Source organism: Paenibacillus sp. WC2504, from assembly GCF_052682475.1.
The window spans coordinates 6,090,051-6,320,736 of the sequence record NZ_JBQZFH010000001.1; the positions used below are offsets into that span (position 1 = coordinate 6,090,051).

A 230,686-nucleotide genomic window follows, 5' to 3' on the forward strand; every position below is an offset into this window, starting at 1 on the left:
TCGAAAATAATTAAATATTTCCTTCTGAATGGTTGGATCTAGAGAATGTATATTACTGGTGAGAAGTAAAAGCAAATGCTCGCTTTGTGTATTTTGTTCATGTTGTTCATCTATCATTATGTGCCTCCATAGTAAGTGGCTATATCGTTGAATAAAATTGGGGAATGTTTAAAATTCCAATTTTTCTCTCCGGTTTTTTATTTTACCAAAAATGATAGAGTAATACCATGGTATTAAGGTTTATTTTCCAAAATGTAGAATTTATTTTAAAAGTTCTGTCAGAAAAAAGTTGAAGATTACGTTATTTAAACGAGGATTACTTGGAACACCCTTCCAGTTCCCCTACATGGTGGCCACCATTTAAACTACAATAGTGAGAATTGATAGTAAGTCCCCCCTCTCCTTTGTGGCTAGGTGATAGTTGCGTTGCGTCGAGACAGACTTCATCGAATGTAATAAAATTTTCATCATTAGAGATTATGGAAGAAATTAAAATAATATATTATTTTCAGGAGGATTACTAGAAATGAACAAAAAATTTGGTATGTTTTTATCAGCAGCATTGCTTACAGCATCGATTGGAACCGGTACAGCACTTGCCTCATCTTCAACAACTCCAGAGTCAAACGTAACTGTACAGGCTACAGATACAGGAATAATAAAGCCATTTTCTGTGATTTTAGACACCTCCTATACATATAACAATGGTCAAGGAACAGCAAACTTTAACTGGAAGTATGCTGGTCATGATGAGACAGTTCGTGTATATGTAAAAAACAACAGCGCAAAGGCTATCAATTATAAATTGGTTTCTCCATTAGGAACTAACTTTGTTAATACTACACTCCAACCTGGAGAACAAAGTACCACTCAACATAGCTTTGCTGGACAACAAAATGGAAATTGGACTTTGAAATTTGATAATAGTGATGGATCTGTAATTAATGTTGATGTTGCCGTACGTGATGGTCTATAAATAGATCGCTAACTAAAAAACCACGAAGTCTTGCTGCTTCGTGGTTTTTCCAAGTATTTTTAATCTTCATTACTAGACATTCATGACAACAGTAATTAAAAATTAGGTATATTGCATTTAATGTTGATTTTTTGAAATTTTCCGTATTAATACAAATCTAATAGTTATCGATTGAACTTTCTTATTTCACACCGAGGAATGAACTCAAAAAAATATAGAGCTAGAAAATTATTTATATTCTTAGTTAAAAATCGATAACTTTAGTTAATACAAATTATCCCAAAATAATTATTTTGAAAGGAAGTATAATAATGAATAAATTAGCAATTTCAGTATGTTCTGCATTGATGGTATTCTCCCTATCAACAAGTGCTTTTGCTGATTCCCCAGTCGCTTCAACGAGCTCACAACAAATCTCAAGCGAAAAACAAGCTACTCAATTCGGTGGAGTTATTTTGAAAAAAAAATTGAGCGCCGAAGAGTTGGCTGAGGTTATACATGATTCTGTTCCAGCAGTACCTTATGATTTAAACAATGCTGATACTGGAAAAAACCAAAGTAATTCTCCTGTCTTTGCTCTCGCCGATACTAATCTAACATATTCATTTAATAACTTAAATACAGGAGACGTTCTTGAGACAATCCAAGGTTTCTCTCTAGGAGCTACTAAAACAGTTGCGCTTACCTTGGTTCAATATACTAGTTCATTTGCTTCTGCGCCTGAAATTTCATATGAAATAATTAATATTGCTACAGATTCTAGAGTTGGAAATGTCCAGAAAGTTAAGGGAGAATATAAAAGCAGCAATATTACTATCGCCTTTCCTAATATTCCTGCAGGTAACTATTTAATTAGAATTATTGGGGTTGGTGGTGGTCAGAGTGCATCCGGAAATGGTTACACAAATAACTAACTTGCACTGAAGACAAAATGAAAATGCCATGTAAAGAACTAAAGTATGGATATTAGTTAGTTAAACAAAAATAGTTAAAAAACAACCCAGTACACACTAAGTACTGGGTTGTTTTTATGTTTCATCTGCTTGGATGTTTATTCTCAAAAAACTAACACAATTGGAAGTTTCTTTACTTGTTATTATCTATTAGGGGAACATTAAAAATCAGTTTCTCTATAGCCTCTCCTCTGTAATAAACTACAGAATCCGTACGCTTCTCTTCAATCTTTCGCTGTGGTATTATTTGCAAGTGATCAGGAAGTTCTTTGGGGGTATGATATTCATTCGTAAATCGGTACATTTTCATACTGCCCTCTTTCTTTTCTTCCCCACCTATTGATCCAGTTCCCAAAGTATTTCCTTTGTCATCTTTTACTTGAATATTGCTAATAGAGGAATTATCAGTGAATGAGTAATTTAACGGAACAGCGATTTCGTATTCAATGTAGGTGCTCAGAGGCCTAAAAACCACTTTTGACACCGTAATCGTAACACCATCTACTTTCTTTGATACAATTGGCTCGTATGTTTTTGTAGCATGATCTGAAAGCTTTCGTGAGACTGGAATATCAATTATCCAATTATCTTGAAAGCTTTCAATTTTATTTACTTTAATTGTAAGTTGGAATTCCTCTGGTAATATCATTTTTTGTTCTAGTTTATTATCGTAAACTACATTGTAATAGACTATTCCACCATAATTACCATCTTGTAGCGTATGGAATTCCCCACCTGAATGAGATTCCAATTTTTTACCGTTAATATACAGTTGAACATCATTTGAGTTTAAAGCAGGTTTGTATTCCATATCCTTTGTATAAGATTGAACCATATCGAATACAAGCTCGTTTTGGTCAACGTACAAATTTTCAACATTTAAGCTGATACCTTGTTTTGATACCCCTTTTCCAACAGGCGTGCTAAGTCCCTTTTCCACTATTTGTTTTGTTAGACTTTCTAATGATAACAAGTTAGCTACATAAGCTAAGACTTGTGGGGAGTATGCAAGCGTGATGACAAAAAAACAAATAACCATAGATAAAGATAAAGCAATTAATCGCTTATTTAATTGTCTTACACCAGGTGTTTTTTTCAGATACCCTTTCTCCAGAGTTAGTTTCTTCTGATTTACCAAGTCAGCGCTGTTTTTTAATAAATCATCGATTGAACCGTTCATCCTAATTCAGCTCCTTTAAGCAATAGCTTTAATTTCTCTTTCGCCCTTCTGAGCCGTGACTTAACAGCTTCAATACCAATTTTCAAAACAGCTGATATCTCATGAAGTGTCATTTCTTGATAGTAATGAAGAATGATAACTTCACGGTACTTGATAGGAAGTTTCATTACTTCTTCTAATACACCTGTTTCGTCCAAACCTGAATAATGATCTTTGACGACTGAGGCATTTGAGGGATGTTCAAAAAATACTAATTTTCTCCATATTGATGTACGAAGAATACTCTTACAGCGGTTTATTGTACATACTTTTAGCCATTTGCGAACTGCAGTTCTATCTTTTTCTGGATCAACTTTATGTAATGCTGTCATAAATATTTCCTGTATGCAATCTTGCGCCAGCTGATAATCATTTAAGTAGGACATAGCTAAGTGAATTAGCTCACTTTGATAATCTAAGATTAAACCTTCAATAAAACAAAATGTTATGTCATCATGCTTTATGGAGGACTTCACCTTGCCTTTCAAATCATCGATCACTTTGTAATCTATCATAATGCACTCACCTCCCTTATAAATACGCTTTGTGGTAACAAAAAGGGTCACTTTTCAAAAAGAAATATATTTAATGAGTTTATACCGAGTCCTATGTACGTCGCTAATAAAGCCTAATCACCCACATGCTCCGCGCAACAATTGGTACTAATCCATCCTGCATAATCATTAAGATGCTTAATGGAAGCTTGCTCCATCATATATATTAACCAATACGTTTAGGGGGACGATATCTTCCAGTTCACGATATCGCAAATGGATTATATGTCTCAACAATAGTTCGGACAGTTTCGTATAGTTTCTATGCATTTGTTGTATTTATATTATGATACATACCGATCATTATGGAATCCTATCAATTATTTCCCTATTATTTAGCCAATACTGGATCTGGTTGGAATCAAAAGCATATCGAGGCCCATGTGGCCTATCTATCATATCTATCAGTGGATTCAATGTGTTGAAGGGGAAGGAGATCTGTGGATGGGAAGCAAACCCTTTGGGATGAAAGGAGGCATGAAGATGCTCCTCTTAAAAGGAACTCCCCATGAATATTACGCGCTCAGTTTTTTCCTAAATCGTCTTCGACGCTATCAAGTCAAGCCACTCCTTACACAGATAGTTGGCATGCAGTCCTCCTGCGCCCTCTTTCTGTTTAGACCTGAACTACTTTTAGCCATAATCCAACAGGTTCTGGACACTCAAAATTCAGATTCCCACTTGACTTGAAACAACTCAGCCCTAATCAATTTTCGGAAGCTTCATCTTGGATAATTTCAATTCATGTGAGCTTCTTTTAATTAATCATGAAAAACGACAGTCTAGGTTGAGAAAGTAATGTCCTAAACTGTCGCTCTTATCAAGCAAACGTTCCCAGTTAGCTAAATGAGAGAACCTTATTTTTTCTCTAGTAAGGCCCACGTAATCTCAGGTTCATCTCCTACTAGGGTTATCATTCGCTCCTCCTAAACCTTAAATGTTTTCCTTTATCCAAGAACGTAACTTATCAGCATAGAAAGAGCGTTCATCTGGATCGGACTGAGATCCCTTTGTCAGATAAAGTTGATCATTCACATATCTAGGGTAAACATGGAGATGATAATGCCACACGTCTTGATTGCCAGCAGGCTCATTATGTTGCCGCGTAGAAATCCCATCACATCGATATGTACTTTTCATTGCAAACGCTGTAAGCTGAGCCGCGCGGTGAATTTCAACAGCGTAATCCGCAGGGAGTTCAAAGATGTTCTCGAAATGTTGATTAGGAACAACAAGAACATGTCCTTTATTGTTTGGCCACCATTTGCTCGCTATAAATGCCGTTACCTTTTCATTCTGATAGATGATATCCCTTTGTTTTGTTCCCTGATTAGGTCGCTCGATACCCGAAACACGACAAAATGGACATTCGTATCCTTCGGGCTTATGTGAAAATGATGCTGTCATCTATCTCATTCAACTCCTTCCATATTTTTCCGACCAGCTATTAGACGCAGGCAACTTTGTTCGTTGCGTTATTCTGCCCTTTAGTTCAATGAAAAAGCAGCCGACCATTCTGGCCGACTGCTCCAATGTTGGTATTTTCCACTAACGGTAACAATAGGTAAGCATTTGATGTTATCTCTAGCTTTTCCCCTGTTCCACACGGAGCGTACGAGTTTCCCAGTACTCTGCGTTCCCTCTAACTGAATTTACTAAATCATAACTTCCTCGTTACTCTTCGATTTTAGGATATGTTAAACTGGATTTAATGTATACTTTCCACGGTAGTTGTTGATCTTGCACATCATCAATTCCGTTAGTCCCAGTTTGTTCTTGAGTACGTCAATCGTCTGTATCTGAGTTTGAAGTATAAGTTGACCGACCTCTTTGTGGAGAATTCGGAGGTTATTAAATTTGTCGTTTCCACCTATGTCTGGTGGGATGTAATGGTGGCAGTAAACATCCGATGCGAAGAGATACATGCCTGTAATTTCGCATTTCCCCATCTTCATACTATACCGACTAATTCGATTATCCATATACTCCACACTCTGATTCGGGATACTAAATGTTGTTAGAAGGTATATTTCTTGACGTAAATCTAGCCGAAGCTTTCTGTGAATTTGCTCTCTGCCTGCTTTGGTAAAGAGTGAAAGTCCCAGACTAAAACCCATCGTATTCTTGGTTTTCACATTGGCTAGAGGATATAGATAAACATCGGCAATTTTGAAAGTCCTGTAACCCAAACTGTAAAATTCACTGTATGTTGGCGGTGGATTTGCAGGATGCTCGTATTTCCCGATTTGTTTAAGACGATTGTACATGAAAGCACGCAGATCGTAGGCAAGACGTGAGAACGCAACACTTACATGTGTTGCCCGATTGAAATAGTTGTGAATTCCTAGAACAAAGCTGTTGAAACGTGCAGCAGATAGTGCCGTTGGCGAAGACCTCATTTTGAGAATGTGTTTCTTGGCTTCGCTCCTCATTTTCTGCACTTTGCCTGATTTAATGCCCGTATGCGCTACTCGCTTTTGTCCCTTTTTGTTTGCTCGGATTGTAAAACCAAGAAATTCCGACTCTCTTTTTCGCAGATTAATGATTTGCGATTTCTCAGGAGAGACATCGAGTTTCAGGCGGTCTTTGAGATACAGAACTACCGCATGATACCATCTCTGAGCCGATCTCCAATCTCTGCAAATGATTTTAAAGTCGTCGGCGTAACGCACCAGATAGCCTTCTTTCAGACTAGAACGTATTTTCGCAGCCCTTTCGCCCGTTCTTGATTTGAAAGGTTTTCTCAGTGGAAAGAGTTCCCATTGGCCGGCCACCCAGTGATCGAGGTCGTTCAGCACAATGTTAGAAAGAAGTGTTGACAACAAGCCCCCTTGAGGCACACCTTTGGACGGCATTCCTTCCCCCTCGATTTCGGCTTTTAGCATCTTAGAAATGCACCGAAGAACCTTTCTATCCTGAATCCCCATGTTCCAAAGTTGCTTTACGAGCAAGGTATGGTTGACGTTGTCGAAGAAACCCAAAATGTCGATGTCCACCACAAAATGCATAGATGCCTGATTGATGAGAAATTGAACTCTTGACATGGCATGATGTGCAGATCGAAGGGGTCTGAAACCATAGCTGTGGTTGTAGAAATGGGCTTCAGCTATGGGCTCAAGGACTTGCTTAAAGCACTGCTGGATGATGCGATCGAGGATGCAAGGAATGCCAAGCGGTCTCATTTTGCCGTTATCTTTTTCAATGAGCTTCCGTCTGACTTTCTTGGGGCGGTAATTTTCAAGTGCACTTTGGATTTCACGGACTAGTTCTTGTTCGGGTCGTTGTTCGATGTCTTTGATGGTTAGCCCATCTGTTCCTGGTGTCTTCGATCCTTTATTAGACTTCATTGCACGATATGCCAGCAAAATATTTTCTCTAGATGTGACGATCTCATACAGATGAGAAAAAGTCTCTTTTTCTGCTGCTCTCGCGTGCAAGTCTGTAAAAGATTCCGTCATGCCGTAATACTCCCAATTTCGTAAAGCTTGCACTGTGGCATCCCTCCTGACGAAGCGATGTTCCCACATTCCTACCTGATCGGTGCAATTCATGTATGGAAAATGATCGTTCTTTTCAATTAGACTTGGAGCTGTTCCTCCACCTCCATTACAGAGGATTCATCAGTCGTGCCCCTGCCCTCACAAGGATAAATACATTTCGGCATGTGCCTTATTGCAACCGTTTCGGGTAACAGCCCATCCATCTTGCAACGTCCCTTGCTTTCCAAGTCCCTTACAACCTAGCTATCTATTCTGAACTTAGGTGCTTCCTCTAAGCCTGTGAGATTGATGCCGCCATCGTTCGGCATAGCGTATTTCATAGAAGAAAGTTTTACTTTACGCTACTCACCCCATCGTCTGATGGTACACACGTTTCCGTGTGCTCTAACTTTAGACCTGTACATTCGGAAGTTCGTCAGTTCGCTTCTGTGCGAGCATTCTCACCTTATTCAGTTTTTCAGCCACGCGACATATCCGTTGGCATACCTTTTTTTTTTTCTCAAAATGGCTCTAGCCTTCGTTCTGTCGAATCTACCTGTACTTCACACCTCATTGTTCTGTTAAACATGACGCGCGCAGGAGTATTGGCGGGATAGTTTCAGGATACTTGGTTCCGTCATTCCCATCCTCAGTTGTAGAGTTAAGATTACTTCATGTAATCTCCTGCTTTTCGCACTGTTTGGTGCTTATGGCAGAACTTGTCGTACTTCTTCGTTAGCAGAATGATCAACGTCAGTTTCTTGTATTAGCTTAATAATCTCGTTTACGCATTGTTCTACATCCTTGTTTAAACAATCGAGGGCTTTATCACTGTACTTAATGTATAAGGGCAGTCTTTCCTCGTAAACATCTTCTAGACTTTTTCCATTCTTGATAACAATGCCTCTAGTCGTTACATTGATTAGTCTTCTTTTAATCTCTTCATATGGGACGTGTAAATAAATGACCATACCACCTTGTTTAAGGACGTTCATGGCTTTTTCTGAATATATTACGCTTCCTCCCGTAGAGATAATGCAATTTTCTAAATGCAGCTCCGATATAGCTTTTTCTTCGATCTGCATAAATATCTCTATCCCATCGTTATCGATTATCTCTTGTAGTAACTTACCTTCATGCTGTTGAATGACAATATCCGTATCGACAAAATTCATTCCTAAAGCTTTTGCAAGTAATACACCTAAAGTGCTTTTACCAGCACCCGACATACCTACAAGGATTATATTCATTTTCTTCCTCGCTTTATATTAATTGTTATTGATACATTAAACTTTCGGTAAATGCCCAGAAATATCCTTCATATGATGTTAAACTTCTGTTACTTCAATGAACAAAAAAGTGACCCACAGCAACGGGCTGTGGGTCATAATTAATTATATTTTAAAGGGGGTCAATTTTATTATAAGCTTGATTCATTAAAGCTATATGAAAATAAGATTTCATTCTTGTTACATTTATTAAGCTAACGTTCTTTCGATAGTTGAATCATCGCATGATTTCTCTTGGATCTCATTGAAGTTATATAATAGCTTTACTTTATTAGATTCGCAATTATCTGCTCTTTGCGATTTTGCATATAAGATCTTCCCCATTGGTGGAGCCGTTCAAACCTACCACCGCAAGCACGATAGAGCTTGATATATCTTCCAATCTCTCTTAGGGCTATAAAATTCGGGATTTCTTCTAGCCAGGTTTTTTCCAAATCATTTTCTATTTTATATCCTTCTAAGAAGCTGTTTAGGAACTTCTCCCTCGCACCCCCCAGATATACCGAACACGTATTCGCTATGCAAGTGATTTTTAAAAATAAAATCCCCTACTAGATATTGCATCTAGCGGGGGATCATATCTTCATCACAGCTTTTTTTATAAAAAAACATCATATCATTTTAAGAGTGATCGTTCACTTAATTTTTATGATTTAAAACTGCACTAAAGGACTAGCCATGTTTTCGATACTTTTTTTCAAGAGCTTCAGAAACTATAGGATGTACCCAACTCTCAACAGTTTTGCCTAAACTCGCAACTTCTTTTACCATACTTGAACTAAGATAAGAAAACTCAGTAGAAGTAGGCATAAAAAGTGTTTCTAATTTGCCATTTAGATGCCGGTTTCCTACTGCCATCTGAAGTTCATTCTCATAATCAGAAACAGCTCTTAGGCCTTTTACTACGACAATTGCCTGTTTAACTGCGAAAAAATCTGTAAGAAGACCTGAAAAACTTTCAACTTTAACATTGGGGATGTCAGAAGTACAATTCAAAATAAGTTCAATCTTTTCTTCTAAGGAGAATAGTGGTTTCTTGCTAGGATTGTTAAGTGGCGCTACAATGACTCCATCAAAGAGTTCCGCAGTCCTTTTAATTACATCTATGTGTCCATTTGTAATAGGGTCAAAACTTCCTGGACAAATTGCAATTCGTTTCATTTATCTGGACTCCTACTCTAATCATAATATGAAGACTTGGATGGAATTTGATTCAAGCTGCCGCTCTTAGTAAACTCAAAAGGAAATAGACATGTTAATCATAAGACGTCCAATTTCAAAGATTGCTGCAAACTCGACATCCTCAACAGCCGCAATAATCGAGTCGTCACTTTTTCTAAAATAACTTATACCATCGGTATATATGTGATTATAAAGCTCTTTCATGTCATAAGTACTATCTGGTTTTATCGTTCCAACGCCTTGAAGTATTCCAGTAGCAATCGAATGGTTACCACCTCTAACCCAAACAATCCCTAAAGGTAGCCATAATTCAACATAATGGTTTGTATTGTCTTGTTCCCACTCTCCCCAAGATCTTTGTTCTCCAATGTAGCTTATAGAATTAATTAATCTCTCCCTTTTCCAAGGCCAAGGCAGAATTAGATCCTTATTTAATTTTATTTCCTTTGTGTTCTTCACTTCTTCTTTTAGATGATACATCTTTTTCCCATCATTCGTTACATATATGGTTTGGTCAAAAAAAAGGTCACCTGGAAACAAGCTAGGTAATTCAGTTTCATCATCGCAGTAAAGCAAGCTGGTTAAGTACTTTGTTTGAGCATTTTTCCCTATTAATCTAACAACATCTAGTAATGGATGCTCATTACCCTTTGAATAATATTGCTTATATGTACTTGTTCTATCTGAATTCTCTAAAACTGACTGTGCAAATTCTAATATTCCTTTGAACTTTTTCCGTTGTGCTTCAACTTTCACTTTTTCTATAACCTGTTCTTTTCTTACTTTATTGTTTAATAAATGCTTAAACATTTGACCACCTCCGAAAAATCAAGCTTGATACACCTAATTTATTCGTATGAAGTCTGATTATCACTTTAATTATATCTTTAATCTTCCTTAAAGTAGCCCCTATCTCCTTGGCTCTACAAACTTTTAAAAAAATGAATTTGCAGCGTCTTCTTTAGTGCTGTTATTTTACGGACCGTCTGAGACTCTTCTTTTCCAGAAGGAACCGTTTAATATCGTTTCTCTGGAAACGACCGCAGCCTGCCTACGCAGCTTACCAAATATCATACCGAATATCCGGGGTCGATTTCTTTTGCAGCAAGAACTAACTCTTGTTCGCGTCGTCCATAGATAACTACAATAACTCCTCGATTCACCATCTCAATCGCCATAGCTTTCCAAAAACCGCTGCTGCCGCCAGTTATCACAAATACTTTTCCCTGAAAGCCATGTGTTATTTCTCCTTTAAATTCAATATTTCACGAAAAATAATTAAACGGAATGAATCGCCTATATCTATGATCACAATAAGTGATGGCTAGTATTAATCTCTTAAACCGCTTTTCAGTGCTTTAGCAACGGATATGATACGTTTCGCTTGATGTTTGGCTGCCGCATGCACGTCTTCCTTCATCGCTCCATTTTGATCGACTGTTACGCTAGTCCCATATGGGTTTCCTCCGGCAACAAATACCGATGGATCCGTAAATCCGGGAGCTACAACAATCGCACCCCAGTGGTACATAGACGTGTAAAGTTGAAGTATCGTTTGTTCTTGCCCGGCATTCGGATTTTGAGCAGAAGTCATGGCACTCACGACTTTATTCACCGTTTTGCCTTGTGCCCAAAGACCACCAGTCGTATCAATGAACTGTTTCATTTGAGCGGGAAGATTACCGAATCGGGTCGGCATACTAAAAATGATCGCATCTGCCCATTCCAAATCATCCAAAGATACGGTAGGAATATCTTTAGTTGCTTCAAGATGAGCTTTCCAAGATGGACTGCCATCAATAACGGATTGTGGTGCAGTTTCTGGTACTTTTAGAATCTTTACATCTGCTCCAGCTAGAAGACCTCCTTCCGCTGCCCATTGAGCTAATTGAAAGTTAGTTCCATTGGAACTGTAATAGATAACTGCTAGATTTACTTTTGATGATGACATTTGTGTAGTCTCCTTTTTAAATAGCTTTTTAAATATATTCATCGAAATCGCTCCAAACTTTTTGTGATATAGGCCGAATCATTCCATTTTCATTTGGTACAGAATAGTTTGCGTTTGATCGATAGTTTCCTGCACGATACTTTCCGCACTTTGGCCAGAAGTAAGCATCCGCAAACCTTGTCCTGCCCACAAAGACATATAATCGGGATTATTTTGCTTGGCAGCAGCATTTCTTATATCCCTTGTCGCGGAATTTTGAATAGGGAACGGTAGCGGCTCTACCCCGCTCTTATCCCAGACTTCGATAAATTCATTAGCAACCCCTCTGGCAGGGCGACCCGAAAACACGCTCGTGATCACCGTACTCTCCTCGGTGCTGGCAAGCAGTTTTTGCTGATAGGAGATATGGGCTCCCGATTCAATCGAAGTCAGGAAGCGTGTACCCATCTGCACACCCTGTGCCCCAAGTGCTAGTGCGGCGACAAGCCCACGGCCATCCATAATCCCTCCTGCCGCAATGACCGGAACATGAACACGGTCAACAATTTGCGGCACTAAGGCCATTGTGCCGATATTAGCACCCATGGGTCTATTGGAGATGTCAAATGTCCCACGATGCCCCCCAGCCTCACTGCCCTGAGCCACAATCGCGTCACATCCCGCCTGTTCAGCAAGAAGTGCTTCATTGACCGTCGTCACCATGGTGACAATTCGAATGCCAGCCGCTTTAGCTTGCTCAATCATATTTGCAGGTAGAACACCAAACGCCGTGCTGATAACTGGGACTTTTTCCTCCAGGATAATTGCGAATTGTTGTTCGAAATGATCTGGGGTCCGTACAGCTTCTTCCGGCACCTCAGCAAGCCCGAGTTTTTTTCGCATATCATTCAATTCCCGTTGAACTTCGCCAGTTCTCTCATTGTCGTCGGTAGCCCGAATAGAAAATAAATTCGCTCCAAAAGGAGCATTCGTTAACTTACGAATGTCACGAATCGCATTGCGGAGCGCTTCAGGCTCCATATAAGCGGCTCCTAGCGTGCCAAGCCCGCCCGCATTGGATACGGCCGCAGTTAAGCTAACCGTTCCAGGTCCACCTGCCATACCCGCCAAGAAGATTGGGTAACGAATATTAAAAATGTGACAAAGTTCTGTGTCTAGTTTAATGCTCATGTTCATCTTCCTCCTCTCACACTAAACGTACTTTTACTCGAAAAATGTTTTTTTTCATGTAGGCAATGGATTTTCTCATGTCGGTAGCTTTTTTGCTCGGTTCTATTCTTAAGTTCCATCCATTCTGAATCTTTCAGAAAGGTTTAGAAGTTCCGTTCACGGGATGCCCCATCCAGAAGCTCAAGCACGTAATACAACCAGTCCTTTGCTTCGTCCGCGACTACCTAGAAATTCGTTACCTTCATATCATGTTAAGTAAAAATTCTTATCGTATCATTTCGAAACCTACTCAGTATCGCGACCTGGAAATCACATCATAATTCCGCAGTTCGTATAGTATGAACGCCATCCTCCTCTTCTGAATTCAATGATGTCGGCATTCAGAAGATTATTTAGCTTACCACTGTCCGGCGTTTTAACATCCATCGACATAAAGAATCTCTCCGGTCACGAATTGTTACACAATGGCCTCAACAATATCCTGAACCTCGCCTATTCTGCCCACTGGATGCAATTGAGCCAAATATTCATGTGTCTCAACTGCATGCATTGGCGTCTTAGTGATCCTGACGCGACTGCGTTCACGCAAATACCCTTGTCTGCTTACTCAATCGCCAGCGATTTCGTTGCCTCGTTCAAGCCTCCTTTGGTCAGTGAGGCAAGTACAGATGGCACGGCTTTAAGGGGCTGCTCTACAACTCCACTTGCCGTGATGTTGACAATGTGACCAGAACGAGCCTTCTGCATATCGGTCACCGCACGTTGAGTAACTTGGAAGAATCCTGCCACATAATGGACAGTACCGATTCAAAATCCGTTTCAGTAAAGTCCGTAAATGATTTCGCTATAAAAATGTCGGCATTGTTTACCAGTGTGTCTATACGTCCAAACGCGAAAGTGCTTCGCCGTTTAGGCTTCAGCTATTTGGGGATATGAAATGTCGCCGGCAACATATGCGACATCTGCTCCTGTTGGATCGATTTCATTAACGTTAACCAACGCTGGTTCGCGGCGACCATTGATGACTACGTTGGCTCATCGTTTCACCAGTTCAAATGCGACTGCTTTTCCAATACCACTGCTTCCTCCTTTTATGATTACTACTTTATCTTGAATATTCATTTTATCTATCTCATATTAACTACCTATTAAAAGGTAGTTAATATGGTAAATATCAGAACTTCCAATCTGCTCATTTATCATACAATGATTCTGTTATCCCGCATAATACAGAATTATGATCTCTGGCATCTCAAATGCAGATATCTAAATCTAAATATCTAAAGTGTATTATTCGAATTACATATTCGCCCATCGTTCATAACATTTGTTAAACAAAGTTCATATCTTCTTCGCTAAGTCCCGTGTTGCACGCCGTCTGAAATACCTGCTTTACGGACGCTGCGGTCGGTAGCGGCAAGCCAGAAGACTCGGCAAGTAAAACATACTCCGTAAGTATTAAGTCGAAGGAACAATCGGTCACAATGACTGGCTAATTACTGAACTAAACTAGCAGAATAATTCCAATATGTGGCAATATATTGGCAAAAATAACGAACCGTTTCTCTTGCTCTGGAACGGTTCGTTATTTTATGGCTGTGTTGCAATCATATAAGCCTGGTTCAAAGATACTTAGTCAGCCACTGTCATTCATCTCGAAGTTGATGTGTTCGTCTATGAATTTTGCAAATTAAATAGCTGCAGATAGTTAATCAAAACGTTTAAGCAAAGTTATCGAAGCCTTGAATTTCACGTCTCATGCCGCTCAGTACTTCACTGAAAATACGGCTTCGGGCATTCGCAGACGTTGTGGCCATGTAATTGGGCTAACTGCAGCGTTGTATAAGGCCTTGCCGGCAAAGAAGGAAATATGAACGTCGATTCAGCTTCATAGAAATAGTTGCTTTTGCCGGAGGATTAGCCTCTCAACCGCTACCGACAGTCACCCCTAACCCGAAATGTTTGACATAAACGTCTTAGACCTCCGCTCGAATTCCCGACTCTCTATCGATTGCTGTCATATCGATGTATCAATTCCCAATTTTTTTCAGGAAACTCAACATTAACTCCCCAATTTCTTTCGCGTGCGTTTCTAAAGCAAAATGACCCGTATCGAATAGATGAATAGCAGCTTCTGGTAAATCTCTTTTGAAAGCTTCAGCACCTTCCGGAATAAAAGAAATATCATTTTTACCCCAAGCTGCTAATAAAGGTGGCTGGTAATCTTGAAGATATTTTTGGAACTCTGGGTACATCTTCACATTAGTTTGGTAATCAAAGATTAAATCCAGTTGTTTTTCATCATTTCCCGGCCGGGACATATACGCAATATCAAGAGTATAACCATCTGGAGAAACTTGATTTTCTTTTGTTCCATCAATGTATTGGCCTTTTATTGTATCAGGATCAAAGGCGATCCGATAACTGTCTCGTTTCTCTTGTGTTGGATTACGCCAATATTCCTCTCGAGCCGCCCATTTCTCACCAAGTCCTTCACAATAAACGTTGCCGTTCTGACTTATTATGGCTGTTACATTTTCAGGACGGCGCATTGCTAATCGAAACCCAATTGGCGCTCCATAGTCAAAGACATATAATGCATATTTAGTAATCCCAAGTTGACTAATAAAGGCTTCCATTATATTAGTAATTTGTTCAAAGGTATATTGAAAATTGTCTCTGCCAGGTGATGATGAATTACCAAAACCAGGATAGTCAGGAGCAATCAAATAATATTCGTTTTCTAATACAGGCATTAATTCTCTAAACATATGACCTGCGGACGGGAAACCATGAAGTAATAAAATTACTGGATTATTCGGATTGCCTGCCTTACGATAAAACACTTGTAATCCATCTATTTCTAAAGAATGATATGTCGTCATGTTATTCCCTCCGATTTATCTTTTAAGTAGTGCTACATATTCCCCCTGCAATTGAAACCCCTCGACTAACTATCCTGTTATACATTCATTAGATTTTTGCAATTGGACATAACACTACCCATTATCATTACAATTACAGCAATAACAAGTACCAAGGTAGCAAGAGCTAAGGATACACTGTAACTTTTTGTTGTATCCATAACAAATCCTGCTCCTATGGGACCAAGGATTTGTCCAGTTCCAAAAAAACCTGTCATCAACGCAATGGCTTGATTCCCATTCGTTGGTTTTAGTGCACGAGCCGCGGTAATTGCAAGCATGGAAATCCCCATAAAGGTCCCACCAAACAAGATTGAACCCAGAGTTACACCGAAGATATTAGGTATTAAAACAGGCAATATAACCCCTATAGCTTGTAGAATAAGTGCAAATATCAATGGCTTCACATAACCCATTTTCCCCATACACCAAGACCAAAATATAGTCGATGGCACCGCTGCAACCCCAACGATAATCCAACTATAATCAGAAAAAAACTCCATGTTCGGGACTTGTTTGACATAAGAAACCAAAAACGTCGCACTAACAATATAGCCCAGACCTTCAAGACCATATACAATAAGCAAATAAGGAAATAAGTTTGTCTCTTTTACAAAAAACTTTTTATCGCTAGCATTTAGGGAACTGTGCTGCTTTTTGGGCTCCTGAATAAATCTCCAAATGATTGCGGCAAGAATGATACTTACAACCAGAAGACCTATCCATGCTCCTCTCCATGAGTGAAGACTAAACAAAGGAATTAGTAACCCTGATAATGCAATACCAAATCCAACTCCACCGTAAAAAACACCGATCCTTTTTTCTCGTTTGTCAGCGAGAAGTGCATCCAAAACTAAACTCGATGCAAGGACAAAAATAAAACCGCTGCTCAAGCCCGCTATGAAACGCAGTATCACCCACAAAAAAAACGAAGATGTAGCCCCCATTAATCCTGTTGTTAAAATGCATAAAACCAAATGAACTTGCAAATGAGTAGATTTTCGCGCTCCGGATGTCATGAGACTCGCACAAAAAGCTGCAACTAAGTAACCTAAGTTATTAATTGCTGCCAGATAACCTGCTTCTGTTATTGATAAATTGATTTGTGACTGCATGAAAGGTAGTATCGAAGTGTATGAAAAACGACCGATACCCATTGCAATGGTTAGCATAACAAATCCACCAATTAAGATTTTTGTTGAAGTAGCTTTACCTTTTCCTTTTGTTTCAGAACGTGACAATTTAACACCTCCCTCCTGCTTCAATTGTAACTTCATCTTGATATTGTGTAAAATGAAGTTAAACGAACCTAGATATTAAAAAAAACAATACTTGAAATGGAGAACGTTTATGGAGATCCGTGACATGCACATTTTTTTGACTGTGGCAAACGAAGGTAGTATCACACGAGCTGCTGAGAAATTAGAGTACGTTCAGTCGAGTATAAGCATACGTATTCAACAACTTGAAAATGAACTTAATACAGCATTATTTATTAGGCAACGTCAAGGGGTTCGGCTTACTACATCGGGACAGATCCTTAAATCTTATGTAGAGAAAATATTATCTCTTACGCAAGAGGCTGAGCAAGTTGTATCGGATAGATCAACACCACAAGGGCCCCTTCGAATAGGATGCCTTGAAACTACAGCAGCAATTCGTTTGCCGAATATTCTGGCGGATTATCATCGTTCCTATCCAGAGGTCGATTTAACATTAAAAACTGGCAATACAGACGAACTTGCTAAGTTAGTTCTGAAGTTTGAGTTGGACGGCGCATTCGTATCTGCACCAATTGAGCATGAAGAGTTAGAAACAACGGAGATCGGTTATGAAGAGCTTGTACTCGTAACAGGCGGACAATACTTATCAATTGAGCGAATTGAAGAGTTACAAAAACAAACTCTACTAGTTTTTAGAATTGGTTGCTCATATCGTCAAAAATATGAAGATTGGTTAGGCCTCAAAGGAATAAAGCCTTCCAAAATTATGGAGTTTGGTACAGTTGAAGGAATCCTTGGATGTATTCATGCAGGGCTCGGCATTTCGCTATTGCCCCGTTCAGTTGTCGAGAGAGCGAATGAGTACTATAGTCTTCAAATTCAAACAATATCAGAACAATTATTCAAAACTGCGACATTATTTGTTCGCCGCAAAGATTCATACTATACTCCAGCCGTATCTGAGTTAATAAGGATAGCAAAAGAAAGATTTAAATAACTCAGTTTGTCTAATGACAGTAACTGTAGTCTACCACAGCGCCTGCTCATCACAAGAATCTGTGCCGATAAATGCCAAGAATCTGTTCGATTCCCAGCGGAAATTCACATATAATACGATGAAATGGTCATAAGGAAGACCACTCTTATCATTTTCAGGCTCATTGGGTCGGTCCTTATGCCCCTAATCTAGCTCTATCCTAGAGGTTTTAAGACGTTCATCATGGACGAAAAGTAAAAAAAGCAGCCATAAATGTGGCACATACTATGGCCAAGAATTGCCTTCTATCTTTTAACTCGTAAAGAAAAGCACGTGGACTTTAGCGAAGATTATTTAGATAAACAAAAACAACAATCCTATTGTAAAGTATGCAGTTCGACGACTAGAAAGCTTAGGTTATTCTGTGACAATTTCAGAAGTCTCCTGACTTCTCAATGGGCGCTGCACCCCATTAAAAAAATGAACAAGCTGCGTCTTCTTTACTATTGTCTTTTTCCAGGCACTGCTATGTTAATTTTTCATGGGAGTTCAAACTTTACTAGCAGTTTTTATTCTTTTACTCCTCCTTCCATATCTTGCATCTGCTCCATCAGTTCCACTACTTCCTTCCCCCACCCCAACACACGGGACTATAAAGGACCTACATCCCTTTTGCCATTTCTTATTTCTCGGAATCTTTTCTGTAGTAGAGCCGTGAGCAGCAACATCACCGGGAGCGCTATTTCGAATGTCAATTTTACAAATGGTAGGTATATCCCGAGATAACGGAAAAATTCTTGTGCGTCAGGTGCAACCCAAATAGTGAATACTACCAGCAAGAAACCGCTTGGAAACACCATTGGCCTATAGTCAGATAAATTCAACCATTGAGAGATACCGAGCACAAACGCATAATAAAGCATTGTGATCTTGATAAATGTACCTATCACCCAGATCGCCATCATGATTGACTCTACATGTTCGATAAAGGTGCCCACATAGATATACTTAATCGCCATCATTACCGGGTAAGTGAGCTGAGATGTTATATCTCCAAATATAAACAGGGTGGATATCGTGATCAACGTTAAAGTTAACATGCAAGCACATACCGAAATCATCCCCCATTTCACCCCTTTTTTCAGGTCAGTTAAGAAAGGGAGCATGAAATTAATGAGTACGAAATGAGCGAACCAACTCGATGTAGGTATCGCCCCTTGAATGGAAGGCATGATTCCCTTCGCTAGTATAGGAAGCATATTTTTGGTTTCCATATCAGGAATAAGTAGGACCAGTATGAGAATCCATGTCAACATCACCAATGGCACAAACAACTGAGCACATCTCGCTATCACTTCGAGGCCTCCGCGTACAGCAAAGGAACAAACCAACAACATGCTTCCGATGACTACGATCGTTGGTGTTGTACGAAGAAAGACATCCGTTATGAACCCTCCATATTGTCTTATGATCGTACTATTGCCATGCAGAATAAAAAATAAATAAGCAATACCGATTACCTTTCCGGGAATTCGCCCGAAAATCTGCTCGACATACTGAACAAGCGTCCTCTTAGGATAGAGCTTGTGTAATCGATAAACGATATATACGATAAGAAATCCCATAAGGGAGCCCCAAACGGGGGATAGCCATACATCCCTCTTTGCAAATTTTGCTGAAAAAGCCGGTATGATAAGATCCCCTGTTGCCACCACCACCGGATACATAATCATCGCCATTTGTAATGCAGAAATTTTACCTTTTTCTATCAATCTGTTTCATCTCTCTTAGTCAGACAAGATTTTTGTATGCAGGTTTGTCGGCACTTGTTTCCTTTTCCGGTTAAGTGCGGACGAGTGTTCAACATTCCACCTTGGGACACGGACTAACACGTCCTTCCTATCACGTTCTTTCATCGGAGCTAATGAAGGGAGATACTGGACACCGTAAGTACGAACCATGTATAGATGAATGATAATCGCTATTATACTAAGTATTAAGATAAGAAATCCCAGTACGTGTTTGACATTTCAAGTCCTCAGCAATCTTGATAGAAGTTATTCAAGAATCTTTGCAAAGGGTTCATAAATCACCTCTAACACGTGGGTAGGACCCGGTAGATCCGGATAGAAAACAAGGGTAACGGCAAGGATGTATCCTAAGACCATAATTGTGGAAAAGGAAACTTTCTCTTTCCAGAGATGTTTGATTTTTAGCCATTCAAATTGAAAAATCACCAGCACAATCAACGTTATACCCATGACAGATACCCATTTCATTTCTGTTTCACATCCTTTTCAGGTCTGCTTATACCTGTATCAGATAGGCCAGTACTTTGTATTTTTGACGTCACTTGAATATTCACATTTATTGTGGGAAATATTTCATCCCAGTTTTCCTTTGATTTTTCCCACTCTTTGGGATACTTCCGGTAAAAGGCTTCTGCAAAGCCAAGGATATCCGCATGCATCTCTTTTTGTACTTGTGCCAGAGCGGCACTCACACGATTTTCAATGTTTTCGTTTAAATCTCTTTCTAATGACTTTGAAAATTTTGGATTTTTAAGTGAAAGGTTAGTTGTATTTTGTATTACGATAGCTTCTTCTTTAATCTTGACCGTTACGCTCCATTGATTATCTTTAATCTGAGGATCTAATTCGCTTTTGCTCTTCTTAACATTTAACGTTACAAATCCTTTTGCGTCTTTAGAAGTAACCGTCAATTCGGCTGGTTTCATCTCATTTCTAAGCCAGAGAACCCCTTTTGTGACGGTTTCGTCAATATGTCCAACCATTTTATCATTCTTAAAAATAGCTGTTCCTTTTATGTAAGGAACCGTTTGATTTTTACTCTTATGTGGTTCTGACGGCAGAATTTTAATCCAGGGTACAGCCGCCGCACCGGCATTCCCTGCCAACATTTGAGCAAAAGTTTTAAGCGGTATATCTATCACAGAATGCAGATCTGTCATCTGCCGAAGCGCGTTCACCGTACTATTTTCCAGAGGGGGACTTAATTCCAGAATATGTTTTGCATCTCCATTGCAAATAAATACCTTGACGCGTACGCGCGCTTCTGGATATCGCATCATATGGTCAACTAAATCACTTACTCCTTCCTTTGCCATTTTTTCTCCAATGATAAGAACCTTACTGTGTCCCCAGAAAATTTCCCTTGGAAATTTTTCTTTTAGCTTTGCCCCGGCATCTGCTACCGTTACACCCGTAGCCGATCTTACAAATGTCTTCCCTTTATCGCCCCCAGATGATATTCCTTTCTGATCCCCTGCTCCCCCTGGATTAGGTATGAATACTTGTACGGAAAGCTCGATCATATCATTATCTTTTTTGTCTATAGCATTCCCCATTATTATTGCCATTTCATTAACCTCTCTTCTGTCCCAGCAACCTGTGAGAATTAAAAAAGAATATCCATACATGGATAGAAGAAGAATTCTTGAAATTTGGTTCCTATAAGGGACCTTCATTCATTTTACCCTCCCTAATGTCTCTGAATTTTTTCTGCAACAGAGCCGTGAGCAGCAACATCACCGGGAGCACTATTTCGAACGTCATGTTTACAAATGGTAGGTATGTCCCGAGATAATGGAAAAATTCTTGTGCGTCAGGTGCAACCCAAATCGTGAATATTACCAATAAAAAGCCGCTTGGAAACACCATAGGCCTATAGTCAGATAAATTCAACCATTGAGAGATGCCAAGCACAAACGCATAATAAAACACTGAGATCTTGATAAATGTACCTATCACCCAGATCGCCATCATGATCGACTCTACATGGTCGATAAAGGTGCCCACATTGATATACTTAATCGCCATCATTACCGGATAAGTGAGCTGAGATGTTATATCTCCAAATATAAACAGGGTGGATATCGTGATCAACGTTAAAGTTAACATGCAAGCACATACCGAAATCATCCCCCATTTCACCCCTTTTTTCAGGTCAGTTAAGAAAGGGAGCATGAAATTAATGAATACGAAATGAGCGAACCAACTCGATGTAGGTATAGCCCCTTGAATGGAGGGCATGATTCCATTCGCAAGTACAGGAAGCATATTTTTGGTTTCCATATCAGGAATAAGAAGAACCAGTATGAGAATCCATGTCAACATCACCAAAGGCACAAACAACTGAGCACATCTTGCTATCACTTCGAGGCCTCCGCGTACAGCAAAGGAACAAACCAATAACATGCTTCCGATGACTACGATCGTTGGTGTTGTACGAAGAAAGACACCCGTTATGAACCCTCCATATTGTTTAATGATCGTACTATTGCCGTGCAATATAAAAAATAAATAAGTAATACCGATTACTTTTCCGGGAATTCTGCCGAAAATCCGCTCCACATACTGAACAAGCGTCTGCTTAGGAAAGAGATTGTGTAATTGATAAACGATGTATACGATAAGAAATCCTAAAAGGGAGCCCAAAATCGGGGATAGCCAAACATCTCTCTTCGCAAATTTTGCTGTAAAAGCCGGTATGATAAGATCCCCAGTTGCTACCACCACCGGATACATAATCATCGCCATTTGAAATGCTGAAATTTTTCCTTTTTCAATCAATCTGTTTCATCTCTCTTAGTCGGGCCAGATTTTTGTACGGAGGATTGTCGATATTTGTTGCCTTTTCCGGTCAAGTGCGGACGCGTATTCAGCATCCACCATGGAGCGCGGACTAACACGTCCTTCATATCACGGGCTTTCATAGGAGCTAATGGAGAGAGGTACGGGACTCCGTAAGAACGAAGTGTGCTAAGATGAATGACAATCGTGATTACACTAAGAATTAATCCAAGAAACCCCAGTAACCCAGCCATAATCATAATAGGAAAGCGCAGCAATCTTATTGAAATCCCTACACTGAAATGAGGGATCATAAAAGAAGCCACTCCTGTTATCGCCACTACCATCACCATAGGTGATGAGACAAGTCCAGCTGCAGTAGCAGCTTGACCTATGACAAGGGCGCCTACGATACTCACGGCAGCCCCTACCTGTTTGGGCAGCCTGATACCTGCTTCACGAAGTGCCTCGAAAGTAACCTCCATGATGAGGGCTTCAAAGAATGCCGGGAATGGTATTTCTTCTCGTGATTTAGCAATGCTAAGCAGGAGAGTAGTTGGTACCATTTCTTGATGATATGTAAGAATCGATACGTAAGCCGAAGGGGCTAGCAAGGCAATCCCAACGAAAAAGTAACGAAGCCAACGAATCGCTGTTCCCACCATGAACCTCTGATAATAGTCCTCAGACGACTGTAACAAGGAGAAAAAAGTCACAGGTGCGATAATACTAATTGGGGTACCATCAACCAAAATAGCTACACGCCCCTCTAACAATTGCGCTGAGACAACATCAGGTCTTTCTGTAGTTAAGAACTGAGGAAATGGGGAGAATGGATTATCCTCGATCATCTCTTCGATATATCCGCTTTCAAGAACACCATCAATATCTACTCGTTCTATCCGGCTCATTACCTCTTGAACCAAGTTAGGGTCTGCAAGACCATCAATATAAGAGATAATAACTTGAGTCTGGGTATAACGCCCGATTTTTAACGAGTTCATTTTAAGTAACGGACTTTTAATTCTTCTCAATAATAATGATATATTGACAGATAGTGTTTCCGTAAATCCTTCTCGAGATCCCCTTATTACAGGTTCAGCTATTGGCTCAGCAATAGCGCGCTTGTCCCACTTTGCAAGCCCTAATGCAACTGCTTGCTGTTCTTTATCAATCAGAAGGACAGGATTGCCTTCTGAAATCTGTTCTATGACTTCTTCGACCGTGGTTAATTCTTTTTGGTTGGAAAGAGAGATTTTTTGTTGAATAATGGTTTTCGCATTATATGATTCCACCGATGTCCCCTGCATAAGTGGTGTAAGAACATATTCATCGATCATTTCCGTATCTGACAGTCCTTCGATATAAATAAGCACTGCACTTGTTTTTCCAGAGATCAAAAAGTTGTGAAAGACGACATACAGACAATTTTCATAAATGGATTGAATTTTTTGTAAATTTTCAATCAGTTCTAAGGAAAGCGGAGTGTGTACTCTATTTAAATTTTGGAGCTCATCAATCAAAGGTTTTGACTTAGACTTATTTTCTTCTGAAACAGTACTTTTGAAAAAAACCATGATTGGTCACCTCTGCATTAAAATGACATTTAATGAATTAGAACAGTATATATAATCCACATTTGGAAATCATTTTATTCATATATAAAAACCTTTAACCTTAATCTGAACGGTTCATAATTGTAACGTGTATCATTGATGAACTTGAATTAAGATTCCGTTTTCCTTCTAAAAGATAGATGTTCCTCGTATTGGATGCTTGAGGCATCCTTGCTTCAGCTGTCTAACCATGTTCTGAATATAGTTACCGATCCTTTATATAACTTCATAAAATTATGTTTTTACAAATTAAAAATGAAAAGCCGACATCCTCAAGGATGCCGGCTTTCTTCTTTTTTCTTTCTGTAGGATGACAAGAATTTCATCCCACTCCCGGTTAAATTGCGCCTGAACGAGAGATAAAACATCCTTTCCTAATGCTCGCTTATATTGCAAAGCGCTTTTTAAATATACCAGTACCGTATAGACTAATGCTTCAATATCTTTTGTTTGGTCAGCCGTATTAGTTCCTTGCTCATCAGTTAAAATAGTTGTTACTACCTTAATTTCAAACTCGCTTATTCCCTGTACCTTTTCTCGGATAACATCTGGCAAGGATTCATAATCAGAATGTAGAGACGATATAAGACATATCTCCTCGCTGGACCATGAGGCATACTATGACTATTATTCCAAATTCCCCACATGGTGACCTAAATGAAGTTCAAAATCACCTGGTTTGCCAAGACCACGTGTAAAGGCAGTCGACACTTTTTTCTGCGTGTTTGCTGACATCGCTCCAGTGATAAAGGCTGTTCGAGATTCCAGCATTTCCGTGGCTTCAGGAACTCCGGTCCGATTAAGAAGTTTCTTCGCTTCATGTAGCGTCTGTTTATCAAATGAAGAAATTCTGCGAGCCAAGTTTTCTACAAAACAAAATAAATCTTCATCTGGAATAGCTCTGTTAATCCATCCATAACGTTCTGCTGTTGCGGCATCGAAGTCGTCAGCGCCAAGAACAATTTCAATTGCTCGAGCACGTCCCGCCAACCGAGCCAAAGCCTCGTTGGCACCTCCCCCGGGTACGACGCCAACACCAACCTCAGGCTGTCCAAAGATTGCCTTCTCCTCACTTGCGAACCGCATATCGCAAGCCAAGGCAAACTCACTACCGACTCCTCTTGCCCGTCCTCTAATTTCAGCAATGGTAACAACCGAGGTTCTGTAAAGTCGCGCAGCGAAATCAATCCAAGCTGGAAGCTCGATCTCCTTTGGTGTTTGTTGCTTTTCACCTGCCCGCGCCATATCGTAGTGCGCAATGAAATATTCAGGATCGGCGCTATCGAAAACAACGACCTTCAAATCTGGGTCTGTCTCGATTTGATCCATGAGAGTTAACAATTCAAAGATTGTGTCAGGATCGAGGAGATTTATAGGTGGATTATGAAAAGTAATTCGCCAAAAAGCTAGTGTTTTTCGATTAACTGTAAATTGGTTGTACGTGTGCATATTCACTTCTCCATTTTTCTATTTATATTTTATTTATTTTCAATTTCTATTCCTCTTTTTAGGCACATCTTGCCTCATTGTCAGGTAAAGAATGGACTCGGCGACTCGACAGCAGATATCGAAGCAGTAAGCATAACGAACAAACACTTACTGCTATCAAGACGGCATACACAAATTCATAGGCATGGACAAGTGAATGTTTCTTTTGATATTCGAGCAACATACCGCAAATCGCAACGGAAAGCGATCCACCGAAAAACTGAATGAGTTGCATGAAGCCCATGCCGGAACCAATCAAGTTGGATGGCAAAATACGAGATGTTTCATTATTTAATGAAGCTAACGATGCAGAGGCCGCAGGCGAGAAGAATAAGTACCCGAACAAGATTACGGCAGGCGATGAGTCGAGAATCGCCCAAAAAACAAACAAAATCAAGGCTAATGTGACATGCCCTAGAATTAGAACGCGTATATTACCATACCTGTCAATCCAGCGCCCAATAAAGCGTGTCAGGAAAGCAGATAAAATAGCTCCAGGTGCAATCATAAGGCCGATGATCAGCGGCGAGTCTCCGTAGAGATTAGCAAGCGTCAACGGCATGATAAACAAATTTCCGAGATTCAGCACCAAGATACAGAAGCCGACAGGGAGCAGTCCCCTATACATCGGTTTTGCAAATAGTTTAGGATTGATGAAAGATTCTTTCTTTCGCTTGAGATGCCAAATATGGGCAGCTATTGATATAATTCCGACTGTCATCAATATGAATGATCGCTGCGTGACGGCCGTCAGAATCGCCACAGCGTTGAAAATAGTCAGGACGGCGCCTAGTATATCAAAACGGAATGGTTTTGGCTGCTCTTTGGGAAGCAATCGCAGTAGAACCGGAAGAATCACAAACACAAGACTCGTGACGCCGAACAACCCGTTCCAGCCAATATATTCGGTGATCACCCCTCCAACGATCGGCCCCAGTCCGAATGCCATGGCAGCTCCCGCCGAAATCATTGATATTGCTCTGCCTCGTCTTTCATAAGGAATATACCGACTGGCGATAACAAGACCGAGCCCTGCCGTCACACCTGCGCCTGCAGACTGCGCGACTCGAGCGAACAATAGCGATTGAAAATTCGAAGCAAAAATGCCGAAAATCGATGCTAGACCCAATATTGCTAGTCCAATAGTCAGCAGTCTTCGAATCGGCAATACGTCGGAGAGCCTACTGAAAATCACGGTCGATAAGGCATAGCCTATCGAGTAACTTGAAATAATCCATGAAGCGAGGGACGCTGAAACACCAATATCCTGAATAATACTCGGAATAGAGACATTAAACATCGTAGTGTTCATTAGCACGATGAACAGTCCAAAGGTCCAAATCGGCATTACAACTTTGTCATTCATGTTGAGAACCGTCCTTATCTTACCTGTACATTGGATTTGTGATCATTGTTCGTTTACCCTTGTAAACGCTAGTTTTTATTCTCTTTTACAGTTTGGAAAGAAGTTGTTCAGTTGTGAGTATGGCATGCGCAAAAGTAGGGCCGTTAATTTCATGCGCCGCATGCATCGCCTCTTTTGTAAAAGCTGATGTCGCATCTTTGATAAGAGTTACATGATAGCCGAGCTCCATGCCGAATCTCGCGGTTGCTTCGATGCATGTATTGGCTAACATTCCGATAATGATAATTTTTTGCAGGCCATGCATTTTAAGCTGATGATCTAGATCCGTGTTAGCGAATCCGCTGCTTGCCCAATGCTCTTTAATAATCACATCACCTTGTTGAGGCTGGAAGTCTGGATGGAATTCTCCCCCCCATGAATCTTTGGCAAACACCTGACCTTGTTTTGCTTTAAGTTGATAAGGCGTTGGATGCAGCCAAGAATCGTAATCATTTAGCTCGGATCTGTGATGAGGCACATAAAAAACACGAATACCAGCTTTACGAGCACCTTGAACGGTCTCTTTTAAATGTTTGATCGTGTTTACAGATTCCGATACTTCTTTCGTTCGAGGATAAAGTTTGCCATCCTCTGATAAAAAATCGTTATAAGGATCGACCAATAGAAGTCCTGTCGTTGTTTTATCGTACAAGTTTGACATGGGCATGCACTCCTTTTTGTAGTTATTAATAGTATTTATTCTGAAAAGCTTTCCCTAAAAGTAGGTATACACCCTCACCAATTTTTATCGTTGATGGTATATCGGCGCTCCCAGCGGGGCCGCTGATGATCCTCCGTCAATGACGATTTCTGCCCCTTGTATATATGACGAATGATCCGAAGCCAGAAATAATGCTGCTTGGGCTACTTCCTCCGGATTACCCATTCGTTTAAGAGGAATGTAACTCGCGTGGTAAGCCTCGAGTTTCTCTAATTCCTCGGTTGTTGACTTTTTCCAAATAGGAGAATGGGTTGCTCCTGGAACCACTGTGTTTACTCGGATGCCTAGCGGCGATAGCTCGGAGACGAGAACTCTAGCCATACTGCTGACTGCACCTTTGCTCGCCGCATAGGCCGATCTTTCAGGATACCCATCTGTTGCACGCGTTGAGCCTGTGAGGATGACTGAAGCTCCTTCTTTTAGGTAGGGCAGGGCAGCTTGTATCGTGAAAAATACTCCGGTTACGTTTACCTTGAGCACATCTTCAAATACAGACAGCGTCGTACTTCCTAAAGGCGTAGATGATGCAATCCCGGCATTAGCAAACACAATGTCAAGTCTGCCTAATGTCTTTACCGTAGTGGACACTGCATGCTCCATGCTTTCTGGGTCCGCAGAATCCGCTTGAATCGCAATTGCGCTTTCGCCAAGCTCTGAAGCCGCAGCGTTTAATGTGGTTAGATTTCGACCTGTTATGACGACTTTTGCACCTTCCGCAACAAACAATTTCGCGCTTGCCAAACCTATTCCGCTATTTCCGCCTGTAATTAAAGCTACTTTTCCATCAAGTCTACTCATTATTACTCATCCTCTCACTTCAGTAGTGACATATTCATTTCAACTATGTGATTTAATTTTTCTCTGTCATTAATGGTTTTAACCATTACTCGAAGGCCAATTAAAGCATTATTCAAAAAACATGCAAGGTGATCAACGTCAAGCGTTTCAACAAACTCCCCAGCATTTTTTCCATCCACTATCAAATCGCGGATTATCCCCTCTAGACGCGCCCAGTCCTGACGGACACACTCTCTGGCCTCAGCATCATGTCTGGATAGCTCTACCGCAGTATTCACGATGAAGCAGCCTTGAGGAATATCTTCCCGCTGGTGTATGGCTATCTCAAACAACAATCGAATGGCCTCCTTGGCCGAACAGGTATCGGCCATACGACGCTTTATCGATTGTTCGAACATATCGCTATAACGCTTCAATGCTCTGATATATAGGGAATGTTTATCTCCGAAGGTATCATATAAGCTCCCTTTATGAATCTCCATATGGGAGACAAGATCCTGCATGGTTGTCTTTTCGTAGCCTTGTTCCCAAAATAACTGTATAGATTTGAGCAACACGGCGTCTTCATTGAATTCTTTTGTCCTGGCCATCGCATGTATCCCTCCTTTCAAAGTAACAATACTATTTCAAGAACGATCGGTCAAGATATATTTGAACGATCGTTCTTGAAATCTCTTTTTTCACCATTCTTGTCCTTAAATACTGTCAGAAACATTGGAAGATCTAGGTATAGGATATAGCGGGATTACACCCATTAGTTTCTAGGAAGAAAGAACTTTCTATGCAAATCTACCCGTTAACTTTAATGAGGCTGCCTTGCTGGAATCCTCATCATGATGTAGCTATAGATTTAGAAAGTTTTTTCCTCATATCCCTATCGTTCAAAGTGTCATTTTTTTTGATTTACCTCGGAAACACTTTTTAATTCTATAAGAGCCTTTCGTAACACCTTATAATCTGTATATATTTCTCTAGATCTGCCGTAATCCAACTAAGTAAAACTAAAGACCTCCTCCAAATAAGGAAATAAAAAAAAGCGTACACCCAATAGAGTGAACGCTTTTTCACTTCAAAACTTGATTTATCAACTCACATCTAACTTTAGTCAAACGTAGTCCACCAACAGAAATAATCTCACTGATAGCGTCGTGTAAATTAAACAACAAATAAAAGAAAAAGACTGCACAACTTTGTCTCTCACTATTAAAAGTTTTAAAAGATTGTTCATGATTGATTAGCTCGAAGTTCTTTTTTTTCACCCTTAGTATTGGCAACATAAACTAACCAAAGTGCTACCAACATAAGTATAATTGCCAATCCCCTTTTCCAATCAAATGTTATTTGCAAACCGCCAAACCACCCAAAATGATCAATCAACATTCCAGTTGCCAGCTGACCAATAACAGTTGTAATATTCGTTGCGATAACACCAATTTTGGGAACTGCCAAAATTGTTAAAAATAAGTATCCAACTCCAAACCAAACTGCACTTAATTGCCACTTCGGAGCACCTAAAACTGCTAATAGATCTCCTTTTCCAAAAAATAAAATAGCTATGGCAAGTATCATTGCACCTGTAATGAATGTTAGGAAGGTACTTTCAAATGTACCTGCTTTTTTACTAAATGCCCCATTAATAGATGATTGGGCACTTAACAGAACGCCTCCAATAATAGAGGCAAGTAATATCATAATTGCCATTGATATACCCCCCTTAAAAAATTAATAGCAAAGAAACAGCCATTAATAGCACTGCGATTACTTTTTCTTTTTGTATCATAGTTGCCTTGCTTCCTAACCATCCCTTATATTCTATAATGATGCTCATTGCCATTTGTCCAACGATAATGCTAACCATCGACAGCCCAACGCCAACAATTGGTATACTAATTATCAGAATCGTTAAGTAAGTAATCCCCAAAAGCCCACCTGTCAACTGCCATTTCGGAGCTTTAAATGTATAACTTAATGATCCCTTTCCGAAAAACAGCAACACTATTGCAATAATGATTGACCCAACAAAAAAATTATAGAAGCTACTCTCCATTTTTCCGATAGATTTACCTAATTCCCCATAGATAGCACCTTCCACACTTAATGAAACACCAGCTAATAGAGCTATAATGTAGATCCAAAACTTCATGCTTATCACCTCATATTAATAAATTTTCAAACTATTTTTGATTACCTTAGCAACTGTGGTTTATTAATCTAAGTGACTTGTTACTGCCATTTTCAATCCTTTCTTATGGATTTCAAGCTATGATTTCTTCAAAACATCACCAATCTAATACCCCTCTCACTGCCTACCTTTATTACATGCACTATATTACTCCCACTAATTTCATAAAACAAATTAGGTTTTCGTTCTACAAGAATAAATATATTTATAATTTAGTCGGATAAGTTTAGTGATATATCATTTTCTTTATAAAAAGCGGTTGTAAAACGTAGTAATCGCTAATTTACAATTCCCTAAGAATGATCTGAACGTGAGGGTTCATCAAGGATGTACTTCAAGAATTTACCATGCCCCAAATTGGGGAATCCAATGCTTTATTTTTCCCAGTCTAATGCCATAACTTTGTCGTGAAGTAGGACTACTGGAAACTCTAACATTAGTCAAATATTTTAACATTATTTGCATAATATCCCCCTCCAAGGCTCATATTAATATTTGAACTGGAGGGTTGTTTCATGAGATCCGCTCAGAAGGTTTTTACATCAGATCTTGCAGAGAACGAGGCTATTCTACGGGAACTTCTTCATGATTCATCCGACTTGGTGTTTTCAAAGTTCCAAATAGGCGGTCAAAAGCTGTTGCTCGTTTATGTAGAAGGTTTATGCGATACTAAATTGGTTGAACAAATAATTTTAAAGCCTTTAATATATCAAGGGTTTCCTGTTTGTGAAGACATCCCTCCCTTTACTCAGAAAGTCCACAGACTTCTGCTTCCAGTGTTGAGAGTGTCCAGTGCAGTTAATTCTGAGGCAATCGTTGAGGGAGTTCTAACGGGGAACGTGGCCCTCTTTGCAGCAGGAGAATCCGAGGTACTGCTAGCGGACTTCCAGCATTACCAAGAACGTAATGTCGAAGAACCTTCCACGGAATCTGTCGTCCGAGGTCCTCGTGACGGCTTTACTGAATCTTTGAGAGTAAACACCAGTTTGATTCGTAGGAGGCTCAGCACTCCACATTTGGTTAACAAAGCGTTCCAAGTCGGAGAGCAAACAGGAACAAAAGTAGAAATTTTATATTTACAAGGGGTTGCTAAACCCTCTATTGTTGAAGAAGTCATACGGCGCATCAGTCAAATCAAAATCAATGGAGTCTTAGAATCGGGATATATTGAGGAAATGATCGAAGATACTCCGTATTCTCCCTTTCCCCAGATTCAAAACACTGAGCGTCCTGATGTGGTATGCGGGGCGTTATTGGAAGGTAAAGTTGCGATTGTAACAGCGAATACACCTTTTGTTCTCATCGTTCCTATGACATTCTGGTCTGGTCTTCAAGCATCTGAAGATTACTACGAGAGAGCGATTTACACGACGCTTGTACGATGGGTCAGGTACTGCATGTTCCTGATTGCCCTTCTACTTCCGTCAATTTACGTCGCTTTGACGACATTTCATCCTCAAATCATTCCTACGGTTCTTCTAATAAGCATAGCAGCGGCGAGAGAAGGAGTCCCTTTTCCTGCAGTCGTTGAAGCGATTCTAATGGAATTTATGTTTGAAGCCCTTCGTGAAGCCGGTGTTCGGCTGCCGAAGGCAATTGGATCAGCTGTCAGTATCGTTGGTGCTTTAGTTATTGGACAATCAGCTGTTGCAGCGGGCATCATTTCCGCTCCCATGGTAATTGTCGTTGCCACGACGGGAATCGCATCCTTTGGCATACCTCGCTACAATCTTGGCACTGCACTTCGGATTCTTCGTTTTCCGATGCTATTGCTAGCAGGATTTATTGGTATTTACGGCATTCTGGTTGGGTTTACCGCGATCCTTATTCATTTATCATGTTTGAATTCATTCGGCATCCCCTACCTCACTCCTGTATCCTCCGAAACAACAGGGTTTACTCAAGATATCATCTTTCGAGCTCCTAGGCGAAGCTTGCTGCGTCAATCGAAAAAACGCACCGAGAAGTGATAACAAACGCCCCCTTATAATCAGCAACCTACGTTTTTCAAAGAAAAGGTGACGGTTTATGTATCGAAAATTCGGCATAGTCTTAGCCTTGTTTCAACTGTTCACAGTCTCATGCTGGGATCAAGAAGAACTAAACGATCGAGCCATCTGGATCTGCTCCGGGGTTGATCGGGATGCGAATGGAGATATCGTACTGAGCGGCCAAATTCTAGTTCCAAGTCAACAAGGTGGAGCCGGCGGTGGGTCAGGAAACGGTTCTTCCTCAGGTAATAACGGCTATATGGTCGTTTCTGGAAGAGGCCAGAATGTGAGTCAAGCTGCAGTGAATATGCAGGGAAAACTTTCTCGTCGAGTGTTTCCCAGTCATCGTAGGGTAATTGTTCTCGGTGAGGAATTCGCGAAGGATGGCATCGTCAATATGTTAGATGAGCATTCTCGAAACCCCGAAGTCAGGTTGCGCACTGATATCTTCGTTGTAAAAGGTACCACCGCAAGGGAGTTGCTCGAAACGGCATATCCTCTTGAGAAGATTCCTGCTATTGGCGCATTAAAGGAATTAGAGCATACAAGTGGTATGAATCAATTGACATTCATGAGATTTCTAAGAGCAGCTAGCAATCATGGCATCAGCCCTGTATTACCTGTAATTTCTTTAGACCAAAATGAATACGAGAACCAGAATGCAATGAACAAACAAGCATTTCAGATCAACGGCTTAGGCATTTTTGATGATGAATTGAAATTGAAAGGGTTTATCCAGCCAGAGGAAGCAATATATGTTAATTGGTTAACAGGTATGTTAGCCCGTACAACCGTTTCAGCACTCGTACCGAACTCTCAAGATAGTGTCAGCCTTCACCTTTCGCAAAATGGACGCAAAATACAGTCGGAAGTAAAAGGTGACAAAGTTGTCATGCATATTCAGCTATACGGGAAGGGAGTCATTCGTGAGAACCAAAGCAGGCTAGATCTTCGCCATCCTGATAATGTCAAGCTGGTCAAACTAGCTCTGGAAAAGGAAGCAGCCAAAGCTGCGAAACAGGTAATCGTTAAAATGCAAAAAAAGTACGGCGAAGATATTTTTGGATTCGGTGAGGTATTGCACAGAAGCAACCCACAATATTGGAAAGAAATAATGGAGAATTGGAATTACCATTTTACTAAGGCAGAACTTGACGTAAAAGCGAATTTCTCAATAACCCAAATCGGGTTAACAGGGCCTGGTTTGCATTGGCAGGAGGAGAAAAAATCTCATGACTACGACCAAAATTTCTTCCAGCCAAGTGTTCTGGATGACTTTTTCCATTGAGATGGCGATGACCTTGCTATCGAGCCAGTCAATTGCCATTCAAATGGCAAAGCAAGATGCTTGGATGTCTTTTCTTTTAGGGGGTGTTTTTGCCTGTGGAATTACTTTCTTAATTGGAGCTTTGTCTCGTCGTTATCCCGAATTGACTTTTGTTGAATTCAGTCGAAAAATTCTTGGCGGGTGGCTTGGAAAATTGGTGGTAATTCCCTTTTTAGCAGCGTGGATCTTCATCTCGGGCACACTTCTTAGACAATTTGCGAATTTCATTCAAATGATAATGTTTGACCGAACTCCAATAAGTGTACTTATGCTAATGATGATTCTGATCGTGATAAGTTTGGTCGGGTTAGGAGGGATCGAAGCTATTGCACGCTGCAGCCAGCTAGTCGGACCTATTATATTAGCAATTATTATTGTGATTATGTGCCTAAGCTTTAACAATTATGAATGGGAGCAAATTCTTCCTGTTTTCACGGATTCCGGATTCCAGTCGATTTTTCAAGGTAGCCTCGCACCTGTTTCAGTGCTAGGGGATACTGTGTTTCTGTTGATTGTAACCAAGTTTATGGAGAATTCCCGTCAAGGTACTAACAGTGCTGTATGGGGTGTTGCAGTCGGATCCTTCATCTCAAGTATCCTGACTTTGACGGCCCTATCAATCTTCGGTCCTGAGCTTTCTGCCAAAATTTTGTTTCCGACTTTTGAAATGATGAGATACGTCTCAGTAATGGAATTCATACAAAATGTTGAAATTTTCTCTACAGTTATTTGGTTCTTCAGCGTATTTATAAAATTGAGCGTCTATTTATTCGCTGCAAGCTACGGTATTTCCCAACTTTCGGGAATAAAACGCTGGAAACATACTATCTGGATCGTAGCTCCGGTCATTTTTATTCTTGCATGGTTGTTTCCACAGGATGGGTTGTACGCTTCCCATATTCAGATTCAGTTCGGTATCCAGTACTTGTTGCCGACCGAGTTTATCGGAATTCCCCTCCTATTGTTTACGGTTGCCTTCATCCGTAAAAGGGCTCGTCTATAAATCAGGAAAATAGACATAATATACTTTGCTACGCTAGAGCTATATTAATTAAATCAAATTCATCTAAACACTAATCACAAATGTGCTGGATCAACTGTAAATAATTTCCTCAGACTAACTTAAACACTCCTTCGAAGCATATCTCTATTGAACATTTGCTCCTTCTCTGGCTATCAGCCAATAATAAACTTGGAACAATCCTTAGCTATTAGATATTTTATCAATAGGTACTTTTATGTTCCTATATTCCTTCAAAGTACCTATATATCTTTTAAGTGCGTACTTATCACAAAGAACTTATCGGATATATAATAACACTCATGAATCAAAGATACAGATCACTAGAATACATGCTAACTAAATATCAGGAGGTTGTTAGTCAATCATTTGCTCAATGCGCATCAACTATTCTACGAAACTTGAACAAAAAAATGATGTAAGGGGGAATAACAAATGTTTGAGCATCATAAAGGCTATCAAAGCATGTACAAAGAAGGCCAACTAACGCTTGGTCTACACATTCCATTAGAAAACTATCAAATGAACAAACCAAATATGGCTAATCAAGTTGAACTGGCTCAAATCGCTGAAACTTATGGATTTACCACACTTTGGCTTAGAGACGTCATATTGGAAGATCCCAACTTCGGGGACCCTGCTGTTGGTCAAATTTACGATATTCTAATTTTTGGTACATTATTGCTTAGTCGGACAAAAAAAATCACTATTGGAACTTCTGCACTAGTACTTCCACTTCGCCATCCGCTTAGGCTGGCGAAAGAAGCAGCTACTATTGAAGCCCTCTTTCCAGAAAGGTTTATTATGGGTATCTCCTCGGGAGACAGACGAGCTGACTTCAAAGGACTTGGGGTTGATCATCCTAGTCGTGGCACACAGTTCCGGCAAGCCCTAGCATACCTCGAGAAGGCACTATACGAACATTATCCAACAATTGATTCCAAGTATGGTCATATTGAACAAGCAACACTCGTTCCAAAACTGAAACAGAGAATTCCCACAATGATAACAGGATTTTCTCAGCAAGATCTAGATTGGCTTGGATTGAATGGTGACGGATGGATGTACTACCCGCAACCACCAATGAGACAGTTGGAAGTTATAAAAGCATGGCGAGAATCTGCTGCCCGGCAAAATCATACAGAATTCCGGCCATTTTCAATGCCTATGCATCTTGATTTAGCAGAAGATCCTAACGAGAATGCAACTTCGATTCGTCTAGGCTTCCGAATTGGGCGCAATAAATTAGTGGAATTACTAAAAATATATCAAAATATTGGTGTTAATCATCTCTTCTTCGCTCTTTTTGATGGACTTCGCCCAGCAAATGAGGTTATACAAGAACTTGGAGAATACGTGTTACCGCACTTTCCAGTGAATTAATAAATTCAAACCGTAATCATGCACACCCTCAATGATATTAATATATGTCGAAATTTGCTCATAGATCCATAGGGCAGAGGTCCACAACTCTTTAAAGAGTACCCTACTGTTAATATTCCTTACATTTTTACGTGATAATCATGCAGGGATGTAATAATCAGGTATATCAAAATAAATACTTAGGAGGAAGAATAATGAAACTCTATTTACAAGGAAAAACAGCATTGGTAACAGGTTCTACTGCTGGAATCGGAAAAGCAATTGCTACATCTTTAGCAGCTGAAGGTGTCCAAGTACTTATCAACGGACGTCATGAAGAAAAAGTATCTCAAACGATCCAAGAAATTCAAAAACATTGCCCTGATGCGAAACTAGACTCTGCAGTAGCCGACTTAGGGACAGAGCAAGGATGCCAACAAGTAATTGAGAAATTTGAAAGCGTTGATATTCTAATTAACAACCTGGGGATTTTTGAATCTGCTAACTATTTTGATACCCCCGATAAGGATTGGTTTAAATTTTTTGAAGTAAATGTTATGAGCGGTGTACGACTTTCTCGACACTACCTGAACCAAATGATTAAAAAAAAGGATGGACGAATCATCTTTATTGCTAGTGAGGCAGCCATTTCACCACCTAATGAAATGGCTCATTATAGTGCAACTAAAACAATGCAACTATCCATATCTCGTAGCTTGGCTGAGCTGACGACTGGAACGAAGGTGACCGTTAATACGGTTATGCCTGGGTCCACTTTAACAGAGGGCGCTGAAAGCTGGTTGAACAACCTTTATCCTAATGAATCACTTACAATTGAAGAAGCTGAAAAACGATTTATGGCTGAAAGCCGGCCAACCTCCATAATACAAAGACTCATTCGTCCGGATGAAGTCGCCAATTTCGTCACATTCTTGAGCAGTCCTCTTTCCTCAGCTATTAACGGTACTGCATTACGAGTCGACGGAGGACTAGTCCGGAGCATTTTCTAAGTAATTCAAAGATTTACTTTCTGCTCTCCTTCAAAATTATCAATCTTGATGTGGCACCAGTACTTACTTTCAACACACTGATGTCTAATTAAAATAGAGCGAATAAGTATTTTTGTGTTGATGAAAATGGCTATGTGTATTGCAATCTTAAGGTGCCACGATTGTTCGTGGCATTTTTTATTTCAATTAATATAAATATATTTATTCAAAACACATATTAATCTAATTGGATTTATAGATCATCTAGAGTTACAATCTTATTGCAAGTACAAATAGGATAATAAGGAGAGAAACAAAGTGAGCAAAAATATATTAATAGTAGTAACTTCTGCTAGTCAAGTCAATAACGAAAAGAAAACAGGTCTTTGGCTCTCGGAATTTGCCGAATCGTATATTGAATTTTCTAAGCAAGGATTCAACATCACAATTGTAAGTCCTTTAGGCGGTAAAACACCTATCGATGCAAATAGTTTGAGTGGTGGCGTGCATCAAGATTTGCTTGATACGCAAATATACCTTGAAAATACAATTAAACTCGATGAAATCAGTGCCTCAGATTATGATGCTATTTTCTTGCCTGGCGGCCATGGCACGATGTTTGATTTGCCAGACAATGCTAAGCTTCAATCCTTGCTTATAGATTTCTATGAAGCTGGGAAAATCGTGTCCGCAGTATGCCATGGACCTGCTGGTTTGGTTAATGCCAAATTAGCAAATGGAAAATATTTAGTGGAAGGCAAACGCATTACAGGCTTCACGGATTCCGAAGAAAAAGCCGCGGGTATGGATTCATTTATGCCTTTTCTTCTTGAGTCCAAGCTTCGTCAAGCAAAAGCTGCCTTTATTAATGCTGCAGATTGGAGCGATCACATTGAAGTCGACGGTAATTTAATTACAGGCCAGAACCCGCAATCAACGCTTAGTGTTGCTCGCGGAATCATTGCCAAATTAAAATAAAAGTTTATGTTCTAAGCAACTATGTTTCGCACCACTGGGCAGAACATAGTTGCTTAATTTCTTCTGAAATAACTAATTGTGAAAGCGAGATGTTTATTATGGAATTAAACTTAAATAATAAATTAGTCCTTATTACAGGTTCTACCTCCGGAATCGGAAAAGCAATTGCAATCAGTTTTTTGAAAGAAGGCGCTAAAGTTATTATTAACGGACGCTCTGATGAAAATGTAAACGCTATGGTGAAGGAGCTTTCATCCTTAGGAACCGTTTATGGAGTTAGAGCGAATGTTGCCGTTAAAACGGAATGCGACGAACTCATTAACAAGGTAAACGAAATTGGTGCATTAGATGTCTTGATTAACAATACTGGCGTATTTAAAGTAAAGCCATTTGTCGATGTGATGGACGATGAATGGCTCGACTACTTTCAAACCAATCTCATGAGCGCTGTACGATTATCCAGATCATTCTTGCCGATCATGCTCGAACGCAATGCTGGGAGAATCATAAATATATCTAGTGAGGCCGGAGTTAAACCCTATCCGGAACTCATAGCTTATGGCGTATCCAAAACATCGCTCATAACGCTATCCAGAGGCTTGGCGGAAATGACAAAAGGAACTAATGTGACGGTGAATTCCGTTCTTCCTGGACCGACGTGGACCGAAGGATTCGGCGCTTTTATCACAGACCTCGCGAAAGAAAATGGGAAAGACTTGGATACGTTTATTAAGGAATATTTTAAATATGAACAACCAACTTCACTGATTCAGCGATATGCTTCAGTTGAGGAAGTAGCATCTATAGTTGTTTTTCTTGCTTCTGATAGAGCCTCCGCTATCAACGGTTCAGCACAAAGAGCCGAAGGCGGAATTATTCAAAGTATCTTGTGATTCCAATTTGCGCAAAAAGGCAAAATTGAAGTTTTTTCAATACAGAATTTGATTGCGATGGAAATGAGAAAAATAAAATTTTACTGGCTCATTGTAATAACAAAGATATTGAAAGCTTTTACTTCTGCGGCAGACACTTGATCATCTGATCAGGTGTTTTTTTAAGAATATCGGATTGAATGACGAGATAATAAGGAAAAACTAATGTTGAGAATATATAATAGAACTCATGAGAAACATTAAACGAAGGGATCTAATTCATGGCAAATTTTGAATGGTATCGAAGTTTCATTGGTATATATAAACACAGTTCTGTATCTGAAGCGGCTAAAACCAGGATAATGACTCAGCCCGCAATGAGCCAACACCTGGCTTCGTTGGAAGCTGAGGTTGGTGAACCCCTATTTACAAGAACCGCTAGGAAAATGATTCCGACAGAACGAGGCAAAGAATTGTATACGCTGTTGGCACCTCTCGTTGAGTCATTAGAGGAAGCGACGCTAGGCTTCAAAGCAGTTACATCTCCGACACTTCCGATCATAAAAATGGGCACAGCCCCGGAAATTTTTCGTGAAAGAATAGCCCCGGCTCTCAGAAATATTCACATGCGGGTATATGCCTCATACGGAATCGCATCTCACATTTTTGATTTATTAACTGAAGACAAGGTTGATATGATCGTCACCTCTCAAAAGTTTACAGCACCCGGAGTGGAATATTTAAATTATGTAGAAGAAGAATTTGTCGTCGTATCCCCTTATGACTTTAATGAGCCTGAGTTCGAAGAGCGTAATCAATTGGAAGATTGGCTTGTAACACAACCATGGCTAAGCTACGGTCTTGAATTACCTATCATTAGAAGATTTTGGCGTGAAAACTTTCAGAGACGACCTCAAATGAAACCAGAGCATATACTACCTGATCTGCACATTATTTTAAGTGCTATCGAACATGGTGTTGGTATAAGTCTTTTGCCAACTTATATGTTATCAAATGCCTTACAAGCGAACAAAGTAAAAATTATTTGCCAGCCCTTTAAAGTAACGAATGACATATATCTAGCCTATCAGATAAAGAATCGAAACATGCCTAACGTAAGAATGATGATAGAAGCATTAAAAACCCCAAAATTATGATTCGGGGAAAACTGAACGCTTACAGAAAACAGTCGCCCCAAGCTATGAAACCGCTTGTAGCGACTGTTTTTATTAATTTAAAAAAGGTTCAAACCTCCAACCTAATAGGAGCGGCCAATTCACTGTCAAGCTAATCCAGAGCAAACACTTTCACTGTATACGATAATTGCGCAGCATCTTTGACATTAAAGAAAGCAGTGAACTCTTTTGCAGTAGAAATAGGATCTGCTTCTATAGTAAAGATGCTTACAGGCGTTGAGTTGTTCATTAGCTGGAACACGACAACTTGCTTGTTGAACACTCCGCAATTTTACAATATTCCATGTTAACACATATTGCAAATTTCCTACCCATGTTTAGTGAATGGGTTCTTTTCATAATAAGGAATAGTATTGATTAATAGATTACTAGAGTTTATGATTTATATTTATAACTTTCAACTATTTTTAGGTATATTAGTACTAGGTATATTAGTATTAGTGAATTCTATTAACAAACAATAAAGGAGAGTAAACATGAACATTTCAATAAATCATACAAACGAACGTACTCCTGGAAGGCTAGTGATTCCAACTGACATTGGAAAGAACGATCATCCTAAAACAATTGACAAGTACAAACGAGATGAAAAAAAGGACATTATAACAATTAGTCCACAAGCTCATAACATGTTCAGTAAAAATGGTGGGAAGAAACCGATCGTTGAACGATTAATGGAATATAAGCAAAACATTTTAGATCGACGTAATGACTATGTATCAAATTCCTTAGAAAAAGGAGCTAGTCCGGATGAAATGAAAGCAGGACTTGAAAAGATCGATAAGCAAATCCAAGATATTGATAAACAAATAAAACAATTGCAGCAAGAGGAGCTCCGCAAAGCAACTGGTTCAGCTGATAAGAACTTCAAAGAAGATGATGGCGTTATGGACAAAACCGTTAATAATAGCGACTCATCAGGCTCTCAAGATTTTTCTGCTATGCAACTTACTTCAGAGACAATGAAGGCATTAATATCTACAAGCAACGATGTTAAACAAGTCAAAAGCGTTAAAATGGCTCAATTGACACTTGAAAGTGAAGCGTTAAATTGGGCAAGCGATCCCGCGAGATCCGAACGCTTAAAAAGTAAAGCAGCTGAGTTAGATGGTAAAATAATTCATACATCCCAGAACGCAGTGAGTAATTTGAAGAACGTCATTGAAAATAGTAACGAAGATATACAGCCTAAATTAAACCAAGATAACAACATTTCTAAACCAGCTGTTATTAATGGGGCTAAATCAAATATGGAGGAAGATCAAAAAGAATTCAACAAAAATACATACATGCATTGATATTTTCTGAACTAGCTATGTTCCAACTAAGATGAAAGAACCGTTCCTCTTGCTCTGGAACGGTTCTTTGTTTATAGCTGTGTTGCAATCATAAAAACTTGGTTAACAAGCGGTCCTACAAGGGTAGATAAACGACTTCTGCAGTCTTATCGGATATTACGATCGTCATATCATCGTCACCTTCGAAACCATAGGCGCTTATGTCGATCAACACAAGCCAGGCGGGGCCGTCCACTCTGCAAAAACTGGGATAGTATTGAACAGACCTGTCTACACTATCATGAATAAAGGCCTTGTCGTTCTTATGAGGTTGGTTCGTAAAATTCCTTTGCTATTCTTAAAGCCTCCATAGCTGATAATCTAGTCATGTTCGTATTCCTCCCAATTGCTTGGCAGCCAAAAGCCATTCCGTACTTTGGTGAAGCTGCCACGCGGCAGCCCTTCACTCTATCACATCTTTTAATCTAATCCTGTTTCTTCGTCAAATCCAAGCATAATATTCATATTTTGAATAGCTGCCCCTGAAGCGCCTTTACCTAAATTATCAAATCTCGATACGAGTAATATCTGGTCTTTATGACCAAAAACAAATATATCTAAATAATTTGTATTATTGCATTTCATGAGATTGAAGAAACCATCTTCTAGATATGCCTCAGAGTCGAATGGAGCAACTCGAACAAAACGATCGTCTCTATAATATGAAGCAAGCAGTTCTTGAATATTACTTGCAGTAACTTTTTTATTAAAAATTCTAGGAATTAGAGGAATACTTATTGCATCACCTTGATAATAGTTTCCGACAATTGGAGTAAAAAGTGGTGCTGTGTTTAGTCCAGAATATAGTTGCATTTCTGGAAGATGCTTATGATTAAGGTTAAGTGCATAATGTCTTGGGGCAAAGAGCCGTTCACTATTTGAGTTCTGGTACTCAGATATTAGTTTCTTACCTCCGCCACTATATCCCGTAAGCGCATAACAAGTCATAGGGTAATCCCTTGGAATTATTTCTTCCGCTACCAAAGGGTGTATTGCTAAAATAAACCCCGTCGCATGACAACCTGGGACAGATATTCTAGATGAATTTTGGATTTTAGTTCTTTGGCTTCTATGTAATTCGGGTAATCCATAAGTCCAATCCAGGTTGGTCCTAAAAGCGGTACTTGCATCAATTATTTTGGTTTTATTATTATTTACCATAGCTACAGAATCTCTTGAAGCAGCATCTGGTAGGCAAAGGAAGACGACATCTGCTTCGTTAATTAAAGCCCTGCGGGTCTCGTAATCTTTTCGCTTTTCCGACTCAATTGTGATTACTTCAATGCTAGAAATATTGGATAAGTAATCATGTATTTTTAAACCAGTTGTTCCTTCTTGACCATCGACAAATATTGTATATTTCATTATTCCACCTCTTACCAATTATTTATGTATTAATATACGTTATAATGCATATATATTCAACCACGTTTATTGAGTTATTCTGCCGATAGCTTAATCAGTTGGAATATACTCCTCCCTGCCATCCGTCGGGAATGAGATACTGGAGTGACTAGCTAATAATTGCAAAAAAATAGAAGCTCCCATGAATTACTGAGTGGGTGCTTCTTAATATTATTGAATATATAAGTTATATCAGGTTATTTTAACTAATGTTTGCAGTCGCTGTTTGTGGGAGAAGATGACCGAATTCTCTATATAAACTGGAATGGTGTTTTATAATATGACGTTTAAATGCAGAGAAAGCAGATGAGGATTTTAATTGACGTTTAATATAATTTTTCAACTCTTTTTTTTCTTCAAGATCAAATTGGTCGGCATCTGACTCTGGTATTTCAAAGTATTTATCGAGAGCATTGCTAAATTTACGTATTTCCTGATATAAATTTTCGGCAATATTTTCGGCTTCTATTTCTTTTAATTTAGTAGTACCGCTATACACAGCATTTAATAAACTAACTGTTGAAGAATGTTTTTCATCTTCAATTATACTTTTTATCACAGGTATGCATTTAGGGAACGGGTAGTAATCATACAAGATATTGTTCTCTATCTCGTCTTTGTCACTTGTACAATTTAAGATATTATCAAAAAATTTATTCTTTAAATTATTACAATGACCACATGCCCAAAATAAATTATTCCAATCAAACAACAAATTGATGTTTCCTTTATGTGATTTAAAATGCTCAACATTGATTGTAGTTGGATTTTTAGTTTCGCAGATATAACATTTATTGTGAAAATCTGCTTGAAGTCTTAAAAGAACATCGGGCTTGTTATATGCTCCACTTGTTTTTAGTTTTTCGATAGCCAATGATTCAGGTGCTGGTTGTGATTTTGAAATATATATCATAAAACTTCACCTTTACGTTGCCACTCGATTCTATCAAATATCATTTTTAATTCTGGGGCTAAAAATTCAGGAATGTCATCTAGGTAAAGTCTTAATTCTATTAACTCATCTAATTGATCATCTGTAAGCTTATTTTTTTCTTTATTAACAAGACTTTCATATCTACGTATCTTTCTTGAAATTTCTTGTGAATATTTAGTAACCTCAAAATAATTTTCTACTAGAGAATCATATGAGTATGCAGAAGCATCTTCCATCATAACTTTATTCTCCAAATCATAAACTACAGCATTATTAATCGAGTTTACTACAAATGGGGAATGTGTAGTCAAAATAAATTGGATTTTCGGGAAAAAAGTTGTTAGGAATGATAAAATTTTCTTCTGTAAACTTACATGTAAATGTGTTTCGATTTCATCAATTAATACGATACCTTGGACATCATAACTATTAATAAATGAGTCATTAGTTTGAGTTCTGATAATTAAATCTGTGAAGATATTTAGAAATGATGAGAATCCATCGGATAAACTACTGAAGTCAAATGGTTCCCTATTAACAGAATTTATTATAAAATTGAAATTTTGAAAATCAAACTTAAGAGTAAGGGATTCATCTTCGAAAACTTCTCTTAAGCTTTTTTCGAAATTTAAAAACCATGTATCAATCTCAGACACTGTCTTATTGTCGTTTTCATCTCGCGCAAAAGATCTTTGAGCTCGTAAATTTACTATGTATTGCAAAAAAACTTGACTTGGATAAGTATCTTCAATGTTCCAAAATTGTGGCTTAGATATTTTGCTTATCCCATTTGGTATATTTACCTTGGAATTTCTCTTGGAGTCAAAATATGCAAGAATAAATTTTCCGGACTTGAAAAATTCAGTAATATCCGAACTATTATTCGAGTTAAACTCCAAAGACAAGTATGAAAATGGTTCATAAGCACTCTTAATTGATCTCAGATTGTTTTTAAGACTGATAATTCTTTGGTTATCTGTATCGCTTCGAGATGATGGATCAAGATTTTCTAAAGATTGAACTTCTTTGATTACCAAGTTTATAGAGTTCTTCCAGTTTGCTATGTGTTCAAAGTTTCCAGTATGTATAGAAGATAAATAATTTCTTATAGTATTTATTACAGATGTTTTACCGCTACCATTTTTTCCAGTTAAGATCAAGTGCTTTCGCTTAGTAGAAGATAAATTTATTGAGACATTGTTAAGATGTCGGACTTTATTTATTTCTATTTTCTCAATAAAATATTCCATATTCCCTCCAATGATTAGTAGTATTTTTTTTAAGAAGAATAGAATAATTAAATTAAATAACTATAAATTAACACAAATATTGGAATTATACCAGATATGATAATTAATCAATGCTTGTTCGTAAAGTCTTACTGTGCTGATTGCCCGATCTTTCGAGAAGATAGAGTCCCAATCCTAACTTCCAATAAGGTCTCCTTTAATACCGATTGTGACAGTTTGCTTGTACTCAGTCGGACTAATGGGAAAATCATATGTGTTCATTCGATTAACCTCTTTTTCGTAGAATCCCCTTCATCGAATAAAGTGGTTGCTCTTCCAAATTTTCTGACCTCCTTCAACGCAATTCTTTCGCTTAAAATATAAAATCAAAGAGCAGTTTGCCGTGAGCAATTCTGCACCTTGATTTGTTTAATCACTGTTCTCGGTAATCTTTTACGTAAGTTATTATTCCAATCCTAAATCTTGCTTATCTTCTAAATTTAAATTACACAACTCGATCTTTACTGAAGTTATCCTCCATTGTGAACGGTACTCTTTGGATCCCATCAGCAACTTCATCTTCTGGAGCTATAGTTAGAAATAATTATCAATTCCACTAAGATTGAAGTACCCTTCTTGAAGTTCTTTTACAATCTCCTCTTGTGATAAGTTATTGTTAACTATCTTCTTCTCAAGTTCTTCAAGCCACGCTATTTTCATTCGCTTCATAAAAATCATTAAAAGAAACTGCAGAAGAATCATCATGATTACCAATGCAAGTCCATCAAATATTTGCTTCCAGAGAAGATCATTAAAATCATAGTGTAAGCAAACATAGATTATGAAATAACATGGCATCGCAATTTTAAAAATCGCATTCAAGTTGAACTGTTTTTGTGATTTTATTCGATTATCTTCAACTATTTCCGTATTAAGTTCTGGATTTAGTTTCTTTGCTAATCTAAGCAAAGAATTTCCTATAATCTGTTTATATTTTTTCAAACTCTTAGGTATAATTAATGTGGCAAGTTCAGGTAAGTATCGAAGGAAATATAACAAGAAAAATGGAAGCAACCAATAGAGATCTTTTGTTATTGAATAATATACAAAATACCCGTTCGATAATAGCGCTACAATTAGATTGATTTTTTGAAGGAATTTTAGTGGAATGGATCCTTTTATATCAACTATTGAAATTGCTTCGTAATAGCCATTTATCTTATCCTGTCTGTAATGATTATTAAAAATATCGAATAATGAAATTGACAAATTATTAAAGAAAACAAAACCAATTAATACTGTCAGCCAATGTTTTTGTATATAGACAATATCAGGGTATACCCAGTATCCTAAACCAGCTAATGCTACAAACAAAACCCAGTTACTAAGACCACCTGATGTTATCTTTTGCCTTTCCCTGTCCTGAAGTCTATTTATGTAATCGAGCCAATCTTTTTGTGTTTTCATTAGTTCCACTTTCGCACCCCAACTTCTCACTAATTGAAAACATTCTACGCTTCTAATAACTTCCTTTACTTACGTTTATAGATGACCTGAGTCCAATAATCCGCTTTTTCGTCACGCCAAATCCAGCCGCTAGAGTTCTTCGTTTCAATTACAAATACTCTACTTTGAACAACTACAGTAATCATTTCAGACAGAAAAACAGTCTTAAAAAATTGTTTGAAATATAGTAAACTCTATTATTAATAAAAGGAACCTTAATTTTCGGTATCAAGATCAAGAAATACAGGTTTCTGTGAGTATTGTCTTGATGGCAGAACCTGATCTAACCATTCCCTGTCATTTGCAATTAACCAAACATAAAGTTTGTTATTCAATTTGCGAACGTTAACTCTTGTTTTTTCTTCATCTAATAGACTGTTTATTAATAACAACAGTTCTTTACGATAAAAGTCTCTATATCTTAACTTTAAATTTTGCTTTTTCTTATTTTTTATATCAAGAATTATTAATGCTAATTCATCGCAAGTTTTCGTTTCCATTTCAATATTTCCAAAAATATGATCGTTAATAATTTTCAAATATTTATTAACTACAACCGAACTTGTCTTAAGATCTTTCGCTATATTTTTTACGGAGTTGCCTTCCTTATACATTTTAATAAGACATGAAATCCACTTTTGCCCTACGTATCTTGTTTCTGTGCGATTAGATTTTTCGTTTATTTTTATATATGTATAGAAACATTTAGGACATTGGAATTCAGCATAGAATTTATTCAATTTAATTCGTGTACTTGGTACTCTTGAAATTCGAGTAATTATGTTCTCATTTTGGTATTCACAAACAGGATTAATGCATTTCCAGGGACCAATTCCAAAAGGGATTTCTGTGAAATAATCATAATTATTTTCCAAGAAATTCTTTGATGAAGAGCATAAATATCTCATTAATAAAATATATAAAAACATATTTCTTGTAAAATGTGGTTTCGAAAACAAAATAAAAATCTGATCCTTTCTTAGATGCAATTCTAAGTTGAATTTATCAAGAAAAATCCTCGATGTACTTTTCATATAATCTAAAATTAATTCCTTCTTGTATATTTCACCCTTTCTTGAAATATATCCCTTTGACCCCAAAACAGTAATAAATGTATTATAAATTATTTCTGAATTAGCAGGATTCTTCAATAGATAAACAATATCTTCCATTAAATTCTTTTCAAAATTAATATATTCTATTGAGAAATGATTCTTTTCCTTTCCGTTATCATCACTATTAGTGAAATCAATAGACAACACAAGCGGAACAAAATGTATGTAACAAATATTTATTGAATTTAACTGGTGTAATCTGTGAATGTAAGCCTCCCCAATATTTTTGTAATCTTCTGAGATACATTTTGGGCAGTACCTAATCTCATTTGAAATGAATTTTTTTAATAAGGTAGCAACTGGATTTATTGCATAACCACTAAACATATATTTTTTTAATTTCTCAAGTTGCGAATTATTTAAAAACGAAATAATGAGTGGTAACAAAGTATTATTATAAGGCATCTTTTCTATTTGCTCTTTGTAACTATCCCTTGCTTTACTAATTAGCCAATTTAAATTATTTGGAACTAACCCGATTCTTGCAGAATTTTTATTAAAAAGTTCTTTATTCGTTTTATTTAGAGTAGAGTGTGATGAATACTTGTTATATCTAGCAATTATACTTCTGTAGTCTTCCTCTGGAAAAATCGAAAAAAAATTGATTTCGTGCATTATTTTCCCCTTTCATAAATTTAGTTGCGAAAGTGAAAAAAATTAGACACTATATTCCTTAATCACTAATCAATCCGAAACACATCCTCCAAATCCTTTCCCAATAAATCACTTAACTTCTTTGCTGTTGCAGGTCCCACTGACTTTAGTGATCTTTCCAGTAAGCTGATATAGGAATGACTTAACCCCGAGTGTTTTGCCAACTCTCTCTGAGAGTACCCTTTAATAATTCGAGCCCTCATAAACGAGTCGGTTTTAGCCTTTATCCTCATATCCCTGCTCTCCTTCATCCATCACTTATTAAAAAAACTTATAATATATGATTAAAAACTTAACTAATTAATGTCTTTATTAAGACCCTAACCATCAAGAAACTGATTTATCTGAAATAAATTCTGATAAGCTGTACACTTCTTCAATAATTTCATTCCAAAACTACTCGTTTGCAAAAGTTAACAAGAACTAACAAACTTTATTTTCCACTAACAAACTTTATTTTCCAGTAACGATCTTTATTTTCCCTGTTCAGTAGTTTCTGCTCCCCTCCCGTTCTCATTTTGTTCCCCTAGTTTCTATTATATCACAATATTTAACTATTGCAATCAAAAACGTTTACTCTAAATAACAAACTTCCGGCCATCTTTCAGCCCGCCGCTCAGTATACTTACTTTTGTATACATGATATTATTAAAATGTTTACTACTGTTTACTTTTCGAATCGCGAGGGTGAAAACACATGTATTTCTATGATAAATTACGAGATTTGCGTAAATTAAAAGGGTTTACTTTGCGGGAGTTAGCTGACCGCTCTGGCGTTTCTGCGGCATACATCTCCCAGTTGGAAAACGGAAACCGCGGTATCCCCTCTCCGGATGTGTTGATGAAACTTTCGGAAGGACTCAACACGTCGTATTCTGAGCTTATGGACCTCGCCGGGTACTTGGAATCATCACCTTCCACTGAGAAATTTCAGAGCAACCCCGTCAATTTACGGAGGTTTCTGCGCGAGAATGAGCTGATGTTCGATGGTTTTCTTTTAACCGATGAAGACAAAGAATGGGTTGAGCGGATGCTGACCGTTTTATTTTGGAAGCAGCGTCAGGAATCGAAACTTGAGGATGGGCAAACAACTCAGGGATAAACGACTAAAAAAGCCCATTTCATCCTATAAGAATGAAACAGGCTTTTCCGCATAGTTACTCTACTATATCCCTATTAGTCGTCGTCATTTGACAGACTACCGTTACCATTGTTGCCGTTGCCGTTGCCGTTGCCGTTGCCGTTTCCATTGCCATTGCCATTGCCATTTCCGTTACCGTTGCCGTTCCCATTACCATTTGGCGATTGCATGCCATTACCATTTGGTGCTGGTACCTGTCCCCCGTTACCATTCGGTGCTTTAAAGCCATTGCCGTTCGGTGCCGGCGCTACATTGCCATTTGGCATCGGTGCCTGCCCTCCGTTACCATTCGGCGCTTTATAACCATTGCCGTTCGGTGCTGGCGTCGGTGCTACATTGCCATTAGGCATTGGTGTCTGTCCTCCGTTGCCATTCGGCGCTTTATAACCGTTGCCGTTCGGTGCTGGCGTCGGTGCTCCTTGGCCACCACCTTGCCCTTTGCCGCCTCCGCCAAAGCCCTTACCTTCACCCTGACCTTGGCCTCCGCCTTGGCCACCTTGTCCGCCTTCGGTTCCACCTTGCCCTTTGCCGCCTCCGCCAAAGCCCTTACCTTCACCCTGACCTTGACCTCCGCCTTGGCCACCTTGTCCGCCTCCGGTTCCGCCTTGACCTTTGCCACCTCCGCCAAAGCCTCTACCTTCACCGTGACCTTGGCCTCCGCCTTGGCCACCTTGTCCCCCTTCGGTTCCACCTTGACCTTTGCCGCCTCCGCCAATGCCTTTACCTTCACCATGACCATGACCATGACCACCGCCTTGGCCGCCTCCGGCTCCGCCTTGACCTGCTCCTTTAGCCCTTATATAAGCATATGTGATTGATTCGAGGGTTCGGTTATCTACCGCGCCAGTCACGGAAAGTCCGTGTTTTTTCTGAAAATATTTAACTCCCCTGACTGTCACATCATCATAATATCCGTTAATTTCACCTGAATAGCTGCCAAGTGTCTTCAGCATTCCCTGAATGACATATACGTCAGGACCATGCGCAGGTTTTCCAACTGCCCCTGCCAGGTTCGGCACATACAAGAGAAGCATGACTGACAGTATCACAACACCAAGATATTTTCCTGCAAAACCAGTGATTCTCTTTTTTTGCTTGTCGCTTTCCTTCCATTGTTGCACTAGCAGACACCTTCCTTAAGTTGAAAAATATTTTACAGCGATAATACTTTTCCCAACTCTTTAACGTGCTACTTCATTTCTATTATGGGAAATAAGGGTAAACTCGCGGTCTTCCATTCCCTTAAGGTAACTGGTCTTTTCCTGCAATCGAGTTTCCCCAAAAGCAAAAAAGGACCGGCAAAAATCGCCAGTCCCTTCTATCAATCTGCCAACGCTATTTAATCGGGTAATCAATGACAATCACATTATCAATGATACCTTTGAGTGACTGCACAAATTCCTGATGAAGAGGATGGGGGCCATATTGCTGTAAAGATTCGCGATCTTCGAAAGTCACCCGCAATCCCAGTGTGTATCCCTGCCTATTCCCTGTTTCTTCCGTCTCATTCACACCTGCGGTAATTTCAACAATGCCGGGAATCTGACCTTTGAACGACAACAATTTCGCTATCAATTCCTGTTCCTTCTGCGCTGCTAATGCCTCTTTAAATTTAAAACAAACCATATGTTCAAACATCACGTAGATCCAACCTCCTAATTGTAATTGTTCCTGCCATATCATCCATTTTATCATACTTTATTTATCAAGTTGAAATGTTGCATGGAAAGGCCGCTGTTATTGTTAACAAGTCTCAATACGGCCATACGCAATCCTCAGCCCTCATATCTAAAAGAAATCCCCGAAACGTCGTCATTTCCAACTGATGCATATCCGTTCGATCCAGATAATCAATGCGGCAGCATAAACGCGGCTCCATCCACTGCGTGTTTCCCTCTCTTACCGTGCATAGCGGTCCAGCCAGCGTAAGGAATAATTCCTTGTCCGCGGTCGTAATACCCGTTGCCACTACACCAACCGGTTTATGCTTCACCGTCCTGAAATTCAGTCCGATGACCAGCTCGAAAGGGTCTATTTTATACCCCAATATTTCCACATGGATCGATTTCACAACTTTTATTTTAAGCCACTCGCTGCTTCTGTTGCCTGGCACATAAGTCGAGCCCTTCCGCTTGGCCACGATCCCTTCCATCTGCCGTTCTTTCATCATTTCGAAAAGCGCCTTCCCGTGCGTCTCCACAAACAACGTCGGCATCAGTACCGGTGTAGCATCAATAGAATCCGATAAACGCTTTTTCCGATCTACTAAAGGCTCATTTAAATGCTCTCTATCCGTATACAAAAGGTCAAACGCAACAAAAGTCACCGGATGCGTATGCACAGCACGGGCTATTTTCACTGATTGACTGATCCGGTCCCGATACATAAAGTCATCGAACGCAGGTATACCGTCATGCAGTACAATCCCCTCGCAATCTAAAATTGCAGAAGACGTCCTAATCGCTCCTAACGCATCCTGTAACTCCGGGAATTTGTGTGTGACCGCTCTCCCGCTTCGCGTGTAGGCTTCAATGCGGCTTCCCTGCTTATGGATAAGGATTCGAACGCCATCCCATTTCGGCTCAAAAATAAAGTCGTGATCGTCAAAGGGCTCCCTTCCAGGACTGACGGTCATTGGCTTGATGGCTGAAAACAACATAAAAACCCCCTCCTGTTACCAGTTTGGGGATTTCTTTGGCGATCTAAACGCCGGTTTCTCTCCTTTGACTCTCCAACCACGCAAAAGCTTTCTTAAGTTCTTCCTTCGGTACGTGGGCATACCGATCACCGATTGAAACCCATTGGAGTCTTTTGAATACAAAAAGTAGACCCACAGCAGCAAGCTGCAGGTCAAAGTGGATCATCCGAGCAGCAGATCCTGACCAATCGTTTTTCCTATTTTTATTTAGTTCTAAGCATTTACTTAGAACAATCAGAAATATTCGTACATAATATGATCTCATTATAGAATCATTGGAGGATCAAAATGTATTGGATATATCCAAATGAATATCGTGCCAGATTTCAGCCAATATGGAATGTAAACTTACAACAAGCTTTAGAATTAGTGAAATCATCCGTACAGGGTGAAAGAAATGATGAGTTGTTCTACGATGAACTTATTAAGCTTGCACCAACGTCTGAACAGTCAGCCCTTATTGCCTCTATACGTGATGATGAACGAGGACACAATCAGATGTTTCGCGGTATTTACAAAGATCTTACTGGACAGGAGATCTATGGTGTCAGCAATGAACTATACCCGAAAGTACATTCTTATACTGAAGGATTAAAACAAGCTATCCAAGGTGAATGGTCTGCAGTTGAGAAATATCGGTTAATATGGTTTGGTCTCCCTTCGGGTATTTATCGTGATACCTTGTATGGCATTATATTAGATGAGCAAAAACATGCAAGTAAATACAACTATTTGCTCACATTGAATCGGAAATAATTGATCTTATGTATATAAAAAGCCAATTTGTTTGTCTAAAGACCGACGATATTGGCTTTTTATATTAAACAATACAGAGATTTGTACCGAAGATTTGCTCTTTTGGTTTTCAATAGCGTTATTTTTTCCTCGATCTAACCACCTGATAGGCATTACTAATAAGCAGTCCGATAAATAAGTACATTAGGCCACCAAAAAAACCATAAATAACAACACCTACTATTGCGCTTAGCATACCAAAAATCACTTGATCCTTATTGGAGACTGGCGAGGTCGGTGGGTCTGTCAGCATAAATAGAGCAAAAAACATTGAAGCGTTTATAAAAGGCGGTCGAAATGCATCGGCAGCTTCTCCAACATGCATGAACCCCATTAGTAGCAATAACAAAAAATACGCACTAAGAAATGCAAACACTTGTGGGAATTTGTTCACACGATTGGTAACTACGTAACCGCCTACTAAAAGAAATCCAATTGTCCACACCGGTAGATCCCCGAATGCTCCCCACCAGCTCTGCCCAGTTTGAAAAAAGAGAATAGACAATAGCAGACCGAAGGCAGCTGGGTTAAATACTGGTTTTTTCTTAAAAACAATAAGGTGCTTAGATAAAATAGCCATGATTACAGTAATGGCTACCAAATACCACGAAGTTGTTGTGCTTAAAATTAAGCCGATAATGAACCCTGTTATAACAGCACCGTCGGCTAGCCATTTTTTTCTTTTCCCAAACAGAAAACAAATTCCATCCATCCCTACTGCTGTTACCAGAGCAATTATAACATTATAAATTCCTTTTATATCTGATAATAATACCTCAGCTATAACTAGAAAGGCTACCAAGCAGATAATAACATAGCTCTTTGGTTTTTTATGCCATGGATGAGTAGACATTTATATCCCTCCAACTCTTTCCACATGTAACTTAGATGTAATCAATATTCCCTTCAATTCCATTTCAATCATCAATTTTTGGCCTTGATCCAGCCCATATAGACATATGACCGTTGAGAAGACATCTGCCATCATTGCATAAGGTGCCACAATACTGCAGCTAATCAACTCATGAGGCGATTGCTTGCTGTTCGGGTTAATAATATGATGGATCTCTGCACTGACTTTGCTTTTACGTTCGTAGCCGCCAGATGTACATACTGCTTCGTTCGATACTTCAATGGTTTCTATGATATGATCCTTGTGTACTGGATGCTGAATGCCAATTCGCCAAGCTTGGCCCATCTCATCTACCCCACCAGCATAAAGATCTCCACCAGCATTTATAACGAAGCCCTGAAAACAAGCCAGCGTCTGGGAGGCGATGTCGATAGCAAATCCTTTCGCAACCGCACCTAAATCAATTACCATTGGTTTATGCAAATACATCGAGCAATCTTGCTCTCGTAAGTCGATATCTCGATAAGTAGCCTTATCTGAAGCTAGATTCGAGCTGATTTCCCCTGTTAAATAATGCCGATTAAATCCATAATACTCCATTGTTTTTCCGATTGTAGGGTCAAATATCCCCTGTGTCCATTCCGCCATTTCCAAAGCAAACTTCAATGGTTGAAATAACCAGGAGCTGATCTGAACATGAGTTCCAATCTGTTGAGAAGCCTTCATTAATTCACTATCCGGAGAGAAACGGCTGCATGCCAGTTCCACATTCCGAAATGCTTTAAATGCTTGCTCGATCACCGGTTCGACCTCAGTCATCGAAAGGGAGCTAACGACCTTTATTTCAACGACCGTATCCATAAACAACTTAGTTTTTTTAAAAATACGAACCATTAGGCATTCCGCGCTTGTGTCAGTGCATTTTCAATAGCATCTTGAAATGCTTGTGTACTATATGTTGCGCCTGAAACATTCTGTACTTGAGCGCTTTGTTTTTGTATTACTTCTTCTGGCAATCCAACAACGTCTTTTTCGGAATAATGCATGGCAAAGTGACTGATTTCGACGTCGGTTATTTTATCATTTGTAATGGTCACTTTTACTCCAATGGACCCACGCCGATTACTGCCACTTCCCTCGAAGGTGCCACTCTTATATTGACTTTTGATCTGGCTTTTAACTGTATGAGTATTGGTTTGAATTTGCTGCTGTGGTTGCGATAGAGCTGCTTGCGTTTCTGTCGTTATATATCCAGCACAATACATGACGCCAATGGCTGTCGTACAAAGCGCAATCCATTTTTTATCCATTTTAGCCATATTCATTCCTCCAAGTTATACAAGAAGTACTTGTGATATCCTGCTTTACTTTTCATCTACTTCAAACATGATACATTATGTAAATGAAATTAAACTGAAATCCGCTCAGGCTGGAATTCAATTTCGAATAGACTTCCTTTCCCTTCTTCACTCGTTACATGAATGTAAGCACTGTGACTGTTCAGGATGTCCGCGGCAATAGATAGACCTAATCCAGCGCCACCCAATTCTCGTGAACGTGCTTTGTCTACTCGGTAGAAACGCTCGAATATGCGTGCGAGCTCTTCCTTGGGTATACCAATTCCCGTATCAGCTATTTGTAAAGTTGGTCTACCGTCTTGTGAAGTGAGAAATGTGATCGTTACTTGTCCGCCAGGTGGTGTATACTTAATCGCATTATCAAGTAAGATATAAACTAATTGCTTTATTTGATCGAGGTTCCCGTGAATGAATGTAAGTTCATGTTCAATTACTGGGGCATCCAACTTTAAAATAATTCCTTTCGCAAGTGCCAGCGGCTGTATCGCCTGATACATATGATGAGAAACTTGAACTAAATTAACCTTATCCATCTTTATCGGAAGTGATTTCGAATCACTGCGGGCTAAAGTTAGTAATGACTCTACAAGTCGGATCATCCTTTTCACCTCATCCTGCAAACTATCCAGGATATGCTGTTCGAACTCGGGTAATGTATCCTTGCATTCCTCCAATAATTCTACCGATGAATGAATAACACTCAGTGGTGTCCTTAGCTCATGAGATGCGTTCGTTGTGAACTCAACCTGGCGAGCATAGGATTTTTTAATAGGGACCATTGCTTTGCCAGCAAAGAAATAAGCTAACCAGATCGCAATGGATAATAAAACAACAGTAGAAAGCATGAGGATTAGCCTGATTGTACGTAGGAGCGCTTCATTTGAGGATATGTCTATGGCCATCCAATATACGCCGCCAGCATCATTTAAAATTTGAGAACTGACTAGAAAGGTTTGCTTTTTTTCACTTTCATCCATATAAAACCGTTCACCATTCTCACGTTTCATTTCATATCGTTGTGACCAATTTAAGAGTTGATTGGACATTGCTGTGTAATGACTAGGTGAAATCTGGGTTTTCTGATCCGGACTCACCCAAACAATTAATTCATCAGAAAGTAAGAATATCCACTCAACATTCTTACGGTCCATTGGTCGAATTCCTTTTGCTTGCTCCTCTATGCGATGCTCCCATTGCTGGGCCATTTTATTTTTGAGATCATCTAATTTCTGAATTTCATTGTGTTGAAGGGTTTTCTGTAGAAGCAGATAAAAAAAAGCAGTGATTAGGATGATAACAACGCCAAGGATACTGCCGAAGAATATCGTCAGTTGCTTTCTTGTTCGCTCGAACATCATTCTCCCCCCTCTACAACCAAGCGGTAACCAAGTCCACGTACATTTTGTATAATTTTATCAGAAAAGGGGTCGTCCAGCTTCTTACGCAGTAATTTAATGGTGGCATCAACTGTATTCAGTGTAATTTCCGCATCTATGCCCCATACTCGATCACTTAACTGCTCTCTACTTAATATTTGTTTTGGATGCTGTGACATAAAAGACAACAATTGAAATTCGCGGCGCGAAAGAGGAATCGAGACCCCGTTTCTACTCACTTCAAATGTACTATGGTCAATGACAAGTGTATCGCCAAATATTTTAGTATCCGCTTCCCAGTTCGTTTCCTTTCTACGATATAAGGCATGAAGGCGAGCAATCAATTCCTCAAAATCAAATGGCTTCACCAAGTAATCATCTGCACCGGCATTTAATCCTTGAACGCGGTCAGTAACGGAATCTCGTGCCGTTAGCATAAGGATAGGCGTCCGATTCTTCTTCATTCGGATTTCTTTGCACAGTTCAATACCAGTTTTGTGTGGAATCATCCAGTCCAATATATAAATATCGAAGGTCACTCTTTCCATTAAATCCAATGCATACTCCGCATCTAATGCCCATTCCACCTGGTACAGTTGCTTTTTAAGCTTATATTGAATCAGCTCGCCAAGCTTCACATCATCCTCAACCAGTAAGATATGCATAGCCATACCACCAACTTCCTCAGTTTAATCGCTATAAAAATGCATGAATCAAAAATAACACAGCAAAGGCTAGTCCACATCTAAGATGCCATTTCTTATCGAGTCTTCTGTAGCGGAATAAACCCGATATCGGTACCGGTAATAGGACGATTAGTGCAAGAAGCCCGCTAATGTTGTTGAAATCCCATTTAAAACCATACATAAAAACGGCAACTGCATGGAGTGTAATGAGTGCAAGCGCCAGAATGGCTATTGCAGCATGAAATTTTTTGGCAATGCGAAGTAACATAACCAACCCTTTTTTCATAGCAGCTAATTTCGTCCAAATCCGGTGTTTTATTATAAGTGCTAAAACGTAATTCGCTAACACTACGAATAAGGCTATCCGGGCATTAGATCCATAATCTTTGAATGTATGCTCAAAACGACGATTGTGAAGCGTTGATGCTGGTAAGTGAAATAGACTCCAAAGTTGCCATATCACATAGATTGTAGCTACTCCCATCGCACTAAATACCCACAAGCGTTCTTTCTTAGGAATCCATGACTGTTTTACTTCTTGATTTTGCTGAGCGCCCATCTTACTTCCTCCACCTTCATTATGAATAGTTGTAATATACCCTATCTTTCTGAAAATGAAATGAAAAGCACAAAACCGAAAATAGTCCGTATTCGATTAGTAATGAAAGACGTCAACCTTGAGAGGGTTAGAATGTAAAAACTCACGCGGATCCAGGCATGGGTCTTTTCCTTCTGACCGTACCGGGGATGCCTAACTTACAAGCATTTCGCTATTCTATCGCATAAGGTGTAATCATGAAAGGAGTGGCTGAATGTGAAAATCACAATCGCAGCAGTCGGGGATTTGTTGATGAAAAAGCAGATGATCGCCTCGGCCGCACGTGAAGGCGGATTCGCCCCTATTTTTTCAAAAGTGAAGCCTTATCTGCGGAAATCTGATTTAACGATAGGTAATCTTGAGACGACCTTCTCCGGCAAACATTTCCGCGAAGAGCCCGGAAAACTGTTATTCAACTCTCCGGACAAATTCGCTGCTACGCTCCGGAACGTGGGCTTCGATGTAGTAGGCACAGCCAATAACCATTGTATGGACGGAAAGCTATCTGGTTTGAGGCGAACATTAAATGTCCTCGATCGACACGGTCTGCGACACACGGGCACATATCGCTCCGCCGGGGAAGCCCGCCGGAAACTGATTGTTAACGTAAAGGGAATTAGAATCGGAATATTGGCTTATACGAAAGGAACGAACGGGATTCGAGTCCCGAAGCCGTGGTTAGTCAACCGGCTTAACCATAAAAAAATCATAGCGGACGTGCGCAGCTTGAAGAGTCGAACAGATTTTATCATCGCCTGCCTACATTTCGGGAAAGAATTTCGAACTTATCCCGACCGCAAACAAATCCAGCTCATTCAGGTGTTGTTTCATCATGGTGTGAATGTAGTACTGGGAGCGCATCCCCATGTGCTGCATCCGATAAGAATGTTTAAGGTGACGGACATCGACGGACTTACTAGAAATCGGGTAGCGGCGTCTTCTCTAGGAAATTTCGTATCCACCGAACTTCCTCGGCATACAGCTAGACTGAGAGGAACAATCTTGATGTTAACCTTGACGAAAAATGCAAAAGGGATCACGGATGTGTTGAAAATATCATGTGTGCCAACCCGTATTTTACAAAATGTAGAGAAGAAAAACGTTTATCGGGTTGTTCCTGATCGATAGAGTTAAACATTGTAGAACAGACATTGTGTGGACATAAATGTGCACTAAAGGAACCTTGGTTGTAAGTATATAGTTGTGGAGTCCAAACAACCATTAACTGTTCTTCATAATACTAAAGAGTATGAATACTGATGCTTGGGGTGAAGGCATGGTTTACTGGAATAACAAGTTAGGCAAATACAAAGCCTTACTAACAAATGAGGAAATAGCTCTTAGTCTGCCTCCAACAATCCTTGCAACCGAAGCAAACGTGGAGGGGATGTTGGAAAAATATCGAATCGTTTATCTAAAGCCGAGTAATGGCACCGGTGGCTATGGTATTTTCAAGTTGTCTCGCACGGACACCCGATATCGGTTGGCAAATGGCACGCGGCACCGTTCATTCTCAACCTTTAAGGGAACGTATGGCGCATTTCAGCGTGCCAAAAGGAAGAAAGTCTACTTGGTGCAGAAGGGCATCCCCTTACTCCACTATCACGGACTTCCGTTTGATCTGCGCATTATGGTACAGCGAAACCGACAGCGTAAGTGGGAGGTAACCGGAATCGTGGGACGATTAGCGATGCCTAATAAGGTCGTGACCAATTACCATAGCGGGGGTAGGCCGATGCCAGTGGAAAAGCTGCTTTCCCCTTTTATGTCTAAAAAGGAGCAAGTTTCCTATGTGGAGTCGCTTAAGGCGCTAGGCATTAGGATTAGTAAACATATGAGTGGCATTTTTCCGAAATTTCGTTCATATGGGATAGATATAGGCATTGATAAGGAAATGAAGCCTTGGATCATAGAGGTCAATACACGTCCAGATAAATACATTTTTAATGCCCTTTCCGATAAGCGGATGTTTCGTAAAATCATACGATACGAAAGATTCACCAAATTAAGTAGATGACGTAATTCAGCTCTGGACAATAGAGGGGTAAGAAAACTAATTCAAGACACTATTTTACTCAGATACTTACCATTAAGCTAATTGCCCTTTTTCTTGAGTTGCATCTTCTCCCCTCCAGGACTGACGGCCATTGGCTCGATGGCTGAAAACAACATAAAAATCCCCTCCTGTTACCAGTTTGGGGATTTCATTGACGATCTAAACGCCGTTTTCTCTCATTTGATTCTCCAACCACGCAAAAGCTTTCTTAAGCTCTTCCTTCGGTACATGGGCATACCGATCACCGATGGAAACCTCATAACAGCAAGATGTTTCGTTTATTTCTTTTACATAATGTGTGAGTCCAACCCCAGTTGCTTCATATAAGTTGATTAACAGGGATTCCATCTTCTCTTTTGGCATTTGGATATGTACGTGGAACATATTCGTGACTGGCTGAACAGGGTTCGTAACAATGCCAGGAACCTGATTATACAAAGCAGCAAGTTCTATGGCCCCCTCGTAGTACTGCTCCATTTTATCTACACGCTGCTTGAAATAGTGACTTGCACTAACGATATATGGGTACAGACTGATTAGATCGCCGCCGTGACGTCTTTTCCATACTTTAGACTCTTTCGTAAACGTCTCGTCACCTGCAAGAATTGCCCCGGCAATGCCGCCAATCCCTTTGTAGAACGAAATATACACACTATCAAACAGATCGCAGATTTCGCGTGCAGACTTCTGATAATAAGGAAGAATCTCGTATAGTCTAGCCCCGTCCAAATGCAATTGAATGCCACGGCTGCGGCAATAGGCAGAGATCTGTGTAAGCTCTTCATAATCCGGAAGCTGCCCGCCAATTTCCCGCTGTGGCAGTTCCAGCAAGATACAAGCGACATCCTCTTTTAGTTGTTGCACATCTTCCAGACGAATTAAACGATCTTTCTCACCAAGTAAAATAGGCTGGATGTGATGAAGTTCTTTTAATCCGTCTTCCTCGTGAATTTCCAGATGGCTGAGCGGGTGATAGGCAACTTTCTTGCTCCCTTTGCGGTCGCACCAGATGCGCAGAGCAATTTGCTGCGCCATAGTCCCACTTGGGAAAAAGACGGCCGATTCTTTTCCAAGAAACGTTGCCATTTCCGCTTGGAAATCTTCAATAAGCTTACCATTCCCGTAAGTATCTCCATCCGTAAGACCATCAACATCTTGCAAGGCGTCTATCAGAACTTGAATATTTCTTTTGCCATGCCCACCCAATGGGTAGCTAGTTTGTTGGAACGCTGCTAATAATGGATTGATTTTGTTCATTTGTATCGTACTCCTTTGTTTGTCATGGCTCACTCTTGGTCTCTGAAGGGCAGTGGATTATAATCAATCTAACGCTATTTCGAAAAAGGAGATTCAAACATGAAGGAAATCCTCATCGGTTCCATTGATCAATTTACTGCTTTTCCTGTGGAGGTTGAGCTTGACCGTGATCTATATTTTTTGATGCAGGTAGACGATGACCAGTACACCCTTTACTCAAGTGTTTGCCCTCATGGCGGCTACACCGTGGATCTGATTGACGGAGAGCTTGAATGCCCTCTGCACGGTTGGACGTTTGAAGTGCACACAGGACGGTGTCATAATGTGCCTAGCGCCAGACTCGCCTCCTATAACGTCATCCTTCGTGACAACCAGCTGTTCGCTCAGATGGCATGATCCTACGTATATTTTACCAGTGGTCAAGCTATAATAACAGCTGTTGTTATCAAATGAACGGCTTTAGGAGGCTTCATGTCCGACAAGATGAGTACGAGCAAGTCCCAGGGAATGAAGTGGTGGCAGTTGACTTTACTCGGAGTCGCCTGCACAATAGGTACCGGTTATTTCCTGGGCTCCGGAATCGCGATTCAAATGGGCGGTGTCTCCGTCCTTTTCATGTTTATACTCGCAGCTTTCGGCACTTATATTGTCTATGACGTTCTGGCCAAAATGACGGGCAAGGAACCTGCACAAGGCTCGTTTCAAACCTACGCCGCCAAGGCTTTCGGACGCTGGGCAGGCTTCAGCAGCGGCTGGGTCTACTGGTGCTCAGAACTATTAATCATGGGTAGTCAGTTAACAGCGCTATCCTTTTTTACCCGCTTCTGGTTCCCCAGGTTCCCGATGTGGGTGTTTGCCACGGCTTATGCGCTCTTAGGACTTGGTGTTATTCTCCTGGGGACCAAAGTTTTTGAACGTGCTGAGCATATTTTTGCCATTATCAAAGTATCCGCCATTGTGATGTTTGTGATTATCGCGAGCGCGGCGGTCTTTGGATTCCTTACAGGGACCTACCCGCCAAAGTTTCCGACTTCCAAGCAAGCCTTTTTGCCAAAAGGGGGAGTCGGTATTTGGTCATCCTTCATCTATGCTTTTTATGCATTTGGCGGCATTGAAATCATGGGCATTATGGCCGCCAGACTTAAAAAGCCTGAAGAGGCCCCGAAAGCCGGGAACTCGATGATTTTTCTTTTAACCATCATCTATATCGCCTCGTTAGCGCTTGCCTTGACACTGATCCCACTGAGCGGTCTGCAGGGAAAGGAAAGCCCTTTTCAGGTAGCCTTAGGTTCCTACCAACTCCCATTTGTTCCTCATGCCTTCAATGCGATATTAATCATCGCAGGGTTTTCGACCATGGTCGCTTCCCTATTTGCGGTTACCACGATTCTTGTCGCACTAGCTCAAGATCACAATGCTCCCGCCATATTTGCTAAACGAACAAAGGGCAAACGCAAAATGCCGTTACCCGCCATCGGATTTACAACTGGCGGAATAACGGCAGCCGTGCTAATGGCCTTATTTCTGCCTGAAAAATTGTACGCCTATATCACCACCGCGGCAGGCATCATGCTCCTGATGAATTGGCTCTTCATCCTGCTCTCTTCAGGACGATTACTTCAGTTATCTGTATGGGGGAAAATTAAAAGATACACAGGCATGCTTCTGATCCTAGCCGCTACCACAGGAACGGCCTTTCACCCGACGAGCAGACCCGGCTTCTGGATCAGCTGCTTGTTCATCGGAGTGATTGGCGTTGTAACTTGGGGGCTCAGCTTTAAATGGAAGGAGCAACTCTCTATGAAACAAAGAGGGCATGAAACGCTTTTATTCCAAAATGCAAGCCAAAACCAATCAAGGATAAACCTGAAACGACGGAGATGACCGAAAGTCCGCGTGGCGTCAGGAATTTACGAAATACGCTGGCTAATGAAGCCATGATGAGATCCCATAGGATAATCCCCACGAACATGATCCCCGTATACAACAGCACGTGGTTTCTATCATACTTGGCGATGGTTTCAGCTAACACCGATCCATAGATTCCCAGCCAAAACAGGATCGACAAGGGAGAACTGATTGCCATGAGGAATCCGGTAAAAAAGGATTTGGCCAACGTTTCTTCGGATTTATAGCCCTCCGTTTTCAACTTGCCAGCACTAATGACGCTTTCAATCCCTGTATAGAGTAAAACAAAACAACCAAACAGCCATAGAAACGTCTTCATAAAAGGTGTTGTAAGGAAGTGGACAAGACCGAAATAAATGAGGACGATCATAATGACGTCAGCAAGCATGCCACCTGCGCCTACCATCCATGCATGCACAAAACCGCGTTTGATGCCTCTATCCAGCATCGCAGCATTAATAGGCCCGATTGGAGCGGAAAGCGACAACCCCAAAAGTAAAAAACTTAGCATCACATACATCTCTATCACCCATTCGCTCTTTATACATACAAGCCTTATGGCTCGTAATATCCTATTCTTTGAATAGGGCTTGTATAACTTTGATCCAGGTTTTGGGCAATAAAAAAGTTATTGACATTCACGCAGCGTAAAGCTGTAGAGTGAAGTTGTCAGGAGGTGAACAGATGGAATACACCGTGCAGAGTCTCGGGAAGTTAGCAGGTGTGAGCACCCGAACGCTTCGATACTATGATGAGATTGAACTTCTTAAGCCGGCAAGAATCAATTCCTCCGGGTATCGCATCTATGGGCAGGCAGAGGTTGATAGACTGCAGCAGATTTTATTTTACAGAGAATTAGGTGTGAATCTGGAGCGTATTAAAGACATCATTACTGCCCCCACTTTCAATGAGGCCGAAACTCTTAAAGAACACTATACACAGCTTCTGGACAAAAGAGCCCAGCTGGATGCCTTGATTGCCAATGTGGAAAAAACGATAGCATTAAATGAAGGGAGAATATCCACCATGTCGAATACAGAGAAATTCGAAGGCTTTAAACAACAGCTGATTGATGAGAACGAGAACAAGTACGGGAAAGAAATTCGTGAGAAATATGGCGACGAGCAAGTGAATAAATCGAATCAGAAATTGAAAAATATGACGCAAGATGAGCATGATGAGTTGACGAGACTGACCCAAGAAGTCATCTCCTCACTTGCAGAAGCTTTCAAAACGGGAGATCCGGCTAGTGTGGCCGCCCAAAAAGCCGCGGAATTGCACAAGCAATGGCTTTCCTATTACTGGAGCGAATACAACAAAGAGGCACATGCCGGTCTAGCCCAAATGTATGTGGATGATGAGAGATTTAAAGCTTACTATGATGATAAACAACCAGGAACCGCACAATTTCTGAGAGATGCTATACGCATTTATACCGGTTTTAAGGATTAATCGCCTAGTGTACGGGACACTAGCATTTTTTCTATCATATCCTTCAAACATCCAGTTATTTAGAAGAAACCTGAATAGAATAGTATTACACCAGCCAGCCACCAGCAGCCATGTGTATGTCAACCCCTCGACCCAAAAAAGCACAGGAACCCTTAGGGGGCCTGTGCTTTTCGGTTATGAGTTGGCTGCTACGCCGCCGCCAGCAGGTTTGACCAGCGCTTTGCTTTCCCATACGCGGCTTCTCCACCGCAAATACATAATTAGGCCTCGCAACCACTCGTCGCAAGCAAAGGCAATCCATACACCTAGAAGTCCCATGTGCATGTGAATGCCCAACCAATACGCAAGCGGTACCGCAACGCCCCACATGGAGAGAACACCCATGGCAACTGGAAATCTAGCATCACCCGCCGCACGGAGTGAATTAATAACAACGAGATTAAAGGTCCGTCCAGGCTCCAGAATTACACTTAGCAGTAGAATCCCTGATCCTATCCCAATAATCTCCGGATTATCCGTAAACAACCCGAGCAGCTCTTTGCGGAAGAGAGAGGCGATACCAACAACCACAAAGGTCAGTAAGAAGGTCATTCTCAGACTGCGAATGAGCTTATGGTACGCTGCCTTAAACTCGCCGGCTCCAACCATATGACCTACGATAATCTCCGTGCCCATACCGATTGCCATACCAAGCGCCATAAAATAATTCGTAATATTCATCACATACACATGAGTACTTAACGCGACTTGCCCGATGATATTAACAAAGCTCACAATCATTAAGTATTGAGATTGCCAAGACAAATGCTCTCCGGCAGCAGGGAGTCCGATGCTCAAGATTTGCTTCACAATACGTTTATCAAACGTGATGTAATCCTTGAAGCGAATCGGGAATGGAATCCGACGATATAAAATCACAAAAAGAACGATAAGTCCAAGTAAACGGCTTACAACCGTGGAGACCGCTGCCCCCGTTACGCCCCACTCAGGGAATCCGAGGTTCCCGAAGATAAGCAGAATGTTCCCTACGACATGGACCACGTTCACGCCTAGAGTCACGTACATCACATCTCTTGTCTGGCCATTGGAACGAAGTACGGAGGATACTGCATACGACAGAGCTTCAACCCATATAAAAGCACTGATGAGATTCAAATATTTCTTAGCTATGGCAATCTGGTCTGGAGCCAAGTTCATTAGCTGCATGATCGATTCGCCAAATACGACCAAGGCGATACTGACGGCGATCCCGAATAATAAATTGATGGTTATCGCCAATGCCGAAATACGGCTCGCTTCCTTCGCCCTGCCTGCTCCTAAATTCTGGGCTACTGCTACACTTGTTCCGATTCCAACGAAACCAAACATCAGGATACAGAATACAATGATTTCATTGGCTAATCCGACAGCTCCGGTTACTTCATCCGAGATTCGACTGAGCATGAACACATCCGCGGTACCGAGCATCATCCGCAGAACGGAGTCAATGAAGATCGGCCACGTGATGGCGAATAGACTTAGCTTTTTCCAAGTTGCTGTTGACTGAGTGTCTATCATTTTCTTCTATGCTCCTCAATTTTCAAATGCCTTTAGTTTAGGATACGTAAGCGATTTCAGTCAAATGCTACTAATATCCAACAAAACAACCTTGGATTTTCTCTTTCGAGGAATTCCAAGGCTGTTCTATGATTTATAGCTATTTTACACGAACCCATGCACCGCGATTATCTGCCGATTCAATTTCAGCTTCAGCAATAACAATGCTGTCCATCGTACTGAAAGGTGTAGCTGTTGCTACGTCCTGTCCGGAAATCAGAGTCTCAACGAAATATTTGAGTTCCTGGTAGTAGCCCATTTCCGCAGAGATCTCTGGACTGAAGCCAGGACCGTCGTTCACATTTACTTTTAGCCCTTCTGCGTTGAAAATGATGTTGCCTTTTTCGAAATTAACGCGGAACTGCATATCGAAGCCATAATCCCCTTGCAGCGTCCAGTCCGCTTGCGCATTGATGACTTTGCCGTCTTCGTACAAATAGTTGGTTGAAACAACATCGTACCCGCTGCCTGGCACTACGTTACGAGCCAAGGTGGAGACGGATTCCGGTTTACCGAACAACCAGTTAATCATATCGATGTCATGCACGTGCATGTCGAGAAGAGCACCGCCGCTTTTCGCATTCTGCAGCAGCCATGGTCCCCAAGTCGGCGTTCCGCCGCCGCGGTAGAAATACCCAGCGAGAACTTTGCCATACGTTTCGTTTGCAACGGCTTGTTTCAAATATTCGTAAGCTGGCCAGAAGCGGAGGCATTGACCGATCATCAGCTGTTTCCCGTTTTGCTCGGCAGCTTCAATCATGTCTTTACACTCTTCGGCATTCAGCGCCATCGGCTTCTCACACAAAACGTGAAGGCCTTTATTCAAACATTGAATGGAAATCTCTCGATGCAAAAACGTTGGCAGCGTCATATCTACACAGTCCAGCTGCTCTTTTTCAAGCATGTCAGCAACACTTGTATACTTATTGTAAACACTGAAGTCAATGCCGGAGGATCCTGTATCGATGTTCCCACCGGACGCATTCCCTTCCAGCTTTTCGATATCAATATCGCATAAAGCAACGACTTTAATTGGAACCCCTTCGGCTTCAAGGCGAATGTAGTTTTCCAAATGGGTTCTCCCCATAAAACCTAACCCGATTAATCCGATTTTCAACATGGCTTATTTCCTCCCCAGAATTGCGTCCATAGCACCTGATGTATTATAAATAATTTGCTGACCGTAATGCGTATAGCCAGGAATCATCTCAGCGATCACATAATCTTCGTAGCCAATCGCTTGCAACGCCTTCACCACTTCCGGATAGTTCACATCGCCTGCAAGTAAATCTACGAATCCGTGCAAACCTCCCGCGGCGCGGCGATAATCTTTGAAATGAACTTTTTTGATACGGCTATTTAAAATGGAAATCCAGTGCTCCGGGTAACCGGCATATAAGACATTCCCTACGTCGAAATAGGAACCGACATATGGCGAATTGATTTTATCAATGAAATCTCTCATTTCCAGCGGTGACAACAAGAATTTATTCCAAACATTTTCAATGCCGATGGATACTTTCAGAGATTCTGCAATCGCAGACAGCTCACTGAACCCTTCCAGTGCATAATCGTAGGCTTTATCATATGGCACTACTTCAGAGTCCGAAATGAAATCTACGCCAACCGCACCAGGCACGACCAATATCGTGTCTACGCCTAAAATCGCTGCGCTTTCCAACTGCTTTTTGATGATATCTTTCGCTTTTTGACGCGTCCCTGCATGTCCACTCGTGATGGGGTACGTCCAATATAAACCGCTGGCTAAGCTCGTTAATTCAATTCCTTTATCGTCAGCAATCTTGCGGTATTGTTTGATTTCGCTTTCATTACTTTCAAGACTGAGCTCGCCTGTTTCGTTCAAAGCCAACTCGATACCGTCAAACCCGGCATCCTTCGCGACAGCTATACATTCCTCCACCTTCATGGAGCCTGGAAATGACCAAATATTTATCCCTTTTTTCATCGTTATCGCCTCCGTCTCTTACCTTTATTATAAAAGACGTTGGTTGGATAAGATTTATCCAAAAAGCCGATTTATTTGCACTTTTACAAAAATGAATATGATAAAATAAGGCTGGGTCCTATCACCACAACGACGCTAAGAAAGGACGGACAGCATGGAATTCCCACGCATACAGCTTCAAGAATCACTAACCATTCAAAATCTCATTTCCTTTCACTATTTTGAGTATGCAAAGGGATATGTGTTTGACGGCGAACAACACGACTTTTGGGAAATTCTATATGTCGACAAAGGAGAGGTCGAGGTTCGGGCCGATGATCACATCCACACGCTTCAGCAAGGGCATATGATTTTTCATAAACCGGAAGAATTCCATACCGTTAGCGTAAAACATGAACATAAACCGCCTAATCTTATTGTCATTTCCTTCGAATGCACGTCAGAAGCGATGTCTGATTTTGAAAATAAAATTGTGCCGCTGGGCGACAGGGAAAGAAATATGTTATCCCTCATTATCCAAGAAGGGTTTCAGGCCTTTCTGCCTCCCTTTGATCAGCCTTCCGTACATCATCTGGAACGGAATCCGAAAGCCCCTTTTGCCAGCGAACAGTTGATCAAAACATATTTGGAAGCGCTGCTTATCACACTGATTCGCAATCAGAAGTCGGCCGCTTCAACGATAGATTCCGTCACCAAGATTAAGCAGTCCTCTCTGCAAAAAGAAAAAGCCGAACAACGCATTGTTCAGCAAATCATCGCTTATTTACAGGAAAATCTGTCGCAATCCTTCACCCAGGATCAGTTGTGCCAAACGTTTCATTTGGGAAAAAGCCGATTGAAGGAGCTTTTCCAGTCACAGATGCAAACCGGTGTGTTAGAAGCGTTCAAATCGCTCAAAATCGAACAAGCCAAAACCTATATCAGAGAGGGCCGGTACAATTTCACTGAAATTGCCGCGATGCTCGGATATGCCAGTATCCACTATTTCTCCAGAGACTTTAAGAAAACAGTGGGGATGTCCCCCTCGGATTATGCGAAATCGGTGAAGGCGCGTGTTTAACCACCTCTCACTGTAAAAAGAAAACATTGAGTTCATTGGACAAAATCCACTGAACACAATGTTTTAAAGGCCCGATTTGCCGTCTTATTGGATGAAATCCAATGCGATCGATAAATCGCGGCTCTAATGGGTTGAAAATGACCGTTCTATTGGATTTCGTCCAATGAATTGAACAATTTAGATGCGCTATTGGTGTTTTCATTGGATATCATCCAGCGAGGCCACGATCCACCCCTGAATCACTGTTTAACACCGCTAATGGTTCATATATATCAAAAAAAGCACCCTGAACGGGTGCTTTTTTCATTTATTTAATGACTTTCAATAAACGTTTTGCTGTACCATTAGCCGTTTCAATTGTTTCATACACATTCACAGTGAATGGATAGCTGAATTGATCCGTTGTAATGTTCGAAGCATCCAACGTCTGTACGCCGCTAATCAATTTATTGTCGCCATTGAAAGCTGCATCTTTGGAGCCAATAACGCGACCTGCGTTATCGACGATCTCGAATCTCAATTTGGAGAAGTTGTTGTCTACAACAACATTCTCTTTTTGCTCGATACCCAGATCAAGACGTACTTTGTACGTGTAAGTCAATTGAGGTGTCGTTACCGAGTTAACTGTCACATCATTGAATTTCAGATCAAATGGATACAAGGAAATCGTTGAGTCTGTGTCTTCCTGCTGCAGATCCGTTTGCAGTGCTGCAATTGTCGTTGTGTACGGCGCAGCAGCAACTGAATCAAGCAGCTTCATGGAAAAGCTGGTTCCCGTTTCCGATTGCGGAACGATGTACGAGTAGCTTACGACGTAGCTGAGACCCGGGTTCATCATTTGAGTCACATTAGCTTGGCGAGCTCCTTGGTAGGTTAAACCTTGCCTACTCACCAATTCCGATGCGAACGCTGGCAGCGCGATTGGCGTTGTGCTCGTGTTCGTTAGTTTGAACTTGGCTACGGCAGTTTTATAACCCTCGCCTGGGTTCTCATGCAGATGAAGCTCCATCAAAGAGACTTGTGTCGATTTGTCGACCACTTTCGTCAAGGCATCGAACGCGATCGGTTGACCGATCGTATAAGGAACTGCCGTTGAAGTGCCTTGCTCTTTCGGCCATGCAACAGCTAACTTACCTGTCGCTAGTGTCGCTGCATCAGTTCCACCTTTCGGAACATAGTTATCTGTTGACAAGACAACCAAGTTAGACAAGGTCACGCCATTTTCAACCGGGATTGCAAAATGAATATATTTTTGCTCACCGGCTTCCAAAGTAACCGGCTCTACTTCCGCACGTTTTCCTTCGTAGTGCTTCGTTTCGGACTGTGCATCCATACGGAATGCTGGCACTGCTTCGCGGCCTGTGCCAGGGTTGCTAGCAAGAACAGTAACGACAGCTACACGGCCTGCGGTTGTATTTTGCATGGAAGCTTCAATTGCTGTATAGGTTAAGCCGGAGTTAACACCTGGGATCGAGAACGATTGGCCCCAAGCAATGTTAGCAAGACTTTGTAACGCTGCACTTCCCGTGGCGCCATACCATACGGAATTGGTTGGCATTGCAAGCAGCGTTTTTTCGACTTTCGGGTACGAGTAAACGTCAACGTTGACGAAGGAAAGCTGATCAATCGTGCCGATTTCCTTCGTATCAACGGCCGTCATATAAACAAGCTCGCCGATTTCTTTCGGCTGTAAGGACTCTTTATTGGTTCCACTTGGCTTCAGTGTATAGGAAACGCCGCTGGAAGTCTGCACGCGAAGCTCATGCTCAGGCACCCGGTTCTGTGTCACGCCTCCATTGTATAAACGAACTGTGACAGCAAGCTGTGAACCGGTAGCGGTTGGCGTCACAGCTACACTTTTCACGGCTGCGCGGATGTCGCTTGTCAGTCCATAATTGACTGAAGGGGCACTAACTGGCGCTGTTGGCGCAGCATCGGCTGCCCATACGGCGGTGCCGCCTTGAACGATCATGGCGCCAAGCATAATCGCGGTCAGACTGTTTTTCCATGGTCTTTTTTTCATGTATATACGCTCCTCTTTGTGTAGTTTCGCTGCTGGTTTATTTCGCTGCCGGTGTCGCACTTGCAGCTGGGGAAGCACTAGCGCTCTCTACCTTTTGTCCGTCCTTCAATGTGTTCTGTCCGGAAATGACTAATTTCTCGCCATCTTTCACGCCATCAATCACTTCTTGGAACTCCCCATTGATACGTCCAAGTTTCACTTTACGTTTTACATATTGATCGCCTTGTTCAACAAAGACAAACGTATCTGATTCTTCACGAATGATGCTTAACGTTGGAATTGCAACAACTTGCTCTTCAGTTTCCGTTGTCAGCTGCACCATAAATCTGCTACCCGGTTGAAGTTGGTGATCGCTGTTTGGCACTTCCAACTCAAGCGTGTATGTTTTGGTAGCCGCACTCATAATCGGAGCTAAATAGCTGATTTTTGCTGTTCCTTTTTTGTCCGGCGTATCTGGATTATAGTAAACTAGTTCTTGTTTCCCTTTGACAAGCTGGTAGTTGGTTTCGGTAAGCTCTGTTTTGATTTTAATCGGATCAATTTGCTGAACTTGACCGACCTTACCGGCTGCCGCGGAGATCGTCTGTCCAACGACCACGTTGAAGTCAGTTAGTACGCCACTGCCTGGTGCTTTAACTTCATAATTCTCCAAGGAGCGCGTCGCATCCTCTAAGGCTAAGCTGGCAGATTCTGCCTGCGTTTGAGCGGAAGTGATCGAATCGGAATTGTCAAAGGCCGACAGCTTGCTTTGTGCTGCTTCCAAATTCATTTGCGCACTGTCCAAAGCTTGCTTCATTTGATCCACTTGATGTTGAACCGCTGTACCTGCATCAAAATCATTGCGAGTTTTGTTATAATCTTGCTGAGCATTAGTCAAAGCGGTTTGAGATCTTGTCACATTGTCCGCCAAATCCTTGCGGTTGTTCACTTTGTTGTCTCGTGCTTGCTGTAAAGATTCTTGCGCACTTTTCAAAGCTAGCTCACTTTTCCGTTGTGCGGACAAGGCGTCTTTATTATCGATAACGAAGAGAACTTCACCTTTTTCCACGTACTCTCCGCGTTTTTTCACCACGTTCAGCACTTCACCGTTTGCTTTTGAAACAACATCAAGCGTCGTTCCTGCCGCTACATCGGCTACTTGCTCAATGGGATTGCTAATTTTTTGCTTCTTAACAGCCTCGGTTTTAACCGCTTTTGGCGCTAACGAAACCGTCGCAGCCCCCTTGGCTCCTGGCGCGGAACAGGCGGACGCTAAGACCGCAGCTGCGGTCAATAGCGCAATTACGCCCATCGAGCGATATTTAAATTTACGTTTTCTTGAACTATCGTTAATCATCTATGTGCCTCCTTATACCTCTATCGTACTTGTGGTTGTGTTTTGGTCATTTTTTTTACGATTGAACATACGACCCATTCGGTTCTTAATGCTTTCAATCAACTCGTACACAATAGGTACGACAACTAGCGTTAGAACAGTAGAGGTAATCAGACCACCGATAACGACAACACCAAGTCCTTTACCGATCAATCCGCCCTCAGCAGAAATACCTAAGGCCAGCGGCACCAAAGCCATAATCGTAGCTCCAGCTGTCATAATGATCGGACGAAGTCTCACTTTCCCTGCCTCAATTAAGGCATGGCGAACCGTGTAGCCTTCATGGCGCAGCTGCTGCGCACGGTCGATCAATACGATGGCATTCGTGACGACGATACCGATGAGCATAAGGAAACCAATCATAGATGTAACCGTTAGTGGCTCGTGCGCAATAACGAGTCCGAGCAACCCACCGATAACCGCAAGCGGTAGAGAGAACAAGATAGCGAATGGTGCACTTGCGTTTCCAAAAGCTAGAACCATGATCAGATAAACTACGAAAACCGCAGCAGCCATGGCGACGAACAATTGACCAAAGCTTTCATTAACGTCGTCGGAAACACCGGTCACTTTCGGTGTTACGCCTTCCGGCAATTCAACATCTTTTAATGCCGCGGTAAGCTTAGCACTTACGCCGGTTTTATTGGAATCATTAATTTTCGCGGATACTTTGACAAGCTGCTGCTGATCTTCACGTGCAAGGGATGCAGCGCCCTTCGTTTCGTTAATTTTGGCTACTTCCTTCAACAGAATCGTTGAACCATTTGATCCGGCTAACGGAATATTGCCCAGTTTTTCAAGCGTGTTTTTGTCCGATTTATCTAACGAAACCGTCGTTGTATATGTGATATTATCAAATTTCATATCTCCCAGACTTTGCTTTTGAATCCAGGCACGTGCTGTATCTCGAACAGATGAGGAGCTTAAGCCATAGGCTCTTGCTTTATTCTGATCCACAGCAATCTCTATTTCTGTTTTAGCATCACTTAAGTTATCTTCAATCTCAGAAAGCTCTGGGAAAGTTTGCAGCTTATCTTTAACCATTTTAGCTGCTTTCTCCAGTTGAAGTTGGTCATCGCCTTGCAAAGTGTAGGCAAAGTCCGTCGATGAAACGCCGAAGTCACCTTCCATCGCTTTTGGCTCAACTTCAGATCCGGCTGGCAATTCAGAGAGAATATAAGCCTTCATTTCATCTTTTACTTGATTACCATCTACTTTGTCATTCACTTGAACGAAAATTTGTGACGCGTACGGTGTACGCTCATCGTCATTTCCGGCATAACCGACTAAGGATTCCACAAATTTGAAAACAGGCTCGCCAGTTGAATCTTTCGTATCTAACAAGACTTTTTCGATTTCCTTCGTTTTCGCATCCGTCGCTTCAAAAGAAGTTGAATATGGTAATTTCAGTTGGAAATACATTGTCGTCGCGGCACTTGATTCAGGCAAGAAGGCCACGGACAAGAATGGAATGGTACTGGCCATTGTCACAACGAGCATCAGCGCTGAAATAAGCAGCGTTTTGATTCTGTTTTTCAAACTCCAAGTCAATACTTTCTCATAGAACGTTGTTAACTTCGTTGGTGCCGACTCATCATGATGAACTTTGCTTGGTTTACTGCGAAGTACAAGCAGCTTAGCCAACATCGGAATAACCGTTAAAGCTACAATCAAGGAAGAAAGCAACGCACAAGCGATTGTTAAGGCAAAGGGTCTAAAGAATCCGCCGACAACGCCCGTAACCAAAGCAAGTGGTGCGAATACCCCAACCGTTGCAAGTGTGGAGGACGTAATTGCCATTGAAACTTGTTTGGTTGCCAGAGCAATAACAGACTCATTACGCTCCTGTGCTTTCTGCAAGGAGGCATATATATTTTCAATAACGACAATCGAGTCATCCACGACCCGGCCTACGGCAATAAAAATACCGCCGAGAGTCATCGTATTGAGCGTTAAACCTAAGGTAGACATTAGTAGCAAAGTAATCAAAATGGAAAGCGGAATCGAAACCAGAACAATAAGCGTCATCCGAACATTACGGAGGAAAATCAGAATCATTAAGGATGCCAGAATAGCCCCTACAATACCTTCACGTATAAGTCCTGAAATTGATTCATTAATTTGGTCTGCGCTATCGTACGTATTCTTGAAAGTAACGTTAGGCAAAGTTGTTTTCCACTCTTTAATTTGCTTCTGAATCTCATCAGAGAAATCAACTGCATTCGCACTGCCTGCTTTGTACAAAATCATCCCAATCGCCGGCTTGCTATCCAGTCGACCGATGAAGTCAGATTCCGTAATCGCTTTGACATTTGCAACCTGATCCAGCGTTACGATATCACCTTTTGGCGTTGTAATTTCCAGCTGCTCCAAATCGTATAAGCTGGTCAAGTTGCCCGTTACACGCGTCATCTTGTCATTGCCGCTGATTTCTACACTGCCAATCGGACTTTTCGTCGCAGCAGCATTAATCGCATTCGATACCATGCCTGGCGATAAACCATAAACATCAAGCGCGGCGGCATCCAGCTCAATATCCAGCGAGGTGTCTCTGGCGCCGATTACGTCCATATGGTCAATCCCTTTAATTCCTTCAAGAGCTGGCTTGATTTTGTCTTTAAAAGATTTATCAAGTTCCGTTTGGCTAATGCCGTTATCGGCATAAGCGACTAAATAGTTGGAAGGGAAGGAAGCCGCGCCGAAAGTTGAAGCTTTCGGTGTTCCAGCCGTAGCCGGAAGAGAAACTTCTGCAAGCATATCCTGTACAGCTTGCTTCTTCTTATCAGTGTCTACATTTTGTTTGAACATGAGAATAATCATGGAGAAGTTATCACTTGATGTCGACTGCATCGAATCCAAATCTTCGATATTGGCCAACTTCTTCTCAATCGGTGATGTAATTTCATCCATGACATCCTTTGGTGCACCTGTATACGTAGTCGTTACAGCAACTACCGGGAAAGAAACGTTCGGCATGTTCTCTACTTTAAGCTGCGATGAAGAATACAAGCCGCCTACAAAAAGCATGATCATGATAATGAATAATGCCGAAACATTTTTCATGGAAAAGTATGTGAGTCGATTCATTCCTTTACTCCCCTCATCTAATGATTGTTTCTATAAGATACATTTCAAATATGAACCCAATATGAACAGACATCAAAAAAAGCCTGGAAATAAAATTTCCAAGCTTTCACTGTTCATGATTTCTTCAAGGTATAGGTTAAAATTGGAAGAGTGACTAAAAATTGAGTCCCTTTTCCTTGTTCGCTTCGAACCTCAATCGTGCCTTGGTGCAGGTCAATAATTTTTCTTACAATGGCAAGCCCGAGCCCGCTTCCCGTATCGCGCTGCCTAGCTTGATCTACTTTATAGAACCTCTCGAAAATCCGCCCTTGATCTTCCTCCGAGATGCCGATTCCGTTGTCCTGAACCCAAATCTGAACACGATCTCTTAAGGGGACAAGCTTGATAAATATATGCCCGCCAACAGGTGTAAATTTGACCGCATTCCCTATCAAATTCATCCAAACCTGATTTAATTGATCAGCATCCGCCGAAATTTTCACTCGTGGCAATGACAAATCCATATCAAGCTGTTTCTCAGACCATAATGGCTCATAGAAAACAACGATTCTTCGCAGCTGTTCATCCAAGTCAAACGTAGTCGGGTTAAACGGGTGATGCTCAGATTCAAGCGAAGCCAGTTTCAACAAATTATCACTTAGCCGGGATAACCGGTCGCTTTCCCGTTCAATGATTTCCAGGTAGCGCAGACGCTCTGACTCATCGATTTCGGACTCTCGCAATGCTTTGGAGAAGCCGCGGATCGACGTAAGCGGAGTTTGAAACTCATGCGATACATTCGAAACAAAATCCTGCCGCATCTGCTCAAGCTGCTTCAGCTCGCCAGCCATATGATTGAAACTGTCTGCCAGCTGCCCCAGCTCGTCCTTTTGCTTCACAGCAACATGCACGTTGAAATTCCCACGAGCGAGCCGCTGTGTAGCCACTGTCAATTTCTTCAGCGGATTGACCAAGTATCGCGAAGCAACGAGAATAAGCAGGCTGCCCACGACAAGCACAATAACAAGAACCGTAATGATCGCTGTCTGTACTTGACGACGGGTCGTTTCAGATAAATTCGGATGAATGAAGAGCGCGAATGTCTTCTCATCAAGCACAAGAGGAATGCCAACTTTCATATCCCCAAGCGGATCTTTGATCAAACCATAATCCAAGCTCTTGAATACGCTGCCGTTCAAAACATAGGCTACTTCCGAGGCGCTGATCCGGGGGACTCCGTGTTTATTTAATGAAACTGCCGTCATCGGATCGCCCTGTTCATTGAAAAGCGTGAAAATGTAATTTTCATTAAAACGATTGCTCTCCGTCACGAACGTATCCAGCTGCTTCACTTGCATATCTTCGCTAAGCTTAACGATCTGACTGCCTATCGTGAGCATTTCATCCTGAAATTCACTCGTTATTAAACTTCTGAAAAATAACGTTGCCAACGGAAAGGCTACAGACACACTCACGACCACAACAGCCAAGAAAGTCAGCACCACACGGAGGTAGAGCGACTTGATCATGCTTTCACCTCAAGTCTGTACCCCAATCCGCGGATCGTGGCGATCCGAAACTCTTCAGTCAGCGGCTCGAAGCGCTCCCGCAACCTTTTGACATGCACATCGACGGTCCGGTCGTCGCCTTCGTAATCGATCCCCCAGATCTGTTCAATCAACTGTGTTCGCGTGAAAATTTGAGCCGGATAGCTAGCCAGCTTGTAAAGCAATTCAAATTCTTTTAACGGGAGGGACAGTCGTTGATCCGGCAAACGCACTTCAAAGGCAGTGCGGTCAATGACGACATTGCCGACCGCAATTGTCTGCGAAGCGTTAATACGATAGCGTTTCAGTAATGCTTTGACCCGCATCACCAGTTCCAGAGGGTCAAAAGGTTTCACGAGGTAATCGTCCGTGCCAAGCTGGAACCCTTTCACCTTATGTACGGACTCGCTTTTGGCCGTTACCATGAGTAGAGGCAAGTCTTCGTATCGCGCTCTGAGCTCGCGGCATAATTCCCAACCGTCCATCAAGGGCATCATAATATCCAGGACGACTAAATCCGCCGGGGTCGTTTCGAGCATACTGAGCGCCTCAACGCCATTGCTCGCTTGCGTCACCGTCAAACCTTCTCCAACCAAATAGACGCGTATCAGCTCCCTGATGTCTGCATCATCATCCACCACCATGATTCTGGTCACGAATCGCCCTGCCTTTCATTCAGCTTTTGAACTACTTACAGATACGGAATCGGATCTTTCGAGCCCGCTTCTTCAAAGCCCTTCAAACGCAGACGGCAGCTGTCGCAAACGCCGCAGGCTTCAGCTTTTCCGTTGTAACAAGAAGTCGTCAGCTCGTAGGGAACTCCGATTTTCAAACCTTCCTCGATGATTTTCGCTTTCGTCCAATCAATCAGGGGCGTTTCAATCGTGATGCCTTTCCCTTCCACACCAACTTTGGTTGCCAAGGCAATGACTTCTTCCACCTTATGAATAAATTCCGGACGGCAATCCGGGTAACCGCTGTAATCGAGGGCATTCACGCCTATGTAAATCGCCTCGGAACCTGTTACTTCCGCATAAGACGTTGCGATGGAGAGAAAGAGCAAATTACGTCCAGGCACGTAAGTTACCGGGATTTCGGATTCCTCCGCCTCTCCATTCATGACGTTCGGCACATCAATGCTATCGTCTGTTAAGGCGCTGCCGCCAAAATCACGCAGGAAATCAAGCTTAATGATTTTGTGACGCTGGCTCACTCCATAGTGCTCCGCGACTTGCTTGGCATTTTCAATTTCAATTTTGTGGCGCTGTCCATAGTCAAAAGAAATCGGATACAGGTCGTATCCCGCTTCTTTGGCAATTCCCATGCAAGTGGTACTGTCCAGGCCTCCGCTTAGAATAACAACGGCTCTTTTCTTCTTATCGCTGTTCATGCTCATCATGACACCTCATTTTTTCTTATTGTCGCAAGGATAAATGACTTCGTCGTCCTTTTAGGACGAGCGCGTTTCTACTGAAAAAAGGGATACCACGGCTGGTGCGCGGCTAAACGCCGCGCATCACCGGATCCCAAATGATCTTGTGCAGCTGCATATTCAGCTTTACTTTGGAGAGTCCCGCCTCCAGCATATGCTGGACGAGTTTGTGCGGCGGCATCGTCTCCCACACCGGGCTGAACATCGGCAGCGCCTTCGTCGGATACTTCTCCAGCACGTCCACCGCGGTGCGGAAGTCGTGCTCGCTGCCGATCACGAACTTCAGCTCATCCTGCTCGCGCAGCAAGCCGAAGTTGCTGACAATCATCTGCTCCATCTCGCCGGAGTCGGGGAGCTTGAAGTCCATAATGTATCGCACCTTCGGCGAGGCAACACGCTCCACAAACATCGCGAGATCGATCGCGCCGTTCGTCTCGATGTGCAGGTCGTCGACCTGCTCCAGCTCGGCGAGCGCGTCGATCAACGCGAGCGACTTCTCGCCGTACAGGAGCGGCTCGCCGCCGGTGAGGCAAATATGCCGGGAGCGGAACGAAGTGACCTTGCTGACAATTTCAGCAATGGTCATGACGTTCTCCGCTTCCGCGGGTGGGTAGCTGTACTTGGTGTCACACCAGGTGCAGCGTAGGTTGCAACCAAAAAGACGGACGAAGACCGTTGGGAACCCGGCACGGGTCCCTTCGCCTTCAACCGTCTCGAAGATCTCGACCATCGGAATGCGGATATCTCGCATTACTCTTCCTCCTCCATCATCGAGCGAGTGATGGCCGCGTAGGAGGTCGGCGTCTCCCACAGCCGGATTTCTTCCAGCTTAATGGCTGGATACAGATTTTCATCCTGAAGCGCCTGATGAATCTCCTCATACATCCAAACAACCATATTTTCTGCCGTTGTATTCATTGGCGGCAGCACTTCATTCAAATATTTATGATCCAAGCGATCAATGACGCGTTCTTTTGCAATACGTTTAATATCCCCAAAATCTATTGCGATCCCCCGGCTATCCACCTTACCGCGCATAATAACTTGCAGTTTGTAGGTGTGGCCGTGCAGATTTTTACATTTTCCCTCATAACAATGCAAATGATGCGCACTGTCAAACGTAAATTCCTTAGAAATCAAAACGGATTTGTGATGATATTTCAATTGGTTCTCTGTGATGTCACGTCCCAACATTTGCACATCTCTTGGGATTTCATAGCTCATATCTATCACCTCTTAATTATAAAAAAACAGTACTCTACATTATATCATGAAGTGAGCATTTCTCACAATCTATCAACATCTGGCGGATTCCGCCTTCGCTTCTGCGTCCAATCCAAGTGACCCCTGATTTCCTGCATCCGCTCGTTTTCATCACGCAAATCCGATTCAATCGTTGCCATCAAGCACTCGATTTGATCGATCACCGTCTCCGGAAGATCAACCTCTTCCAATGATTTTACGATATAGAGCAGGCATTGCAGCGTTTCTTCCATGAGGCTTTTTTTCTTGCCTGTCAGGACAACTTCCGATAGAAATACAAGGTGGCTCAACTCTTTTTGCGTCATTTTCAAGAGGGACAACCCCTTTCTTCCTTCCATTATCCAACATTTTCCGACAACACGGAAGACCTCTTGACAACTCTAACTATAACATTTATGATTACAGTAAATTGTTGTTTTTGAGTTACAACTTTTAATATATTTTTAATAATTTTACAATAATTATTTTTGGAGGCATTTCAATGAGCACACAAGTACAATCCGCTGTTTTGAAAGTTTTGGAAGAACGTCATTCCGTTAAGCAATACCAAGCAGGACACCAAATGCCGAAGGCTGATCTTGAGCAGCTTCTTATTTCTACTTCTCAAGCTCCATCCGCATGGAACCTTCAGCACTGGAAGCTGGTTGTTATTGACGATCAAGCGCAAAAAGAGAAATTGCTTCCAATTGCATACGGTCAAAAGCAAGTCGTAGAAAGCTCCGTAGTTATCGCTGTTCTAGGTGATCTTGAAGCAAACAAAAATGCTGAGCTTGTTTTCGGTCCTGCCGTTGAAGCTGGTCATTTGCCGAAAGAAGTGAAAGACACACTTGTTGCTCAAATCGAAAATGTTTATCAATACCCGCAAGTTGCTCGTGACGAAGCGATTCGCAATGCTTCCCTTGCCGCTATGCAGCTTATGATTGCTGCTAAAGCAATGGGTTATGACACTTGCCCGATGGGCGGATACGACGCGGCGAAATTCGTTGAAGCATTCAACGTTCCTGCTCGTTACGTACCTGTTATGCTAATCAGCGTTGGTTTGGCGGCTACCCCTGCTCGTCCATCCGGCCGTTTATCCTTGGATCAAATCACCGTTTCCAACACATTCTAATTCAATAAAAAAAGGCATGGCTCTCCTAGCAAAATGGGAGGTTCATGCCTTTTCTTTTTCTCCAGGATCAATGCAATTGATCGGTCTCGAACCAAATTTCATCGATCAATTTATTCCGATACAACATGGACACATTGAAGGTTTCGTACTCTTTTTCCTTATCCAGCTCTTCCAACAACAAAGCCGCAATCAGCTCGCGATCATCGGAATCCCCCGGCTCCCTGAAGTCAATAAAACCGGTTAACTGCCGGGAGCTAATGTCGATCGTTGCCGTCCCGATGGGAAGACCGCCATACGATTGCTGATAAATCTCATACGTCAACGTATCCCCGTCATCCCTGGCCAAAATAATCGTATAATCCTCTGGATTCGGCGGAATTAACGATTCTTCCCTAATGTCATCCACAAGCTCCAATAAATCTATGTGAGTCAGCTCTATAGTGTCAATCGTTTCACCATCAAAAATCATATTGAAAATGAACGTATCCGTTTCATCTTCATCATAATCGGCTACAACCAGTTCCGTCACCGTATCCATTTCTTCATCAAAAGGATCAAATTGCCAGGTGACTTCCCCAATCACATCTGAACCATACACATGCGTGATAACTTCAGCAACCAGTTCCGATTCTTTATCGTATACATGATATTCCACACGATTTCTATACTCTCCAACATTGACGAGCTCGTACCCCAGTTGCTGCCTGCGCTGCTCAATCATGTGCAAACTTTCGGGCCCGTTCGTTCCCTCGATATCATCAAATCTGGTTTCATCATCGTTCACCCATTCATAATCAGCGTCATCATCATCCAAATAGTAATGATTTGTGCGGTTATCGCTTTCCTCCATCACTGGCCCAATGGCGTGGTCGGTCGCGATCACAAAATCATAATCACTATAGCTGACTACTACTTCGCACTCCGTAATAGCCAGTGAATCAATGACATTCTGAATATACGACTGGACAAATTCATATACACGTTCTTTGTCCTCTTGTGCAATGGACTGCCGCTCCAGATGAATCGAGCCTTTAAGTCGATCCGATTCCCTGTAGACTAGCGTTAACGTACCGACAAACTCCCCATTGTACATAATATCGCAGACTTCTCCGCCTGCTGTTTTCAGGTCGGGTCTAAGCATCATATCGGCCACGACTTTCTTCGCCTCCTCTACAGATCTAATAATTCTTCTGTAGATTGTCCCAATATCGTCCAAAATATGAGTATACAGGATAAACGTCTATACACTTCTGTCCTTTACTTCATATGCTATCCTATAGAGTCAAAAGGGAGGGATTCTGACATGTCTGCTGGATACAATAACGTAGGTGCTATTTTAGTTCTTTTCATTTTGCTGGTTATCATTACTAGCGCATTTGTGCTTTAATTCTTGATTAATTAAAAAAGGCTGTCCCTTCATCTTCATGATGGGGAACATCCTTTTTTTATTCGCTTTGTTGATTTAAACGTTTCCGTTCGGTATCAATAGCCGCGAGTTTTTTGCTTATTAAGCCTGCCGTTCGTGGATGCTGCTTCAAGGTTTGCTTATATATCGCCTTGGCGGTGGATGGTTTTCCAGCTCTTTGCGCGATTTCTGCAAGGGCTAGATCGACCTTCCATTCTCCTATTTCATGTTCGGGCGAAACCATATGACGGAAAGAGTGAAAGGCTTCTCTCGCTCTTCTCATCCCTGCTTCTGCTTCGGTATACAGCTGATCCGCTTGCTTCATACGAATTTGAGCAATCATGTAATGGGCATCCGGGAAGTCGGGATGATGGCTTAAAGCCTTCGCACCGTACATCAGAGCATGTTCCCATTCTTTCCGATGATAACTTATTTCCATCAGATATTTATACACATCAAGCAGCCTGCCAAAAAGAGGTTGAGATAATGCTCTGCGTTCCGCCTCAAGAAGCGCTTCTATGGCTTCCAGTTCTTTGCCTGCCCCGAGCAGATCACGTCCTAGATAAAACCAAGCCGCGGGATTATCAGGCTCCTCCTGGACCATTCGATACAGTAACTTCAGGTTTCGTTCGATTTTCTGCTTGTTCTTCATGACCGATGGTTCATATCCATCATGCAGCACTCTTATTTTTACCTTAAAACGTTGTGCTTCGAGATTATAGACACCGGATTGTGTGCCCACCTGTTCATGAACCCGTCCCCAATACTTAAGGCCTTTTCCTAAAGGGAATAAGCGAGCTTGTGAAAAATTATGTTTAATGTGATTTTGAATGGAGTTGATTTGCCATAAACATAATATGGCGGGAATTGCCGTTTTGTGATAAAGACCAGCAGCTTCTCGTATAGCTTTCACATCTTCTTTAACCAAATGCTCATCCGCATCCATCCAAAATACCCAATCCGAATTCATGTGTCGAAGACCTTCATTTCTCGCGGCGGCAAAATCATCCACCCAAACAAAAGGAACAATCGTGACATTCGGATATTGCGAAGCAATTTCAGCTGTCCTGTCCGTAGAGCAATCAATAAGAATAATCTCATCAACAGCCCCTTGCAGTGAATCCAAACAACGCTCAATCGTGCTTTCCATGTTGTAGGTGATTATTCCGGCAGACACCGTTACTTTTCTTACATGGAGAAGTCCCTCAATATCTACCCTTTCATCACCAGCAGGGATTTCTTTGAGTGCATCGATTACCGGCACTACCCAAGTCGCTTCAGGATCGAGCAGCCAAGCACGATAAAACGCTTTGGTCGCTGTGCTCCCATAACCTTGATGCATGAGAGCTTCCCCAAGATATACCCAGTTTTGCGCTTCTAATGAATTAGCCCGAATGCGCTCTTTGGCTGCGAGCTCCGCTTCTTTGTAGTTCTTCTGTTTTAAAAGTTCGCTGACGGATGGTTCCATTTTTTTCATCATCAATTAGGCTGGTCCATATGATGTATAGGGGATTTTATATACAACTTTCCCATTCTCTAAGGTGAGGATAACCGTCGTGCTTGTATTTGCAGGCAAATTGACACCTTGAACATATACGCCGCATCCATGTTGAATGGTGAAATGCAAATCAGAATTTGTTGATGAAACTGTTACATCTTCACCTTCACTCTGCCAATCAAATAATTTGTCTGGAAATATAGTATAGTGTGAGTCATCTCGGTTCCGCGGAGCAATATTGATTCGGTCAACATAGGTATGATGATTTACTAAATCTTTGGCAATAATCGTGAAATTATTAGGTTCTTGTTCTTCTTCATACATGACACCATCTGCAGCATGTGCGTCCGCCGTAAAATACAACTTGTTTCCTTCAGTCAAATCAATTCCATATGTAATCGAAGTAACTGAAGGATTCTCATGATACACGGAATATTGAACAGAAGCCCCCGCCTCTTGCGGAAACATTTGATTTAAGTCAAACTCTAAGGTGCTGTTTTCATATAAAAAACTCTTGGATAATTCATTTTCATAAAGATCGTAATTCTCTTTAACTACAAAACAGATGGATTCTTGCTCGCTATCTGCCTTCATATGTTTAAATTTATAGATACCATTAAGCGGTGATAACGTAACATGAGTTCCGTTTATGCTGGGTATACTACCAAATCCCTCGCTAACATTCATAATTTCCATATCAATATAGGAACTGTCGTCTACGTTATTGAAATAATTGCGCATATCCAGGGTGATAGAAGCACGTTCCTCTAAATCAAATCGTTCTGAAGGCTGTACAAGAATGGGAACTGTCCCTGAAACAACACCACCCTCATTGTCATAAACGACTACAGGGAGATACACGGGTTCACTCGATGCTTTAAGTGGAGTCAGAGATTGGCCATACTCCGTATTATTGACCCGTATGTATTCGTTCCCTGAAGTTGGGAAAACAACATTTAAATATGAATTCTCATTGAACTCATTCGACTCATCGTCAGGATCCTCAAAAAACTGATGAATATCAAAAGATAGCGGACTTTCACCATAAGAATTAACATCCACATCGACACCAGAAAAAGCCTCAAACGGCATCACATTCATTTTTGGTACGGGCATTAAATTCCCCGGTTGACTATGTGGATCATCTTTCTTGATTGTTGGTGAGGCAAGATCAATATGTTCCATCAGCTCTTCAATCTTTGACTTTTCTGAATACTGAGATGAGAAATTCTGCAGCACGGAAACAACATTTTTAATATTAAAATTTGAACTAGTCCCGCTTCCGGAGCTTGGAACGATGATTACATTAAAGGTGTCGTCGAAAGTCGCCTCACTCTCATAAGGGGTTACCGTTACCGTAAATGTGGCGAGTCCTGTTGGAGAATTTGCTACTAGCGGGTTCGCGTTTATTTCTAAAATGCCGTAACGTAGTAAACTTTGGTTTACAGTTGCCAGCGTGGATGTATTATTAATTTGGAATTCCCTGCCCGCATAGTAGAGCGTGTGTAAATTAATATATTTTTTCCCGCCCTCAGGAATAACAATCGTCTGCAGCTTATCGTGGTTTAAAATTGGAATTTCCGTCTCCACATTCGCCGCAACAGGCACCGTCAGGAATGGCACAGCAATCAACGCCGAACTGGCAATGGCCCCTACCAGTTTCTTTTTTCTACTAAAACTATTCTGTTCTTTCCCCATAATGACACCACCGTCGTCTAGTTATTTCCCTCATTCTACCATAGCCTGGTAATAGGAAGAACCCCCGAAACGACAAAAATCCCCAAAAATCGAGGATTTTATAGGAAATTTAACTTATAAACAATATTTAACTAGGGCTTTATGCACACCTTCATCATTGTTCGATGCGGTTACCGCATCCGCGGCTTCCTTCACCCCGTCCGGTGAATTTTCTACCGCGATACCAAGTCCGGCAAATGCCATCATTTCCAAATCGTTATAATAGTTGCCAATAGCCATAATTTCGCTCGGATCGATCTCTAAGGTTGCGGCTAAAGCCTTCAACGCGTTTCCTTTATTCGCCTTGGCGCTCATCACATCTATGAATAAATCGCCACTCCGAATCATTCGCAAATGACCATACAACTGCTGCTCATCCCATTCCTGTTGAACTCGATCCAGCATCTCCGGGTTACTAAATAGTGTAAATTTCACTATCGGCAACCCTAGTTCAGATACATCCGTTACGAGTTTGGGACTAACCAGAAACTTGGTATACATCTCTTTTTCGTATTCGCCAATTCGCTCAATGTACATATTAAATGATGTGCAAACATCGAAATGAATGCCCTCTCTCCTTACGTAATCCAACATGGGGGCAATTTCCGGCAGCGTAAAAGAAAACTCATTCACTAATGATTTGCCTCGTTCGTCTGCGTGAACCGTCGCCGCTCCGTTATGCGTAATCATCGTTCCTTCTAGTCCAAGTTGCTGCAGAATAGGCAACGTGCTGTCAGGAGCTCTTCCTGTACATAAGACGATATGTGCCCCTTGATCATGCACTTCCTGGATCGTTTCAATCGTCTGCTCGGTTAATTCATGATCGTCATTCAAAAGCGTTCCGTCAACATCCAATGCAATTAATCGATAGTTCAAGGTTTTCTCGCTCCCTTAGTCATAGCCTTTTTATCGATAATTGTATCATAGGACAGCTTGGGATTCACCGTTTCATACAAAAAGCAGCTATCCGCAGATAACTGCTTCTTAGAATTTATTGAACCCTATGAACACCTACGGATTTATTGACATTGCCGATAATATTTACGTGAATATTTTCTGTTTTTATCACGCCATTGCGATATCGTATTCGAAAATGAATCGTTTGCAGACCTTCAGGTAATCCCTCCGAGAATGACTGAAATTTTGCATCGAAGATTTCACCCCAAAAAGATGTCGCATCCCCTGCCGGACTTAAACGCTCGGGTACATAGAGCAATTTACCGTCTAACCCTGTTGTATCTATCCATGCCGTAACTTCGTCAGCAGGTGCCGGCGAGCTTTGACTAGATACTACAAAAATTTCACCGGAGTAAAAATCCTTCGGCGCTGCCACTGTTTGGTGACCGCTTTTCTCATGTAAAAGCAGCCAATTGTTCGTGTAAGTCACATTCGAGTGAATCGTCAATGGAGCCGCTGTCATCATTTTGACAATCGAGTTCGAGAGCCGTCCATCTGACACAGTAAGTGTCACTTTATAAACACCGGGAATTAGGAACTTGTAGTTAAATGTTGGTGAGGAAAAGAGAACCTCCGTCCCATTGGGCTGCTCCAATTTCCATGCATAGCTCAGTGAATCCCCATCAGGATCATAAGAGGAATTTATGCTTTGAACCACATCGCCTTCCCAGACCGGCTTAGGAGTCCAGTCAAACTGAGCTACAGGAGCCCGATTGATATAAAACCAAGTTGGCGCTGAATAATCAGACCAAAAAATGCCATCGAATACTCTTACTATGACGCGCAGTTTCTGCGCAGAAGGGAGATCACAATTGACTTGCCAACTTCCCACATTTGAAGCTGCACCTTGGTAAAACTGTCCAGAATCCAGAACCATTACGTCATTAGCCTCATTTGTAATTAGCAGCTGAAAGTAAGTGAAAGTTGTTCCGGGATCTGGATCCGTTTGTGTCCATTGAAACGTAGGTCGAAGTTCAGCGTATATCGTAGGCGCAACCTGCGTCCCATTAGGTACTGTCATCGTCACGGAGGGAGGTCTGTTCAAAGTGAACCATCCGGAATTGGACCATTCGGACCAGTACCTGCCGTCATTTACACGAACCTGAACTTGAAATGGGCCTGATTGGCCTTCAAGCACAGACAGGTCGAATTGTTCGATTGGATGAACCGTCCATGAGCTGCTTGTCGTTTCGTACTTGCAACTTCGCCATGCACCCGAATTACTATTATAGCTGCACAAATGAGCGTAGCTGCCTCCTTGAATGGCTTCATTCGTTACCCCATTATCTTGGTAAGTGACCTGATTGCCATTATCATCAAGGATTCGATACTGGAAACTTTTATATTGCGTTGGAACGTCTGGATCTGATTGATTCCAAGAGGGTATGAGCAAGCCACTTGTTATCGGAGTAGGTGTAGCGTGTGTTCCATCGGGAAAGGTTAATACAGCAGATGGCGGGTATCCCTTGCTAAAGTATTTCTCCGTCCACAGCGACCACATCCCTTTTTCATCCTGTACACGTATTCTCACCTTATAAACTCTATTATCCTGTAAAGTCATTGGAGCAATGTAGCTTAAACCAACCGTCGCTCCTTCGCTTTTTAGATGACTATTCTGAATAAGAGTTGGAGTAAACTGATTTACCCATCGATATTGCGGATTACTATAATAATCGTAGTAGTAATATTGAACGTCGATTTCAGACTTTACAATGTAACTATCCGCATCGTAATCAACAGCATTCCAAGCAAACAGCGGGTTTGATGATGCTGCCCCTGATGGAAGATTAAAGTCATCGCTGACAGGGTTGGTTATATCTACAAAAGGAGCATGGTTGGCAGGCGGAGCGTTTAACCAAATATACGCCTCTGCCCAGTCTGACCAAGCGTTGTACTCATCTTTTACAGCTACCCTGAACGTATATAACCCGACTTCTTTGACACGATCGATAAGCCCCGGAACTGTAGTGCCATCTGGAAGAATGTATTCATATCTACGATCAAGGACCCCTTTTGTTAAGACATAGTTCATTCCTGTAGCTTCTGTAGAGTAATTTGTGGAACTTAACCATCGATCCGGATCATAGCTTTGTGAGTCATCGCATGTCACTTTATAATACAAATCTTGACTGCAGGAAATCTTACCAATTGGTTTGCGATGAATCAAAACATTTCTTGAATAAGGATCCGACTCCGAGACGTAATCGGCAAAAGTTAGATTAGGATATGTATAACCTAGTGGTGCGGGATCATCAACGCCAATATACGAGAGTCTATAGATACCAACTTTATCAAGTATTTTCATTGGGGCACCCATTAATGTCTGGCCATGATAGCTGGACAAGCCGCTTTTTCCATCGCCAGCAACCAAAAATTTAGTTGAATCTAAGTGCTCATATTTCCATTTGTCTTTGACAATCAGATGCGGATCGTTCTCTGGGTCCTCATAAGTTGTACCGTACGTCAATTCTTCCCCAGCTATTCCTATATCGCTTATTATCGTGTTATCAACAATAGGTATTTTCACATAAACGTTACGTAAATGAGAACCAAAGCCACCGATAAATGCTCCATAAGTCCCTGAAGTGAAAGTAGAGTCCGATGCTTCAAAAACGGGAAGCTGACCTAATCTAACCTTAAATTTCGACCCTCTAACTGAAACTTTGAGGTTTACAAAATCTGTCGTACTCAGACTAATAGGGCTGCTTCGCAGGACTGTACGTTCCCCGTTCACTATTTTGCTAAGAGAAATCCAATTTGATGTCAATTCCAGCCTATACATATTCCTATTGTTCTGCGCCCTGAAAATAAACCCTGACGGTGAATTCAAGCTGTAATTCAAATTCGTTTGCATCAAGTCAAAGGAGTAGTCCGCATCGCTTATATCCGTGTCTTTCTTTAGAACTTGGCCGACCTCAGAAGATGCATACAATTTGGGACTGGCAACCGCCCCCTTTATCGTGTAGAAATAATACTTATTAAACGAACCTGATGAATCTTCGTCATAACTTGAGACGTAACTGCCAACACTGCAGCTGCCGCAAGATTCCCATACAAAATTATACCTTCGGAGCTTGTGATATCGTTCCTGGAGCTGTAGATAGTATTCACCGTCAGCCCCGAATCCTGATGATGTAATCGTAAACTGCCTATTTTCATATAAGTATTGTTCATTGCTTGAGTAATCCTTGGGACGTAAATTTGCCGTCGTGAAGTCTGCAACTTTTGTGGCAAATTTATCAGCGACTGTTATTTTATTAAACCCATCTACGATGTACACATAGCCATCTTCAGAAACATCCCATTTTACTTGCACGATCGAGCTTGTTGTACGATCTGAGCCTTCTCCTCTAATAACACTTCCATCCCGGGATTGGCTGCTATCGTCTCGATTGACCGTACTTATATCTACTCGCTTCGTAACACCCGTTTGTTTGTTATACGAAGTCAGATAATTCGTGTAAATCCCTCTGTAAGCTGAGTTACTGCCACTATTTGAATAGCTGGAATTACTATAAGTACTCTTATAATCCTGATGCACATAAACGGTTACTTCGGAATCTTCATATACAGCCCCATCTCCTGAATTTGGCCTTGTAATTGTTACCGAAGGTACTTCAAAACCTGTTTCCACATCATACCAACGTGAAAGATCACCGCCACCACAATAAGAGCAGTAATTAGGATTAAAAAGTACATAAGGTATTTTTATTTTCGTGCCATCATCATTAATCTCCATGTTAGTTGCATTGCCAATGTGATTAGGCTGTGTTGGCAGAGCAAAAAAGCCGGCAACCGAAGGACTGTTACTCTCGAAGCTTTTCACCCACGAAACTTGACCAGATGCATTTTTCCTCGTATAGTCGCACCACCAATGATAAACATCGTCATCACTTGAGTAGTTTTCAAAATAATATTTGCAGGATAAACTATAGCTGCCTCCTTTGGCGTCAAATGTTAAATAATTGCCTGTATTGCTTGCTGTCGGCGGATCAATACCACTGAGTTGGGTCGTTGTAGGTTGACCAATCGGACTACCTTGCCAATCAACCTTTTGCACCGTGTAGGGGATTGCACCGCGAACGGCTACTCCGCTTTTTTTGCCTAAATATTGAGTGTCATACAAAGGTGGCATGCTAAAGCTGCTTCCCACGTCAAGTCCAACAGTCGCTGCAGCGTTAGTAAAAATCAAAGAGCTGGCAGGCGCTTTATAGGGCGACTTACTAAAATGTGAAGTAAATCCTTTCGTAATAGGGTTGTACGTGAAACCAATATCTTTTGTTTTATGTAAGTTCGCATTTGTAAGTGTAGAACCTTCCCATTGGTCCCCAAATGCCATTAGCAATTCGTTCTCAGATACGGTTTGAAACAAAGGAGGTTCGGGATTTGCACTAGTTACCGTGAATACGACCTCAGGCGAGTCATTTTTGATATCAATCACAAAAGATTTCGTATCCGTTAACCCCCAATCCTCCTTGGTTTTAACGGTAAGCTTATACTTCCCTATCTTCGCAGCCGGCAGCTGTGCTGTTCCACCAACTGCAATAGGTAAATTGAATGGCATATGATCATTAAAAATCCCATCATTATTACTGTCATAGACATAGTTAATCGTAGTTTCAACAATGATATCCCCATCAGGGCTAAATGAAATATCCCGAAATGGAATGTTCCCACGAACCGCGAAAAGCGGGAGGTTAATGACCGCAACAGGAGGTTTATCCTCGACGACATTAATGTTTTTGATCGCTTTATTTTCTGGTAGACTTCGTACACCATAGTTGTCTTTGACTTCGAGAGTAACGGTTTCCATACCGACATTTGGATAAACCGAAAGATTATTCGTCCAAAAATACTCTGTAATTGTCCTGTTCTTAGCTGGTCGGCTGCAAGCGCCGTTGATGGCATTAGGGGGAAGAGGTCGATTTTGCACGACGCGATTTGGAACATTAATGCATGGAACTGGTTCCGGACGCATGATTGTTATTGTCGCTTCCTTCTGCGTACATGCTCCTTTGTCATCGCACATTTTTGCCGAAATTGTATGATCTCCGGCTGTTGATGCCGTTAGCCATGTCAGTTTATCCTCTCCTTTTAAATAGCCCATAGAAGGAAAACTTTTAATCCAAGGACTTGAGCTGTTTGCAAACAACCATTCAAAAGAAACAAAATCATCATCAGGATCATAATGGTTCGGCGCAATTTCTGGCAGCAATCGTACATTCAGTTTGTCTCCAACTACCGCTTCTGACAGGGATGTGCGAGTGTAATAATCATTGTCCGGAAACCATCCGATTTCGAACTGTGGCGGTTTATTTGGAGGCTTAGGACCTAGCGTAAATTTCCCCTCATAAAAATAAGAAGTTCCTCCACAACTATCCTCAAGCTGGTAAGAAATATCCACCTGCCCACTTTGCATGTTGCCAGGATAGCCTATGAAACCCATCATCCCATAAGCAAAAATAGACATATCGTTCACTGATGTACTGCCCAGTGTACTCCAACCATATTGAACGTTTTCCCCCGTTGCTTGGGATAAAATAAAACGTCCTCTAACCGGTGTACAACTGGACGGAATTGTCCAATCCGCTTTTATCATATTAGAATCTTTCCATGTAATTGTAGGCTTGTCTGCCGAGGTTTTTCCGGAATAGCTACCGCCTTTAGGCGCACAGCTAGCTTGTGGAGTAATAATCTGGGAAAGCGTATTATTCGTGGAAGAGGTTTCTGAGATATCGTCATTAGTATCTACCGCTAACGTAATGCTCTTTGTACTATTGAAGGTGTAGGGGACTATCTCGTTTATGCTCTCACCTGGCGGAAGTCCTGCCGTGTAGGTAAAAGTCTTGAACACAGCGCCGTCAGCAGCTACTGTCATTTTGAATGTGCTGCCATTCGGGATGGACACACCAGCGTTTTTGAACTTAATGGTGAGGCTCGTGCTTGCACCCGAGAGGACACAACTGCCGGCATCGATTGATATAGCGGCTAGATCGGGTTTGTTTGGTGGGGTGTAGGTGACTTCGATGTAGGTTTGGTATTTGTAGGTTTCTCCTTTCCATAGGCCTATGGCGTACATGTGGTAGTTACGAGATAGGCCTCCCGAGCCGTCAGGATCTGGGTATTCTTCCATTTGCTCTTCAGGAACTGAACCATCCAGCAACATCATTGTACGAATCATACCTTGCCCTGCTAATGTTCCTTGACCGACTGATAAAGGAATAGCGCCATAGGAGGATTTATACTTCTGGGCATCGTAGATCTCGATGGAGTTTTGTACGAGTTTGTCGCCGTCTGAAATAATTGCTCCTGTGTTAGCGATGGTTGCAGTATCCTCAGATTCAAACCAATAATTGGGACGGTTAACCTCGTAAGCCGTAGTTACTGCGTAACCTTCTTTACCGTAGTCTTTCACCTTATCACCACTAGCCTGATGACCTGTAGAAAAAGTTTGAGCATCATTATAATACATCGGTGAATTGTATGAATATCTCAAATCAGGGCCATAGGAATTGACGACTGAGTAGTTAAATAAAATGTCCGTATATCGTTTTCTTCCCGTTAAGGGGATAAGTCCGGGATATGGTGACTTCGGGCTTCCCGAGCTGCCATCAAACTCGATTGCAATTGTTTTGCGTCCTTTGTGCTCCCAGATTTGCCCAGCAGGTTGACGGTATAACTGATGCATTGGATAAGTTTCAGATTTACCATATACCGTCTTTTTAATACCACTTAGGCTATTAACAATAATAGTACTTCCGATAAAAGAGATTGATGATGGATTATCAATGCCATTATTGTTTAATGTTACGCTATTAATAGTACCAGAAATAAGCGAACTTATATCTTTAGTAAAGCTTTTATTAAGTGATGCAGAATACTGTATGTCAACAATAGCTTCTTTAAATGTACCTGCTTCGTAATCATAGAAAAGCTTTTTAGTGCTTGAAGCATTTGTGATCCTTGATCCAACAAAAGGCATTATTATATCAAAAAGTATAAAAAAGAGAATAATCTTTGCGAGATAGCGCGGCAGATTGAACCACCTCCATTATTTAGCGCCTACAATTATTTGTTTCCCTAATATATTAAACTCCATTGTTTTAAATAAATAGCTTTTCTTTCCCGTATAGGCAACAAATCCGGTTTGAACTTGAGGGATATCAAATTGAATCCAACGTTTTAACATTTGCTCTGCTAATAGTAACTCATCTGTTTTGTCCAAAAGTGTTAAAATTTGATATGAATGGAAATCAGAATTTTTTCCAACCGATGACTCATCTGCATTGATTGTAAAATTAGCAAGAACAACAACATTTTCCGACTTATCTAGTTGGTTATCGAAAGTGCTCATCTTAATCAATTTCATATAAGGATCATCAACATCCGATGGATCTGCAATGATCAATTGGTTCAACTTCACTGTCACACCAGTGCCGTAAGGCCACTCAGTCCCTACTTCTCTCGCCTTCAAACCCAACATAGTCCCCACATTACTCCCAGTTGCAGCAATCTCAGCCGCACTCGCCGCGTACTTATCAACCTGCAGTTTCTCCCCGTTCTTGGCTGCAAGTATCCGCTCAATAATCGTAATCGCCTGAGCACGCGTACTAGTCCCATACACGTCCAAGTCAGTCCTACTTACACCATGAATTAGCCCCATTTTCGTAGAATCAACCATAGATCCTTTCAATGTCTTATCGACACTTCGCACACTCAAAATAGACATCTCAAACCTTTGCAGCGGTTCGTTATACCGTTCTGGAAACTCAGCAGGAATAATTCCCTTCGACTTCAAACGATCCACATAGGGCTGAAACCACCCATCCCCCTCAATTTTATTGACCTTCTCCCCCATGGCCATTGCTAACATTTTGATAAATTCAGCACGACTGATCGGGACATCAGGTTTAAAAGTGCCCTCTTCGTAACCGTCAACGTACTTCTTTTGAACGGCATTTTGAATAGAAGATTCAGCCCAATGCTGGTATGTGTCTTTGAATAGCGTGGGGCTCTGTGCAGAAGAATTCATGACATCAAAGCCAATGGTTATTGCGCAAAGTACTGTCATTCCTAATACAGAATATCTTTTTCTCATAAATAACCCCTCTTTCCTGACTAACAGGATACAATTTTGGTAACAAACGCCTAAAAAAACATAAAAAACCACCCTGCCATCGCAATGAACGAAACTCAACGATGACATGGGCGGTTCTTCCGCACGAAATATTTGTATTACTCCAAAAATACCATATACTAGTATTTTTGTAAATCACTAATTTTGAAAATCGTGGGCATTTCTCAGAGCAGTAAGCTCCTCATCCGTTAACTCTCTCACTTGGCCTAATGCTAGGTTTGGATCCAAAGCAAGAGGGCCCATGGAAATGCGTTTTAAGTAGGCAACTCTCTTGTCTACAGCTTGAAACATTCGCTTCACCTGATGAAACTTACCTTCCATAATCGTCAACTCAATCTCGGAAAGCACTCCATTAGCTTGCTTACCGACGCTTAGAATTTTTAAGATACCCGGCAGCGTCTCATACCCATCATCCAAGGTCACTCCATGCGAAAATGCCTCGATATCCTTCTCGGTAACCTCCCACTCAACCTTAGCAAAATAAGTTTTAGGGACGTGCTTACGAGGAGAAAGCAGGTTGTGCGCAAGCTTTCCGTCATTGGTAAGCAAGAGAAAGCCTTCGGTATCCTTATCTAATCGACCTACTGGGAAAACTTCAAATGGCGCATATGCCGTGTCCAATAAATCCACTACGGTACGATCACGATTGTCCTCAGTAGCGGAAACCACGCCTTGCGGTTTATTCATCATCAGGTAAACGAATTCCCTGTAACGCACGGTCTCACCGTTTACCTGGATGATGTCCTTATCGGGATTGACCTGCATCCCGCTGTCTTTGATTTTCGCGCCGTTCACATAAATTGCGCCTTCCTTAGCAAGGCGCTTGAGTTCAGAGCGCGAACCAATGCCCACGTGGGCGAGTATTTTATCGAGCCGTTGCGTTTGTTTCATGACCGCTTAGGTCCACCTCCAGCCGGGCGGGTATTCGTTTTTCAGCATCCCGTCGATCCATTTGCCCCAGCCGACGGGATGTTCGTCAATGCAGACAAGGCAGTAGCCTTTGGCTGCCTTGGTCACTTCCGGGTCGCGGATAATCTCGCTCTCCGCGACTTCGAGCGTCTCGCCCTTCAGGTACCGAAGGGCTCGCTCGTCGCTCGAAGCCAAGCTCAGCGCTCGCTTGGCTTCGCGCAAACGCAGTCCCATGGCTAGCGCATGGGACGGCTCAAATCTGCCGCGGTGCAGCGCGCCGATGTACCAACCGGGCCGCACGACTTTCAGTCCGTGCAGCTCGGGCAAACCCGCCGGCGACGCATACGCGTGCTCGCCGTAACAGACCAGCCGCAAAGCGGCGAAAGGCTCGCTGCGCAGCAGCTCGTCTTCGAACGCCTGAAGCGGCTCCAAGCTCACGCGGGACTCCGTCCCCGCGCGGCCCTTCCCACGCAGCGCATCACGACCGCCGCGTCCCACTTTCGATACCGACACTACGTCGGCATCCTTCCTTTCCCCAAAACCAACGCCACTCCTCAGCACAGCAACATAATGCCCCTCACCGCGCAACCGATGCGGCCAAAGCCGTGCAGTCCCCGCGACTGCTTCCCGAGCCTGAGCGGAATAAGTCTCCTCACACCAAGGTTCACGCAGCCAACCCGGCTGTCCATGGTCGAAACGGTCAATCGGCACCACATCAAACGCAGGATGTTTGTCCAAAAACTCTGCAATCTGCGCCTCGTTCTCCTCCGGTGAGAACGTACAGGTTGAGTACACAATTGTTCCGCCAGGTGCCAGCATTTGCGCCGCTTGTCCAAGCAATTCCCGCTGCATAGCGGCAAATTCCTGTACAGAATGGCGCTCCCACTGCTGCATCATATCCTCTTCCTTGCGGAACATGCCTTCCCCTGAACAAGGGGCGTCTATTAATATTTTATCAAAATAGCCTTGAAACACATTCAGCATCCGCTCAGGCCGTTCATTCAAAACAACGGCATTCCGAACACCAAAAAGCTCTAAATTTTTGACCAGCGCCTTCACCCGGTCTGAGTGGTTGTCATTCACGACAAGCACTCCCTCGCCCTGAAGTTTTGCAGCAATTTGAGTAGACTTCCCGCCGGGAGCTGCACACAAATCGAGCACTCTTTCGCCTGGTTGAACCTGAAGCAGCTCTACCGGCGCCATGGCGCTAGGCTCTTGAATATAATAAAGTCCTGCATGATAATAGGGATGCTTGCCAGGACGTTCTCCTTCTTCATAGTAAAACCCTTCAGACGCCCATGGCACAGGTTCCAATGCGAAAGGACTTTTATCCAGAAAATCCGCTTTCGTGATTTTACTTGTATTTACCCTCAAACCATAAGATCTTGCTTGGTCGTAAGAGGCCAGAAAGCGTTCAAACTCGTCTTCCCCTAATAAATCAATCATTTTATCCCTAAATAAGGGAGGCAGCTGTTTCGTCATCCGACATCTTCTCTTTCCTCTTTTTTCTTCGCTATTATAGCTGAACTGTCACGAAACAGCCAATTATTTTCAAAATCTGAACAGGATATGCTATACTTTTTATCGAAAATAGTAGTTAGTATACAAGACAAGATGAGGTGCATGAAATGAAGAAGCTGCTTATTTATCTAGGCATTGTCGTTATTTTATTCGGGGGTTTATATTTCGTTAATCAACAGTCTACCAAATCATCAGATCAAGCCAATGCCGGTAATCCTTACGGTGTTGCGGCATCCAAGCTAAATCCCGAAACGGTGAAACAATTAAACGATCCGAACTACCAGAACCTAATTCTGCCTAAAGATCTCGATCAAAGGCTGAAAAACAAAGAAACCTTTTTTCAGTATTACTATGCATCCACTTGCCCGCACTGCAAAATAACGACTCCTGTCCTTGTTCCTATTGAAAAAGAGCTCGGTATTGATGTCAAACAGTTCAATTTGGAAGAATTCAAAGACGGTTGGGAGAAATACAAAGTTGACTCCACACCGACCCTGATTTACTACAAAGACGGCAAAGAAGTGGATCGCATCGTTGGCGGTGTTCCTGAAGCCGGCGCAACAGGCGGTAATACACCTGAAATGTTTAAAGCTTTTTTCCAGAAATACAAAGGTTAATAAGTACGGCAAAAGCAGCGGATAACGCTGCTTTTTTTCATTCTAATGGCTGTCTCTCTTTTTTCGAATCATAGCTAGGCCTAAGAGTAATAAGGGGATGACGAGCCCGAACGTTCCCGAGTAAAAGAGCCATATTTTAGATGCAAACTTGATAAAATAGGCGACATTCGGATAGGCGACAACCGACAGCACAACTAAAGTCATTCCCAAAGGAATATAGAGCTGCCGGATTTCACTCAGTTTAAAAACCTCGCCCAAGGCCACAGCAGACGCATACAGGCATAACGTTAGCTTAAAGTAAATAGTAATAAACCAAATCCCCGCCATGACAACCTCTAGACGTTCGAGGAAGCTGCCAATGGATATTCTTCTGGCTAATGAGAAGCTGGGATACATTTGGACCGATGTTAAATCGTCCCCTAGCACAAGAATAGAAAGAAGCGAAATGATAACAATCAAGGAGCCTCCGATGGAAACTCCTGCAAGAAACGCTTTTCCCAGCTTTTTGGTTTGATTGACGAAAGGTAGAATCATTAAAAAGACAACCAGTTCCAGATAAGGAGTGCCAATGAGGGGAAGGGAAGCACGTACAATCGGTTTGAAGCCATATCCAAGTATTGGCATTATGTTGTTTACTTTCATTTGCGTTGGCAGCAGGATGAACATGAGGAAGAAAAAGAGCAGCACCCATGGCAGGAAGATTTCCGATGTACGCGTAAAGGTTTCCAGTCCGTTTCGAATGCCCAAAATGACGATCGCCAAAAAGAAGATATGCGTAAATTGCAGCGGTGTATCAACAAGGACTTGGGTTGAAATAAAATCACCCAGATTACGAAGCACCAACGCGGCTAAAATGAAAAAAAAGCAGAAATAGAGCAAGCCGACGGCTTTCCCCACCCATTTTCCCATTAACTCCTCACAGTATTTAACCAGCGTTTGCTGAGGAAAGCGTTGACCAAGAGCCTGGTATAAGATAACAAGCAGCAGACCTGCTAGGAGTCCTAAAATGGCGGCAATCCAAGCATCCTGTTTGGCATCATAGGCAAGTCCCGAAGGAGCGATGAGGATAGCGCTGCCAATCGTAAATAAAGTAGTCAATATCGTAAACTGGTGAACACCTATCCTACCCTTCTCAAACATGTAACTCACCTCTATTTTAGAATGCCAAAAACAAATCGACTGACCGGTTGATAGACGTATGTAATCCATTCCAGCGGATTCGGAAGCTTCACTCTCTCAAATTGCAGAACGCAAAGCACGGATCCTATGAATAAAAGCGATGAAAATACCCAGATTTCCGGGATTTGTTGTTTGCGCATTAGCTGCGGGAGCTCAATCAACCCCGCGAGAGTCGCAATGATCAAAACCGTGACGATAACTCCCATGTCTTCACTCCTCTTCGCGGCGCATTATGATAGAGTTATTCGTTGTTCCTAGACGGCGTATGTGTAAATCTGCGGAGATATTTACTTGCAGCTTGGCGAATTCATTCTGCCAATCAGGCTCCATCTCTTTCCACAGCTTAGGGGACGCATCTTCAATCACCTCACCAAAACCGAAAATATCCGCTTTATTTTCTTTGGCTTTGTTAATGGAAGCATACATCACTTTTTTCAGGGATTTGACAGCGGTTTGCTCAAGTTCATGAATTGTCTCCGGGTCCAATAAATCGATCTCACACTGAACTTCACTTACATTTTCCTCTAAAATGACATGCACATTGATTTCAGGCTTCCCGTTTTTCACTACTCCTTTCATCTTGGACTTTGAACGAATAATTTCTACGGTTATCGTTCCGCCTTTGGGACATGCCAAATGCCCCATCGTGCTTTTGACGTTACCAACGATATAGTTGTATCCTTTGCTCTCGTCCTCACTAAGCCAATCAATCAATTTATCTTTCTTAAACAGCGCTAGACCGGTGTACTGCAAGTTCGTGATTGGATTTGTCTCCGCTAGGGAGGATTTCGAGTTTCCCTTATTGGGATCTCCCTCGATTCGAATACCGGTTAACACCGATTCCGTCGTTGGTTCACTAAGCTTCGTTATGAACTGATCAATACGAACACTGACCGTTGGTGCCCACGCCTTTTCTGACGTTTCTAACGTCTTGAACATTTTGTTTGCTGGAATCCTCTCAATCGGTGTCAAAATTTGCAGCACTTTGGATGCCGTTGTACCTCGGGCAACGATGATGTAAAAATCAGATCGGATTTCATGATCTCTGGTGATGCCATCCAAGACTTTAGCAACCCCTTCACGTGCAAGTTCCTCACCGATTACGACAATACGCAAATGGGATGCGAATAATTTACGCGGAGCCGAAGTCGTTAATTTCCTTGCCGCTTCCAGAATTGAAATTCCTCTCGCTGACAGCGTTGTGATGGGCGTACTGTAGCCTGCACCCTTTTTTGATGCTACCTCATTAGGGTTCACAATTTGCGCAGTTACCAAGTATTCATCTCCGCTTTTATCGAAGCCCACACCAACCGTAATAGCCAAATCATTCAATTCATGGCGATCCCAACACCCTGAGAGTAAAAGACCAAGTAAGCTAAGCGTACACAGAATACGACCTAATCTTTTCATTGGCCGATCCCCCCCTTTATCTTCGTTTTGGTTTGGTTGTCGGGGTATTGTTTTCGCGAATAATATTCTTCTGGTTAATAAATCGTGGCCTGGAGAAAAGGCTCCATTGCGGCAATCTGAGAATGGTGTCCTTCTGGTCAGCCATTACGAACGGAGCCATCGGAGACATGTACGGAACCCCGAATGAACGCAGCGAGCATAGATGTTGAACCATGGCGATTAAGCCCACGGTAATGCCAAATAGGCCAAAAGTAGCCGCAAATATCATCAAAATAAACCGGATAATACGTATAGGAATCCCCATACTGAAAGCTGGAATAACAAAGTTCGCGATCGCAGTAATTGCCACGACAATGACCATTGCCGGTGAAACCAATCCTGCATCCACGGCTCCTTGCCCGATAACAAGCGCACCTACGATGGATACGGCTTGACCTACCGTTTTAGGCAGTCGAACACCGGCTTCACGCAGGATTTCAAACGTCACTTCCATCAATAAGGCTTCCACAAAGGCAGGAAAAGGAATGCCTTCCCGCTGCGCCGCTAAGTTAAATAATAGTGAGCTGGGCACAAGTTCTTGATGAAACGTGGTCATTGCGATATAGAACGAGGGTGCCATCAAAGAGATGAAAAAACACATATATCGCAGCATGCGAATCAATGTCGCAAATTCAGCCCGCTGATAATAGTCCTCCGAAGATTGAAAAAACTGTGTAAAAATAACAGGGGCCTCGAGCACAAAGGGGGTTCCATCCACTAGAATGGCGACGCGCCCCTCCAATAAGCCAGATGCAATCACATCAGGACGCTCGGTATTGTAGATCGTTGGGAACGGCGTGAACGTTTCATCCTGAATCAGTTCCTCGATATTGCCGCTTTCAAGAATGCCGTCAATATCAATGCGCTCAAGCCGTTGCCGTACCTCATCTACAATTTTGTCATTCACAATCCCGTTAATGTACATCATCGAAACCGTTGTTTGCGTAACTCTACCTATTGTCATGCTCTCCAGCCACAAATTCGGGCTTTTGATACGCTTACGAATAAGAGAAATGTTCGTTCCTATCGACTCTGTAAAACCATCACGTGGTCCTCTCACAACAGACTGTGTCATCGGTTCCTCTACCGATCGCTGTTGTTCGGAAGCTGTATTCACGGATAATACCTGTGTATAACTATCGACAAAAATGACGGTTTCGCCTGACAAAATCCGATAACATACCTCTTGGTAGTCATGGATGGTTCTGACTTCCCCTAAGGTCTGAAGGATATTCGTCATTAAATCAGGCAGCTCATAGAAACCCGTTTCCAAAGCTTCCACAATTTCAGCCGATTTGGCGCTCAAGCCGTTCATGATATCCTGAAATAAGTTTTTGTCCACCATCTGCTCAAGAAAGGCGAAACCAACTCTGTAGTTGGCATCCAATTCCAAGTACATTTCCCCCGTCTTAAGATCGTCGCTGTTGCCAAAGGTCGCTTTGATCTGTGCGATATTCAATTGGCTGTCGCTAAGGAGGCTTATATGCGAAATAGGATCATCGTGCTCCTGGGAGCGCGTGCTTGGAATTCTTTTATGATTGAATAGTTGATGTAGCGTCTTGGACCAAAACATTGTTATTCTCGCCACCACCAAGCTCTTTTTGAAATCCGTTCATCTTGTGGGAAGTTTTCCCTTCCACCCTCAAAATTATGTATAAAGAACCCGTGACGAAGGAAAAAGGACCTCTGCCCCATAAGGCGAGAAGTCCTTTTAATTGCTACTACATTCATTTTCAACTGCTTGCACTTGTATAATGCCGCAAGGCGAATTTCCATAAAATACGTGTCAGCGTCAAACAAATAACTGCAATGGCGACACTCGAGGCAACTTGCCAAGGGCTAATACGTCCAATTAGCGCGGAAGCAGGAAAGGTTGTGATAAAAGCAATCGGAAATATATACGTTAACGTGAAGCGTAAAAAACCTTTATACACAGAAACCGGAAACCTTGCCGTTTCAAAAAATGAGCTGAATAAATAAGACAAGTTATCTACTTTGACAGCCCAGAAAGAAAACATCATCATCCCCATCCAAAGCGAATAAACGACGACAAGAGCTGCTAGAAATACGATAGCAAACTGGATCAACTCGACGAAGCTTGGTAAGGCATTAAGCTGCCAAAGTGCATAAGCAACTAAGCCAAATCCGAGCACAACGTCAGATAAGCGCCAGAAAACAAGATGCCTGAAACTAATATAAAACTGGCTATCTACCGGTTTCGTCAGAACAAAGTCCAATGTCCCTTTGCGAATATGATTAACAAGTCGCGACATATTAGGCTGTAGGATAAATTCTATAAAACCATGCACCGCATTGAATATGCCAAGCAAGACAAGCACTTCATAGAAATCCCAACCACCAATTTCCTGTGTCCGATAAAAATATAATTGCACAGTCAGGATCGCCATCGCCAGCCAAAACACGGTTGACAACATATTCGCTGCAAAATTAGCGCGATACTCAAACTCCTCCACCAAGCACGCACGCATAAATTCTCGAAATAGCCGAACATATTTCATCGCAGGGTCCCTCCCATCCTCATCCGCCTACAGCGCCATATTTCTTAATCCCTTTTCTCCACAGCAATCGAAATGTTATGAATAGCAGGATGAGCCAAGCAAGTTGAATCGTGAAGTTATGAAGGATTACGGGAGACCCCACCTCGATTTTACCTACCAGGAGTTCTACGGGGAAACCAACTGTACCGTAGAAGGGCAACCAAGCAGCAACCTTTTCAACCCATGAGGGAAACATGCTTAGAGGCGCGATTCGACCTGCAAGAAAGAGATGAAAGCCCTCGTAAAGGCTGTAAATCGCCGTGGCACGATTGGTCCAAAAGGCAAACAAGCCAAACTCAAAGCCGATCAGAAAACGGATGGCTGAGGACACCACGATAGCGCATATAAAAAGTAGCATTATTTCCCAGGAAATTGTTATCCTTAACACAGGGAATAAAGCTGCGGCAATCGCCCACGCCGGGATTAAGAGAAACGCGAAAAACAGTTTGTACACCAGATTTTGCGAGATGCTCCAATGTACGGGGTGGAAAGGGCGAACTAGTTTTGATGACAACGAGCCATCCTGAATACTGGCGTCCAACTCCCATACATCCCAAGTGCTCGTTAAACGGTCAACAACAAGAACACCAAGAAAATACACCATATAATCGTGAGCATCATACCCGCCGATAGCTTGATTGTTGCTGATCGACAGCCACACCGCCATGGAAACAAGAGGCTGTATAAAAGCGCCAACCATCCAGATCAGCGACTCACTGCGGTACGCAAACATCACCGCCCACTCCACCCGAATCAAGATGCGATATTTATGCCAAAATAGTGCTAATCCCTTCATGCTCCGGCGCTTCCCCCTTCGGTCCTTGCCTCAAATGCTTGGGCAATCACCGATTCCATGGATGGATCCTCGATCGTCAAATCCAGCACATTCAGCTTGGATAAAAGCTTTGCCGAAAGCTCCGAAACTTGCTCTCTAGGAACATCCACATCAAGATCCGGAAACGCATAGTGGACTATCGTTCCCATCCCGTGGACAACATCCTCAAGCTCTCGCTCATGCGCACGTTGAGCCAATTGAAGACGAATACGCTTGTTAGGCGCGTACTTGTCTATCAATTGATGGATCGCTCCATCATATAACAGACGGCCTTTACCGATGACAAGGACGCGTTCACATAATGCTGTTACATCTGCCATATAATGGCTGGTGAGCAGAATGGTCGCTTTATATTTACGGCTGTAATCTTGAATGAACCGGCGCATGACTTCCTGCATATTCACGTCCAGCCCAATCGTCGGCTCATCGAGAAACACGATTCTTGGCCGGTGCAGAAGCGCAGCAGCCAGCTCACATTTCATCCTCTCTCCTAGCGAGAGCTGCCTAACCGGCTTGCGGATAACTTCCTCCAACTCGAGAAGCTGTACCAAGTCCCCCAAGGTCTCATCGTAGATGTGATCGGGGATTTCGTAGATAACCTTGTTAACGAGAAACGTTTCTGCTGCGGGAAGATCCCAAATCAATTGGCTTTTCTGCCCCATGACCAGAGAAATCTGCTTCTTGAACTCTTTTTTATGCTGAAAAGGAACAAAACCGCCTACATTCACTTCACCACCTGAAGGATGCAGCAGTCCTGTGAGCACTTTCATCGTGGTCGTTTTACCAGCCCCGTTTGGTCCAAGAAAGGCGACGATTTCTCCCTCAGGGATGAAGAAGGATACATCATCTACGGCTTTCACCGTGCGGAACTTACGGTGGAACAAGCTTTTAAGGGAAGCGATGAAGCCCGGCTCCCGTTCGTGCACTTGATACCATTTGCTCAGCTTACGAACCTCAATCATGGCCTTCCTCCTCATGCTGGGGTGGATGCTGTTTCATTTCAACCAGAAGATCGCGTAATTCCGGGTCTAAGAGATGAATGGTTAGATCATACGGTGCGAAGGGTTCTTCCTTGATCCGGTGCAGTTTCGAGACATAGGTGTTGCTTTCTTCGATCAATTTTCCTAAATCGATTCCAAGGGAATCCGCCGGATATGGAGCCAACTTATCCAAACCTGCACTAAAAAGCTTAATGGAACCGCTTACGTTTCCATTCGCATGATGATAAAGGCCCACTGCAATCTGCAGTAGACCTTGATATAGAGGGCTCCGGCCTTCTTCCAGCCAAAGCTCCTCCATCACTTCATGGCATTCAAAATAATCGCGCAGCTCGTTAAAATAATATAAGTAAGCTACATATAATCGATCGTAAGCAGCCATAGATCAGTTTTGATCTCCTTTTTTCGCTCGGGCGATTGCGGCTTCAAGATCGGAGGACAAGTCGCTTAAACCGTCCTCCGTTTCCCAAATTTCGTTGAATCTCAGCTGAAATTGCGCTGCTTCCCGAACTCTGTGATAGAAATAAAGCTCCTGTATGTTGCTGAGCACTTTATTGACTAAGTTCGAGTTATCCTCAAACATTTTCTGCGATTCAACGATTTCCCCGCGAATGCTGGACATTTCCTGATCCAACAGGTAAGCAGCCTCTGCCGCCTTGCTCAAACGAGCCCTAACATCAGCCGGCAATTGCTCTTTATATTTATAATTCAAGGAATGTTCGATGGTAGCCCAGAAGTTCATGGCAAGTGTTCGAATTTGCACCTCGGCTAGTATTCGCTTCATTCCTAATGCCGTTTGTACCGGATATTCGATAATGATATGAAAACTACGATATCCGCTTGGTTTCTTATTGGTAATATAATCTTTCTCGTAGACAATACTCATATCCTGCCTGCTACGAATGAGTTCAGCCAGACGTTCAATGTCCGCAACAAACTGACACATAATCCGAATACCTGCAATGTCCTCAATGCCGGATTCCAATTGATCCATCGGTACGTTCAAACGCTTCGCTTTTTCCAACATGCTGGATATTTTCTTAACGCGGCCAGTTACGAATTCAATGGGGGCATATTCTTCCCTGCTTTTGAGTTCGCCGCGCAGCGTTTTAAATTTTACCTTCAACTCTTCTACCGCTTGTTCGTAAGGCAGGAGAAATTTTTTCCAGTCTCGTCCATCCATTGATTTTTCCTCCATTCCAAATGAAGTCAGTTGTGATCTGCACCGATTGCCTGGGAAATATGAGTATACCCATCTTTTTTGAGTAAATCTTGAAGTCCACGATTAATGTTCGTAAGAATGCCTGGACCTTCATAGATTAATCCTGTATAAACTTCAACCAAGCTTGCGCCGGCACGAATTTTGTCATAAGCGTCTTTCGCCGTAAATATCCCGCCAGCCCCAATAATCGGAAGTTTGCCTTCCGTTAGTTGGTAGACGCGTCTAATGACCTCCGTAGATCGCTGTGTGAGCGGACTTCCACTAAGTCCACCTGCTTGCGAACGGTTCGCATGCACGAGTCCTGCTCTGCTCAGCGTCGTGTTCGTAGCAATGATTCCGGATACTCCACTGTCCTTGATCGTGTGCACGGTCAATTCCAACTCATCATCCATAAGATCCGGCGCTATTTTCACAAGAACGGGCTTACCTGCATCGCCATTCTTTTTCTGTTGAAGCTGCATCTCGGCCGTAACCGCGTCAAGCAATCGCTTCAAATCATTCCCATGCTGTAAATTACGCAAGTCCGGCGTGTTTGGTGAGCTAATATTGACGACAAAGAAGTCGCCGTATGTATATAACTCCCGGATACAAGCCCGATAATCCTCTTCGGCCTGCTCATTTGGAGTCGTTTTGTTTTTACCGATATTGATGGCAACTGGGATATCACGCTTGCCTGTCTGTTGCAGGTTGTACGCCATCTCGTCCGTCCCAACATTGTTAAAACCCATCCGATTGATTAGCGCCTTGTCCTCGGGTAAACGAAATAACCGCGGCAGCTCATTGCCTGGTTGCGGCTTGGGAGTAATCGTTCCAACCTCCATGAATCCAAAACCTAACTGAGAAAAACCTTTAACTGCTTTTGCATTTTTGTCTAATCCTGCGGCCAAACCAACCGGATTGGCAAACTCCAGTCCCCATATACGCTGGTTCATAAGAGGAGAGTTCTGCACTCCGTACATGGATTTAAGTAATTGCGCTCCGCCTGGGAAACGAGTTACCGCACTTAGACCGTCAATGGTCAGATGATGCGCCTTCTCAGGGTCCATTCGAAACAAAATCGGTTTGGCTAACTTCTTATACAGCATGTCCTATGCACTCCGTTCTCTAATGACTCTAACAGTCAGTTTAGCTGACAATGTCCAATTATGCAATCCGAAGTAAGGCATAAACTTATTTTTTCAAACAAAAAATCCCTGCTCCATGAAGGTTGCAAGGGAATAAATTTCACTGACCAAACTCTATACTTCCGAGCGCAGAAGCAGCCGTTCCAGATGCATCGTTAGATAACCGGTTTCGTCGTCAGGCACTTCCAATTGAAGTGCATCGCTGAGCATAAGCGACAGGACTTTCGCCTTCACATAGGTGTCCCCGTACTCTTCTTTGATTTTATCCAGCAGCGTATTTTGAAGTGTCTTTTTTTGTTTCACCCGTTCAATGACACCTTTCAAATGACTGATGAAACGCAATGTGGAGAAAGAGTCGTCGAAATTAAAGCCTAATTCTTTGGCCGATTCGATCGTTTTCGATACGATTCTGACAACCGCCAGGGAATCCGAAGCCTGCTCCTTTTTGCGCGCACTATTAAAGTGCATCGTCAAAAAAGCGACCTCATCCTCCGGCAATTTGACATCAAGATGATCGTTAAGGAATTCGACTGACTTCTTGGCTACTTTGTATTCCTCCGGGTAGAGATAACCAATTTCATAGGCAAAAGGATTTGTGATGAAAATGCCTCGTTTCTGCCGCTCAACCGCAAAATTGATATGGTCTACTAATGAGGCATGAATCGTCTCCGAGAAATCACCTTCCAACATGCTCTGCGCGTAAGCGATAACCTCTTCGGTAATCCCGATAATTTTCACATCAACGGCGTTTAGAATTTGTTCGTAATTCCTGAGCACCTCTGATGTATGCAATAGGAATTCTTGCGTGATTTCCGCTTCATCTATCGGCATGCCCGGTGTCTTTTTAAAGCCGATCCCCTTACCGAAAGCTATCGAGTTTTTCCCTGATGTCAGATGCGCCATCACCACATTGTGTGAGAGTACATGAATGATCGTCCGTTCAATCATAAGACACCTCCCTTTCTTTGTTTCGGGGTCCCCTCTTACGTTGCTTTGTGGGGATAGTTAGGCTTGTCCTGATTTGTCTTTATGCATGTGAAGCATGGGTTTAATACTTTCTCGAATCTGCTCGGACTCCGTTCCGAATACAACGTGTACATTCCCTTTTCCAAGCCGGATAACCCCTATCGCGCCGAGATCTTTAAGTTCATTGTCCAACACAAGCTTCTCTTCATTAACCAGCAAGCGCAGTCGCGTAATGCAAGCGTCAATTGAAATGATGTTGGAAGGACCACCGATATGTTTTAAAATGCGGGTTGGACGATCTTCTTTTGTCTCAATTGGAGGACCTGCTTCCTCCGTTTCTATTTCAGCCGTTTCATCGCGGGTGGATACTTTGATCGGGAAGAAATACAGATACACCCGGAACGTTACATAATAGAGCAGAAAGTAACCTACGCCAACAATGAGAATGAGATAAGGGTTCGTGGAGATATGCCAATTCAGTACAAAATCTATAAATCCCGCTGAAAAACCAAAGCCCATTTTGACTTGAAGCACGTTCATAAGCAGCATCGAAATACCCGTTAAGCAGGCGTGAATGACGTATAAACCAGGAGCAACGAACATAAAGGCAAACTCGATCGGCTCCGTTACCCCTGTTAGAAAGCTGGTCAAACCGGCGCTTAGCAAAACGGGGACAACCAATGGTTTATTGACCGTCGGTGAACTTTTAATCAAAGCCAAGGCTGCTGCTGGAAGTCCGAACATAATCACGGGGTAAAATCCTGTCATAAACATGCCCGCTTCCGGGTCGCCTGCGAAAAATCTGGAGATATCGCCATGAACGATTTTGCCCGTTGCGGTGCTGTAATCCCCTATTTGGAACCATGCGATATTATTAATAATGTGATGCAAGCCGGTAGGAATCAGCAGACGATTCATCATGCCATAGATGAGAACGCCGATATTCCCATTATCAACAATCCATAATCCGATAACGCTAATCGATTTTTGTACCGGTGGCCAGATGGAGCCCATCAGCAGCCCTAGAAAAACCATGACCATCGCTGTTAGCAAAGGAACAAAACGCTTCCCTCCAAAAAAACCTAATGCTTTAGGCAGCTGTATATGCTGAAAACGATTAAAGAGAGAGGCAGACAGGACGCCGACAAGCATCCCTCCGAGGACCCCCATATCCAAGCGTTCAGCCGAATCCGTACCTGTATGAAAAAGCTGTAAAACATTATTAAACACGAGATACCCTACCGTTGCCGCCAATGCCGCGACGCCATCTCCGGACGTCAATCCGATGGCAATGCCGATAGCAAAGATTAAGGGTAAATTGTCAAAAATCGCGCTTCCGCCTGACTCAAAAATATGAGCCACCTGCATGAGAAAAGGATCACTAAACGTCATTTTGCCTATACGCAATAGAATGGATGCCGCCGGCAGCACCGCAATCGGAATCATTAAGGAACGTCCCATTTTTTGCAAAAGATACATCGATCTCATTATGTCTCACCTATTAAGCCCACAAGTTTGGCCGTTTCTTGTTTGCTCTTTCCTATCCCAATTATAGTAGAAAGAACACCCTCCCGAAAGGATAAAATCCTCTAGGATAAGGTGTTTTTTCTATGCAACAGTTTGCTGTTATTTCACCGCTCCCGCCGTAATCCCGCTTGCGATTTGGCGTTGGAAGATGATATAGACAATCAGGGTTGGGAGGGTTGTAATCAGAAGACCTGCGAACAACGGCCCCCACTCCACACGATACTGCATTTCCGCTTGCATAACGGCTAGACCGATTGGAAGTGTGTACTTGGTTGGCTCATTCGTTAAAACAACGCCCAAGAAATACTCGTTCCAGTTATTGAGCATATTCGTAATCATAACCGTAATCAGGCCCGGTTGTGACAACGGCAGCATGACTCGGAAGAAGGTACCGTAATGAGAGGTCCCGTCAATGATAGCGGCTTCTTCAATTTCTTTCGGCAGCGATTTGTAGAAACCAACCAACAGGAAGATTCCGAATGGCAGGTTCAGCGCCGCGTAGACAAGAATCAATCCCAACCATGTATTGATCAACTGCAAATCATTGAGCAAGAAGAACAGTGGGATCAAAGCCAATGCGAAAGGAATCATCATCGATGAGATATAAATCGTAAAAATAATTTTATTTCCTTTAAAATCATACCTCGCTAAAATGTACGCCGTCATCGCCGCAAGAATCATGCCAAGCAGGGTGCTTCCAGCAGTAACAATAATGGAGTTCAGAAAATAAGTGCTGAAGTTATATTTGCTCCATACATAGGAGAAGTTGGACCATAACAGTGGATATTTCGGCAGCGCCCACGGGGCATTCAGGAAAAATTGCTCATTATTTTTGAGTGCGTCGAGCAGTGTCCATAACAAAGGATACAGGACGGCGACGCCCCAAATCAGAAGAATGATCCAGACAATCATTTTGGCTAACGGATTTTTAATCTCCATAAAATGGTTCCCCCTCCTTCAGAATCTTTCTTTTTCTAAGATGACCTTAATGCATTTCGATTGTTTCCTGGCGCATGACGCGCTGCAGAATAAGGGTTGTGATCAGTGAGACGATTAGGATCATAACACCGATGGCCGCTCCATAACCGAAATGATATTGTTGAAAAGCCATCCGATACAGGTAAGATCCCATCACTTGGGTTGTATTGTCAGGCTGCCCGCCGTTCGTCATGAGTTGAACAATGACGAAGGAACCGTTGAGCGTTGTGATAACAATGTTAACAACCGAAACTTTAATTTGCTCCCAGATGAGCGGCATCGTAATGTTGCGAAATTGCGACCATTGACCGGCTCCATCTATATTAGCTGCTTCGTAATAGGAAGCAGGAATATTCACGATTGCAGCAATCATCAAGATCATGTAGAAACCGATACCAGCCCAGATCGTAGGCGGCAGTAACATCCAAATCGTATGTTGAGGAAAACCCAACCAAGTAATATCAACCTTTTCACCCGTAAATAGCGACAGGAAAGCATTCAGGAATCCAATTTGAGGATTGTAGATGAAGTTCCAGAGAACGCCGATAACAACGACTGAGATTACATTAGGGATAAAAAAGATGGCGCGGAAAAATCCGGACCCTTTCACTCTGAAGCGTGTCAAAGCGACTGCGAAGAACGTGGCCAGAATCATAATGCCAATTACTTTACCAACGACCAAGAAATAATCATTCCCGATGGCTCTAAGGATAATTGGGTCTTTAAAAATCTCTTTGAAATTGTCAAAACCGATAAACGTGCTGTTCTCCGACATTCCTGACCAATCATAAAATGACTTCTGCAAGGCCTGTATAACAGGGTAGATCGTGAACACACAGAAGAATAAAAAAGTCGGAATGATGAATGAAGCGATGAACATATTCCTTTTCCACACTTTTGACTTAGCCTTCATTCTATCCTCACCGTCCTATCATTAAAATGGCGGAGAACGCCTAGGGCACTTAGCCTTATTTGTTCTCCGCACTGCCTCATTCCGTTGCTATTTCTTCTGCTTAGCGACGACATCCGTTACACGTTTTACCCACTCTTCTGGGGTAATGGTTCCGATTGTCAAAGCAACACTCGCATCTTGCATAGCTTTGTCAACGTCTGCTGCGAAGGAAACCGTAGGTACGACCACTGTGTCCGGTGAGGACAAGAATTTGGCAGCGTCTTTCACGAAGTTAGGTGCTTTGGAGGAAGAGATATCACCTTTAACGTTAGAAGGAGCACCGCTTAGCTCAGCCCATTGGGAAGCTTGCGTTTTGGAGAATACGAACTGCATGAATGCTTTTGCAGCATCTTTGTTTTTCGCTTTTTTCGCGATGGCAAATGTCGCTGTGGACGTGTTCGCTACCACTTTTCCACCTTTATCTTGCGTGATGGAAGGGATGAATCCGAAGTCGAAGGAAGCTGGAACGTCTTTCGCCATTTCGTTCGGCAGCCATAGGCCGTTCGGAATGAAAGCGTCTTTGTGCTGCAGGAACAAGGATTGGGAATCCGTGTGATTGATTTGAACGGATGCTTTATCGATGAATCCTTTATCACGCAATTGAACGATTTTGTTCAAACCTTTGATGATGGCAGGGTTTTTCCAAGCTTCAAGATTGTTTGTGGACATGTCTTGCAGCAATTTGTAGTCATTGTTATTAGCAGATACGATTGCAGGGAATAGTACAGCACCATTGATGTAGTAAGGGTATTTACCCGTGTGAATGAAAGGATTAATGCCTGCGGCTTTAATTTTCTCGCTTACAGCAAGGAAATCTTCAAAGTCTTTTGGCTCAGCCCAAGCCTTTTCTTTGAATAGGGCTTTATCGTAGAAAATACCCCATGAGCTCATAACGAAAGGAACGTTATAGATTTTGCCATCAAACTCTTGTGGCTTTTGAGCAAGCAAATCAATAATTTTATCGCCGTCAACGTTTTTCGCGTCTTTGATCCAATCGGTCAAATCTTCAAGTTGACCGTCTGTCACCATTTGGCGATCGAACAATTCAGGTCCGTCGATATATACGAAATCAGGTGGGTTCCCAGCGATCCAACGGGGTTTCATTTGTTCGTTGATTTTTGGGCCCGCACTTTCTTTAATTTTCAAATCTGGATTTGCCGCTTGGAAATCAGCAATAACTTTCTTCCACCATTTGTCGCCGTATCCGCCAACAAAGTATTGGATTTCAAAATCACCTGTCAATTTTTTTGCAGCTGCCGCAGTTGGCGCAGCACTTGCAGCAGCTGTGGCTGCGGGTGCCGTTGATGCAGCGGGTTTTGTCGTTTCTGCCGGAGCAGCGGTTTTACCACACCCTGCTGCTACAAGTACCATAGATGCAGCAAGGCCCATTGTTGACCATTTTTTCATGTTCATGTGTTCATCTTCTCCCTTTTTTAATAAATCTGTTTGGTTATTTTGGAGTAGCGAATTCCCGTTGTCCTGTCCATCCGACGTTTGTACGACCAACCCCTTTCAGCAAGCAATTATTGAAAAAAATAAAAGGGCATAGTTATAGAAGAAGACTTGCATTCTTCTAATAACTAATGCCCTTACGGTAACATGTTATTAAAACTAACATATTCAGTTGTTTTTACTGTTTCGTGTGATTAAATCTTACAATATAATGACATGATCGTCAATACATGTTTCAAAAATTTCCTTGTGACTACTATATTCTATGATAGACCCATCTTGTGATATGATAGATCATATCGTTTAATCCTAAGTAAAGGGTGATTCCTATGTCCAAACGTAAACCAACAGCCGTTAATCGAAGAGTCAAAGAGGAAGTCAATAAGAAAGCCATCATTTGGACAGGCGCCATTTTGCTTGTTGTCATTATCGGCATGACATTACTGCTCATTTTGGACAAATGATTACAACTGAAATGATTGAATTTATCACATTTTGAATTGTAATCGCTTTCTTGATGATTGTCAATACAAATCCTACGCTGCTTGTATGAGCAGCAAATAACCCCGTCTGAATCAGATTCAGACGGGGTTTACTACGATCATTTATAACGCTGACAGGGTTAATCCAACCACTTATACTTCTTGCCTGGATTGCTGTCATTTGTCTGCAGCGGCAGCCCGAAGGATTGATTCGGCTTCCCTCTTCCGGCACCACTGCCAGGGGACCCTGACCCTGACCCTGACCCTTCACCTGATCCCAGCTCAGGCAATATCCCCTTGCCAATCGTCACTTTCGTTTGATGTGTCACCATGTCATAGAGCTCTTCAACGTCCGCCTGCAGCATCCGAACACAACCGTGCGACTCATCTTTGCCGATGCTGGAAGGCTTGTTCGTCCCGTGAATAGCATACAGCGTATCGGATAACGTCATACCTCGACTCCCGAATTCACCATTCGATTTGCCGTTCGGATTGCGCACCTTTTCGCTAATGATAAAATCACCCTGCGGCGTTTTCTCGCCGCCTAACCCGACAGGATAACTTCGAATGATCTTATCTCCGCTAACTAAGGCAAGAAGATGCTTATCTGTGTCAATCATAATGCTGAGCGGTTCACGCAAAGGGTCGCTTGACGTTTTAGGCTGCGAGCTGCTCGGCATAGTCGCCTCTTTGCTCTCTGGGCTAGGCTGAGCTCCTTCCTCCGCTTGCTTCGTCCCCTGAGCCTGCCCTGGTGTGGCAGGGTTGGCTTTTAGCATCTTGAGCGTTTGCGGAAAAATCTCCTTCATCTCCGGCGTAAGCCCCGGGAGCAAATTATCCGGGTAGGGCTTGGATAGCTGATCAGGCGCCTCAGGCAGCGAACCCGTTTTCGCTTGATAAGCCTTCATCGCGCTCTGCAGCACTATTGCCTGTTCACGATCCCGCATCCATTGCTCAATAACAGGAACAAGCGCTGAGCTATCAGCAACTTGGCATGAGCAAATTTGCGACTGATAGTACTTCAGAGCAGACGAACTCCCGCCTCCACCTTCAGTCGTAACACTTAATAGCGGACTCACTGATCTGTTCCACTCGATCCATTTGCCATCTGCACTTCGCGGCGCTTGCATAATAACCGCTTCTCCGGCGCTCAAGCTGGAAGAAACAAGGACCTGCTGAAGCTTTCTCCCCCAATCCCCTTCCGAGAAATATAACTTCGTCCCTGGCCCTGGCACTTCGCCTTGCATTTGAGCGGATTGCACCTCAGCGTGAGCATTCACGTTTTTTCCAGTTGCTGTCTTTGCAGCTTCACTGGGCATACCGCCATTCGCAGAGTCTATCGCGGCTGGAACTGCCAACAGCAGCAAAAGAACCAATAGCGGCATCCACTTCCCTTTGTTCCTCACACGGTTCGAAATCTCCGCCCCCTTAGCGTTCCCGGAAACGGTAGATGGGTCAGAAGGAAGCGGTCCTTCAATCGTTATTTTTTGACGCTCAAAAGCCTCATATATCTCACCAGACTGCGCAAAACAATAGGCTGCCTTGCCTTCTTTCCCTTGCGCCGCGTATTCTCGTCCCAATAAATACCAAGCCATTTTATGATCAGGATGCTCTTTGACATATTTCTTAAGATACAGCGGATCTTCGATCGGATTATGTTGGAAGAATCGTTCCAACTGATCTTGGCGATGATTATTTTTCACCCCGGATACCTCCCCCGCACGAATTTCGAGACTAACTCTCTCAAATTTATCGGCAGATGAAGCTTGGAGTTGAAGCTTAAAATAAAACGAGCCCAACAAGGTTCCCCTCGGCAGGCTCGCTTAGTTCTTATTTCACAAATGATTTTGTGCGTAAAATTGCTGTTTGCGTCGCTTCATCCCACTGCACATCCAACCCGATCTGTTCTGCAAAGAAACGAATCGGCACATACGTCCTGTCCTGCTTCACATAAGGCGACACATCCGTTGATTGCTTCACATCTGCTTGTCCCGCTTGTTTAAGCACAACGCCCGTTTCACCTATGGTTAACTCCACAGTCGTGTTGCCTTTACTTAACTGTACAATTTTTTTGCCTGCTTGTTCCAAATACTTGACTTCGAAACCAAATGTTTCACTGATTGCTCGAACCGGAACCATCGTCCGTCCATCCTGAAGTTCAGGCTGAGCATCGAAAGCAATCACTTTATCGTCATGTACGACCTTAATACCTTGGCTGGCTAAATTTGCAGGTAAATGATACGGCGTTATTTTACGGATTTTGTTGTTCGAAGCATCTGCAACGATCATATTTCCTTGAGCCGTTACAATGACGTCACTAGGATTATAAAATTCAGCTGCCCGCTCAACCCCATCTGTCTCACCTGTTTGCGCCGTACCGGAAATGGTTGTCACCTTACCGTCCAATAAATAACGAATTGCATGATTTAAGCTGTCTGCTATCAAAACTCCGCCTTCCGAAGTCACGGAGAGTCCTTTCGGAAAATCAAACTTAGCTTTCAACGCTTCGCCATCGGCGTAGTCACCGCCTGCATACAGCTCATTTTTTTCATAAATCGTATTATTGCTTAATAGTGCCGTAGATCCAGCTACCGTCTTCACAGTACCAGCTTGCAAATCAATATAACGTACGCGTTGATTGCCTGTGTCGCTCACATACAGATTTCCTTGGCTGTCCAGAGCAAGGCCGGAAGGCTCATTGAACTTTGCTTCAGTTAAACTACCATCTTGGTACTCACCAGCAAATGACGCCTCTCCAGGATGAATCAGAATTGCACGAGTAGAAGCTGCATTCAGTGTTGAAACCGTGCCGTCTGTTGCAATTTTACGAATCACATGATTCAGCGAATCCGCTACGTATACAATCCCATCATCCGTTACCGCAACATCACTCGGATGATAGAAACTCGCGTCCGATCCTTTGCCATCCTTTTTACCCGGAACACCATTTCCCGCAAGCGTTGTAACTTGACCGTTCGTGTCCACTCTACGAACCGCGTTATTCGCAGAGTCGGCTACATACACATTCCCCTTGCCGTCAACGGCCAACCCTGACGGCGCATTAAAAAATGCTTCAGAGGCCTTGCCATCAAGGAGTCCTCCCGTTGGAAATCCTTGGCTGTTCGTAGTAACTACAACCTCTGGTCCTGCGAACGTCGTGACTTTGCCTCCCGATACCTTACGAATAAGATGATTGCGAGTATCTGCAATCAGAATGCTGCCGTCAGGCAGTTGAAGAACACTGCCCGGGGCACGGAATCCGGCACTTAAGGCATCGCCGTTCACATCTTCAAAATCCCCAATTCCAGCGAACGTCGTAACATCCGCTAGAATTTGGCCAGTGCTTGAACGCAGCGCATCTGCAGACAAACCCGCCGCCCACGCGGACGAACCTCCTAGTAAAGTCGCAGCCGTAAACGTGGAAATAAGGATATATTTTAAGGGTTTCATAGGTTTCTCCTTTAATAATTCGATTAAACACCCGCAGGGAGATCTAAAGTTACCGGTTGAATGCTCGATTCGACAATGGGGATGGTTTGAACGGACGTTCCATTTTTCCGTACAATGACGATTTTCCCAACACTAACTTCTTGATGTCCATGACCATGCAAAGGAATTGTCACTAGCTTTTGAATATCAGAAACCTTGATATTGCCAGCATCCCCATAGCCCGTGACCGTGTAAAGCAGTTCTTTTTGAGCATTGCCTTGATATTCTTTGATATGTTCGACATAATTGGTACTGCTTTCCCGCCCAAAAACGGTTCCATTGACAGGAGGCATGTCATCACTGTAATAAGTATTTGCGCCATAGAACAGGTGGACTTCTACGCCATAAATATCATTAGATTCAACGAAATTTTTCAAATTAATATCCAGGTTGTAAGTATTCGGATTTGAACTTGTCTCGTTTAATGTCGCTGTTAAACTCACAGCCGGCACTGGCGTATTAGGCGTTCCTGGATCAGGATTACCTGGATTTGTATTCCCGCCAGAGCTGCCTCCGGAATTCGAATCTCCGACGGTCGGTGGTGTTACCGGCGGCTTAACAGTTTCCGACGCCTTCAACTTCGCTAATGCATCCGCTTTAGCCTTTTCCTCGGCGGCTTTCGTAGCTGCCTCTAGCTTTTTCTTCTGCTCTTCCAGCAGTTTAAGCTGCGCCTCCAGCTGCTTCTTCAGCTCAGCTTGCTTTTTTTCCTGTTCAAGCTTCTTTTTCAATTTCTCAGCTTCAAGCTTCTTCAAAAGCTCTTGCTTTTGTTTCTCTTTTTCAGCATCTACACCCGCAGTTTTATCTAAATCCTTCACTTTGCTTAAATCTAATTTCTTGTTTTCCTCAGAAATCTTTTTATTGGCCTCTGCAATCACTTTATCCATTGCAGATTGATCCAGTTTCTTTTCAGCCAGTGCTTTTTTCGCAATATTTCCGATTAAATTATCGAAATTTTGTTTCACTTTATCGAGCTCATCCGTGCTTTTCACGACTAAATTCTCATCATCGGTTACATTGCCTTCGGCAAGCTCTTTTGCTTTTTTGGCAATGAAATCCTCATTTTCTTTATCGATTTCCGCTTTGTTCAGAATGAACTCTTTGATAACTTCAGGCGATGCCTGCTTTACGAAATCATCCAGATCGAGGAAATCCACTTTCAATGCCAAATCCTCAGTTTCACCTCTGCCATCAAGTGAAATTTGTTGCGTTGGATACAAGTAGGTAACAGCTGTTTTCTGCTCCGAATCCTCGCCCGTTGTTACCGTAGAAGCAGATACCTTACCTGCCCCAACCGCCATTTTGATGGCACCTGTTACCGGATCAACCATCACAAAAAACTGCGTTCCCCGAACACCCATGACGGCAGTTGGCGTTTCCACTTCAAATTCATCATTGGAACCGGCTAATGATTTCACTTTGACCCACAGGGAACCTGCCCATACTTTAAGCTTGGACTTCTTGTTTCCATCCGAAGTGTTGAGGTCGGACACATTGATTTCCGCATTTTCCCCCAAGGTTACATCCGCATCTCCGTTGCTTAAATTAAGCGTTACAGATGAGCTCGCACCCGTATAAACTGTATCCCCTTGATTTAAACTCATACTCTCATAAACATCGTATGTTTTGGAGCCTCCGCCTTTTTTGACAGTTACTTCTCCAGATAATGCCGATACCACTGCTACCCTAACGGTTTTAGCGTCTACAGGCTTAACAAGCAGCACGGAGATCAAACTAAATATCAAACTTAAGCTTAAACATAATGAGACAAATGATTTCTTGGACATCCCCACATTAGCTTCCTCCCTAGTTTCCAACTTTACAGATTCCCGATTACTTCATATACCGCTACGGGTTTTTCTTTCCCTTTTACTTTGATTTCACCGATAGACGCAATTTCAAAAAGGTCTTTGACCCGCTCATACGTCTGCTCGCTAATGAGAATTTGCCCTGGCTTTGCATTCGATTCCAGACGTGCCGACAAATTCACGGTATCTCCGATAGCCGTATAGTCCAAACGAAGATCTTCGGAGCCAATGTTCCCGACTACAGCAGGTCCGCTATTGATTCCCAGACCGAATTTCACGCCGATCCCGTATTTCTCAATCAATTTCTGTTCAAGCACATTCGCCTGCGACTTCATTTCAATCGCTGCGCGAACAGCCATTTCCGGGTGATTGTCATATTCAATAGGTGCACCGAACATAGCCATAACACCATCACCTATGAACTTATCAAGCGTTCCATTGAATTTAAAAATCGCTTTCGTACATACATCCAAATATTCGTTCAAAACTTGAATGACTTGTTCGGGCTCCAACCGCTCTGACATTGGCGTAAACCCGCGAATATCAACGAATATCAGAGATATATCCTTGCGGCTTCCCCCGAGCTTGACATCTTCTCCAGATTGCAACAGCTCGTCTACTACCGACTTTGAAACAAATCTGCCAAAGATCCCTGTTACCCGATTGCGCTCTTTGCGCTCATCCAGGTAATGACTTACCAATGACCATATGTATATCGTGACTAACGCAAATTGCGGATAAACGAGTGGTGCAAAAGTTGAACCCGCAATATAAAAGGCTAACCATACGCCTCCATAAACCACGAACAAACCAATGAAAATAAATAGTGCGGTTTTCCCTTTGAATCTCTCAAATAAGTAAATAGCTAGTAAGGAAGTAAGTAGAATAAGACCAATTCCCACTGGTGTACTTGCATCTTTATAAAATTTGCTTTCCAACAAAGTTTGGATCATATTGGCATGGATTTCGATCCCAAACATTTTGACAGAACTGATCGGCGTAGGATATTCGTCCTGCATCGCTGTCACGAAAGGGCCCACCAATACAATACTGCCTTGCAGAGGCAAAGGATTTTTGCTATTCAAAACATCCACAAATGACAGCATCTCGTAACCGGTAGTAGCATCTACCTTCTGTCTAGGCAGCGTGAAAAACTCCGTCGTTACTTGATTTCTTTCATTCGTCGGCAAAACGACACTGCCGCGTCTCCATCTCCCCGTCGCTTCATCTCTCTTCACCTTCTCATTGTCGTCAAGAACGAGATTGGCAAGGGCGACGCTGAAAGCTGGTATGAAAGTCCCATCCTCATCCGGCAATCCAACCGGAAGCTTTCGTGCTTTTCCATCTTTATCGACAAACACATTAATATGCGCCATCTGCTGCTTATTTGTGGTTAAGGTTGTCGTTGGGTAGTCAACTCTCTCAGGCACAAGATCTCCTGCTTGCTGCTGTTTGGAGGGGTAATTGATTTGAACGGGCAGGATAACATTATGATATTTGGCTAGCACGTCAGCCAATGCCTTATCGTCTGCGGGGTTTTTGGAAGGTTCAGCTAAGACCACGTCTATGCCGATTGCAGCTGCGCCGGATTGCTCCAGCTTTTCTATCAGTTGGGCGTAGGTCGTTCGGTCCCACGGGAATTTCCCAATTGCTTTTAACGATTTCTCGTCAATCTTGACGATTTTGATCCGATCCTCAGGTTGGCGTTCTTCCACTGATTTGGCCTTACGCAACACATCTTGAAGGGGACCCTCAATAAAATAAAATAACCCGCTCGAGTTTACCGTGTAGAAATATGTCGACAACAGCATCAACACAAGTCCTGCTGCCAACGTATTGATCCATTTCTTTTTACCCATAAGAGCCTCCCCATGCATACTAGCTTCATTGTAAGATGGAGGGAAACAATTGGCAATGAATTGTTACAAAAAAATACAAATTGTAGCAGAAAAAAAGCCCAGTTCCTTTACAGGAACCGAGCTTTTTCGACATATTGTGGAGCACGCCACAAGTTTGGTTATGATTAGTTAAAAGGTGAATCCGCAACTTTGATGGAATCAGTTGGGCAACCATCTTGTGCATCCTGTAGATCATCAAACAGATCTTCTGGGATTTCAGTTACCCCTTTGTTGCCATCTCCATCAAAAATCACTTCTGCCAAGCCCTCATCATCGTAATCATAGATGTCTGGTGCTGTAGCTCCGCAAGCGCCACAAGCAATACAAGTATCTTTATCAACGAATGTATACTTTGCCATAGTTTAACTCCTCCTCATTTTATCCTCATTGTAAAATATAATATAAATGAGGACAAAGTTCAAACCTTAAAATGGATCTGCCTTAAAATACCTTTCAACAAAGTCTGCGAGAGCAAAAATGTCATTCAAATCAAGCATGGGCAGGGGTGATATCCGAGAATCCAGCGTCTCCATATCCGTTGCAATCGCTACAGGCTCGTGTTCTAGAGCTTGAATAATTTCACTCTGCTCTATTGTACGAAAGACAGCGATCTTTGGATGCTTTTCCCGCTTAAATCCTTCAACAAAAACATAATCCATGTGAGCATAAGCATTGATTTGCTCTTGCAAGTCAGGCTCGCTTTTTTTCTCATAGACATGAATAGAATCAGTAGAGATTGTTACGACAGCTTCCGCACCGGACTGCACAAAAATCGTAGAATCTGTTCCGGATGCTTCCTTATAGTGTCCATGTGCATCATGTTTCAATACAGCGACCCGTTTGCCGCGGCGTTTCATTTCAATGACTAGTTTAGCAATCAGGGTCGTTTTGCCGCTGCCGGAATATCCGGCAAAACCGATACAATGTGCCATAGTTGCCTCACTTTTCCTCTTCCTTATGCAGCGGATTGTTCTTCAAATGATCCATCTGCAAGGAAGTTCCTCTTGACTTATGGTTTCTAATAAAAGCAGAAGGGTCGTCACTCATCATACCAGCCGTCAGAATCGCATTCTCTCCAAACTTATCTCGGAGTCCATCCATGATCTTATTTAAATTTTCGCGTTTTGGCTGCTTCTCGTAATCAAATAAATCAAGCTGCACGAACGTCTCTTCTTTGCTTGTTAGATTTTGCAAGGTAATCCCCAACAACCGGACAGGATTGCCATCCTCCCATTGATGATCATATAGTTGGCAGGAAGTTCTATAGATATCATCCATATGCTCCGTCGGCGTAGGCAAAGTAACGGATCTCGTAATCGTCCTCATGTCCGGATCACGGATAGTGATTTGGATCGTCGACGTCATCAGCTCCTGCTTCCGAAGCCTTCTAGCCACCTGATCTGCAAGATTCAAGAAAACGCGGTGAATCTCTTTTCTTTCTATATAGTCCCTAGGCAGCGTAGTCGTATGGCCGATAGATTTGCTTTGCTCTTGCTCGGGATTAACCGGCGAGTTATCGATCCCATTCGCCGAACGCTTTAGATGTGGGCCCATAACGCCAAAATGCTTGCTTAGCAGTAACTCGTCGCCTTCCGCCAGTTGACCCAGTGTAAAGATGCCGAGCTTTGTCAGCTTGTCCGCTGTCTTTTTGCCGATGCCATATAAATAGTTGCACGGTTTGTCCCATAAGACAGTAGGCACGTCCCGCAGGCGCAGAACAGAGATGCCATTCGGTTTTTTCATATCCGAGCCCATTTTAGCTAATAATTTATTTGGTGCAACGCCAATGGAACAGGGCAACTGCAGCTCATTCATAATCCTTTGCTGGATGGTACCGGCAATTTCAAGCGGGGTCCCGAATTGTTTGGATCCTGTAATGTCAACAAAACACTCGTCAATCGACATCGATTCGACCATGGGGGAATAGCTGTAGGCGATTTGCATAAACCGTCTTGAAAAGCTGCGATACAACTCAAAATCAGGACGGATAAGCATCAAATCAGGACATATTTTCAACGCTTGTCCAACCTGCATGCCTGTCTTAATCCCCATCGATCGAGCCGCATAAGAGGAAGTAACAATGATCCCTCTGCGGAGCTCGACGCTTCCTGCAACTGCGATGGGTTTACCTCTATATATTTCTGGCTCGACAGCCTCATGGACCGAACAATAGAATGCATTCATATCGATATGCAAAATAACTCTGCCTTGCTTGGGATAGTGATGCTCGACCGTCGTCATTTCACAACCCCTTCCATATTCAAAAAACTAGATGAAAGTCATTTTCAGCATACAAAAAAATATGGGTTCAAGCAAACGCATTTTTGAGTTATGATGTCATTACCCGTAATATTATGTTATAATCGTAAATTATACATTAGCGCTTTAAAGCAAGCATATTAACCTACACATACGTATCCAAGTCATTTTTGCTAGCTTTTGAAGGAGGAACCCATGCCAACATCAGTCAAAATCTTCGACACTACCTTACGAGACGGAACTCAAGGAGAAGGCATCAGCCTATCTGTTGAGGATAAAATTAAAATTGCCCGTAAGCTCGATGAGCTTGGGGTTCATTATATTGAAGGCGGATGGCCGGGCAGCAACAGCAAAGACATCGAATTCTTTGAGCGTGTCCGCGACATGAAGTTCACCAATGCCAAGATCACCGCCTTCGGAAGCACTAGGCGCAAAGATTCTCTTGCTTCAGATGACATTAATCTGAACAGACTTGTTGAGTCAGGTGCGCAGGTAGCAACCATCTTCGGGAAGTCATGGGACTTCCACGTGCATACGGCTATTCAAACGACGCTCGAAGAAAACTTGGCCATGATCTATGACTCCGTTCTTTTTTTGAAAAGCTCCGGATTAGAAGTCATTTATGATGCAGAGCATTTCTTTGACGGCTACAAAAACAACCCGGAATACGCTTTGCAAACGATCAAAAAAGCCCAAGAAGCAGGTGCAGACTGGATCGTATTATGTGATACCAATGGAGGTTCGCTTCCTGGTGAAGTAACCGCAATCGTGACGGCAGTGAAGCAGCATGTATCAACGCCTGTTGGCATCCATGCACATAACGATTGCGAGTTAGGTGTAGCCAACAGCCTTGCTGCCGTTCAAGCTGGTGCCGGACAGGTTCAAGGTACGATTAACGGCTACGGCGAGCGCTGTGGGAATGCGAACTTGAGCTCGATTATCCCTAACCTTCAACTGAAGCTGGGATACCACGTTATCACTGAAGAACAATTGAAAACATTAACACCGGTTTCCAGGTATATCAGCGAAATTGCCAACATGCATATGCCGATCAACCAGCCTTATGTCGGCAACGCTGCTTTCGCCCACAAAGGTGGTATTCACGTATCTGCAATTCTTAAAGACGCAAGCACGTATGAGCACACGAAACCAGAGCTTGTCGGTAACAAACAGCGCGTCCTTGTCTCAGAACTTGCCGGCCAAAGCAATGTGCTTGTCAAAGCGCAAGAGCTGAACTTAGACTTCGATAAAGAGCATCAGAAAACCAAAGAAGTGATCGAGAAGATTAAAGATCTGGAACATCAAGGCTACCAGTTCGAGGGTGCTGATGCGACACTTGAGCTGCTGCTGCGTGAAGCATTTGAAGGGCTTGAAGAGATCTTCACTTTAGAATCATTTAAAATGCTTGTTGAGAAATCCGCGAACCAATCCGTCGTATCGGAAGCCATCGTTAAGGTTAAGGTGCATGGCGAAACAATCTACACCGCGGCTGAAGGAAACGGTCCCGTCAACGCCTTGGACAACGCTTTACGCAAAGCGCTAATCCAGTATTACCCGGATATTAAGAACATCCACCTATCCGATTATAAAGTTCGTGTCCTTGACGAGAAAGGCGCAACAGCCGGTAAAGTTCGTGTCTTGATGGAAACAACAGACTTTAACACCACCTGGAATACGCTAGGGGTCTCCAGCAACATCATCGAAGCCAGCTGGTATGCGCTAGTGGACAGCTTGCGTTATGCACTGATCAGTAGACAACGTGTTGAGCCCGCTAACAAAGAGCAGAACGAGCGACTTGGTTTGATCAATCACTAAGACTAACACACAGACAAAAGCTGCAAATTGGCCCTCTGAGGCTAACTTGCAGCTTTTTTGTCATCCCTTGATGAGACCCGCAATCTTCTTATCCAACTCTTTTGGCGAAAGCACGTGAATAACCTCACGGACGACGCCATTTTTGTCAATCAGAAAACTGGTTGGAATCGCAACAACCCGGTACGCATCCGCGTTCGTTCCCTGCTTATCTAACAGCACTGGGAAAGGATATTTATACGTTTCCACGAACTTCTTGATATTCTCCATTTTATCCCCAGGCGTCACATTCACCGCGTACAAATCAAACTGTCCTTGGTATTTGTTATATACATTCACCAGATCCGGCGCTTCTTCCTCACACGGACCACACCAGGATGCCCAAAAATTAACGAGCAAAGGCTTCTCGCGCGGACCACCAATCGTGTACGCCTTTCCATCAAGCCCAGTCAAGGTAAACGAAGGGGCAAGGAAATTCACCTGAGGCGCTTGTTCTGTCGGCATTAGGGTCTGTTTATTCTTATGCTGGGCGTTTTGATAGATAGCTATCCCGGCTAATACGACGACCAATACGATCACAAATACATTCTTCTTCAAAAATGTGTTCACCTCCATTGTCTATATTATCTCCAATTCAGCCTAATTTCCAACATCGGCAAATCAACAAAGTATGCTTTCCCCATTTAAGGGAAAAGTAAGTCTACCAATTGCTCTGAAAGGAATAATCAAAAGTGAACAAAGTTGCAACATCCAACCCCAGAACGAAAAACAGATTTAGCGACCATGCCAGCAACGGCTCGAACAACTCGTCAAACAACAAATCGAACAGCAAATCCAAGGATAAGTCAAGCAAAGGGTCCATATGGGAATATATTGCGTTAGCAACAATTCCTTTAGTTCTCGTCTTAGGGAATTCCATGCTAGTCCCCATTTTACCTGATCTACAGGAAAAAATGGGCATCTCCCGCTTCCAAAGCTCCCTTGTCATTACACTTTTCTCGATTGCAGCAGGCGTCATTATTCCGGTATCCGGCTATTTGTCAGACCGCTTTACACGGAAATCCGTCATCATTCCATCACTTATCGTGTATGGGGCAGCCGGTGTTCTGGCAGGCTTCGGGGCTGTTTGGCACTCTTACCCCATCCTAATCATCGCACGTGCCATACAAGGCCTTGGAGCGGCTGGTACAGCCCCTATAGCCATGGCATTAGTTGGCGATCTGTACAAAGGCGGAGACGCAAGTAAAGCACTAGGGCTCATAGAAGCTTCAAATGGAGCAGGCAAAGTGGTAAGTCCGATATTAGGCTCATTACTTGCCATGATAGTCTGGTTTGCCCCTTTTTTCGCGTTTCCGATCTTTTGTGTATTAGCTTTACTGGCTGTTATTTTCATGATTAAAGAACCTCCGAATGAAAAAAAAGCAGAGCCTCTAGGCACCTACTTAAAACAAATCAGAGATATTCTTCGAGAAAAAGGGCGTTGGCTTATCCCTGCTTTTTTCGCCGGGTCAATTACCTTATTCATTCTGTTCGGCGTTCTCTTTTATTTATCTCAAATCCTAGAGGAAAAACCCTACAGCATCGAGGGAGTCCGCAAAGGGCTCGTACTGGCCATTCCCTTGCTTTGCATGGTTATAACCTCGTACACAACCGGCGCCAAAATCAAACAAAATGGCACCTTGATGCGATGGCTAATGAATATCGGACTGATTTTGATGACAGTCTCCTTAACATTAGCGATCTTTCTCAATACGAACCTGTATGTGTTCATAGGACTTCTATCGCTCAGCGGTATAGGCACAGGACTCCTGCTACCCTGTTTAAACACCATGATCACCGGTTCCGTGGAACGCGATCAGCGTGGTATGATCACGTCTTTATACAATAGCCTTCGCTTTATCGGTGTGGCATTCGGTCCTCCATTATTCGGATGGCTCATGAATATGTCGCATAAAACCTTGTTCATAACAGTAGCCTCCATGGCTTTCCTGATGTTAGCACTCGTCTTTTTCTGTATCAAACCGAATGAAGAACTAAAAGAAAAAGCATGATATACTAGCCTCAATCTTAGTCGTATTTTAAGGTGGAGGCGCCAATGGCCGTATATTTCAAAAAAGAACTCTTCAATCAGCTGCTGCAATTCAGTCAGCAAAAGATGCCTGAGGAAGCATGCGGCCTCATTTTAGGCAAATCCACGAGCCCAAAAGAAGAGCTTCTAGCCTCTTCTTTTGTTCCCATGCGGAATTGCTCCACCAAGCCTCGAATTCATTTCGAGCTGGACCCGGCGGAGATGATTCCCTATCTAACAAATAGCCATAACCCTGTAATTGGCTTATTCCACTCACACCCAACAGCTTCCGCGGTTCCTTCCGCCGCGGACCTCCAAACCCTTTGGCATACGATTCCTACTCATTGGATTCTGTCTTTGGCAAACCCAGACAACCCTGAGTTAATGGTTTATCAAATAAAAAAAGCCTCATTAACCAGTTATCACAAACTCGCGTTTGTAATCGGTCAATGATGGCTCAACAGGGCGTACAGATCACCCAACGTATCGACATTTCTCGCTTTGATCTCTTCCATAAATCGAGACCACAGCTCTGCTGTCATCAAGGAATCCTCTAGGGCGTGATGACGCTGAGTAACAGGAATATCATAGGCATGAAGTAGAGAGTCTAAGCTTAAATTTTTTCTTTTTGGCATCAGCCACTTCGCAATCATCATCGTATCCAGCACACGATGAGACAAACTGACCTTGGAAGTTCGCCAAAGCGCAGAATTCAGAAAATTTTTATCATGCCCGGTTGCATGAGCTACCAAAATTCGCTGCTGCACAAATTCCAGAAAATCGCTCAAAACGCCGATCAATTCAGGCGCATCCGCTACCATTTCATTCGTAATCCCTGTTAATTCAACGATGTCTTCTGGAATTTTACGTTTCGGATTTACCATACTATAGAAGGTATGATCTCTCTGAACTTCACCGCCAATGACGGAGACGCCGCCAAACGAAATAATTTCATCGCCATTATAAGGAGAAAAACCTGTCGTTTCCAAATCAAAAACTACAATTTCCATCGAGTGCAGCGGTATTTCAAACAGGGAATCCTTCCGCTGTTCTTTTAACATGGAGCGAATAAAAGCCATCTGCTGGGCACTTTGCACATCAAACATAGAGGTTATAGCCGGTGTCAGCCCTCCCATTTTGTACAACTGCCACATACGTCCGCCAGGCCGCATATCTTTCATCCCAATCCACCTCTCCCACACAAGAAAAATGCAATCCGATCTTTCTAACCCTTTTCTCTCTCTATGTGTGAAACAATCGATCTTTTGACATACTTCTGCAATTCAATTCCGGCACGTAAACATTGTTTCAGTTCCAGTTTGACTTCCTTGGTTAATTGATCTGCCCCCAGCTTTCCTCTGGTTGTATACATGTCATGCTCTAATTGGAATGGTGTCAAATCCCTAAGCCTAAGCGCTACACCGAATGCCTCTGACCACTCATCTGCCAACTGATCTGGTATAAAACCACTTTCCTTTAGTAACTTTATCCTTTGCAACGTGGATGAGTGCATGATTCCCGCTTGAATAGCAAGCAGACGAATGCCGTTCACGATAGGAATATACGCACCATATTTGATATCAAAACCACCTGCATCTTCGCCGTACCTCTCCGTGATCAACTGCCCAAAAACGCCTAACGATATTTTGTGGTGGAGCGTATTCGATAATAAATCGTTCAGAATGCCCGAGTTCTCCCGAACATAGGTTGAAAACGTAACTTTCAGTTGATCGACCAAATTTTGCGATCCGTATATACACCGCATATCCGCCATGATGAGCAGATAACGAATATTTTCCCACTCTGGTTCCTGCAGCCATTCCAGCATCATTTGGGTATATTCTGTTAACGGCTTACGCCATTGTATATTGCTAGAAACAACATTACCTTCACACGGCGGGTATCCTAACGCGTCTAGACCTTTCAAGATGCAATCAACCAATTTAATGAAGTATTCTTCTACTTCTTCCTTTGGATGCTGATCGCTTTCCCCATATACAAGCCCGTTGTCCTGATCGCTCCAAAGGGTTTGTTCACTTCGCCCACCGCTTCCGTACAGGATAAAAGCATACGGCACAGGCGGTTTCCCAAAGCCTTCATCTTCTAAAATGTGTTCAGCAAGCTCGATCGTTCTCTGTATAAAAGCATCATGAACAGCGTTCACTTTTCGACCTAATTCAGGTGTATGAGAGAAAAGGAGATGCTCCCGAAACATCTCATGCACCTGATCTCTGGTTATTCGCATCTCATCGAACTGTTCCGATAGGTAGATGCGCTCCAGGATCTGTTCCATTGAGAGATGTTTCATGTTGCATCCCCTTTGCCCAAGTAGAAAGTTATGTGATATTAAACGGACACGCCGTTTTGAGCTGCTTTTTTCATTTGCTCTGGGTAACCGTATGAACCATGTTCAGACAAGTCCAGACCAATGATTTCTTCTTCCTCTGTTACACGAAGACCAACTGTAGCTTTAAGAATTCCTAAGATAATGAATGATAGTACAAGTACGAATGCCAATGCTCCGAAAACGCCAAGCGCTTGAATACCTAATTGGTGCAAACCGCCGCCGTAGAATAACCCCGCGCCACCGATACCAACTTTAGCCGAAAGATCAGGAGTTGCGAACAGACCCGTGGAAAGCGTACCCCAGATACCAGCGATACCATGTACAGAGAATGCGTAGATTGGATCGTCGATACCAGCTTTTTCAAACCATTGCGCCGTGAAGAAAGTAACAATACCTGCTACCGCACCGATAACAATCGCAGCCCAAGTGTCTACGAATGCACACGCTGCTGTAATTGCAACAAGTGCTGCAAGAACACCGTTCAACATGCTAGGAATATCCGCTTTACCAAAGTACATCCAGGAAATAATCAGTGCAGCAACGCCGCCTGCCGCAGCAGCCATGTTCGTTGTCAAAGCGATGTAACCGAAGAATCCATCCCCCATTGCACTTAGCGTACTACCTGGGTTGAATCCGAACCAACCGATCCAAAGAATGATAACACCGAGAACAGACAACACTTGGTTATGACCAGGAATTAGATTTGGCGTTTTATCTTTATTATATTTGCCAATACGTGGTTTTAACAAGATCGTAGCTACTAGAGCCGCTGTTGCACCTTGTAAGTGAACGACCGTTGATCCCGCAAAATCTTGCATACCAAGCTTACTCAACCAGCCGCCACCCCATACCCAGTGAGCAACGATTGGATAAATTACAACGGTGAACAAAATTCCGAAGATAAAGTAAACCGGAAGCTTCGCTCTTTCTGCAAATCCACCCCAAGCAATGGCCAAGGATACACCTGCGAAAGCCAGTTGGAACAAGAACTTGATTCCGATAGGCACATCAGAAGCAGATAGGGACCCGAATGCCGCTGTAGCTTGATCTTCCAATCCTGTAACGAAGAACCCTGTTGTTCCGAAGAAGGCATTGCCATCACCGAAGGCGAAACCGAAACCAACAGCCCAGAATGCAATGGCACATAGTCCGAAGGTTAAGATTGTTTTACCGGCTACGTGACCGGCATTTTTCATTCTAGTCGACCCTGCTTCTAATAAGGCGAAACCAGCTTGCATGAAGATAACTAAAATTGCGGCTAACATGACCCAAACGGCATCGATTGCACTTTGCAATTGGGGAACTGTTGCTTCATCTGCAGCAAATGCGAGAGTAGGGAACAGCAGGGCCATGACACCAAAAGCTAACAACAACTTCTTAACCATACGACCACTTCCTTTAATGTTAGATTAAATAACATGTAATGAAACTCTTAATGTCATTATATACAGGTTATATGGGTTTGACAATAGGATTTTCTCTAAAAAAATGAAAAAAGCGAAAAATAACCTGACATCGAACAGGCATAATTCGTGTTTTCATTAATTTTTTGTGAAAAATGTTAAGATTCCTATCTTAGAACCCTTGTCAGGTATGCTAAGCATCACGTTTGACTGTACGGTTTGTAATCAGGTATCATTATTATAGAAGCAATTTATTATATGACATTGGAGTAGGGGTGAATGAAACATGGAAAATGAGAAGCTATACAAAATCGGGGAACTCGCCAAACTCGCCGATGTTAGTTCTCGGACCATTGATTACTACACCAAGCTTAACTTGATCGAACCCGAGAAAAGATCCGATACGAACTACCGACTTTATAGCGATGAAACTTTGAATCGACTTAAACGTATTGAAACTATGAAGAACGAGAAATATACCCTAGAGGAGATCAAAGCGAACTTACAGCAATGGAGCAAGGTATCCCAAGATGACACCGTGAGAGATAAGCTGACATCCATTCAACTTCATCTTGAACAGTTAATGAAGGAAGCCAAAGAACTTGGGCCTATCATCCAACAGCTGAAGCCAAATCAGCTCAAAAAGCTCTATCGCATTCTAACGCAACCAACTGCGGCATGCATTGAAGCATTAATAGTTCTTCTAGGTAAAAATCCGTTCTCATAACGAATTACGGAGGCATGTGAAATGTTATTTTTTCACCCAATGGATTTTCTCATTATTATTGCATTCGCTCTTTCTTTGTGGGCTTCGTTCAGAGTTCGCGGAACATTCAACAAATGGTCTAGTGTCCCTGTCTACTCAGGAATGACAGGCGCTCAAGCCGCACGTCGGATGCTGGATGCCAATGGGCTCTATGATGTCCCAGTTGAAGCCGTACGAGGCACGTTAACAGACCACTACGACCCGACGGCTAGAGTAGTTCGATTATCAGAGCCTGTCTACTATGAAAGCTCCATATCTGCCGTTTCCGTCGCCTGTCACGAAGTCGGGCATGCGATTCAGCACAAAGTACATTATCCTATGCTCGTTGCAAGACATTACATGTTCCCTGTCGTAAATTTTGCATCCGGCGTAGCTCCACTTTTAATTTTAGCGGGGTTCTTATTCCAACAGATTCCATGGCTTCTCGGTCTGGGCATTATCTTTTTCGCAGCAGCCGTCGCCTTTCAACTGGTCACCTTGCCGGTAGAATTCAACGCTAGCTCCAGAGCCCGCGATTTGATGGTTTCCGAAGGATTCATCTCCAATCAGGAAGAACGCGGGGTAGCCAAGGTCCTTAATGCAGCAGCACTTACTTATGTCGCGGCAGCGTTAATCTCTGTGCTTGAGCTACTGAAATATATCATGATATTTACCGGTCGTAATAACGACGATTAATACAAAAAAGCTCTCCATTGCGCTGCAGCATAAGCGGCACACAGGAGAGCTTTTATTATTGAAAGTATTCTTGCAGAAAGCGCCTGAACACTTCAGCTACCAATGGAAGCTTTTCGCCTTTCCGGCTTATCAAGCCTACTGTACGTGTCACTTGCGGATCGGTAACACGGATTTTGGCAGGCTGCATCTGCCCACCTTCCATCAACGCCATCGCAGGCAGCAAGCTGACCCCCATCCCCGCGGCAACGAGACCACGAATAGTGTCCGTCTCTTCTCCCTCGAATTCGATTTTCGGGACGAAGCCGGCCTTTAAGCACGCCTCCATGACAATAGAGCGCAGCGTATACTCTTCACTAAACATAACAAAGTTTTCATGTTTCAACTGTTCGAGACGAATCGACGTATAATCAGCAAGAATATGATTGGCCGGAATAATCGCATATAATTCTTCCGTCAGCAGTAATTCCCCTGTCACATGCTCATGGGACTCTGGAAATGGCGAAATAAATGCAAGATCGATCTCACCTTTGGTAACATCTCGAATCAAAGATGTGTACGTCCCCTGGCGAAGCCGAAACTTCACATTAGGATGATCTTTCTTAAAAGAGGCAACGACAGCTGGAAGTAAATTAATAACTAAGCTGTGCGGGAAACCGATACGAATTTCCCCTGCCTCGGGATCAAGAAATTCATGCATCTCACCAACGGCGCGCTCCAGGTCAGTCAATATCCCCTCGATGCGGCTTAAGAATAAGTGACCAACCGAAGTCAGATGCAGGTTACGCCCTTTTTGAACAAATAAATTCACGCCAAGCTCCTCTTCTAAGAGATGAATTTGGCGGCTAACAGCGGACTGAGCCACATGCATTTCCTCTGCGGCTTGGGTCACGTGCTGCTTTCTTGCAACTTTCACAAAATACTGCAATTGTCTTAATTCCACTTGGATGAATCCCCCGACTTTTCTTACAGGATTACGAATCTGTCAATATTTTATGCATTTAAATTATAGCCTCACAGCTTCAATTGGACAACCTAACTTCAAAAAGCTTATAATGAAAAAGTTGTTAAATAGCATGGAAATCAAAGGAGGAACTGTTCAAATGGCTCAAGACCGTACTGGTGTTGCTACAATCAAAGGCAATCCGATCACCTTGGTGGGACCTGAAATTAAAGTAGGTGACAAAGCACCTAACTTCACTGTGAACAAAGACTTGATGACACAAGTAACCTTGGCAGATTATGCTGGTAAAGTAAAGCTGATCAGCGTTGTTCCATCCTTGGACACAGGTGTTTGTGACGCACAAACTCGCCGCTTCAACGAAGAAGCAGCTGGCCTAGGTGACAATGTCACTGTACTGACAATTAGCGTTGATCTTCCTTTCGCACAATCCCGTTGGTGCGGAGCAGCTGGAATCGACAAAGTTATCACATTGTCCGATTACAAAACAAAATCCTTCGGTGAAGCATATGGCGTATTGATCAAAGAGCTTCAACTTGATATGCGTTCAATCTTCGTTATCGATGCTAACGATACCGTTCAATACGTGGAATACCTGGGCGAAATGACAGCACACCCTAACTACGAAGCAGCTGTAGCAGCTGTTAAAAAATTAATTTAATAGAAACAAATAAAACAGCAAGGAGGCCAAGCTTCCCTGCTGTTTTTATTATCCTTCAATTTTATATTGAGCTAGTTTACGGTCTAATTGTTTGTAAATATCTATAATTGTACGGTAGTTGGAACCAAGGTCCCCCATTGAGCCTCGGGATGCTGAATAAATATCCACTGCCGTTTTCACGGGATTAATCGCGAACAGTGTCAAAGTAACATCCTGTGTTCTGCCTGTCATTGTTTTGCGTTCTGCGAGAATTTCGCCTACACTTTGGACTTCGTGGAGCAGCTTATAACCCGGTGTCTTCTTCAAAACTGCCGTAACCTCTTCCCATACCTGCTCTTTGGGAAGCTTGTAATACCTTGTTTTCAGCAAAGGATCTTTGGCTTTATCTCCGGTCGTTTCGTGACTGCGAAGTAATCCGATTAAAGTTCTCTTAAGCAAAAGCCTTTCCCCCTTCAATGAAGTGCATTTAGACCGCTTGCCTTCTCTACACTGCTCTCTATATTACCACTGTTTGGGGATAAGAAAAAGAGGGAAAATGAAATCGGTAGGATTACTCCACAGTCATTTAGACAAATTTACTCATTAATTTCCAAAAAAGGTGCTATAAAGCAAATAGGCATTTAGAGCTGCAATTAACACCGCTACGATCCAACTAAGCACAATCATCCACTTTGGTGTGATAAGTTCACCCATTTTTTTACGGTCAGAAGTAAACTTCACTAGCGGAATGACAGCAAAGGAAAGCTGCAAAGACAGAATGACTTGACTTAGAATAAGCAAATCAGTAGCGCCGCTTTCTCCATAGATGCCAATGACAATAACAGCCGGAATGATCGCAATCATTCGGGTGATCAAACGGCGAAGCCATGGTGAAAGACGGATATTCAGAAAGCCTTCCATGACGATTTGTCCGGCTAATGTCCCAGTGAGCGTTGAATTTTGCCCTGAGGCTAGTAACGCAACAGCAAACAATACACTCGCGGCGCCGGTACCTAACATAGGTCCTAGCAGATGATAGGCATCCTGTATCTCAGCCACTTCTGTACCTGCTGAGTGAAAAGCTGCTGCAGAAAGAATAAGAATAGCCGCGTTGACGAATAAAGCCAGCATTAATGCTACAGTAGAATCAATCGTTGCGAATTTGATGGCCTCGCGTTTACCTTGAATCGTTGGTTCAATTTTACGCGTTTGAACGATCGATGAATGCAAATATAAATTATGAGGCATAACCGTCGCCCCGAGAATCCCAAGAGCAATATATAACATAGCAGGATTGGTTACAATTTCAGTTGTCGGAATAAACCCTGCTGCTACAGCCGCAAAATCAGGTTGAGAAAAGATGAGTTCCATGACAAAACAAAAAGTAATAAGTGCAATCAAACTTATAACCATGGCCTCAATATAACGAAAGCCTCTTTTTTGAAGCATCAATACCAAAAGAACGTCTATCGATGTTAATATGACACCATAAATCAATGGAATACCGAACAGCAAGTTTAAGGCAATCGCTGCACCAATGACTTCCGCTAAATCACAAGCGGCAATCGCTAATTCACATAGAACCCATAATACGAATGATACAGGCTTGCTGTAATGATCCCGACAAGCTTGCGCTAAGTCACGCCCTGTTACAATGCCCAAGCGGCCAGCCAAGGCCTGCAGGAGAATAGCCATGAGGTTCGAAATTAAGATGACAGACAAAAGGGTGTATCCAAACTTGGAACCTCCCGCTAAGTCCGTCGCCCAGTTCCCAGGATCCATATACCCAACCGCGACGAGATAGCCAGGGCCTACGAATGCAAGTAATTTACGTATGAAGCCTGCCTTTTTGGGTACTCGCATACTTTGATGAACTTCAGGTAAACTCGGCATCGAGGATTTACCTTTCCAGCCTTCACCTTCATGCTCAGCTTCTTTATATGCTATTGACATAGATATCTCCTTCTTTCGTAAGACCAATAATGTTGTCCTAAGGAAACATTTTATTTAGAATTATACTATATAAACCCATACTATGCTATAGGCAAACACTTATGTGCATACGAAATAAATTTTCCCATGGGAAAAACCAAAAATGAGGAGTTAATTCCACAATGAAAATTCGTCCAATCGCAAATGATCTAGAATTGAAAGCAGCTCATAATATTGAAATGAACGTGTATACGCAAGAGTCCGCTGCATCGTGGGATGCTTTTCAGATGAGGATGGAACTGTTCGGACGCTATTTTCTGGTAGCTGAATCCGATTCGAGTTCTGAGCAGCCAATTGTTGGTGTAGCCAATGGGGTCCGATTAAATCACAACAACCTCTCGGATGAGAGCATCAAACAGGGCGTTGATTATGATACTGACGGCCTTTATTTTTGTCTGCTGACGATCGCCGTGCATCCTGATTACCAACGACAAGGCATTGCCGCTAATCTTCTCCAAGAAATGATACGAAAGACGAAAGATGATGGTTTAAAAGGTATTATTTTAATGTGTGAAAAACATTTGATTTCATTCTATGAAAGATATGGATTTCGGTACATTGGCCCATCGGCATCGGAGCACGGCGGAATTCAGTGGTATGAAATGAATTTGATATGGCAATAGACGAAAAAAATCTCATCAAAAGAAGGATTTTTATATTTTCGTACGAATAATATAAAAGATCCATCTTTGTATATTTATTAAACAAACAAAGATAATGAATGACTAATTCTATTTTCAACAAAGGGTGAATGCTTATGTCGTATTTTATGGGGTTAGATTTAGGAACTTCTGCTGTTAAATGTATTCTAGTAGATAACTCAGGAAATGTCATTGGGAGCCATAGCGTCGAGTATCCGCTTCAGCAGCCTCATCCCGGTTGGGCAGAGCAGCATCCTGAGGACTGGTGGAACGCCACCGTCGAGGGGATTCGCGCGCTCTTAACGAAAACAAACATCCCTGGCAGCGATGTTGCAGGTATTGGCTTTTCCGGCCAGATGCACGGGTCGGTCTTCCTTGACGAGGCGCAGCAGGTCATCCGACCTGCGCTGCTCTGGTGCGACCAGCGCACTGCCGAGCAGTGCGCCTACATCGAGTCGACCGTCGGCGAAGCCGAACTCGGCCGACTTACGGGCAATCGGGCGCTGACCGGCTTCACCGCGCCCAAGGTCATTTGGCTCCGGCAGCATGAGCCGGAGAATTACGCACGCGTTCGGCATCTGCTGCTGCCGAAGGACTACGTCAGGCTGCGCCTGACGGGTGCGTTCGGCATGGACATGGCCGACGCAAGCGGCACGCTGCTGCTGGACGTCGCACACCGCAGCTGGTCGCAAACCGTCGCCGAGCGGTTGGAGATTCCGCTCGAGTGGCTGCCGCCGCTCTTTGAGTCCGGCGACGTAGCCGGCCACCTGCTGCCGGAAGCAGCTAGCCTGACCGGCCTAGCTGCAGGCACGCCGATCGTAGCCGGCGGCGGAGACCAAGCTTGCGGCGCCGTTGGTGTTGGCGTCGTCCGCCAAGGCATCGCGTCGGTGGCGCTCGGCACTTCCGGTGTCGTCTTCGTTCACGACGACACGTATCAAGTGGATGAAGCGTACCGGCTTCATTCCTTCTGTCACGGCGTGCCTGGCAAATGGCACCGCATGGGGGTTATGCTGGCGGCCGGCGGCTCGTTCCAGTGGTGGCGCAACCACTTCGCGCACGAGGAGCTTGAGCGTGCGCAGCAAGAAGGCAAAGACGTCTACGAGATCTTGACGTCTGAGGCGTCCACTGCTCCCTTAGGCAGCGAAGGCTTGCTGTTCCTGCCTTACTTGTCCGGGGAGCGGACGCCGCACCCAGATCCCAAAGCCCGCGGCGCCTTCATCGGCCTGAATCTCAGACACGGCAAAGCGCATCTGACCCGCGCCGTTCTTGAAGGCATTACGTTTGGGCTGCGCGACTCTCTTCAATTAATAAGGGAGTCCGGCGTAGAGGTGACCGAACTTCGCGTGAACGGTGGCGGTGCTAGAAGCCCGTTCTGGCGTCAAATGATTGCCGACATCTTCGGCATCCCAGTTGTCACAGTTAACTCTACAGACGGCCCTGCTTATGGTGCTGCCATCATGGCTGCTTCAGGCGTCCTTGGAGAGGACATCACTTCGCTTTGTGAGAAATGGATTCAAGTCACAGACCGTGTAGAGCCGAATGTAGATAATCAAAATAAATATGAAGCTTATTATCAAATTTACCGTGGCCTCTACGGCACGCTTCAAAACACCTTCCACCAATTAAGCGACCTTGCCGGTCAATCTTAATTGAACTAAAAAAGCGGTTGAACAGGAAACTTTCCTGATCAACCGCTTTATTTGTACGTATGAAGACGCAAAGAAACCCGCCTATGCCGTCCGGTTTTTGTGCTTCAAACCCGCTCTCGCAGGTGGGTGTCCGCAGAAGTGTATTTGAGGTCCCCTTTCGAGGGCATGTCAGCCACACTTCGATTTAGGTCTCCCTAGAAACAGTCATTGGTTTAAAACAACTTAAAACCGTTACGTACATCGCAGGATTCTTTTGTAGTTCTTATTATAGTGCTGTACCGGCTGATAATCAACTGGTAGCTTTATTCTCTATTCTTTTCGTCATTTTTATGCAGACTAACCGCAGAATTTCTAGTTTCTGTTTCTTCTTCGACCCTATCTTCCGAGTTAGCTTCAGCTTCAGCCTGAGCTTCTTCAAGCTTCTGCTGCTCTTTCTCTTCGAGTTCCTGCTGCTTAATTTGCAGTTTGGTGAAACTGCGATTAAACTGCCAGAATGAAAAGGTTGCCATAATGCTTCCCATGAAGAACACAACAAGGAAGAAATTAAACTTCGTAACACAAATGTAGAAAATCGCTCCGTTACAAAGCAGCAACACGATGGAGTTGATTGGATTTCCAATTGAGATCAAGACGGAATTTTTCAAAATTTGGAAAATCTTCATATGCAGGTGAACCATAATGGAAAAGAAATTAAATAAGGAAATGATCATGATGACCGTGAATGCAATGAACAAAACGGCCAATATTTTGAGAGAACTTCCTTGTTTTAAGTAAAAGAAGTAATTCACGCTAATGATGACGAAGATGAGAACGAAGAAAATACCGCCGACCATACTCTGCACGTAATTTTCTTTATATCCGCGAAAAAATGTTTTCAGCAGAGGAACATCTTCTTCTCCAGTAACCCATTTCCTAGCAACTGCGAACATGGCAGTAGTCGCCGGGAATAAAGTAAACGGTGCCAAAATTGCGATGATCGGTAACATGGCTTTCAGCCCATCAGGAGATGGACTAACCAATCCCATAAAACCAAAAAAGAAAACCGGAATTGAACACAAAATCCATAAAAGATTTATCACCGATAAACGCATGATCCATTCTGATATTTTGTAAAGTCCTCCCATTACTCCTCTAAACTCCAAAACCGCTTCCTCCTTAGCGTTTCCTTCAGGAAACTTTCTACGTTGATAGTCCATAAATCTTCGAAAAGCTTGTCTCGCTAACCTTGGTTTAATTATAGCCTATTTTTGAACATATAGGTAGACGTCTAGTCGTTCTAGGTTCTTCAACGATTGAAAAAAGGCGAAGATCCTCCAAGGATCTCCGCCTTTATTTCGTGGGTGTAACCCCTTATTTATTTACCAAAGTGTCTTCGCTTTTACGAGGAGCTCTGGAACGATCGCGGTTGCCCGGATTGTTGCTTCCGTATTCACGGTTTCTGGAAGAGGAGCTGCGTCCTTCTCCGCCTTCTCTGTTTGAACCGTAATCTCTGCCGCCATCTTTACGCGGGTAACGGGAATTGGAGCTTCCTGAACCGGATCCGTATCCGCCGCCTTGACGACGATCGCTTGATCCAGAACCATATCCGCCACCAACGCGTCGGCCTGAGCTGCGCACGTCGAATTTTTTCTTTCTAGCACGGATTGGATCTTCCGGAGTCAACTCGATATTCAGTTCTTTTTTGTCGCCTGTCAAAAGCTTCATAGCTGCTGCAAGTAAGTTGACAGAATCGTATTGCTCAAGCATTTGGATAGCCAAACCTTTGAATTCGAATTGTGCATCATTTTGAAGCACATCAAGAATACGCTCAGCTGTCATTTTTTGCTTGCCTTCGATCGCTTCCGCCAAGCTAGGCAATGGCTTTTTGCTAATTTTGTGACGAGTAACTTTCTCGATGAAGTGCAAGTGATCGATTTCTCTTGGTGTTACAAACGTCCAAGCTGTACCTTCTTTACCAGCACGTCCTGTACGACCGATACGGTGAACGTAGCTTTCCGGATCTTGCGGAAGGTCAAAGTTGATAACATGCGTTACGCCGGACACATCAAGTCCACGAGCTGCTACATCCGTAGCAACCAGCACGTCGATGCTTCCGTCACGGAATTTTCTCATCACATTGTCACGTTGATTTTGGGATAAATCTCCGTGTAAACCTTCTGCAGCATAACCTCTTTTTTGTAGAGCTTCCGCTAATTCATCAACGCGGCGTTTAGTACGTCCGAAGATGATGGCCAGTTCCGGAGCTTCCATATCAAGCAAGCGGCTTAATGCTTCGAATTTTTGTTTTTCGTGCAATTCGATATACGCTTGATCAATCAGCGGAGCGCTGACTTGTTTCGGGATTACCGATACATGCTCAGGATTACGCAGGAATTGCTGCGCCAATCTCTGGATGTTCGCCGGCATCGTTGCTGAGAACAACATCGTGTGGCGCTCTTCCGGAACGAGCTTCAAGATGGATTGGATATCATCCATAAAGCCCATGTCAAGCATTTCATCTGCTTCATCCAAGATAACCGTTTGAACATCATCAAGCTTAATCGTTTTGCGATTAATGTGGTCAAGTAAACGACCAGGCGTACCGATAATGATCTGAGGTTTCTTTTTAAGTGCACGAATTTGTTTTACAATATCCTGTCCACCATAAATAGGTAAGGAGCGAATGCCTTTGAAACGGCCGAGTTTCTCAATCTCTTCCGCAACCTGGATGGCAAGTTCCCGTGTTGGACACATAATAAGAGCGGAAATACGCTCTTCTTTCATATTAATTTTGTGGATTAGCGGGATACCGAAAGCAGCTGTTTTACCAGTACCGGTTTGTGCTTGACCGATTAAATCTCGGCCTTCCATGGCTAACGGAATCGTTTTTTCTTGAATCGGTGTGGATTCTTCAAACCCCATCTCCGTTACCGCACGTAGAATCGCCGGCTCTAAACCAAACTCCTGAAATGTTTTCAAATAAATTCAATCTCCTTTTGTACAGGGCAGGCTAATGCCTTGTATCTTTTTTACCCTTAAGTACGACTTCCTATCCGTGTCTATAGTTTCTTGGTGGATAACATTTCGATTCATCATCTTCCATGATCCAATTGGCCGCCCTTAAGAACATCTAAAGTATTATAGCACAGGTTATATGCACAATGCCAGAGGCTGCTTTCATGAGCACATCAAATGATGAGAACGAAACCTTAAGCATAAGCTAAACGTATTACAGGTTAGAACAACATTCGGAACAGAGGAGAGTTTTCAATGTCCATATTTAAACGTGTAAGCAGCATTTTGCGAAGTCAGAAACAAATACCGGAAACAACCCCCGCCGGCAACCCGCTTGAAGACGCCAAAGTTGGGGATATTGTAAATGTAGACTTAGAGGAATACGTCATATCCGGTAAAGTCGTTTATTTCGACCGCGGTTTTGCTCCGCATCGCTACGCCTATTATTTGCAAAGCGGCAGAAATATTCAGTGTCTGATTGTGGAAAAAGGACGAACCTATGATTGCTTCCTTTGCAGCTTTGTTGAAGGCGCGCTCGATGATCCTAATGATGTCCCGACACGACTTGAGTTAGATGACGATTTAACGTTCGACTTGGAGTTTCATCGTAATGATGTTACGCGGACGGAAGGAAATACCGATTTCCGAAGTGGTGACGATATCATCTTCTGGCGCTACTTCGGCCCTGATCGCAGATTCTTCTTCCTTCAATGGCAAGATGGCAAGTTTATTGCTCTCGAAGGGGAGCGGACGCCGGGGAATCAGATTAAATTTTTAAAATCGACGCATTAATCCACCTGTGATATCATTTTAGTCATACCCCAAAAGGAGGGTTTACTGTAAAGTGAAACGATGGACCTCATGGCTTTCCTTCTTATTGATCATCGCCCTTCTAACCGGGTGTGGCGCTGATGCCGTACGATATATCAAAGATGAGTATCCGCTTGTCAGTGTAGAAGGCAAAGGTACTAACCTTTCTAAAGTATATTTAGTTGAAGGGAAAAATGTCCCTGCCGTAGCAACTGAGCTGGCCGCGAAAGAGTCACCTAAAGAAAAGAGCAAGGAATCGGAAGATCAAATGTTCCTTGTTTATAGCGATAAAGTCATTAATATTCAGAAAGATCCGAACGAGAGCAAGAACACCCTGGTTCAGGTAGACAGTATTGAATATGCCAAAACCCATTATGATTCCTCCTTTTTACAAGGTTTTTTGACAGCGGCTTTACTGCAGAACCTTTTCGGAGGAAGCTGGTTCAATAATAAAGGGTCTTACGATTATCGCGGTTATACGAAGACACCGACGTATAATGCAGGCTCTGGCAAAGCTACCACGCCGACTACCGATACCTCCAAGGATAAGAAACCGACTACGTCAGATCGGACGGGAACTTTCAAGAGCGGGACGGCAAATCCTAGCTCAGGCAGCTCCTCTACGGATCGTAAAAACGACGGGTCAACGCCTAGTAAGGTAACGAAGCCTTCAACCAGTAAGCCGAGCACATCAAAGAAGACCGGCTCCTTCAAAAGGCGCTAGTCACTTGGGAAAAGCTGTTGTCCACGAAATGGACACAGCTTTTTTATTTCTGTTTACTTTAATTAAACGTTGGTTAAATAATGATTGAAGTTTTGAAAGAATGAATTATACTTGCATTATGCTGCATACTATTTTAGAGGTGATTTTTTTTGAAAAAAGCGCTGGATGCCTTCATCATTTTAGTTGGCGCTCTGCTTGTCGCGGTTGGCTTCAACATGTTTCTCATCCCTCACCAGCTGCTTAGCGGCGGGGTGTCGGGATTCGCCATGATTATCGGCTACTTTACGAACTGGAACATTGGCTTATTATATTTAATTTTTAACCTGCCCCTCATGATTTGGGGTATGATTGCGATCGGCCGCAGATTCATTATGATCAGTGTTGCATCCGTCATTCTAACTTCGTGGCTGATGCAAATCCTGCCTACTAGTTATGTTGCGCAGGAGCCTATTCTTGGCGCAGTTTTCGGCGGTGTATTGATCGGGATCGGAAGCGGTATCACCTTAAGGATTGGCGGTTCCACCGGCGGCTTTGATATTGTAGGTTTGATTTTGACCCGTAAGTTTGATTTTCCATTGGGTACGATAATATCCGGAATGAACGGTATTGTCATTGTGGCTCTCGGTTATTTTAAACATAATTGGGATCTTGCCCTCTTCTCCATGTTAGCCATCTATATCTGTGGGAAAGTCGTCGATACGGTACATATTCGCCATGTTAAGGTGACGGCGTTCATCGTTACGAAACAGAAGGATGAGTTGACTCATGAGCTGCTACAGCTTCCCAGAGGTGTCACACTAGTAAAAACAGAAGGCGCTTATACGAAACAACAACATGATATGCTCATGACCGTCACAACTCGCTATGAGCTCGCTGAGCTAAAACGAATTATTAAGAAGATAGATCCCAAAGCGTTCGTAAATATCGTTGAAACCGTTGGTGTCGTTGGCGAATTCCGCAAGCTGAAGTCGTAAACCGTGTAACCAGCCTCTTTCATCCGTATTAAATTGTGTTATAATGATTGTAATTTCATATAGTTCTGGTTTCATCGTGAGTGGTTCAGGCGTAGTTCTTATTCTAATCTTATGATTGGAAGGGTGATGCTTGTGGAAACAGTCAAATTATCCAGGATTGTAATGAAATTAACACCCGAGTTGTACCCCTTCTTAACCAGCTGTGAGCTGGACTCTGAGATCGTCCTTCGGTTTGGTATCGAGGCGCTCGAGGCAGAAGATGTCATGGAGATTATTCAATTCAGCATTTCGGAACATCATAAAGACGCCCTTTATCATTAAGGGGCGTCTTTTTCTGCGGATGCACATTTTTTTACAACATTGTTATTCAATTTGTTATAATTAGGCTATATAGGTTATTATAATAACATGATATAATAGTGCATAAAGATAAATTATTGGAGGTGTCTAGCATGGGAGCATTATCTCCTTGGCACATCATCTTAATCGCAATTGTTGCCCTTCTCTTGTTCGGGCCTAATAAACTGCCTGAACTTGGCAGAGGTTTTGGCAAAATGTTTCGTGAATTCAAAGATGCAACGAGTGGAAACGGCGGTAACAATACATCTGATGATCAGCCAGTACCGGCTCGTAAAGAGATCAATCCTGCTGAAGTGAACCATACAGAGACAGGTCAGATAAACAAATAATAAAAAGCACCCGGTAATATTCTTCTACAGGGTGCTTTTATTTTTTTTAACTTCTGCTGCGCATAACGGCCTGTGTGCCTAAGAACATCGCCGCCGCGATAGCCGACATGACTGTCGCGAATATATACATGCTGGCGCCTCCCCACTGTTCACTTAGCCAGCCCCCTATGGAACCTCCGATGATCCCTGCTAATCCCATGAACACCATGGCAAGAATGGATTGCCCCGTTGATCCAAACTGCTCCGGCAGCAATCGAACGACATATTGTACGGCAACAATCCATAACACGGCGAAGGTGAGCATTTGTGTCACTTGCAAGCCGATTAACACCCAAGGGTCGGTAATCACCGAATAAAGAATCCAACGGATTGTATAAATAATCGCAACAATTCCTAGAATGGTCAGCTCATGATAGCGGTGGATATAGCGATTAATTAAGGCAAATACAGGAATTTCGCTGCATGCCGCAATCGCCCATGCCCAACTAACCATCGAGTCCGTGGCACCCAACTTATTGAGATATAAGCCCAGAAGCGCATCATTCATACGATGCGGGATTGAAATAATCAAGATCATTAACATAAACCACAGGAAGCTTTTACTTTTAAATATGATACTTATGGCACTTAGCGTAATTCGCTGTCCACTGCTCTTCTCATCCTTAATAAAGGCTAGAAGCAGAAATGGAAAAATCCACAACACCCAATAAAAATAAGGCATTCTTGCTACTCCGCCCAATTGATCCAGCAGCAGCCCCGAAATTAGCGCAACCCCCGAGAAACCGATGGAGCCCCACACCCGAACTGAGCCATAAGACATTCCACGAACAGCCGTTGACTTCACAACCAAATTATCAATGAGTGGGATCGATGGGAGCAAAAAGAAATAAAGCAGCAGGATAAAGCCTAAGGTAAGTCCGAATCCACTCGTTAAAAAAAGCCCGATGCTGCCTAATAAGGATAATACCCATAACAGAAATACGATATTTTTCACCGAATTGAATCTATCGCTTACATAGCCCCAAAAGGGCTGAGCGAATATTGAGATAAAGGGGCCAATCATCATTAACAGTCCAATTTCTGCTGCTGTGTAGCCTTTCGTTTGCAAATACAGGGGTAAATAAGGCATTAAGATTGCGCTTGAAGCATAGTAAAAAAAGTTAACTCCCGACAAAGATACAATTTGCTTATCAAGTTTCAACAACGACTACCTTCTTTCTACAACTCTCAACAAATTTCCTCTGTGCGGAGCTTGCTGCTTGCTTTATAATAAAGCAGAGAACAAGATTGGAGAGGACTTATACATCATGGAAATTTTACTTGCTTCACTTGCCCTTATTTGGGGCAATGTTACTGCCGCTAACCCTGACGCAAGCTTCGAGCAGCTCGTACAAGCATCTTTGGATGCTAAGAATGCCGTAGCAATCGTTCAACCAGCTCCTACAAATGATCCAACTGATCCTCTCGCCCCAGTAAACAAACTAGATCCGCAAAAAGACGCTCCCAAGGTTAAAGGTATCTATGCGACTGCGCACAGCGCAGGAGGTTCCCGTCTCAATACACTTGTGAAATTAATGGACGACACCGAACTGAACGCAATGGTTATCGACGTCAAAGACGATTGGGGTTACATCACGTGGGAAACCGGCAATCCAGAGCTGGACGCAATGGGCACCACCCAGAAAATCATTGGCAATATGCCCGGTCTCATGACTACGCTTAATGAACATAACATTTATCCCATTGCACGCATTGTAGTTTTCAAGGACACCGTTCTTGCCAAAAAGAAACCGGAACTATCTTTTGTTAACCCCGACGGCACGGTTTGGGGCAATGGCAAAAATCCGCCGGACAGCTTCGTAAATCCATATAACAAAGAAGTATGGGATTACAATATTGCTGTCGCCAAAGAAGCAGTCAAGGCCGGTTTCAAAGAAATTCAGTTCGATTACGTCCGCTTTCCGGAAGGCTTTGAGAAAAGAGCAGACACACTCAAATACACCAAAGATGATCGTCCCCGCATCGATGCTGTAGCTTCTTTCGTCAAATATGCCAAAGAACAATTGCAGCCGCTTGGTGTACGTGTTTCCGTTGATATTTTCGGATATGCCGCATCGGTTCCGGCAGCTGAAGGGATTGGACAAGATTTCGAGAAAATATCTCAAAATGTCGATGTCATTTCCCCAATGATTTATCCGAGTCATTACAGTACGGGCTGGTTTGGAGCTAAAGTACCAGATGCCGCTCCTTATGTGACAATTAACGGTGCATCGAAAGATACAACGAAGAAATTAGAAGCCATTGACAAAAAAGGCTGGAAACCCGTCGTTCGCCCGTGGATTCAAGATTTCACCGCCTCATGGGTACCGGGTTACATTAAATACGGCCCGCATGAGGTACAAGAACAAATTCGCGCACTGAAAGATAATGGCGTAGACGAATTCTTGCTTTGGAATGCTAATAACAACTACACACCTAATGTTAGTTATTAATCAAGGAAACACCCCGAGGCTATATACCTCAGGGTGTTTTATCGTATAATCAAGAATATGTTACCAGATTTGATGCTAAGCTGTACACAAAAAGTTACTCAAAAGCGAATAGCAATAACAAAAGATACTCTGAAGGAGTTGAAGAAATGAAAATTGTCGCCATTACGGATATGAATCTTTCCCTGATGCAGGAGCGGATGCCGCAAGATCTAAAGGGCCGCACTGAGTTTCATTGGTTTAGATCTTCAAAAGATGCTCAAGAACATATTGCTGATGCTGAAGTCATCATTACAGCGGGCCGAATACATCCGGAATACGCCACCAAAGAAAGAGCCCCTAAACTCAGATGGATGCAAACTTTATCCGCCGGGGTGGACAAGCTGCCGTTACAAGAGTTGGCAGAACGTCAAATCCCGCTGACTAACGCACGTGGAGTACATACGATTCAAATGAGTGAGTTCACGCTCAGCCTTATGCTTCAGTGGGTGCGTAAATCCAACAAGCTGTATGAATGCCAGCTCCAGAAAGAATGGTATCAACGCATCTCCGTAGGCGAGCTTTCCGGTAAAACGCTAGGTATTGTTGGGGCCGGCGCCATCGGTGAAGCCGTCGCCCGTAAAGCGAAAGCTTTTGATATGTCGGTCATCGGTTTAAATCGCTCAGGTACACCACAGCCTGGTTATGATCAAACGCTTAGCGGTGATGAGGGGCTTCGCACTTTGCTAGCCCAAAGTGATTTCGTCGTTTTGCTGCTTCCTAGCACTCCGAAAACACGGGGCTTAATTACGAAAGAACATTTAAGCTTAATGAAGCCAAGCGCCTTTCTGATCAATCTTGCTCGAGGCGATGTGATTGATGAAGGTGCATTGACGCTTATGCTGCAGGAAGGCAAGCTCGCCGGAGCAGCGCTCGATGTTTTCGAACAAGAGCCTTTGCCAGCGACTTCTCCCCTCTGGAGCATGACGAACGTGATCGTCACTCCACATATTGCAGGTTCATCCTCGCATTATACAGAGCGTGTATCCGCGATCTTTTATCATAATTTGCGAGCGCTCTTGGACGGCGGAGAAATGATGAACTTGGTGAACATTCACGAAGGCTATTAAACCATAAACGCACCTTCATCTAACGGAATTGCTTCCGAAAGATAAGGTGCGTTTTATCGTTATTTGGCAGTTATCGCTGCTAAACCTCTCATATAGGGACGAAGAGCCGCAGGAAGATAGATCGAGCCATCCGCTTGTTGATGGTTTTCAAGCAAGGGAATCAGAATCCGTGGTGTGGCTACAGCTGTATTGTTAAGTGTATAGCAGTAGTGCAGTTCGCCATTCTGATCTCGGTAACGCAGTCCACTGCGGCGTGCTTGAAAGTCAAGCAGGCTTGACGACGAGTGCGTCTCGCCATAAGCATTACGGCTCGGCATCCATGTTTCGATATCGTACTGCTTATAATTTTTGGCCCCCATATCACCGGCGCACACGGCAACGATTCGATATGGCAGCTCCAACAGATCCAGAATGTCTTCCGCATTTCTCGTGATCTGCTCCAACATGATATCAGCCATCTCCGGATCATTCTTGCAAACAATGACCTGTTCAACCTTGGCAAATTGATGAACGCGATACAATCCACGCACATCTCTTCCCGCCGAGCCAGCCTCCTTACGGAAGCAATTCGATACCGCTGCCAGCTGAACCGGACCTTCCGAGAGATCTACAATTTCATTCGCATAGTACGAAACAAGCGGTCCTTCGGAAGTACCTGCTAACCATTTGTTCTCATCTTGCAACTCATAGGTCTGATCCTTGCCTGCCGGGAAAAATGCTGCGTTCACCAGCGTTTCTTCACGAACCATCAACGGTACATCCATGACCGTAAAACCACGATCCATTAACAAATCAATAGCCAACTGTTGAACCGCCCGGTGTAAATACAATCCCATACCTTTGAGGTAATAATTGCGGGTTCCAGCTACTTTTACACCTCTTGGTATATCTAGGATGTCTAGATCTTCCCCGATTTGTAGATGATCACGAGGCTCGAAAGGAAATGATGCAGGCTCTCTTACGATTTTCACGACAACATTGTCTTGATCCGTAGCACCTTCTGGTGTGTCAGGCGAAGCAAGATTCGGCACTGTCAGCATGAGCACTTTGAACCGCTCCTCATAATGCGCAAGTTCCTCTTCGTCCGCTGCCAGGCTTACATTCCAGCTGCGAACCTTCTCCTTCAGCTTATCGGCCTCCGCTTGGTTCTTTTCAGCCATCAACGTTGCAATTTGTGCTGTAGCTCGATTACGCTCTGCTCGAAGCAAATCAACACGATGCTGCATCTGCCTCTTCTTCTCTTCTACTTCGAGAAGCTCTTCCAAGGGACAAGCGATTCCCTTTTGCTTAGCAGCTTCTTTCACCTGATCTTGATTGTTGCGAATCCATTTGATATCCAACATCTTCCGTCACCGCTTCCTTTTCGATTATGAGAAAAAGACAAAGAACGCCCCTGTCCGAATTGGGACGAGGAGCGTTCTGCTCGCGGTGCCACCCAACTTGATGACAGCAATTTCTTGCCATCATCCGCTTGGTTCCGCGATAACGGGCGGTGCCGGTTTACTTAGAGAGAGTCGATGCTTATTCAGTCATCAGCCGTTCCGATCATAAACGTCTCCGAGTTGGATGCTCTTCATAGACATAATGTCGCTTTGTACGTTGTTGGCTATTATAGACGAAGTCAATCCTCAGGTCAATAGGCTCTCTACTTACTTTGCTTACTGAGCTTATTGGGATAAACGACTTGCCAATTCATACAACTCTTTGTTGAATTCACGCTTAGTATTAACAACTAAATCGATATCCGTAGCGACTAACTCGCCTTTGATAACGCCGCAAGCTTTGGAAGAATCGCCTTCCATCAGTCTGCGAACGGCAAAATCCCCAAGACGGCTTGCCAAGATACGGTCGTTATGCGTTGGTGTTCCACCACGTTGGATGTGACCTAGAACCGTAACACGCGGCTCAATACCGACTACCTCATTGATTTGTTTCGCAACTCCATCGCCAGTGCCTGCTCCTTCAGCGATCAGGATAATACTGTGACGTTTGCCATGAGAGAAATTCTCTTTCATACGGTTAGCCACTTCGCAGATGTCAACTTCAACCTCTGGAACGATGATGGTTTCCGCACCGCTGGCTAATCCTGCATAAAGTGCAATTTCACCGCAGTGACGGCCCATAACTTCAACAACGGATGAACGCTCGTGGGAGGTCATGGTGTCGCGAAGCTTATTAATCGCATCCACGACGATACTTACCGCTGTATCGAAACCGATCGTAAAGTCTGTAAACGGAATGTCATTGTCGATAGTCCCTGGCAGACCCATCGTTTTGATTCCCAGTTTACTTAGTTTGTTCGCCCCTTGGTAGGACCCGTCCCCACCGATAACAACCAAGCCGTCAATCCCACGTCTACGCAGGTTATCCGCACCGATTTGTTGGCCTTCCGGAGTCAAAAATTCTTTACAACGCGCTGTTTGCAGAATCGTTCCGCCACGTTGAATGATATCTCCAACGCTTCTGAGATCCATTTTGCGAATATCATCGTTGATTAAACCATGATAACCACGTTGCACGGCATAAACTTCAAGTCCATGGAACAATGCGCTTCTGACAACCGCACGAACCGCTGCATTCATTCCTTGGGAGTCCCCACCGCTTGTTAAAACTGCAATTGATTTTACTGCTGACATTTCAATTTCCTCCTTCAAATTCTTGTGAATGACATTCATGATGTCGTACGGATATACATGCTATTTAGCCAGAAAAACAACCGGGTTAACGGACTATTTTTCATAAGACGCTTGGATATGTTTTTTACTTGCTGTTGTCCATTCACTTTAGGGTCTGACAAATAGAGCGCGAGCAAACCTTCGATTATCATACGATGAAATCGCGGATGTTCCAAGAACAAAATTTTGCTGCGCGCTTCCTGCACGATAAATGCAATCCTCTCAACCGTGTCCTCCATAGAGCTATAATAGCTGCAGAAGTTCAGATCTCCACCAAGAACATCTTCTTCCTGATCAATTAAATAATCAAGCAAAATATGCAGCCCACAAACGTAAGGAAAATACGCCTCACGAATCGCCTCCACCTGCTTGTCATTCAACTGAGTATCACATGCCGCCAAGAACAACATAAACATCCCTAATGTGGATCCCGTAGCTGCCGCAAATTCATTCCAATCAATCTGGCGATAACGATGATGGTGAAGCTTCCACCACTGTTGAAGCTCTGGTTCTCGCATATCCTTGCGGATATGCTTGTACACTTGCAAATCGCAATATAAAGCAACGAAATCCCGCACCTGATCCGCGACTTGTCCATAAGACGGCAGCAAATCGATACAGGATTGGCACTTCAGAACAAGATCCCTCAGATAATTGCCATCCTCTTTCTCCTGTCTGTACGCGTAATAATCATGCAGAGGTTTGGAAGGATCTACGGCATCAAGCATCGATTGATGCAATTGTCGGAAATCTTGAGGATCTAAAGAAGTGCTGCGATCGCATAAATTATCTAGATAATCGCTGATCGTCTGAAATGCAACGATAAGCGGTATAAGTACATGGCGCATCGACAAATTGGCAGCCGCATAGACGGCGCCGCCCTGACAATGAAACTTCTTCGTTGCTATGCTGGCTAAAGCTTGCGTACGCAGTTCAGTATCTGGAATGTTCTCCGCTTTTGTTTTCCAAATGGAAAGCTGTTCGCCTACATCCGGTAAAATGTACCGATATACCCTGAGCATTAACCGGAGCGGACCTTGCGGAACCTTCGTACTACTTTTGTCCAATTGCTTCAAGCAGACTTCCTCCACAACTTTGTTCATAGCAATACTGCAACAGCAGCTGCATTTCATAACGTTGGATATGTCTCAGCCAACTATCGACTGTTGAATTTTGAACCAGGGATACCTGAAGTTCTACCACGTCAATAAAAACACAGGGGTTCCATACAGGAGAAGTAATCAGCACTTCCAGCTTCTGGCGCAACGCCTCATTGTCTAGATCCGCCAAGTCTTTCACACTCAAATACTCTCTTACACAGGCAATTAAATTTGAAAAAATAGGATGATGACCGACGTCATTAAACCAATATTTCGCATTGCTATAATCGCCTTCCATCCGGTGCATAAGAGCATGCCAATAGCTGCCTGTAGCATTTGTAATTTCCTGGGCAATATCGTGTGACTTGTCGAGACTTTCGTTCAGTAAATAAAGACCCGCTTTGATAGCCAAGCCATACATCTCTTGCTCCGGATTCCCTTGGCTCATAGTAGCAGGTAACATCGCTTCAATGTTCGCATCCATGGCTAAATCCCATTCTTCAATTGGATATAAGGCAGGTAGATGCTCCAAGAGCGGCTTCGCAATAGCTTCCAGCCAGTCTGCACCATCTTTATTGCTATGCATGCCAGTCACTCTCCCTTTCATTAGACGAACTTAATGGTGGGTCTTCGCTTCCAAATCCTGATTAATCCGGAACCAAAGGTGAAGATCATTTATAATCGATGCCAAATCAGCAATTTCGGAATTCAAACGACAGGAAGTTATAAAATCATCTTCTTGATCCAACTGGTTTTGTTTACGAATAATGACGCCTTCCAGCTTCATGATTCGATCGGGGATGACTCCTCGAATTTGTTCCCATTGAAACAGGATTTCAACTCGCACTTCAGAGGGGTAAGAATCCCAATCTTGTTCTAATGCTGGCGTCTCGATACCAAGTCTGGCATCGTATTGAAAATAGCAGCTCATTCTTCTGAATTACCTCCTTGCAGTAAAAACATGCTGCGATAGTTCAAGAAACATTCTACCTTTAAATGTATCACTTCAAACCTTGGGTTTCCAGTTAAAATTGTATGTCAACAATATTTCATTTTCTGATATACTTAAATAACGTTTTTAGAAGGGACAAATTGTTAGGAGAGATACAGAAATGACCGCTTCAGCTATGAAAAGAACGATCTCATGGAATCAGCTTATCTCCTTTTTTCTCCCCCTCGGTCTTTCCGCAACGTTAGTTACTCTCTCCCACGTTATCATTAACAGCACACTTGCCCGGGCGGATAATCCCGAGTTGGTCATTGCCAGCTATGCGCTGCCACTAAGTTTGTTAGGCATTACCGAGAGACCAGCTGTTCTGCTAAGACAAGCTTGTTCCGCCCTCGTCAGGGACCGCATCTCATTTCGAGCCATGGCAGCTGTTAGCTCTTATGTATTTGCTTGTATCATCCTTCTTGGTCTCATTATATGCTACACGCCGGTTGGAGAGTGGGTATTTCTTTACTTCTTTGGCGTCGAACGCGAGCTATTGGACTCAACGATCAGTGTTTATCGTATCTTAATGTTCGTTAGCATTTTTTCCGGACTGCGATGCTTATTTCATGGCATTATTATTTTTAATATGCGGACCAAATGGTTAACCATTGGGATGGGTGTACGAATTGTCGCTATGTATTTATTATCGTTGTATTTTATTACAACTGATAATGTCACTAGCGGGCGAGTTGGCGCTATTATTTTTCTAATGGGTATGGTCATAGAAGCTTTAGTAGCCATCTGGGAAGGCACCAGCTTGCTAAAAAAAGTGATTCCTGAAAAGGTGCCCGGCCATCCCGTTGAAAACAAGAAACAAATTTTCAGCTTCTATAAGCCGCTCTTGTATTCATCTGTCATCGCCGTCATCATCGGACCCTCAATTAATGCGGTCTTAGGCAAAACAACGCACATCCACCTTGCTATATCTTCTTTTGCGATTGCCGGCTCTTTGACACAGCTGGTTTTAAGTTTTTTCTCTTATATTCATCAAATCGTGTTAAACTTCTACCGCAAAGATGCAAAATCCGTGCTGAGGTTCGTGCTTGTTCTTAGCTTTATTCCCGGAGCTCTTATCGCTATTCTTGCTTATACACCTCTTGGTCCTTGGTTTATGTCCCATGTGATGGGTGTTAATGCTGAACTAATGCGAGCCAGCTTGCATGCTATGCGTATCTTTATGATTATGACATTAGTATTCCCTTGGCTGGATTATATGAACGGAATTATTATGCTCCGAGGGCAAACGAAAATTATGGTTTTCTCGCAATCGGCAAATGCTACGATCACGGTCTTAACCCTTTTCATCTCCATTTCGACAGTACCCGACTGGAATGGAATGATTGGCGCATTAGCACAATCTGTTGGCACACTGGCCGAGTTGCTGGTCGTGGTTTACGTGCTCAAACGCACAGCCGAAGAACCGCAGCCCACCCTATCTCCAAAAAATTTGTAGCGAAAACGAGTGATAACCATCTATGAGTACGTCTAATCTTATAAAGTCACAACATCGCCTGCTCCGATTGTTCACGTTCTCCTTTTTTATGACAATGGGCATCGTCGTCACTTTTTTCCCCCTGTACTTTGATTACAAAGGATATTCCAAGCTTCAAATTGGATTGCTTTATGCCATTGGGCCGCTGATTGGAATCGCAACAAATTTATTGTGGGGTTTCTTGAGCGACCGTTTTCAAACCGTCAAAAAAATCATGATTATTCTGATCATCGGTCAGCTCATCACGGCCATCTTAGTGTTTACAGCGGGATCGTTTTCCCTATTGTACGTTTGTTTAGCGATGTTTTTCTTCTTTCAGCAGCCGGTTAATTCGCTCAATGACAGCCAACTCATGTTGAGCATCCGGGCAAGTGGCAAAAGCTACGCCTCTTTTCGTGTGTGGGGCTCCATCGGTTTCGCTGTGTCCGCCGGAGGCTTTGGTTTGCTGCTTAGACATTACGGGACTGGCCTTACGCCAATTCTGTGTCTGTTCACCATTACATGCACGTTAATCCTTGTTTTCTTCTTAAAGGACGCGCGTCAAAGCGGCAAAAAATTGGCTTTAGGCGGCATGCTGAGCATTCTGCGTTCAAAGAAGTTTGTCTGGTTCTTAACCTTGATCATCATTATGTCAGTCTCTCACCGTTTTAATGATGGCTTCCTGGCCCTCTATATGCGGCAGCTCGGCGCCCCTGACTCTGTGATCGGTTACGCCTGGATGGCTTCTGCACTAAGTGAAATCCCCATGTTCTTCTTTCTAAGCAAGCATGGGCACCGCTTCAAAGAATTGCCGCTTCTGGCCTTTGCGGGAATTATTTACGCCCTGCGCTTTTTCATCATGGGCTCAATCCATAATCCGGTTTGGATCATCGGTGTTCAATTGCTGCATAGCTTAACATTCGGTGTATTCCTCATAACGGCCAATCGTTATTTGAGCCAAATAATACCCGATGAATACCGCTCGTCCGGACAAGCGATTTTTGCTGTGGCTTGGTCAAGCATCGCTGGATTAATCAGCGGCACGTTGGGCGGCTGGATCTATGACGCTGTGGGGGGGAGCACGGTTTACGTCATTGCCGGCTGTTTATCCATCGTGGCAGCAATCGGTTTCCTTGCTACGCATCTATTCCAAAACGATGAGCGTTTGCCGGGCAGCAGATAGTTTTTTTATTGAAGGGAATGATTACGTGTTAGCCATTGAACGGTTATCTCACAGTTTCCGCACTGGGCAAGAGGATACACCCGTTCTGCATGAACTAAGTTTCCGGGTAGAGCAAGGCGAAATGGTCGCTTTGCTCGGGAGCTCAGGCTCCGGGAAATCAACACTGCTAAATTTAATGGCGGGCTTAATGAAGCCCACCCGAGGAAGTATTAGCATCGCAGGACATGCCATTGAGAAAATGAGCGAAAACCGCTTGGCGGAATTTCGAAGGACGCATATCGGCTTCATTTTCCAATCTTATGAATTAATAGCACATTTAACCGTACGCGAAAACGTTGAGCTGCCCCTCGTCTTTCAAAGTGTAGCCGCCTCAGAACGCAAACAACGAGCCATGGCGCTTCTGCAACAAGTGGGTATCGGTGATAAATCGGATTTATTTCCTTCACAGTTATCCGGCGGACAGCAGCAGCGTGTCAGTATCGCTCGCTCCCTCATTACGAAACCTGCCATCGTTTTTGCTGATGAACCTACTGGTAATTTAGATACAAAGACGGAAGCCGAGATCATTGATTTACTCATTGATTTAAATGAGAATTCGGGCATCACCTTCGTGATCGTTACTCACGAACACGAAGTAGCGCGCCGTACGCGGCGGATATTACAGCTTCGCGACGGATACTTGCTGGAAGGAAATGAGCAGGATGGTGAAGCCGGATGAAGCTAAAAGATTACATTCGTCTTGGCTGGGACCAACTGCAGCGGCGCAAAGTCGTCACAGCATTATGTACCGTAGGTATCGCCATCGGTTCGGCTTCCATTATGGTGGCGCTCGGCTTCGGAGAATCCATTCAACATTACAGCCAGAAACAAATGAGCTTTTATCTCAAAACAGATGAAATTACAATTACAGATCAAAACAATGACCCGAACAGCCCGCCTAAACTAACAACGAGCAAGCTCGAACTCATTCGTACTTTTCCACACGTTAAATCCGTTGCTAGTTTTCAAGACTTAGGACAATTCAACTTCACAGTTGATGATGGCAAACAAAGCTACCTTCATCTGATTGCGACTGAGCTGAGCGCGTTGGAAGATTTCGATTCCAAATTTGGACAAGGCGGAGCTACGAATCAAGACAATCACATTGTGCTCAATTATGGGGCAACCCTCGGTGTTATGGACTCCAAAACGATAGAGACCAGAAATAAGCTGATGCAGCAAAATCCGACCAAGGAGCAGGCTGAAACTTACCGTCAAATGGGCGCGATTCCTTATCCCCTATATCAAAAGCAATTGCTGCTCAAAGCAAATAATTTCGAAGAGCAAACTGGAGGAAATTCGGGTACAAGTTTGGCTGAACCAAGGGAAGTGACACTGCGTGTTACTGGCGTCCTGAAAAAACCGGATGGTCTGCCCGACTCCATGCTGCAAGGGAACAAAACGGCTTACGTATCCCCGCAAACCGGCCAGAAAATTTTGGAGGCTCTGAACAAGTCGGCCCAGAACGGTCGCGTTCAATATTCGGAAGTGAAAGTGAAAATTGACAATAGCGTCAACGTCAAGCAAGTGGATGAGTGGATAAAGAAACTTCAGCTCAACACGCAAACCAATTTATACCAAGAGGATCGGATGAAAGGCGAATTCGTTATTGTCCGATTGCTTCTCACGGGTGTCGGTCTTTTCGTGCTGTTCGTAGCCTCGATTTCCATTGTAGTTGCTATGACGATGTCCACGCATCAACGCCGGAGACAGATTGGCATAATGAAAGTACTGGGTGCAAATTTAAAACAAATCCGCAACATGTTTATTGTGGAATCATCGTTATTAGGCATGTTAGGCGGCCTTGTAGGTATAATGCTTTCCTATTGGGTTATATGGGGAATCAATCTCATCATTATCCGATTCGGATCTAATTCCGGAGAGCCCGCTGAAATTTTATTCATTTCCTTTTGGATTCTTCCAGTCGGCATGTTTTTCGCTGTGATGACCGGCGTTCTTTCAGGATTATATCCCGCTATTAAAGCATCGCGCACGGACGCGTTGACAGCTATTAAACGAGAATAGGAGTTTGCCTAGCATGAGGAAAAAGAAAACATGGATGCTGCTAATCACAGCGCTCTTGATCATCGGGATTAGCAGCTTTTTATACATATCCAGCCATCCCAACGCCATGAAGAGAGCAAATACGGACAACACCGCCTCTCCCAGCGCACTGCAATTTAAAGTAACCAAAGAGGACCTGGTCAACAGTGTTGAAGTAAAAGGAAAATCGTCCTACGAGAAGGAAACACGTGTCTATGCGCCTTTTGGCGGCGAAATTAAAGCATGGCAGATTGCTGACGGGGCTCAAGTTAAGAAGGGACAGCTGCTGTTCGAACTTGACGCCACGCCGCTAAAAAGTGAAATCGCAACCCTGCAATCCAATTTGAAAAAGCAGAAGCTCGAGGCTGATCTTGCGAACTTCAAAGCAGCTGGACCGGAAGGAGAAACAACCAGCACTCCGGCTGGCGCTGTAAGTGAGGATGATTCCCGGTCACGATTTGCTGCTTCCGAAGGACGCAGAATTCAAGAGCAGTTAAATCAAGTAAATGATGAATCCATTCAATTGCAGCTGGCAAAAAAGCAAGAGAAGGTGGAGCAGGCAGCTTTTGTTTCACCTGAGGACGGCATCTTTTTATTTGAGGATTCCGCCAAAATCCCCAAGTCTGTCGAGGAAAGCGTAAGAATCGGTAAAATCGTGGATTTGACGAAATTGCAGCTCGTTTGTACCGTTGGCGAGTTTGACGTTTTCCGGATTAAGCCAGGGATGTCCGTCCAAGTCAAAGTTGAAGCCCTGAAACAGAAAAAGCTGCAAGGCAAGGTTGAGAAGGTTTCCAAATTTGCAAAAACAGGCACCGATCAAGGTTCGGCTTCCGCGCAATTTGAGGTAACCATTTCGCTTGAACCGGATGAGCAGCTTATCGCAGGACTCAGTCTTTCCGGGACAATTGAGACAGAGAAAAAAAGTGGCACAACGGTCGTTCCCACGCTTGCCGTGATGCATGAGAAAGATATCTACTACGTCATGTTGCAGACCCCGCAAGGCACAGAACGCCGTGAAATTGAGATCGGGTTGGAAACACCTGAAAAAACGGAGGTCCTCAAGGGGCTCCAAGAGGGAGATACGGTTGTGCTGCAGTGACAACTGTTTTATACTAGACTCTTAGGACCAAGTAATAATGATGACGAAAATGATGCAGCAAAGGCAGGTAATTGTTTTATATGAATTATGAAGATTTTAAATCTATTGTGTTAGAGCGCCGCAGCGTTCGGAATTTTACAGAGCAGGAAGTCGCGACCGAAGATATTCGTGAAATTATCGACTGTGCCCGCTATGCGCCAAGCGATACGAACTCCCAGACGTGGAAGTTTATTGCGATACGAAATACGGAAAAGATTAAACATATCGAACAATTAACTTGGGATCAGCTCCATCTCAGGGCGTCTGAAGCCGAGCAGAAAGGTCTTTCCCGAGAAGCACGTCTTCTTGTGAAGTCGTTCGGACCTTATGCTACCGCGTTTTCCAACGCTCCCGTGCTGATCATTTGCTTAGCAACACCTTACGAGTCAAAGTTCCGTGAGAGGATTTTTGATCCGATTGAACTTGTTGAGGATGCGGTATGGGCGGAAGAAGGCATTAAGAGCTCCTGCTTAGCCTCGCAGAATCTGATGCTTGCCGCGCACGCTAGAGGTCTCGCGACTTGTCCGATGACTGGCCCAGTTTTGCTGGCCCAAGATCAAATTCGCGAATATCTGAACATTCCGGAAGAATGTCAGATCAATATGGTCATTTCCCTTGGTCATCCGAAGGATCGTCCGGGCAAATTGGCCCGCAAAGAAATTGAAGATATTCTTCAAATCATCGACTAAGATGAGGAGCTGCCGCTATTCGCGGACAGCTTCTTTTTCTTATGCTCGGGTTTAAATCGCGGCTATGCGAGTACACGAGCGGTTAGTTGATAGTGGCACATGGTGAACGGATGAACCGGAACTACAGTCCGCTATTCGAACCATTTTGGAGTAAATACACTCATTTGTGAGCAAATAAAGCCCTACAGTTCCGGCTAATCCGGGGATACCTCCATTTCAGCTCAAATAGCGTCCTGTCGTTCTCTTACTATAAGAAATCCAGATTTGTAAGCGCAATCAACAACTGACTTCTTGTAATCCTTCTCTCCCAAATCAACATGCCAAAATTACCACCACAAACATTATAACGTTATATTTACTTAAATAAATCGATGTGCTATTCTAACATTATAACGTTATATTCAATTATACAATTTACAACCTTCTCCTACATATTAGGAGAACTTAGAAGGAAGACTTAGTGAAAGCGTTCATAATTCGAGTTATGGAAAAAGGTGACAGGCATGCTGGAGCGTTTCGTCCTACACAATGTTAAGCAAGTAAACGGAGAATTTCTGGATATTGTAATTGAAGGCGGAAAAATTGCGGAATTGACGGGTCCCGGACAAGGACAAGGACAAGGAAAACAGATCGTTGATTATTCAGGAGCCTATGTTTCAAGCGGCTGGATTGACATGCACGTTCATGCCTTTCCTGCCTTTGATCCCTATGGCGATGAAATCGATGAAATCGGCATCAAGCAAGGTGTCACAACGATTGTTGACGCCGGAAGCTGCGGAGCAGACCGCATCGCCGAACTAGCGGCAAGCAGACAAAACGCGCTAACGAACTTGTTTGCTTTTTTGAACATTTCGCACATCGGGTTACAAAGGATCGACGAATTATCCGATATGACTTGGATTAACCAAGAGAAGGTTGTTGAAGCAGTCAAGGACTATGGGGACTTTATCGTCGGTTTAAAGGCAAGAATTAGCAAAAGCGTTGTTCGCGATTCCGGCATTGAGCCCTTGCGTGCTGCACGAACACTTTCCCTAGCGACCGGTCTTCCTTTGATGGTCCATATCGGTTCTGGACCGCCGAGTATTGAAGAAGTTGTTTCGCTTTTGGAAAAGAAAGATATCATTACCCATTATTTGAATGGGAAGGCTAATAATCTTTTTGATGACAACGGCAAACCCCTGCAGGTACTTACGCAAGCGATTGAAAGAGGCGTTCATCTGGATGTTGGCCACGGTACAGCTAGCTTTTCATTCAAAGTCGCCGAAGCCGCGAAAAAGCATCACATCGGTTTGGACACGATCTCAACGGATATTTATCGTGGGAATCGTTTGAAAGGACCTGTTTTTAGTATGTCCAATGTGCTTACGAAATTTTTGTATCTAGGCTATTCACTGGAGGAAGTCATTGCTGCGGTGACTACGCATGCTGCAAATTGGCTGAACAAACCGGAGCTTGGTCGGATTCAAGTTGGAGATATAGCAAATCTCACCTTGTTCACCGTTCAGAATGATATGATTCAGCTCACTGACTCTGAAGGAGACCAACGTACGGCAGATCAAACAATTCAATCTAAAGGAGTAGTTGTGAATGGCGCTCTCATTAAATGCTAAATACGGTCTTAAACGTGTCATCAATGCCAGTGGACGCATGAGTATTCTCGGGGTATCCGCTCCGACCGACACTGTTATGGAAGCCATGAAACATGGCGGACAAAGTTACGTTGAAATTGCAGATCTTGTTGATAAAGCCGGCGATTATATCGCCAAAATTCTTGGCTCCGAAGCGGCTGTTGTCGTCAACTCGGCATCCAGCGGCATCGCGCTTTCCGTAGCAGCCATAGTGACCCGGGGGAACCGCCGTGCAAGCGAGCGGCTGCATCAGGACCCTATTGCCAAACGTGATATCATCATTCTCAAAGGTCACAACGTACAATACGGCGCTCCTGTTGAAACCATGGTTTACCTTGGTGGCGGCAGACTCGTCGAAGTTGGCTATGCCAATGAAGGCAAAGCGGAGCATATTGAAGACGCGATTAACGAAAATACGGCCGCTATTCTTTATGTGAAATCCCATCATGCGGTCCAAAAAAACATGATTTCCGTTGAAGAAGCATGGGATATTGCACAGCGCAATAACGTACCGCTCATCGTAGATGCGGCTGCGGAAGAAGATATTCAAAAGTATGTGAAATACTCCGATTTAGCGATTTACAGCGGTTCCAAAGCCATTGAAGGTCCTACTTCAGGTATTGTCGGCGGCAAACGCACCTATATTGAGTGGCTTAAAGTTCAACTGCACGGCATAGGCCGGAGCATGAAAGTCGGCAAGGAAACTTCCTTCGGCTTGCTTCAAGCACTTGATGAGTATGGGGTTAAAGAAGACAAAAGCGAGCAAGAAAAAGCAGCTTTACAAGTGCTAATGCCGCTCAGCGAATTAAAAGGAATTAAAGTGACGATTGTTCAAGACGAAGCAGGCCGTGCCATTTTCCGCGGACGCATTCAAATTGATCCGGAGCAAGCCGGAACGACAGCGAAAGAAGTCGTTAATGGGCTTCGCGAGGGCGAAATCGCCATCTATACACGTGATTATGGCGTGAGACAAGGCTATTTTGATATCGATCCACGTCCGCTTCAAGGCGATGACATTGAGGTTATCGCTGCTCAAATACGCAAACTAGCAGGAGGTCAATAACATGTCCAACATGGCAAAAAGATTGTATAAAGGCCGCGCAGCGCTAAACGTGCTCGCTAACTCGGTTGAAAACGCGAAAGAAGTATTCGAAGCGGCTGAAGGTTATGTGCTTGTCGGCGTTCTTTCGAAAGACTACCCAACCGTGGAGACAGCTGTAGCCGCAATGAAAGAATACGGCAAAGCGATTGACGAAGCCGTATCCATCGGTCTAGGCGCTGGCGACAATCGTCAAGCTGCTGTCGTTGCTGCGATTGCTAAGCATTACCCAGGCACTCATATCAATCAAGTGTTCCCGGCAGTCGGTGCTACACGCGCTAATCTTGGCGAGCAAGACAGCTGGATCAACAGCTTGGTCTCTCCTACCGGCCGCGTCGGCTATGTCAATATCTCAACAGGTCCAGTAAGCGCGGCTCAACCTGAGCATGCCATCGTACCTGTTAAAACAGCCATCGCGCTTGTTCGTGACATGGGTGGAAATGCTCTCAAGTATTTCCCGATGAACGGCTTGAGCCGTGAAGACGAGCTTCGTGCCGTTGCACAAGCTTGCGGCGAAGAAGGCTTTGCTCTTGAGCCAACTGGCGGTATCGACATGGAAAACTTTGAAACGATTCTGCGCATTGCGCTTGAAGCCAAAGTTCCGCAAGTCATCCCTCATGTGTACTCGTCAATTATTGATAAAGCTACAGGAAAAACAAATACATCCGATGTACGCGAACTGCTCAGCATTATGAAGAAACTGGTTGATCAACATGGCTAAGCGAATTGCTGCTTTTGGAGAGGTTATGATGCGCCTGCAGGTGCCAGGTTATGAACTCTTGTCCCAAGCCAGCTCGCTTAACTACACGTTCTCCGGTACAGGAGTGAATATCAGCTCCGCACTTGCTCGCTTCGGGCATTCCGGGTTCCTGATCTCCAGATTGCCTTCCAACGCAGTAGGAGATGCTGCAGAAGCTTACTTACGTAAATTAGGCATCAACTCGTCAATGATTACTCGCGGCGGCAACTATGTCGGCATGTATTTTTTGGAAAATGGTTTCGGTGCGCGGCCCAGCCGCGTCACTTATTCCAACCGGCAGGAAAGCAGTTTTAACACGGCCCCGGAAAGCACTTATAATTTTGCTGAAATTGCTAAAAATATCGATATGATCCATTTCTGCGGGATTACTCTCGCCATGAATGATAACGTGCGCCAGCATATGAAGGCCTTGGCCAAACAAGTCAAAGCTAACGGGGGCACTGTTGTTTTCGATTGCAATTATCGTCCGGCTCATTGGGGCGAAGGCGGTTACGCGAAAGCAAAACCTCATTACGAGGACATGCTGCAACTCGCTGACATTGTCATGATGAATGAGAAAGATGCCATATATATCCTGGGCATGCATACCGATCAAACCGAACGTCAGGATCAACTGATGGAATTGATTCCAGCGGTTGCAGATAAATATCAGATCGGTGTCATTGCAGGAACGCATCGTCATATCAACAGTGACAACACCCATTCTCTACGTGGATTTATTTATAAAAATCAAGCGTTCACCTTTTCTAATCTACTCACATTTTCTATCTATGATAGAATTGGTGCTGGAGATGCCTACACAAGCGGTATCGTACATGGGGAAATTCAAGGATTTTCACCTGAAAAGACAGTCGGGTTTGCAGCTGCCGCCGGCATGCTCGCGCATACCATTGTTGGAGATACGCCTATGTCATCGGAAAGCGATATCCTTCGTGCGATGACGGAAGCTGTGGGCGATGTAGAAAGGTAGTGAACGTTTAGGTGAACTTATCCCGTAATAAACGCCCCTTATATTTACAAATTATGAATATCCTAAAGGATCGCATCTTACACGGTGTGTATCCTTTGGGTACCAATATTCCATCTGAACCCCAGTTGGAGCAAGAATTTAATGTTAGCAAGATCACCGTTCGAAATGCCATCAAAGAGCTGGCACAAGAGGGATATTTGGAGAAAGGCAGCGGTAAAGGAACCAAAGTCATTCGCAATGCTTCCCTATCCAAGCTGTCTAAATGGAAACGGTTCACAGAAGTGCTGGTTGAAGAAGGCCACCAAATTCACAAGCAATTGCTCCGCGCTGAAATTGTTTCGAATACACCTGGAACATTGCCTTATCAACTGTTTGGAGAGCGGTGTTTCTATATCGAACGCCTTTATCACTTAGATGACAGACCCTATATTCACTATTCCCATTATCTCTCACTGCAAATGGCCACCATCGAACTCACGGATTTGAACGAACAATCCTTGTACGAACTTCTTGAAGATCACGGCATTGCCTTAGAGAAATATCGGGATGAATTTGCTGCTGTCAGCGCCTCTTCCCATGTAGAGGATATGCTGCAAGTGAAAGCAGGCACGCCCCTACTGAACAGATTGCGTTATTCCTATGATGAACAAGGCACTCTGATCGAATTCAGCGCAGGGCATTACAGTACCGAAATGCACAATTATGTAGTTAATTACGATACTTAGGAATACTGGCTTCAGCTTGTTTCCTTTTCTCGTCGACACCTTGATAACGCTTACTAACATTTTGAGAAGAGGGATCCCACATGAATATGTATCTACTGATCGTTACCCTGCTTGCTATTGTCATTGTTATTCTTGGCGTAGCCTGGTGGAAATGGCATGCCTTTATTTCTTTAACCGTTGCGAGCTTGTTCCTGGCGCTTATGGCGGGTCTTTCTATGGATAAAATCGTTGGCGCATATGAAACCGGCGTCGGCGCTGTGCTAGGGCATTTAGTCGGCATTTTGGCCTTAGGTACAATTTTGGGTAAAATGATGTCCGATTCCGGGGCAGGCACCCAAGTCGCCAATTTCTTTATTCGCGTGTTTGGTGAAAAACGTTTGCCATGGGCCATGCTGCTATCCGGTTTTATTATTGGGATCCCTGTATTTTTTGACGTCGGGATCGTTATGCTCCTGCCACTTGTGATCTCCATTCACAAATCAACGAAACAAAATATATTGCTCATCGGTTTACCGGTCATTGCCGGATTGTCCATTGTTCACGGTCTAGTACCACCGCATCCAGGCGCTATGACAGCCATCGGTATTTATAAAGCAGACATCGGCAAAGTACTAATTTACTCCCTGATCATTGCGATTCCAGCTGCGATCATTGCAGGCCCATTGTTTGCCAAGTGGGTAAACAAACGTGTTGTTCCTCAGAATGAACCTGAGCTTCTGGATTCAAGCACTGAGCCTGAAAAATTGCCAGGCGCCGGCATTTCCTTTTTCATTATTTTGCTGCCTGTTTTGTTGATGGTTTTGTCTGTCATTGCACCTTACCTGCCGGTTCCAATTGGAATCATGAAATTCCTTGCTTTTATCGGGAATTCCGTGATCGCGCTGCTCATTTCTTGTTTCGCTGCCTTCTACTTCCTGGGCATTCGCCAAGGTATGAGTAAAAATTATATCAGCAAATTGTCGCACGATTGCCTGCTCCCTGTTGCTTCGATTATTTTGATTATCGGTGCCGGCGGCGGTTTCAAACAAATCCTTATCGCCAGCGGCGTAGGTACCTCTATTGCGCAAATGGCCGAGAATATTTCTCTCTCTCCTATCGTATTAGCTTTCATGGTTGCCGGACTAATTCGTGTCGCAACCGGTTCGGCGACGGTCGCTTTAACAACTGCCGCGGGCATCGTCTCTCCCATTGTTGAGCATATGTCCGGCGTTAATTTGGAACTGCTTGTTATTGCCACAGGCGCAGGCTCGCTGATGCTTTCCCATGTCAATGATGCTGGCTTCTGGATGGTTAAGGAATACCTCGGATTAACCGTCAAAGAAACGTTTAAAACGTGGACTGTCCTAGAAACACTCCTTTCCTTCATTGCATTCGGAACCGTGCTGATTATCGATATCTTCGTTTAAATATAAAAGCCTGTGCACCTCCTCCTAGGATGTGTACAGGCCATAAAACAGCAAAAAAGACAGCCCCACATGGGACTGTCTCTGTTGTTTGTGCTATGACACTCTATTTATAAGTGGGGACTCCCAATTTCTTATAATTTTGTGACGTTAGCTGCTTGAGGACCACGGTTGCCTTGAGTAATGTCGAACTCAACGGATTGGCCTTCTTCTAATGTTTTGAATCCTTCGCCCTGAATTGCGGAGAAGTGAACGAATACATCGTCGCCTCCATCAACAGAAATGAAACCGTAGCCTTTTTCTGCGTTGAACCATTTAACTGTACCTTTCAAGTGAACAACCTCCTAAAAATATCGCCATCTATGACGAATAAGGAAATTATACCATCACATCTGGGATAAATCAACGCATAAAAAGCTCTGGACATGCTAAAATTTGTTGATGTACCAACGTTTTCCTCTATGCGAAGCCCCTCTTGATTATGCTTAAATATTGATGAGAATTTGGTAAAAAAGGTAGGCTTGCCTCTCTTTTTTCAACCAAATGCCCCTCGTTTGTCAATTCATTTATTAAATCAGACAGTCTGCCATATTCCTCTGTCCGAAAACTGAGCAGCGGATAAATCTTCACTTCAACGCCAGGCTTCGCGACGCGAAGCAGCTCCCGCACCGCCTTCAGATGAAAAGCATAGTCGAACTGCTCCTCATACAGAAAAAGAAAGTGGCTGCACAGCACAAGATCAAAGGAATCTTGTTCAAACGGCAATACCGGAAGACAAGCCACATGATACCTTACCATGCCATCACGGCTTGAGAAGTCCTCTACGAACCTTTCTAGGCCTCTTATACGTCCCGCCGTATGATTTTGAAGCGAACCATAAAACGACCAGTCATAGACGTCCTGGAGCTTCTCCATCTTGGCCGCAACAAGCCCGATTTCTTGCCTGCCATGCTGGTCTATCTCCACCGATGATTTCTCGTACAAAGGATCGACCGCTTCTGCGAGAATACCAAGCTGCCTTGCTTCTGTTGTGAAGGAAGACGCACCGCCAGCAACATCCAGGACTCGTTTCCCTTGCAAATGTTCCGACTGCAGCAAAAACATTTTCTCATACTCAGCATACGATCTGGAGGTCATCGCGACGCCGACTTGCTCATAAATACGCTTTTGTTCCATGCTCATCTCTCCTCAGCTCATCTTTTCTGGGCAACAGCCCGTCTCATAACCCGTTTCCCTCTGGAAAGGATTAGGAGAATATTACCATGGGCAACTGTCTATGGCAATAGGGATTTCTTTGATGCCCTGTTTGGAAATCACGTCTATTTATGATACGATTGCATATATCTTTAAGCTTACTACAGAAACGAGGAACAACCGTGTCAAAACAACCTTTCAAGAAACATACCATCTACAAAAAAGATAAATGGAACATGCTGAATGTCGAAGTCCAAGGAACCAAAATTGTGCTGACGGAGATCTCCGACCAGTGGGGTGAAGAGTGTCACACTTTCATCGGGCGGCCAGCGATGCTGCACTGGGCTAATGAGCGATTTGCTAAGGATAAGTTCGATGGTACGGAAGAAGAATGGCAAGCGATTATGGACGCATTCAAAGAAGTATAAACGGATTAGACCAAATGCCTTGACTTTCATTCTCTATCTTTTTATAATCAACTTATAAGTTCATACGTAATACTCCAAAGGGGAGTAGCTGATACAGTAAAGTCGTCAATTCGGATCCTCATCAGATCCCGGCTTTATTGGCAACGACTATCGTTGTTAGCAAGACCTTTGCCAAATTTTTGGTGAAGGTCTTTTTTGATGAATTAGAGCCTTCACCGGTCGTCGGTGTTGGGCTCTATTTTTTTCAAAAAAATTGCTAAAGGAGTGGTCGTTGTGGAGTGGTTATCAGCAGGCTTTTTCGTTTCATTACTCAGCATTATCCTCATTGATTTGGTACTTGCAGGAGATAACGCGATCGTTATCGGTATGGCGGCACGTAATTTGAAAAAGGAAACACAAAAGAAAGTCATCATTTGGGGAACCGTAGGCGCTATCGTTATTCGCGCACTGGCGACCTTGATCGTGGTCACGCTTTTGAAAATTCCCGGTCTTCTCTTAGCGGGCGGCATATTGCTCCTCTGGATATCGTATAAGCTGCTCAGCGAAAAGAAAAATCACGAACAAGTTCAAGCGAAGAGCAGCATGTGGGCTGCCATTCGCACGATTATTATTGCCGACGCCGTGATGGGTCTGGATAACGTCATTGCTGTCGCTGGCGCAGCTCATGGAAATTTCCTGCTCGTCATTATCGGTTTGCTGGTTAGTGTCCCTATCGTGGTCTGGGGCAGCACCTTATTCATCAAATGGATTGAAACTTATCCATGGATCATGTATATCGGCGCAGGCGTGCTCGCATTAACGGCAGGTAAAATGATTACCGGCGAGAAGTTCCTCTCCCCTTATTTCGCTTCAAATCCGCTTGGCAAATGGCTGCTGATCGGACTGCTCGTCATCATTGTGCTTGCGGCAGGCAAATGGTCCAAAATGGTCGGCTACCTCGTAGAAGTCGGAGACCGCGGACAGTTAAAACTGCCTAAAGAATTAAGCGATGAAGCTCAAATTGCTCCGGAAGATCGTTTTACAGTCAAGATGGATTCCCGAGGCAAGTTGATTCTGGTGAAAACAGAAGATGATGAAAATCCCGATGAAACGATGCAGCATGCCGGCTGAAAAAGGAGTTTGCCTACAGGCAGCGAAACTTACTATCATGCAGTAATTAGCAAGTGTCATATTCTATAGGGATAAGGATGATTCACCAATGACCGAATCCGGTTCTATACTCACATTTATTCTCGTATCCTTCTGCCTAGCCATCATTTTGATTATGAAAAAAGACAGCCTTCCCGCCCAAATGAAACGATATCTCGCTTTATTGGCAATCGTCATGGTCTCGTTTTCGTTTGTTCTCATCTTGATCAGCTTCTTTGGCGCCGGAAAGTAAATTTACTTCCTTCCAGCTTTTTCTTATAATCATAATTGAGTGGGTTAACGGTCATACTAGGTGAAAACCATGAAGTGGGTTTAGATCAAAATTCCCCCACATGGGTATAAGCCGGGAGCGTGACCGTAATGCGCTGGATCTATGTAACTGCAGCAATGGGACTTCTCCTTAGCTCTGTCCCAGCAGCTGACTTGCATGCGAAGGAAAACCGTTTACCCCAAACTCAAAACAAGGACAGGAGGGCTCCCATGGCTCAACTATTGGAACGCAAACAAGTACCTGCCGAGCACCGGTGGAATCTGGAAGATTTATTTGCCGATGCGAAGGCTTGGGAAAAAGAATTTCAAGATGTTAAAGGCTCGATCAGCAAAATCAGCGCCTTCCAAGGAAAACTTAACGACGCCGCTGCCGTCAAGCAATGTTTCCAGTTGGAAGATGAGGTCTCTCTAAAGACAGAAAGACTTTATGTGTATGCCAACATGAAACATCATGAAGATACAGCAGAGCCTACTTACCAGGCCTTATCCGATAAATCAAAAAAAATCAGCGTCGAAGTGGGCGAAGCTCTCTCCTTCATTTCGCCGGAAATTTTAAGTTTATCCGATGAAAAACTGCAACAATTGGTCAACGATCCTTCTTTATCTTTTTATAAAGACACGCTCGAAGAAATGATTCGCCAGAAGCCGCACACGTTATCCAAAGAGCAAGAAGCACTTCTGGCTCAAGCAGGCAATATGGCGGGAGCGCCGAGCACGATCTTCGGCATGCTGAACAACGCCGATTTGAAGTTCCCTAAAGTTAAAAATGAAAAAGGCGAGGAAGTCGAGCTCACCCATGGAAGTTACATTCAATTCCTGGAGAGCCGTGATCCGGAAGTTCGAAAAAATGCCTTCCATGCCGTTTACGAAACTTACCGTAACAACAAGAACACGATCGGCGCTACGCTCAGCGCGAATATTAATAAAAACATTTTTTATGCCAAAGCACGTCACTATCCTTCCGTTCTGGAATCGACTCTTTTCGGCGATAACATCAAGAAGGAAGTCTACACGAACTTAATTTCCACCATTCACGACTCTCTGCCTGAGCTACAGCGTTATTTAAAGCTCCGTAAAAAGCTGCTGAAAGTCGATGAATTACATATGTATGACCTCTTTGCTCCGCTCGTTGAAGAGTTCAAAATGGATATCACCTACCAGCAAGCCAAAGAAGAAATCAAGAAAAGCCTGGCTCCGCTTGGCGAAAATTACTTGAAAATTCTTCAAGACGGCTTCGACAACCACTGGATCGACGTTTATGAGAACAAGAATAAGCGTAACGGTGCGTACAGCTGGGGTGCTTACGGCACACATCCTTATGTGCTGCTCAACCATAAAGACAATTTAAACAGCATGTTCACACTGACGCACGAAATGGGTCATGCCATCCATTCCTATTTGTCCGACGAAAATCAAGAATACCGCTATGCGCAGTATACGATTTTCCTTGCAGAGGTCGCTTCTACCCTGAACGAGGCGCTCCTCATGGACTATTTATTGAAACGCGTGACGGATCCAAAAGAGAAGCTTTATCTGCTGACTTATTATGCAGACCAGTTCCGCACTACGGTTTTCCGTCAAACGATGTTTGCCGAGTTCGAAATGATTACACATGAGAAATCGGAACAAGGCGAGTCGCTTACTCCTCAAGAGTTCAGCGAAATCTATTACGGCTTGAATAAGCTGTACCATGGCAACGACATGGTTGTGGATCAAGATATTGAGATGGAATGGGCACGTATTCCTCACTTCTATAACAGCTTTTATGTCTACAAATATGCAACAGGCTTCTCGGCGGCAACCAGCTTTGCGAAGCAAATATTGGATGAAGGCCAGCCGGCCGTTGACCGTTACTTGGGCTTCCTGAAAAGCGGCGGCAGCGACTACTCGCTGAACATCCTGAAGAAAGCCGGCGTTGATATGTCGACACCGGAGCCGATCAAGCAAGCCATGAGCGTCTTCAGCTCTTTGCTCGATCAGATGGAAGAACTTACGAAGTAAGGAAACGAGTGAGGTTGGAGGCCCGAGCCTTCAACCTCTTCTCCATGGAAAGGATGAATGCTGGATGAAGATGCAATGGATTCTGATCTGCGCATTAATATTCGCCCTCATCACAGCCGTTTTTGCGGTTGTGAATGTCGAACCGGTGCAAGTAAATTTCATATTCGCCCAAACATCCACGCCACTCATTCTCGTTATTTTAACATCCACCCTATTAGGCGGTCTGATTGTTGGTCTCTTCGGAATGGTTCGTCAGTACAAACTGAATCGTAAAGTCAAGCACTTGGAAAAGCAGTTGCACGATGCCGTCTTGCCTCCAGCCGCACAGCCTGTGAAAGAAACAGCAGGTGAGGCTTCGCCTACCGTGCACTAAAGTTAAAAAAGTGCAGCAAATCTATTGAATTCGAAAATTCATAAATTTGCTGCACTTTTTTTCCACGTTCTTATAGCTGCGCCGATACAAGCCACAATACGTAGCACACTACGCCTCCAACCAGCGAGGAGAGTGCATTCACCCGGTCATTGGTCATGAAGCGGAAACCGCGTATTTGCTTCGCATTCTGACCACAGTGGACTTCTTTCTCGATTGTTTTTCCGCAAACCGTACACTGATACATCACCTGCCAGGTTGCTCCTAACCAAGAATCAGCTAACGAACCAAGCAAACCTGAAAGGGCACCGAATATAATTAAAACAGGAGTTGCGACTGTTTCGTAGTCCATATCGCCGATGGTGCTGAACCAACCGCTGAGACATCCAATGAAAGCTCCTCCCACCACAGAAGCCAGCACGCCAATCGTGCTAATACCGCCTGATGTTCCAGCTGGAACCCGCTTGCCATTAAGAATCGACCTCGGCTCAGACGAGCTCATTCCGCCAATTTCTGTTGCCCACGTGTCCGCTGTGACGGTTGCCATCACGCCAACGAACAACACCCACCAAACAGGATCAGGCCAAATCGCATTGCCTATACACAGGACTAGACCTAACCCGCCATTAGCCGCAACTTGTCCGGCGTCGCGCCTTCCGCCCTTGGCATAACCGCTTTCCGCAGCGGCTTTACGTTGATGCTTAAGCTTCGACAACACGCTCGAAGAAATAAAAAAGGCGATCAGCGTTCCAAACCAAGCTAAGCTGCCAAATACAAACATCAAGGTCCCAAGAATAATCGCAGAAATCAAACCCGATACAGAGAGGGATCCTCTCCAGTAGGCAGCGCCTGCAATAAGCAAACTGCCGGCTAAACCCCAAATCCATTCCATTTGAACACCTCAATTTCCACCTATAATTGTAGCATAGCACAGTTCCCAGAATCTTCCCAAGAGCATTCTGCTATTTTTCGACAAAATCAATCATTTCTCGTGAGATTCTAGCAGGAAGTTAACCTTTTTACGAGAATAATATGGTAAGATAATTTCCGAAAGATAGGAGGCTGCTATGGATAACGACCAGATTACAACTAGATCCCAGATAAAACATGACTTGGATCCGCAAGAAATGCTGCGCGTTATTTTTGATTATGCAGCCAAAATTGCCAATGAACGAGTACTCGAGAATGTCCTTATGTTGATGGCGGATATGGGCCGGGAAATGATTGTCTCTGATCGCTGTACGGTTTGGCTGTTGGATAAGAGCAAGAACGAGCTCTGGTCCAAAGTGGCTCATGGACTCGATGAGATTCGTATCCCAAGCACTGCAGGACTTGTCGGGTATGCGGTCACGCATGATAAAGCTGTATTTATTGATGACGCCTATACGAATGAACAATATAAAACCTACCTGCTTAATGGCGCACTGCATACGGATCAGCAAACAGGCTACCGTACAAAAGCCTTGATGGTTATTCCGTTCCGCGACAGCCAAGGCGAAATCATGGGCGCTTACCAGGCCATTAATAAACTAACGGAATGCCAGCAATTTTCGGATAAAGATATGGAGTATTTAACACTTGCCTCCTCTTATGCGGGCAAATCTCTAGAATCGGCGCTGCTCACCAATGAGATCGAAGCTACCCAGAAAGAAATTATTTTCCGCATGGGCGAAATTGGCGAGAGCCGGTCCAAAGAAACAGGGAATCACGTTAAGCGTGTAGCCGAGTATTCCTATATTCTTGCACGTGGATTAGGTATGAGTAAGGAAGAATCGGAACTCCTCAAAATCGCTTCACCGATGCATGATATCGGCAAGGTAGCGATTCCCGACAGTGTGCTCAATAAACCCGGCAAATTAACCGAGGAAGAGTTCAAATTAATGCAAAATCACACCGTGATCGGGTACAACCTGCTCAAAAACTCCAATCGTCATATTCTCAAAACGGCTGCGGTGGTCGCCTATGAGCATCACGAGAAATGGAATGGTCGCGGATATCCCAGAGGAATCAAAGGGGAAGACATTCACATCTACGGGCGTATTACTGCGATTGCTGACGTTTTCGATGCGCTTGGCAGTGAGCGTGTCTACAAAAAAGCGTGGGACTTGGATCGCATCTTACAGCTCTTCACCGAAGAGCGGGGCGAACATTTTGACCCTCAAGTCGTTGATGTGTTTTTTGAACAATTACCGGCAATCCTTCACGCGCGTGAACAATATGCCGATAGTGCGCTAGAGGATTCGGCGGATGTAAAATAAAAAGGGCAATTCTCTCAGGTCAGCTATGACCGTAAGATACTGCCCTTTTTGTTTTATACGCGGATAGTTACTGCTCCGAATACTTCTTCGCCCCATGCTAATTCCAAGAGATCGCCGTTATTTACAGGTCCAACGCCCTCAGGAGTTCCCGTGTAAATGATATCGCCTACGCCCAGCCCGTAATGCTTAGCGATGTAATCGATGATCGTTTGCAAATCGAAAATCATGTTGCTGATGTTGCCGTTTTGAACGACTTGTCCATTCTGGCGAAGCTGGAAGTTCTCTTCCGTTAGTTTGGAAGCCCCCGGGAACGGGCGGAATTCCGTCAGTGGCGCCGACTTCAGGAATCCTTTGGCTGGCAGCCAAGGTTGGCCTTTTTTCTTAATAACAGACTGTACATCTCTTAGTGTAAAATCGATGCCCAGTGCATACTTATCAACAATTTCATCAACCTGAATACCTTCGCGATAAGGCTTTGCGATATGCAGCACCAATTCAGCTTCATAGTGAATTTCACCTTGATCACCTGGAAGCTTCAGCTCCCCGCCACTCATATCCGCCAAGGCATGCGTTGGTTTCGTAAAAATCATCGGCTGATCCGGAACATCATTCCCCAGCTCGGCGGCGTGTGCCCGGTAATTGCGTCCTACACAATAAATATTGCGAACATCTGTCATGTCGTTTTCTCCTCACATTATTTCTTGCTAACATTACCTTCGGCATCTACTTTCGAACCAATCGAAATTTGGCTTAACCGCTGGAACAGCTTGGAGCCGTCTTCCGAACTCATGGGTGTAGGAAGTGCAAATTTGCTTAAAATAGGAACAAGATGAATATTGCACGATTTATCTTTCGAGCAGGACGCTTCCAAGATAACCGTTTCCCATGTCTTAGAAACATCATTCGTTGTAAATATAAAATTACCTAAACTATATGCGATCCATTTGCCTTTGTACTGCTCGAAACCTTGTAACACATGTGGATGGCCGCCAACGACCAAATCTGCGCCGGCATCAATATAACGGTGTGCCAAATCCGTCTGATACTTATCCGGATGGTCGCTTCGCTCAACGCCCCAATGTGCAACAACGACAACAAGATCGGCACTCTCTTTCGCTTTTTGAATAGCTTCGACAGGCGGCTTGTAATTGTAAGTTTCCGCCACCCCGATGCGTCCGGGACCTGCTTTCCAAGAAGCTTCAGGAACAACACGGCTAAAGCCGAAAAAGGCGATTTTCATGCCGTTTTTTTCCACTATGACCGGCTGATAGGCTTCATTCAAATCATTGCCCGCTCCCATGCGCTTAATACCCTCTTGGTCCAGCGCATTCATGGTGTCCTGTAAACCTTCAGGGCCATAATCCATGACATGGTTATTCGCTAAATTAACAAGATCGATGCCAGCATCCTTGAGCGGAGGTAAAGCCAAAGGTGATGAGCGGTAAACGTAATCCTTTTTCTGTTCGGTACCTTTAGTTGTTATAGGTGTTTCCAAATTCGCGATGGTGAAATCCGGTTTGGTCAAATAGTCTTTTACATTCGTATAAGGATAATCATAGCCTTTTTGTTTCAAAATATCTTCTACCTTAGAGGCTAGCAGCACATCGCCTACAAAAGTGAGATTCACTTGTCCGCTACTACTCGTTGGCTTGTCCGAAACTGCCGGTGACGACGACGGTACGATTGCGTTTGCTGTAGCTGCAGGACTGGGCTGGCTACTTGCTGCATTCGTCGGTTGAGGCGAATTTACGGACACCGATGGTGAAGATGCCTCTTGTTCTTCGGTAGTTTTGCTATTCGACGTCCAATAGGATGCACCAATTCCAATCGCGAAACAAGCGACGGCAGCCAAAGTGAGTCCTCCGATCATTTTCAGCGGAGTTTTCTTCTGAGGCGCGCGCACTACCTTCACTTTACGGTGACGCTCTACTCTGGATTCCATTCAAAACCTTCCCCTTTCCCCTCACAAATTATAGCAGAAGAATCTAGCATTGGGTAATAGTCAAGGACACTCATTTTCAGAATGGAATCCGTATGATATAACAGAATCAATGAGATTTACACTTGAGACCAGCACGGAAAGGAATTCATCGTTTTGGAAAAAATTGCGATTATTTCAGATATCCATGGAAATTTGCCTGCCCTTGAAGCCGTACTTGCTGATATCAAACTGCGCGGCATTGAGCGAATCTATTGCTTAGGCGACCTGGCAGGCAAAGGACCTGATTCGGCAGCCGTTGTTGACTCTATACAAAGGACCTGCGAGGTAGTCATACAGGGAAATTGGGACCTAGGCATCAATATGCCGCAAGACCAGCCGGCGGGCATTTGGCAGCAGCAGCAATTAGGGCCTAAAAGGCTTGCTTATCTGTCAGAACTGCCATTCTCCGTTGATTTCTACCTTAGCGGCAAACTGTTCCGTTTATTTCATGCTTCCTCACAAAGCGTTTACCATCGTGTTAAGCGTAAAGCTTCCAAAAAAGAGCGACTGGCACTGTTTCAAAATACAGAAATGACCGGTGCGGCCCCTAACGGAAAGCTGCCTGATATTGTTGGCTACGGGGATATTCACATCCCTTTTTTGATTACGATGAAAAACCCTTCAGAAAAGAGCACCGCAAAGCGTGCCGACAGCGGTCTAATGCTCTTTAACGTGGGCAGTGTAGGCATTCCCTATGACGGCATTCCACAAGCCTGCTACTGTATTCTGGAGGGCAATATGAATAGTCAGCAGCAAGCAGGATTCTCCCTTCAATATGTACGCGTACCGTATGATATCGATTATGCTATCCGTAGAGCTCACGCTGTGAATATGCCTGAGACTGAGCGCTATGCGTTTGAAGTTTCAACGGGGCTGGTACATAGATGAGGGAATGCACAAAAATTTTTTATGGAAATTAATTCCACTACATGATAATATAGGTGCATCATTGAAAGCGAGGATACCCTCCATGAAGCTGAATTGGCCCAAAATTGCTTTTATCGTTTTATGTGCGGAGATTTTGCTTATTTACTGGAATGGGATGAGCGCTACACCTTTCAAGAAGCAGCAAAATGTGCACCCTATATCCACGCTGCAACCCGCTCAGCCTGTTACCCAGGTAGAAGAAAAAGTACCTTGGCAAATAAACGAATTTAAATTTTTTCAAGTGCATCAGTTAACTTCTTAAGATAAACCTTCACATCTGCCCTATTCAATGGGGAAAGGGCTACCTGGAACGTCTTCTCAGACAATTCAGGTAGCCCTTGCTATGTACGCCTTATTTCACCCGAGCCAGCGCTAAACCGTCATAGGCTGGTAGGATTGTACTTTCCAAACGCGGGTCTTCCGCAATGAGCTTATTGAAGCTGCGCATCGCTTTCACGGAGGCTTTGGTTTGGCCTGCGTCAACCACTTTGCCTCTCATCAGCGTATTATCGCCTGCAATGATGGCCCCAGGATTCGCTAATTGAATGGCAAGCTCCAAATAGTTTGGATAGTTCACTTTGTCCGCATCGATAAAAAAGAAATCAAAGCGCTCCCCTTGCGCAAGCAGCTCGTTGAGATGCGTCAACGCTTCGCCTATACGATACTCGACAAACTGGCCAAGGCCTGCGTCGGCTACATTTTGTTTGGCTACATCGGCGAATTCCTGTTTCAACTCAAGCGAGATGAGTTTGCCGCCTTCTTGCAGCCCTCTAGCCAGGCAAATCCCGCTATAGCCGCCTAAAGCTCCTATTTCCAGCACCTTTTTTGCGCCAATCATCGTCACTAGCATCGTAAGTAGTCTGCCGTAGCCCGGGGCGATTGAGATTTCTGGCATATTATTGGTTCGTATGACTTCCTTCACCCGCTCAAGCACCGGATCATCCGCATATAAGCCTTCCATATAGCTTTCAGCTGTTAGGGTTTCCATGTCATTCCTCCTAAGAGTTTGCCGTTTCGTTTGTAAGTATATCTTATTTGTCCTATACTTGTTAATTGTATGAGTTTTATGAACGAAGCACAACCCGGATGGAAGGAATCTAAACATGCCACAATCAATCGAACTAATTGCAACTTGCCCAATGGGACTTGAAGCTATCGTTGCGCGCGAAGTCCGCGACCTCGGTTATACAGAGGTTACCGTTGAGAACGGCCGCGTACGCTTTATGGGAGACGAGCTGGCCATCTGCCGAGCCAATCTATGGTTACGGACAGCAGACCGGATTCTCGTGCTTATGGGCCAGTTTAAAGCTCTGACCTTTGATGAGCTTTTTGAAGGCACAAAAGCGCTCGCTTGGCCCGACTGGATTCCGAACGATGCCGAATTCCCTGTGCAAGGGCGTTCCCATAAGTCACAGCTTTCCAGCGTCCCTGCCTGCCAAGGCATCGTAAAAAAAGCCGTCGTTGAAAAGCTGAAACTTCAATACGGCACCGAATGGTTCCCCGAGAACGGGGCACGTTACGTGATTGAAGTGGCGCTCCTGAACGATATCGCGACACTCACGATCGACACCACAGGCCCAAGCTTGCATAAGCGCGGGTATCGCAAGCTCGTGACCGAAGCGCCGCTGAAGGAGACCATGGCCGCTGCCATGATCCTGCTCAGCCGCTGGAGCGTCGATCGGCCGCTCTACGACCCGTTCTGCGGGTCGGGAACCATCCCGATCGAGGCCGCTATGATCGGCTGGAATATCGCGCCAGGCCTGCGGCGCAGCTTCCCCAGCGAGGCGTGGGGCAATGTGCCGCGCAAGCTCTGGGACAAAGCGCGCGACGAAGCGTTCGACGCGGTTCGCGATAATGTGCCGCTGCACATCATCGGCAGCGATATTGATCCGTCTGCCATCGCAGTGGCAGAGGCCGCCGCGAAGTCGGCCGGGCTGACGAAACAGTTCCAGCTTCGCGTGGAACCGGTAGCCAAAGCCCGCCCGCGCGGCGACTATGGCTGTTTGATCACCAATCCGCCTTATGGAGAGCGGCTTGGTGAAGCCAAGGATGTCGAGGTCGCGCTGCGCGAACTCGGGGCACTTACAGCTCCAATGCCTTCATGGAGCATGTTTATTCTCAGCCCGAGCACACAGCTCGAGCATTATATGAACCGCCGCGCTGATAAGAAGCGCAAGTTGTTTAACGGACGGATTGAGTGTAACCTTTATCAATATCTTGGGCCTTTTCCACCGCGGAGATAGGACAAGTATTTTTACAAAAACAGCGGCAGCTAAGACTTATAAAAGTCTTAGCTGCCGCTGTTTTTCATTCTTATATATGATTCCTTGTAAATCTAATTCAATATCTCTGCGCGAATCTGATAATCATTCGAATAACTGAAACGATACGATTTATTTCCGCAAACAAAAGTATGAACACTCGAACGGTCGAAGTCCGTTAGATCTTCACTCTTCTGTAACTTACCACCTGCTTCTTGAACTAGATCGAAAATACCTCGAAGTGATGCTTTCATCCCATGCGACAAATCCTTAAACACTCTGCCATCAATATCATCTGCAGTCACTTTTTTAAAGTTGACCTGATTATATTTTTTTAGTATGTCAACAACTTGTTCCTTTTCAGATGTCGGGCATACCTTATCCTCATCACCATGAAATATATAGTATGTTGTATCCGACGTGATACGGTGTGCTTCTTCCAACAGACTGCGAATCGCGCGACAGCTATCCGAGAAGTAATTCGGATCGAGCTCATCTGAAAGCGTCCAAGGTTCATCGGCAATAGCTTGAATCGTTACTCCCTCATGCCGGTAAACCACTGGCCCCAACATGTAATCCTTCGTGCAGATGTCAATCACGCTCGCCCGCGAAAAACCCGAATTATCGATAATCGCCGAGAATGTGTGAGGGGCAAACTTTCCAAGTAATAAGGCGATATATCCCCCATATGACGATCCATAGGCGATAATACGGCGCCGATTGATCGTGTGTTTTTTCAAAATATCGCCGAGCACAGACAAATAGTCGAGTGCCGGAAGAAAGCCGAACGACTGATATTCCCCTTTTAAATGATACGACATGAGCGTGTACGGTGAGCTATGCCCGAACAAATGCTGAATGCCCCGCTGCTTCAGGTGAAACGCCAAAATCTCCAAGCAGCCGTCTTGCAGAGATCCGTCGTTTTTCAGGAAATCCGTCCATGGGATACCATATAACGAACTCAGCGTTGCAAAATACGCGTTATCAAATCTGACTGACTTAATCTCATTGTCTACTCCCCAGTAATGGACGCCGGCCACAATGCAGTTGCTCTTATTCGCCAGGTACGGCCGCAACTTATTGGCCTGATATTCAGATGATGGAGTATCGCCAAACGGCGTAATAAAGAGGATCAATCCGGTTTCTTCGTTAACCCCTGCTTCGGGGAACGTAAGCTGATATTCCACGAGTGAGCGCCTGTAGCCGAGCTCCACATCAGGATGAGGTCTTACATAAAACGTATTGCTTAACATTCGTTCCTCCATTGCTTCACGCATCTGAAATTATTAACAAACACTTATTAAACTAGGTATGAATTCAAATAACTACAACTTATGTATACTTCACGTTTTCATTCCAATCATCCAATCTCTTCCATCCCCTTCCAAGTCTAACACACCTTAGAATAGACTTAAACAGATTTCTACAAAAATCATCATTTTTCGTGTTTATTCTTACAAATTAGACGAAGAGGATAAGTAATAAACATCAATATATAACCTGTCATCCTGTATCAGTATCTTGGGCCTTTTCCTCCGCGTAGACAGGAACGTAGGCAGCACGAAAAAGAGGCAGCTGAGACTTTACGTCTTAGCTGCCTTTGTTTATAGATGGCTCTTATGTGTACTCCATAAACCCGTGTTAAAGTCAAAGTTCGAGCTGTCCCGCCAGCACTTACGCTAACGGACACAGGAGCCTTTATTCGGCGTGAAATCGCCGATTTAGATTTCTAACGGACCCCAGCGCTGCTATTTGCCTATTTTGCAGGCAATTTGGCCGCATGATGGGCAAATAAGAGCGCTGATGTCCGTTAGGCGCGAAATCATAGGAATATCAGCGCAATAACGGCGCTGGTGTCCGTTAGCTCAGTTTACATGGAGTAGTAACGCAACGCACGAAATGAACAGAGGGAGTTGAGACCTTTAGATCTCAACTCCCTCAGTCATTTTATAAATAATGCATGGTTACTTCGCTTCTGACAAACAATCTGGCATTGACCCCTGTTTGCCCAATACCTTTAGATATGTAGTAAGCCCCATATTGATGTTTATGTAATCCCTTGTAAATCCCCATTCTAGGCAGCTTACCTGCGTTTTTGATATGAAAGAAAAATGGAATATTAAATTGTTTACCATGGAGATGTCCAGCCATTAAATAATCATAGCTTTTTTTTAAATGGAGGACTACATTAGGATCGTGGGTAATAATGAGTTTCGCTCTGCGATCATCGACAGTTCGAAGAGCAGCCTCAATGTCACTTTTACCAGAATCGAAATCATCAATACCAATTAGTTCAAATCGTTCTAGATGAATCGACTCATTCCTTAACAAATGAAGCCCGTACTTTCTTAAAAGCTTGATAAGATCTTTGACATTTTTCTGTTGATAATCATGGTTTCCAAGAACGCAATAAATGGGCACGTTACAAATCGCCATTGCTCTTAGGTACTCTTCTAGTCTAGGAAGCATTTTTCGGTATTTGGTAAAATCACCCGTAATAAATATATAATCCGGTTTTTCATCATTAATGATAGCGGCTATTCTGGAGGGACTAATTCTTAATCTTTCAACATGCATGTCACTTATTTGCAGGATTCTCAAATTTAGATTAAGAGGATAACTTATCCGCTCAATTTTTAGCCATTGCGTAGATGAAATAGCAAATAAATAGAACTAAAACTAGGTAGAGGCAGTACATTAAATATCCTTCCAAGCGCATCCTCCTCACCAAAATTGGGACCTCATACAACAGGGATCGTTAAGTTTTATATGCTAAATTTTATTATAAAGTTATTACATTAATGCCACATGAGTATAAGAGTTCAATTTTGTTGTCTGATTTTACTACCTTCATCTACTTTCGATCTCTTCTATTAGACGAACTAACCATACAGTTCGTTTATCCCCCTCAGTTTTTCATGTCCAAGGCTGTTAATGGAAAGAGGAAAATGTAACAATATGTTGAATATACATTATTCATAAAGTGGAATCTCCGCTTTTAAATCATTGAAAACGAGGAAGATAACCGTGTTTCATCAAAAAATCGCAAAGCTTCTAACACTAAGCATCAGCTGTATTTTTCTATCTATTCAACCTGCTTTTGCACAAGACTCATCAGCTACTAAGTATCAGCATGAGCTAAAGCTTAAACTGAATGAGCAAATTGTTACCGTTAATGGTCAAACTCAAACACTGCCAGTCCCGCCTATTTTAATGAACAGCGTGACCATGGTGCCGCTTCGTTTTATTGCTGAGACTCTGGGAGTTACTGTCCAATGGGATGACGCTGCACGGATCATTACACTGACTACAGCCAAAACCAAGATATCTCTCGCAATCGACAGTAAAGATGCCGTGATTAACGGTGCTTCTACTTCATTGGAGCAGCCTGCTACAATACTCAATGATACGACTATGGTCCCTCTCCGCTTTATTGCTGAAAATATGGATCAGACTGTTTCGTTCGATGGTACAACGCAAATGATTACAATCACTAATAATCTCATTCAACCTGCACCTGTAAATGAAAAACGAGACAAGCCAACTGTAGATAATTTATCGATAGAACGACCAATTACAGAAAGAAGTAATGTAAAAATATACGATATTATTTCAGACTCGAGCAGCAATGTATATATGATAGATTATGACGTCAAAAGCCAATCCTACCCTTACGGGATTTTATCCTATAATCAAAATAATGACGATGGAAAAAATATACAGCACACAACCTTTATAGATAGTAAATTTGACGTGCAGTATAAAGATTCAAAAGGTGCTGTGCAACGTGTATCATATCAAAATATCACACCTAAAAAACTGTATTACGATAGTTTAACTGACAAATTGTATTTGATGGCACATGCTGCGAGACCCTTTGTCGAAGAAGCTGTGATTATTTATGAGATACTCCCAGAAGTTAAAATGGTAACTTTTAATTTAGAAAGTTCCATGAATGAAGAAAACAATTTTATCTCGTTTTTAGATCAAGATCACTTTTACTACAGCAATGTATTTTTGGGGAAAGTATTCGACTTTCAGGTACCGAACGAGAGTAAAGTAATTGGACTCCTACCTGATAAGAAGGCAAGTTACGTTTCTTTAAACACAGACGGGAAAATGTATCTCCTTGATAAAACGAATAAAAAAATCAGCAAGGTTAACTTGGACGGCACTATTACTGAGGTAGCGAGTGTTAATTTGGATCAAATAACAGGAGCCTCATCGAGGAATGGATATTTCTACATTTCAGATACTACTAAGGTTTATCAAGTTGATGTTGCTGGTAAAATGGATGAGTACACTAATGTTGCTCTTTTGACCTATAACAAGGGTTTATATGATCCGAAAACACAAACCTATGAGCAGCCCGCCGAAAATGATAAAATCATTGATGGTAAATCCATTACCGATCAAGTTAATGGTCCTGGCGCTTTAAGCTTCAAGGGCAGTTTCCTTTTTACTATCGATCATCGTGGTAACATCGTGATTTATGACAGCCTAAACGGAATTATACGACGCATCAACGTTTACTAGTTTTATACCACCAATAGCCAACAAAAAAAATCCCCCAACCGCTAATCCGACCCTGTTCAGTCGAGCGTTTGAGGGATTTATTTTTTCATCGATAGCCATATGATTATGGCCCAAAGCGGAATAGACAGCAGAATACTCCATAGGCATCCTATTGCAAATCCTAATTTTGTTTTTTGCTCATTTTTTGATAAATCATCGTTCGGCATGTTCCACCAACTCTAACGGGAGTCCATCTGGGTCTGCAAAAAACGTATACCGATCACCTGTTATGGGATCAATTCGTACCGGTTCAACCGCAATTCCCTTGCTCTCTAGTTCCTTGACGCTTTCGTCCATATTTCCAACTACAAATGCCAAGTGTCGAAGTCCTCGCGCTTCCGGTCTATCCACTCTTAAGGGTGGATTAGGGAACGAAAACAACTCAATCTGCTGCTCTGTTTCTCCTATGCGCAAATCCAGCTTGTAGGAATCACGTTCTGCCCGGTACAACTCATTTACGATCGTCATTCCTAGTAAATCAACATAGAAATGCTTCGACTTTTCGTAATTCGAGCTAATAATGGCCACATGATGAATGCGATCGATTTTCACTAACATGCCTCCCGACTCCATAAATAAACCGCATTCCGGGAATTACCCATCCTGCGGCTCGATTCTTATTTTATCCGTCTGCTCTCATCGTTTCAACAATTTTCTTCAAAATATTCTCTGCTTGCGCATATTCTACCTGACACGTACCTGCTGCGTGGTGACCGCCTCCACCATTTTGGAGCATCAAAGTCCCGATGTTCGTTTGAGAGGTGCGGTTCACAATGCTGTGTCCACAAGCAAATACACAATTTTGTTTGTTACGTCCGTCCACGATCCAAATGGATACATTCTGCTCTGGATAAAGCGCGTAAACCATGAAACGGTTACCAGGATAGATGGTTTCCACATCACGAAGATCCGTAATGATCACATTTCCTTCTGTATATGTATGCTTTGCAAGCATTTCACGGTATAGAGCATCCAATTCATAATACCGTTCAACCCGCTCCTTAACGTCCGGAAGCTCCATAATTTGATCGACCGTCATCACTGCACAGTGATCCACAAGCTCTTCCATTAGTTGATAATTGCTAATTCGATAGTCCCGGTAGCGTCCTAAACCCGTACGGGCATCCATGATGAACGATAATAAATCCCAACCCGTTGGATTCAAAATATCTTCTTTACTGAATTGTGCAGCATCCGCTTTATCTACGCCTTGCATAATATCATCAATATCACCAAAGGTTTCTTGCCCACCATAATAATCATATACGACGCGTGCTGCGCTTGGTGCAATACGGGTTTCCCCTTTGAAAGCTACTTTCTCACCCATCCGCTCAAGTTCACTGGAATGATGGTCAAACCATAATCCGCAACCTGCAACATAAGGCACATTCGCCAAAATATCGTTCTCGGTAACCTCGATCAGACCATCCTGCATATCTTTGGGATGAACGAATTTCATTTCATCGACCATGTTTAGCTTTTTGAAAAGCATTGCGCATACTAAACCGTCAAAATCCGAACGCGTAATTAATCGCATAGCGCAAATCCCCCTACGAAGTTAGTACTTAAGAACTATGTATGAATATGTGTATCATTATATCAGTACCTGTCGATTTGTGACAATCATTTTGTCATTAGAGCTTTTGGGATAAAAAAAAACAGTTCGCCTATATGGGCTGAACCGTTCTTAATTTGGAAGTTAAAATTTGGTAGAGTCTAGTCATAAATGCTTCAATTTGCGGCATCGGAGGCATTTTCACAGAAAGCTTAACTTCACCTTTCCAATAGAAAATCAAAATGCTGTTGCTTCTCCCCTGAAACATTTCAACATCCCAGCAAGATTCATTAAGCGCGTACTCTTCTAAATTAATCAATAGCTTTGGTCCATCCGAGGATGGCACCAAACGGGCAACATGATTGCCGCAAAGTGATGTTACTTTTTGCTCTTCATGTAAATCAGACTGCATGCTGCTTGGTCCTCCTTTTATCCATAGTTTATGAAAGTTATGACAGAGAAAAACCCCACCATAGTGTACCGATCGGAGGGGATCTAAGTTGAATACCCAATCGTTCGGCAGCTGGCTGGCAACGAGTCCGATTCATGAACAAGGTAGCCCCTGTAGCTTTGCGTCACTGACTTTCGTCAGTTTTGCCATTGTCGAGATGTGTTGTGAAGTCTTTTACAAGAAATAACTACACTCTCAAGAATAAGGGAAGTTCTTTTGAAATCGTATAGTTCGCAAGAACTAATTTTGCATTATTTATCAAAAAACTTCTTTTTTCGACCTATTTTTGGGCAGTGCTTGTAGATTATTGGCACCTTTCCAATAAAAGAGAGATCCCGCAAGGGTTACAAAGGCGATGACCAGATAAAGTGCAGTGCCCCCATACGCTACGAGCAGAAAGCCGCCAACCCAAGGTCCCATAAAATGACCTACGTTGGTTAACGTTTGTGCACCAAAATAAGTACCGCGCATATGTTCCGGTGCCAGCTTATCAATCAGCATGTTGGCCGCGGGGTAATTCAATATTTCTCCTAGTGTAAAAATCGCCATGGAAATAATCATGGGTACTAACGAATGCGAGAATGCAAAACCGATATCGCCTAACGCAAACATCAAATTTCCTAAAATAATCGCTACAAGTGGCGAGTACTTATCAGAAATCCGTGTAAGCGGTATTTGCATCGCAATTACCACAATGGCATTGACACTCATGAGGACAGCAAACAGTTTAACACCTTCAGTGAAGTTCTGCTCCAAATATTGCGATAGTGTCACCATGACTTGCGAGTAGCCAATAGCCCCTATAATTCCGCCAAGAATAAAATAGCGAAACGTGACATCACGTTGAATAACCCGCAATGCAGAGACAAACGTAACAGGTTGTTTCTTCTCCCCTTCTATTTGCTTAATACCAAAAACGATAAGGAGAACGTAGAGGGTAACCGCATAGATAAAATATACGATTCCAGTGAGTAGAAACGGCAGTGCTCCGTCCATTGTTGCAAAAAAAGCACCCAATAAAGGTCCTATAGCAACACCAACATTGATGGCCATGTATCTCATTGAAAACACACTGAGTCGCTTGGCCGGCTCGGTCAAATCCGCCATCAAGGCTTGCGAGACCGGTTCGTAGAAGGAGCGGCACAAGCCGTTCAGCATGTTCAGCATCATGAACAAAACCGGTAGTTTCACGATACTAAAACCTACAAACACAACCGCCCATCCAAAAAGTGCAGCGAGCATGATAATGCGTCGGCCGAATCGGTCCGATAAATTACCGCCGATAAAACCTCCGACTGTTCCTGCCAAGGCTCCCATTCCAATTACGACCCCAATCATTACTGCGCTCATCGACGTATGTTTAGCTAAGTAAATCGCCAGAAAAGGCAGACTCATGGAAGACGCCGCTCTGGCCATGACCGTTCCCAAAATTAACGTATGTACAATCGGATGATACGAACCAAGAAAACCACGTAATCGATTCATCTGTCAGAACTCCTCTCGCTGATAATTTACCAAAGGTTAAGAAATGAGATCAAGAACTCATTATACACGAAAAACGGTAGTTCGTGTCCTTAATTATATGTTTTTGTCGAATAAAAAAAGGACTCCCCAAAGCCGCATGGGAAGCCCGTTTTAATCATGTTTTGTGGCCTAGAATTAAGCACTTCTATATCGAAAGTGCCCTTAGAACGTTCACGCATCACTGATCACTGGCAGGAATCGAAAGCCATGGGCGTTCTCGCTGCCATTTCACTTCAACCTCCGTCTCAAAGAAAGAGGACAAACCTTCACTTGTCAATACATGGCGCGACAGCCCTTTTGCGAATACCTCACCACGACGAATCAATAAGGTTTGATTAAAAACAGGTAGAATTTCTTCAATATGGTGAGTTACGAATATTAAGGTGGGAGCATCCGGTTCCTTGGCTAGTTCTTGGATGCTGGACAGCAATGCTTCCCGAGAAAGGAAGTCTAATCCGTTCGTTGCTTCATCCAGAATCAGCAGCTTAGGGGAGGCCATCAACGCGCGTGCAATTAATAGTTTTTGCTTTTCACCCTGAGAGCACGATTGATAAGTCCGGTCGTATAAATGCATACAATTCAGCCGCTGCATATGTTCTTTGGCCTGCTCGAAATCTTCCGCACTCGGTTTCTCATACAGCCCGATTGAAGCATGTTTACCGCTTATTACGACATGCTGCGTTTTATCGGAGGCATACAACTTCTCCTGGAGGGAGGAACTTACCCAGCCAATCATTTTACGCAAATCTCTTAAATCTACCGTTCCAAACGGATGGCCAAGTACAGCCATTTGCCCTTGGCTCGGCCAGATATAACCATTGATCATATTCAATATGGTCGTTTTGCCTGAACCGTTCAAGCCCAGTACGGCCCAGTGATCATTTTTGGACACCTGCCAATCCACTTGGTTCAGAATCGTTTTATTCTCTCTATACCAGGAGACGTTATTCATTTCAATAATTGATGGCATTCGGTTTCACCCCGTGATTAATTAAGCTTTCACTACATTTTGCGGTAGTTCAATTTGTGTCATATTCAATTTTTTATCCGAAGGCAGGAACGCAGCCAATAACCCGATTAGCGGCAAGAACGCGCAGAGTTTAATAACAAACGAGATGCTGGTTGCATCCGCAAGTGTACCCAGCACGGCTGAACCAATTCCGCCAAGTCCGAAAGCCAAACCAAAGAATAAGCCGGATACCGTCCCGACTTTGCCGGGCAGTAGTTCCTGCGCATAAACGACAATGACGGAGAAGCCGGATAGCAAAATGAATCCAATGCATGCACACAACACGCCCGCCCAAAATAAATTGGCATATGGTAAAAGCAGTGAAAACGGAGCCGTTCCCAGAATGGAAAACCAGATCATGTTCCGTCTTCCGAAACGATCCGCCAGCGGACCGCCCATGAACGTACCGACTGCTCCAGCAGCAAGCAAAGTGAATATGAATAGCTGCGCTTTTTCAACGGAAAGTTGATTGTGTTCAATTAAGTAAAAAGCGTAAAAACCCGTCATGCTTGCCACATAAACAAACTTGGAAAACAAGAGCATGATCAAAATCGAAATGGCATAGGTAACTGTCTTACGCGGAAGTGGCTGTTTGCTGACAGAAGCTTTACTTGAAGCTGCTGAGCGGCTGCTGCCCGCTTTACGATACCATTTGGCCACGAAAAACTGAACGACAATCGCTGCAGCAGCGACAAACGAAAACCAAATAATGCCGAACTGACCGAATGGAACGAAAATCAGTGCTGTAAAAATGGGAGCAAGTGCCTGCCCGATATTACCGCCTGTTTGGAAAATGGACTGCGCCAAGCCTCTTCGAGGTCCGGCAGCCAAGTAGGCAACGCGCGATGCTTCGGGATGAAGCACGGAAGAACCGAGACCTACAAGTACAACAGCTCCAAGCACCTGAACAAATGAAGAGGCTACAGCAAGCAAAATCACACCTAATAACGAGAAAAATACGCCTGCGGGCAACAAAAACGGCTTTGGCTTTTTATCTGTATAAAGACCAATCAAAGGCTGAAATAAGGAGGCTGTTACGTTTAGCGTAAAAGCAATCCATCCGATTTGAGTAAAACTCAACTGCAGCGAATTATGAAGAATCGGGAAAACGGCAGGTATAACGGATTGAATGGCGTCGTTCAATAAATGGACTAAGGAAATCGAGAACAAAATCGCATAAACCGTATGATTGCGTACTGAACTTGAATCTGACACTGTTACTACCCCTTTCATCATATCATCTGATGTTTAAAGACATAGGAGAGTCAAGCTACTCCTGGTTTACAAACTGTTTAAGCTGTGTGACCGTTTCATCCAGATTTTTCATGGTCCAATACTCCGCTTCCGCGACGTCCTTGTCTTTGATAGCTTTGTACATATTCTCGTGAAACAGATGATGCGGATCTTGCAATGTCACGATCAATTTTTGCGATGCCTCGAAAAGCGCCGATGTGAAAGATCGATACAGGTCGATGACAACACTATTTTTGCTGGCAACAGCGATCGCTAGATGAAATTTCACATCTTCACGCAAATACGTGTCTGTGTCGCCTTTCTCCAATGCTTCATAACGTTGATCCAACGCACTCCGCATTTGCTCGAGGTCGTTCTCGTCGCGGCGCTCAGCAGCCAATCTGGAGATTTCTAACTCAAGCATCCTTCTGACCTCGTAAACTTCCAGAATCTGGGCTCTACGGAGCCTGTGATCAAGCGGTTCCTGCATGGCCGACTGCGCCTTCAGAAAAGTACCGAAGCCCTGTTTCTTCTCAAGCAGGCCAGCGTGCACAAGGACACGGACCGCTTCGCGGATCGTTGAACGTCCCACGGCGAACTGCTGCATCAATTCCGGTTCCGTAGGAATCTTATCCCCAGGTTTTATTTCTCCTTCTGAAATCTTCTTTTGCAGTTGATTCACTACATCGTCTACCAACTTTGGACGGTTCAGCGGTTGGAAAGACATTTTAGAATTCATCTGATCATCTCCTGTTTGAACATGAGTATAGCATAGGGCATCTGAATTTTTCCAGACTAAATTTTAGCATGCCCTTGCATACGAAAAACACTTCCCAGAATTTTTCGAGGAAAGTGTTTTAAACCTTTAACTCGAACCGCAGCTGGAACTTGAACAGGAGGAGCTTGAGGAGTCAGATGAACAAGATGAGCTGGACGAGCAGGAACTGCCTCCCCCTTGATCTCCAGAGTTATCGCAGCTTCCCACAGAACTTCCGCAGCCCGAAGAAGAGCAGCTGCTATGCTTATCGCGCGGATCTTCAGAGGAATTCTCCGGGAAATTCGTATTCATATCATGGGCATAGCTTTGTGGACTTTGGATGGAGAAGAACATCATAGCGCCTGCCAGATAGAGCATGGAGTTCGGGTTAGCTGTGGAATAATCCCAGCCCGTATCCTCGAGACGGCGGCTTTCTGCAGCCTTATTAGCTTCCAGAATGGCTTGCTCAACCAATAGGCGAATCGTTTGTGCAACCTCGGGATATCGGCCTGCCTGCTCCAGATTGAACAAGCTTCGGGTAATCGCATCCACATTGCCTTCACGAAGCAGTTCTGTACGGTCAGGATCCAAGGCATTGCGGAAAAATCCGTTCCAGCAGCGCTTGCTGCTCGGCGCAAATTCGAACAAGTGAGCATACACCCAATCAAACCAAGCACGTTCTCCAGGCATCAACTTCGGTTCACGTTCGGGGGAGTGATGAATAACACCACCTGCAAACTGTTCTCCAAAACGCTGATATTCCCTTGTAAACATTAGCATTTCGTGCCATAGGTCATCGATTTCGCTGCTAAACATCGGAGTCGATTTCAAAATGAGACCCATGACAAAATAACGCTTTAATTCAAACCATTTGCAAGCATATTCGTCTTCTGTCATACGTGGATGCTCGGCTTTCACCCGATATTGAATTCTTTCCGCATAATCAGCAGGAATTGAACTGTTTAACTTCGTAACAATACGATCTAACGGAATACCTTCAAGCAGCCCCAGACCATTAGGCAGTTCAGACGCTCGATAGACGGGCTTAGCTTTACCAAGTCGACTGCGCTTTGGCGGTTTAGATGATTTTCCAAATAAAAAACGAAACATAGGCATCCCTCCTTTTCCCAATATACCATTTGCTTCCTGATCCATGTCAATGCCGTAATATCGAGGCTAGTTAACCCGCTTAGATGACATGCAAATTTTGTAAATGATATAATAACTAGAAGGAGGTGTTCATCGATGAAAATTGCGGTAACCGGCGGAAGCGGCTTTATTGGCAGACGTTTAATTGCCTACTGGCAACAGCGCGGCCATGAGATGATTACGATTTCCCGCTCTTCGCAAGCCGTCGTACAAGGTGCGCGCACGGTAACATGGGCAGAATTGCAAGACGCCCCTGAGAAGCTTGAAGGACTGGACGCCATCGTCAATCTGGCCGGTGAATCCATTAATCAGCGTTGGACGGCTGCCGCTAAACAGCGCATCTTGGAGTCCAGGATTGCAGCAGCCCACCAAGTAGCGCAGCTTGTGGAACTTTTGGACAAGAAACCTAAGGTCGTCGTTAATGCTTCAGGTATGTCTATTTATGGCACGTCTGAGTCGGCAACCTTCGATGAGCGCAGCCCGCACCATACGATGGATTTCTTATCGAGTGTCGTGGACAAATGGGAACAAGCGGCTGACCAAATCAAAGGCCCGCGACTCGTCAAAGTTCGCGTTGGGCTTGTGCTCGACGGGAAAGAAGGAGCATTTCCAAAGATGGCTTTCCCTTATAAGCTTGGAGTTGGGGGCCCTATCGGCAGCGGCAGACAATGGTTGTCTTGGATTCACATTGAAGACATGGTAAGATTGATCGACTTCTGCATCCAAAACGAGGAAATCAGCGGGCCTGTCAATGCGACAGCGCCAAATCCTGTCACAAACAAGCAGTTCGGGGCGCAGCTAGCCCAAGCACTTCACAGACCGAATCTGTTTCCTCTCCCTGCTTTTGTCATGAAGCTTGCTTTCGGCGAATTATCCACACTACTTCTTGAAGGCCAGAAGGTGCTGCCGCATGTACTGCTCCAACATGGCTTTAGCTTTACATATCGTTCCGTTGACAAAGCGCTGGCGGATATCGTGAACAAATAAAATAACTGTGAAAAGGTGATTCTTTTGACCGTTCATCAATTTTCAGCCCGGACAATTCGCGGTGAAGATAAGTCGCTAGCTGACTACAAAGGACAAGTGCTGCTCATTGTTAATACCGCAACCAAGTGCGGATTTGCCCCTCAATTTACGGGACTACAGGAGCTTCATGATACATATAAAGATCAAGGTTTTAGCGTACTGGGCTTTCCGTGCAACCAATTCAGAGATCAAGAGCCCGGAAACGATACAGAGGTTGAGCAAGCGTGCCAAATCAATTTTGGTGTGAACTTCCCTTTGTTCTCCAAGATTGATGTTAACGGCGCTGACACCCATCCACTTTACCGCTACTTAAAGCAGCAGGCTTCCGGTTTGCTCGGCTCCAGCATCAAATGGAATTTCACTAAATTTCTCGTGGATCAAAACGGCAACGTGATAAAAAGGTTCTCACCAACTACAACGCCGCGTAAAATTGAAAGCCAAATTCGCCAACTGCTAGCAAAAGCCACCACGCATGTATAACAGATAGAAAAAACCGCCAGGGCATTGATCGCCCGGACGGTTCTTTTTATTTGACGTATTTTTTAGCCTTTTCGATTGCTTCGTCTTCCGTTGCTCCTGTTACATAGCGGCCGTTAATGAATATAAAAGCAAAACGAGAACAAGGACCACAATACGATTTGCAGGCAACTTTGACTTCGGCATCAGGTGCAATGACTTTAATTTTTGAAAGTGCAGATTTCACTTTCATATGTTTGCATTTATCACAAATGCGAATATCATTGCGCATTAGTGATCTCCGTGGTTCCCCTTGCTTGGGTTCGTAATCATGAAACCTTCTTCTGGTGTGTAGAAGTAATCAATACGGATTCCGTCAAGCAATGGTTCGTTTCCATCCAGCAAAACATCAATGCCCTTGTCCGTGCTGACAACGACATCATTTGCAGATTTATCGTCAAGACCCAAGCCATAGTGAGCGTGGTCGCCATGTTTATGAGTCACTTGTACTCGAACCAATAGACCTTTGTTTTCTTCTTTATCAAGCTCCAATTGAAGTACTTTCGCTGCATTACGAGAAATTTTGACGTTCATATGTACACATCTCCTGAAACAATAATTTTATTTCTTATTGTAAAGAATCTAAGGCGCGAAATCAACCTTTGACAGCATCCGACTTAAAAAGCGATTTACAAATGCGGCAACCTCGCTGCTATTGCTAATTGCCTTCACGAACTTTAAAATACATAGTAGTGGAACTATTTTACCCTAAATACAAGCTGGTAACTTACTTACTTCATGGATAGTTATGTACATTCCAAAATGGAAAGGACGCGTTTCTGAATGTCAACTCTTGAAAATGAAAAAGTCGCCCCGCTCAGCAACTATGTTCCTAAAGTGCCTAAAGAAATTGAATGCTCAATTGAACGTACACTTGAAGTGATCGGTGGCAAATGGGCATTTCTCGTGCTTCGGGAACTTTTTTGCGGTACGAAGCGTTTCGGTGAACTGCAGCGTCAAGTGACTGGAATCAGCCCGAAATCTCTAACCGATATTCTCCGTCATCTTGAGGATCACGGTGTTTTAGAGCGAATGGCATACCCTACTGTCCCTGTTACCGTTGAGTATACCTTGACACCGAAAGGCCAGGATTTGCATCAAATATTAAAAGAAATGAAGCTATGGTCTGCAAAATGGACATAATGATTGAATAACAGCTGAGGAGTTGGACTTACGTGATTACCATTAAAACAAAAGAGCAAATTGAAAAAATGGGCAGAGCTGGACGTATTCTAGCCGATTGCCATAAAGAAATTGCCAAAATGATTCGCCCTGGCATTACCTCTTGGGAAATCGACCAATTCGTCGAAGGCTTTTTGGCGAAGCACGGCGCAACACCGGAACAAAAGGGCTATCACGGCTATCCTTACGCTACCTGCGCATCTGTTAACGATGTGATTTGCCATGGGTTCCCGAAGAAAGAAGCTTTGAACGACGGCGATATCGTCACCATTGATATGGTTGTTCGGATTGATGGTTGGTTGGCGGACTCCGCTTGGTCCTACGCCGTTGGGAACATCTCTCCTATTGCTGAGAAACTGCTTAAAGTAACCAAAGAGTCGCTGTACAAAGGCATTGAGCAAGCGATTCCAGGAAACCGCATCGGCGATGTATCGCATGCAATCCAGGTGTATGCGGAATCACAAGGCTTCTCCGTCGTCAGAGACTTTATCGGACACGGAATCGGCTCCGAAATGCACGAAGAACCGCAAGTTCCGCATTACGGACCAGCTGGCAAAGGGCCGCGTATTAAAGAAGGCATGGTGTTCACCATTGAACCGATGCTGAATGTCGGCAAATATCATTCCAAGGTAGATAGCGACGGATGGACAGCAAGAACTTACGACGGCAGTCTATCTGCACAATATGAACACACGATTGCGATTACGAGCCAAGGACCGGTTATTTTAACGGAACAATAAACATTTAAGCCCCGGAGGAACATGCATGATTTCTTTTTACAAGAAATATTGGAGAACTGCTTTTGACATTGCTCTCATTGTTCTAACCGTCTACCTCTTCATGCTGTTGTTCAGCTATTTGTATCGCATCGCGACACCTATCTTTCTGGCTCTGATCATTTTCATGATGATCGAGCCTTTTGCTAGGTTTCTGAATCGGAAAGGGATGCGAAAGTCGATTGCATCAGCGATCTCAACACTCCTCTTCGTCCTGATCATCTTGGGTGCGCTGGCGGGTGCCGCCGTTATTTTCACAAGCCAGATCATGAGCCTTGTCGATAAAGTAGACGATTATCAAGCCGTTTTTAATGACCAAATCATACATAAAATTAGCGAACTAAATAATCGCTTCCAAACGTTGCCCCCTGATGTCATTGTGAAAATTAAAGAATATGCCGGACAATTTGCAGGTAATGCATCTAAATTCATTATTTCTTTCTTATCCGGACTAGTAGCCTCGCTGACTTCCTTTTCCACCTTCATGTTCAACTTCATTGTCGGAATCATTTTGGCCTACTTCCTCAGCATAGAAATCGACTCCTGGAAACGCCTTGCCAGTGAGAAAACACCAAGAACATTTAAATCGGTATTCTTTTTTCTAAAGGAAAATGTCGTGAAGGGGATTGTCTCTTACGTAAAAGCTCAATTTAAGCTGATTTCCCTAACGTTTGTCGTCGTTTTTGTCGCTTTGCTTCTGCTCGACGTCAATAATGCTTTCTCTATCTCCTTGCTCTCGGCTATCTTCGATGTTTTGCCGCTGCTGGGTGTCTCCACTTTGTTCATTCCATGGATCATTTACTTGTTTATCGTGGGTCAGACAACACTTGCAATTTGGCTTAGCGCGCTACTGCTTGTCGTTATTCTTGTCAGACAAATCATGGAACCCAAAATTACGGGGGAATCCCTGGGCGTGTCGGCCTTTACGACGTTAGCCTTTATGATCGTGTCCCTTTCCTTGTTTGGCGTTGCGGGAGTCATCCTTTCGCCAGTTTTGATTATCTTGCTCAAAGCCCTGTATTCACAAGGCTATTTCCAACGTTGGATACGCAAGCCTGAGGACGAATATGCGCAGAGCAATCTACCTACGAGTGGTCCATAAACGTATAAGCCCATCCTTCCTTCCTGGAAAGATGAGCTTTTTTGTATTAAACGCGATATATACTGCGGTACACCGATGGAGCCATCCCCATTTTTTGTGTAAACACGCGACTCAAATAAAAACCGTTTTCAAATCCGCAATTTCCAGCGATAGCATCTAACGTTAAAGTCGATCCTTCCAACAAATGGCGCGCTCTTGTTAAGCGTAATTCATTCAGAAATTCAGACGGCGTTTGCGAGAAAGCTCTGCGAAACCTTCGTGTAAGCTGCACGGGAGTTAGCCCCAGGCTCTCCGCCAAATCCGACATGGATAAACTTCCGTAAGCGTGATCCGTTACATATTTGCGTGCTTTTTCCATCAAACTATCCGTTTCTGAGTTAAGATCCTCTCTGAGTTCTCGTTCAATTGCGACTAATCGAAAGATATCGCTGAGCATGTGCTGCTTATGCAGCGTGCTCTCTTCATCCCATCCCGTCAGTTTCTTCAAATAATGATAATTCGAGGCTAATCTTTCGATATCCTTAATGACGAGCTTGCCTCTCCAGCTGTTTGCTTCCTCTAAACTTGGTTCCGACAGCCAAACAAACTGCAGAAAATGAAAAGACAGCGACTCCAGCGTCCTCCTTCGAAAACCAACATGAGGCGGGCAAATAACAAAGTCACCAAATCCCGCTTCACCCTTGTGCTCCCCGATTCCATAGACAAATCTGCCTTCTTCCACAGCAAATAACGTCCAGCAAGGATACGAGTCCTCGTTATACATAAACTCATCTTTACGATGCCAGTAAACATGCGAAATGAGTTTTACCGCGACATCACGAAAAGCCAACCCCTCACCCTCTTCAAGTGAAATAAAGTATATGCTTATTGTAACTGACTGTATGTTCAATAGGAATAGAATCTTTTACAATGAAATCAAAGATATTCTATTAACTAGTGAGGTGCTGGTCATGAAACACGAAATCGTTACATCCGACATCACCGTTGTTGGTGGAGGTTTAGCTGGCGTGTGTGCCGCGATCGCCGCAGCCAGATTAGGTCAAACTGTTTCCCTTGTGCAAAATCGCCCTGTTCTTGGCGGTAATTCCAGTAGTGAAGTACGCGTATGGGTTTGCGGAGCTACTTCCCACGGACTTCATCGGTATGCGCGTGAAACCGGTATCATGGGTGAAATGTTTGTTGAGAATCAATACCGCAATATCGATGGAAATCCCTATCTATGGGATCTGATTGTACTCGAAAAAGTAAAAGCGGAGAAAAATATTACCCTCTTCTTGAATACGGACGTCCATGAAGTCGATGCAGACGGAAACGAAGCTTCCCGCACCATCCGATCCGTTACAGGCTGGATGATGGGGTCTGAACGCCGTATCCGCTTCGACAGCCGTGTCTATCTCGACTGCACAGGCGACGGGCTCGTCGGGTTTCTGGCAGGCGCCAAATTCCGTATTGGCCGTGAAGCGCAGGAGGAATTCAATGAAGAATGGGCGCCTCTTGTCCCAGATGATATTACGTTAGGCAGCACTCTGCTCTTCTATACCAAAGATGCCGGCCGACCTGTGAAGTACATCCCGCCAAGCTTCGCCAAAGATATTACGCAGACCACAATTCCGATGAAACGGGTTATTCGCAGCGGCGATAATGGTTGCGCTTACTGGTGGATTGAGTGGGGCGGTGAACTGGATACGGTGCATGATAACGAAAAAATCCGTGATGAACTGTCTTCCGTGATTTACGGGATTTGGGATTATATCAAAAATTCCGGTAAGTTCGAAGCCGATAACCTCACACTCGAGTGGATCGGTTCGGTTCCGGGCAAACGGGAATACCGTCGTTTCGTTGGGGACTACGTACTGAATCAGAATGATGTCATCGCGCAGGAGCTCTTTGAAGACCGCGTCGCCTTCGGCGGCTGGTCGATTGACCTGCATCCGCCGCAAGGCATGTACGCCACGGCAAAGGGCTCCAAGCATATGCATGTGGACGGCAGCTACCACATTCCGTTCCGTTCCCTCTATTCGGTCAATACGACGAATATGCTTATGGCTGGGCGCAATATCAGCGCGTCCCACGTCGCTTTCGGCACGACACGCGTCATGGCGACTTGTGCCGTCATCGGCGAAGCCGCAGGAACGGGCGCTGCCCTCTGCGCAGCGAAAGGCATTTCCCCTCGCGAGCTGCACGGCAGCCACCTGAGCGAGCTGCAGCAAACGCTGCTGCGGCAGGATGCCTCCGTGCTCGGGATCAAGAATGCCGACGCAGCCGACCTTGTGCTTGGCGCGACCTTGACAGCATCCAGCACCTTGACCCAGCTGGCGGTTGAAAAGTCCGCGTCGGTGTACCCTCTTGCCGATAGCGTCGCACTTCTTGTGCCCGTAGATCCACATATTGAGGGCTTGGAGCTGCTGCTTGACGCCTCGGAGGCTACGGAACTATCCGTCGAGTTATGGAGCACAGGGAAGCCGCAGAACTATGTCCCGCACACACAGGTAACAGCCGTTCAAGTAGCCGTCTCGCAAGGATCGGGGCAGTGGGTCCATGTTCCACTAAGCTGGCATCCGGATACCGCTCAAAATGCATTTATTATTCTGCGCAGCAATCCTGCAATATCGGTTCATAAGTCCGACAAACTACAGTCCGGCGTCCTTGGGCTCAAGCATAAAGATAATAGCAATGCCGCAGATTATGGCGACACGACACCGAACCAACCTGTCGTTGATTGGACACCCGGCGAGTTCAACCGCAAGCCGATCTGCTTCCGACTGCTCTCGCCTACTTCGGCTTTCTCGCCGGATAAAGCAGCTAATGGCTTTAAACGGCCATACGGCGGCCCGAACATGTGGTCTTCCGCTCATCTAGAAGCCGATAAGCCGGAGTGGCTTGAAGTCAGCTGGCCGAATGCCGTGCCAATCCGCAGCGTACAACTGACCTTGAATGATGATGTCCATGAGGATTTAATTAATTTGCATCATCATCGGACAGCTTTCGAGATTATTCCTGAGTTGGTTAAAGACTACAAACTCCAAGCCTTTGTTGGTGGGGAATGGAAAACAGTCGCTGAAGAGCTTAATAATCACACTCGCCTTCATACTCATACATTCCCAGAGACCGTTGTAACCAGCCGCTTACGCTTGCTAGTCGAATCAACAAATGGAGCTGAGCGAGCCGAAATTGTAGAGATTCGCTGCTACAGCTAATCCCATAAGCACGCAAAATGGCCTAGCAATTGCTGCCGTTTCGCGTGCTTTTTTTCTTTGGTGCCCTGCATCGTTTCCGACATTCTTTTTCCATAAATAGGTCTTAATAACCCTTGTTTAACCTTACATGATATGTTATATTAAAAGTGCGACAAATCAAGGTTTCCTCTTCAAAAAGTTGACATAGGAGTGATGGAAATGGAACAAAATTCTATTCAAATTCGTCAAGGTGAAGAGATTATTTATGTAGAAATGACTGTTAAGGAAGCGCTTGCATTAACAGGTGCGAAGTTCAACTTAAACCACAAATTGGAGAGAGACGCCATCAAGAAGGTTAAGCAACGTCTCGAAGATAAGCTGCTTCCTCCTAACCATTAATTGTACTCTAGCATCTTCGCATACAGCCCAATGAACGATATCCATCGTTCGTTGGGTTTTTATTTTCCTCTTTAATCTGTATCAAAATCAACCAACTGCTTATAATAATTACGCGCTTTCCAACAACGATATCCAAGGAGGACCGGCCATGTCAGCAGATCATAAACAGCAAGGGCAATCACGCAAAAATACAACGACGAAAACCCAGGATCAGAAAAGCAATAAAGGGCACAAGTAAATAAAGAAAAGTCCATGCCTCTCTTCCTTTTAGGCGTGGACTTTTTTTCGCTTAATTGATTTTTCTTCTTGTTAAAATACAGGGAACCCCTCTACCAACAGCCCCCGGTTGAGCCATATGCTCCAAATAACGAAGTCCTCTTGTACATTGTGTTTTACAAACCGCGCACGTAGACGACTCCACTATTCTCATCGTGTACTGCTCTCTGGAAGATACTACTTTTTTCTTAGCAACCTTGCCCTTGCCTTTAGGTGGTGCCATAACCTCGCCTCCCAACCGTCTACTTACTCCAGTATATGAAGTCTGGACAGAACGGTTCTTGAGAAACAAGGTTATGTTCCTGTACTTGTCTACCGGTTAACGGTTTGTAAATCCAGCGCAGTCAGCAGGATCGGGACGATCTCCGCATACAATTCGGCGAAAGATTCCGCGGGCAGCGGATTGACGCCTACACCCAGCTCGACTGTGAATCCAGGCCTTCGGAATTGTTGGATGAACCAATCTTTATACCCTGCATCGCTATCGGTTAATTTCACGGCCTCATAACCGCTGACAATCGCTAATTGGTCGGCAAAATACTCCGATTCCGGAGGTTCATACCCACGGTAATTCCAATAAATCTCTCTTCCTTGTGTATGTAAGGCAACGACTAACTCAAACGGGTGGCATTCTGTAAAACGCGCGAGCGCTGCAGTCTCTGGCTCCGAGAGCGGCGTCTCACCGCCATAATCCCGCGGTCCCGGCCCTAGCTGCCCCCTACGCTCAGCCTCTTCTTCCCAATGGGCAGGGAATTGGTCGTTGAGGTCTACGCCCCTTATATTCGCTTTCCAGCTGCTAAAATCTGTCTGACCTCCGTTTAATTCCAGCAGATTGGCTTGGTAGGGATGGTCAGCTCCAATGCCATTAAGGACAAGTTCTACACCGTCAGGATTCACCATAGGAACAACCCACAGGGAGTACTCGGATAGCAGGCGTCTGGTGTTTCTGCCCTGCCAAGCCGTTCCTCTGGCATAGGAACAAGCGAGATCCTCTACGAACTGCATAACAAGCGGTGTCGTAATCCATTCATTTGCATGTATCGCGGCGTTGACATGGAGCTCCCTGGCCCCCTGACCGATGCGCAGCGCAGGTATGCCTTTTCCCATCACACTTTCTCCTATAACTTCGACATGCAGGAAAGGATATATCCTGCCCAGCCGATTCAATTCATCACACAACGTCCCATACCCGTAACCCAACATACGACCACCTCACAGCTCTTTGATCTCCTACGTAGGTTATGAATATGCCTGCTCCATTAGAAACATGCGGCGTAACGAAGTTAAGTTACTGCACTCTTCCCACAAAAAAATAGACCCAATTGAGGGTCTATTCAAAAAATAGTAGGCACCTGCCATACGACAGGCGTGATGGCTATCTGATCTTTGAGCCAACTTTCTGTAATGCGCTTAAATAACGTAGGTTCTCCGCTGCAAAAAAATTGGTGAATCGGCAATATCCCCGATGTTTCCATCCGATCGCGATGATACAAAATCGTGCTGATTTCTCTTGCCGTTTCATCGGCAGATGAAATCAAGGTAACGTCCGGTCCCATCACCCGGGAGATCGGCTCCATCAAAAATGGATAATGGGTACATCCCAATATTAAACAATCAATGGGCTTGTCGACCAACGGCTGAAGCGATTGCGCTACAATCTCCTGCTCTTGCTCTCTTCCAAAAAGCCCTTTTTCCACGAAAGGCGCCAAAAGCGGGCAAGGCTCACTGTACACCTGTATGCCCGGCGAGATTAACCTCAAGGCATGTTCATATGCCTTGCTTTTGATCGTGCCTTCCGTGCCGATCACCCCGACAACCCCGGTTCGCGTCTGCTTAATTGCGGCTCGCGCGCCTGGCGAGATAACACCTAACACTGGAATCGAGACGCGCTCTCGAATATCTTCTATGGCAACCGCGGTTGCCGTATTACAAGCAATCACAATCATTTTAGGGTTAAATTGAATTAAATAATCCACAATTTGCCGGGTAAATGTACGTACTTCTACAGCTGATCGCGGTCCATAAGGACTTCGAGCCGTATCACCGAAATAGATGACTTTTTCTTGCGGCAGCTGCCTCATGAGTTCTTTTACTACAGTTAATCCTCCGACTCCGGAGTCCAGTACGGCTATCGCTTGCTGCACACCTATCCGCTTCCTTTGCCGGTTAATGAATTTCAAAGGCTACATGGATAGAATATGAACGTACAAGCTGAAAGGTACCTAGGCTTACAACACTGATTCTTGCTGGTCTGTCACCTATTTTTTTGGCTGCAAATCATTCACAAGTGCGAATTCATAGCCCTTCTTCTTAATTTCTTTGCAGATGCGAGCGAGAGCCTGCATGTTCTCCAAAGATCCCTGATGCATCAAAATAACATTGCCGTCATGCAAATTATTCATGATATCGTTGTAAGGATCCTCGGCCCCATTCTCTCTCGGTTCCCAATCACGCATGGCCGTCGACCAGAAGACAGACGTATACCCCATGCTCGATACTAAACTCAAGTTGTGCATATTGTAGTGACCGTAAGGGAAGCGAAAGTACTTCTCGACCTCTTTACCGGTTATCTTCTTATATAAGGCTTCAAAATCCGTAATTTCCTTGCGAATTTGGTCATCGCTCAGCTCATTGAAATCTTTGTGCGTCATCGTATGATTGGCTACGAAATGGCCGTCTGCCACAACTCTTTTCAAATAATCCGGGTTTGACTTGATATTGTTCCCTGAGATGAAAAAGTTCGCTTTCACTCCGTTTTCCTTCAAGGATGAGTCGCTATGGGCTTTGTAGTTGGTTTAGGAGTTGGAGTTGAGATTGGCGTAGGCTCCGCTGCTTTGGTGGTTGCTTGCTTACAGCTTCGGCAGCAGAAGAAAGCAGGCTTTTGTCTGCACAACCGACCAATGTTGCGCTTAAAAGGATCAGCAGTGCAGCACTTTTGGTAATTGATGTCATTGTAGCACCTCGCATGATGGAATACGTTCAGTACTCCTTTCGACAGTGCCAGACAAATTACCTGCCTATTTTTGGTACGCGGTGTTTATTTCGTAGCTCGGTATGTCAAATATTGGAGAATGGTGATCAAAATAAAAGCTGTCCCGGCAAGCATAGGAATCGTAATAAAACCAAGCCAGTTCAAGTAATCCACGTCACATGGAATTGGCCCGCAACCAGTCGCGGATTCGTGGAACACTCCGGATTGAAGCAAAACGTGATAAACGGAAATACAGGCTCCCCAAATCGTAAGCGGTAGTACATAAATCGTCAGCTTGTAGTCTCTTCGCACAGCAGCGATCCCCAGGATGATAGCCAGCGGATACATGAGAATGCGTTGATACCAACAAAGTTTGCAAGGTATAAAATGCATAATTTCCGAGAAATACAAGCTCCCTAATGTGGCGATTAAGGCAATCAGCCATGATAGGTGCATACCGTTTTCTCTTAAGAATTTTTTTGACATTTGTGCTCGTCCTCCCCTTCCCCATTATTATAGAAAAATATAGGAGGGAAGTCTAACCTTTTGGGTGAGGTTGCTTTTTGGCTCTCACGGGCGACGACTTGTGTCTACAAACTGCTCGTCGCCCCACCTGAAACGTCGTTTTTCGACGTTAATGTGCGCGGCAGCGGCTGAACATAGCTGTTAGCGTCGTAATACACGCTTAACTTCTACGAATCCAAAAAAACCAAGCAGGCACTTCCCAACCTGCTTGGCTCTATTCATACCGAGAAGCTGTACTCAACTTCGTTCGTTTGTTTCACCAGCCCGCGCCACTGCTCCATCGGAACGATGTCGACGACCGCTTTGATCGGGATGCTCGCAAAGTCCAGCTTCGGCACGGCCTCCAGCTTCATCCGGTTGGTGACCAGCCGGTCAAGCCAACCGGGATACACCCGTTCCATCTGCTGCAGCCGATAGATGGCCGTCTCAAAATCCTTGCGTGCCGCGTTCACCGAACCGATCACACATTTGTTCTCCAGCACCATGCTCTGATTAAGCATGTCGGAGGAAATCTCCAGCTTGCGGTCAGCTGGCGTGACCCCGAGCAGCGCCAGCACGCCGTTCGGCGCTAGCACAGCCATAGCCTCGAAGGCCAGCGGGCTGAAGCCCGTGCATTCGAGCACAAAATCTATCGGCTTGCCGAGTCCCTCCGCGTAAGCCGTCAAACCGCCGCCCTCGTCCGCCGTTTGATACACACCCCCGCAGTCCTTAACAAGCTGCGCTTGCAGGCTATCCTGCGGTGATTTCGACCAAACGTGCACGTCCAAGCCGAGCAGCCTGCATGTAATAGCAGCAAGCAGCCCTAACGGGCCTGAGCCAAGGATGAGCGCTATCTTCGGCTCCCAGATCAGCCGCTGCTGTACGCGCAGCACCTGATCCCACACTTTCTCTACAATACTCTGCGGCTCAACCAGAACGCCATGCTCGAGCAGATCCGTAGGAACTTGTACGAGATAACGGCCATCTTCTCTGTAATATTCGGAGAGGAAACCGTGTGCGCCTTTGATACCACGCTCCACAAATTCTCCGGTTTGACAAAAATCAGAGTGACCGTTCCGGCAATTGACACAGCTTTGATTCCGGCAGGGCCGCCGCACAATGGCGGTCACGAGATCTCCTGCTTGGAATCCGCTCTCTGCGCCAGCTTCAGCAACAACCCCTAAGGATTCATGGCCTGTCGTCAAATCATCCTCACCTTGTGGAGGAACACCGTATTTCTCCTGCAAAATTTCCTTATCCGTGCCGTCTAAACCTACTGCCAACACCTTAACAATTACCTCTTGCGGGTGAGTAATCACGGGATCATCCACGGTTTCCAGCGCAATCGAAGGCTTACCTTGTCGCAGTTGTTTGACGCGAATCGCTTTCATCTCATCATCTCCTCCCAACTATTGATGAACAATCGGCTCCAACACTTTGTCTTCACTGGCATCCGTTGCTTGTTTAGTTCCGCTTGAGGTCAATTTTTTTAGTTTAGATAAATACTCTTGCGTAACTTTGATAAATGAAGCATGCGACCATGTCAATGGCGAAACGGAAAGCGGCGCCCCTGTGAACGGATGCACCTGCTCCGCCATTGTGCCTGATGGCAGCGCATGGCGTATTGCCCAATACATCAGATTCTCCGCTTCTTGTAGGTCTTCGATCACTTTTGCCGAGGCCACCAGCCATTCCGCATACCATAACGTACAGATAAACCACGGATTGCCTGGCACCTTAGCCACATCATTCGTCACCTGATGGTAGTAGTCATTTTCATACCTGGCAATGCCGCCGATATCCGTATGTACCCACAATTTCTCTTTTAGAATCTTCATCGTCGCCACAAGCCTTGGATCCTCCAGCTCGAACAATCCAAAGTCGAATAACCCGTACATACTCATATCCATCGTATAGTCAGGCACGTATTTATTTTCATCATAACTCCAATATAAAGCACGTAAAAAACGATTCTGGTCAGCCGCAAACAGCTGCTGTTCTGCTGCCTTTTTCACTTGATCTGCGATATCGGCATAATAAACGGAACGCGCTTTATCCTGGTGATAATCAGCGAAACGAGCGGCAGCAACCAGACCCGCATATACGGAGGCGACGGTAAAGGCTAGCACGCCATAACGCTCTTCCCAGAGATCATAGGAGGGCAGCGGAAGCCCGGAAGCATCCCGGTAATGAACGAGAAAGTCCGCAGCGGGTTTCACAAATTTCTCGTAATCTTCACGGGAACGCTCTATCGTGCCTGCCAGCTTGTGATGATGCCATAACGTATACAGAACGAGTGCCGTTTCATCCTCTTGAATGGCCAACTGCTTTTTCCCCTGACCGTCCACCCATGGGTGCCAGCTTGAGCCTACGGAGCTATCGGGATTGTATTTGTGCATGAGATACCCTTCAGGGGTCAACACTTTTATGCAAAAGTCAAAAAATTTCCTGGACAGCTCGTAATACCCGGCTCGGTCTAAGGCATGAGATACCAGCGCCCCGTCCCGCGGCCACATGTAGGAGTAGGTATCTTTGGCAAACTTCAAAATATCCGAGTCGTTGGCTGCAATAATGGCGCCACGATTGTCAACATTCGTTCTAGTGATCAACAGGCATCTTTTGTAAAAGGAAGCCAATTCCGGTTTCAGCAAGGTAAGCTGATGTGCATCCTGGTTGACCCATCTTACCCAGTGATCATGGGTGCGCTGCAATAAAGCTTGTGGCGACTCTGTGCGCAGCAAGTTTTCCAATCGCTCTACCTCTTGCTTCGTATGGCCGAAACAAACCCAGAACCACGCTTCTTTTGAGCTTTTGGGAGGCAGCACCATCGTCAACTCAAGTGTCCCGTCAACCGAACCTTGCGCAATCGGATTTCCCCCCAAATGGCCATCTTCCGCATCACGCCATGTGCCTTCAAGCCCATGTATGCCTTTCTGCCCCGTTGCATAACCGCTGGGATACGGCTTATCGGCATCTGGAGATAAACCTGACAACGACATATAGCGATGCCCTTTATAAAACAGAAGCGAATTCAACTCCGGGTCAAAATAAATCGTATCACCGACACCATTGCCATAGATTTGCAAATCCAAATGAAAATAAAGTTTAATCTCTCTTTCCTCATCAAAATGGTTGTCCATCTTTATTTTGCGTAAAAAAATATTTTGCTGAACATCTACACCATCTCGAATAACGAAGCTTAATCCCAATCTCTCATGGGTGCATTCAACGTTCGTAACCAGCGAATCTTCTAGGTATTTCAGCTTTTTCGAAACTTCCGGATGGTCAATCCAGAAGAAGTCTCGCGCACACCAAATACCAAAATGTGAAAGATGATCGCTAGATTGATTCTCTTGACCTACTAAAGGGTAATACATGTCACGAATATTATAAGCAGCGTCAAAATTAATGAGTACATTCCCGTTCCCAATGGGTAAATCTCTTGCCATGCGATCAGCCTCTTTCCATGATGATGCTACTAATTTTCCAATCGCTAAGCATAAATATGCACGCAGCCCACATGGCAGGGATTTCAGGGAAATAACACCAATTCAAGCCTACACATTTTCATTTCCGCCAAACTCATTTACAATTAAACAATATGGAGGGATTCATCACTATGAAGCAATTAGAAGGATTCGGTAAATTTTTGGAAAGCTTACGGGGCAAAATGTCCCTGCGCGAAGCAGCTAACAAAAGCGGACTTTCACACGCCTACATCAGAGATTTGGAACTGGAGCGCAATCGCTCGACCAATGAGAAAATCAACCCATCGCCTGTTACGTTAAAAAAGCTGTCGGATGCCTACAACATTCCATACACCGATTTAATGGAGAAAGCCGGCTACCTCGAGAACGAGAGTGAGCAAGCAAGCAGCAGCAAAGAAGCCTTGCAGGAACCAGTTTCCATGAACGATACATTATTTATTGAAGTCAGCTCGAAAGAAATGATTTATCACACTCGTTTTGAACGTATTAGCCAAGCTGTAAATTCGTTGCTTGATTTCAGTCTTTTCTTGGATAAGCTCGAGGAGATGGGCTTTAAAAAGATGGATACCGACCTTTTCGTCAATATGAATCATGTGCAAAAGTATATTGAAAAAGAAGGAAAACTTTATTTTGACGCCCTCGGTATTTCGAAATTTGTTGTTATTGCTGCCATTCGTCAAAAGAAGTACCATGATCTCATTGTGCGCAGCGTAGCCCGGAATACGGGGGTGGGCTTGGAATTTCATTACGAACGCCCTTCCGCAGCAGATTCATTGCTGTCTTCAGTAAAGCGCCCCATCTAATACGAATTGTTAAAAAGGAGTAAAGTTCATGAAGAATGAAACTTTACTCCTTTTTTTTCGTCTATCTATAAAGATTGATTGCATTGATTTTTTGGTAGAGAGGGTTGGTAAAGAATACATGGCTGTACAACAGACCACCTCCACACAATCTCGACTAGCGAGAAAGAACAGAAAACGTTCTGTGGGCATGCGTTTTTTTCTGTATACGATTTTAAGTTTTGTCCTTCTTTCGATTCTGTCCTTATGTTGGTTTTTCCTTACAGCGTCAGGTACGACTGTTCGTCTCATGATGGCGGATACTTTGATTACAACGCAGCATCGCGATTGGGCCAAATATTTAATTGGCTCCGAGGAATTGCAGAAGCGCGTTGAAGCTTATTGGAAGCAATTTGACGAAATGGGCGATGAGAAAGATAAAGGCATTGTTCAGATTGAACCTGTGAGTTCTACAGCCCCGGCGGCCGCAGTCAAGAAGGAGCTCGTCACCATTGAACCTATTTCAGGGACGAACTTCAAAGGGCAGCTTGTCACCATTTCTGATCCTAAGAAGCTTCGAATTGCCGTTCCTGAGAAAGTGGGCAAAGGCGAGAAAGTATCCTCCATGGTCAAAAGAACAGGAGCGATCCTCGGCGTTAATGGCGGAGGTTTCATCGACCCCAACTGGGAGGGGAATGGGTTCCAACCGGAAGGTATCGTCATGTCCGGGGGCAAAATCTTTTACAATGACAAAGGCATGAACGGCACTGTGCAAGTGGTTGGCATCGATAAAGAAGGTCGTATGATCGCCGGCAAATATAAAGTCTCTGAACTGGTAGCGATGGGTGTTCAGGAAGCTGTTTCCTTTTCCCCGCGGTTCATTGTCAACGGTGTTGGACAAATCAAAAGCCAAGCGGATGGTTGGGGAATTGCTCCGCGTACCAGCATGGCGCAAACGAAAGATGGCTCCATTCTATTCGCTGTCATCGACGGTAGGCAGACGCACAGCATAGGAGCAACGCTGTACGATATTCAGGAGATTTTCCTGGCGCATGGCGCTGTCACAGCCGCTAATTTAGACGGTGGAGCTTCTACCGTGCTTGTGCACAATAATGCAATCATCAACAAGCCATCCAGTGAATATGGGGAGAGGTATCTTCCTACGGCATGGCTGGTCTTCGAACATCCAGAAACGGCTCCCATCAAAAACGTATGGGAAGGCTTGGATATTCGCAAGATTGATCCATCGAAGTGGTAAATGCAAAAAGCAGCAAGCTCGAATTCATGAGCTTGCTGCTTTTCAATTTTAGCGATTTCCTAGGATGACTAAATCTTCCGCGGCTTCAGATGTTTCCTCATCATCTTGCAAATCCGTATCGTCAATCTTGGACTCTTTCCATGAGCGAACCGTGCCCACCACATTTGTTGCCGTCTCTTTTGCTTTGCCTACGAAATCAGAAGTTGTGGTGCTAACGGATTTTGCAACCTCTTGCGTTTTTTGCGAGACGGAAGTAGCCAGTTGAACCGTCTTGTCGCTAACGGCTTTGGCATTCTCCGCAATGTCGTTTCTAAGCTCGCGACCGGATTTCGGTGCGAACAGCAGAGCTGTCGCTGCACCCAGTAAACCTCCAACAATCGCGCCGATGAGAAGATCTTTACCTTTTTTTTCGCTTGCCATGTGAAATCCACTCCTTAATGGTCTGATTTGGCTTTCCGATTCGCCTGCCACCTCTGCCACAGCTCATAACCCGTCGTTGCCCACTCCATGACGTCCTCTATTCGCTTCTGGTGGGTATGTACAACCCTTTCCGCACCGTGAAGCGACTCACTCATCATGCGTGCACCTTTGCGAAGGACCGAAGCGACATCCCCTATAGCTGCTCCAGTCTTCTCGATGGATTGAACAGTTGACTCTAACGCCAGCACCTGCAAGTGCACCTCTTCGGTTAGCTGCCCCGCTTGCTTCAGCAATTGTTCAGCTTCCTCTGTCGCTTTGGCTACATGTTGTTCCGTTTGAGCAACCGTATCGCTAAGTTGTTGTAACATCCTTTTTGCTGTAATCAGCATGCGAACGGCAAAGACGACGAGCACAATAAAAGCAATAGCCGAACTAACTGCACTAATCTCCATCCAAGTCATGACGAGCACCTCCCGAGTCTGCAAACTGCGTTGATTAATGGCGGCTTCTAGACGAATGCCTATGAATTACTACAGTATAGGTAGCAGTAGCTTGTTTTGACACAAAAAAACTGGAAAAATTTCAGGGACCTGTCATAATGAAAATCAAATCGAACTTTGAACAACTGGAGGAGCCACATGAACCGAGAGCAAGGATTGAAGGAAATTGAACGAACGCGCATTATCGCCATTGTTCGTGGCGTGAAAGAAGCTCACATTTTTTCCGTAGCTGAAGCACTCTTGAAGGGTGGAGTTACCGTTATGGAGGTGACGCTCAACACACCCGGCGCTTTGGCGATGATTAGCGAGTTACAAACGAAGTTGGGCGAACAAATGTATATTGGTGCAGGCACCATACTCGATGTGGAGGATGCGCAAAAAGCTGTACAAGCAGGCGCCTCTTTTCTGGTAACGCCGAATTTGGATGAGGACGTCATTCGTTATGCCAACCGTGAGGGGGTTCCGATTTTCCCGGGAGCGATGACACCGACCGAGGTCGTCAAAGCATGGAAAGCAGGCGCTACAGCGATTAAAATTTTCCCGAGCGCGAGCCTTGGTCTCTCCTATATCAAGGAATTGATGGGACCGCTTGACCATATTCCGATGATGGCTGTTGGCGGCGTTACCGAAGAGAACATTAAACAATTTCTGGACCTGGGCTGCTACGGGCTTGGTATCGGCGGGTCGCTTATTAATTTAAAAGAAATCAAAGCCGGCCGCTTCGAGTGGGTGACGGACAAAGCTGCACGGCTTCTTGCGGCTTCGCGTTAACTGCCGGGCAGGAAGAAGATTCCCGCGCGGTGTCCGCTAGAAATAGCTCGCGAGAGCGCCCAGGGTGGTTCCCCCATAAGAAAAGGCTGTCCCATGAGTAGAAATTCTACCTTCTGGGACAGCCTTATTTATTTTTTTCTAATGGTATAGACGCACTTGTTTGCGCCTTTGGCCAAGCATTCGGTGCGCTCCACGTTTGCGTCCAGCAAATTGCGGAACAAAGCAAGCTCGCACTGACAGGCCTGCCCGAACGTATTTGCGACCTGGGAGATCGGGCAATTATGCTCGCTAAATGTATAGGCGTCGACACCTGTCTGTGCCCAATCGACCATATACCCGTTTTCGTTCTGGATATGCGCTAATTCAGCAACGCGCTCTTCCAAGTTCTTATTCACCATGCGCGGCTGGTAGCGAGACTCAAGCTTATCCTGCCTGCCTTCAAAAAGCCGCTCTATCTTCTCATGCCCTTGATCTTCAAGTAACTCATCCAGTAAATCTAGTGTCAACTGCATATATTTCTTGGGAAATAGTTCATCTGCTTTGGGAGCTAACGTGTAAACATTAGTAGGTCTCCCCATCGCCTGCCTAACAAGCTTCGTTTCGAGCAGATCTTCCTTTTCCATAGAATGAATATGCCGCCTGACGGCCATCTCCGTAATTCCGAGCTGTTTGGACATCTCTTGAACACTGAGAGGTCCCCCAGTTTTGAGCATGGAAAGAATCACTTTGCGCGTGGATGTCTCAAGTGCTTGATTCATTAGCTCACCTACCCTCGGAACAATCATTATGCTTCATTTTACAGCATCATATCGAAGTTGTAAATTAAGAAACATCTATGTATGTTATTCCAATTCACTCTTGATGAATGCCCTAACACTCGCAGCAAACTCTGCAAATGCCGCAGGAAGTTTAGGCAGAACGGGGTGCAGCGCTTGACGGTTCCAATCCACAAAGTCTTGCACAAGCGGCTTTCTCAGCTTCACAAGCTCAAGCAGCGTGGCGGTCAATGATTCGGAATAGGCACCTTCGCCGTGTACGATTTCCACGATATCTTCGTAGCTGCTCGCATCTCTTAATATGAAAGCGTCGATCAACAAGCTGCCCACATCGGTCACGGTTTCAATAGCCAAGTGTAGTACCCGCTCCTGAGCCAGCTGCCATACGAGGCCGTTATCGCCTTGCTCCCACTGCTGCTCCAATTGTTTGACTGCATCGGTCAATTCCGAAAGAAACTGAATACGCGCATCAATCTGTTCATGATTAATAAAATACATTGTCTATCTCCGTCCTCTTTTTCGCCATTTCGTCCAAATCAACATTGCAAAAAAAGTAATGATAACTAGGAAAATTAACAATACCGCTTGCATGAGATATTCGTAACTCATGTACAATCACCCTCTTGACTTTCGCTGTTTTCACTTCTATTAGTGTATCGCGCTAGCTGTAGAGCGTCAAGCAAGCACCCTTGCTGCCAAAGACTAGCTCATCTTACTGTGATTTTGGAAACCATATTGTTACTTTGGACTAAATACATGGCGTAGAAACCTCCTTACAATAAAAGAGATGTCGCATATCAAAAGCAGAATGTATAGCTCTCATTATAGGAGGAACTCTCGTGGGTATGAAAATAGGGATTGTTGGGGCTGGCCAATTCTCACAATGCTTCGTACAGTTGTTTCAAGCTCATCCTTATGTGGATGAGGTTGTATTGGCAGAATTGCACGAGGATCGCCGCGAAAAATTTGCAAAAGCTTTCTCCCTCAATCAAACTTACGCTTCATTAGAGGAGCTGCTGAGCAGCGATGTGGATGCCGTTGCTATTTTTACACAAAGACATTTGCATGGCCCTCAAACCATACAAGCTCTGCAGGCTGGCAAGCATGTCTATTGTGCTGTGCCGATGGCTCAAAGCTTAGAGGAAATATCCGCCATTATCCAGGAAGTGCAGCGGTCCGGATTAATCTACATGACTGGGGAGACAAGTTATTATTACCCCTCTACGGTTTACTGCCGGGACCAATTCAAAGCGGGCCATTTTGGCAACTTTGTCTACGGAGAAGCTCAATATTTGCATGATATGACACATGGGTTCTACGATGCTTTCAAATATTCGGGCGGGAAGGATTGGAAGCAAGTGGCCGGCATTCCGCCAATGTATTATCCGACGCATTCCGTCTCTATGGTTCTGTCTGTTACTGGGGCTAAGGCGACTAAGGTATCCTGTTTAGGCTATGTCGACCAGCATGAGGATCAGATTTTTCAGGAAGAGGCTAACCTATGGGACAATACGTTCAGTAATCAGAGTGCTCTAGTACGTACCTCAGATGGCGGAATGATGCGCCTCAATGAGTTCCGACGTGTGGGCTGGGGAGGGAACAACAGCGTATATATGAGCATGTTCGGAACAAACGGCAGCTATGAGGAGCATGCGGGTGGTTCTGTGTGGACTTCTCTGAAATGGGGGGCGGTCGAGAATCTGACACCGCAGCTTGCCTGCAAGGATCGGTATGTACATGTGAGCGATACCAATATGAATCAAACACTGCAAAACGATTTCCATGCCAGCCTTGCCAAGGTGCATCACAGCTTCCGCTTGCCTCATACCTTTGAGGGGCTTCCTAACGGGCACTTCGGCTCGCACCAATTCCTTGTTGATGATTATTTGAAAGCCATATACACGAAAAAATTGCCGCCAAATAACGCTTGGCGGGCTGCGGATTACTTAGCGCCAGGGTTGGTCGCTCATGAATCCTCCAAACGGGAAGGTGAAATGTTAGACGTCCCTGATTTCGGGTCGCCTCCATCCGAGTGGAAGCTGCTGGATCCAGACAGTTTTGTTGCTTATCGCGATTAATTGACGTGTATTGTCCTCCTTTTTCATTCATGTTACAGTGAACAAAGTGAAAAAAGGAGAAGATTACCGTCATGCCGTCAAGACCCAAACTACCAGAGATCGACCTCATCCGCGCAATCGCCATCATCGCCGTCGTGCTTATTCACAGCACATCGGGCGCTACGCTGCTCCCGATCGGGAGCGGCTCGCAAACCATCTTTTTCATCCTTAACAAAGCCAGTTTATTCACCGTGCCGCTATTCATTTGGATCAGTGGCGTCGTGCTTTTTTATACGTATTACGATCGATGGGGCCCAGGAATGTCGCGTGTTTTCTGGACAAAACGACTGCAAAGAATCCTGATTCCTTATGTCCTGTGGTCCCTTTTCTATTATTTGTTTAACCAGTTTATGTTTCATGGAACCGTTGGTTTTGACATCATTTACTTCATCAAACTGCTTATTTCGGGGAATGCCAGCTATCATCTCTATTATATGGTCATCATTGTTCAGTTCTACCTTTTGTTCCCGCTTCTGATTACGGTAGTGAGACGGTTCTCTTGGGTTCGACGGGCGCTAATTCCGATCGGTATCGTTATTCAAGCCGGAGCCTATGTTATTCATCATGAGGTGCAGCCTCTGCCGGAATATGCCTCGCTTTTTGTCAGCTACTCAGGGGTATTCACTTTTGGAGCTTTCGTGGGCATTCATTATTCAGCTATTGCTGCCTGGTCTGAACGTTACAGACACTTAACGGGGAGCATCATGTGCCTTGCAGGCGCCACTTTCGTGGGGATGCTTCTTCTGCACCAGTATGGTCGGGCCAGCTTCGGCAATAGTTGGTTTGAACTGGCTCTCCTCGTGTATTGTATGGCGGTTCCGCTATGGGCCGTCCAGTGGTCGCTAAGGCGTCTTGCCGATAGCCCGAGGCTTAGCGCTGCACTCACCGAATTAGGAGCCGCTTCTTTCGGCATCTACCTTGTGCATCCCGCGTTGCTTACGCTCTGGGGGCGCCTCACACCGATCCAGGATCAGCTCTGGCTCTATGATCTGCATACCATCGCTTCGATCCTGATTGGAGCGCTCTGCTCCTGGCTGCTCGTACGGATGTACGCAGCCATGAAAAAAGGTTCCGCTTAGCAGCGGAACCTTTTCATTTGAAGCGTGCCAGCATGGCCCAGCGCCGCTGCTGTCTGCGGCTGTATCGCGGCAAGCCGCGGTAAATGTCCAACGCTTCGCGGAACGTTGCTTTCGCATCATTACTGCGCCCAAGCTGCTGATACAGCAAGCCAAGGCGGTAATACGCCTCGACCGATGAGGTGTGCAGATCACGGAACTGCTCGATGAGCTGCGCAGCCCTTTCGGGTGCAACAGGCGCTAAAGCTTCCCCTAGGCGTAAATAGGCCTCGCCATATTTAACCCTCGGGTTCAGCTCTACCGCTTGGAGCATGAAGCTCTCTCCCTTTTTCAAATCCCCCAGCTTCAGGTAACAAAGTCCGATTTCGTAATGTACATCCGCGGAATCTTCCATAATAGGCAGCGCTTGTTCCAAGTAAGGAAGCGCTTCTTGGAATTTATTGCGCTGCAGCAAGTTCCTTGCAAGCTCCAGCTTCGCAGACGTATGATGTGGGTTCGCATGCAATTCCGTTCGTAGCCTAGACGCCCTGCGCCTTAATTGAAATGGCTTAAAAATATTCGGCGTTAATCCGATAAATCTTCTATCTAACACATATAAAATGATTAATAGAATAAGAAGTGCAAGAAATGGATTGCCGACAAGTCGCCATAACAGGCCAAAAGCAAGAAATTTAAGCAGCAAAGCGATACCTCCTTTCAACTTCCTTATACTACCATAATATGAGGACTTTGGTCATCTCTTCCATTAAAAAAAGCTTCCGTCCTATGACTAGCATATGAATGGAGGCTTCTTATGAATACTGATTCGAGATTTATTTCAAGCAATGCTATAATAAAAAGAAAAAGGGAGTTTCGATATGAACGAGGATCCACGCAAGGCCATATGGCTGAAAAGAAAACAGCTTGGCAGAAACAAATATTTAGTGAATTTCGGCCTTCTCCCCTGGGGTGTTGGGCTTACGGCCTTATTTAGCATCATTGAACTACTAAACACGCATGAGATTAGCTTAGTGTGGGTGCCTATTCGATTAGTTCTGTTCTTTTTCATCGGTTTTTTCGTTGCGAATGCTCGCTGGATGGCAATGGAAAACCGTTACGAGCCTAGAAGCCGACGACCTTAACGGTCGTTTTTTTATTTGGTAGGAACTAGAAAATTAATGCAAGTAGGTTTGGTCCTCCACGTCTTCCGTATGAAATAAGGCTGCCGTGCGGCTAAGCTGAAAATGCTCTTTCAACTCTTCGCGAATAGAGCCGAAAGCAAGGATTTCCTCTTCAAAATCTTCACGTTTCCCCCATTTTTTCGATTCATGGGATTTGGTTCCGAACAACTCTTTGGAAACGTCTTCATAGGCATTGTGCAAATGATTATCATACCAATCAATTTCACGGGATATGTTTTTGCGGTACACGTGACTCATCTCGAATTGACTCCCTTTGGTCGACGAGAATTCAGCAACCAGGGTACCTGAGATACCTTCAGCGATGACTTCGACATCTGCGCACCACACATCGTGACGTTCAAGAAAACGAACGAGATTAGCCTCTTTTATTTTGCTCATACCCATGCCCTCCTGGTATTTCATGATTGTTACCAAGAGTATTTCCAGTTCATCCAAGATTTATCAAGTACTAGGCGTGAACCATATTTTCCGAAAATCAACCCAGCCCAAATCGTTAATGCATACGCCTCTGATCGAATCATGGTAAGTCGTTTGCTGAGAACGGTGAAGAACGAACAAAAACGTTTTCTCCTCCTGAAGCACCTCAACGACCTCGTGAAGTCTCCTAATCCTTTCGTCCCGGGATGTAATCGTAAGAATATGGTCAATTTCCTCATCGATCCATGCCATACGTTCCCGACTTAAGTGAGCCCGAACATAGCTGTTGCACTGTTTCAGCGTCTGAATAATATGAAGATCGTATTCACTCTCCAGACAAATGTGATAAAAAATGAGATCGGCCTCGTGAATCGTGTCCATCTGCGTCATTTCCCCCATGCTTCGGGTTGTGAGCTCGATGCGAATTCCAGCTTTGGCGCACTGCGCACCAATCCATTGGGCATCCTCACTGTTATTGCTGTAGATGTACATTTGAATCGGCTCGCCGTTATATCCCATCTCCTCAAGCAGGCGTTTCGCCTCCTCTACATCGGTGCGGTATTCTGCTGACGTACGTTTGAGATTCATCGTTGGCAAAAAAGAGCTGGCCGGCGCTTCCCTGAAGCCTCCGAGCTGTTCAACCATTTTTTCCCGATCGATGACCAAATCAATCGCCTTGCGAAAGTTCCGATGGCGTTGCGGCCCCATTTTACCCTCATTAAACGTTAGCAAGCTGCAGCCCAGAATCGACTGCTCAATCTGATGCCATTCGGCATCTTTGCCGACGGCACCAGCCGGTTTCCGGGAATTCGTATGATCGCACAGCACCTGCACCATATCCCAGCTAGGTCCAACCTCGGACAGTTCATGCGGCAGCAGCCAAATTTCCAATTGATCCAAATGCGGCCTGACCCCAAAATAGCCGTCAAATGCCCGAAGCTTACAGATGTAATCATCGTTTCGCTCCAGTTTGAACGGCCCGGTCCCTATCGGCATACGCCCGAATATGTTTTCGTTATCCCGGCAAATTTCCTCCGGCACGATCGCTAAAGAAGTATGCGCCAACTGCTGCAAAAAAAGCTCATTTGGCTGCCTCAGCTCAATCGCAATGGCACTTCGGTTCAGCACCCGTATATTCTCGATGCTTTCCGTCATCCACCCTTGACAAGCCTTGGCGCCAAGTTCCTTGACTCTGGACAGCGAGTAATACACGTCGTTCGCCGTCATTTCTCTGCCGTGATGAAAGAGGACGCCTTTTCGCAAATAAAACGTATAATGAAGACCGTCCTCACTTTTCTCCCAATAATGCGCCAAATGCGGCTCGGCTACCATCGTACCGGGGTTGTACAGAACGAGCGTGTCGAAAATTTGATTCATTAAATGCGTATCAAAAGCAAAAAAAGAAAAAGCCGGATCAAGCGATACCAGCCATTTGTACACCGGGAAACGGAGCGTATCCCTGGAGCACTCCTCTTGAACGACCGCGCGATAGCCAAAGTAACTGAACAGCCAATCGACAAAAGAGTCCTGTAACGACTCTCCCCTGCCCAATTGGTGGATCAGTTCGATCGTTCCACGATAATCCCCTTGTGCCGCCAGTTCCATCGCCTGTTGGGACACCATGTCCTCCGCCGAAACCAGAAACGTCAGCTCCGAAACATTCCCTCGGCCTCTTCCGGGCTTCCAGGAAATCCAGTCCTGCTCCATCATTTTTTTCAGCAAAATCTTAACATTCCGTGTCGTGCAATACATTCTTTCCGATAATTCTTCTAACGTAATAGGCTGCGGTTCATGCTCTATATCATGGGCAAAGCTGGCACGCAGCTCCAAAAAATGAGATAACAGCTGCATGTTCCACCTCCTTCTCCAAAAGGGGAAATTGTTAAAGTGAATTATACACTTTTTGTTCCCCTTATTCTAGATGTAAACTGGATCTAACAGGAAAAGAAAGGAAGGTGAATCGAATCATGCAACCATCCAACTTATATGTATCTGAGAAATTAATGCAGTGGCAGCAGCACGAATTGGAAGTAGAAGCTCGCGAACTTTGGAAATTCAAATCCATCAAAAAAAGAAAAGTGTATATGATGATTACAAGCTTGTTCTTCTTCGTCTAATCGAAGCGCGGATCCCGAGAACCGCCAGTACCAAAAAAACAGCCAAGAGTGCTCCTATGGCATCGACGACCACGTCAATCGCATGACCTGTGCGGCCTTCAATGAACGTTTGATGCCACTCATCGGTCACCGCATACAGAACCGAAATGATAAAGGAGGTGAGCAGTGCCATGATTACTTGTACTTGTTTCGCAAGTAAAGCCAAGATCCAGAGCAGGGTAAGTAAAGCGAACTCGCTTACGTGCCCTGCTTTTCTTATGAAGAATTCGATAATGCCGACGGGGTCCTGCCACGACAGTTTTTGCCCATCGTAGGTGAATGCCATATGCGGGGAGTAATTTAACAGATGAGAACCACTAAGCTTTGATTCTAAAAGTGGACGCAGTGTCTGCTGTTGATAGGTCTGTCCTGACTTGAAAAAAATAAAGGCCATCCATAGGACGGCAGCAATTGTAAACACATAAAAGTAAACCTTAGAAGAAGATTGTGTCATAAAGAAACCATCCCTCTACGAATTCATTTTCTTGCGAATGCTAAACAGTGCAAAAAACTCGATGACCATCAAATTCACGGCTGACACCCCATAAAACGCCATCCCAAACATCATGCGGAACGGATCCTCCGTCACTGATTTCCACCAGAATGCTGCAGCTAAAGTCAATATAATATTTAAGGCTGTCGTTATCCAGAAAGAGAATCCGAGCCGGTTCGTTTTCCGCATTAACCACACACCGATCACAAATGGCAACACAAATGATATTCCCAAATAAACCCAATACAAGACCCCATTTGACACTATTTCGTCACTCCTACACGATCAACTAGTTTCTGTTACTAGGTTAGCATGAAAATGTGAATGAAAACAACGTTTGGCACCGTTTGCAACAGAAACGTCGCAGGCATAAAAGACAATATGAAATATCTGCACAAAGGGCTTGCCTGCTTCAAATATTTCATGTATAATACGAAAAGTCGACGTTAATTCACGTCATTTCGGGGCCTTAGCTCAGCTGGGAGAGCGCATCGCTGGCAGCGATGAGGTCAGGGGTTCGATCCCCCTAGGCTCCATACAAGTAAAAACCTCGATCCCTTGGGATCGAGGTTTTTTGTATGGACCATGGGGGTGAGAACCCCCGAGGGTTCGCCCGCGCGGACGGAACAGATGTGTTGACTTCGTAGCTTTGCTTCGAGTGCAGGAGCACGGTGTTTGAATCTACCGCTAGGCTTGGCCTCGTCGAGTTTACTTCGTCAGCCTTTTAAATCGGGATTCATACATCCCCCTAGGCTCCATAATAAAAAACCGCGATCCTTCGGGATCGCGGTTTTTTGTATGGAACCGTGGGTTGAGAGCCCCGATGGGTTCGCCCGCGCGGACGGAACGGATGCGTAGACTTCGTAGCTTTGCTTCGAGTGTAGGAGCACGGCGTCTGAATCTTCCGCTAGGCTTGTCCTCGTCGAGTTGCTTCGTCAGCCATTTAAATCGGGATTCATACATCCCCCTAGGCTCCACCCCTAGGCTCCATAGAAAAAGAAGCATCACAACCATTTTGGTTGTGGTGCTTCTTTCTTTTGGAGCCTTGGGGAGAGAACCCCGATGGGTTCGCCCGCGCGGACGAAACGGATGTGTTGACTTCGTAGCTTTTGCTACGAGTGCAGGAGCACGGCGTCTGAATCTTCCGCTAGGCTTGTCCTCCCTCGTCATGCAAAGCCTTTTGTCTCATCTCATAGAGCCACCGCGCATCTGCGTCTTGACTAAGGAATTCCAAAACACTCATCGCTTTGCCGAGTTCAGGTTCTTGCAGTTTCAGCACCTCCCAATTTCTGTATTGTCACTTTTAAGAAAAAGTAACCAATTTAACAATCCACCAGACGCAACGGTCTGTTGATGGTTCAATAAATGAATTTCAAGATCGTCTGTTAATGTACATACTCCAACCTCCGTTGGTTTTTTTCATACAATAATTATCTAAACTTAATCTTGGTTTAATCTTAATTCGTTACTCTAAAGACCACCCCACTGTTAGAGCATAAAGAAAATTGGACTTACAGCCCTAGAAAGCTGTAGGTCTAATTTTCATTTACAAGACTCAATCTCTCCACGGTCACATTCATATCTTCTCTGGTAATCTTTCTCCTCGGCAAGTTCTTCTTTCGATTCCGAAGCAATTCTTTTGTATTTCTCCGATTGAAAAAAATTGCTTTTTATCAGAGCACATTTATCATCCCAAACATACTATTTATAGGTGAATGTCATCAAATAAGGCTTGAAGCAGTCCCATACTGCATGAAATCGGAGATGAAATCATGGATAGAAAGAAAACAAAATTGACCGCGAAACTCATACGCCCAGCGGATGCATCGCTTGTTGAGAAGCGCAGGAACGCAGACAATGCTAATGGATCGGCGAAATACTGGGGTTTTCCAGTTCAAATGAGAAATTCTGGGATTTACCGAGGCAAGGGAATAACAAAAAGATTCAACAAAGTTTTTTTCAATAATGATAAAAATCCCGACCAGACCATATATCAAGACGATCGCAGTATACTTAATCAACCGATTGGGCCAAGTGCCAACAATTTAATTGGTAAGGGAACAAAAGTTCATCCCAAAGGAAGTATTACCGATGTTCCGGGTGTCCTGGTGGGGCATGCAGAGGATAAAACCGGTCGTACTGGTTGTACGGTTATTTTATATCCTGAGGGCGCAGTTCCCGGCGTGGATGTTAGAGGCGGCTTTCCGGGTACGGAGCAGACAGATGCTATTAAACCCGGAACTTCAACGGACCTCATACAAGGAGTTCTTCTTACGGGCGGCAGTAACTTCGGCCTTGCGGCAACAGCAGGGGTCGTGAACTGGCTTGCAGAGCATGGGTATGGTACTCCGACAGGTGTTGGACCACTTCCTACCGTACCTGCGGCTGTTATTTTTGACCTTTATTATGCGAAAGGCTCCCGCAGACCTGACGCACAACTAGGCTACAAAGCAGCAAAAGCTGCGAAGGCCGGTACCGTGGCACAAGGCAGTGTTGGTGCTGGAGCAGGTGCGACGGTAGGGAAAATCTACGGTACACCGATGAAGGGCGGAGTTGGAACCGCCTCTTGGCAAATCCCGGGCGGGCCTATCGTAGCTGCTATTGTAGTAGTTAATGCCCTTGGAGATATTTGGGATCATGACCATATCATAGCCGGGGCACTCAAACCTAATGGTAAATTCGTTAACCAAACCAGGGCAATTCTTGAAGGAATACCCCCAATGCCGAGCTCGATCCAGAACAGGAGCACAACCATCGCCGTTATCGCAACCACTGCCAAACTAGACAAAGCTGAGGCAGGTAGGGTAGCGACACTCGCCCATGACGGAATGGCGCGAGCGATTTCACCGGTGCATATTCAAGCCGACGGCGATACTGTATTCTGTATAGCTACCGGAACCGATAGAAGCGGGCTTATAGGCAATGCTGCTGTGACAGCAGTCGGGACAGTAGCTGCGGTAGTGCTCGAGCAAGCCATCGTTAGAGGAGTAATGGCAGCCCAAGCAGGAATTAAACAACAACAAAATACAAAGTAAATGATATTTCAGTCCCATATGATTTGTCCGAAGCCTTATAGAGAAATCCACTTAGCACTGCTTCATTAAATTGAGGTATTGATCGTTCGCAAACAGTTCCTTTAAACAGCAAAGATCTTTATGTATTAAGATGTTGAGATATTTTAGGGATTGTGAAAATGACTACGGTGGTAGGGGGCATCCGCTCGTACAGTAACGAGAAGGAAGTGAATTGTCCACTACTCGACCAAGTTCAGTTCAAAGAAATCATTACAACGAGATCTCTGAGTTTTGCCATAAATTGATGAACCTGTCTACATTACGAAAAATGGCCAAGGCGATCTTGTTGTGATGAGTCTTGAAAGATACGAAAGAATAGTTGGTAAATTCAAACTGTATAAACTGCTGGATGAAGGTATGAAAGCTTTGAAAAAGCAGAAAGTACGACCTTTTCGTGAAGCACTCGCAGACATCAAGAAAGGTATTCCAGAGTGAGTTTAGTGCCGTTACAACTATTCGGATTCTTAGTGAAAAAATGATTTGGAGCAGCTTGCTCTAAACGATTAAAGCTCATCTTTTCGGATCATAATGGATGTATTACAAACATGGATGGTCATACTCATGGATACGATACTCCTTTGGTCCGCTTGGATCGTTACTGTTATTCTGCTGTTAATATTTATCAACCGAAAAAACCTGCTACAAGCAATTCTCAGCTTTTTATTTATGCAAGTACCTTCCTGGTTGTTCGGAGCTTTAGTTGTCGAAGGCGGATTAATCGAGTATCCTGTCGGCATTCTACAAATGGCTTACAAAGCGAGTTTTTCTTTTGAGTTTTTCATCTTACCAGCTGTGAGTGCCATTTTTAATGTCTATTTCCCGAAGCAAAAAACATGGCTGTTTAAAACAATTTATACACTTAGTTTTCCAACGGTAATTACAATAATTGAAGTCGTTTTAGAGACTCATACAGAATTAATCAAATACATACATTGGACTTGGTATTTGAGCTACATCACATTAACAATTACTTTATTAATTTCATACTGGTTTTACCTCTGGTTTTTTAAAAAAATCAAAGAAAAATACTAGTAGCTAAAACAAAAAACATCCCCGAATTCATTGAACGAAATGCCAGCCAACTGCCTTATTGCAAAAGGGTCTTGGGCAGTTATTGCATTTTCGATTGAACAGCCTGGGGATTCTGAGCGAAACAATCCTTTGAATCCTAACGGACATTCTGACGTTATTTGATTTATAATCATGGGATAATTTGTAAAAATAATGATATTCGCACTGGTTCATTTATCCAACCTTTTCCAACTAGATTTGAATCTAATAATAGTGGAAAGGTGGAGGGTATATGATGAACTTACATGAGCTCAACCGAACAACGTATGATTTAGTTGCTAGCTTGGGACAGAACTGTGATCCGGCAGGTCACCTTAGGAGACACAAGTTAAGAAAATTTTCGATGCCTTTGGATTGGGTTATTTCTACATCGCTTACCGATGTAAATAGATTATTAGCTAATAAATTCCAAGGATTTATGGATCTCTCCAACTTGCGAGTAGTAGAGGGCAGTTCACAGTATGTCGATGAATTTGCAGCCGTTGTTCAAAAAGTACCCTCCTATTTCATCAAAGACACGCACTATAATGTGACCTCCGTTCATGACTTTCCTATTATTCCAAATGAAAGTTGGTACTACACTTATCATGTTTATAAAGCGAAATTGAATTTGCGCATTCGGCGGTTTCTAGAAGAATCCTCGGCATCTAACTCCTCACTTTTTGTTAGACTCCTTGCCACCTATGACCAAGCGGCCGAATTGCAGTCAGTTTTGCGGGAGATTACAAAAGGTGATTTTAAAATACTTATCGTTAATCCTATTGCGAATTTAGAGCGAGTTATGGAGTTAGATTGGGGATTGGATCATGTCTGTGTGGTCCAGATTCCAAGCACGAACAACTTGAAAGAATGGGATTATATTTTAACTGGACTTAAAATAAAACTGTAAGCTGGCGTCCTTCCTAACCCGCGTCCCTTTCGGATCGCGGTTTTTTTATTACTCTGCATGACCGCCTTGCGCCACGGCCCCTCGCTTCCATCTCCTTGTTGCACTTTGTACAACATAAAACAGCTTTAAACCCCACCACATCGCTCTTCATTGCACTAAGTGCAATGATTTCAATCGAAATAGCATGAAAACTGCTCTATCCTGCCCAAATCGTTGTACTATGTACAACGTAGAAGGCGGCACCGGCCGGCCTGAGGCCTCAATATTGCATAAAATGCAACATAGAGATAGCAGTGGCCTTTGCTCGGGTCTGGCAAGAAACTCTTTATCTAGCAAGCTATGATTGATCTCACGGACCTGCTAGATTATAATACAAGCTTGGAATGCTACACTAAACTAAAGGAACTGATGACATGCTTACAAATAGCCCTGAATATTGGATTTCTAAACTGGAACTCGAAGCTCACCCCGAGGGCGGATATTATAAACGTACTTTCCAAGCTGAAGAAAAAATTACGGATCAAGAGTTGTCCGTCGCGTTTAATGGCTCACGCCTGCTTTATACGAGCATCTACTTTCTGCTGCAATCTCATGATGTCTCGCATTTCCATCGCTTGAAGTCGGATGAGTTATGGTATTTTCACGCTGGAAGCCCGCTTACGATTCATGTCATTCACGAGGATGGCACGTATGAGGAAGTCAAGCTAGGACTTCATTTGGATAATGGAGAAACCCCACAATATTTGGTGCCAAAAAACTGCATTTTCGGATCTTCGGTCATGGAAGAAAATACGTTTTCGCTTGTCGGATGCATGGTAGCGCCTGGATTTGATTTTCAGGATTTTGAACTATTTTCCCAAGAAGAACTGCTTAAGCTGTACCCGCAACACAAGGATGTTATCAAAAAGTTAGCCTATGAACTGCTTCCTGTTTAAAAGGAGGCGAAACCAACACGTCAATCTGACGTGTTTTTTATTTTTGGCGCTATTTGTTGTAGAATGACAGTATCAAATAAGACCTTTGGGGAATAGCTATCCGATTGGAGAATATCATGATCTATCAAAATTTAGAAGAATGCCTCATTGATTTAGAGAACAACGGACATTTGGTTCGTATTCATGAAGAAGTCGATCCTGAGCTTGAGATGGCCGCCATTCATATGAAAGTTCATGCTGCTGGGGGCCCTGCTTTGTTATTCGAAAATGTAAAAGGATCGAAGTTTCGCGCGGTATCCAACCTTTTTGGCACGGTTGAGCGCAGCAAATATATTTTTCGTCATACGTGGGAAGGCGTACAGCAGGTCATTTCTTTGCGAAGCGATCCCATGAAGGCCATGAAAAGCCCTTTGAAACATTTCGGAACAGGGCTTGCTGCATGGAAAGCACTGCCGCTCCAAGTATCCGGCGGACTGCCAGCTTCTTTCGAAGAAGTCAGCATCGCTGATCTCCCTCTGATTCGACACTGGCCGGAGGATGGCGGTGCCTTCGTCACTTTGCCCCAGGTGTACTCGGAAGATCCGGAGAAACCGGGCATTATGAATTCCAATTTGGGGATGTATCGGATTCAACTGAGCGGAAACGAATACGAATTGAATAAAGAGATCGGCCTGCATTATCAGATTCATCGCGGCATCGGCGTGCACCAGGACAAAGCAACCAAGAAGGGACTTCCTTTGAAGGTAAGTATTTTTATCGGGGGGCCGCCGGCCCATACGTTATCAGCCGTGATGCCTTTGCCGGAAGGCATGAGTGAGATCACTTTTGCCGGCTTGCTTTCAGGACGCCGCTTCCGCTACAGCTATATAGATGGATACTGCATTAGCCATGATGCTGATTTTGTTATCACAGGCGAAATATATCCGGGTGAAACCAAGCCGGAAGGCCCTTTCGGCGATCATTTGGGCTATTACAGCCTGACGCATCCTTTTCCACTCATGAGAGTGCATAAAGTATACGCCAAGAAAAATGCGGTCTTTCCATTTACTGTCGTTGGCAGGCCTCCTCAAGAGGATACGGCGTTCGGCGCTTTAATTCATGAACTAACCGGAGATGCGATCAAGCAAGAAATTCCTGGTGTCAAAGAAGTCCATGCCGTCGATGCAGCGGGAGTGCATCCCTTGCTCTTTGCGATCGGAAGTGAACGGTATACCCCTTATCAACAAGTCAAACAACCGGCGGAGCTGCTCACAATTGCCAATCGCATTCTAGGAACGGGGCAAGTGAGCTTGGCCAAATATTTATTCATTACGGCGGAAGAGAGCCAGCCTCTGGATTCGCATGATGTCGAGCATTTTTTAACGTACATTTTAGCTAGAATGGATCTTCATCGCGACCTTCATTTTCATACAAATACGACCATCGATACGCTCGATTACTCGGGTACTGGGCTCAATAGCGGAAGTAAGGTTGTTTTTGCGGCCGTTGGGGATGTAAAAAGAGAATTGTGCCTTGAGGTGCCTGAAGTTTTAAATGACATAAAGGGAATTGAACACGCTCATTTGGTCATGCCGGGAATCGTCGCGATTCAGGTTTCTGAATTTAAAAGTTACGACGAGACGCAAACGGAAATGAGAGAATTATGCGAGGCCATCGCGGCAAAAGGCCCACTCCCCACTTGTCCGCTCCTCATCGTCTGCGATGACAGCCAATTTATAAGCGAATCCATTGACAATTTCGTTTGGGGTACCTTTACGCGCAGCAACCCCTCCCATGATATTCATGGGGTGAACAGTTATTATGAGAATAAACATTGGGCATGCGATAATATCGTCATTGATGCCCGAATCAAACCGCACCAAGCGCCTCCTTTAATACCGGATCCAACCGTAGAGACTAACATCATGCGATTTTTCGCCGATGGCGCGAGTTTAAGCGGCTTACACATGTAAGACTGTCACAGCATTGAGCAGCATCACGACCAATCAGGTTGTGGTGCTGTTTTCATTTGCATAAAATTATCCCTGTTCTCCCTTCAATAAATATGGTAGATTGATTGTATCATCCGTTGGAGGTACTTCACTTTGAAAGCAGTCACCGAGAAGCTCATCAAGCAGCATCAACACTATTTGTCTGATAACCCCAGTGAGCTTAAAGATTATGGTTCAATCTATGATCATATGCTTTATTACTTCACAAGCGTGCTAGGAATTGATGAGCAGCAAGCTTTGTATACCATACAAGATTTTAAATCGGATCTTTCCTGTGATGTACTTAAGAATATCGTGCAAACCAAGGTGAATTTGTAAACTTGGGTCACTTATTGCCGCGGCACGAATACCACTGAGTTCAGCTACGAAATCCCTTCCCTTGAGGTTATGCCTCGAGGGATTTTTTTGCTTTCAATTTGCGTGCACCAACAAGCCAAAATTAGCACGATTCTTTTTAGTTTACGGCAAATTCTTTGATCTTTTGAAACGCTTTCAAGTTCTGTGGCATGATCGGAATCATCCGTTGTATGATAGAGATAATTCTTCCTACTAGGATAAATACAGGAATGGTGACGGCCATGAATCTATTGCGAAGTCCCTTCAAAACACTGCGCGGGAAAATTCTTATTTCCCTGTTTGTTCTCATCATTTTACCCGTCGTCATCATTCTTTACCGTTTCTACAATTCCTCTGAGCTTATTGTCCAGATGCAGCTCAATCAATCTAACCAAGCCGCTGTGGCGCAAAAAGCAGACATGATGAACGATCTGGCCGTTCGTATTATTAAAGCCTCCAGCCTTATTATCAACGATCCGGAAACTGAAAAATTCCTTCGAGAGCCTGCTGATTGGTCCGATAGTTACAGCTCTTTCATTAAACTGACCAGCTTGCAAAAAAAACTGTCTAACGTGAAAGACCTGCTGCTTGACAGCGATGCTTACTTAGGGCTCTATGACAACCGGGGTTATACACACACCACCTGGTCAGCGGTCACCAAGACGGATATTGCCTCCTATCGCAAGGAAAGCTGGTATCAACCCACTCTGCAGCTTGGCGGCTCTCCCTATTGGTCTGTGCCCTATACGCTGCGCACGGCGGCTGGCAGCCAAGACCTCGTTGCCATGACCAGACAAGTCAATGGCGAATATACGAGCAATTACGGTATTTTCATGATCGGGGTTCCGATCCCGATATTTTTCTATAATGCCCAGGAGCTGCGCCAGCAGCAGGAATCCGGCGTCATCTCTTTTCTGTTAGATCAAGACCAGAGGCTTTTGCTCGGGGACAGTACGTCCAGTCATTTTAAAGCCTCAGAGTCACTCCAAGACATGCACAAAGACGCCAGCGGCATTCAGAAAATAACCTTGGACGGCCAGAGTTACCTCGTAAATGACGCCTATGTCCCCCAGTTGGGCTGGCGGCTGGTCCAACTAATGAACCAAAAGGATTTTGCCACACAGCTAAGCCGTGAGAAAGATAAGTCCATCGGTTGGGTCATCGCTTGGTTTTTCTTATTTGCGATCGCTTTCATTATCTTGATGCTTCGCGTGACAAGTCCTTTCAAACAGCTCGCCAAGTCGATGAACAGAGTTGGAAAAGGCGAATTTAATACGATGGTCACGATAAAAGGCGAAGATGAAATCGCCGTCCTGGGGAGCAATTTCAACAAAATGGTCAGCCATCTACAGCATTTGATTGCAAACTTATACGATGAGGAGCAGCGCAAGCAGAAGGCGCAGTTTCAAGCGCTTCAAGCTCAAATCAATCCTCATTTTCTGCTGAATACGCTTAATTCCATTAAGTGGATGGCAATTCTTTCGGGCGCAGAGCACGTCAGCGAAATGATTACGAAGCTGGGCAAGCTGCTGGGCTTCACGATGCGCAATGAACAGGAGTTCGTGACGCTCCGTGAAGAACTGGATTACATTCAGGTCTACCTTTCCTTGCAGGAAATTCGTTATCATGACCAAATCAAGTTCTCTTGTGATATTCCGGAATCGCTGCTCGACTGTGAAGTGTTGAAATTTACGCTTCAGCCCGCTATCGAGAATAGCATTATACACGGCAACCACTTTCCATTAAGGATTGAGCTCCAAGCTATGGAAGTCGCCGGGAAACTTCACATCCTCCTGCAGGATAACGGTGTCGGTATGAGCTTGGAGAAAATCCAACAAGTGGAGAACGAACTTCATCAACCCCACGTCAAGTTCAGCGGGATCGGCATTCGGAATGTGAATGAACGAATCAAGTTGCATTTCGGCGCACAATACGGCATACACATCGCCAGCTCTCCGAACGAAGGTGTTCGATTGACATTGATACTGCCACTTAACAGGAGGGAGCCTCATGATGCGCATTCTGATCGTAGATGATGAGATTTTGGTACGTATTGGGTTAAAGACGATTATTCCTATGAATAACGAGGAATTTCAAGTGATCGGCGAAGCAGCGAGCGGCCTCGAAGCTTTGGCGATTCTGGAAAATCATCCTTGTGAAATCGTGCTTACGGATATCCGCATGCCGGACATGGATGGGCTGGAGCTGCTACAAATCATTCGAGAACGCTGGCCGGCCATGAAATGCCTCATTCTATCAAATCATAGCGATTTCGCGTATGTGCAGAAGGCCTTGCGGCTTGGGGCTACGGAATACATAACGAAGCTGGAAATTCAACCTTCCGAGCTTATGCAGAAGCTTCGCGCCATTAAGGAACAGCTTCAGATTGAGAAGCAGGGCCAAACCGCCTATACAAAGCTGGAGCAAAAAGTGAATCAATACAGCAGCGAAGTAAAGGAAAAGCGGCTGCGCGAGCTCGTACTGGGCCATTCCTCCCGCAGAGAAATCGAGCAGGAATTCATTGAATTTCAACTGGAGCCTTTCCCTGCTCCTCTGTCCGCGATTGCGATTCAAATCGAATCTTATGAGGAACTAACGCATAACAACCGGTTTCAAAGCGATCGGCTTCTGACATACACAGTGAAGAATGTACTCAGCGAGATTTTAAAAAAATATGGAAATGGGGAATTGCTCGAGATCGGCGGCGGCAAATTTTGCGTGCTCATCGGCCAATTGAACCCTGCAGTCCTGCAGGAAATGCAAAACGCGGTGCACACTTTCCTCAAAATTTCCATTTCCTGCGGTGTTTCACCGCCACTAGAAGATCCTTATCTACTTCAACAAGCCTATGAGAAGGCCGATTATTCGCTTAGCTATCGGTTTTATTTCGGACGCTCATGCATCGTTGCCTATCACCAGATCCCACCTGCTGCACACCGGCTGTCGGACCCTTGGGACGAAGAGAACTTACGTAAACGAATTGATGAACAGGATGAGTCCGGACTTAGGCAGCGGTTGAAGGACTGGACGCAAGAGCTCCTGAGTAAAAAAGACGTACCGCCGCTTATGCTGCGCGAAACTTGGCTCAGTCTGCTGCATATGTTTTCCCGCAGTTTTAAAGCGGATGGCAACGATATTTACTCCGTAACGCTTCACGAGAATCAATACCCGTATCATGTAATCCGGAACGCGGAAACGCTGCAGGAATTGGCGGATTGGTTCGTCGGCTGGATTCCTGTCTTCATGGATTACAAGCGGCAGCATGGCAAAGAAAAGCTGCGCCCTGAAATTCAAACCGTCATACGCATCATTACGGATCAGTACAATTTGCCCATGAAAGTAGCGAATTTAGCGTGCAAAGTCGGTTACACCGAAAATTACTTGAGCATGTTATTTAAAAAGGAAACCGGTAAAACGATCACGGATTATGTGACCAACGTTCGGATGAAAACGGCTAGAGAACTGCTCAAAAATCCCGATTACAAAATATTCGAAATCTCGGAGAAAATCGGCTACGCCGACCCGAATCATTTCAGCCGCAGCTTTAAACAACTCGAAGGTATGTATCCAACTGAATTCCGCAAATTGTATTTCGGCGGTCGATCATCATAGAATAATGCTTAATTTTGAAAGAATCGTGCGTGTCTTTTTCTGGAGGATTCCACTACGATTTAATTACCAAAAGAAAAGGGGATGAACACATGAAGAAACTCTTTGGAGTAAGTGCATCGCTCGCTCTCGCTGTAAGCGTTTTCGTAGCTGGCTGCGCAAAAACCGATGTCGCACCCGCAGCTTCCGCCACTGCAGCGCCAGCAGCAGCAACGGCTGCCGCAGCTCCGACACCTGAAGTCCAGAAGCCGGTTTCACTGAAGTTTTGGGGAGGCGTACCGCCCGAAAGCGGTCCGCAAGAAGCCGTCGACAATTGGAACAAAGCAAACCCGAACATTAAGGTTGAATATATCCGTTATGTGAATGACGACCCCGGTAACTTGAAGCTTGAGACTGCTCTGCTCTCCAATACAGACGCACCGGACATTTATATGAACTACGGCGATGATAAAATGACGAAGCGCCAAGCCGCCGGCATGGCAGAACCTCTC

General features: G+C 43.9%; 225 protein-coding genes, 1 tRNA gene, 1 other RNA gene, 1 pseudogene and 1 riboswitch (2 of these 229 only partly in view). Of the genes and pseudogenes, 85 read left to right on the forward strand and 143 right to left on the reverse strand.

Annotation, left to right across the window (positions count from 1 at the left end):
• Positions 1-117: the beginning of a sigma-70 family RNA polymerase sigma factor gene (locus ACUN27_RS27405; protein ID WP_445559896.1), read on the reverse strand. Its footprint begins 486 nt before the window's first position; only the first 117 of its 603 coding nucleotides appear in the window; the start codon lies at positions 115-117; the stop codon falls past the left edge of the window.
• 409 nt (positions 118-526) lie between these two features.
• On the opposite strand from ACUN27_RS27405, the gene ACUN27_RS27410 reads away from it, so the two are divergent.
• Positions 527-976: a hypothetical protein gene (locus ACUN27_RS27410; protein WP_445559897.1), complete on the forward strand. Its 450-nt coding sequence runs from the start codon at positions 527-529 to the stop codon at positions 974-976.
• A 311-nt stretch (positions 977-1,287) separates the two neighbouring features.
• A complete protein-coding gene (locus ACUN27_RS27415; protein WP_445559898.1) occupies positions 1,288-1,890 on the forward strand; it encodes a hypothetical protein in 603 nt (200 codons plus the stop codon).
• Between the two features lie 172 nt (positions 1,891-2,062).
• Here the strand turns inward: ACUN27_RS27415 and ACUN27_RS27420 are convergent, their stop codons facing one another.
• Together ACUN27_RS27420 and ACUN27_RS27425 are read right to left on the reverse strand one after the other, a co-directional pair.
• Positions 2,063-3,109, reverse strand: coding sequence for a DUF4179 domain-containing protein (locus tag ACUN27_RS27420; RefSeq protein ID WP_445559899.1), 1,047 nt, complete (start codon positions 3,107-3,109; stop codon positions 2,063-2,065).
• Entirely contained in the window at positions 3,106-3,663 is a 558-nt protein-coding gene (locus ACUN27_RS27425; protein ID WP_445559900.1) for a sigma-70 family RNA polymerase sigma factor, read from the reverse strand. The genes ACUN27_RS27420 and ACUN27_RS27425 overlap by 4 nt, the downstream gene beginning before the upstream one ends.
• A gap of 420 nt (positions 3,664-4,083) precedes the next feature.
• Between ACUN27_RS27425 and ACUN27_RS27430 the strand changes: the two genes are divergently transcribed.
• The gene (locus ACUN27_RS27430; RefSeq protein ID WP_445559901.1) at positions 4,084-4,392 is read left to right on the forward strand and encodes an AraC family ligand binding domain-containing protein; all 309 of its coding nucleotides are present in this window, start codon (positions 4,084-4,086) and stop codon (positions 4,390-4,392) included.
• Between the two features lie 243 nt (positions 4,393-4,635).
• Here the strand turns inward: ACUN27_RS27430 and ACUN27_RS27435 are convergent, their stop codons facing one another.
• The 12 genes from ACUN27_RS27435 to ACUN27_RS27490 form a co-directional block, all read right to left on the reverse strand.
• The gene (locus ACUN27_RS27435) at positions 4,636-5,109 is read right to left on the reverse strand and encodes an HIT family protein (RefSeq protein ID WP_445559902.1); all 474 of its coding nucleotides are present in this window, start codon (positions 5,107-5,109) and stop codon (positions 4,636-4,638) included.
• A gap of 290 nt (positions 5,110-5,399) precedes the next feature.
• On the reverse strand, positions 5,400-7,193 hold the full coding sequence (ltrA, locus tag ACUN27_RS27440) for a group II intron reverse transcriptase/maturase (RefSeq protein ID WP_445559903.1): 1,794 nt from the start codon (positions 7,191-7,193) through the stop codon (positions 5,400-5,402).
• Positions 7,194-7,888: 695 nt separating this feature from the next.
• A complete protein-coding gene (locus tag ACUN27_RS27445; RefSeq protein ID WP_445559904.1) occupies positions 7,889-8,431 on the reverse strand; it encodes a shikimate kinase in 543 nt (180 codons plus the stop codon).
• A gap of 711 nt (positions 8,432-9,142) precedes the next feature.
• Positions 9,143-9,631: a pantetheine-phosphate adenylyltransferase gene (gene coaD, locus ACUN27_RS27450; protein ID WP_445559905.1), complete on the reverse strand. Its 489-nt coding sequence runs from the start codon at positions 9,629-9,631 to the stop codon at positions 9,143-9,145.
• A gap of 75 nt (positions 9,632-9,706) precedes the next feature.
• The gene (locus tag ACUN27_RS27455; protein WP_445559906.1) at positions 9,707-10,462 is read right to left on the reverse strand and encodes a DUF6710 family protein; all 756 of its coding nucleotides are present in this window, start codon (positions 10,460-10,462) and stop codon (positions 9,707-9,709) included.
• Between the two features lie 260 nt (positions 10,463-10,722).
• Entirely contained in the window at positions 10,723-10,866 is a 144-nt protein-coding gene (locus tag ACUN27_RS27460; RefSeq protein WP_445559907.1) for a hypothetical protein, read from the reverse strand.
• 116 nt (positions 10,867-10,982) lie between these two features.
• Positions 10,983-11,645: an NAD(P)H:quinone oxidoreductase gene (gene wrbA, locus ACUN27_RS27465; protein ID WP_445559908.1), complete on the reverse strand. Its 663-nt coding sequence runs from the start codon at positions 11,643-11,645 to the stop codon at positions 10,983-10,985.
• Positions 11,646-11,681: 36 nt separating this feature from the next.
• Complete coding sequence (locus tag ACUN27_RS27470) at positions 11,682-12,773, reverse strand: NAD(P)H-dependent flavin oxidoreductase (protein ID WP_445559909.1); 1,092 nt, start codon at positions 12,771-12,773, stop codon at positions 11,682-11,684.
• A gap of 309 nt (positions 12,774-13,082) precedes the next feature.
• On the reverse strand, positions 13,083-13,205 hold the full coding sequence (locus tag ACUN27_RS27475; protein WP_445559910.1) for a hypothetical protein: 123 nt from the start codon (positions 13,203-13,205) through the stop codon (positions 13,083-13,085).
• 171 nt (positions 13,206-13,376) lie between these two features.
• Entirely contained in the window at positions 13,377-13,529 is a 153-nt protein-coding gene (locus ACUN27_RS27480) for a hypothetical protein (protein ID WP_445559911.1), read from the reverse strand.
• A gap of 1,274 nt (positions 13,530-14,803) precedes the next feature.
• Positions 14,804-15,658 carry an alpha/beta fold hydrolase gene (locus ACUN27_RS27485; protein WP_445559912.1) on the reverse strand — a complete coding sequence of 285 codons (855 nt, stop codon included), beginning with the start codon at positions 15,656-15,658 and terminating at the stop codon, positions 14,804-14,806.
• Positions 15,659-15,735: 77 nt separating this feature from the next.
• Positions 15,736-16,938: a YbfB/YjiJ family MFS transporter gene (locus ACUN27_RS27490; RefSeq protein ID WP_445559913.1), complete on the reverse strand. Its 1,203-nt coding sequence runs from the start codon at positions 16,936-16,938 to the stop codon at positions 15,736-15,738.
• Positions 16,939-17,047: 109 nt separating this feature from the next.
• On the opposite strand from ACUN27_RS27490, the gene ACUN27_RS27495 reads away from it, so the two are divergent.
• The gene (locus ACUN27_RS27495) at positions 17,048-17,917 is read left to right on the forward strand and encodes a LysR family transcriptional regulator (RefSeq protein ID WP_445559914.1); all 870 of its coding nucleotides are present in this window, start codon (positions 17,048-17,050) and stop codon (positions 17,915-17,917) included.
• A 629-nt stretch (positions 17,918-18,546) separates the two neighbouring features.
• On the opposite strand, the gene ACUN27_RS27500 is transcribed toward ACUN27_RS27495, so the two are convergent.
• The 14 genes from ACUN27_RS27500 to ACUN27_RS27565 all read right to left on the reverse strand — a co-directional run bounded on the left by ACUN27_RS27500 (position 18,547) and on the right by ACUN27_RS27565 (position 30,659).
• Positions 18,547-19,668: a GerAB/ArcD/ProY family transporter gene (locus ACUN27_RS27500; protein WP_445559915.1), complete on the reverse strand. Its 1,122-nt coding sequence runs from the start codon at positions 19,666-19,668 to the stop codon at positions 18,547-18,549.
• 15 nt (positions 19,669-19,683) lie between these two features.
• Positions 19,684-19,911, reverse strand: a complete 228-nt coding sequence (locus ACUN27_RS27505; protein WP_445560669.1) for a spore germination protein — start codon at positions 19,909-19,911, stop codon at positions 19,684-19,686.
• Positions 19,912-19,953: 42 nt separating this feature from the next.
• The gene (locus ACUN27_RS27510; protein WP_445559916.1) at positions 19,954-20,175 is read right to left on the reverse strand and encodes a hypothetical protein; all 222 of its coding nucleotides are present in this window, start codon (positions 20,173-20,175) and stop codon (positions 19,954-19,956) included.
• The gene (locus ACUN27_RS27515; protein ID WP_445559917.1) at positions 20,172-21,383 is read right to left on the reverse strand and encodes a Ger(x)C family spore germination protein; all 1,212 of its coding nucleotides are present in this window, start codon (positions 21,381-21,383) and stop codon (positions 20,172-20,174) included. Before ACUN27_RS27515 ends, ACUN27_RS27510 begins: the two co-directional genes overlap by 4 nt.
• Entirely contained in the window at positions 21,367-22,488 is a 1,122-nt protein-coding gene (locus tag ACUN27_RS27520) for a GerAB/ArcD/ProY family transporter (RefSeq protein WP_445559918.1), read from the reverse strand. The genes ACUN27_RS27515 and ACUN27_RS27520 overlap by 17 nt, the downstream gene beginning before the upstream one ends.
• A complete protein-coding gene (locus ACUN27_RS27525) occupies positions 22,485-24,065 on the reverse strand; it encodes a spore germination protein (RefSeq protein ID WP_445559919.1) in 1,581 nt (526 codons plus the stop codon). Before ACUN27_RS27525 ends, ACUN27_RS27520 begins: the two co-directional genes overlap by 4 nt.
• A 288-nt stretch (positions 24,066-24,353) precedes the next feature.
• A complete protein-coding gene (locus ACUN27_RS27530) occupies positions 24,354-24,659 on the reverse strand; it encodes a hypothetical protein (protein WP_445559920.1) in 306 nt (101 codons plus the stop codon).
• A 72-nt stretch (positions 24,660-24,731) separates the two neighbouring features.
• Positions 24,732-25,553, reverse strand: a complete 822-nt coding sequence (locus tag ACUN27_RS27535) for an enoyl-CoA hydratase/isomerase family protein (protein WP_445559921.1) — start codon at positions 25,551-25,553, stop codon at positions 24,732-24,734.
• A gap of 58 nt (positions 25,554-25,611) precedes the next feature.
• Complete coding sequence (locus ACUN27_RS27540; RefSeq protein ID WP_445559922.1) at positions 25,612-26,958, reverse strand: MFS transporter; 1,347 nt, start codon at positions 26,956-26,958, stop codon at positions 25,612-25,614.
• 85 nt (positions 26,959-27,043) lie between these two features.
• Positions 27,044-27,658 (reverse strand): isochorismatase family cysteine hydrolase, encoded by a 615-nt coding sequence (locus tag ACUN27_RS27545; RefSeq protein WP_445559923.1) that lies wholly within the window; start codon positions 27,656-27,658, stop codon positions 27,044-27,046.
• Positions 27,659-27,742: 84 nt separating this feature from the next.
• Entirely contained in the window at positions 27,743-28,516 is a 774-nt protein-coding gene (locus tag ACUN27_RS27550) for an SDR family NAD(P)-dependent oxidoreductase (protein WP_445559924.1), read from the reverse strand.
• Between the two features lie 14 nt (positions 28,517-28,530).
• Complete coding sequence (locus tag ACUN27_RS27555) at positions 28,531-29,106, reverse strand: TetR/AcrR family transcriptional regulator (RefSeq protein ID WP_445559925.1); 576 nt, start codon at positions 29,104-29,106, stop codon at positions 28,531-28,533.
• 634 nt (positions 29,107-29,740) lie between these two features.
• Positions 29,741-30,217: a DMT family transporter gene (locus ACUN27_RS27560; RefSeq protein ID WP_445559926.1), complete on the reverse strand. Its 477-nt coding sequence runs from the start codon at positions 30,215-30,217 to the stop codon at positions 29,741-29,743.
• Positions 30,218-30,230: 13 nt separating this feature from the next.
• Positions 30,231-30,659, reverse strand: a complete 429-nt coding sequence (locus tag ACUN27_RS27565; protein WP_445559927.1) for a DMT family transporter — start codon at positions 30,657-30,659, stop codon at positions 30,231-30,233.
• A gap of 554 nt (positions 30,660-31,213) precedes the next feature.
• Here ACUN27_RS27565 and ACUN27_RS27570 point away from each other — a divergent pair.
• From ACUN27_RS27570 to ACUN27_RS27605, 8 genes are all read left to right on the forward strand, one after another.
• A complete protein-coding gene (locus tag ACUN27_RS27570) occupies positions 31,214-32,668 on the forward strand; it encodes a spore germination protein (RefSeq protein ID WP_445559928.1) in 1,455 nt (484 codons plus the stop codon).
• A 58-nt stretch (positions 32,669-32,726) separates the two neighbouring features.
• Entirely contained in the window at positions 32,727-33,977 is a 1,251-nt protein-coding gene (locus tag ACUN27_RS27575; RefSeq protein WP_445559929.1) for a Ger(x)C family spore germination protein, read from the forward strand.
• The gene (locus ACUN27_RS27580) at positions 33,961-35,019 is read left to right on the forward strand and encodes a GerAB/ArcD/ProY family transporter (RefSeq protein WP_445560670.1); all 1,059 of its coding nucleotides are present in this window, start codon (positions 33,961-33,963) and stop codon (positions 35,017-35,019) included. The genes ACUN27_RS27575 and ACUN27_RS27580 overlap by 17 nt, the downstream gene beginning before the upstream one ends.
• A 453-nt stretch (positions 35,020-35,472) precedes the next feature.
• Entirely contained in the window at positions 35,473-36,420 is a 948-nt protein-coding gene (locus ACUN27_RS27585) for an LLM class oxidoreductase (RefSeq protein ID WP_445559930.1), read from the forward strand.
• 194 nt (positions 36,421-36,614) lie between these two features.
• The gene (locus ACUN27_RS27590; RefSeq protein ID WP_445559931.1) at positions 36,615-37,409 is read left to right on the forward strand and encodes an SDR family NAD(P)-dependent oxidoreductase; all 795 of its coding nucleotides are present in this window, start codon (positions 36,615-36,617) and stop codon (positions 37,407-37,409) included.
• A 297-nt stretch (positions 37,410-37,706) separates the two neighbouring features.
• Positions 37,707-38,366 (forward strand): type 1 glutamine amidotransferase domain-containing protein, encoded by a 660-nt coding sequence (locus ACUN27_RS27595; protein ID WP_445559932.1) that lies wholly within the window; start codon positions 37,707-37,709, stop codon positions 38,364-38,366.
• 98 nt (positions 38,367-38,464) lie between these two features.
• Positions 38,465-39,259: an SDR family NAD(P)-dependent oxidoreductase gene (locus ACUN27_RS27600; RefSeq protein WP_445559933.1), complete on the forward strand. Its 795-nt coding sequence runs from the start codon at positions 38,465-38,467 to the stop codon at positions 39,257-39,259.
• A 260-nt stretch (positions 39,260-39,519) separates the two neighbouring features.
• Entirely contained in the window at positions 39,520-40,395 is an 876-nt protein-coding gene (locus ACUN27_RS27605) for a LysR family transcriptional regulator (RefSeq protein WP_445559934.1), read from the forward strand.
• Positions 40,396-40,525: 130 nt separating this feature from the next.
• Here the strand turns inward: ACUN27_RS27605 and ACUN27_RS27610 are convergent, their stop codons facing one another.
• On the reverse strand, positions 40,526-40,696 hold the full coding sequence (locus tag ACUN27_RS27610; RefSeq protein ID WP_445559935.1) for a hypothetical protein: 171 nt from the start codon (positions 40,694-40,696) through the stop codon (positions 40,526-40,528).
• A gap of 214 nt (positions 40,697-40,910) precedes the next feature.
• Here ACUN27_RS27610 and ACUN27_RS27615 point away from each other — a divergent pair, with 214 nt between their 5' ends.
• A complete protein-coding gene (locus ACUN27_RS27615) occupies positions 40,911-41,732 on the forward strand; it encodes a FlxA-like family protein (protein ID WP_445559936.1) in 822 nt (273 codons plus the stop codon).
• A 459-nt stretch (positions 41,733-42,191) separates the two neighbouring features.
• Here the strand turns inward: ACUN27_RS27615 and argC are convergent, their stop codons facing one another.
• From argC to ACUN27_RS27650, 7 genes are all read right to left on the reverse strand, one after another.
• Entirely contained in the window at positions 42,192-43,136 is a 945-nt protein-coding gene (gene argC, locus ACUN27_RS27620) for an N-acetyl-gamma-glutamyl-phosphate reductase (protein ID WP_445559937.1), read from the reverse strand.
• Between the two features lie 241 nt (positions 43,137-43,377).
• The gene (locus tag ACUN27_RS27625; RefSeq protein ID WP_445559938.1) at positions 43,378-44,088 is read right to left on the reverse strand and encodes a hypothetical protein; all 711 of its coding nucleotides are present in this window, start codon (positions 44,086-44,088) and stop codon (positions 43,378-43,380) included.
• A complete protein-coding gene (locus ACUN27_RS27630) occupies positions 44,085-45,359 on the reverse strand; it encodes an AAA family ATPase (protein ID WP_445559939.1) in 1,275 nt (424 codons plus the stop codon). Before ACUN27_RS27630 ends, ACUN27_RS27625 begins: the two co-directional genes overlap by 4 nt.
• Positions 45,360-45,932: 573 nt before the next feature.
• Positions 45,933-46,805: a hypothetical protein gene (locus ACUN27_RS27635; protein WP_445559940.1), complete on the reverse strand. Its 873-nt coding sequence runs from the start codon at positions 46,803-46,805 to the stop codon at positions 45,933-45,935.
• Between the two features lie 65 nt (positions 46,806-46,870).
• Positions 46,871-46,990, reverse strand: coding sequence for a nuclease-related domain-containing protein (locus ACUN27_RS27640; protein ID WP_445559941.1), 120 nt, complete (start codon positions 46,988-46,990; stop codon positions 46,871-46,873).
• Between the two features lie 69 nt (positions 46,991-47,059).
• Positions 47,060-48,574, reverse strand: a complete 1,515-nt coding sequence (locus ACUN27_RS27645; RefSeq protein ID WP_445559942.1) for a TnsD family Tn7-like transposition protein — start codon at positions 48,572-48,574, stop codon at positions 47,060-47,062.
• Between the two features lie 65 nt (positions 48,575-48,639).
• Positions 48,640-48,864 carry a helix-turn-helix domain-containing protein gene (locus ACUN27_RS27650; protein WP_445559943.1) on the reverse strand — a complete coding sequence of 75 codons (225 nt, stop codon included), beginning with the start codon at positions 48,862-48,864 and terminating at the stop codon, positions 48,640-48,642.
• A 446-nt stretch (positions 48,865-49,310) separates the two neighbouring features.
• Between ACUN27_RS27650 and ACUN27_RS27655 the strand changes: the two genes are divergently transcribed.
• Positions 49,311-49,715 (forward strand): helix-turn-helix transcriptional regulator, encoded by a 405-nt coding sequence (locus ACUN27_RS27655; protein WP_315954109.1) that lies wholly within the window; start codon positions 49,311-49,313, stop codon positions 49,713-49,715.
• A gap of 74 nt (positions 49,716-49,789) precedes the next feature.
• Here ACUN27_RS27655 and ACUN27_RS27660 read toward each other — a convergent pair whose 3' ends face one another.
• The 3 genes from ACUN27_RS27660 to ACUN27_RS27670 form a co-directional block, all read right to left on the reverse strand.
• Entirely contained in the window at positions 49,790-50,875 is a 1,086-nt protein-coding gene (locus ACUN27_RS27660; protein ID WP_445559944.1) for a peptidoglycan-binding domain-containing protein, read from the reverse strand.
• Between the two features lie 214 nt (positions 50,876-51,089).
• Positions 51,090-51,392, reverse strand: coding sequence for a Dabb family protein (locus ACUN27_RS27665; RefSeq protein ID WP_315954317.1), 303 nt, complete (start codon positions 51,390-51,392; stop codon positions 51,090-51,092).
• A gap of 115 nt (positions 51,393-51,507) precedes the next feature.
• A complete protein-coding gene (locus ACUN27_RS27670) occupies positions 51,508-52,413 on the reverse strand; it encodes an ATP-dependent DNA ligase (RefSeq protein ID WP_445559945.1) in 906 nt (301 codons plus the stop codon).
• 327 nt (positions 52,414-52,740) lie between these two features.
• On the opposite strand from ACUN27_RS27670, the gene ACUN27_RS27675 reads away from it, so the two are divergent.
• Entirely contained in the window at positions 52,741-53,208 is a 468-nt protein-coding gene (locus tag ACUN27_RS27675) for a ferritin-like domain-containing protein (RefSeq protein ID WP_326061728.1), read from the forward strand.
• Between the two features lie 118 nt (positions 53,209-53,326).
• Here ACUN27_RS27675 and ACUN27_RS27680 read toward each other — a convergent pair whose 3' ends face one another.
• From ACUN27_RS27680 to ACUN27_RS27705, 6 genes are all read right to left on the reverse strand, one after another.
• A complete protein-coding gene (locus ACUN27_RS27680) occupies positions 53,327-54,100 on the reverse strand; it encodes an RnfABCDGE type electron transport complex subunit D (protein ID WP_445559946.1) in 774 nt (257 codons plus the stop codon).
• On the reverse strand, positions 54,101-54,961 hold the full coding sequence (locus tag ACUN27_RS27685; protein WP_445559947.1) for an FAD:protein FMN transferase: 861 nt from the start codon (positions 54,959-54,961) through the stop codon (positions 54,101-54,103).
• A 32-nt stretch (positions 54,962-54,993) separates the two neighbouring features.
• A complete protein-coding gene (locus tag ACUN27_RS27690) occupies positions 54,994-55,419 on the reverse strand; it encodes an FMN-binding protein (protein ID WP_315954115.1) in 426 nt (141 codons plus the stop codon).
• Between the two features lie 89 nt (positions 55,420-55,508).
• Positions 55,509-56,813: a sensor histidine kinase gene (locus tag ACUN27_RS27695; RefSeq protein WP_445559948.1), complete on the reverse strand. Its 1,305-nt coding sequence runs from the start codon at positions 56,811-56,813 to the stop codon at positions 55,509-55,511.
• Positions 56,813-57,505 (reverse strand): response regulator transcription factor, encoded by a 693-nt coding sequence (locus ACUN27_RS27700; RefSeq protein ID WP_315954117.1) that lies wholly within the window; start codon positions 57,503-57,505, stop codon positions 56,813-56,815. The genes ACUN27_RS27695 and ACUN27_RS27700 overlap by 1 nt, the downstream gene beginning before the upstream one ends.
• Before the next feature lie 25 nt (positions 57,506-57,530).
• A complete protein-coding gene (locus ACUN27_RS27705; RefSeq protein WP_315954118.1) occupies positions 57,531-58,079 on the reverse strand; it encodes a hypothetical protein in 549 nt (182 codons plus the stop codon).
• 255 nt (positions 58,080-58,334) lie between these two features.
• Between ACUN27_RS27705 and ACUN27_RS27710 the strand changes: the two genes are divergently transcribed.
• The gene (locus ACUN27_RS27710) at positions 58,335-59,246 is read left to right on the forward strand and encodes a CapA family protein (RefSeq protein WP_315954119.1); all 912 of its coding nucleotides are present in this window, start codon (positions 58,335-58,337) and stop codon (positions 59,244-59,246) included.
• Between the two features lie 121 nt (positions 59,247-59,367).
• Complete coding sequence (locus ACUN27_RS27715; protein WP_445559949.1) at positions 59,368-60,135, forward strand: YheC/YheD family protein; 768 nt, start codon at positions 59,368-59,370, stop codon at positions 60,133-60,135.
• A gap of 198 nt (positions 60,136-60,333) precedes the next feature.
• Here the strand turns inward: ACUN27_RS27715 and ACUN27_RS27720 are convergent, their stop codons facing one another.
• Complete coding sequence (locus tag ACUN27_RS27720) at positions 60,334-61,431, reverse strand: threonine aldolase family protein (RefSeq protein WP_445559950.1); 1,098 nt, start codon at positions 61,429-61,431, stop codon at positions 60,334-60,336.
• Between the two features lie 99 nt (positions 61,432-61,530).
• Here ACUN27_RS27720 and ACUN27_RS27725 point away from each other — a divergent pair, with 99 nt between their 5' ends.
• Positions 61,531-61,827 carry a Rieske (2Fe-2S) protein gene (locus tag ACUN27_RS27725; RefSeq protein WP_315954122.1) on the forward strand — a complete coding sequence of 99 codons (297 nt, stop codon included), beginning with the start codon at positions 61,531-61,533 and terminating at the stop codon, positions 61,825-61,827.
• A 75-nt stretch (positions 61,828-61,902) separates the two neighbouring features.
• Positions 61,903-63,315, forward strand: a complete 1,413-nt coding sequence (locus ACUN27_RS27730) for an amino acid permease (RefSeq protein WP_445559951.1) — start codon at positions 61,903-61,905, stop codon at positions 63,313-63,315.
• On the opposite strand, the gene ACUN27_RS27735 is transcribed toward ACUN27_RS27730, so the two are convergent.
• The gene (locus tag ACUN27_RS27735; protein WP_315954318.1) at positions 63,230-63,859 is read right to left on the reverse strand and encodes a LysE family transporter; all 630 of its coding nucleotides are present in this window, start codon (positions 63,857-63,859) and stop codon (positions 63,230-63,232) included. The genes ACUN27_RS27730 and ACUN27_RS27735 overlap by 86 nt on opposite strands.
• Positions 63,860-64,023: 164 nt before the next feature.
• Here ACUN27_RS27735 and ACUN27_RS27740 point away from each other — a divergent pair, with 164 nt between their 5' ends.
• The gene (locus ACUN27_RS27740; RefSeq protein WP_445559952.1) at positions 64,024-64,791 is read left to right on the forward strand and encodes a MerR family transcriptional regulator; all 768 of its coding nucleotides are present in this window, start codon (positions 64,024-64,026) and stop codon (positions 64,789-64,791) included.
• 174 nt (positions 64,792-64,965) lie between these two features.
• Here ACUN27_RS27740 and ACUN27_RS27745 read toward each other — a convergent pair whose 3' ends face one another.
• The 3 genes from ACUN27_RS27745 to ACUN27_RS27755 form a co-directional block, all read right to left on the reverse strand.
• On the reverse strand, positions 64,966-66,348 hold the full coding sequence (locus ACUN27_RS27745; RefSeq protein ID WP_445559953.1) for an MATE family efflux transporter: 1,383 nt from the start codon (positions 66,346-66,348) through the stop codon (positions 64,966-64,968).
• 139 nt (positions 66,349-66,487) lie between these two features.
• Complete coding sequence (locus tag ACUN27_RS27750; RefSeq protein ID WP_326061737.1) at positions 66,488-67,507, reverse strand: Gfo/Idh/MocA family protein; 1,020 nt, start codon at positions 67,505-67,507, stop codon at positions 66,488-66,490.
• A 3-nt stretch (positions 67,508-67,510) separates the two neighbouring features.
• Complete coding sequence (locus ACUN27_RS27755; RefSeq protein WP_445559954.1) at positions 67,511-68,353, reverse strand: sugar phosphate isomerase/epimerase family protein; 843 nt, start codon at positions 68,351-68,353, stop codon at positions 67,511-67,513.
• A 154-nt stretch (positions 68,354-68,507) separates the two neighbouring features.
• Here ACUN27_RS27755 and ACUN27_RS27760 point away from each other — a divergent pair, with 154 nt between their 5' ends.
• Positions 68,508-69,413, forward strand: a complete 906-nt coding sequence (locus ACUN27_RS27760) for an AraC family transcriptional regulator (RefSeq protein ID WP_326061738.1) — start codon at positions 68,508-68,510, stop codon at positions 69,411-69,413.
• Positions 69,414-69,720: 307 nt separating this feature from the next.
• On the opposite strand, the gene ACUN27_RS27765 is transcribed toward ACUN27_RS27760, so the two are convergent.
• The 9 genes from ACUN27_RS27765 to ACUN27_RS27805 form a co-directional block, all read right to left on the reverse strand.
• A complete protein-coding gene (locus ACUN27_RS27765; RefSeq protein WP_445559955.1) occupies positions 69,721-71,436 on the reverse strand; it encodes a hypothetical protein in 1,716 nt (571 codons plus the stop codon).
• Between the two features lie 37 nt (positions 71,437-71,473).
• The gene (locus tag ACUN27_RS27770) at positions 71,474-72,772 is read right to left on the reverse strand and encodes an efflux RND transporter periplasmic adaptor subunit (protein ID WP_326061740.1); all 1,299 of its coding nucleotides are present in this window, start codon (positions 72,770-72,772) and stop codon (positions 71,474-71,476) included.
• Between the two features lie 12 nt (positions 72,773-72,784).
• Positions 72,785-75,898: an efflux RND transporter permease subunit gene (locus ACUN27_RS27775; protein ID WP_315954131.1), complete on the reverse strand. Its 3,114-nt coding sequence runs from the start codon at positions 75,896-75,898 to the stop codon at positions 72,785-72,787.
• A 113-nt stretch (positions 75,899-76,011) separates the two neighbouring features.
• Positions 76,012-77,406 (reverse strand): HAMP domain-containing sensor histidine kinase, encoded by a 1,395-nt coding sequence (locus ACUN27_RS27780; protein ID WP_315954132.1) that lies wholly within the window; start codon positions 77,404-77,406, stop codon positions 76,012-76,014.
• Positions 77,403-78,080: a response regulator transcription factor gene (locus tag ACUN27_RS27785; RefSeq protein ID WP_315954133.1), complete on the reverse strand. Its 678-nt coding sequence runs from the start codon at positions 78,078-78,080 to the stop codon at positions 77,403-77,405. The genes ACUN27_RS27780 and ACUN27_RS27785 overlap by 4 nt, the downstream gene beginning before the upstream one ends.
• Positions 78,081-78,115: 35 nt before the next feature.
• On the reverse strand, positions 78,116-78,814 hold the full coding sequence (gene queC / locus ACUN27_RS27790; RefSeq protein ID WP_315954319.1) for a 7-cyano-7-deazaguanine synthase QueC: 699 nt from the start codon (positions 78,812-78,814) through the stop codon (positions 78,116-78,118).
• A gap of 112 nt (positions 78,815-78,926) precedes the next feature.
• A complete protein-coding gene (locus tag ACUN27_RS27795; protein ID WP_445559956.1) occupies positions 78,927-79,607 on the reverse strand; it encodes a 7-carboxy-7-deazaguanine synthase QueE in 681 nt (226 codons plus the stop codon).
• On the reverse strand, positions 79,607-80,080 hold the full coding sequence (gene queD / locus ACUN27_RS27800) for a 6-carboxytetrahydropterin synthase QueD (RefSeq protein WP_315954135.1): 474 nt from the start codon (positions 80,078-80,080) through the stop codon (positions 79,607-79,609). The genes ACUN27_RS27795 and queD overlap by 1 nt, the downstream gene beginning before the upstream one ends.
• 62 nt (positions 80,081-80,142) lie before the next feature.
• Positions 80,143-80,424 carry a hypothetical protein gene (locus ACUN27_RS27805; protein WP_246239435.1) on the reverse strand — a complete coding sequence of 94 codons (282 nt, stop codon included), beginning with the start codon at positions 80,422-80,424 and terminating at the stop codon, positions 80,143-80,145.
• A gap of 176 nt (positions 80,425-80,600) precedes the next feature.
• On the opposite strand from ACUN27_RS27805, the gene ACUN27_RS27810 reads away from it, so the two are divergent.
• Entirely contained in the window at positions 80,601-81,230 is a 630-nt protein-coding gene (locus ACUN27_RS27810; protein ID WP_445559957.1) for a nitroreductase family protein, read from the forward strand.
• 67 nt (positions 81,231-81,297) lie between these two features.
• Here the strand turns inward: ACUN27_RS27810 and ACUN27_RS27815 are convergent, their stop codons facing one another.
• The 8 genes from ACUN27_RS27815 to ACUN27_RS27850 form a co-directional block, all read right to left on the reverse strand.
• Positions 81,298-82,374: a hypothetical protein gene (locus tag ACUN27_RS27815; RefSeq protein ID WP_315954320.1), complete on the reverse strand. Its 1,077-nt coding sequence runs from the start codon at positions 82,372-82,374 to the stop codon at positions 81,298-81,300.
• A gap of 301 nt (positions 82,375-82,675) precedes the next feature.
• Complete coding sequence (locus ACUN27_RS27820; protein WP_445559958.1) at positions 82,676-84,115, reverse strand: tetratricopeptide repeat-containing glycosyltransferase family 2 protein; 1,440 nt, start codon at positions 84,113-84,115, stop codon at positions 82,676-82,678.
• Positions 84,116-84,118: 3 nt separating this feature from the next.
• Positions 84,119-85,831 carry a hypothetical protein gene (locus ACUN27_RS27825; RefSeq protein WP_445559959.1) on the reverse strand — a complete coding sequence of 571 codons (1,713 nt, stop codon included), beginning with the start codon at positions 85,829-85,831 and terminating at the stop codon, positions 84,119-84,121.
• Between the two features lie 114 nt (positions 85,832-85,945).
• Positions 85,946-86,746, reverse strand: coding sequence for a Cof-type HAD-IIB family hydrolase (locus tag ACUN27_RS27830; protein WP_445559960.1), 801 nt, complete (start codon positions 86,744-86,746; stop codon positions 85,946-85,948).
• Positions 86,747-86,861: 115 nt separating this feature from the next.
• On the reverse strand, positions 86,862-93,515 hold the full coding sequence (locus ACUN27_RS27835) for a PKD domain-containing protein (protein ID WP_445559961.1): 6,654 nt from the start codon (positions 93,513-93,515) through the stop codon (positions 86,862-86,864).
• 363 nt (positions 93,516-93,878) lie between these two features.
• Positions 93,879-94,925 carry an S-layer homology domain-containing protein gene (locus ACUN27_RS27840; protein WP_445559962.1) on the reverse strand — a complete coding sequence of 349 codons (1,047 nt, stop codon included), beginning with the start codon at positions 94,923-94,925 and terminating at the stop codon, positions 93,879-93,881.
• Positions 94,926-95,102: 177 nt separating this feature from the next.
• A complete protein-coding gene (locus tag ACUN27_RS27845) occupies positions 95,103-95,855 on the reverse strand; it encodes a pseudouridine synthase (protein WP_445559963.1) in 753 nt (250 codons plus the stop codon).
• 6 nt (positions 95,856-95,861) lie between these two features.
• Positions 95,862-97,355 (reverse strand): RsmB/NOP family class I SAM-dependent RNA methyltransferase, encoded by a 1,494-nt coding sequence (locus tag ACUN27_RS27850; RefSeq protein ID WP_445559964.1) that lies wholly within the window; start codon positions 97,353-97,355, stop codon positions 95,862-95,864.
• Between the two features lie 146 nt (positions 97,356-97,501).
• Between ACUN27_RS27850 and ACUN27_RS27855 the strand changes: the two genes are divergently transcribed.
• On the forward strand, positions 97,502-98,011 hold the full coding sequence (locus ACUN27_RS27855) for a thioredoxin family protein (RefSeq protein WP_127454514.1): 510 nt from the start codon (positions 97,502-97,504) through the stop codon (positions 98,009-98,011).
• 42 nt (positions 98,012-98,053) lie between these two features.
• On the opposite strand, the gene ACUN27_RS27860 is transcribed toward ACUN27_RS27855, so the two are convergent.
• From ACUN27_RS27860 to ACUN27_RS27930, 15 genes are all read right to left on the reverse strand, one after another.
• The gene (locus ACUN27_RS27860) at positions 98,054-99,151 is read right to left on the reverse strand and encodes a GerAB/ArcD/ProY family transporter (protein ID WP_315954144.1); all 1,098 of its coding nucleotides are present in this window, start codon (positions 99,149-99,151) and stop codon (positions 98,054-98,056) included.
• An 11-nt stretch (positions 99,152-99,162) separates the two neighbouring features.
• Positions 99,163-99,396, reverse strand: coding sequence for a hypothetical protein (locus ACUN27_RS27865; RefSeq protein WP_315954145.1), 234 nt, complete (start codon positions 99,394-99,396; stop codon positions 99,163-99,165).
• A 4-nt stretch (positions 99,397-99,400) separates the two neighbouring features.
• Entirely contained in the window at positions 99,401-100,600 is a 1,200-nt protein-coding gene (locus tag ACUN27_RS27870; protein WP_326061629.1) for a Ger(x)C family spore germination protein, read from the reverse strand.
• A gap of 16 nt (positions 100,601-100,616) precedes the next feature.
• Positions 100,617-102,212, reverse strand: a complete 1,596-nt coding sequence (locus ACUN27_RS27875; protein WP_326061630.1) for a spore germination protein — start codon at positions 102,210-102,212, stop codon at positions 100,617-100,619.
• A 160-nt stretch (positions 102,213-102,372) separates the two neighbouring features.
• A complete protein-coding gene (locus tag ACUN27_RS27880) occupies positions 102,373-103,158 on the reverse strand; it encodes an ABC transporter permease (protein ID WP_315954148.1) in 786 nt (261 codons plus the stop codon).
• A 19-nt stretch (positions 103,159-103,177) separates the two neighbouring features.
• A complete protein-coding gene (locus ACUN27_RS27885) occupies positions 103,178-103,993 on the reverse strand; it encodes an ABC transporter permease (RefSeq protein WP_315954149.1) in 816 nt (271 codons plus the stop codon).
• The gene (locus tag ACUN27_RS27890; protein ID WP_315954150.1) at positions 103,990-104,994 is read right to left on the reverse strand and encodes an ABC transporter ATP-binding protein; all 1,005 of its coding nucleotides are present in this window, start codon (positions 104,992-104,994) and stop codon (positions 103,990-103,992) included. The genes ACUN27_RS27885 and ACUN27_RS27890 overlap by 4 nt, the downstream gene beginning before the upstream one ends.
• Complete coding sequence (locus tag ACUN27_RS27895) at positions 104,987-105,412, reverse strand: DUF309 domain-containing protein (protein ID WP_315954151.1); 426 nt, start codon at positions 105,410-105,412, stop codon at positions 104,987-104,989. Before ACUN27_RS27895 ends, ACUN27_RS27890 begins: the two co-directional genes overlap by 8 nt.
• Before the next feature lie 3 nt (positions 105,413-105,415).
• Positions 105,416-106,213, reverse strand: a complete 798-nt coding sequence (locus tag ACUN27_RS27900; RefSeq protein ID WP_127454532.1) for a GTP pyrophosphokinase — start codon at positions 106,211-106,213, stop codon at positions 105,416-105,418.
• Positions 106,214-106,239: 26 nt separating this feature from the next.
• Entirely contained in the window at positions 106,240-107,337 is a 1,098-nt protein-coding gene (locus ACUN27_RS27905) for a quinone-dependent dihydroorotate dehydrogenase (protein ID WP_445559965.1), read from the reverse strand.
• Positions 107,338-107,490: 153 nt separating this feature from the next.
• Positions 107,491-108,324, reverse strand: a complete 834-nt coding sequence (locus tag ACUN27_RS27910; protein ID WP_157322619.1) for a PRD domain-containing protein — start codon at positions 108,322-108,324, stop codon at positions 107,491-107,493.
• A 57-nt stretch (positions 108,325-108,381) separates the two neighbouring features.
• Entirely contained in the window at positions 108,382-109,830 is a 1,449-nt protein-coding gene (locus ACUN27_RS27915; protein ID WP_315954152.1) for a PTS transporter subunit EIIC, read from the reverse strand.
• 138 nt (positions 109,831-109,968) lie between these two features.
• Positions 109,969-110,808, reverse strand: coding sequence for a carbohydrate ABC transporter permease (locus ACUN27_RS27920; protein ID WP_315954153.1), 840 nt, complete (start codon positions 110,806-110,808; stop codon positions 109,969-109,971).
• A 46-nt stretch (positions 110,809-110,854) separates the two neighbouring features.
• Entirely contained in the window at positions 110,855-111,760 is a 906-nt protein-coding gene (locus ACUN27_RS27925) for a carbohydrate ABC transporter permease (RefSeq protein WP_315954154.1), read from the reverse strand.
• Between the two features lie 87 nt (positions 111,761-111,847).
• Positions 111,848-113,212: an ABC transporter substrate-binding protein gene (locus tag ACUN27_RS27930; protein ID WP_326061632.1), complete on the reverse strand. Its 1,365-nt coding sequence runs from the start codon at positions 113,210-113,212 to the stop codon at positions 111,848-111,850.
• Positions 113,213-113,580: 368 nt separating this feature from the next.
• Here ACUN27_RS27930 and ACUN27_RS27935 point away from each other — a divergent pair, with 368 nt between their 5' ends.
• Positions 113,581-113,715, forward strand: coding sequence for a hypothetical protein (locus ACUN27_RS27935; protein WP_258567649.1), 135 nt, complete (start codon positions 113,581-113,583; stop codon positions 113,713-113,715).
• Positions 113,716-113,873: 158 nt separating this feature from the next.
• Here the strand turns inward: ACUN27_RS27935 and ACUN27_RS27940 are convergent, their stop codons facing one another.
• From ACUN27_RS27940 to ACUN27_RS27970, 7 genes are all read right to left on the reverse strand, one after another.
• Positions 113,874-115,433 (reverse strand): L,D-transpeptidase family protein, encoded by a 1,560-nt coding sequence (locus ACUN27_RS27940; RefSeq protein ID WP_326061633.1) that lies wholly within the window; start codon positions 115,431-115,433, stop codon positions 113,874-113,876.
• 127 nt (positions 115,434-115,560) lie between these two features.
• On the reverse strand, positions 115,561-117,180 hold the full coding sequence (locus ACUN27_RS27945) for a stalk domain-containing protein (protein WP_326061634.1): 1,620 nt from the start codon (positions 117,178-117,180) through the stop codon (positions 115,561-115,563).
• 23 nt (positions 117,181-117,203) lie between these two features.
• Positions 117,204-119,003, reverse strand: coding sequence for a FecR domain-containing protein (locus tag ACUN27_RS27950; protein ID WP_445559966.1), 1,800 nt, complete (start codon positions 119,001-119,003; stop codon positions 117,204-117,206).
• Positions 119,004-119,035: 32 nt separating this feature from the next.
• Positions 119,036-120,883 (reverse strand): CHASE2 domain-containing protein, encoded by a 1,848-nt coding sequence (locus ACUN27_RS27955; RefSeq protein ID WP_445559967.1) that lies wholly within the window; start codon positions 120,881-120,883, stop codon positions 119,036-119,038.
• 164 nt (positions 120,884-121,047) lie between these two features.
• A complete protein-coding gene (locus tag ACUN27_RS27960) occupies positions 121,048-121,281 on the reverse strand; it encodes a ferredoxin (RefSeq protein ID WP_127454548.1) in 234 nt (77 codons plus the stop codon).
• 66 nt (positions 121,282-121,347) lie between these two features.
• Complete coding sequence (mobB, locus tag ACUN27_RS27965) at positions 121,348-121,854, reverse strand: molybdopterin-guanine dinucleotide biosynthesis protein B (protein ID WP_315954159.1); 507 nt, start codon at positions 121,852-121,854, stop codon at positions 121,348-121,350.
• A gap of 7 nt (positions 121,855-121,861) precedes the next feature.
• Complete coding sequence (locus ACUN27_RS27970) at positions 121,862-123,163, reverse strand: DNA polymerase IV (RefSeq protein WP_315954160.1); 1,302 nt, start codon at positions 123,161-123,163, stop codon at positions 121,862-121,864.
• Between the two features lie 213 nt (positions 123,164-123,376).
• Here ACUN27_RS27970 and cimA point away from each other — a divergent pair, with 213 nt between their 5' ends.
• Positions 123,377-124,996 carry a citramalate synthase gene (gene cimA, locus ACUN27_RS27975; RefSeq protein WP_315954161.1) on the forward strand — a complete coding sequence of 540 codons (1,620 nt, stop codon included), beginning with the start codon at positions 123,377-123,379 and terminating at the stop codon, positions 124,994-124,996.
• A 60-nt stretch (positions 124,997-125,056) separates the two neighbouring features.
• On the opposite strand, the gene ACUN27_RS27980 is transcribed toward cimA, so the two are convergent.
• Positions 125,057-125,590 carry a TlpA family protein disulfide reductase gene (locus ACUN27_RS27980; RefSeq protein ID WP_315954162.1) on the reverse strand — a complete coding sequence of 178 codons (534 nt, stop codon included), beginning with the start codon at positions 125,588-125,590 and terminating at the stop codon, positions 125,057-125,059.
• Positions 125,591-125,724: 134 nt separating this feature from the next.
• On the opposite strand from ACUN27_RS27980, the gene ACUN27_RS27985 reads away from it, so the two are divergent.
• Entirely contained in the window at positions 125,725-127,044 is a 1,320-nt protein-coding gene (locus tag ACUN27_RS27985) for an MFS transporter (RefSeq protein ID WP_418936915.1), read from the forward strand.
• Between the two features lie 44 nt (positions 127,045-127,088).
• Positions 127,089-127,514, forward strand: a complete 426-nt coding sequence (locus ACUN27_RS27990; RefSeq protein WP_326061637.1) for a M67 family metallopeptidase — start codon at positions 127,089-127,091, stop codon at positions 127,512-127,514.
• Here the strand turns inward: ACUN27_RS27990 and ACUN27_RS27995 are convergent.
• Genes ACUN27_RS27995 through ACUN27_RS28005 form a run of 3 tightly spaced genes read right to left on the reverse strand, consistent with a single transcriptional unit; the run spans position 127,508 to position 130,793 of the window.
• Positions 127,508-128,242 carry an exonuclease domain-containing protein gene (locus ACUN27_RS27995; protein WP_127454562.1) on the reverse strand — a complete coding sequence of 245 codons (735 nt, stop codon included), beginning with the start codon at positions 128,240-128,242 and terminating at the stop codon, positions 127,508-127,510. The genes ACUN27_RS27990 and ACUN27_RS27995 overlap by 7 nt on opposite strands.
• Before the next feature lie 44 nt (positions 128,243-128,286).
• On the reverse strand, positions 128,287-129,369 hold the full coding sequence (locus tag ACUN27_RS28000) for a DUF294 nucleotidyltransferase-like domain-containing protein (protein ID WP_326061638.1): 1,083 nt from the start codon (positions 129,367-129,369) through the stop codon (positions 128,287-128,289).
• A 38-nt stretch (positions 129,370-129,407) separates the two neighbouring features.
• Entirely contained in the window at positions 129,408-130,793 is a 1,386-nt protein-coding gene (locus ACUN27_RS28005) for an ammonium transporter (RefSeq protein ID WP_326061639.1), read from the reverse strand.
• Between the two features lie 304 nt (positions 130,794-131,097).
• On the opposite strand from ACUN27_RS28005, the gene ACUN27_RS28010 reads away from it, so the two are divergent.
• Entirely contained in the window at positions 131,098-131,538 is a 441-nt protein-coding gene (locus ACUN27_RS28010; protein WP_127454568.1) for a MerR family transcriptional regulator, read from the forward strand.
• A gap of 21 nt (positions 131,539-131,559) precedes the next feature.
• On the forward strand, positions 131,560-132,252 hold the full coding sequence (locus tag ACUN27_RS28015; RefSeq protein ID WP_127454570.1) for a zinc metallopeptidase: 693 nt from the start codon (positions 131,560-131,562) through the stop codon (positions 132,250-132,252).
• Between the two features lie 55 nt (positions 132,253-132,307).
• Here the strand turns inward: ACUN27_RS28015 and ACUN27_RS28020 are convergent, their stop codons facing one another.
• Positions 132,308-133,192 (reverse strand): LysR family transcriptional regulator, encoded by an 885-nt coding sequence (locus ACUN27_RS28020; RefSeq protein WP_315954167.1) that lies wholly within the window; start codon positions 133,190-133,192, stop codon positions 132,308-132,310.
• Between the two features lie 160 nt (positions 133,193-133,352).
• Between ACUN27_RS28020 and tpx the strand changes: the two genes are divergently transcribed.
• Positions 133,353-133,871: a thiol peroxidase gene (tpx, locus tag ACUN27_RS28025; protein ID WP_127454574.1), complete on the forward strand. Its 519-nt coding sequence runs from the start codon at positions 133,353-133,355 to the stop codon at positions 133,869-133,871.
• A 48-nt stretch (positions 133,872-133,919) separates the two neighbouring features.
• Here the strand turns inward: tpx and ACUN27_RS28030 are convergent, their stop codons facing one another.
• Together ACUN27_RS28030 and ACUN27_RS28035 are read right to left on the reverse strand one after the other, a co-directional pair.
• Positions 133,920-134,309, reverse strand: coding sequence for a DUF1499 domain-containing protein (locus ACUN27_RS28030; RefSeq protein ID WP_127454576.1), 390 nt, complete (start codon positions 134,307-134,309; stop codon positions 133,920-133,922).
• Between the two features lie 144 nt (positions 134,310-134,453).
• Positions 134,454-135,803, reverse strand: a complete 1,350-nt coding sequence (locus ACUN27_RS28035; protein WP_315954168.1) for an Nramp family divalent metal transporter — start codon at positions 135,801-135,803, stop codon at positions 134,454-134,456.
• Between the two features lie 161 nt (positions 135,804-135,964).
• Here ACUN27_RS28035 and ACUN27_RS28040 point away from each other — a divergent pair, with 161 nt between their 5' ends.
• Together ACUN27_RS28040 and xylB are read left to right on the forward strand one after the other, a co-directional pair.
• Positions 135,965-136,465: a GNAT family N-acetyltransferase gene (locus ACUN27_RS28040; RefSeq protein ID WP_326061071.1), complete on the forward strand. Its 501-nt coding sequence runs from the start codon at positions 135,965-135,967 to the stop codon at positions 136,463-136,465.
• A gap of 134 nt (positions 136,466-136,599) precedes the next feature.
• Positions 136,600-138,132 (forward strand): xylulokinase, encoded by a 1,533-nt coding sequence (gene xylB / locus ACUN27_RS28045; protein WP_315954170.1) that lies wholly within the window; start codon positions 136,600-136,602, stop codon positions 138,130-138,132.
• 70 nt (positions 138,133-138,202) lie between these two features.
• Here xylB and ssrS read toward each other — a convergent pair.
• The 3 genes from ssrS to ACUN27_RS28060 form a co-directional block, all read right to left on the reverse strand.
• Positions 138,203-138,384, reverse strand: a non-coding RNA gene (gene ssrS, locus ACUN27_RS28050) — 6S RNA.
• Positions 138,385-138,434: 50 nt separating this feature from the next.
• Positions 138,435-139,274: a YesL family protein gene (locus tag ACUN27_RS28055; RefSeq protein WP_326061070.1), complete on the reverse strand. Its 840-nt coding sequence runs from the start codon at positions 139,272-139,274 to the stop codon at positions 138,435-138,437.
• A 208-nt stretch (positions 139,275-139,482) separates the two neighbouring features.
• Entirely contained in the window at positions 139,483-141,090 is a 1,608-nt protein-coding gene (locus tag ACUN27_RS28060) for a DEAD/DEAH box helicase (protein ID WP_315954172.1), read from the reverse strand.
• A 291-nt stretch (positions 141,091-141,381) separates the two neighbouring features.
• On the opposite strand from ACUN27_RS28060, the gene ACUN27_RS28065 reads away from it, so the two are divergent.
• The 5 genes from ACUN27_RS28065 to ACUN27_RS28085 all read left to right on the forward strand — a co-directional run bounded on the left by ACUN27_RS28065 (position 141,382) and on the right by ACUN27_RS28085 (position 144,323).
• Complete coding sequence (locus ACUN27_RS28065) at positions 141,382-141,918, forward strand: DUF4178 domain-containing protein (RefSeq protein ID WP_315954173.1); 537 nt, start codon at positions 141,382-141,384, stop codon at positions 141,916-141,918.
• Positions 141,919-141,970: 52 nt separating this feature from the next.
• Positions 141,971-142,660: a DUF4247 domain-containing protein gene (locus ACUN27_RS28070; protein ID WP_315954174.1), complete on the forward strand. Its 690-nt coding sequence runs from the start codon at positions 141,971-141,973 to the stop codon at positions 142,658-142,660.
• Positions 142,661-142,809: 149 nt separating this feature from the next.
• Positions 142,810-143,634 carry a YitT family protein gene (locus ACUN27_RS28075; protein ID WP_315954175.1) on the forward strand — a complete coding sequence of 275 codons (825 nt, stop codon included), beginning with the start codon at positions 142,810-142,812 and terminating at the stop codon, positions 143,632-143,634.
• Between the two features lie 162 nt (positions 143,635-143,796).
• On the forward strand, positions 143,797-143,955 hold the full coding sequence (locus ACUN27_RS28080) for a hypothetical protein (RefSeq protein ID WP_407945420.1): 159 nt from the start codon (positions 143,797-143,799) through the stop codon (positions 143,953-143,955).
• Between the two features lie 131 nt (positions 143,956-144,086).
• Positions 144,087-144,323 carry a Sec-independent protein translocase subunit TatA/TatB gene (locus tag ACUN27_RS28085; protein ID WP_315954176.1) on the forward strand — a complete coding sequence of 79 codons (237 nt, stop codon included), beginning with the start codon at positions 144,087-144,089 and terminating at the stop codon, positions 144,321-144,323.
• Between the two features lie 46 nt (positions 144,324-144,369).
• Here the strand turns inward: ACUN27_RS28085 and ACUN27_RS28090 are convergent, their stop codons facing one another.
• A complete protein-coding gene (locus ACUN27_RS28090) occupies positions 144,370-145,527 on the reverse strand; it encodes an MFS transporter (RefSeq protein ID WP_326061068.1) in 1,158 nt (385 codons plus the stop codon).
• A 103-nt stretch (positions 145,528-145,630) separates the two neighbouring features.
• On the opposite strand from ACUN27_RS28090, the gene ACUN27_RS28095 reads away from it, so the two are divergent.
• Both ACUN27_RS28095 and ACUN27_RS28100 read left to right on the forward strand, forming a co-directional pair.
• Entirely contained in the window at positions 145,631-146,815 is a 1,185-nt protein-coding gene (locus tag ACUN27_RS28095; protein ID WP_315954178.1) for a putative glycoside hydrolase, read from the forward strand.
• A 146-nt stretch (positions 146,816-146,961) separates the two neighbouring features.
• Positions 146,962-147,921, forward strand: a complete 960-nt coding sequence (locus ACUN27_RS28100; protein WP_315954179.1) for a D-2-hydroxyacid dehydrogenase — start codon at positions 146,962-146,964, stop codon at positions 147,919-147,921.
• A 59-nt stretch (positions 147,922-147,980) separates the two neighbouring features.
• Here ACUN27_RS28100 and serS read toward each other — a convergent pair whose 3' ends face one another.
• The 5 genes from serS to ACUN27_RS28125 form a co-directional block, all read right to left on the reverse strand.
• Positions 147,981-149,264, reverse strand: coding sequence for a serine--tRNA ligase (serS, locus tag ACUN27_RS28105; protein WP_326061066.1), 1,284 nt, complete (start codon positions 149,262-149,264; stop codon positions 147,981-147,983).
• A gap of 324 nt (positions 149,265-149,588) precedes the next feature.
• Positions 149,589-150,557 (reverse strand): 6-phosphofructokinase, encoded by a 969-nt coding sequence (gene pfkA, locus ACUN27_RS28110; RefSeq protein ID WP_326061065.1) that lies wholly within the window; start codon positions 150,555-150,557, stop codon positions 149,589-149,591.
• A 35-nt stretch (positions 150,558-150,592) separates the two neighbouring features.
• The gene (locus tag ACUN27_RS28115; protein WP_394358173.1) at positions 150,593-151,699 is read right to left on the reverse strand and encodes a tetraprenyl-beta-curcumene synthase family protein; all 1,107 of its coding nucleotides are present in this window, start codon (positions 151,697-151,699) and stop codon (positions 150,593-150,595) included.
• Entirely contained in the window at positions 151,650-152,282 is a 633-nt protein-coding gene (locus ACUN27_RS28120; protein WP_315954182.1) for a hypothetical protein, read from the reverse strand. The genes ACUN27_RS28115 and ACUN27_RS28120 overlap by 50 nt, the downstream gene beginning before the upstream one ends.
• Positions 152,283-152,312: 30 nt before the next feature.
• Positions 152,313-152,627 carry a hypothetical protein gene (locus ACUN27_RS28125; RefSeq protein WP_326061064.1) on the reverse strand — a complete coding sequence of 105 codons (315 nt, stop codon included), beginning with the start codon at positions 152,625-152,627 and terminating at the stop codon, positions 152,313-152,315.
• A 181-nt stretch (positions 152,628-152,808) separates the two neighbouring features.
• Between ACUN27_RS28125 and ACUN27_RS28130 the strand changes: the two genes are divergently transcribed.
• The 12 genes from ACUN27_RS28130 to ACUN27_RS28185 all read left to right on the forward strand — a co-directional run bounded on the left by ACUN27_RS28130 (position 152,809) and on the right by ACUN27_RS28185 (position 165,841).
• On the forward strand, positions 152,809-154,143 hold the full coding sequence (locus ACUN27_RS28130) for a multi antimicrobial extrusion protein MatE (RefSeq protein ID WP_445559968.1): 1,335 nt from the start codon (positions 152,809-152,811) through the stop codon (positions 154,141-154,143).
• A 22-nt stretch (positions 154,144-154,165) separates the two neighbouring features.
• The gene (locus ACUN27_RS28135) at positions 154,166-155,344 is read left to right on the forward strand and encodes an MFS transporter (protein ID WP_445559969.1); all 1,179 of its coding nucleotides are present in this window, start codon (positions 154,166-154,168) and stop codon (positions 155,342-155,344) included.
• A 25-nt stretch (positions 155,345-155,369) separates the two neighbouring features.
• The gene (locus ACUN27_RS28140; protein ID WP_326061060.1) at positions 155,370-156,062 is read left to right on the forward strand and encodes an ABC transporter ATP-binding protein; all 693 of its coding nucleotides are present in this window, start codon (positions 155,370-155,372) and stop codon (positions 156,060-156,062) included.
• On the forward strand, positions 156,059-157,408 hold the full coding sequence (locus tag ACUN27_RS28145) for an ABC transporter permease (protein WP_445559970.1): 1,350 nt from the start codon (positions 156,059-156,061) through the stop codon (positions 157,406-157,408). The genes ACUN27_RS28140 and ACUN27_RS28145 overlap by 4 nt, the downstream gene beginning before the upstream one ends.
• 13 nt (positions 157,409-157,421) lie before the next feature.
• On the forward strand, positions 157,422-158,525 hold the full coding sequence (locus ACUN27_RS28150; protein ID WP_326061057.1) for an efflux RND transporter periplasmic adaptor subunit: 1,104 nt from the start codon (positions 157,422-157,424) through the stop codon (positions 158,523-158,525).
• Positions 158,526-158,605: 80 nt separating this feature from the next.
• A complete protein-coding gene (locus tag ACUN27_RS28155; protein WP_326061056.1) occupies positions 158,606-159,253 on the forward strand; it encodes a nitroreductase family protein in 648 nt (215 codons plus the stop codon).
• 503 nt (positions 159,254-159,756) lie between these two features.
• Positions 159,757-160,863, forward strand: a complete 1,107-nt coding sequence (locus tag ACUN27_RS28160) for an amidohydrolase/deacetylase family metallohydrolase (RefSeq protein WP_326061054.1) — start codon at positions 159,757-159,759, stop codon at positions 160,861-160,863.
• Positions 160,841-161,944 carry a DgaE family pyridoxal phosphate-dependent ammonia lyase gene (locus ACUN27_RS28165; RefSeq protein ID WP_315954189.1) on the forward strand — a complete coding sequence of 368 codons (1,104 nt, stop codon included), beginning with the start codon at positions 160,841-160,843 and terminating at the stop codon, positions 161,942-161,944. Before ACUN27_RS28160 ends, ACUN27_RS28165 begins: the two co-directional genes overlap by 23 nt.
• 1 nt (position 161,945) lies before the next feature.
• A complete protein-coding gene (gene dagF / locus ACUN27_RS28170) occupies positions 161,946-162,701 on the forward strand; it encodes a 2-dehydro-3-deoxy-phosphogluconate aldolase (protein ID WP_315954190.1) in 756 nt (251 codons plus the stop codon).
• Entirely contained in the window at positions 162,694-163,710 is a 1,017-nt protein-coding gene (locus tag ACUN27_RS28175) for a sugar kinase (protein WP_315954191.1), read from the forward strand. Before dagF ends, ACUN27_RS28175 begins: the two co-directional genes overlap by 8 nt.
• Before the next feature lie 11 nt (positions 163,711-163,721).
• Positions 163,722-164,435 carry a GntR family transcriptional regulator gene (locus tag ACUN27_RS28180; protein WP_326061052.1) on the forward strand — a complete coding sequence of 238 codons (714 nt, stop codon included), beginning with the start codon at positions 163,722-163,724 and terminating at the stop codon, positions 164,433-164,435.
• An 80-nt stretch (positions 164,436-164,515) separates the two neighbouring features.
• Positions 164,516-165,841, forward strand: a complete 1,326-nt coding sequence (locus ACUN27_RS28185) for a GntP family permease (protein WP_326061051.1) — start codon at positions 164,516-164,518, stop codon at positions 165,839-165,841.
• Positions 165,842-165,972: 131 nt separating this feature from the next.
• On the opposite strand, the gene ACUN27_RS28190 is transcribed toward ACUN27_RS28185, so the two are convergent.
• Together ACUN27_RS28190 and ACUN27_RS28195 are read right to left on the reverse strand one after the other, a co-directional pair.
• The gene (locus ACUN27_RS28190; RefSeq protein ID WP_028556542.1) at positions 165,973-166,170 is read right to left on the reverse strand and encodes a cold shock domain-containing protein; all 198 of its coding nucleotides are present in this window, start codon (positions 166,168-166,170) and stop codon (positions 165,973-165,975) included.
• Between the two features lie 127 nt (positions 166,171-166,297).
• Positions 166,298-167,014, reverse strand: a complete 717-nt coding sequence (locus ACUN27_RS28195) for a class I SAM-dependent methyltransferase (RefSeq protein ID WP_445559971.1) — start codon at positions 167,012-167,014, stop codon at positions 166,298-166,300.
• Positions 167,015-167,268: 254 nt separating this feature from the next.
• Here ACUN27_RS28195 and ACUN27_RS28200 point away from each other — a divergent pair, with 254 nt between their 5' ends.
• Both ACUN27_RS28200 and ACUN27_RS28205 read left to right on the forward strand, forming a co-directional pair.
• Complete coding sequence (locus ACUN27_RS28200; RefSeq protein WP_127454723.1) at positions 167,269-167,460, forward strand: hypothetical protein; 192 nt, start codon at positions 167,269-167,271, stop codon at positions 167,458-167,460.
• A 273-nt stretch (positions 167,461-167,733) separates the two neighbouring features.
• Complete coding sequence (locus ACUN27_RS28205) at positions 167,734-168,570, forward strand: TerC family protein (RefSeq protein ID WP_315954195.1); 837 nt, start codon at positions 167,734-167,736, stop codon at positions 168,568-168,570.
• Positions 168,571-168,633: 63 nt separating this feature from the next.
• Here ACUN27_RS28205 and ACUN27_RS28210 read toward each other — a convergent pair whose 3' ends face one another.
• Positions 168,634-168,810 carry a hypothetical protein gene (locus ACUN27_RS28210; protein ID WP_445559972.1) on the reverse strand — a complete coding sequence of 59 codons (177 nt, stop codon included), beginning with the start codon at positions 168,808-168,810 and terminating at the stop codon, positions 168,634-168,636.
• A 279-nt stretch (positions 168,811-169,089) separates the two neighbouring features.
• Here ACUN27_RS28210 and pepF point away from each other — a divergent pair, with 279 nt between their 5' ends.
• Together pepF and ACUN27_RS28220 are read left to right on the forward strand one after the other, a co-directional pair.
• The gene (gene pepF, locus ACUN27_RS28215; RefSeq protein ID WP_315954196.1) at positions 169,090-170,880 is read left to right on the forward strand and encodes an oligoendopeptidase F; all 1,791 of its coding nucleotides are present in this window, start codon (positions 169,090-169,092) and stop codon (positions 170,878-170,880) included.
• A gap of 64 nt (positions 170,881-170,944) precedes the next feature.
• Positions 170,945-171,253, forward strand: a complete 309-nt coding sequence (locus ACUN27_RS28220) for a LapA family protein (protein ID WP_445559973.1) — start codon at positions 170,945-170,947, stop codon at positions 171,251-171,253.
• Between the two features lie 70 nt (positions 171,254-171,323).
• Here the strand turns inward: ACUN27_RS28220 and ACUN27_RS28225 are convergent, their stop codons facing one another.
• A complete protein-coding gene (locus tag ACUN27_RS28225) occupies positions 171,324-172,142 on the reverse strand; it encodes a DUF92 domain-containing protein (RefSeq protein ID WP_326061047.1) in 819 nt (272 codons plus the stop codon).
• 175 nt (positions 172,143-172,317) lie between these two features.
• Here ACUN27_RS28225 and ACUN27_RS28230 point away from each other — a divergent pair, with 175 nt between their 5' ends.
• Positions 172,318-173,508 carry an HD domain-containing phosphohydrolase gene (locus tag ACUN27_RS28230; RefSeq protein ID WP_445559974.1) on the forward strand — a complete coding sequence of 397 codons (1,191 nt, stop codon included), beginning with the start codon at positions 172,318-172,320 and terminating at the stop codon, positions 173,506-173,508.
• Positions 173,509-173,561: 53 nt separating this feature from the next.
• Here the strand turns inward: ACUN27_RS28230 and ACUN27_RS28235 are convergent, their stop codons facing one another.
• Both ACUN27_RS28235 and ACUN27_RS28240 read right to left on the reverse strand, forming a co-directional pair.
• Positions 173,562-174,185, reverse strand: a complete 624-nt coding sequence (locus ACUN27_RS28235) for a fumarylacetoacetate hydrolase family protein (RefSeq protein WP_379171615.1) — start codon at positions 174,183-174,185, stop codon at positions 173,562-173,564.
• Positions 174,186-174,202: 17 nt separating this feature from the next.
• On the reverse strand, positions 174,203-175,450 hold the full coding sequence (locus tag ACUN27_RS28240; protein ID WP_445559975.1) for a CapA family protein: 1,248 nt from the start codon (positions 175,448-175,450) through the stop codon (positions 174,203-174,205).
• Between the two features lie 153 nt (positions 175,451-175,603).
• Between ACUN27_RS28240 and ACUN27_RS28245 the strand changes: the two genes are divergently transcribed.
• Together ACUN27_RS28245 and ACUN27_RS28250 are read left to right on the forward strand one after the other, a co-directional pair.
• Entirely contained in the window at positions 175,604-176,377 is a 774-nt protein-coding gene (locus ACUN27_RS28245) for a metallophosphoesterase family protein (protein ID WP_445559976.1), read from the forward strand.
• 82 nt (positions 176,378-176,459) lie between these two features.
• Entirely contained in the window at positions 176,460-176,678 is a 219-nt protein-coding gene (locus ACUN27_RS28250) for a hypothetical protein (protein ID WP_315954203.1), read from the forward strand.
• A 90-nt stretch (positions 176,679-176,768) separates the two neighbouring features.
• Here ACUN27_RS28250 and ACUN27_RS28255 read toward each other — a convergent pair whose 3' ends face one another.
• Positions 176,769-177,404 (reverse strand): O-methyltransferase, encoded by a 636-nt coding sequence (locus ACUN27_RS28255; protein ID WP_445559977.1) that lies wholly within the window; start codon positions 177,402-177,404, stop codon positions 176,769-176,771.
• 115 nt (positions 177,405-177,519) lie between these two features.
• Between ACUN27_RS28255 and ACUN27_RS28260 the strand changes: the two genes are divergently transcribed.
• Positions 177,520-178,659, forward strand: a complete 1,140-nt coding sequence (locus ACUN27_RS28260) for a THUMP domain-containing class I SAM-dependent RNA methyltransferase (protein ID WP_127454649.1) — start codon at positions 177,520-177,522, stop codon at positions 178,657-178,659.
• Between the two features lie 92 nt (positions 178,660-178,751).
• Here the strand turns inward: ACUN27_RS28260 and ACUN27_RS28265 are convergent, their stop codons facing one another.
• Together ACUN27_RS28265 and ACUN27_RS28270 are read right to left on the reverse strand one after the other, a co-directional pair.
• Positions 178,752-179,930, reverse strand: a complete 1,179-nt coding sequence (locus ACUN27_RS28265; protein ID WP_326061040.1) for a DUF2920 family protein — start codon at positions 179,928-179,930, stop codon at positions 178,752-178,754.
• Positions 179,931-180,624: 694 nt separating this feature from the next.
• The gene (locus ACUN27_RS28270; protein WP_445560671.1) at positions 180,625-181,335 is read right to left on the reverse strand and encodes a metallophosphoesterase; all 711 of its coding nucleotides are present in this window, start codon (positions 181,333-181,335) and stop codon (positions 180,625-180,627) included.
• 369 nt (positions 181,336-181,704) lie between these two features.
• Here ACUN27_RS28270 and ACUN27_RS28275 point away from each other — a divergent pair, with 369 nt between their 5' ends.
• Complete coding sequence (locus tag ACUN27_RS28275) at positions 181,705-183,213, forward strand: stalk domain-containing protein (protein WP_445559978.1); 1,509 nt, start codon at positions 181,705-181,707, stop codon at positions 183,211-183,213.
• Between the two features lie 192 nt (positions 183,214-183,405).
• On the opposite strand, the gene gloA2 is transcribed toward ACUN27_RS28275, so the two are convergent.
• The 8 genes from gloA2 to ACUN27_RS28315 all read right to left on the reverse strand — a co-directional run bounded on the left by gloA2 (position 183,406) and on the right by ACUN27_RS28315 (position 190,891).
• Complete coding sequence (gene gloA2, locus ACUN27_RS28280; protein WP_315954209.1) at positions 183,406-183,804, reverse strand: SMU1112c/YaeR family gloxylase I-like metalloprotein; 399 nt, start codon at positions 183,802-183,804, stop codon at positions 183,406-183,408.
• 70 nt (positions 183,805-183,874) lie between these two features.
• Positions 183,875-184,789 (reverse strand): exopolyphosphatase, encoded by a 915-nt coding sequence (locus tag ACUN27_RS28285; RefSeq protein ID WP_445559979.1) that lies wholly within the window; start codon positions 184,787-184,789, stop codon positions 183,875-183,877.
• Positions 184,790-184,919: 130 nt separating this feature from the next.
• A complete protein-coding gene (locus tag ACUN27_RS28290) occupies positions 184,920-185,219 on the reverse strand; it encodes a hypothetical protein (RefSeq protein WP_315954211.1) in 300 nt (99 codons plus the stop codon).
• Between the two features lie 103 nt (positions 185,220-185,322).
• A riboswitch (cyclic di-GMP riboswitch) is annotated at positions 185,323-185,416 on the reverse strand.
• A gap of 100 nt (positions 185,417-185,516) precedes the next feature.
• On the reverse strand, positions 185,517-186,743 hold the full coding sequence (locus ACUN27_RS28295; RefSeq protein ID WP_445559980.1) for an MDR family MFS transporter: 1,227 nt from the start codon (positions 186,741-186,743) through the stop codon (positions 185,517-185,519).
• A gap of 217 nt (positions 186,744-186,960) precedes the next feature.
• Positions 186,961-187,752: an ABC transporter ATP-binding protein gene (locus ACUN27_RS28300; RefSeq protein WP_315954213.1), complete on the reverse strand. Its 792-nt coding sequence runs from the start codon at positions 187,750-187,752 to the stop codon at positions 186,961-186,963.
• Positions 187,753-187,773: 21 nt separating this feature from the next.
• Complete coding sequence (locus ACUN27_RS28305) at positions 187,774-189,024, reverse strand: MFS transporter (RefSeq protein ID WP_418936905.1); 1,251 nt, start codon at positions 189,022-189,024, stop codon at positions 187,774-187,776.
• A gap of 37 nt (positions 189,025-189,061) precedes the next feature.
• A complete protein-coding gene (locus ACUN27_RS28310; RefSeq protein ID WP_326061036.1) occupies positions 189,062-189,763 on the reverse strand; it encodes a FadR/GntR family transcriptional regulator in 702 nt (233 codons plus the stop codon).
• A 126-nt stretch (positions 189,764-189,889) separates the two neighbouring features.
• Entirely contained in the window at positions 189,890-190,891 is a 1,002-nt protein-coding gene (locus tag ACUN27_RS28315; RefSeq protein WP_315954216.1) for a hypothetical protein, read from the reverse strand.
• A gap of 135 nt (positions 190,892-191,026) precedes the next feature.
• Between ACUN27_RS28315 and ACUN27_RS28320 the strand changes: the two genes are divergently transcribed.
• Positions 191,027-191,917 (forward strand): TIGR01777 family oxidoreductase, encoded by an 891-nt coding sequence (locus tag ACUN27_RS28320; protein ID WP_445559981.1) that lies wholly within the window; start codon positions 191,027-191,029, stop codon positions 191,915-191,917.
• A gap of 24 nt (positions 191,918-191,941) precedes the next feature.
• Entirely contained in the window at positions 191,942-192,436 is a 495-nt protein-coding gene (locus tag ACUN27_RS28325) for a glutathione peroxidase (RefSeq protein WP_315954324.1), read from the forward strand.
• A gap of 46 nt (positions 192,437-192,482) precedes the next feature.
• Here ACUN27_RS28325 and ACUN27_RS28330 read toward each other — a convergent pair whose 3' ends face one another.
• Together ACUN27_RS28330 and ACUN27_RS28335 are read right to left on the reverse strand one after the other, a co-directional pair.
• A complete protein-coding gene (locus ACUN27_RS28330) occupies positions 192,483-192,704 on the reverse strand; it encodes a DUF1450 domain-containing protein (protein ID WP_127454674.1) in 222 nt (73 codons plus the stop codon).
• Complete coding sequence (locus ACUN27_RS28335; protein ID WP_315954218.1) at positions 192,704-193,006, reverse strand: iron-sulfur cluster assembly accessory protein; 303 nt, start codon at positions 193,004-193,006, stop codon at positions 192,704-192,706. The genes ACUN27_RS28330 and ACUN27_RS28335 overlap by 1 nt, the downstream gene beginning before the upstream one ends.
• A 249-nt stretch (positions 193,007-193,255) precedes the next feature.
• Between ACUN27_RS28335 and ACUN27_RS28340 the strand changes: the two genes are divergently transcribed.
• From ACUN27_RS28340 to ytvI, 3 genes are read left to right on the forward strand one after another with little or no spacing between them, the layout of a single operon-like run.
• Positions 193,256-193,615: a winged helix-turn-helix transcriptional regulator gene (locus ACUN27_RS28340; RefSeq protein WP_145659322.1), complete on the forward strand. Its 360-nt coding sequence runs from the start codon at positions 193,256-193,258 to the stop codon at positions 193,613-193,615.
• A 32-nt stretch (positions 193,616-193,647) separates the two neighbouring features.
• Entirely contained in the window at positions 193,648-194,394 is a 747-nt protein-coding gene (gene map / locus ACUN27_RS28345; RefSeq protein WP_315954219.1) for a type I methionyl aminopeptidase, read from the forward strand.
• 25 nt (positions 194,395-194,419) lie between these two features.
• Positions 194,420-195,532: a sporulation integral membrane protein YtvI gene (gene ytvI / locus ACUN27_RS28350; RefSeq protein WP_315954220.1), complete on the forward strand. Its 1,113-nt coding sequence runs from the start codon at positions 194,420-194,422 to the stop codon at positions 195,530-195,532.
• 46 nt (positions 195,533-195,578) lie between these two features.
• Here ytvI and ACUN27_RS28355 read toward each other — a convergent pair whose 3' ends face one another.
• The gene (locus tag ACUN27_RS28355; protein ID WP_326061034.1) at positions 195,579-196,361 is read right to left on the reverse strand and encodes an AraC family transcriptional regulator; all 783 of its coding nucleotides are present in this window, start codon (positions 196,359-196,361) and stop codon (positions 195,579-195,581) included.
• Between the two features lie 121 nt (positions 196,362-196,482).
• Here ACUN27_RS28355 and ACUN27_RS28360 point away from each other — a divergent pair, with 121 nt between their 5' ends.
• Both ACUN27_RS28360 and ACUN27_RS28365 read left to right on the forward strand, forming a co-directional pair.
• Positions 196,483-198,729: an FAD-dependent oxidoreductase gene (locus ACUN27_RS28360; protein WP_326061033.1), complete on the forward strand. Its 2,247-nt coding sequence runs from the start codon at positions 196,483-196,485 to the stop codon at positions 198,727-198,729.
• Between the two features lie 198 nt (positions 198,730-198,927).
• Positions 198,928-199,107, forward strand: a complete 180-nt coding sequence (locus ACUN27_RS28365; protein ID WP_127454688.1) for a hypothetical protein — start codon at positions 198,928-198,930, stop codon at positions 199,105-199,107.
• 289 nt (positions 199,108-199,396) lie between these two features.
• Here the strand turns inward: ACUN27_RS28365 and ACUN27_RS28370 are convergent, their stop codons facing one another.
• The 7 genes from ACUN27_RS28370 to ACUN27_RS28400 form a co-directional block, all read right to left on the reverse strand.
• Complete coding sequence (locus ACUN27_RS28370) at positions 199,397-199,606, reverse strand: hypothetical protein (RefSeq protein WP_315954224.1); 210 nt, start codon at positions 199,604-199,606, stop codon at positions 199,397-199,399.
• Positions 199,607-199,695: 89 nt separating this feature from the next.
• Positions 199,696-200,586, reverse strand: a complete 891-nt coding sequence (locus ACUN27_RS28375) for a M14 family metallopeptidase (protein WP_326061032.1) — start codon at positions 200,584-200,586, stop codon at positions 199,696-199,698.
• A 131-nt stretch (positions 200,587-200,717) separates the two neighbouring features.
• The gene (gene racE, locus ACUN27_RS28380; RefSeq protein ID WP_326061031.1) at positions 200,718-201,527 is read right to left on the reverse strand and encodes a glutamate racemase; all 810 of its coding nucleotides are present in this window, start codon (positions 201,525-201,527) and stop codon (positions 200,718-200,720) included.
• Positions 201,528-201,641: 114 nt separating this feature from the next.
• Positions 201,642-202,148 carry a polysaccharide deacetylase family protein gene (locus ACUN27_RS28385; RefSeq protein ID WP_445559982.1) on the reverse strand — a complete coding sequence of 169 codons (507 nt, stop codon included), beginning with the start codon at positions 202,146-202,148 and terminating at the stop codon, positions 201,642-201,644.
• 272 nt (positions 202,149-202,420) lie between these two features.
• On the reverse strand, positions 202,421-202,840 hold the full coding sequence (locus ACUN27_RS28390) for a disulfide oxidoreductase (protein ID WP_127454697.1): 420 nt from the start codon (positions 202,838-202,840) through the stop codon (positions 202,421-202,423).
• A 257-nt stretch (positions 202,841-203,097) separates the two neighbouring features.
• Positions 203,098-204,249, reverse strand: coding sequence for a glucose 1-dehydrogenase (locus ACUN27_RS28395; protein WP_445559983.1), 1,152 nt, complete (start codon positions 204,247-204,249; stop codon positions 203,098-203,100).
• Between the two features lie 18 nt (positions 204,250-204,267).
• Complete coding sequence (locus ACUN27_RS28400; protein WP_445559984.1) at positions 204,268-206,307, reverse strand: glycoside hydrolase family 15 protein; 2,040 nt, start codon at positions 206,305-206,307, stop codon at positions 204,268-204,270.
• Between the two features lie 170 nt (positions 206,308-206,477).
• Between ACUN27_RS28400 and ACUN27_RS28405 the strand changes: the two genes are divergently transcribed.
• Positions 206,478-207,149 carry a helix-turn-helix domain-containing protein gene (locus ACUN27_RS28405; RefSeq protein WP_315954230.1) on the forward strand — a complete coding sequence of 224 codons (672 nt, stop codon included), beginning with the start codon at positions 206,478-206,480 and terminating at the stop codon, positions 207,147-207,149.
• 118 nt (positions 207,150-207,267) lie between these two features.
• The gene (locus tag ACUN27_RS28410) at positions 207,268-208,383 is read left to right on the forward strand and encodes a phosphodiester glycosidase family protein (RefSeq protein WP_315954231.1); all 1,116 of its coding nucleotides are present in this window, start codon (positions 207,268-207,270) and stop codon (positions 208,381-208,383) included.
• Between the two features lie 48 nt (positions 208,384-208,431).
• Here ACUN27_RS28410 and ACUN27_RS28415 read toward each other — a convergent pair whose 3' ends face one another.
• Both ACUN27_RS28415 and ACUN27_RS28420 read right to left on the reverse strand, forming a co-directional pair.
• Complete coding sequence (locus ACUN27_RS28415; RefSeq protein ID WP_445559985.1) at positions 208,432-208,803, reverse strand: YtxH domain-containing protein; 372 nt, start codon at positions 208,801-208,803, stop codon at positions 208,432-208,434.
• Positions 208,804-208,817: 14 nt separating this feature from the next.
• The gene (locus tag ACUN27_RS28420) at positions 208,818-209,264 is read right to left on the reverse strand and encodes a DUF948 domain-containing protein (protein ID WP_445559986.1); all 447 of its coding nucleotides are present in this window, start codon (positions 209,262-209,264) and stop codon (positions 208,818-208,820) included.
• A gap of 177 nt (positions 209,265-209,441) precedes the next feature.
• Between ACUN27_RS28420 and ACUN27_RS28425 the strand changes: the two genes are divergently transcribed.
• A complete protein-coding gene (locus ACUN27_RS28425; protein ID WP_445559987.1) occupies positions 209,442-210,074 on the forward strand; it encodes a bifunctional 4-hydroxy-2-oxoglutarate aldolase/2-dehydro-3-deoxy-phosphogluconate aldolase in 633 nt (210 codons plus the stop codon).
• A 128-nt stretch (positions 210,075-210,202) separates the two neighbouring features.
• Here the strand turns inward: ACUN27_RS28425 and ACUN27_RS28430 are convergent, their stop codons facing one another.
• The gene (locus ACUN27_RS28430; RefSeq protein ID WP_326061022.1) at positions 210,203-210,832 is read right to left on the reverse strand and encodes a helix-turn-helix transcriptional regulator; all 630 of its coding nucleotides are present in this window, start codon (positions 210,830-210,832) and stop codon (positions 210,203-210,205) included.
• 84 nt (positions 210,833-210,916) lie between these two features.
• Entirely contained in the window at positions 210,917-211,348 is a 432-nt protein-coding gene (locus ACUN27_RS28435; RefSeq protein ID WP_315954236.1) for a DUF86 domain-containing protein, read from the reverse strand.
• A 347-nt stretch (positions 211,349-211,695) separates the two neighbouring features.
• Between ACUN27_RS28435 and ACUN27_RS28440 the strand changes: the two genes are divergently transcribed.
• Together ACUN27_RS28440 and ACUN27_RS28445 are read left to right on the forward strand one after the other, a co-directional pair.
• Positions 211,696-212,928 (forward strand): Gfo/Idh/MocA family protein, encoded by a 1,233-nt coding sequence (locus tag ACUN27_RS28440; RefSeq protein WP_445560672.1) that lies wholly within the window; start codon positions 211,696-211,698, stop codon positions 212,926-212,928.
• Between the two features lie 71 nt (positions 212,929-212,999).
• Complete coding sequence (locus ACUN27_RS28445; protein WP_445559988.1) at positions 213,000-214,046, forward strand: acyltransferase; 1,047 nt, start codon at positions 213,000-213,002, stop codon at positions 214,044-214,046.
• A gap of 13 nt (positions 214,047-214,059) precedes the next feature.
• Here the strand turns inward: ACUN27_RS28445 and ACUN27_RS28450 are convergent, their stop codons facing one another.
• Positions 214,060-214,725, reverse strand: a complete 666-nt coding sequence (locus ACUN27_RS28450) for a tetratricopeptide repeat protein (protein WP_315954238.1) — start codon at positions 214,723-214,725, stop codon at positions 214,060-214,062.
• 175 nt (positions 214,726-214,900) lie between these two features.
• Between ACUN27_RS28450 and ACUN27_RS28455 the strand changes: the two genes are divergently transcribed.
• Positions 214,901-215,164, forward strand: a complete 264-nt coding sequence (locus tag ACUN27_RS28455; protein ID WP_326061020.1) for a hypothetical protein — start codon at positions 214,901-214,903, stop codon at positions 215,162-215,164.
• A 33-nt stretch (positions 215,165-215,197) separates the two neighbouring features.
• On the opposite strand, the gene ACUN27_RS28460 is transcribed toward ACUN27_RS28455, so the two are convergent.
• Positions 215,198-215,602 carry a hypothetical protein gene (locus tag ACUN27_RS28460; RefSeq protein WP_326061019.1) on the reverse strand — a complete coding sequence of 135 codons (405 nt, stop codon included), beginning with the start codon at positions 215,600-215,602 and terminating at the stop codon, positions 215,198-215,200.
• Between the two features lie 63 nt (positions 215,603-215,665).
• Positions 215,666-217,492, reverse strand: coding sequence for an ABC transporter substrate-binding protein (locus ACUN27_RS28465; RefSeq protein ID WP_445559989.1), 1,827 nt, complete (start codon positions 217,490-217,492; stop codon positions 215,666-215,668).
• A 116-nt stretch (positions 217,493-217,608) separates the two neighbouring features.
• On the opposite strand from ACUN27_RS28465, the gene ACUN27_RS28470 reads away from it, so the two are divergent.
• Positions 217,609-217,758, forward strand: a complete 150-nt coding sequence (locus tag ACUN27_RS28470) for a hypothetical protein (RefSeq protein WP_157322777.1) — start codon at positions 217,609-217,611, stop codon at positions 217,756-217,758.
• Here ACUN27_RS28470 and ACUN27_RS28475 read toward each other — a convergent pair.
• Both ACUN27_RS28475 and ACUN27_RS28480 read right to left on the reverse strand, forming a co-directional pair.
• Entirely contained in the window at positions 217,733-218,251 is a 519-nt protein-coding gene (locus tag ACUN27_RS28475) for a VanZ family protein (RefSeq protein WP_445559990.1), read from the reverse strand. The genes ACUN27_RS28470 and ACUN27_RS28475 overlap by 26 nt on opposite strands.
• A 15-nt stretch (positions 218,252-218,266) precedes the next feature.
• Complete coding sequence (locus tag ACUN27_RS28480; RefSeq protein WP_445559991.1) at positions 218,267-218,554, reverse strand: hypothetical protein; 288 nt, start codon at positions 218,552-218,554, stop codon at positions 218,267-218,269.
• Between the two features lie 199 nt (positions 218,555-218,753).
• On the opposite strand from ACUN27_RS28480, the gene ACUN27_RS28485 reads away from it, so the two are divergent.
• A tRNA-Ala gene (locus tag ACUN27_RS28485) sits at positions 218,754-218,826 on the forward strand.
• Between the two features lie 626 nt (positions 218,827-219,452).
• Here ACUN27_RS28485 and ACUN27_RS28490 read toward each other — a convergent pair.
• Positions 219,453-219,679, reverse strand: a pseudogene (locus ACUN27_RS28490) (PD-(D/E)XK nuclease family transposase); the annotation flags it as partial.
• A 383-nt stretch (positions 219,680-220,062) separates the two neighbouring features.
• Here ACUN27_RS28490 and ACUN27_RS28495 point away from each other — a divergent pair.
• The 10 genes from ACUN27_RS28495 to ACUN27_RS28540 form a co-directional block, all read left to right on the forward strand.
• Positions 220,063-221,325 carry a P1 family peptidase gene (locus ACUN27_RS28495; RefSeq protein ID WP_445559992.1) on the forward strand — a complete coding sequence of 421 codons (1,263 nt, stop codon included), beginning with the start codon at positions 220,063-220,065 and terminating at the stop codon, positions 221,323-221,325.
• A 330-nt stretch (positions 221,326-221,655) separates the two neighbouring features.
• Positions 221,656-221,799, forward strand: a complete 144-nt coding sequence (locus ACUN27_RS28500) for a hypothetical protein (RefSeq protein WP_445559993.1) — start codon at positions 221,656-221,658, stop codon at positions 221,797-221,799.
• 126 nt (positions 221,800-221,925) lie between these two features.
• Complete coding sequence (locus ACUN27_RS28505; RefSeq protein ID WP_326061017.1) at positions 221,926-222,396, forward strand: CBO0543 family protein; 471 nt, start codon at positions 221,926-221,928, stop codon at positions 222,394-222,396.
• 271 nt (positions 222,397-222,667) lie between these two features.
• A complete protein-coding gene (locus ACUN27_RS28510; protein WP_379171576.1) occupies positions 222,668-223,324 on the forward strand; it encodes a DUF1796 family putative cysteine peptidase in 657 nt (218 codons plus the stop codon).
• 413 nt (positions 223,325-223,737) lie between these two features.
• The gene (locus ACUN27_RS28515) at positions 223,738-224,259 is read left to right on the forward strand and encodes a cupin domain-containing protein (protein ID WP_315954247.1); all 522 of its coding nucleotides are present in this window, start codon (positions 223,738-223,740) and stop codon (positions 224,257-224,259) included.
• A gap of 116 nt (positions 224,260-224,375) precedes the next feature.
• Positions 224,376-226,211 (forward strand): UbiD family decarboxylase, encoded by a 1,836-nt coding sequence (locus ACUN27_RS28520; protein WP_315954248.1) that lies wholly within the window; start codon positions 224,376-224,378, stop codon positions 226,209-226,211.
• Between the two features lie 132 nt (positions 226,212-226,343).
• Entirely contained in the window at positions 226,344-226,568 is a 225-nt protein-coding gene (locus tag ACUN27_RS28525) for a hypothetical protein (protein ID WP_315954249.1), read from the forward strand.
• A gap of 260 nt (positions 226,569-226,828) precedes the next feature.
• Positions 226,829-228,622 (forward strand): cache domain-containing sensor histidine kinase, encoded by a 1,794-nt coding sequence (locus tag ACUN27_RS28530; RefSeq protein WP_445559994.1) that lies wholly within the window; start codon positions 226,829-226,831, stop codon positions 228,620-228,622.
• A complete protein-coding gene (locus ACUN27_RS28535) occupies positions 228,597-230,198 on the forward strand; it encodes a response regulator (RefSeq protein WP_445559995.1) in 1,602 nt (533 codons plus the stop codon). Before ACUN27_RS28530 ends, ACUN27_RS28535 begins: the two co-directional genes overlap by 26 nt.
• Positions 230,199-230,287: 89 nt before the next feature.
• Positions 230,288-230,686: the beginning of an ABC transporter substrate-binding protein gene (locus ACUN27_RS28540; protein WP_445559996.1), read on the forward strand. Its footprint extends 972 nt past the window's final position; 399 of the gene's 1,371 nt are visible here — the first part of the coding sequence; its start codon is at positions 230,288-230,290; the stop codon falls past the right edge of the window.

Bases quoted from the DNA above. Each gene is read 5' to 3' on its own strand.
- ACUN27_RS27410 (WP_445559897.1), top strand. From the start codon at position 527: ATGAACAAAAAATTTGGTATGTTTTTATCAGCAGCATTGCTTACAGCA.
- ACUN27_RS27415 (WP_445559898.1), top strand. From the start codon at position 1,288: ATGAATAAATTAGCAATTTCAGTATGTTCTGCATTGATGGTATTCTCC.
- ACUN27_RS27420 (WP_445559899.1), bottom strand. From the start codon at position 3,109: ATGAACGGTTCAATCGATGATTTATTAAAAAACAGCGCTGACTTGGTA.
- ACUN27_RS27425 (WP_445559900.1), bottom strand. From the start codon at position 3,663: ATGATAGATTACAAAGTGATCGATGATTTGAAAGGCAAGGTGAAGTCC.
- ACUN27_RS27430 (WP_445559901.1), top strand. From the start codon at position 4,084: ATGTGGCCTATCTATCATATCTATCAGTGGATTCAATGTGTTGAAGGG.
- ACUN27_RS27435 (WP_445559902.1), bottom strand. From the start codon at position 5,109: ATGACAGCATCATTTTCACATAAGCCCGAAGGATACGAATGTCCATTT.
- ACUN27_RS27445 (WP_445559904.1), bottom strand. From the start codon at position 8,431: ATGAATATAATCCTTGTAGGTATGTCGGGTGCTGGTAAAAGCACTTTA.
- coaD (WP_445559905.1), bottom strand. From the start codon at position 9,631: ATGAAACGAATTGCAATTTGTCCAGGAAGTTTTGACCCTATTACAAAT.
- ACUN27_RS27455 (WP_445559906.1), bottom strand. From the start codon at position 10,462: ATGTTTAAGCATTTATTAAACAATAAAGTAAGAAAAGAACAGGTTATA.
- wrbA (WP_445559908.1), bottom strand. From the start codon at position 11,645: ATGAATATATTTAAAAAGCTATTTAAAAAGGAGACTACACAAATGTCA.
- ACUN27_RS27470 (WP_445559909.1), bottom strand. From the start codon at position 12,773: ATGAGCATTAAACTAGACACAGAACTTTGTCACATTTTTAATATTCGT.
- ACUN27_RS27475 (WP_445559910.1), bottom strand. From the start codon at position 13,205: ATGTCGATGGATGTTAAAACGCCGGACAGTGGTAAGCTAAATAATCTT.
- ACUN27_RS27485 (WP_445559912.1), bottom strand. From the start codon at position 15,658: ATGACGACATATCATTCTTTAGAAATAGATGGATTACAAGTGTTTTAT.
- ACUN27_RS27495 (WP_445559914.1), top strand. From the start codon at position 17,048: ATGGAGATCCGTGACATGCACATTTTTTTGACTGTGGCAAACGAAGGT.
- ACUN27_RS27510 (WP_445559916.1), bottom strand. From the start codon at position 20,175: ATGAAATGGGTATCTGTCATGGGTATAACGTTGATTGTGCTGGTGATT.
- ACUN27_RS27515 (WP_445559917.1), bottom strand. From the start codon at position 21,383: ATGAAGGTCCCTTATAGGAACCAAATTTCAAGAATTCTTCTTCTATCC.
- ACUN27_RS27525 (WP_445559919.1), bottom strand. From the start codon at position 24,065: ATGGTTTTTTTCAAAAGTACTGTTTCAGAAGAAAATAAGTCTAAGTCA.
- ACUN27_RS27535 (WP_445559921.1), bottom strand. From the start codon at position 25,553: ATGCACACGTACAACCAATTTACAGTTAATCGAAAAACACTAGCTTTT.
- ACUN27_RS27540 (WP_445559922.1), bottom strand. From the start codon at position 26,958: ATGAATGACAAAGTTGTAATGCCGATTTGGACCTTTGGACTGTTCATC.
- ACUN27_RS27545 (WP_445559923.1), bottom strand. From the start codon at position 27,658: ATGTCAAACTTGTACGATAAAACAACGACAGGACTTCTATTGGTCGAT.
- ACUN27_RS27550 (WP_445559924.1), bottom strand. From the start codon at position 28,516: ATGAGTAGACTTGATGGAAAAGTAGCTTTAATTACAGGCGGAAATAGC.
- ACUN27_RS27555 (WP_445559925.1), bottom strand. From the start codon at position 29,106: ATGGCCAGGACAAAAGAATTCAATGAAGACGCCGTGTTGCTCAAATCT.
- ACUN27_RS27560 (WP_445559926.1), bottom strand. From the start codon at position 30,217: ATGGCAATTATGATATTACTTGCCTCTATTATTGGAGGCGTTCTGTTA.
- ACUN27_RS27565 (WP_445559927.1), bottom strand. From the start codon at position 30,659: ATGAAGTTTTGGATCTACATTATAGCTCTATTAGCTGGTGTTTCATTA.
- ACUN27_RS27570 (WP_445559928.1), top strand. From the start codon at position 31,214: ATGAGATCCGCTCAGAAGGTTTTTACATCAGATCTTGCAGAGAACGAG.
- ACUN27_RS27575 (WP_445559929.1), top strand. From the start codon at position 32,727: ATGTATCGAAAATTCGGCATAGTCTTAGCCTTGTTTCAACTGTTCACA.
- ACUN27_RS27580 (WP_445560670.1), top strand. From the start codon at position 33,961: ATGACTTTTTCCATTGAGATGGCGATGACCTTGCTATCGAGCCAGTCA.
- ACUN27_RS27585 (WP_445559930.1), top strand. From the start codon at position 35,473: ATGTTTGAGCATCATAAAGGCTATCAAAGCATGTACAAAGAAGGCCAA.
- ACUN27_RS27590 (WP_445559931.1), top strand. From the start codon at position 36,615: ATGAAACTCTATTTACAAGGAAAAACAGCATTGGTAACAGGTTCTACT.
- ACUN27_RS27600 (WP_445559933.1), top strand. From the start codon at position 38,465: ATGGAATTAAACTTAAATAATAAATTAGTCCTTATTACAGGTTCTACC.
- ACUN27_RS27605 (WP_445559934.1), top strand. From the start codon at position 39,520: ATGGCAAATTTTGAATGGTATCGAAGTTTCATTGGTATATATAAACAC.
- ACUN27_RS27615 (WP_445559936.1), top strand. From the start codon at position 40,911: ATGAACATTTCAATAAATCATACAAACGAACGTACTCCTGGAAGGCTA.
- argC (WP_445559937.1), bottom strand. From the start codon at position 43,136: ATGAAATATACAATATTTGTCGATGGTCAAGAAGGAACAACTGGTTTA.
- ACUN27_RS27625 (WP_445559938.1), bottom strand. From the start codon at position 44,088: ATGATATATATTTCAAAATCACAACCAGCACCTGAATCATTGGCTATC.
- ACUN27_RS27630 (WP_445559939.1), bottom strand. From the start codon at position 45,359: ATGGAATATTTTATTGAGAAAATAGAAATAAATAAAGTCCGACATCTT.
- ACUN27_RS27635 (WP_445559940.1), bottom strand. From the start codon at position 46,805: ATGAAAACACAAAAAGATTGGCTCGATTACATAAATAGACTTCAGGAC.
- ACUN27_RS27640 (WP_445559941.1), bottom strand. From the start codon at position 46,990: ATGATTACTGTAGTTGTTCAAAGTAGAGTATTTGTAATTGAAACGAAG.
- ACUN27_RS27645 (WP_445559942.1), bottom strand. From the start codon at position 48,574: ATGCACGAAATCAATTTTTTTTCGATTTTTCCAGAGGAAGACTACAGA.
- ACUN27_RS27650 (WP_445559943.1), bottom strand. From the start codon at position 48,864: ATGAAGGAGAGCAGGGATATGAGGATAAAGGCTAAAACCGACTCGTTT.
- ACUN27_RS27655 (WP_315954109.1), top strand. From the start codon at position 49,311: ATGTATTTCTATGATAAATTACGAGATTTGCGTAAATTAAAAGGGTTT.
- ACUN27_RS27665 (WP_315954317.1), bottom strand. From the start codon at position 51,392: ATGTTTGAACATATGGTTTGTTTTAAATTTAAAGAGGCATTAGCAGCG.
- ACUN27_RS27670 (WP_445559945.1), bottom strand. From the start codon at position 52,413: ATGTTGTTTTCAGCCATCAAGCCAATGACCGTCAGTCCTGGAAGGGAG.
- ACUN27_RS27675 (WP_326061728.1), top strand. From the start codon at position 52,741: ATGTATTGGATATATCCAAATGAATATCGTGCCAGATTTCAGCCAATA.
- ACUN27_RS27680 (WP_445559946.1), bottom strand. From the start codon at position 54,100: ATGTCTACTCATCCATGGCATAAAAAACCAAAGAGCTATGTTATTATC.
- ACUN27_RS27685 (WP_445559947.1), bottom strand. From the start codon at position 54,961: ATGGATACGGTCGTTGAAATAAAGGTCGTTAGCTCCCTTTCGATGACT.
- ACUN27_RS27690 (WP_315954115.1), bottom strand. From the start codon at position 55,419: ATGGCTAAAATGGATAAAAAATGGATTGCGCTTTGTACGACAGCCATT.
- ACUN27_RS27695 (WP_445559948.1), bottom strand. From the start codon at position 56,813: ATGTTCGAGCGAACAAGAAAGCAACTGACGATATTCTTCGGCAGTATC.
- ACUN27_RS27700 (WP_315954117.1), bottom strand. From the start codon at position 57,505: ATGGCTATGCATATCTTACTGGTTGAGGATGATGTGAAGCTTGGCGAG.
- ACUN27_RS27705 (WP_315954118.1), bottom strand. From the start codon at position 58,079: ATGGGCGCTCAGCAAAATCAAGAAGTAAAACAGTCATGGATTCCTAAG.
- ACUN27_RS27715 (WP_445559949.1), top strand. From the start codon at position 59,368: ATGAATACTGATGCTTGGGGTGAAGGCATGGTTTACTGGAATAACAAG.
- ACUN27_RS27720 (WP_445559950.1), bottom strand. From the start codon at position 61,431: ATGAACAAAATCAATCCATTATTAGCAGCGTTCCAACAAACTAGCTAC.
- ACUN27_RS27725 (WP_315954122.1), top strand. From the start codon at position 61,531: ATGAAGGAAATCCTCATCGGTTCCATTGATCAATTTACTGCTTTTCCT.
- ACUN27_RS27730 (WP_445559951.1), top strand. From the start codon at position 61,903: ATGTCCGACAAGATGAGTACGAGCAAGTCCCAGGGAATGAAGTGGTGG.
- ACUN27_RS27735 (WP_315954318.1), bottom strand. From the start codon at position 63,859: ATGTATGTGATGCTAAGTTTTTTACTTTTGGGGTTGTCGCTTTCCGCT.
- ACUN27_RS27740 (WP_445559952.1), top strand. From the start codon at position 64,024: ATGGAATACACCGTGCAGAGTCTCGGGAAGTTAGCAGGTGTGAGCACC.
- ACUN27_RS27745 (WP_445559953.1), bottom strand. From the start codon at position 66,348: ATGATAGACACTCAGTCAACAGCAACTTGGAAAAAGCTAAGTCTATTC.
- ACUN27_RS27750 (WP_326061737.1), bottom strand. From the start codon at position 67,507: ATGTTGAAAATCGGATTAATCGGGTTAGGTTTTATGGGGAGAACCCAT.
- ACUN27_RS27755 (WP_445559954.1), bottom strand. From the start codon at position 68,353: ATGAAAAAAGGGATAAATATTTGGTCATTTCCAGGCTCCATGAAGGTG.
- ACUN27_RS27760 (WP_326061738.1), top strand. From the start codon at position 68,508: ATGGAATTCCCACGCATACAGCTTCAAGAATCACTAACCATTCAAAAT.
- ACUN27_RS27765 (WP_445559955.1), bottom strand. From the start codon at position 71,436: ATGAAAAAAAGACCATGGAAAAACAGTCTGACCGCGATTATGCTTGGC.
- ACUN27_RS27770 (WP_326061740.1), bottom strand. From the start codon at position 72,772: ATGATTAACGATAGTTCAAGAAAACGTAAATTTAAATATCGCTCGATG.
- ACUN27_RS27775 (WP_315954131.1), bottom strand. From the start codon at position 75,898: ATGAATCGACTCACATACTTTTCCATGAAAAATGTTTCGGCATTATTC.
- ACUN27_RS27780 (WP_315954132.1), bottom strand. From the start codon at position 77,406: ATGATCAAGTCGCTCTACCTCCGTGTGGTGCTGACTTTCTTGGCTGTT.
- queC (WP_315954319.1), bottom strand. From the start codon at position 78,814: ATGAACAGCGATAAGAAGAAAAGAGCCGTTGTTATTCTAAGCGGAGGC.
- ACUN27_RS27795 (WP_445559956.1), bottom strand. From the start codon at position 79,607: ATGCGAGATATCCGCATTCCGATGGTCGAGATCTTCGAGACGGTTGAA.
- queD (WP_315954135.1), bottom strand. From the start codon at position 80,080: ATGAGCTATGAAATCCCAAGAGATGTGCAAATGTTGGGACGTGACATC.
- ACUN27_RS27805 (WP_246239435.1), bottom strand. From the start codon at position 80,424: ATGACGCAAAAAGAGTTGAGCCACCTTGTATTTCTATCGGAAGTTGTC.
- ACUN27_RS27810 (WP_445559957.1), top strand. From the start codon at position 80,601: ATGAGCACACAAGTACAATCCGCTGTTTTGAAAGTTTTGGAAGAACGT.
- ACUN27_RS27815 (WP_315954320.1), bottom strand. From the start codon at position 82,374: ATGATGCTTAGACCCGACCTGAAAACAGCAGGCGGAGAAGTCTGCGAT.
- ACUN27_RS27820 (WP_445559958.1), bottom strand. From the start codon at position 84,115: ATGATGAAAAAAATGGAACCATCCGTCAGCGAACTTTTAAAACAGAAG.
- ACUN27_RS27825 (WP_445559959.1), bottom strand. From the start codon at position 85,831: ATGGGGAAAGAACAGAATAGTTTTAGTAGAAAAAAGAAACTGGTAGGG.
- ACUN27_RS27835 (WP_445559961.1), bottom strand. From the start codon at position 93,515: ATGCATCAGTTATACCGTCAACCTGCTGGGCAAATCTGGGAGCACAAA.
- ACUN27_RS27840 (WP_445559962.1), bottom strand. From the start codon at position 94,925: ATGAGAAAAAGATATTCTGTATTAGGAATGACAGTACTTTGCGCAATA.
- ACUN27_RS27845 (WP_445559963.1), bottom strand. From the start codon at position 95,855: ATGAAACAAACGCAACGGCTCGATAAAATACTCGCCCACGTGGGCATT.
- ACUN27_RS27850 (WP_445559964.1), bottom strand. From the start codon at position 97,355: ATGACGAAACAGCTGCCTCCCTTATTTAGGGATAAAATGATTGATTTA.
- ACUN27_RS27855 (WP_127454514.1), top strand. From the start codon at position 97,502: ATGAAGAAGCTGCTTATTTATCTAGGCATTGTCGTTATTTTATTCGGG.
- ACUN27_RS27860 (WP_315954144.1), bottom strand. From the start codon at position 99,151: ATGTTTGAGAAGGGTAGGATAGGTGTTCACCAGTTTACGATATTGACT.
- ACUN27_RS27865 (WP_315954145.1), bottom strand. From the start codon at position 99,396: ATGGGAGTTATCGTCACGGTTTTGATCATTGCGACTCTCGCGGGGTTG.
- ACUN27_RS27870 (WP_326061629.1), bottom strand. From the start codon at position 100,600: ATGAAAAGATTAGGTCGTATTCTGTGTACGCTTAGCTTACTTGGTCTT.
- ACUN27_RS27875 (WP_326061630.1), bottom strand. From the start codon at position 102,212: ATGTTTTGGTCCAAGACGCTACATCAACTATTCAATCATAAAAGAATT.
- ACUN27_RS27880 (WP_315954148.1), bottom strand. From the start codon at position 103,158: ATGAAATATGTTCGGCTATTTCGAGAATTTATGCGTGCGTGCTTGGTG.
- ACUN27_RS27885 (WP_315954149.1), bottom strand. From the start codon at position 103,993: ATGAAGGGATTAGCACTATTTTGGCATAAATATCGCATCTTGATTCGG.
- ACUN27_RS27890 (WP_315954150.1), bottom strand. From the start codon at position 104,994: ATGATTGAGGTTCGTAAGCTGAGCAAATGGTATCAAGTGCACGAACGG.
- ACUN27_RS27895 (WP_315954151.1), bottom strand. From the start codon at position 105,412: ATGGCTGCTTACGATCGATTATATGTAGCTTACTTATATTATTTTAAC.
- ACUN27_RS27900 (WP_127454532.1), bottom strand. From the start codon at position 106,213: ATGGATGGACGAGACTGGAAAAAATTTCTCCTGCCTTACGAACAAGCG.
- ACUN27_RS27905 (WP_445559965.1), bottom strand. From the start codon at position 107,337: ATGCTGTATAAGAAGTTAGCCAAACCGATTTTGTTTCGAATGGACCCT.
- ACUN27_RS27910 (WP_157322619.1), bottom strand. From the start codon at position 108,324: ATGATTGAACGGACGATCATTCATGTACTCTCACACAATGTGGTGATG.
- ACUN27_RS27915 (WP_315954152.1), bottom strand. From the start codon at position 109,830: ATGAGATCGATGTATCTTTTGCAAAAAATGGGACGTTCCTTAATGATT.
- ACUN27_RS27920 (WP_315954153.1), bottom strand. From the start codon at position 110,808: ATGGAGATTAAAAATCCGTTAGCCAAAATGATTGTCTGGATCATTCTT.
- ACUN27_RS27925 (WP_315954154.1), bottom strand. From the start codon at position 111,760: ATGAAGGCTAAGTCAAAAGTGTGGAAAAGGAATATGTTCATCGCTTCA.
- ACUN27_RS27930 (WP_326061632.1), bottom strand. From the start codon at position 113,212: ATGAACATGAAAAAATGGTCAACAATGGGCCTTGCTGCATCTATGGTA.
- ACUN27_RS27935 (WP_258567649.1), top strand. From the start codon at position 113,581: ATGTCCAAACGTAAACCAACAGCCGTTAATCGAAGAGTCAAAGAGGAA.
- ACUN27_RS27945 (WP_326061634.1), bottom strand. From the start codon at position 117,180: ATGAAACCCTTAAAATATATCCTTATTTCCACGTTTACGGCTGCGACT.
- ACUN27_RS27950 (WP_445559966.1), bottom strand. From the start codon at position 119,003: ATGTCCAAGAAATCATTTGTCTCATTATGTTTAAGCTTAAGTTTGATA.
- ACUN27_RS27955 (WP_445559967.1), bottom strand. From the start codon at position 120,883: ATGGGTAAAAAGAAATGGATCAATACGTTGGCAGCAGGACTTGTGTTG.
- ACUN27_RS27960 (WP_127454548.1), bottom strand. From the start codon at position 121,281: ATGGCAAAGTATACATTCGTTGATAAAGATACTTGTATTGCTTGTGGC.
- mobB (WP_315954159.1), bottom strand. From the start codon at position 121,854: ATGGCACATTGTATCGGTTTTGCCGGATATTCCGGCAGCGGCAAAACG.
- ACUN27_RS27970 (WP_315954160.1), bottom strand. From the start codon at position 123,163: ATGACGACGGTCGAGCATCACTATCCCAAGCAAGGCAGAGTTATTTTG.
- cimA (WP_315954161.1), top strand. From the start codon at position 123,377: ATGCCAACATCAGTCAAAATCTTCGACACTACCTTACGAGACGGAACT.
- ACUN27_RS27990 (WP_326061637.1), top strand. From the start codon at position 127,089: ATGGCCGTATATTTCAAAAAAGAACTCTTCAATCAGCTGCTGCAATTC.
- ACUN27_RS27995 (WP_127454562.1), bottom strand. From the start codon at position 128,242: ATGAAAGATATGCGGCCTGGCGGACGTATGTGGCAGTTGTACAAAATG.
- ACUN27_RS28000 (WP_326061638.1), bottom strand. From the start codon at position 129,369: ATGAAACATCTCTCAATGGAACAGATCCTGGAGCGCATCTACCTATCG.
- ACUN27_RS28005 (WP_326061639.1), bottom strand. From the start codon at position 130,793: ATGGTTAAGAAGTTGTTGTTAGCTTTTGGTGTCATGGCCCTGCTGTTC.
- ACUN27_RS28010 (WP_127454568.1), top strand. From the start codon at position 131,098: ATGGAAAATGAGAAGCTATACAAAATCGGGGAACTCGCCAAACTCGCC.
- ACUN27_RS28015 (WP_127454570.1), top strand. From the start codon at position 131,560: ATGTTATTTTTTCACCCAATGGATTTTCTCATTATTATTGCATTCGCT.
- tpx (WP_127454574.1), top strand. From the start codon at position 133,353: ATGGCTCAAGACCGTACTGGTGTTGCTACAATCAAAGGCAATCCGATC.
- ACUN27_RS28035 (WP_315954168.1), bottom strand. From the start codon at position 135,803: ATGTCAATAGCATATAAAGAAGCTGAGCATGAAGGTGAAGGCTGGAAA.
- ACUN27_RS28040 (WP_326061071.1), top strand. From the start codon at position 135,965: ATGAAAATTCGTCCAATCGCAAATGATCTAGAATTGAAAGCAGCTCAT.
- xylB (WP_315954170.1), top strand. From the start codon at position 136,600: ATGTCGTATTTTATGGGGTTAGATTTAGGAACTTCTGCTGTTAAATGT.
- ACUN27_RS28065 (WP_315954173.1), top strand. From the start codon at position 141,382: ATGTCCATATTTAAACGTGTAAGCAGCATTTTGCGAAGTCAGAAACAA.
- ACUN27_RS28080 (WP_407945420.1), top strand. From the start codon at position 143,797: ATGAAATTAACACCCGAGTTGTACCCCTTCTTAACCAGCTGTGAGCTG.
- ACUN27_RS28085 (WP_315954176.1), top strand. From the start codon at position 144,087: ATGGGAGCATTATCTCCTTGGCACATCATCTTAATCGCAATTGTTGCC.
- ACUN27_RS28095 (WP_315954178.1), top strand. From the start codon at position 145,631: ATGGAAATTTTACTTGCTTCACTTGCCCTTATTTGGGGCAATGTTACT.
- ACUN27_RS28100 (WP_315954179.1), top strand. From the start codon at position 146,962: ATGAAAATTGTCGCCATTACGGATATGAATCTTTCCCTGATGCAGGAG.
- serS (WP_326061066.1), bottom strand. From the start codon at position 149,264: ATGTTGGATATCAAATGGATTCGCAACAATCAAGATCAGGTGAAAGAA.
- pfkA (WP_326061065.1), bottom strand. From the start codon at position 150,557: ATGTCAGCAGTAAAATCAATTGCAGTTTTAACAAGCGGTGGGGACTCC.
- ACUN27_RS28115 (WP_394358173.1), bottom strand. From the start codon at position 151,699: ATGAACAAAGTTGTGGAGGAAGTCTGCTTGAAGCAATTGGACAAAAGT.
- ACUN27_RS28120 (WP_315954182.1), bottom strand. From the start codon at position 152,282: ATGCATAGCAATAAAGATGGTGCAGACTGGCTGGAAGCTATTGCGAAG.
- ACUN27_RS28125 (WP_326061064.1), bottom strand. From the start codon at position 152,627: ATGAGCTGCTATTTTCAATACGATGCCAGACTTGGTATCGAGACGCCA.
- ACUN27_RS28130 (WP_445559968.1), top strand. From the start codon at position 152,809: ATGACCGCTTCAGCTATGAAAAGAACGATCTCATGGAATCAGCTTATC.
- ACUN27_RS28135 (WP_445559969.1), top strand. From the start codon at position 154,166: ATGAGTACGTCTAATCTTATAAAGTCACAACATCGCCTGCTCCGATTG.
- ACUN27_RS28145 (WP_445559970.1), top strand. From the start codon at position 156,059: ATGAAGCTAAAAGATTACATTCGTCTTGGCTGGGACCAACTGCAGCGG.
- ACUN27_RS28150 (WP_326061057.1), top strand. From the start codon at position 157,422: ATGAGGAAAAAGAAAACATGGATGCTGCTAATCACAGCGCTCTTGATC.
- ACUN27_RS28155 (WP_326061056.1), top strand. From the start codon at position 158,606: ATGAATTATGAAGATTTTAAATCTATTGTGTTAGAGCGCCGCAGCGTT.
- ACUN27_RS28160 (WP_326061054.1), top strand. From the start codon at position 159,757: ATGCTGGAGCGTTTCGTCCTACACAATGTTAAGCAAGTAAACGGAGAA.
- ACUN27_RS28165 (WP_315954189.1), top strand. From the start codon at position 160,841: ATGGCGCTCTCATTAAATGCTAAATACGGTCTTAAACGTGTCATCAAT.
- dagF (WP_315954190.1), top strand. From the start codon at position 161,946: ATGTCCAACATGGCAAAAAGATTGTATAAAGGCCGCGCAGCGCTAAAC.
- ACUN27_RS28175 (WP_315954191.1), top strand. From the start codon at position 162,694: ATGGCTAAGCGAATTGCTGCTTTTGGAGAGGTTATGATGCGCCTGCAG.
- ACUN27_RS28185 (WP_326061051.1), top strand. From the start codon at position 164,516: ATGAATATGTATCTACTGATCGTTACCCTGCTTGCTATTGTCATTGTT.
- ACUN27_RS28195 (WP_445559971.1), bottom strand. From the start codon at position 167,014: ATGGAACAAAAGCGTATTTATGAGCAAGTCGGCGTCGCGATGACCTCC.
- ACUN27_RS28200 (WP_127454723.1), top strand. From the start codon at position 167,269: ATGCTGAATGTCGAAGTCCAAGGAACCAAAATTGTGCTGACGGAGATC.
- ACUN27_RS28210 (WP_445559972.1), bottom strand. From the start codon at position 168,810: ATGAGAACAAACGAAAACGAGACCATGACGATTGCCAATAAAGCGAGA.
- pepF (WP_315954196.1), top strand. From the start codon at position 169,090: ATGGCTCAACTATTGGAACGCAAACAAGTACCTGCCGAGCACCGGTGG.
- ACUN27_RS28220 (WP_445559973.1), top strand. From the start codon at position 170,945: ATGAAGATGCAATGGATTCTGATCTGCGCATTAATATTCGCCCTCATC.
- ACUN27_RS28225 (WP_326061047.1), bottom strand. From the start codon at position 172,142: ATGGAATGGATTTGGGGTTTAGCCGGCAGTTTGCTTATTGCAGGCGCT.
- ACUN27_RS28230 (WP_445559974.1), top strand. From the start codon at position 172,318: ATGGATAACGACCAGATTACAACTAGATCCCAGATAAAACATGACTTG.
- ACUN27_RS28235 (WP_379171615.1), bottom strand. From the start codon at position 174,185: ATGACAGATGTTCGCAATATTTATTGTGTAGGACGCAATTACCGGGCA.
- ACUN27_RS28240 (WP_445559975.1), bottom strand. From the start codon at position 175,450: ATGGAATCCAGAGTAGAGCGTCACCGTAAAGTGAAGGTAGTGCGCGCG.
- ACUN27_RS28250 (WP_315954203.1), top strand. From the start codon at position 176,460: ATGAAGCTGAATTGGCCCAAAATTGCTTTTATCGTTTTATGTGCGGAG.
- ACUN27_RS28255 (WP_445559977.1), bottom strand. From the start codon at position 177,404: ATGGAAACCCTAACAGCTGAAAGCTATATGGAAGGCTTATATGCGGAT.
- ACUN27_RS28260 (WP_127454649.1), top strand. From the start codon at position 177,520: ATGCCACAATCAATCGAACTAATTGCAACTTGCCCAATGGGACTTGAA.
- ACUN27_RS28265 (WP_326061040.1), bottom strand. From the start codon at position 179,930: ATGTTAAGCAATACGTTTTATGTAAGACCTCATCCTGATGTGGAGCTC.
- ACUN27_RS28285 (WP_445559979.1), bottom strand. From the start codon at position 184,789: ATGCGATTAATTACGCGTTCGGATTTTGACGGTTTAGTATGCGCAATG.
- ACUN27_RS28290 (WP_315954211.1), bottom strand. From the start codon at position 185,219: ATGCAGTCTGATTTACATGAAGAGCAAAAAGTAACATCACTTTGCGGC.
- ACUN27_RS28295 (WP_445559980.1), bottom strand. From the start codon at position 186,743: ATGAATCGATTACGTGGTTTTCTTGGTTCGTATCATCCGATTGTACAT.
- ACUN27_RS28300 (WP_315954213.1), bottom strand. From the start codon at position 187,752: ATGCCATCAATTATTGAAATGAATAACGTCTCCTGGTATAGAGAGAAT.
- ACUN27_RS28305 (WP_418936905.1), bottom strand. From the start codon at position 189,024: ATGAAAGGGGTAGTAACAGTGTCAGATTCAAGTTCAGTACGCAATCAT.
- ACUN27_RS28310 (WP_326061036.1), bottom strand. From the start codon at position 189,763: ATGAATTCTAAAATGTCTTTCCAACCGCTGAACCGTCCAAAGTTGGTA.
- ACUN27_RS28315 (WP_315954216.1), bottom strand. From the start codon at position 190,891: ATGTTTCGTTTTTTATTTGGAAAATCATCTAAACCGCCAAAGCGCAGT.
- ACUN27_RS28320 (WP_445559981.1), top strand. From the start codon at position 191,027: ATGAAAATTGCGGTAACCGGCGGAAGCGGCTTTATTGGCAGACGTTTA.
- ACUN27_RS28330 (WP_127454674.1), bottom strand. From the start codon at position 192,704: ATGCGCAATGATATTCGCATTTGTGATAAATGCAAACATATGAAAGTG.
- ACUN27_RS28335 (WP_315954218.1), bottom strand. From the start codon at position 193,006: ATGAACGTCAAAATTTCTCGTAATGCAGCGAAAGTACTTCAATTGGAG.
- ACUN27_RS28340 (WP_145659322.1), top strand. From the start codon at position 193,256: ATGTCAACTCTTGAAAATGAAAAAGTCGCCCCGCTCAGCAACTATGTT.
- ytvI (WP_315954220.1), top strand. From the start codon at position 194,420: ATGATTTCTTTTTACAAGAAATATTGGAGAACTGCTTTTGACATTGCT.
- ACUN27_RS28360 (WP_326061033.1), top strand. From the start codon at position 196,483: ATGAAACACGAAATCGTTACATCCGACATCACCGTTGTTGGTGGAGGT.
- ACUN27_RS28365 (WP_127454688.1), top strand. From the start codon at position 198,928: ATGGAACAAAATTCTATTCAAATTCGTCAAGGTGAAGAGATTATTTAT.
- ACUN27_RS28370 (WP_315954224.1), bottom strand. From the start codon at position 199,606: ATGGCACCACCTAAAGGCAAGGGCAAGGTTGCTAAGAAAAAAGTAGTA.
- ACUN27_RS28375 (WP_326061032.1), bottom strand. From the start codon at position 200,586: ATGTTGGGTTACGGGTATGGGACGTTGTGTGATGAATTGAATCGGCTG.
- ACUN27_RS28390 (WP_127454697.1), bottom strand. From the start codon at position 202,840: ATGTCAAAAAAATTCTTAAGAGAAAACGGTATGCACCTATCATGGCTG.
- ACUN27_RS28395 (WP_445559983.1), bottom strand. From the start codon at position 204,249: ATGAAAGCGATTCGCGTCAAACAACTGCGACAAGGTAAGCCTTCGATT.
- ACUN27_RS28400 (WP_445559984.1), bottom strand. From the start codon at position 206,307: ATGGCAAGAGATTTACCCATTGGGAACGGGAATGTACTCATTAATTTT.
- ACUN27_RS28405 (WP_315954230.1), top strand. From the start codon at position 206,478: ATGAAGCAATTAGAAGGATTCGGTAAATTTTTGGAAAGCTTACGGGGC.
- ACUN27_RS28410 (WP_315954231.1), top strand. From the start codon at position 207,268: ATGGCTGTACAACAGACCACCTCCACACAATCTCGACTAGCGAGAAAG.
- ACUN27_RS28415 (WP_445559985.1), bottom strand. From the start codon at position 208,803: ATGGCAAGCGAAAAAAAAGGTAAAGATCTTCTCATCGGCGCGATTGTT.
- ACUN27_RS28420 (WP_445559986.1), bottom strand. From the start codon at position 209,264: ATGACTTGGATGGAGATTAGTGCAGTTAGTTCGGCTATTGCTTTTATT.
- ACUN27_RS28425 (WP_445559987.1), top strand. From the start codon at position 209,442: ATGAACCGAGAGCAAGGATTGAAGGAAATTGAACGAACGCGCATTATC.
- ACUN27_RS28430 (WP_326061022.1), bottom strand. From the start codon at position 210,832: ATGAATCAAGCACTTGAGACATCCACGCGCAAAGTGATTCTTTCCATG.
- ACUN27_RS28435 (WP_315954236.1), bottom strand. From the start codon at position 211,348: ATGTATTTTATTAATCATGAACAGATTGATGCGCGTATTCAGTTTCTT.
- ACUN27_RS28440 (WP_445560672.1), top strand. From the start codon at position 211,696: ATGAAAATAGGGATTGTTGGGGCTGGCCAATTCTCACAATGCTTCGTA.
- ACUN27_RS28445 (WP_445559988.1), top strand. From the start codon at position 213,000: ATGCCGTCAAGACCCAAACTACCAGAGATCGACCTCATCCGCGCAATC.
- ACUN27_RS28455 (WP_326061020.1), top strand. From the start codon at position 214,901: ATGAACGAGGATCCACGCAAGGCCATATGGCTGAAAAGAAAACAGCTT.
- ACUN27_RS28460 (WP_326061019.1), bottom strand. From the start codon at position 215,602: ATGAGCAAAATAAAAGAGGCTAATCTCGTTCGTTTTCTTGAACGTCAC.
- ACUN27_RS28465 (WP_445559989.1), bottom strand. From the start codon at position 217,492: ATGCAGCTGTTATCTCATTTTTTGGAGCTGCGTGCCAGCTTTGCCCAT.
- ACUN27_RS28470 (WP_157322777.1), top strand. From the start codon at position 217,609: ATGCAACCATCCAACTTATATGTATCTGAGAAATTAATGCAGTGGCAG.
- ACUN27_RS28475 (WP_445559990.1), bottom strand. From the start codon at position 218,251: ATGACACAATCTTCTTCTAAGGTTTACTTTTATGTGTTTACAATTGCT.
- ACUN27_RS28495 (WP_445559992.1), top strand. From the start codon at position 220,063: ATGGATAGAAAGAAAACAAAATTGACCGCGAAACTCATACGCCCAGCG.
- ACUN27_RS28500 (WP_445559993.1), top strand. From the start codon at position 221,656: ATGAGTCTTGAAAGATACGAAAGAATAGTTGGTAAATTCAAACTGTAT.
- ACUN27_RS28505 (WP_326061017.1), top strand. From the start codon at position 221,926: ATGGATACGATACTCCTTTGGTCCGCTTGGATCGTTACTGTTATTCTG.
- ACUN27_RS28510 (WP_379171576.1), top strand. From the start codon at position 222,668: ATGATGAACTTACATGAGCTCAACCGAACAACGTATGATTTAGTTGCT.
- ACUN27_RS28515 (WP_315954247.1), top strand. From the start codon at position 223,738: ATGCTTACAAATAGCCCTGAATATTGGATTTCTAAACTGGAACTCGAA.
- ACUN27_RS28520 (WP_315954248.1), top strand. From the start codon at position 224,376: ATGATCTATCAAAATTTAGAAGAATGCCTCATTGATTTAGAGAACAAC.
- ACUN27_RS28530 (WP_445559994.1), top strand. From the start codon at position 226,829: ATGAATCTATTGCGAAGTCCCTTCAAAACACTGCGCGGGAAAATTCTT.
- ACUN27_RS28535 (WP_445559995.1), top strand. From the start codon at position 228,597: ATGATGCGCATTCTGATCGTAGATGATGAGATTTTGGTACGTATTGGG.